Origin of the sequence: Sporanaerobacter sp. (assembly GCF_047830725.1) — a bacterium.
In the GTDB taxonomy this organism is placed as follows: domain Bacteria; phylum Bacillota; class Clostridia; order Tissierellales; family Sporanaerobacteraceae; genus Sporanaerobacter.
In genome coordinates this window covers 576,713-807,398 of sequence record NZ_CP181252.1, presented here as the reverse complement: position 1 = coordinate 807,398, position 230,686 = coordinate 576,713, and the positions used below count along the sequence as shown (strand labels likewise).

Here is a 230,686-nt window from a genome sequence, read left to right as displayed (position 1 = left end):
TAGAGCCAAAGAAGTACTAAACAATGCAGAAGCTCTTCTAAAACAAATTGAAAGAGAAGGATTATTCGCTACAATTGAACAAGGTAAATTTGGTGGAGTAAAAAGAGCAAGAGATGGTGGAAAGGGTCTCGATGGTGTAGCAAAGAAAGATGCAGGATATTTCAACCCATTCATCGAATTGATGCTTGGAGGTGACAGATAATGGTAGAAGTAGCAAAAGTAGATTTGACAAAAGTTAAACCTTATGGAGATACCATGAATGATGGTATGGTTCAATTGAGCTTTACATTGCCAGTACCTGATGGAGATGAAGCAATAGAAGCAGCAAGACAAATTGTAAAGAAAATGGGATTAGAAGAGCCATCAGTAGTTCACCATGCGGATTTAGGAATAGGATATACTTATTTTATAGTATATGGGAAATGTACTCACACTGTTGACTATTCAAAAATAGAAGTGCCAAAAGTTGATGTTGAAACTATGACTAAAGAAGAAGTAGAAGAATATATAAGAGAAAATATAAAGAGAACAGTAACTATAGTAGGAGCTTGTACTGGTACAGATGCTCATACTGTAGGAATAGATGCTATAATGAATATGAAAGGATACAATCATCACTTTGGGCTAGAAAGATACGAAGGTATTGAAGCTATAAATATGGGTAGTCAAGTTTTAAACGAAGATCTTGTTGCAAAAGCTATAGAAGTAAATGCCGATGCAATACTTGTTTCTCAAGTTGTAACACAAAAGAATGTACACATTCCCAATTTAACTCAACTTGTTGAACTACTTGAAGCAGAGGGATTGAGAGATAAAGTAATATTGGTATGTGGTGGACCAAGAATTTCTCATGAATTGGCAAAAGAATTAGGCTATGATGCTGGATTTGGACCAGGAAGCTATGCAGAAGATGTAGCTAGTTTCATAGTCACAGAAATGGTCAAAAGAAACTTAGTTTGAGACAGTAGGGACGGTTCTTTTTGTCGCAAAAAACTTAACAAAACATATATAAAAAAATACAATGGCTAAATTGGCCATTGTATTTTTTTTGACTTAAAAATACCTATTGGTCAACGATTTGACATTTTACAACATAAAAGTATATTTTATAGTATATAGTCACAATAAGAACTAATTTTTTAAATATTGCTAAAAATACAAATATGTTATATAATCTAAAATAAATAAACAGAATATTTAAACGACTCTAATATTTCACACAGTGTTTTGCATAGATATATATTGGGAGGGAATTTAGACCTTTGTCCTAGAAAGATAAAGGTTTAAAAAATAAATAAAAGGGGGTTTTAATGTGACTGAACAGGTCAAGAAAACAAATGAATTTACTCCGTATATACCAGCAGACAAAATAATGCCTGAATTTACTACTACATCAATTGTCATAGGAATCATTATGTCAATAGTTTTTGGAGCTGCAAATGCCTACATAGGACTTAGGGTAGGCATGACTATTAGTGCTTCCATACCAGCAGCAGTTATTTCTATGGGAATCATCCGTGGAATCATGAAGAGAGACTCTATTTTGGAGAACAATATGGTTCAGACCATAGGCTCAGCTGGAGAATCTCTTGCAGCAGGAGCCATATTTACATTGCCTGCACTTTTTATCTGGTCACAAGAGCTTGGAATGGCAGCACCAAATATGATTGAAATCATAACGGCATCTCTTGTAGGAGGACTACTGGGAGTATTCTTCATGATTCCTTTGAGAAAAGCTCTTGTGGTCAATGAACATGGTATATTGCCATATCCAGAAGGAACAGCTTGTGCTGAAGTATTAAAGGCTGGAGAAACTGGTGGAGTAAAGGCAAAAACAGTATTTTCAGGACTTGGAATAGGTGCGATTTACAAATTTATAGCTGATGGTTTCAAATTGTTCCCAAGCGAAATTGAATGGGGAATAAAAGGTTACCGGGGGGCAGCTATAGGAATGGATGTACTTCCAGCACTACTTGGAGTTGGATTCATCGTTGGACCTCAAATTTCAGCATATATGCTTTCTGGAGCAATTCTTGGCTGGCTTGTCATCATACCGCTTATTGCACATCTAGGTCAATATATTCCACAAGCTATCTATCCTGCATCTGTAGCACTTGTCAAGAACTTGACTATTGGGGAATATGGAGCAATTATTTAAGGTATATTGGAGCTGGGGCAGTAGCTTTTGGAGGAATTTTAAGCCTCATTAAATCTATGCCACTTATTGTTAAAACTTTTAAAGAAGCTATGAGTGGTCTTAAAGCTTCAGGAGCTGGTGGAGATTCAAATTTGCGAACCGATACTGATATGTCCATGAAAGTTGCAATTATATGTGTCATTTTATTGATAATATTCATTGCAGCAACTCCTATAATACCAGTTGGAATAGCTGGTGCTATACTCATTGCAATATTTGGATTTTTGTTTGCAACAGTTTCAGCAAGGCTTGTAGGATTGGTTGGAAGTAGCAACAATCCTGTATCGGGTATGACCATTGCAACACTTTTAGTTGCAAGTATCATATTTAAAGCCATAGGTTTTGATGGAGAAGAAGGAATGATTGGAGCACTTTTAGTTGGAACTGTAATATGTATTATCACAGCTATAGCTGGAGATATGTCTCAAGACTTAAAGACAGGTTTCTTAGTTGGAGCAACTCCTAAAAAGCAGCAAATTGGAGAGCTTGTAGGTGTTGTTGCTTCTGCTTTGGTCATAGGATATATATTGGTGCTTTTAAACAAGGCATGGGGATTTGGTTCTTCAGAACTTCCAGCACCACAGGCTAGTATGATGAAACTTGTAATTGAAGGAGTCATGAATGGAAATCTTCCTTGGGCGTTGATATTTACAGGAATAGGGATAGGTATAGTTGTAGAACTACTTGGAATTCAAATACTTCCTTTTGCAGTAGGACTATATCTTCCAATTCATTTGAGTACACCTATAATGATTGGTGGAATTATAAGAGGCATATTGGATAGCAAAAAGGCTAAAAATAAACTTAGTGAAAAAGCTGCTGATGAAAAGATCAATAGTGGAGTATTGTATTCTTCTGGGCTTATAGCTGGTGAAGGGATCATAGGAATTGTACTTGCAATACTTGCTGTTATACAAATAGGAGAAGGAAGTGTATTGGATAAAGTTGCCTTTGGAAATGAAGTACTGGGGAAATATGGAGCAGTAGTATTTTTCATAATTTTAACTATGACGCTTTTGAAGTATTCTATATGGAAAAAGGCAGAAGAAAATTAGAATTATCTTGGGTTTATCCCAAGATAATTCTAACTTCTCAGATGGAGGGATAAAATGGCTAAAAAGGATAAAAGCAAAAATTATTTGGAATTTGTACCTGTGAAATCTGAAAAGATTAAAGAGAAAACTATAGAAGAAGAAAATATCCAATTGATAGTTCCTAGAACTTCTTTTTTTGACAAAATAGCTATAAAACTTTTCTTTGCACCAGATAAATTTAAAATAGATTTAGATGAATTGGGTAGCTTCATATGGAAGAACATAGATGGAGAGAAAAATGTATACGAAATAGGAAACTTAGTCAAAGAGAAATTTAAAGAAAAGGCAGAGCCATTATATGAAAGACTCATAGAATATTTAAATATTTTAAACAACAACGAATTCATTAGTTTTAAAGATTGAGTTTACATAAAATAAAATTAGGGGGCGAGAACATGGAAGGTATAGTGTCTTCAACTCAAGAGATCATAAAAATAAAGAGTGTAGAAGGAGAGCCAAAAGAAGGAATGCCTTTTGGAGAAGGACCATATAGGGCTTTGGAATATGCTCTTAATTTGGCAGAAGATATGGGGTTTAGAACTAAAAATATTGATGGATATGCAGGATATGCAGAATTTGGTGAAGGGGAAGAAACTGTAGGAGTACTTGTTCATCTTGATGTAGTTCCTGAAGGTGATGGATGGGACTACCCTCCATATAATGCAGAAATCCATGATGACAAAATATATGGTAGAGGAGCTATAGATGACAAGGGGCCTGCCATGGCAGCCCTATATGCTATGAAGAGTATAAAGGACAAAAAAATTCCTTTAAGTAGAAAAATAAGGATTATATTTGGGACCAATGAAGAAACAGGATGGGGATGCATGAAATATTATTTTGCACATGAAAAGGCACCAAATATGGCTTTTACACCAGATGCAAACTTTCCTGTTATTCATGGAGAAAAGGGGATTATAGCATTTGACCTTGTAAAAGAAATAAAAGATTCTTGTTGTGGGGATATAGCTATAAAGAGCATAAAAGGTGGGAATGCAGTAAATATGGTTCCAGATTTTTGTGAAGCAGTGATCACAGTTAAAGATTTCTCAGCCCTAGAAGAGAAATTTAATGAGTTTAAAAATAAAACTGGATATCAAATGGCTATTGAAAAAGATGGAGATAGTATAAAGATAAAGGCAAAAGGGGTTTCAGCTCATGGTTCTACTCCTTGGAAAGGGAAAAATGCCATATCATATATAATGCAGTTTTTGGGAGAAATAGTAGATTGCAAATGTGATATATGTGATTTCATCAATATTTACAATGAGAGGATAGCATTTAAACATCATGGCGAAGCTATAGGATGTGGACTTGAAGATGATGTATCTGGGAAATTGGATTTTAACCCTGGAGTCATAGAAATGAAGGATGGAAAGATAAAATTATCTATAAATATCAGATATCCAATCAAGTCTACTAGCAAGGATGTATATGATGGCATAAGAAAAAACTTAGAGGGGACAGGAATTGAACTCCTTGAAGATGAGGGAGAGATGAAACCACTATATGTACCCGAAGATAATTTTTTAGTTCAAAAATTGATGAAGGTATATAGAGATGAAACAGGAGATAAAGACAGCAAACCCATAACTATAGGGGGAGGTACCTATGCAAGAGCTATGGAAAACGCAGTAGCATTTGGTCCAGTATTCCCAGATGAAGAAGAACTAGCACATCAGGCCAATGAATTTATATCTATAAACAAATTGTTGTTTCTTACAAAGATATATGAAAAAGCACTATATGAATTGGCAAAATAGAAGATTAATTGACTGAGTTCTATTTAAATAGAACTCAGTCTTTTTTAGGATAAAAAAATTTCATAACAAATGTTTCAACAAACTTGATTCATAATTTGTATTGTTGTAAAGTAATAATATATAATATAGTAAAGAAATTAACACTTGGGGGCAGTAGAATGGTTTTATCTTTTTTGTTATTATTAAAGATGATGCTTTTTATATTTTTAACTAAAATAGAGTACAACAAAGTTTTAGTATTTATTGTGAGTAGTTTATATATACTATTTTTCTTTTCGATTATATATTTTAGCCGCAACAAAAAGAAACAGAGTATTGCTTTTTCTTTCTACAATATAATATCTGCAATCATGTTTGTAGATGTAGTATATTATCAATATTTCAATGGACTTCCCTCAATAAATATGGTGAAACAGTTGGGACAAGTAGCCCAAGTAAGTGAAAGTGTAAAAACTATTATAAATCCACTTAATCTCCTATTTATTTTGGATATTCCAGTACTTTGTTTTTATTCAAGCAAAAAGAAAAAAAAGATAAAAAGAGAAAACAAGATTTATAGTAAAAATATAAAGACAAGAATACCCTATGCAATTGTTTCAACTCTTGCAATACTTGCCATAGTCATGAATACAAGTGGTTATAGTTCAATCATTAATGGACAAGAATTTTTCACATATCACGCTAGAGACCTTGCAAAGCTTTTTAAAGGGAAATGTGATGTGGCTGTAGGGGAAAGTATATTTACAGAAGAAGATCTTCAATGTCTAAAAGAACAATCCATATTGGAAGATAGGAAATACACAGGGATAGGGAAAGGTAAAAACTTAATAGTCATACAAGTAGAAGCCCTTCAAAACTTTGCAATAAATAGATACTATGAGGGTCAAGAGATTACTCCCAATTTAAATAAGTTCATAAAAGAGAATGGGAGCATATACTTTGACAAATACTATCAATTAGTGGGAATAGGAAGTACTTCAGATGCAGAATTTGTTACCAACAATTCCCTATATCCCTCTATGGATGAGCCAAGCTATATCCAATACCAAGACAACACGTTTTATGGGCTGCCTTGGATACTCAGAGACCAAGGCTATACTGCTTGGTCATTTCATGGATACAAAAAAGAATTTTGGAATAGAGACAAAGCTCATCCCAAACAAGGTTTTGAAAGATATGTAAGTGAGGAAGATTTTAAACTTGGGGACATTGTAGCTTTAGGGCTTAATGATGAAGACTTTTTTCATCAGTCTATAGACTATATAAAAGAGATGAAAGAGCCTTTTTATGCTTTCATGATCACTCTTTCAAGTCACAATCCATTCAATATTCCTCAAGAATATCAGGAAATTCAACTAAAAGAAGAACATAAAGATACATTGTTTGGAAATTATCTTCAAGCAGTTCATTATGCAGATAAGGCTATTGGTGAATTCTTTGATGAACTTAAAAAAGAAGGAATGTATGACAATTCAGTTATAGCTCTGTATGGAGACCATTTTGCCATATCAAGTTTAGAAGATGAAAATATAAGAATAATGTCACAATATCTGGATATTGACTATGATTTTGACTCTATGATGAATATCCCTCTTATAGTTCATGTACCTGGAGAAGAGATAAACGAAACTGTTTCTACAGTTGGAAGTCAATTGGATTTTCTCCCTACAATACTGAATATAATGGGAATTGAAAATGAAAAAGGAATCATGTTTGGACTGGACTTGTTGAATTCAGAAGATCAAATTGTAGCTCAACAAATTCACATGAGAAAAGGCTCCTTTATAGATAAGGGAAAAATGTTTGTCATGTCCAGAGATGGAATATTTGACCATAGCAGGGCTATAGATTTGGAAACTAGAAGGTCTATACCCTTAGAAGAATGCAGAGAAGGATATGAAAGAGCCATATCTGAAATAGACAAGTCAAAATATATATTGGACAATAATCTAATTGGAAGTATAATCAGTGGGTCTGATGAAATAATAGCTAAAAAACCTGAAGAAAAACTAGAAATTCGAAATAAAAATAGGATAGGATTTGCAGCCAATACAAAGGCTAAATTGGATGAATATTATAAAAAAGGCATTAGGCTTATGGAAATAGATTTAGAATGGACTGATGATGAAAAATTGATAGTAAACTGTGACAATGGGATGACTATTGAAGAATTAGAACAATGGATGAAAGACCACATTGATGCGTATATAATCACAGATATGGTTGGGGACACTTCCAATGCCATGAAATATATTAAGTACAATTTAAAAGAAGTAAAGGAAAGATTTATTCCACAGGTAAAAGATATGGAAGAATACTATCTGGTATATACCAAAGGTTTCAAAAACATCATATTTAAAATACCTGATGACAAATATACAGACAAAGAAATATTAGAATTTGTCAAATTATATGATCACTTTGGAGTAGCAATATCAGAATATAGAGCAAACAGAGGATTTCTAAGGAAACTCCAAAAACAAGGCCTCACCACATATATATACTAAACGTCCCCTTGGCAGCACAACTAATGGAGGTAGAAAATGGTTTTAACTATACTATTTATTTTAAAAATAATATTATTTATAAAATTAACTGGAATACAGTACAATCAAGCCATAATATTTACAGTAAGTACTCTTTTCACACTTTTTGCTTTTACACTTATATATTTTAGTAGAAATAAGAAAAAGCAATCAATAGCTTTTTCCTTCTACAATATCATGTCAGCTATTATGTTTGCTGATGCAGTGTATTATCATTATTTCAACAATTTGCCCTCTATCATCATGTTCAAACAACTTGGTGCAGTAGCTCAAGTAGGAGACAGTGTGAGGGCTGTCATAAATCCGCTGCATCTATTGTTTATAGCTGATATACCATTTTTATTTGTATATTCAAGCAAGAAAAAGAAGAAAATTAAAAAAAGCACAAAAGTATATGAAAAGAAAATTAGAATTGGAGTTCCTTCCTTATTGGCCTTGACATTAGCCATAGTCATAACTGTTTTAAGTATTGGGGGATATGGAACTGTACTTGGAAGACAAGAGCTTTTTACTTATCATGCCAAGGATTTTGCCAGTTTATTTAGAAGTGAAAGTGCTAAAGGTGAAGGAGAATTTACGGAAGAAGATTTGGCCTATTTAAGAAAGAGGGCCATGGTTGACAATGGAAAATTAACTGGAATAGGGAAAGGTAAAAATCTCTTGGTCATTCAAGTAGAAGGATTACAGAACTTTGTTATCAATGAATATTATGATGGGCAAGAAGTCACACCAAATTTGAATTCCTTTATAAAAGATAATAGCAGTATTTATTTCGATAGATATTATCAACTTCTAGGTAGAGGAAACACATCCGATGCAGAATTTGTGTCAAACAATTCTCTTTATCCATCTATGGAAGACCCTACCTATACCCAATATCAAGACATTACTTTTTATGGACTACCTTGGATACTCAGGGACAATGGATATACTTCTTGGGTATTTCATGGATATAAAAAGGAATTTTGGAATAGAAGTGCGGCCTATCCAAATCAAGGTTTTGAGAGATTTATAAGTGGAGAGGATTACAATGTTGGAGAAACTATAGCTTTGGGTTTAAGCGACAAAGACTTTTTCAAACAATCCCTGCCTTATTTAAAGGAAATGGAAAAGCCGTTTCATGCGTTCATGATCACATTATCTAGCCATACGCCATTTACTATGCCTGAAAAATATCATGTAATAAAATTAAGACCAGAACACAAAGACACCATGTTTGGCAATTATCTTCAAGCCATACATTATACAGATGAAGCAATAGGAGAGTTCATAGAAAGTTTAAAAAAAGAAGGACTGTATGATGACACAGTTATAGCCATATATGGAGATCACTTTGCACTATCCAGCATGGACGAGGCCAATGAAAAAATAATGACAGATTATCTAGGATATCAATATGACTATGATTCCATGATGAATATACCCCTTATCATTCATGTACCCGGAGAAGACATAAATGAAACTGTATCAAAGGTCAGCTGTCAATTAGACTTTCTTCCAACAATACTAAATATCATGGGAGTTAAAAATGAAAAGGGAGTTATGTTTGGGAAAGACATATTAAATACAGAAGACAGCTTTGTAGCACAACAGACTTATATGCTCAAAGGCTCCTTTATAGATAATGAAAAGGTATTTGTCATGTCCAGAGATGGAGTATATAAACACAGTCGTGCCTATTATCTAGACACAAGAGAACCAGTGGATTTGGAAAAATGCAAAGAAAACTACAATAGAGCCATAGAAGAGATAAACAAATCCAACTATGTTTTGCGACAAGGGGGACGGTTCTTTCTGTCGCAAAATTTACATAAATGATATTTTCTTAATGAAACTTAGGAGAAAATTGGATATAATAGATATATATATTTATCAGGGAGTGTGAATTGTCATGCCTAGATTGCCACGAGTCATGGCTAGCACAGGAATATATCATGTCATGCTAAGAGGCGTCAATAGAATGGATATATTTTTAGACCATGATGACAAAGCGAAATTTCTAGAGATATTAGGGAACGTGAATTCAGAAGGGGAATATACATTATATGGCTACTGCATAATGGACAACCATGTGCACTTGCTAATAAAAGAAGAAAGAGATCCAATATCTAGAACCATGAAAAGAATATGTATTAGCTATTCATACTATTTTAACAAAAAGTATGAAAGAGTAGGGCATTTGTTTCAAGATAGATTTAGAAGCGAAAGGATTGAATCCGAAGATTATCTATTGGCCTGCATAAGATATATACACAACAATCCAGTAAAAGCTGTTCTCGTCAAAGAACCATCAGATTATGAATGGAGTAGCTACAACGCCTATATTGACAAATGTAATAATGAAGACGAAATCACATCAACAGAATTTATACTAAATATTTTTTCAGAAAATAAGGCTATAGCTATAAAAGAATTTGAAAAATTTTCTGCACTAGATTGTGAAAAGGTTTTCATGGATTTAGAAGAGAAGGAAGAAGATATAGAAAAGGTTCAAATAGAAAAAATTGAACAAATACTTAAAAGATACAGATTAACATTAGAAGACTTGCCTGAATTAAAAGATAAGAAAATTAGAACTAAAATAATAAGAGAAATAGATGCTAATGTCAAGCTATCAACAAGGCAAATGTCAAATATTACAGGAATAAGTAAAGATACAATAGCTAGAGCACTGAGAGATAGCTAAAAACGAACTACAACTAGGGCAATTTGCGACAGGGAGAACCGTCCCTGCTGTCGCAAAAAAAGGAGGACAAAAAGATGCGTAAAAAGAAAGTGTTTGCAATTGTTTTGACAATGGTTTTAATGATGAGTCAAGTATCTGTGGCAAAATCAAATTCAGTAGGCTATGGGAAAAAGACAGTTACTATCAACAATCAGAAGAAAACTGTAAATGTTGTGACAGTTGATTTAAACAATACCAATATTCAATTAGGTGTGACTATTGCCAATGACAAGATTGGTGGCCACGAGGATTTTTCTAATATGATAAAGAGAAAAAAGCCCATAGCAGCTATAAATGCAAATTATTTTGATGCATATAAAACTTTAGAGCCTATGGGCGCTATCATGATAGATAACAAATTTCAATATCTTGAGGGCAGTCCTGCGTCTATGATAGTCACAGATGACGGGAAAGTTCAAATAGGTCAATATAATATGGGGATAAATGGATACATAAATGGGTTTAGAGAAAACAATTGGAACAATGAAACCCAATCCATGGATTACAATTTATTTAAAATATGGTATGTAAATAATGTACCAAAAGATTCTACTGGTGCATACATATATACCCCAGCGAGGGGAAGTAAAATAGATTTAAACGGTGGAATAGCCATAGAAGTAATAAAAGACAAAGTCACTAAAGTAACTAAAAATGCAAAACAGGCGTCTATCCCTAAAAATGGCTATGTAATATATTATGGGAACACTAAAAGCTTTGAAAATTATGTAGATCAAAGATTTAAAGTAGGAGATAAAATAGAACTCGAGTATGAAATATTGGAAGCAAAAGAAAATGCACAAAAGAAACAAGAAGAGCTAAAGGAAATCAAACAAAACAATATCAAATCCATAATATCTGCAGGACCATATTTAGTGGAAAATGGGAAATCCATTTATGATCCAAATAAAAATGGATTTAAAGAAGACAAGATAACTAAAAATAGAGGTCAAAGATCGGCCATAGGAATAACTAAAAACAATAAATTGCTTCTTGTGACAGGCTCCAATCTCAATATGAAGGAATTATCTCAAATAATGGTGAAACTAGGAGCAGATAGGGCAATGAATCTTGATGGAGGAGCATCATCAGCATTATATGCCAATGGAAAGACCATAACTCCAGCAGGAAGAAAATTGCATACAGTATTGATGGTATATGAATAATGCGACAGGGAGAACCGTCCCCGCTGTCGCATTTTATTTTATGGCCAAATTGTGATTATATTTGAAGTTTGATTTTTGTCTCGAATTTCGATTTTTTTCACATCTAACATGTCATTTAAATCTGAGCCATCCCTTCTCTTTAGTTGAGTATTTCCATTAGCACAATCCTTCCAATCGGTATCATTTATCCTATATTGCATTCCATCAGTAGTTCCATTTAGCTCTATTGGTGTAGTGTGTATGCTCAAACTCACTGCTTCAAGAGGCAAATTTGGCGTAAAATGAATTTGTCCTATTTTACTTGCCAATGTGTCCCAAGTAGCTTTTGCTCTTATTTCAAGCAATTTGTCTCCGTTTAAGTCTTCTCCTGCCAATAGTTCTCCTGATATCCATGGGCTTTCTTTATTTATAGGGTTTATCCTATATTCAAACAAGTTCCATTCTGATGCAGTTTTCCCATTTATAGATTTCACTGTATTCTTAACATCATCATATTCTATTGTAGGAGCAGATAGTGGAGCTTTAATATTCACTTTCAATACTGGATTTGATGCCAAGGTATTTTCAGTGGCTATTTTTCTAAACTCAAATCTACCCCAATCAAATTTTACTTCATATATATCTGTGTTTCCATATATTTTTTGCCATGCTCCATTGTTTATCCTATATTCAAGATTTTGATTGGTTTGATTGGATATTTTTCCTGTAGCTATATTGTAATAGACATATTCTAATGTGGGTACATTTTCTTTTTTGATGTTTTCAGCTATTTTTAATTTGTTCAATGGTTTGGATTTTTCTCTTATCCATATATTCATTCCTTGCCCAAATTCTAAAGTAGTCTTTCCTTCATTACATATTTTCCAATTGCCATCCAATCCATCTGTGGAATTTGTACTATATTCCATAATAGACTTAGTTCCCAAAATTGCATTTTCAGCTACATTTATTTTTACATTGTTTAGCTCGATATTTTTTGTGAAATTAACTGAAGTTGGATTGCTTGCTAATTCACTACTTGTCGCTTTTTTTCTCACATATACGAGAACATTTTCATTTCTGTTTTCATCCTTATTCAAATTGCTTCCCAACTGCCAATTGCCAGTACTTCCTATTTTATATTCATATTTGTCGTCTAATATATGCCAAGAACTATTTTCAAAATAATATATTTCTTTTTTGAAATCATCAGTTTTCAATTTTGGTCCATCACCAGGAGGAACAATAGTAGCTTTTTTCACTGGAATTGATGGCAAATTGGTTAAGTTTCCTCTTTTCCTAAATTCTAAATTTCCAGCTTTAAATTCTACATTGTTAGCTACATTGTTGGCATTTATTTTTTGCCAATTTCCATCTCCTATTCTATATTCTAAATCCTGTGCTGTAGCATTATTTATTTTCCCTTCACCTATATCAAAAGTTATATTTTCTATATCTGGTTTTTCTTCTTGACCTACTGTTCCCAATTCAATACTATTTGTAGAATTGTTTCTTTCCCTTATCCAAACATTGTTGCCCTTGACAAAATTCACAGGGGTTTCATTGTTCTTGGTAGCAGTAAAAGTTCCATCTTTTCCATTTAGACTATATTCCATAGAAGTATTTGTATAAATAAGTTTTCCTTCTCCTGCATTCATAAAGGTATTGCCTAAAAACAGTCCATTTAACCTATTGGTTGGTAGAGAAGGAAGACTTCCGTTTTTTCCAACAATGGCTTTTTTCCTAATTCGAAGATCTGAAGTTTCATCCAATAATATTTCTAAATTGTCAACATCATCAATGCCACTCCAAGTCTTGCCACTGTCTTTGCTATATTCCATAGTGTTGTCGATACCTTTAAGACTTACTTTTCCATAAAAATTATCATTTTCTTTTACATATTCAATTTTTTCTACATATACATCTTTAGGCATTTCACCATAGAAAAGAGTTGAAACTTCTCTAAATACCTTTGGCTGTGCAGCTTCTCTTATATATATTTTCATAGGCTCTGCTTTGCCTATATTGATTTCATTTGTATTTTTGGCTAGAACTATCTTTGTCCAAGTACCATTCGTACCATTGGTGGAATTTTTGCTGTACTCCATTTCTTCATCTACACCAGTTAGATAGAGCAACAATTCATTTTCTTTAAACTTTAGTTCATATTCAACTTTATCCAATGATTTGGCAATTCCTGGTTCTATAAATACATCAATATCTTTAGAATCAAGAGAGTTTAGCTCTACTACAGCACTGCCTTTAATTCTTATCTTTACTGTTTGCTTTTCTTTTAGAGAAGTATTGGCTACTCCAGAAACTGTGATGGATATATGTTTGTCATCTATTCTTTTTACTTCTCCTTTAAGCCCAGTAGGAAGGCCTATTATAGCTATATCATTGTTAGTTATTTCGTCTTTCAATGTAGAGTTGGTTATTTCTAAAGTCCAAGTATTTTTATCTTTTTTTATTTCTCTCTGGTCAGGAGCTATCATAGATATGCTATCATTATGTTCAACTGCTTTTCCGTCTATCTGTATTATATCAGGATATATTGAAAATGCAGGTGTAGCAATTACATCTGAAGTAGCACCTTCTATAAGTTCCTTTGGTATTTCAAGTTTAATAGTTTCTTTATTTGTTCCCATAGTGAAATCTGAAATTTTTGGTAAAGTGATAGTTACTTTTTTGCTTGAATTTCTCACAATATGTGAAGTATCAATTTTACTAGCTATTTTGTTCCAATTATTATCTGTATCTACCACCTTAAATCCACCAATCAACTTATCTCTATCAATAGTGCTTTTTAAGCTTCCATCTTGAATTTCTATGACTATGGTTTTGCCACCTGCCACTATATCTTTTTCTCTCACTATTGAAGATACTACATCTCCTGAAATAGTAGCTTTAACTGTAGGCATGATAGTTAGTTTTTCATCTACCTTTACAGAGTTTATAGCTTTTTCTATACAATTGGCAGGTATAGTCAATGAAATTTCTTGTTTTTCTCTTATATCATATTTAGACACTTCAGGAAGAAGTATAGTTAATTTTTCATCTGAATCTCTAGATATAGCTCCACTTCCATCAGCTATCATTGCATTGACAACTTTTGTCCATTCTGAAGACTGATTGTTGGGTTTAAAGCCATTGTACAGTGCGATTCTTTTTAGTTCATTTGTTCTTATATCTTGAGACCATTTTGCATTAGTCAAGGTAATTTCTATTTCTTCTCCACCAATGACAATACTACCTTCAGGAATTATATTGTCGGATTTAGAAGATTTCATTGTAGCAGTGGCTTTTTTAATTTTGTCTCCATTTTCACCAGTGAGTTCATAAAATCTAAATCCTTTTATTTTGTTTTTACTATCTATTGCATATAGACCAATATTTTGCCCAAATACTACTTCAATATCTGTACCTAATGTATAATTTTTTCCACCTGTCAATACTTGGTCTAGTGCAGGGGTGGTAAAGGCAGCATTCTGCACTATTATTTGAGCATTGGTACCATCTGGAATAGACCCTGTTATTTGTACAGTGTCAATGGCACTACCTTCTTTTAATTCAACATTTTCAATTTTAGGGGCATATTCTAGTACCATGCCTTTTTCTATTTTGACGAAATCATAGGCTTTTGTCTTTCCGCTGTTGTCTGTAGCCAATATAAGTATATATTGTCCTAGCAATACTTGAATATCTTGGTTTTCATTGTAAAAGTATGAGCCTTCAACAATGGAATTGTTGTAAATACTATTTTCTATTTGAGTTTTATCATATTCATTTGCAATGACCTTTACTTTCCATCTAGTAGCGTCTTCAATTCCCCAGAATTCCAAATCTGTCAATTTAGAGGTTCCTGGTTGAGATCCAGCCTGAACTTTGTAGTTAGTGTTTTGAAGTTTTGGAGCATTTTTGCCTCTTATATTGTTGTCTGACAATCTAAACTCTCTATAAGCTTTAACTTTTCCATTCACATCAGTAGCTAAGAGAAGTAAATACTGTTCTTCTTTTACAGGACTTAAATTTTTATTTGCTCCATCAAAGGATTTTGAACCTTCTACGATGTTGTCAAGTCCAATGCTTCCAAAACTCCTGTCATCTATTTTATACATCCAATTGGTTGCTTTATCAATTCCAGAAAAGCTTAAGAAACTGAATTTTGTACTATTTTCCACATTTCCTGGCTCAGGTTCAGAATAATTAGTTGTGGGTGCTAAAAATTTAGCATTTGGAGATTTTATCTGTTCTTTTGTTACTTTAAATGTAGCAAAAGCTTTTATTTTCCCATTTCCATCTGTTGCGAGTATTGCCAAATATTCTCCTTCTGAAATTCTTATATTTGAGCCAGGATTGTATACAATGGCACCATTTAAGGTGCTGTTTAGTTCTGGAGTTGGGAATTCTTTGTCTTGTACTTTGTATCTCCACTGATTTGTACTTTCTGGCAAACCTATAAAATTAAGTCCAACTACTCTTGTAGTACCACTTGCCGTGCCGGGTTCTATTTGAGAATAGTTTAAATCCTTTTTTAGCTCTGGTGCATTAGGCATTTTGACTTGGTTTTCATTTAATTGGAATACAGCATATCCTTTGGTCTTTCCCAAATTGTCGGTTGCTAAAAGTAGCAGATGCTCATTTCCTTTTAAGTTTGTTCCTATACTGTCCAAAACCTTAAATTCTATAGCCTTGTCGATGATACTATCCAATTCTGGTACATCAAAAGGTTCATTGCTTATCTTATATCTCCATTGGTTTGCATCTTTCAATGAATCAGTAAAGGCCAATATTTCAAATTTTGTGGTGCCAACAGTATTGCCTTTTACAGGGTTAGAATAATGAAAACCTTCTTTAAGTAGTATTGGTGGTGGATCTTTTATCATGTTTTTGTCCATATTGAATATTTTATATCCTTTTACTTTTCCTTCATCATCAGTAGCTAGAAGTAGTAGTTTTTCTTCTATATCAATCTTTATATCTTGTCCTAAAGTGTAGTCTAAACTTTCTTCTACAACTTTGTCTAATACAGGTGGAGACAATTGCGCTCCAACTTTGTACATCCACTTGGTAGCTTCAGCTATTCCATTAAATTTCAACATTGTTATTTTGGTTGTTCCAGTTTTTGAACCTTTTTCAGGTATAGAATAATTTTTGCCATCCAACAATTCTGGAGCAGTTTTACCTTTTATTTGATCTTCATTTATTTTAAATATTCTATATCCCTTTATTTTTCCATCATTATCTGTAGCAAGTAAAATTAAATATTCCCTTGGGCTTATATCTATATCTGCATTTTCTCCATCAAAATCATAGTCAAAAGTTTCGTTTATTTTGCTATTCAATATAGGAATAGGAGGTTTTTCACTATATACTTTTACCTGCCATTTTGTAGCTTCACTCATACTATCTGTAGGGCCAATGCCAAAGTTTAGATTGGTAAATCTAGTAGTGCCCTCCTTTTGACCTTGCATAGGTCCTATATAGTGAGTAGTTTCTTTTAGCAATTTTGGTGCAATAGATATATCACTTTTTTCGATTTCAAATTCTCTATACCCAAGTATTTTTCCGTCATTATCAGTTGCTAGCAGTATCAGGTATTTTTTAAACTTGTCGTTCATATTTTCAAGTTCATATTCATCGGCAATAGATATTTCATCATTTGTATAGTCCAAAGCTTCATTTAACTTTTCGCCACTATATATCTTGTCTATAGAAGTGTTTCTAACAATTATTTGCCATTTAGAAGCTCCTTCTGGCAACTTGTCCAATTCACTTATTATTACGGTTCCAGCATATTTTTTTCCTTTTTCTATAATCCCCATTTCAAGCTTTATGGCTTCTTCTTTAGGCTTTTTAATCATTTCTTCAGTTATTTTTATATTTGCATAAGCTTTAATTCTATTTCCATTGTCTACTGCATAGAGGACTAGATATTTCCCAATTTCTATTTCTATGTCTCGCCCCTTTATATAGCTATTTCCACCTTCTAATATTGTATCTTTGACCATAGGCTCAATAGGATTATTCAAAACTTTGATTCTCCAACCTGTGGCATTGTCTGGAAGGTTTAGAGTAGATATCTTTGTGCTTTTTTCCTTGACTCCTGGTTCTGGAATGGAATAGTTTTTAGAATTAAGCATAGGTGTCTGAGATGCATCACGGTATTCTTCTATATTGCCTCCATTGGGGATATTACTTAAGTCTTTTTCAAGTCCTAGAGTAGCATTTTTCAATCTATCCTGTAGTTCACTTGAATGTTCACTTAGATATTTTTGAATTTCTTCTGGAGTTCTAAGACCTTTTTCTTGAACCAATTCCTGCAATGCTTTTATTTGTGCTTCTTCTTCCGCTTTTACATTTATATATTTTCCATCTTTAGTTTCTCTATAGAAATTTTCTATTTTAACTCCATTCAATATATCATTTAAAAGTTCTTCTTGATCTCTTGTATTGTCTTTTCTATATATTTTCTTTAGCCCAGTATGAATGATGTCTCCTTCTGCTGCAAAGGAGGCAATGCTAGAGAATATCATGACAAATACAAGAAGAACAGATACAATTCTTTTTTTCAAATGAATTCCCCCTAGTATAATAATGTCATAGTCAATAAAGACTATGCAGTTAAAACTTTTCTAAAAATCTCATTTCTTTATTCAGTAACTGAAGAAGATATTCAACCTTCGTCAGAGGTTACTTCTAATTTAATATGTCTAATGGCTCCTGATAGACTCCAGACTTATCATAAGATATAATCTTAAGGGATAGGACGAAAAATGTATTCCCCCTTGGGAAGTCAGTTTCTACTGGCTCATACCCCTAAAAAAGTCAATTAGTCCATTCAATGAGGTTTTATGATTTGGCTGGTTGGGAGCCTTCAGGCTATACCCGTATCACATGCTAGGATGTGTACTCATTGATTGGAGATGGATTCCTATCTGAAAGGAGCTGTAGTTTATGTCTAATAGTATTAAGTATGATTTATTTATTTCTGTTGGTATTGATGTAGGTGCGGACTTTAGTTTTATGTCTATTGCACTACCTAATCAAACCTTTGTGGGTAAACCTTTTAAAATCATTCATTCTGATTTTAATTCCCTATCTATGGCTGTTTCAAAAATCAAAGAAGCAGAAGAGATGTATTCTTTGGAAAGCCGTATTTTCCTAGAATCCACAGGGATTTATCATTACCCACTCTTCTGCTATCTTAGTGATAAAGGATTTTTGGTATCCATCATTAATCCTATCATCTCTAAGAATAGCACAAATATTAATATTAGGAAAGTCCATAATGATAAATTTGATTCTAAAAAGCTTGCTTTAATTGGTCTAAAGCCTGATTTAAAGGTCTCTATTATGCCTTCGGTGCTTGCCCTTGATTTAAGAAATCTTTCAAGGGAGTATTACGATCTTGTGGATAATCGTTCTGCTTACATTAATAAACTTCAAGGTGAACTTAGAATAGCATTTCCACAGTATTTAAAGATCTTTTCCAAGGTTACCGTTAATACATCCTTAACCTTGTTAGAGAAGTTTACTTCTCCAGATGGATTTTTAGAGGCTTCTAAAGATCAAATTATTGCCTCTATTAGGTCTACTGCTCGTTTTAGTATTACCTATGCTGAAAAGAAGTACAAGGCTATTATTCAGGCTGCTAAGGCTGCTAAGACCTTTAGTTATTCTGTAAACAGTAATTTCAAACGTATCCTTCTATATATCCGTTTTATCAGACAGTATAGCGATGAAATCGAAGCTATATTATCTGATATGCGTGAACTTGTTGAGTCCAACGAGGATACGGATTTTGTAAAGCAAATACGTCTTATTGAATCTATTAAAGGTGCTGGCTTTCTTTCCGCTGTTACCCTTATGTGTGAAATTGGGGATTTCTCTGCTTTTAAATCTCCTAAACAACTTTTTGCATATTTTGGTCTTGATCCAGCTGTTAAGCAATCTGGCAACTTTAAAGGTACTGATGTTAACATATCAAAACGAGGTTCACGGATTGCAAGAAGAGTAATACATACCATAGCTTTAGTCAGTATTGCTCTAAATCGAAATGGAACTGCTAACAATCCTGTCCTTCGTGAATACTATCTTAAAAAGTGCCAAAGTAAGCCTAAAATGGTAGCTCTAGGAGCCATCATGCATAAAGTGTGTAATATTGTTTTTGCAATACTTCGTGATGAAAAAGAATTTAAAATCATCACCCCAGAGGAACATCAAGCGAATTACTTAAAGGCGAAATACGGCATCGCTGCATAAGGAATTCTATATTTAATTTTGAATTTTTGACGCCTTTTAGAAGGCCTATTAAGTTTACCCTTTTTTAGCTAGAATTGATTGAAATATTTATTAGTGATTTTAAATTTTACTATTGACAATTCTTAGCTGGACTTCTATGTTTTGCGACAGCGAGAACCGTCCCCGCTGTATCAAAGATTTCCTTCAAGGACTACTTTCCCGTTCTCGTCATATACTTGGTATTTGTATCCTTCTAGTTTAGCCATGATCCCTATGTCAAAGTTCAATATTTTAAATTCACCATTTTTGCTTGCAAAAGTTGAATCATATACTTTGCCATTTAGGGATAGAAGTTCTACTTTGTATCCTACAAAGTCATCTCGTCCATTCAGCTTTCCACTAAGTATTCCTACAATAGAGGTATTGAACTTCAATTCATTTATATATATTTTTTCTTCAGCTTTTACTGTATTAGGCTTCATATCTAATATTTGAATCAATGTATTGTCTTTATCTTTCAATTTCATATCTAAAAGTTTTTCCATATAGAGAGCTACATCACCTCTAGTGACTTTTTCACTAGGGTTTCTATCTATATCTCCAAGACCTATTTCCAAGGCTTTCTTGTAGTAATCATCAGGATATTTGATAAAGTCTATTCCATCTTCATATCCAAGAATTCTCATGAATACAGTGAGCATTTCAATATAGCTTATTTTGCCACTGGGATTGAATTTCGTGTTGCTATTTCCTTCCATGATTCCTTCACTATGAGCTATGGCTGTATAACCAATGGCCCAACCACCTTGAAATTTTTCTACATCTTTAAATGGACCTTTGCCAATATAGGAATTTGCTTTGTTTTCCAATCCCAATAGTCTCACTGACACAGTGGCAAATTCTGCCCTGTTCATTTCTCCATTTAAGTTTAGACCACCTTGTCCAAAGTATCCCCTTTCTACAACTCTTTCTATATTCATTGGTACATGCTCTCCAAAAGCAAAATAGGGAAGGAGAAGGCACAACAAAAGCACAAATATCAAAAATTTTCTACATATTTTCATATTTATCAAATCACCTCCGCACAATCTTGCGACAGGGAGAACCGTCCCCGCTGTCGCAACTAGTTTAAATCTCTTTCTAATATAAGTTTTCCTCCACCATCATATATTCTGTATTTATAGCCTATTATTTTAGAAATAGGATCTATAGGGAAGTCTTTTATTTCAAAGGTTCCACTAGAACTAACATTTGTAGTCTTATATATTTGTCCAGCTCTAGAGAGCAGTTCAACCTTATATCCATTGAAATTGGATATGGTACTACTGTACAATTGACCTTTAAATATTGCTACTAAAGTTGTGTTAAATTGCAAGTTTTTGATATCTATATCTTCATATTGGCTATTTCCTCTATAAACTACTATTGTGTAAATTCTTTCTTTTTTATTTTCTTCTTTTACTGATATATTGATAGTATTCTTGCCTTCTACCAAATTCACAACTTTTCCACTTCCACTTTCTACTATATTCCCATTTATTTTTATAGTGCCATCTCCATAAGGAGTAATAACAATATTATCTGCATTTCCATCTACATGAAGTTCATATTCCAATATATCTCTTGCAAAGGATGGGGTCAGAATTCCACTGCTTATTTTTAAATCTTTAAGTCCATAGGACCAATTGTCATCCAATACAACTTTGTATTCAAAAGTAGATATAGGACTTGCACCTAGTCCATCTTTATATCCAAAGGCATTTATTTCTACATCTCTTGATATAGTTATAGGGCCTGTATATTTGGTACTAGAAGTAGTAGGAGTGCTTCCATCAAGAGTATAGTATATATCTGCTCCAGGAGTATCTGTATATAGATATACTTTTGTTCCTTCTTTTACTTCTCCACTAGATGGATTGGCATATACTACTCCTACGTTGTTTCTATATATATCTACTTCGCTTATAGTTATTTGATTTTTATCTACTATTTCAGTAGAAATATTTGCATCCCAAATAGCTATGCAGTAGCTTATGGCATTTTGAACCTTAGCAACAAGTCGCTGTTCTCCAGTTTCTCCTGCTCTTATCCATTTTTCATCATCTAAAGAAAAATCTCCTTCGGCTACAAGTTTGAATTCATTGGAACCATTTTCATATATGCTATATTTAAGATTAAAGCTGTACATTCCATAGCTAAAAGAGCCATAATGAATATTTAAATATTCCTCAGTTTCATTTAAAAGGTCTACAGAGCGAATTCTATTATCCTTTAAATTGAATCTAATAGGGCTATATTTGTTATTGGGAAATACTATTTGTCCATTGACTTCTAAATCAGGATACACTCTTTTTATTTCCCAATTTAGCCTCTTTAGATATCCCATCTTTGTATATAGATAAGAATTTGCAAAGTCATTTGAACCTGAATATGCAATGAGTTCTACATCATCTCCACTAAGCTTTACATTATAGCTAAATTCAATTTTATTGTATTTGTTCAAGGTTTTATTTAGAGTTTCTGCTAAATATATAGGGTCAAATCTATAGTCTTTTTTCAAATTGCTCTTTGTGAAATCAAAATATAGATCTTTATCCCTTGTGTCAAAGGTTACATAGTTTTTATTTGAGGAATTGGAGTATTTGTTGTAGTATGGATTTCTAATAGAACCATATAGTAGGACATCTTCGTCATAAATATTTAAAATAGCAGTATAAATATCCCATATCCAATCTTCCACATCTCGCCTTTGAAGTTGATACCATTTAGAAACTCCACTATATGGGAAACTTATATCTAAGTAGAGCCAGTTCCCAACAGATTTTCCTATATGTATTTCTGTAGAGAGTTCTCCAACTTTAGAAAAATAGCTATTTAAGTATGTTTCTAAATCTATGACATTGGTGACTTTTTTGTATGGAATTTTCAAATCTCCAACTATTTCTTTTCTTTTTTCCAATTGAGCTAATTGTATGTCTAAAAGATAATTTCTACTTTCTCTAAAGACTAGCAAATCGTCTAATATAGAGTAGTCTTTGTTTTTAACTAATATCCCATTTCCTTGAATAGCCAATATGCTTTTATCTTCTTTATATTCAGCTATTATATATAGATAAGGGGAAATGCTATCTATAGGTATATATACATCATCATTGTACATTATAGGTTCTACATTTAAATTAAGCTCTTTTCCATCTAAATAAATATGTATATCTCCAAAGTATACTTTGATATTTCGAATTTTAGCTTTTTTTATATAATCCTCATTTTTTGTAAAACTTTTACCATATTGAAGGATATCAATTTGATCTTCTAGATTTTTCATTATCTTTTCTTTTGCTTCTATTTCGTATCCTCGTTGATAGGAGGCAGTAGATTTGTCTATGCTTTTTTTGAGTTTTCCTTTAGAGTCTAAGGAAATACTTTTTTTATTTTTGTTGAATTTTACATTTAAATCAAGGCCACGTCCCAAATCCTTTAGAGGAACCCATATTTCATCATTATATACAAAAGGTTCCTTATGATTTGATATTTTTTTCCCTTCTATTTGAATTTCCATATTGCTAAATTCTGCGTCAATTTCCTTTACATATCCTTCGGCTAATGTTTTTCCGGGCAGTAAAGGAAAAATCATAGCCAGTATCATTGTGATGCAAATTATTTTTTTGTACACAGTTTCCACTCCCTTCAAATACTTTTCCATAATTTATATCGGCAAATTTCTATAAATCTTCTACAATATCCTCAAGAAAGGTACATATTTTGCCGATAAAAAAATATAGGACTAATAAAAAATGGAGTGATTGTATGAAAATAAAGAGAATGATTGGACTATTACTTATCTTTTCCATGATTGTCCCCCTTTTATCCTTAGGGGAGATGGTAGCCTATGCTTATGATCAGAAGGAATTTGTAGTTGAGTCAGTGACCCTGTATAAGATATATGACAGAAATAGGAATATGCAACAACGTAGAATTCTCATTACAGGAAAGTATTTAAAGGATGCAACTGTAGGTATATACACAAGCGAAGGATATAGGGCCTTGACCAATAGAATAAACAATGAAGAGACTTTGCTTCAATTCAATTTGACTAGTGATGAATTGGGAAAACAATTGAGAATAGGTTCTATAAATATTGACTTAGATGAAGATTTGATGCCTACCCTTACAGGAATTTCAAGAAAGGTAGAAAATGAACATGGAACTTTAGTCTTAGAAGGAACAAATCTTTTAAACATAGCTCAGGAAAGAGATATAAAGGCATATTATGAGCAAGAAGGAGCCTACAATAGAATAGAGGATTATCATTTTGACAACAATTCAAGTGTTTCTATACAAGGGCTTACAGGATCCCTTGGACTTCAAAATGTGATATTTGAAAAGGAAAAGACAAAGAACTATACATTTAATGAAAAAAATAAGGATGTGCCAGTTAAGGTAACTATTACTTATACATACAAGGACCAATTTAGTTTTTATCAAAATATAAATGTAAGCAATTTAGAAATGAGACCCAATAGAGGTATGATAGGAGATACTATTTTCTTTGAGGCACCTTTCAACAATTCGCCAACAGATCTTCAAGAATATGATGTATTTTTCTTAAAGGAAATAGATGGGACAGATCTTTATTCGCTTAAAAACAAGGGAAAGAATAGACGTTTTCAGCAAAATGTAAATGGAAAGAGTATTCTTACAGTAGAAGTACCAGATATTCAAGTTGGAGAATACTATGTAGTTCTCACCAATGTTACAGACGGAAAGGATCCAATGAAGGCTGTAACAAAGGAAAAAATAATTGGAAATTCTCCAAATTATGAAAAATTCACCGTTGTAGATGGAAGCATAAAATCTAAAATAATAGATATACAGCCCAATAGGGGACCAGATACAGGCAGTGTGACTACTATTACAGGTCAATTTTTTGGGACATTGAATATTCCTGAATTCAGACAAAAGGAAGAAGATACACAGATAAAACCAATTATTAAGGTCAATGATCCTACAACTTTGGAAGTTAATTATGGACCTGGAAAGTACAATGATATTGATATAAAAAATGCCACTAGAAATATAAATGTGTTGATTGGTGGGAAAGCCATATTTTTAGAAAAAGATGGAAAACCAAATGTGAGTTTTAATTCTGATATAGATAAGATGACTATTAAAACCAGTCAAGTGACAGATGCAGAAGTCAAACCAATAAAGGATGTAGTAGTTGAGACTACTACTACTTTTACTAAGACCAATGGAGAGACCATAGTTATTAGAGAAAGGGCAGAGCTAAAAAATGGATATACTTATGTAGCTAGCAAACTAAAGCCTGAAATAAAATCTGTAGTTCCAGAGAAAATTCAAGTAGCTAAAGCCAATGGAGAATATAAAATACCAGAAAATAGAATGGTAGCTATTCATGGGGAAAATTTCATGATTCACAAATATACCAATTCAGATGGCAAAGAAGTCATAAGATACCCAGTAGTAGAATTAGGCACAGATATAATACTTGATAAAAATATAGACAATAAAATTGAAATAAATATTATAGATAAAAACGGGAATATACTAGACGGAACTTGGAACAGTGAAATAGGAAGCAAAATTCTTCTTATACTTCCAGAAGGGAAAACTGTGAAGAACTTGGGCAAGACTTATGTAAAAGTTACAAATCCCATTAGGAATTCTGAGGAATATGGATTGAGCGATCAAAAAACCGATTTTGTAGAATTTATTCTTCCAAATTTGGACAAGATACCAGTCATAACCAATGTAAATCCAGATACAGTATCTGTAGATGGGGGAGAATTGGTCACTATTGATGGAACCAATTTTGACAAAGATGTAAAATTGTTTTTGGATGGAGAGGAAATAAAGGGACTAAAGAGACGGGAAGACGGAAAGGAAATCAAATTTACAGCACCAAAGGGGAGAGAAGGAGAAACTCAAATTCAAGTTATGAATCCTCAAGGTGGAATGGATACAAGGCCTTTCTTTTATGTGAGAACATTTACCAATCCAAAGATTGTAGATTTTTCTCCAAAGAGAGGAAATACAGGGACTATAGTTGTCATAAAAGGACAAAATTTTTTAAAACCTGATCCAACAGCTACAGAAGACAGTGCCTATAGACTCATAGGTACAAGGGTACTTCTAGGTGGCATAGAACTAAATGACTACAATCGAGATCCTGTAACTAAAAGAATAAAAGTGAGGGATTTTTCACCAAATGAAAAACTTTTTATTCCTGAAAACAACAATGTGAAAGTAGCAGATTATTATAGAGGTATACTTCTTAAAGATAAAGAGACAGGGAAATTTTATACAGTAGATATAATGCCAAATGGGAAAATAATTCTTTCTGATGGAGCTACCAATACCTATAGTGTAGAATTTAAAGATTCCAAAATTGTAGCTAACAAAGAAGGAGGAAAAATCCATCCATTGACTATAAATACAGACAATATCATTATAGAAAAAGCAGATTCGCAAGATACTTTTGAGCCTGTTATATTGAAATTGTGTACTGTGTATAAAGTAGAAAATGGAGAAATAGTAGGGAACAAAATCAATGTCATAGACAGAGATACTATATATTTTAAAGTACCTGTTCTTGGAGCACCAGGTTTTTATGATTTGACAGTTATAAATCCTGATACCAAAAAAGATTCTCGAGTGGGGAAAGCAGGATTTGAATATATAACTTTGCCAGATTTGAAACCTGAAATCACACAAATTGTGCCAAATGAAGGTTCAGTAGAAGGTGGCTATTTTATAGATATAATAGGAAGAGATTTTGAAACTGATTTAGCAAACAAGCCAAGGGTGTATATAAATGGAGTAGAAGTTCCAGCCAAAGATACCAATGTGTCTATTGATGGCAAGACTATCACTGTAGTAGTTCCGAAGTATCCAGGAGATTTAAGGGAAGAAAAGGGAACTGATAGATGGCCAGTGCCAGTAGTTGTTGTAAATCCTGATGGAAGTACTGCAAGTAGTGAAAAAGGTTTTTATTATGTAGTGCCTTCTAGTAGCCCTAAAATAAGCAAAATAATTCCTCAAACTGGTACAGCGGCAGGAGGAGACATAGTAGAGATAACGGGATTTGATTTTAGGTTTTTTGAGCCCTATGAGGATGCCAATAGAAATCAAATTTATGATGAAGGCGAGAAGTGGAACGATATAAATGAGGATGGAATTTGGAATGATCTTTTGGATTCAGCTTTGTCTAAAGAAGAAAGGGATGAACTTGCAGAAAAAACCTCTATAAATCATCCATTATTTGACTATTGCTATTCTTCAAATATACTTCCTAAAATATATTTTGGAAATACTCAGGCCAAAATAGTGGAATTTTCAAGGGGATATATAAAGGTTATCACTCCTAAAGGCTCGGCGGGGAAAGTTGATGTGTTTGTATCAAACAATGATGGTGGAATTTCAAACAAAGTTCCATTTGTCTATGAAGCTACAACAGTAAAGATAGACTCTGTAGTGCCAAATGAAGGGAAGAAACAAGGTGGAGACAGAGTAGAAATTCATGGTAGTGGTTTTGCTACTACTGAAATGGATATATATACGGAAGAATATGTGGATGGGAAATCTCAATACAACACCAAGAATATGCCATTAGTTAAGTTTGGAAATGTGTCAAATAGAAACATAGATAGGGACAAACCCAATGGAGGAAGAATCGACAGCAATAGAGCTACAGTAGAACTTTCAGGAGGGCTTAGAGCGGAATTCAATGGAGTAGATGAAAAAGTAGTATTGACCGTGGAACAGGGAAACAAAATATATAAAAAAGAAATACTAGGATACGACAACACAGTTAAATATATTTCGATAAATGAGCTTAAAAATAATGGCGAATATTGCCCGGGAAATGAACTTATTAGAATAGAAGTTAAAGATAGGAGATTTATTGTAGAAAGAGGATACTCGAAAGATGTAAAATATTTAAATTCAACTCAAATCACTGTAGAAACTCCTTCTTATCATACTGTGGGGAAAGTGCCAATATTCGTCATAAATCCAGATGGAGGAACAGGTGAGGCAGGATTTGAATATAAAAATCCAGACAGTCATCCAGTTATTACAAATATTACAAAAGAAGGTAGAGACCCTATAGAAGAATATAGAAAAGAAATAAATGGCAAGGCTAGAATAGTTAAAGTAAACAGCAAAGGTGGGAATATCATAGGAGTACTTGGTACAGATTTTAGAGAGGGAGCAATCATTAAAATATCCAATATACTCACCATACCAGAAAAAGATATTGACTATGGACTTCCAAACAAACTGACTTTCAAAATTCCAGCCGTGCCAGATTCAGAAGTTGGGAAACTTCATAGACTAATTGTTCAAAATCCAGATGGAGGAACAGCTACTTCAGATAAAAATATTCCGCCAATATTTATAGAATTTACCAAGGGTGAATCAAATCCTTCAATAGTTAGTATAGAACCAGATAGAGGTCCTGCTACTGGGGGAACAAAAGTGAAAATCACAGGAAATGATTTTAGAGAAACTATGGAGGGCTATGAAGGAGAAAAGCTAAAGGTATATTTTGGAGAAACAGAGGTGGAGTATAGAAATATAAAATTCATAGATTATAAGACTATAGAAGTCATAGTACCAGGGAGCAAAGTGTTGGGACAAGTACAGGTAAGAGTTGAAAATCCAGATGGTTCTACATTGTCGGAGGGAAATGTAAATTTTAACTATATAAGCAGACCAACTATAGAAGGAGTATCACCAAATAGATTGTTTAGCAATGATACAAAGACTGAAGTCACTATTACAGGAAAGATGTTTTTACCTAGTGCAAAAGTAGTAGTAGGTGGAAAAATAGTAGATAAAAAAGATTTAAAAAAAGATATGCAAATCATGGGGGAAGGCATACTTGGGGTGGATGCCCAAGGAAAGAATAGAGAAGTAGCAGTAGTTGGGGGAATGGAAGCTGCTACTGTGAAAGTGGAAAATGAAAACACTATAAAAGTTACATTTAAAGAAGCTAAAGAACTAGAAAATGTAAATTTAATCATTATAAATCCAGATGGGGGTATATCAGATCCTTATGACAAGTTTAGATATGAAAAGCCAATTCCTTTAAAACCAATAGTACTTGAAGGAATACCAGGATATGAATCAACGGTGAAACTCATTTGGTCTAAATCCGATGAAGACATTTTAAATAAAGCTACAAGATATGAGATATATGGGAAAAAGGCAACAGATAGAGATTATACTTTTATTGGAGATACAGATGAAGCTGAATTTTTGGTAAAAGGATTAGAGCCAAATACAGAGTATATATTTATGGTGAGGGCATTAAATGAACATGGAGCAGCTATAGACTTTGCCACAGTAAAAGTTCGCACCCTATCCATACGAGAAGATGAGAAACTAAAAGAAAAAGAAGAGAAACTCAAAGAAGAAGAAAAGAAATTAAAGGAAAAAGGTAAAGAAGAAGTAATAGAAGGAAATATGGTGAAAATATTAGGTACAGATGATTTGCTAGGAGGAATAGGAACTATTGATTTTTCATTGGCAAAGTACAAAAAATATGATAAATTTACAGTATCCATACCTATCTCAATGGCTAGAAGTGATTCTAGATTGACTATAAAAGATGGGACATTTTCACTTATATTGAATCCAAGAGATTTATATACTCTTGAAGTGAGTAAAAAAGATAGTGGAAACAAAGATGCATATATAAGGATTCAATTTGAAAGAGATGTAGAAAGACATTTGCCAAGGGGAAAGAAAGCTTCCTCAAAATCCTATGACATATATTTCGACTATCAATATGGAAAAGAAACTTTAGAGATAAAGAATATGCTTAAAAATGGGAAACTATTCATAGAATATGATTCTATTGCTTATCCAAATAGAAAAGATTTTTATCTTGCTAGATTGGATGAAAAGACAGGTAATTATGTATTTGTCACAAAGGGAAATTCAACTGATATAAATAAAAGCGGCAAATACATCCTACTATCTAATAGATAGAGAAAAGGAGATTTTGATATGAAGAAAAAAATATGCATAACTATAATCCTCTCTTTGATATTCATACAACTCATACCCATTTTTGCTGTTGGGATGGACTCAAGCCCATCCCAACTCCCAAAAGTTGAAAAAGAGCAGAATATTGAAGGATTTGTTCGTTCTATAAATTTTAAAAGCAATTCTATTGTAGTAGAAGATTTTCGAGGAAAAAGCTACAATGTAAAAATAACAACTAAAACCATTATGGAAATAGAAGGGAAAAAGATAAGCATAGTTGATCTCTATTATGGACAGGAAGTTTCGGTGAAGCTAAAGGGAAATGATGTGGTAAGGCTCATAGCCTATGATGAAGAAGATCCAGAAAGAGATGGCTATATTATCCCTGGAACTAGATTTAAAGTAGGAGATGTGTTGTTTGTCACTAAAGATGAAATTGAGATAAAAACTAATGGCGAAAGGGAAAAGTACAAAATAGGTTCTTCTACTGGAATAACTAAAAATGGGACAAGATGCGAACTATTTCAGATAAAGTCTGGAGATAAAGTCATGCTCACTTTTGATGATATATACACAAGTGAAGTATCTAATATAAAAGTTGAAGATGAAGAAAAGCATATAGAAGGAATACTTAAAGGCAAAATAGAAATGGTAGATGAGAGAAACAAAGAGCTCATCTTGAAAGAACCATATATATATAATGAAGGAAAGTGGAATTCGTATGATTCTCACAATATAAGGTTAAAGGTAGAAAATGATAAACTTTACGAAAATGGTGAAAAGATAAGTTTAAAGACGATTAAAAACAGAAAAAATGAAGAAGTATATATTGCTTTTGACAAAAGCTATGGCAATATGAATATATCTAAACTTCTACTTAAAAGTGGTTCTTCTGTAGCATATAAAGACAAAATAAAAGATATAGAATATGGTACAGGAAAGTTTATAGTAGACAAAAACACTATGTATTTCCACCCAGGGACTATAGTAGTGAAAGACAATAGACTGGTAGATTCTCTAAACATAGATAAAAACCAAGATGTATTTGTCTACAGTGACTATATGAGAGGACAAAGATATGCAAGTATTGTTTCTATAGAGGGAACAGGAATACTTGATGATAGAATAGATGGAACTAAACTTATTGTTTACAGAGGGAAAATAGAAGATATATATGACTATGGAATTAAAATTGGCAGGATGAATTACAGATTAGATCATCTAAAACTTACAGACAACAAATGGGTAGAAATGAGTGGCTCTGAAAAGTTCATTTTGACTGAAGATACTCTCATATATGATAGTGAGCTTAAAAAGACTATACCTTCAAATTCATTTGTATCTTCTAGATATATAAATTATAAAGATATAAAAGATTCTACATTGAGAGAAAGAGTGAAAAATGATTTCTACAAGGGAAAGACTGCCTATTTTGTAGTGAGAGAGACAAAGGATGAAAAAGAAGTACTTGCTTTAAATATGACTCCTCAACTAAATGAATACAGTCAAAATGTGAAAACTCACTATAGCACTATTGGAGAGATAAAAGATATAAATGTGGACAATGGAACTATAGCTATCACAAAAGTTAAAAATTACAATACATTAAATGATAGATGGGAAAATGGATTAGATGAAACTATAGATTTAAGTAGAGGAGTAGTTCTTTTAAATGATAAAGCTATGACTAATGATGAAATCTACAAATTGAGAAAAAAGAGCAAAGTATATATAGTTAAAAACAAAAATTCCTCCAAAGACATGGGATATGTTCTATTGGTGGAAGATTAGAGGCCTGAGGGCCAATTATAAATTACGAATTATAAATTAAAAGACTTAAAGATTGGAGGTTTAATATGAAAAAAAGGGGTGTGTCCCCATATAGTTTTCTTCCTAGCTTTGATATTCCTCCTAAGTCCTATGACATCCTTTGCCATAAATATTCCGGGATATGAAGGCGGAATACAAAATGAAAGCATCTACAAAGAAGTCATATTTGTCACAGGAGAGCCTATAGTACTAGAAGGTACTCTTGAAATAAAGACAAAGGAAAAGAACGACATTATCACAGAGCAGTATACTTACAAACTTGAAAATATAGCTAAAGGGGCAAAACTTAGTAGAACTATAAAACTTAGTGAAAAATTAAATACAAAGGGAAATCAAACTACATCTAAAAAGACATTGGATGGATATAAAGAAACTTTGACTATAGGAAAGAAAAAATATGAAGTAAAAGATGAAAACTATCAGTGGAATCAAGGAACGGTAGTTCACAATACTCCATTGGTAGGATATTATGCAGGGGATTGGTCTGCAAGAAAAACCTATATAGTGGATAAAGGCAAAGAAAGTATTACAGTACAGACTGTAGGGAATCTAGTAGGATATGACAGCCCTTGGTCTGCTACTGAAACTCAAACACTTAGACTATACCATAAACTATGAAAACAAAGTTGACAGTAAGAAGAAATTGGCAGGGCACTGCTTCCCTTGAGGCTTCCTACAATATGACCAAGGACTATGAATATGTAGACAATGTACCAAATCAAATTAGTTTCAAAGGTGGATTTTTACTCACTGAAAAACAAGACAATGTTCTTAAATATTCCTATGATCTTCCAAGATTTAAAGGAGAGACGATATTGAAGGGAAGAAATACAGGGAAAGATAGTTTCTCCATAGATACAAATCCTATTATCACTCGCCTCAACATACCAGCTGTAAGAGATGTCCTAGGACTCCCCAATGAGAAGGATATGCTACTTTTAGCCAGTATGGAGGCACTACCTCTTGGCAGCACTTATTTAGGGCCATCCTCATCTATGAGTAGAGGGGATTTTGCCAGAGCTATTGTCAATTCCATGAATATACCTGTGGAAAAAGAAGAGGAAAATACTAAAAAGAAAAAGAAAAATCAAGAAGAAAAACTTCCTACATATATAGATGTAGGGAAAAATCATAGAAACTATGATTATATAGAAACGGTGACAAAGAGAGGAATCATGGAGGGAGTAGGAAGGGGCAAATTTGAACCAGACAAATATCTTACAAGAGCCGAAGCAACTACTATTCTAATTAGAATGTTGGGATTTCAAAATCTTGCACCTATAAAAAATTATTCAACAGGCTACAAAGACAATGGTAGTATCCCAGCTTGGGCAAAGGACCATGTATATGTAGCAAAGATGCTTGGTATCATAGAAAAAAATCCATATTTCTATCCAAATAGAGATATCACCAAAGCTGAAGCATCAGAGCTGATTGTCAATTTCATAAATTATCTTCAAAGAAAATGAAGAAAATATAAACTTACTCATTATATACAGCAAAGACTCATCAAATTATTTAGATGTATATCAAAACTACAATCAAAGTTTGATACCAAATTTGAAACTTGAAAGTATTTCTATAGATAGAGTAGGAAATATGGACTTGTCTAAATATCATATAGTGTATCTAGACAAATCCATAAAAGGGAAAGAGGATTTTAATGCAAACAAACAAAGGCTAATGAGCTATGCAAGAAATGGAGGTTATTTGTTTTTGGAAAATAGCTTCTATGATGAATTTCCAAAAGAGTTTATAGGGGCTTCTCAGTTTAAAAAACTGGAAGCCTTTCCTGCCAATTTAAAGTATCCAGAAGTTAAGGAAAATTTCAAGGGAATTCAAGAACTTTTTAAAACTTTTCATAGTGAAATAAATTCTTTTTACGATAAAAACACCTTAAAAGGTTTGAACTTAGGAGTAGGACTTGTGCCATCCACAGCCAAATCTTTGGCAATTAGCGGCGAATTGACACTTTTTGGTATAAATAATGTAGGAAATGGATGTGTATTTTTATCTAGCGGCATATTTCCCAACGACAATTTCATTACAGGATTTGATATGAAGGCAAAGGACAAATCCCAAAGCTATTTCAACTATACCTTTGCTACGGGAAATTATCTATTTAGAAATGAATTTGTATCAACTGTGTCTAAAGAAATATATGGCTATTCTGTTGAAAAGGTGCTGGGGACCTATGGAAGACCAGCTATGGCTTGGCAAAATCATTTTGAAGTATTGTCTGCAGTAAAAAATGGTTCCATGGAAAAGTGGATAGATGTACTCAAAGAATATGATGAGATTCCATCCTATTCTCTAGCACGAAGTTTATTTGAATGGGGAAATTGGAAAGAAAGCATAATAGCCCATATAAATGTTGGAACTGCAGGAAAACCAGCATTTGTTGGAGAAGAAGAAAACTCTCATTATTCTTCAGGGAAACATTTAGAGACAGAAAGAGATTATGTTTCCATAGCTACATATCCACAGTACAAAAATCTCTATGCAGAAATAGAACTACCTTATAGAGCTTATCCAGATTTGGGAGATTTAAATGGAGATGGAATATTAGATATAATATCTGGAAGTGCCAATGGATATCTATATGTATTTTTAGGTAAAAAAGATGGAGAGGGATTACAATATGAGAATAGAGAATTTCTAAATAATGAAAATGAAAAGCCCATAAATGTAGGCTCATATTCTGCTCCAATACTCTATGATTTAAATGGAGATGGAAAATTGGATTTAATAGTTGGCAACAAAAATGGGCAAGTCATTTCTTTTATAAATATAGGAGATATGAAATTTAGAAAAGATAAAATTCTTTTAGAAAAAAAGAATTTTCAAAATTCATCTCCAACTATAGGGGATTTAGATGGAGATGGAGTAGAAGATTTAGTTTTGGGGAATTCAAAGGGAGAACTATATTTCTACAAAGGGAAAAAAGATAAAGATAGTGTCATATTTAACAAAAAAGGTATGAAGTTCAATGTCAAATTGGACTCATATTCTGCACCAAGAATTGTAGACTATGATGGAGATGGAAAAGTAGAAGTAGCAGTAGGTTCAGCCAATGGCTATATAAAAGTATATAAAAATGGGTTTCCAAAGCTTATAGATAGTGGCTATATAGAAGGAAATACCTTGAATTCATTTAGAAACAAAAATTTATGGGGAGGGTACTATTCTGTGCCAGCCTTTGGAGATATAAATAGAGATGGGAAAATAGATTTGTTGGTAGGTCAAATAGAATTTGGACTTCCCAAAGCCATAGATTCATCTATATTTCCATACAAAAAACAATTGCAAAATGCTATTTCTTATGCAAATAAAAACTATATAGACTTCTATCCTCATACCTATTTTCACAACTACAAAAGCTATACCCAAGAAAGAAAAGAACTTGAGCTTCACAGAGAAGCATTTGAATACTATGGCATACCTTGGGAAAATCCAGGGACCAATCAGCATACTTGGAGGATAAACAATATAAGTCCTACTCAATCTTTCCATAGTGAGATGAAAGAGGGTATAAAGTGGAATTCAGGTTTTAGACCTAGTCAAAAGGCAGGAGAACCTAGTCTTTCCAGAGACTATATTTGGGCAATGCCATTTTATCTTTCCAATGGAGAAAAAGTTGAAGATTTCATACTATTTAATCCTGCACCCAATATACCTATATATGAGAGTGCTTACAAGAGCATATCTTTTTTAGATCTACCTATTACCTATTTTTATCATATGGAATATGCAGTGCAGGAAGAAAAGGGTCTTAAAGATTTAAGATATAAAGCATCTTTTTTGAACAATTTGAGAAATAAATATGACTACAATTTCATGACAGAAAATCAGATGTTTGAAGCTTTTTCATCTGTCATGAATGGAGATGTTTATGTATCTAGAGTAGAAGAAGATGGGAAAATATCTTTTACTTTTACTCCTTCAAATCCCAATGAAAATGTTCTTGGTATAAAATTTGAACTAGGGGAAGCATTAAAGGATAAGGAATTTTTTGTTGATGGAGATATATATATTAGGAAAGGAACAAATTTATACATTGGTTTAAATAGAAAAGTAAATTTAACTGAAGGCAAAGTAGAAGATTCTCCTCATATAGAAAGGGTCAATGTACCAGTAGACATTCAATATGAAGAGGAATATATGGGAATAAAGTTTAAAGAAAAAGGACTTCAACAAGTTAAGATATATGCACCAAAGGGTATAGAAGTACTAAATGAAGATTTTGAAATAAAAAATGAAGGGAATTCATATATCTTCACAAGATATGGAGATGAAACTACTCTAAAATTAAAACTAGAGTAAAAAGTTTTATCTATAAGGGGGAATTTTTGTGAAAAGAAACAATATGTTTAAAAAGACCATTGCTTTGTTTTTGGTACTCATCATTTTATCTGTACCACTAGTATCTTATGGAGAAGGGCAAGATACATTGGAGGACAATCTACTCTATTTTTTATCAAGTAAAAGAGCTTGTAAAAGATAACTATGCCTTCGATATAAATGACAATGAACTTATACAGGGAGCAATAAAGGGGCTATTTTATTTTTTAGATGACTATAGCAACTATTATACAAAGGCTGAATTTGAAGAGCTTTTGGGAAGTGTCTCTGGAAATTTTGTAGGAGTAGGGATAGTGGTTTCAGAAAAAGATGGTTATGTAGTTGTAGTAGAACCTATAGAAGGAAGTCCAGCTTACAAAGCAGGAATAAAATCTAAAGACAAAATAATTTCAGTAGATGGGAAAAGTACAACAGGTCTTTCTTCTAAAGATGTAGTAGAGCTCATAAAAGGTGAAAAAGGAACGAAAGTCAAAATAGGAATTAAAAGAGAAGGACAAGCTTCCCCTATTTATTTCACATTGACAAGAGATGAAATAAAAATAAATCCTATTAGCTATAAAATTCTTGATAAAAATATAGGCTATATAAAAATCAGTCAGTTTAATGAAAATACTAATGAAAATCTAGTACCAGTCTTGAAAGAATTTGACAAGAAAAACATTTCTAAAATAATTATAGATTTGAGGGACAATCCTGGAGGACTTTTAGGAGAAGTAGTAGAAGTTTCAAAGAACTTTGTTCCAAAGGGACCTATAGTTCATATAAAATATAAAAACAAAATAGAACAAACCTATTATTCAAATCTTCCCAAGACTAAATATAAATTAGTTGTCCTTGTAAATGAAAATTCAGCTAGTGCTTCAGAAATATTTGCAGGAGCGGTTCAAGACACAAAAGCAGGAACTATTGTAGGGGTTACCACTTTTGGAAAGGGAACAGTACAAGAAATTATACCTCTACCTAATGGAGATGGAATGAAACTTACAGTTGCTGAATATTTGACACCAAAAAAGAGGAGCATTAATGGAAAAGGTGTAGTACCAGATATAATAGTAGAGGGAAATTCATATCCAAGCATTAAAGATCCGCAACTAGAAAAAGCCATAACTATACTTCAGTAATCTGTAACACAACTGTAATGGTATTTTAGATTGAAATCATATATAATAGTCATATAGCAATTGGGAAATATAATATTCCCTAATGTTACAAAGTGATTACAATAGCATTTATCTTATTGACCTAAAAAATAGATGATGCTATAATACTTTATAGAATGCAAATCTTGCCAAGATTTGCAAACTATAAAAGTACTTAAAATTTAAAAAACAAAATATCAAAGGAGGTCTTTGAAAAATGAAGAAAACTTTATCATTACTATTAGTACTAGCAATGGTACTAGGAAGTTTCTCTTTTGCTTTTGCTGATGAAGCGAAAGTTGATCCAGCAGTGGCAGCAGGAGAATTCCTAAAGAAAGCAGGAGTCCTTGAAGGAAACGATTCAGGGTGACTTGATGCTAGACAAACAATTAAAGAGACAAGATGCAGTAGTATTATTAAGCCGTTTGATGAAAGCTGAGGAAGAAGCAGCAAAATTCCCAGTGACTGAAGAATATCCAACATTCAAGGATATCACAAACAATTATTACAAACCATACCTTGCTTGGGCACAAGCAAACAAATATGTTGAAGGACATAGTGCAGAAAAATTTGGTTATGGTGAATTCCTTACAGCTCAACAATATGCAACAGTATTATTGAGAGCATTAGGATACGAAGTAAATGATGCAGAAGCATATAAAGCATCATTTGAAACAGCTAAAAAATTAGGAATCATGAAAGATTTAACAGTAGAAGAAAAAGCAGAAATCACTAGAGGCCAAATGCTCAAATGACTTTCAATGCATTAAGCATTAAAGTAAAAGATTCAGATAAGACTCTAGCTGAAAAACTTGGTATTGAAATGCCAGTTCCAGAAAAATTAGAAGTTAAAGAAGTTAGAGCTGACAACTTGAAAGAAATCAAAGTTGTATTCAACAAAGCTGTTGATGTTGAATCAGCAACAAATGCAGATAATTATGAAGCACCAAAGGATATCAAAGATATTACTTATTTAGCAGATGAAAACACAGCTGTTCTTCTATTAGAAGAAGCTATGACTAACAAGAAAGAATATGAACTTGTTATCAAAGGTGTTAAAGATGATAAGAATACTCTTGATGTAGCTAAGAAATTTACAGCAGTTGATAATGCTATACCAGAAGTAGTAGAAGTAGTAGGGCTTGGAACAAAAGCAGCTAAAATAGTTGTTTCTGAACCTATTAAAGAAGATGTTGCAAAACAAACTAAGAACTATAGACTTGATGGAAAAGCTTACTACGGTGGAGTAGAAGTAGTAGGAAGAGAAATCATTTTAAGACCTTACAACACACTAAGTGTTGGCGAACATGAAATATCAGTAAAAGGCTTAGAAGATTTTGCAGGTCTAAAAGCTATTGAAAGTTTAGACAAATTTGAAGTAATAGAAGACAAAGAAGCACCAGAAGTTGTAGATGTGACAGGGACTCTTGAAAGAGTAGTTGTTACATTTAGCGAAGAAATAGATCCAAATTCAGTTAAGACTTCAAATATATACTGGAAAAATGGTACATCAAAGAAAACTCCAAGAGCATTCACAAGAATAGCTGGAAATAAATATGCTTTTGATTTTACTAACAATTCACTACCAGTATATGAAACAACTCTATACATTGAAAACTTTGCTGACTACTCAGCAAATACAATGAAAGACGTTGAAAGAGCATTTAAGGCAACAATAGATGAAAGTAGACCAGAAGTATTAAAGGCTGAACTAGATGATGCTAAAAACATATTAGTTAAATTCAATAAACCAGTAAATGGCGAAGATAAGAAATATTATAAGTTAGTAAATGATTCAGATGGGAAAACTGTACCTGTAAAAGAAGTAAAAGGTGAAAACAATGACAAATTGTTCACTATCACTCTATATGATGATTTAGATGCAACTGAAACATATACACTTAGTATTTCAGGAATTCAAGACAAGACAATAATGAAAAATACTATGTATCCTTATGAAACAAAATTAGAAGTTGAAGATTATGTATCACCAAAATTCTTAAGTGTTTCAGGAGATAAAGAAAACAGAACTCTTTATGTAGTATTTAGCAAGAAAATGGATATGGCTACTATTGCAAATCCAGCTAACTACCTAATTAGAGGCAAAGGTGTAACTAGCAGTGCTACATCACTTTCAAACATAAGTGGTGCTGAAATAACAGTGGTTCAAGATGGAAAAGCAGTAATTATTGAATTACCAAAAGAATTAAAGAAAAATGTAAAGACTGTAATAGGTGATAATGTATATGAAGTAGCAGTACTTGGAGTTGAAGACGTAGCAGGTAACACATTAAAGAACTATGGAGAATTTGTAAAAGTTAGTCTTGACAAAGCATCAGTTGCAATGGTTGAAGGTTCAACTCAATATAATGTAGTAGCTAAAGATATTGAAACTGTTGAAATTAAATTCACTCAACCAATATTAGAAGTTAATTCAGGAGCATTTGTAGTAACAGGTGCAACTGTAGACCAAGTTAAGGGTGTAGGAACAGATAAAATAACTTTAGTTATTGATGAAGATGATGCATTAGATGCAGATGCTTCAAACAAACTGTTAATAGATGCAGATAAAGTTGTTACTGCAACTAAAGAAAAACTTGAAACAGTAGCACAATATGATTTAATTGATGAGATTAAACCATCAATAGATGAAGTTAGTGCAGAGTTAAGTGGTGATGTAGTTTTAAAGGTTATATTTGATGAGCCAATAGATAATGATGATAATTTGAAATTAGATTTTGAAGTATTAAGGGTAGTTGACAATTATACATTCAAACAAACAGAATTAAGTCAGTTGTTGCAGATACTGATGGTAACGTATTAATCAAGATTGATCCTTCAGTTGCTGCAAAAGATTCAAGATATAAAGTAAAAACTGTTAATCCAAAATTCACAAAAGATGCATCAGGAAACTTAGCAAATGCTTCAGATTTTGTTGAAGCAAAGGAATTAATTAAGGTTGAAGACATATTAGAAAGAATTAAAAATGAAACTGCAGCAGTTAAAGCTATAAACGAAGCAGCTGCACAAGATATGGGTAAAGCATTAGTAGATAATGCAGAAGTATTAGGATTAGATTTAACAGTTTATATACTTTAGCAGACAAATCATCAGTACACACAGCATTAGTTGGAAAGAGTTTTGCAGATAAAGCAGCAATCAAAACTGCATTTGATAGTGCAGTAGCAACTGAAAAAGCACAAGAAGCAATGGATGAAGCATTAGTTAACGCAGAAGTATACAAATATGAGACTACAGTTACAATAGAAAAAAGTGTGCAAGCTGATAATGACGTAACAGCAACAGTAGCTGCAGTAAAGAGTGGTCAAACAAAAGATACTAATATAACTGCAAAAGTAGTAGCAAAAGAAGGTGTAACTTATAATATTTAACTATTGCTGCTGATGGAACAGTTAAATTAACAAAACAAGCAGCTAAAGATGCAACTGATAACGTAGAAGTTGTAGTAATTGAATTAACAAAAGGTACTGCAAAGGCAACATTTGAAGTAACAGTAACTATTGAAAACCAAGACGCATAAAAACAAGCTTCGCAACGGTACCGGGTACCACCCGAATTATGTCGAAAGAGATGTAATGGGGAAGCGAGCGGTTTAATGAAGCTTCGCAACGGTACCGGGTATCACCCGAATTATGTCGAAAGAGACGTAATGGGAAAGCGAGCGGTTTAAGGTGAAATATAGACACCTCACAGGTAGAAATACTTGTGAGGTGTTTTTATTTGGCACAAAACTAAAGATTGGCGACTAATTATTAACTCAAAAATTTGTATAGTTTTCTATATTGAATAAGGTGCTAAATTAATGGTATAATAAATATAGTTTATATATGTATATATGTGGAGGGGATCGGATTGGGTGAAAATTCAAATATAACAAAATGAACAATTATTTGAATTTATGACAAAGATGTATAGCGAAATGCAAGGAATGAAAGAAAGCGACAGCAGGGACGGTTCTCCCTGTCGCAAAACCCGCCTTGCAGGTAGAGATACCTGTAAGGTGAGTTTATTTTTTGCATTAGGAACTGATCCTGTTCTCGTGGCATACTTACATTAACTTGTGGTTATTGTGGTACTCTATGTACTATAATGGCAGCAAATTTTAATATTGTTCCAGTTGCTATTTTGGGAAAAATTACAAGTGGGACGTTATGATGTAGCTTGGATAAAAAGAATCCAAGGTCACCGAAGATTGCTGTGAACACAGGTTGATAGTATTTTGAAGAATTGATAGATGAAAAAGGGAAATGAGTACTAAAAAATTAACTTAGCTATCTTATTTAAAAAGATAGCTAAGTTAATTTTGACTCGTGCTGATTTAAAGAACTTTCAATTCCAAAGCCTATAAGGCCGCCAAGGACTATTAGCATAAGTATTATCAACATAAGAACTCTGTCATATTGTTTGCTTTTTATATTAATCAATAGTGCTCTTATGCATATAAAATAAATACTTCCTACAATAATCAAGGTATAGCTGAGAAGGCCGTATTTATATAGATACCATTTTAATATATCGGTGATAAAATTTAAATTGGGTGCCAATGAATTTAAGCTCATATGGTGTACCTCCTAAACAATATAGAGAAAACAATAGATTTTCAAATATAAGAGATTTCACAAAATCAATTCTTATACAAAGGCGTTTTCCTTTATTTTCGTAATCAAATGGGTTAGTATTATGCCTAAAATTGCAGGAAGCATCCAACCAAATCCGCTATCAGAGAATGGAAGACTTTGTATAAAATCGCCTATGAAGGAGGTATCGACACCCATAGCAGCTAATCCATCTACTAGACTTACACAAAATGTACCAATAGTTGCACCTAAATAAATTTTTTTATCTTCAATTAGATTGTCGAATACATTTATAACAACTAATATAATAGCAATTGGATATACTATTTTCAATATAGGATCTGCAAAAGTAATTATACTTTCAACGCTAGTGTTTGAAATAATTGTACTCATTATAGTGGATATTATAACAATGGTTTTATAGCTAAATTTTTCTTTGCTTAGATTGCTAAAAAAGTGTCCTACAGTAGCTGTAAGACCAACAGCTGTAGTAAGACATGCGGAATAAACGCATATTCCTAGTATTATTTTACCTGAATTGCCTAGTATTGTTTTTGTTATGTTGGTAATTAAAGATACCTTTTCTGTTCCTTGTACGAACACAGAACTACCAGTAGCCCCTAAGTACAATAGGCCTCCGTATACAATTCCTAATCCAATGCCAGAAATAAGACCTGTTTTAGCAATGGCTTTAAATTGTTCACTTTTCTTTGTTATTCCCTTATTTTTTACATCATCTACTATGATGCCGCCAAATACTATTGCAGCAAGTAAATCCATAGTTTGATATCCATTTCCAAATCCTTTGGAGAATGGTTGAGCCATATTAGTGTCTATAGGCACACCTATAGGATTTAGAATTCCTTTAATTATTATAGTAGATAGCATAATCAAAAGTATTGGTGTTAGAAATTTTCCAATAATATCAATAATATTGGAAGAATTTAATGTTAGAATTAGAGTTAATCCAAAGAATATAAGTGAACTTATAATTGGACTAATTGAAGGGAATAGTGGTTTTATTCCCATTTCAAATGCAGTAGCTCCAGTTCTAGGTATTGCTAATAGTGGACCGATTAAAATCATTATTAAAATGCTAAAAATTAAAGCAAATTTTGGACCAACTTTGTTTAGCAAACTATTTATAGAGCCACCTGATATAGCTATAGATAGCACTCCAAGTATAGGAAGACCTATACCAGTTAAAGAAAATCCTAACAAAGCAGCCTTCCATTTTTCTCCTGCTGCTAGGCCAATGGATGGTGGGAAGATTAAATTTCCTGCACCAAAAAACATAGCGAATAATGCGAAACTAATAACTAAGATTTCTTTAGAACTAAGCTTTTTCATTAGAAAATCCCCTCATTCTTTAAATTGTTTTTTTGTTGATATTTTTTATTATACCACAAGTTTTTTTAAAATTCTAATATGTAAATATATTCAGACTTATTTGTGAAAAAAATATCAAATCGTACTGACATGGGGATATTTCTTTGGATGGACATAAATAGTTTTGCTAAGGATAAAAGTCAAAAAAAGAATAAAAAATGTGAAAAAAATAGAGGATTTTAATGAAATATGTAGAAATATGTATTATAAAGAAGTTTGAATTTTCAAACAATAAAATGAAATTATGAAAGGAGGAGAATGGAGATGAAATTAAAAACTAAAGTTGTATTGCTCACCGTTTTGGTATGTATTGTAAGTGTATTGTCTGTATCTACAATCAACTATATGGTGTCCATAAAAAAGTTAGAAACTGAGGTAAATAACAAAGTTCAATTAGAGGCTACAGGAATAGCTAAAGATATAGATAAATGGATGGCCTTACAAAAAGATTCAATACATGAAGTCATTGAAGATATGATTGTAAACAACAATTTTGAATATAAATTTGTTTACAATTATTTAAAGAAAGCAGGGGAAAGAAATCCTGGGAATGAGTATTATATAGCTTTTTCAGATAAATCATTTATATCTGGTAGCGGTTGGATTCCAGGCGATACATTTGATCCAACTTCTAGAGATTGGTATATAGGGGCTACGGAGACTGATGATTTCTATATATCAGAGCCTTATATGGATGCTATGACTAAAGGAGTGGTCATTACAATTTCAAAGGCCTTTAGTACTCTAGATGGAAGAAAGGGTGTCATAGGAAGCGATATTAAAATTAACTATTTAGTAGATATGATTTCAGTTGTAGATGTAGGAAAAGGTTCTCACGCATTTTTAATTGATAGTAGTGGAAATATTATCACTCATACAAATGAAGAATTCAAGCCCAAAAAAGATGGATATGTAAATGTTGCTGATATATTGAATGGAAAGCTTAAGAATATAATGGAAGGGAAAAATTTAAGCTTAAAAAATAGAGGAATAAAAGACTATGATGGAGTTGATAGATTTTTCTTTTTTGGAGATGTAGCAGAATCTAACTGGAAGGTAGGAGTTGGAGTTTCTGCACAGCACACCATGGGAGCCATCCAAAAGGCAAATTTATATACTTTGATAGCAACTATAATTGTATTGGTGGTATCTTTACTAATATCATTATATATGTCAAATTCCATTGCAAAACCAATAGTGCATACAGCAAATATTGCTGAAGACATAGGGAATTTAAATTTCCTTGCTACAATAGATGAAAAGGATTTAAAGAGAAAAGATGAAATAGGTCAAATGTATAGATCTTTCCAAAGTATAATTGAAAAACAAAAGGTGTTCATGAAAGATCTACAAGATTCTATAGAAAAAAATCATGAAGTATATGAAAAAACTATAGAAAAATTGAACTTTTTACTTAGCCAAGCAGAAGACACCTCAGCAACAACAGAAGAACTTTCAGCAGGGATGGAAGAAACATCAGCATCCACCATATCCATAAACGAATCCTCTGCTGAAATAGACAAAGCCATATCAGATTTTGCAGAAAAAGTAGAAGAAGGAGCCTCTACATCAAGTGACATAAGCACAAAAGCAGAAGTTTTAAATCATAAATTCATTGAAGCTAAAGACAACACCATGAACATATACGAAAATACAAGAAAAGAAATAGAAGAAGCCATAAAATCCTCAAAGGAAGTAGAAAAAATAGACGTATTGTCCAATGCCATATTGGAAATATCAGAACAAACTAGTCTGCTAGCTTTAAATGCAGCCATAGAAGCAGCAAGAGCAGGAGATACTGGAAAGGGATTTGCTGTAGTAGCAGATGAAATAAGGAAATTGGCAGAAAACTCAAATCAAACAGCAGGAGAAATACAAAATGTCACTCAAAGCATAACTAAAGCAGTAGGACAATTGTTAGACAATACAAATAAATTGATAGCTTTTCTAGAAAAGGATGTAATGGGAGATTATGAAATGATGGTAGAGGCTGTAAATCAGTACAAAGATGATGGTTCATCACTAAACAGTATCATTTCAGATTTATCTGCAACATCAGAAGAACTTACAGCAACCATAAATCAAATAGCAAATTCCATAAAAGATATATCTATAACAGTAGAAGAGTCAGCAAAAGCTACAACCAGTATAGCTGAAAAGAATATGAATGTAGTAGAAGCAATAAACAATATAAACGACATAATGAAAAAGAACAAAGAAGTATCAGACAAATTGCAAGAAATAGTTTCTGAAGTTAAATTTTAATACTCATACCGCCATGGGGACGTTTCGTTTGGCTGGCCACAAAATTAATTGTATTGAATAGGATGATAAATAAATGATATAATATATTTAGTTTAAGTGCGGAGGTGTATATTGGGATGGATGATGGGAAGGATATAAACATTACAAACGACCAATTATTTGAATTTATGACAAAGATGTATAATGAAATGCAAGGAGGCTTTAAACAAGTTAATTCAAGGATAGACGGCGTAGAGAATGAAATGCAAGGAGGCTTTAAACAAGTTAATTTAAGGATAGACGGCGTAGAGAATGAAATGCAGGGAGGTTTTAAGCAAGTTAATTCAAGGATAGAAGATATAGAGAACGAAGTTAAAAAAACGAATACTAAAATTGAACACGAGATTATGCCTAAATTAGATGTCTTATTTGATGGTTACAAACAAAATTCTGATAAGCTAGATAGAATTCAGGAAGAAGTGTCTAAACATGAAGAAATAATACTTAGGAGAGTAAAGTAGCATAAACTTAGGGAGGCAAGACATCAAAATTTACTTTAAGAATCAGTGCGATGATTAAATTAAACTTAAAAACACATAAAAATGAAGATGATTTTGCTTGTATAGACATGCTTTTTAAACCGTGCCCAGAGGGTACGGTTTAGTTTATTTATGGTGTTAAGATTATAATGAAGATTAATGAGCTTGAAGTCGAAAAATGTAGAAAAATATATTGATTTTATTGGAGGATATAAAAAATAATATGTAGAAATATAGAAATATAAAAGAAAGATTTTATTTTTGTACCAAAAAGATTTTTCAAGAAAACAGAGAAAGGGTGAAATAATTTGGAGGGTTATAGTGATACTTTTACAGTTCAAGATAATATGATAGGAAAGCATCCGACTGAAAATAGTGTTTTTGCTATTTGCCTTGTTTGTAGGGACATGCCTTGTGCTAATGGTAAAGTTCATAGGTTATTAATGGAAGTTGACTGTAAATGAGATAGCTAAATGGTTGACCAAGTATCATTTGTCAGAAAGAAAGAAGTATCAGTTGAAAAAAAAGAAGGAAATGTTAGAAAAATACGAGTTTAAAAAGTATGCAGATAGTTTGAACATTACAACAAAAAGTGGAAGATTAATTAAAGATAAATATTTTCCAGAGGATAAAAAGCAGGCTATAGCTGCTACAGCTGTAAAATTGCTTTCAAATGGTTCAGTATTAAATTATGTTGGTAAAACTAACATGGTTTTATCACAAGCAAGAAAAATAAGTAAAATAATGAAAGAAAAAGACATTTCACATCCTTAGTGGAAAGATATAAATACTTTAGAGCTAGTTAAGTTAGCTTGCAAAGAGGCATATGGAGAAAATTCAGAAATTTTTAAATTCATAATGCAAGGGATTGTTTGCCATTATGCTAAATTGCCAACGGATGTAAAAATGTATATGGAGCGATTAATGAGTAATGATTCTCCTAAGATAATTATTGCAACAGCAACATTAGCCCAATTGCAAGACATAGTCTCCAAAGTCAAATTTTAGTACTAGTCACTGGGACGATAGTTTTCTCAGTCGCAAACCCCGTCTTATAGGTAGAAATACCTATTGGGCGGGTTTTTATGTATAAATGAAACTCATTGATGAAAAAATGTTTTCTAATGTTTTAAAAATGTTAAAATTTATGAAGATTATATGCTAAACTAAAATATAGAAATAAATTTTTGTATGGTGAATACTGAAAGGATGATACGATGCTAAGAATGAATAGAGTGCTAAAAGAGTTGTCAGAACAAAATGAGCCTATAAAAGTAGCCATAATCGGGGCTGGAAAGATGGGCAGAGGATTGGTCAATCAGATGACTAAAATTAAAGGAATGATTCCATCTGTAGTAGTGAATCGAAATATAGAAAAGGCAATATATGCCCTTGAATTGGCAGGGATAAGAAAAGAAGATATAGCCATATCAAATTCTGTAAATGAAGCAAACGTTTATCTTGAAAGAGGCAAATATGTTGTATCCGAATACATAGATATTGCAGTAAAGGCCAATGAAATACAAGCAGTGGTAGATGCTACAGGAGTTCCAGAGGCTGGGGCAGAGATTGCAATGGCTGCAATAAAAAATCACAAACATATCATAATGCTAAATGTAGAGGCTGATTCAGTTGTAGGCCCTATATTATATAGATATGCAAAAGAGGAAGGAGTAGTATATACAGGAACTGCAGGGGATGAACCTGGAGCAGCTATAGAACTTTATGATTTTGCAGTTGGTTTGGGATTTGAGGTTTTAGCTATGGGAAAAGGAAAGAACAATCCCGTAGATTTTTCCGCAAATCCTGATACAGTATACAAAGAAGCCATAAAAAAAGGATTGAAACCCAATATGCTAGCTGGATTTATTGATGGAACCAATACCATGATAGAACTCAATTGTATGGCCAATGCAACTGGATTTGTTCCTGATATTAGAGGATGTCATGGTATAGAAAGTAATATTGATGATTTAAAAGATTATCTAAGATTAAAAAAAGATGGAGGAGTCCTTGAAAATTTTTATACAGTTGATTATGTAAGAGGAATTGCTCCTGGAGTATATCTTTTGTTTACAACAGATTTAGAAGAAATACATAGTCAATTGGAATATTTGAAAATGGGCTCAGGTCCAAACTATGTTCTATATAGGCCCTATCATCTAACTAGCTTAGAAACGCCTTTAACTATATTTGATGCATGTATAAACAATGAGTCTACAATAGCTCCCATTTGTGGTGCAGTAGCTGATACTATCACAGTAGCGAAAAAAGATCTAAAAGCTGGAGATACATTGGACGGTATAGGAGGATATACAGTCTATGGAAGTCTTGAAAAACATGAAATAGCCAAAAGTGAAAACTTAGTTCCTATAGGATTGATAAATGACAGAACCGTTATTAATAGAGATGTAAAGAAAGGTGAATTTATTACTTATGACATGATAGAATTAGATAAATCCACACTACTATATAAACTAAGGCAAAAACAAGAAAATGGGAACTTATGATTTAAGTGGTAAAAACCGTCTTGTAAGTAGAAATACTTGTGAGACGGTTTTTTGGACAAAACAACTAAATGCGTATTGACAAATCTGAAAATTTAAAATAGCAGATAATAAAGGAGTGTGTATTGTATGGACATTGGGAAATTGTTAACACCAAATAGAATTTCTTTTCAATTGAAAGGAAGGACAAAAGAAGAAGCTATAGAGGAATTAATTGAAATACTATATAAAGATGGAACAATTAAAAACAAAGAAGATTTTAAGATAGCAGTTATGAAAAGAGAAGAAGAGTTTTCTACTGGAATAGGTCATGGGATAGGAATACCCCATGGAAAGAGTGAAGCTGTAAATGAAGCATCTATAGCTTTTGGAATAAGTCAAGATGGAATTGATTTTGATTCCATGGATGGGCAACCAGTTAATTTACTATTTCTAATAGCAGTGCCAAATAAATCAGATGATGTTCATTTAAAAATATTAAGTTATATATCTAGAAGGCTTATGCATGATGACGTCAGAGAAAAGTTGATTAAAGCTAAAACTTATGATCAGATACTAGAAGCTTTTTAAGAATGAAAATGACCCCTTAAATGTATTTTCAGGGGTCATTTCATATACAAATTAAGTTGCAAATAATTTATTAAAAATATTGAATAAACTATATTTTTAAACTATACTGTAGATAAATATGATTTTATATTAGGTATTTAGGGGGAGATGAAATGTTTGACATATTTAAGAGAAAACCAAATGTAAAAGGGGACGAGCCTGAGGAATTTAGAGACAAGGCCTCAACATTTGAGGAAGATTCTACAGTAAAATCTCAACTCAATTTAATTAAACAAAATGAAGAAAACTTATTGCACAATTTAGGGGTAAGAATAGAGGATTCTGCAAATCAGACGGAAAATTTGATTAATGCTATAGAATCTATAGCCAATAGAGTAGAAGAACAAATAAAACATATATATTCGGTAGTAGATGAAATAAGTCATTATTCTGCTATGGCAGAGGAGCTTCAGGCTAGTTCTAGCGATTCTTATAGGACGGCAAGTTCTACTCTAGATATAGTAGAAGAAGGAAATAAAGCTGTTAACAACACTATTGGATCTATGGAGGAAATAAACCAATCCATGTCCAATGTCTTAGAGCAGATAGATAGCCTAAGGGCAAGCATTGGTCAGATAGAAGATGTATTAAATATTATAAGGGGCATTGCCAAACAGACCAACCTATTGGCCTTAAATGCCAATATAGAAGCAGCAAGAGCAGGAGATGCAGGCAAAGGTTTTGCTGTTGTAGCCAATGAAGTGAAAAAATTAGCTGATAGAAGTGCTGAATCAGCGGATCATATATCAGATATCATTAAAAATATTCAAGAAAATGTAAATACCACTATTAGAGCTGTTGAGGATAGCAATATTAAAGTTCGAGAAGGTTCATCAGTAGCCCAAGAATCCCGCAAAGCCTTTGAAGAGATTGAAGGGGCTATCAAGGGTATGATTCAGTTAATGAATGAGATAACAGAAGCCATTTCTGTGCAGACTAGTAGCCTTGAATCCATAGTTTTTTCCACTGACGAGATGGAACGCTCTTCAGAAAAGGCCATGTCCATGGTAGAAAGTGCCATGATGAACACTCAGTTCACAATGGCTACATTGAAAGAATTAAATCAAGTAACCAAGCTTTTAGATGGGATGACTAGAAAACTACTAGATCAGCAAAATGTTGCTGGAGAAAAGGAGCCTATAGTTATTAATCTAGCCCTTTCAGAACCTTTACAGACTTTAGATCCAGCTATGATCAATGTAATGGAAAGTTTGAGATTTTTAAACAATATCCACACAGGGCTATTGACTATAAGCGATACAGGAAATGTACTCCCATCCATAGCTAAGAACTGGTATGTAGAGGATGATAATCTTACTTGGATATTTAATTTGAGAAATGATGTCACCTTTCATAATGGGAAAAAGGTTACAGCTTATGATGTAAAATACTCATTAGAGCGTCTACTTTCACCTAAATTAAACTCACCAAATACCTGGTTTATCGATTATATAGAAGGAGCAAAGGAATTCATGAAAGGAATGAAGGGTGAGGTTAAGGGGATTAAAATATTAGATGATTATAGATTATCCATCAAATTGGAGAGTCCTTTTAGCTGGTTTTCTATTATTATTATCCCATGGTTGCTGTGCAGTGATGGATGCTGAGGAGCTTAAAAAGGGGAAATTTGTAGGATGTGGTCCTTATATGTTGGATAGCTATAATAACGACGAATATCATTTGGTAGCCAATGACAATTATCTAGGGGGAAAGCCCTATTGCGATATAGTGAAGGTAAAAGTTGGGGACAAAGATGCTTTGGACAATTTCATAAATGGGAAGTATGACTTCTATATTGTACAGAATAAAAAAGAGTATGAAACAATTAAGTCTCATGAACTAGGTAAGAATATGAGGTTTGTAGATTTGGTAGGTACTTTCTATGTAGGGTTTAAATTAAAAAACACCAGTTCACCATATACTCAAAAGAGGATGAGACAAGCGATAAACTATGCCATAAACAAGAAGCGAATAATAGATGAGATATTTGGTGGCCTTGCAACGACAGCTAAATGCATAATACCTCCTGGTCTCATATCTTATGATCATGTGAAAGGCTATGAATATAGCCCAGAAAAGGCAAAAAGAATAATAATGGAAGAAAGGGTAGACTTGACTCGACCTTTAGTTTTTCTTTCAGGAGAAAATCCTCATCCAATATTAAAACTAGTTGAAGAGGATTTAAATGCTGTAGGAATTACTTGTAAATATAAAAAGGTTTCAAAAGAGGAGCTTTCAAGGGCCCATGAACTACAGGAGGGCTATGATATGTATTTTTCAGGCTGGTATGCTGATACTCTAGATCCATCCTCTTTTATAAAACCTTTGTTTATGCCCGGCAACCAAACCAATCTAAGTGCTTATGAAAATGAACAAGTGGTAGAATTAGTTGAACAGGCAACTCATATGGCAAATCCAAAGAAAAGAGAGGAGATATATAGAGAGATTCAAAGGATAATATCCGAGGATGCTCCAAATGTCCCTATACTCCATCCACAAAATGCAGTATGTACCAAGGTCAATGTACACAATGTAAACTTATCACCTTTAGCCATGCTTAAATATGACAATATAATGCGACAATAGTTTGCTATTAGGGGATTTGCTTAGGACGTAGTCCGCCACGGGGACGTTTCGCTTGGCTGGACGGAAACAATCCCACTGCAAGATCGTGAATTATGGTCCAAATTAGGTGGCAAACAAAACGTCCCCTTGCCACCACGTGTATAATATAGATAGAAGGAACTCAAAAAGAATGGGGTGATGTTTGTGATACTTATAAAAAATATAGAAGTCTATAATCCAGAATATATAGGGAGAAAAGATGTTTTGATTTGTGGTGGGAAAATAGCTTTAATAGAAGATAATATAGAAATTTTCTCTGAAAAAATTCAAACAATAAATGGGACAGGTAAAAAATTGATTCCTGGATTTATAGACAATCACGTACATATTGTCGGAGGCGGAGGAGAAGGTAGCTTCAAGACAAGGGTACCTGAAATCACTTTGTCTAAGCTTGTAGAAGCGGGAATCACAACGGTAGTAGGACTTTTAGGAACGGATTCCACAACTAGAAGTATAGAAAATCTTGTGGCAAAAGCTAAGGCTTTAAGAGAAGAAGGAATCTCCGCCTATGCACTTACAGGTGCTTATGAACTTCCTTCCCCAACTTTGACCAATTCAGTGAAAAAAGATATTGTGTTTATAGAAGAGATAATTGGAGTCAAGATAGCTTTGTCAGATCACAGATCATCTAGCTTGACTCAAGTTGAACTTGCAAGACTTGCTTCAGATGCGAGAGTAGCTGGGATGCTCAGTGGAAAGGCAGGTATAGTAGTAGCTCATATGGGAGATGGAGAAAAAGGGCTTGGTATGATAAATGAAGTTCTCATAGAGACAGATATACCGATTAGAACCATAAGACCTACTCATGTAAATCGCAGAGAAGAACTATTGATAGAATCTCTTGAGTATGCTAAGAAAGGTGGCATAATTGATTTGACCTGTGGTTCAAATGAAGAATTGTCTCCAGGAAAAGTTGTCCAAAGGGCAGAAATTGAAGGAATTCCATTGGAAAACATAACAATTAGCTCTGATGGCTATGGAAGCTGGTCTAGATATGATGAAAAGGGCAATATGACAAAAATAGGAGTATCACAAGTAAATAGTCTTTACGAAGAATTTAGAACGATGGTGTTGGAATTAGGAATTGATATAGAAAAGGCTTTGAAGTTTTTCACAAGCAATGTATCAAGGGCCCTTAATTTTTATCCAAAGAAAGGTACAATAATGGAAGGTTCAGATGCAGATTTCTTGATTGTAGATGGCAATCTTGAAATAAAAACTGTGATTGCCAAGGGACAGTTGATGATGAAGGATGGGGAATTGCTAAAGACAGGAACATATGAATAATATAATTAAAATAATAGGAGGCATATTTTATGAATGAAAAATCAGTCACAAATGAGCTTATTGAAAGGTGTTCAAAGTACTACAATTCAGATTTAAACAACAAAGTATATTCAGATGCTGTCATAAGAAATGGTCTTGTTGATGTAGCACTAAATCACGAAGCTGTTGCAAATATGCACTATCACTTTTCAGAAGAAATAGATGTGGGAGAAGTGACAAATCAAAAGAAAACAGGAAGGTGTTGGATGTTTGCTGCTTTGAACTGTGTGAGACAAGGTATTTCTAGTAGCTTAAATATGAAAGATAAAAATTTTGAGCTTTCTCAAAACTATATATTTTTCTGGGACAAGCTAGAAAAATCTAATTTCTTTTTAGAAAATATAATATCTACTATTGACAAAGATATATATGATCATGAAGTGATTGGGCTATTAAATTCTCCTGTAGAAGAAGGAGGAAGATGGGGATTATTTACAAAACTTATAGAAAAGTATGGAATAGTTCCTAAATATGCAATGCCAGATTCTAAAACTTCAGAGGATTCAAAAGTACTAAATCAAATATTAAATGAAAAGATGAGACAATATGCAAAAGCATTGAGAGAAATGTATAGAGAAAACAAATCCATTGAAGCTATAAGAGATCAAAAAGAAGAAATGCTAATAGATACCTACAATATTTTGTGTCATTTTCTTGGAGAACCACCAAAGAAATTTGACTTTGAATATAGAGATATAAATGGAGATTTCCACAGAGACAAAGATATAACTCCATTGGAGTTTTACAACAAATATTCAAAAGTTAAACCCAAAGATTATGTAGTACTTGTAAATTATCCAGCAGAAGACAAACCTTTTGGAAAAACTTATTCTATAAAATATCATGGCAATGTAGTGGATAATGAGCCAGTTAAATATTTAAATGTTGAAATAAATACCTTAAAGGAATTGGCTATAGCTCAAATCAAGGGCGGAGAGCAAGTTTCCTTTGGCTGTGATGTAGGGAAAATGTCTCATAGGGAATTTGGAATAATGGATATGAACTTGTTCAATTATGAAACTGTTCTAAATACTAAATTTGATATGAACAAAAAAGAAAGACTTATGTACAGAGCTAGCGGTTCATCCCATGTAATGACCTTTACTGGAGTCAATCTTGTAGATGGCAAGCCAAATAGATGGAAAGTCCAAAATAGCTGGGGAGAAGAAGCCGGAAACAGAGGTTTTTATATAATGAGCGATGAGTGGTTTGATGAATATGTCTTAAGAGTGGCCATAAATAAAAAATATGTACCTGAAGAAATATTGAAAGCTTATGAACAAGAACCAATAATGTTAGATCCTTGGAATACCTTGGGCCCAGTATTCTAGCACCGCCACGGGGACGTTTCGCTTGGCTGGACAAAACATGTCCCACAAAAGAGTGCGATAGGTGGCAAACAAAACGTCCCCGTGCCACTATATTTGAAGTAGGTGAGAAAATGAAGGTAATTTTTAATGGAAAGATTGTGACAGAAAATGAAATACTTGAGGATAAAGCCATTGTATTTGATGAAAAAATAGTAGATATAATAGATGAGAGAGAACTAGGCAAGTATGAATATGAAGAAAAAATAGATGCAAAAGGAAATTATGTACTTCCAGGATTTATAGATATTCATATACATGGAGCAGGTGGGAAAGATGTAATGGATGGAAGTATTGAAGCATTAGAAATCATAAGTAAGACAATAGCTAAAAAAGGAGTTACAGGATTTTTAGCGACTACTATGACTATGGGAAAGGATGATATTTTAAACTCCTTTGACAATGTAAGAGAAGCGATGAAAAAAGGAATGCCTGGAGCAAAAATATTGGGTGTGCACATGGAAGGTCCTTTTATTAACAAAGAAAAAATGGGAGCACAAAATCCTGAGTATATCATGAAACCAGATTATGAATTGGTCAAAGACTATTTAGACATTATAAAGATCATCACTCTAGCACCAGAAGAAGATGAAGACTATAGATTTATAGAAAAAATAAAGTCAAATTCAGATGTAGTATTGTCCATAGGGCATACTGCTGCTAGTTATGAACAAGCGATAGAGGCTATAAATAAAGGAATAACTCACGCCACTCATACTTTCAATGCTATGACTCCACTAAATCATAGATCACCAGGAGTAGTAGGTGCTGTTATGAATAGTGACATTACATGCGAATTGATTGCAGATTGCATTCATGTTCATCCAGGTGCTTTCAATGTACTTCTAAAAGTTAAAGGTAGTGACAAAGTCATACTCATTACAGATTCCATGAGAGCTGGATGTATGATGGAAGGACTCTATGAATTAGGCGGGCAAGAAGTAATAGTTAAAAATGGAGCGGCTAGACTTAAAGATGGTGGGTCATTGGCTGGAAGTGTGCTTACTTTAAACATAGCCTTGAAGAATATAGTTGAAAACACTAATTTAGATCTTCCTCAAGCAGTAAAAATGTTATCCTTAAATCCAGCTAAGCTATTGGGATTGGAAAAATCAAAAGGAAGTCTTTCAGTCGGAAAAGATGCAGATATAGTCATAATGGATACATCATACAATGTCAAAAAGACTATAATTTGCGACAGCGGGGACGGTTCTCCTTGTCGCAAAACTCAAAAACGAACAGATAAAATATAATTATCTGTTCGTTTTTTGTTAAAAAGCGGTAAAAGGTGGCAAACAAAACGTCCCCATGCCACCCTATTTACAAATAAAAGCTGATATAATATTATATATTTAGAGTGTCTAAATTTTATTTAATAATGGAGGTATAAATATGGCTCAAGCACATTTTGGGGAAATTGCATCACTTATTACTGCAGTATTTTGGACTATTACTGCCACTTCGTTTGAATTAGCAGGGAAGAAAGTTGGGTCTTTGTCTGTAAATTATATTAGATTGATGATTGGATTTATTTTAATTAGCTTATACACAACTTTTACTAGAGGAATGTTCTTGCCTTTAGATGCAACATCTAGGGCATGGTTTTATCTTAGTTTATCTGGACTTATAGGATTTGTTATTGGAGATATGTTTTTATTTCAGGCATATGTAGAAATTGGTTCAAGAATTTCTATGCTTATAATGGCTTTAGTACCACCTATTACAGCTTTTTTAGGATATATAACCATGGGTGAATTGCTTACAGTATCAAATATTATAGGTATGATTATAACTATTTCAGGGATTGCGTTGGTTGTTTTAATGAGAAATCCAGAAGAAAAAACTTTGAAATTTTCATATTCCGTAAAGGGTATATCCTATGCTTTTATAGGTGCAATTGGGCAGTCTTTGGGATTAATACTTAGCAAAATAGGTATGGGAGATTATAATCCATTTGCTGCTACTCAAATTCGTATAATATCTGGCATTGTTGGGTTCACTATAGTTTTCTTTGCTATGAAAAAATGGGACAAACTGAAAGAGGCTTTAAGTGATAAGAATGCAATGAAATACATATCAATAGGTTCGATATTTGGACCATTCTTAGGGGTATCTTTTAACTTATTAGCTATACAATATACAACTACAGGAGTTGCTTCAACTATAACATCTATAGTTCCCGTACTTATTATTCCTGCATCAGTATTTATTTTAAAAGAAAAAGTATCTCCCAAAGAAATAATTGGTGCAGTTGTTACGGTTGTAGGTGTATCGCTACTTTTCATATAAAATGCGGCAACAAGGACAATATGGCTAAAGTATAGTATAATATATTTATATAACACAAAAGAGCTATGGGGACGTTTCGTTTGGCTGGACAAAAACTGTCCAGCCAAACGAAACGTCCCTATGCCAGACTCGGAAAGGAGAGAATGATATGCTAAGAACGATCGAGTATAGAGATGGGAAAGTCTATATTATAGACCAAACAAAATTGCCAACTATAAAAGAGATAATAGCTATTGAAACAGTGGAAGAATGTTTCCAAGCTATAAAGAAGTTGAAAGTTAGAGGAGCTCCAGCTATTGGAATTGCAGCAGCTTATGGAGTTGTTTTGGGAATAAAGAACTCAAAGGAAAAGGATTTCGAAAGTTTCTGTAAGGAATTAAAAAAGGTAACTGAATATCTTGCTTCTTCAAGACCAACAGCAGTAAATCTATTTTGGGCTTTGGATAGAATGGAGAAAAAGGCTTTGGAGAACAAGGAGAAGCCAGTGGAGGAAATAAAGAATATATTAGAAAATGAAGCTATTTCTATCCAAAGAGAAGATGAAGAAATATGTAGGAAAATTGGAGAAAATGGTATTCACGTACTAAAGAATGGCTCAACTGTTTTGACTCATTGCAATGCAGGAGTATTGGCTACGTCTAAATATGGGACAGCTTTGGCACCAATTTATTTTGCTAAGGAAAAGGGATGGGATATAAAAGTATTTGCTGATGAGACAAGACCATTACTTCAAGGAGCAAGACTTACAGCTTTTGAATTAAATGAGGCTTCCGTAGATGTGACTCTTATCACAGACAATATGGCTGCAATGGTCATGGCAAAGGGATGGATTGATATTGTCATAGTAGGCTGTGATCGTGTTGCTGCCAATGGAGATGTAGCCAACAAAATTGGTACTTATGGAGTAGCATTACTTGCCAAGGCACACAATATTCCATTTTACATAGCAGGTCCAACGACTACTATAGATTTAAATACAGCTACTGGAGATGATATTGTCATAGAAGAAAGAGATAAAGAAGAGATAATATGCGGTTTTGGGAAACAAACAGCTCCTTCAGATGTAAAAGTATTCAATCCAGCATTTGATGTGACGCCTCATGAATTAATTGCAGGTATAATCACAGAAAAAGGCATAGTGAGAGCACCATATGATATAAATTTGAAGAAATTGTTTGATTAATCTTAGAAATAAAAGAGGATTTTTCCATGTCTGTGTAGAAGAGATAATTTATTAGAAAAGTATATTAAATTATTAAATAAACAAGGGGGCTTAAAAATGAGTTTCAAAAACAAAAAACTATGTAGTATTATTTTATCTTTTGCATTAGTATTAGGCATATTTGTAGCGCCACTACAAGATATAGCATTTGCTGAAGAAACAGCAAATGTAAAGGAAATCACAATAGTTCATACAAATGATACTCATTCCAGATTAAAAGAAGGAGATTATGACGGAATGGGATTTGCCAAAATAGCAACAAAAGTGAAAGAATTGAGAAGTGAGAATCCAAATACTATATTACTAGATGCAGGGGATACACTACATGGACTTCCAATAGCTACTGTTTCAAAGGGTGATAGTATCGTTAAGGTAATGAATGCCATGGGATATGATGCAATGGTTCCAGGAAATCATGACTTTAACTATGGATACGATAGACTAATAGAATTGTCAAATAAGACAGAATTCCCAATAGTAGCTGCCAATGTAGTAAAAGAAGATGGAACGAGGGATTTAAAACCTTATACAATAAAAGAAGTGGATGGTATAAAGATAGGTATATTTGGTTTGACTACTCCAGAAACAAAATATAAATCAAATCCAAAGAATACTGAAGGCGTAAATATAGAAGATCCTATAAAAGTAGCAGAAGAAATGGTAAAAGAATTAAAGAAAGAAAAAGTTGATATGATAATTGCTCTATCCCATGTGGGATTAGATGAAGAAAGTGATGTAAAGAGTTCAGATGTAGCAGCAAAAGTAAAGGGAATAGACCTAATCGTTGATGGTCATAGCCACACAGTATTAGAAAATGGAAAAGTAGTTGGAGATACATTGATTGTTCAAACTGGTGAATATGACAAGAATTTAGGTATAGTGAATGTGGAATTTAAAGATGGAAAGATTGTTAACAAAGCTGCAAGTTTATTTACTAAAGAACAAGCTGCTGAAATTAAAGAAGATGAAGAAATTAAAGCATTGATAGAAGAAATTAATAAGGAAAATGAAGAAGTACTATCAGTATTGGTAGGAAAAGCAGCAGTTAAACTTGATGGTGAAAGAGAACAAGTAAGAGGTGGAGAAACAAATCTTGCAAATATCATAACAGATGCAATGATAAAGGCAAGCGGTGCAGATGTTGCTATTACAAATGGTGGTGGGATCAGAGCTTCCATAGAAACTGGAGATATAACAAAGGGTGATGTAATTAAGGTTCTACCATTTGGAAATTATCTAGTTTTAAAAGAAGTAAAAGGAATTGATATACTAAATGCATTGGAACATGGTGTAGTATCATATCCAGAGCTAGCAGGAGGTTTTCCACAAGTAGGTGGAATGACATTTAAGCTAGATCCTTCAAAAGAAGCAGGTAAGAGAATATCTGATGTGATGATTGGTGGGAAACCATTGGATATAAATAGAACATATAAACTTGCTACAAATGACTTTATGGCTGCAGGTGGAGACGGATATGAAATGCTTAAAGATGGGAGAGTATTGGCAGAATATCCAGGCCTTGATGAAATAGTTATGGAATATATCAAGGAATTAGGAACTATAGACAAAAAGGTTGAAGGTAGAATGACTGTTGTAGAAGGTAAACAGGAAGAAAAACCAGTTGTTGTACCTGGCAAAGAAGCAAAAGAAAAATCCTATGTTGTAAAACCTGGCGATGTATTGTGGAGAATAGCAAAGAAATTCAGTACAACTTGGCAAAGATTAGCTGAATACAACAAACTTAAAAATCCACATTTGATATTCCCAGGACAAAAAATAATTATTCCTGCAGAATAATCTAAACTCAAAATCCTTGAAGATTTTTTCTTCAAGGATTTAATTTTTCATGCTTACTCATATTTCCCTAGGATATAATATAGTTAATACAGAATATTTGGAGGGTGAAAAGGATGTATGATGAGTATTTTGATGTGGCAAGGCAAGAAAAAATGAGAAGCACATTTTTAGAAATTGGCAAACGAGGAAGCATGAAAAAATATCCTAAAAATAGCCTGATTGAGATGAAAGGTAGAGATGTAATATGCATTGTAATGAGCGGTAATTTAAAACAGTCTATTTACAGCATTGAAGGAGAAGAAAAAATTCTCTATTTACTTCAAGGAGGAGAAATATTTAAGGAAATGGACTATTTTTGTGGTGGAGAGTCTAAGTTCGTGACCAAAGCTTTAGAAGATAGCATTATATCCATATTAGATGAACGAACAATTGAAGAAATACTCCTTGAAAATCCTCGTATCTATAGAGATATAATTCATAGCATCACAAGAAAGTTTAGGATAGTCATGTTTCAAATGGCAAATATGGCCTTCAGTGATTCTATTGGAAAAGTGGCAGACACACTTATCAGATTGTATTATCAAGAAGGCGAAGAAACTGGTCAAGGCAAAAAGATAAATGAAAGATTTACTCATGAAGAAATTGCTAAACTTATAGGTTGCTCAAGGGTGACAGTGACCAGAGCATTAAATAAATTTAAAGATGAAGGGATAATAGATACTGCTAATGGGGAAATAATTATTAGAGATATAGAAAATTTAGAAAAATATATAAAATGGAAGTAAATTTGTATCCTAGTATACAGAAATGAATTTTAGTATATTATATATTTAAATTAATTGAAAATAAAAACAATGAAGGGAGGAGAGGCTTTTGTGACAAATCGTTATATGACAGTATTTTTTGTCACACTACCTATCATTGGATTGTTGGAGAGATATGGGCTTAAACAAAGAGCAGCAGAACTTATAGGAAATGTAAAAGCAGCTACGGCTGGAAAGATATTATCAATTTATATGGTCATAAGAACAATATCAGCAGCTCTTTCTTTGAGATTGCGGTACACTACTCACTCCTATGGCAGCAAATTTCAATATAGTACCTGCAGCAATACTTGAAATAAAAGATAAAAATAGAGTCATAAAAACTCAAGCACCAATGGCATTGATACTTTTGGTTATACACATAGTACTCATGCTAGTTTGGGCATTTTAAGGAGGTAAAAAAATGAAGGTATTAGTTACTGGGTTTGATCCATTTGGTGGGGAAAGTATAAATCCTGCCTATGAAGCAGTAAAAAGATTAGATAGTGAAATAGCTGGAGCAGAAATTGTCAAAGTAGAAATTCCTACAGTATTTAGAAAATCTATAAACAAATTAGATGAGGCAATTGAAAGAGAAAATCCCGATGTTGTCATATGTGTAGGGCAAGCTGGTGGAAGATTTGATATGACTGTTGAAAGAGTAGCTATAAATATAAGCGATGCACCTATAGGAGACAACGAAGGAAATATGCCTGTAGATGAGCCAATATTTGAAGATGGCGAACCAGCATATTTTTCACAACTTCCTATAAAAGCTATGGTTCAAAAAATAAGGGAAGGTGGCATCCCTGCCAGCGTATCAAATACCGCTGGAACTTATGTATGTAATCACATCATGTATGGGCTACATTATTTAATTGACAAGAAATATCCAAATATAAAGGGTGGATTCATTCATGTGCCATTTCTTCCAGAACAAGTAGTTGACAAAAGAGCTACAGCAAGTATGAATCTAAACGATATCATCAAAGCTTTAACTCTTGCCATTGAAGCAGTAGTAGAAAACAAACAAGATATAAAAGTTTCAGAAGGCCAAACTCATTAATCTTAAAACACAGGGACGGGCTGTTTAAAAAACAATTCCTCCCTGTGTTTTTTAATGATGTTCATTGAATTCTAGTATTTTCATAGACATAGTCAGCCTAAAAATTTCATCCCCATTTTCCAAGTCCAAATTTGCAATTTCTTTTATTTTGTTTAATCTATAGTTTATAGTATTCCTATGGATATACATATTTTTTGCAGTTTGCACAGCATTTTTATCTGCAGCAATATAGGCCTTTAGGGTTTTAAAATATTCGGTGTTGTTTTTCTTGTCATAGTCAATGAGTTTCAATAGCCCATCGCTACAAAAATTTAAAAGGTCTATATTTGGATTGGTATTGCACAATAGATGGTAGAATTTAAGATCTTCATAGAAAAATACATTTCCATTTAAATTTAACTTTGAGGCCAATTCCAAAGTATCTTTGCACTGCTTGTAGGAGTTTCCTATATTCAAAATATTGTGAAAATTAGAACTTACAGCCAATGTTATGCCTTGCTTTTCCAGAAAATCTACAAGTTTTTTCTTTGCCTTAGGGCTTATAGAAGAGTCTTTTTTCAAATCCACCAATACCAATATATGATCTTTATAAAATAGAGACTTGTATTCGGAAAATATTTGTTCCAAAGATTGCTTTAAATAATTGGAAGGAGTATTTGTGGTATTGTAATTGGATATTTCAGCTACCAGTAGATATAAATTGTCTCCAAAATTGCAATTTGCAGACTTCATTCTTTCTTTTAGAGTTCTTTCATTTGCAACACTTTTTTCCAATATATCAACAATTAAATTTTCATACATAAGTCCATTTAAATTCCTATAAACTTGGTCCTTTTTTAGTTCTTCAGAGATAACATTGCTCAAAAGTTTTATCACTTCATAAGTATTGTCTGTAAACTTTTCGTTGGATTCTAGGATAATGACATAACCTACAGAATTTCCATCTATAATTACTTTGCTGACTAGTTTTCTTATGGGACTTTCAGGGCAGATGACTATAAAGGGTTCGTTGGTATTTGGAGAGCTTTGGAAGGACTTTATCTTTTTAACTGCAGAAATGAATTCATAGGAACAATAGCCCATATTTATATTGTTGAGCCAAAAGGATTCAGTTATTTCTTCTACATCTGAATGAGCTAGTACCTTAAATCCTGAATCTATGAGTATGACAGGATTTTGAAGTATTTCGGAACTAATATTTACAATATATTTGAGCCCTTTTTCTTTTATGAGGGCATCTAACAATATGGCTGAACTATCCAAGAGTATATAGTCTTTTATGAACATATCCTTTACACTATTGAACAACTTTTGGAATTCTATATTAGAATTATATTCTATAATACTTATTTTTCTATTTATAAGCCTCTCTAAATCATATCCCTCATCTTTTAATATCAACAAATTGCATTTGGAAATGTTTTCTATATTCATTTCATTTAAAGTAGAAGCTTCACATACATAAAGTATGTTTTTTCTTAAAATGCTTATTTCATCACTCAACAATTCTGAATCAATGAGAAATTCTTCGCCATTTTGCTTTGAATACAAGGCCTTTGAACAATCCTTAAGATTGTTATAAATATCAATAAGTTTTATTGCCATAACGTTTTCCCCCTTTGTAATTATTATAGTGCATGGTGCACAAAAAAGGCAAGAATTATTGTATTTGGAGCCCATAGAAAATTGAGTTTTATTGTATTAAAGTAATACATAAGAACGTTAAATAAATAACGGAGGTGCTAATATGGAATACAATTATCTATTTAAAAAAGGCCAAATTGGGAAGTTGACTTTAAAAAACAGAATAGTTATGCCTGCTATGGGAACTTCTTTGGCCTCATCTACAGGTGAAGCAAGTGACAGAATGATTAAATATTATGAAGAAAGAGCAAAGGGTGGCTGTGGTCTCATAATCACAGAAATAACTAGAATTGACGATGAAACAGGTGTGGGAACACCAAATCAATTGTGTGCTACAAATGCAAATCAAATTCCAAGACTAGAAAGATTGGCAAGAGCAGTTCACAAATATGACACAAAGATATTTTTGCAACTTCATCATCCTGGAAGACAATCTCATAGTAGACTTATTGAGGGAAGACAAATTGCTGCACCAAGTCCAATACCTTGCAAGACTATAGGAGAAATGCCAAGAGAGATGACTACAGAAGAAATAGAAGGACTTGTAAAGAAATTTGTAGCTGGAGCTAAAATTGCACAAATAGCTGGAATAGATGGTGTAGAACTTCATGGTGCTCATGGATACTTAATAGGACAATTTATGAGTCCATTGACAAACAAGAGAACAGATAAGTATGGTGGAAGTTTTGTAAATAGAATGAGATTTGTTACAGAAATTATTTTAGGCATAAGACATATCTGTGGACCAAATTTTCCAATTAGCGTTAGAATTGATGGGGATGAATTTGTGGAAGGTGGAATTACTCAAGAAGAAGCTATAAAAATGGCTAGATATTTAGAAAGTATAGGAGTAGACGCTATAAATGTAAGTTCAGGAACTTATGAATCAGCCGTAACCATTATAGAACCAGTTTCTTATCCTGAGGGATGGAAAAAACATTTAGCTGAAGGAATAAAGAAAAGTGTAAAAATTCCAGTTATAGCTTGTAACAATGTAAAAACTCCAGAGGTAGCTGAAAGGTTGTTGGCAGAAGGAATTTGTGATTTCATAGCATTGGGGAGAGCTCAATTGGCTGATTCTGAATTTGGAAAGAAAGCTATGGAGGGCAGAGAAAAAGAAATAAGACCTTGCATATCTTGTTTGCACTGTATAGAACAAGTAATGGATGGTAAAGCAGTAGAATGTGCTGTAAACCCAAGGCTTGGATATGAAGGGGAATATGCTCGGTATGAAAAAGATGGAGATGGAAGAGTTGTAGCAGTCATTGGTGGAGGACCTGCTGGCATGGAAGCAGCAAGGGTACTAGCTATAAGAGGATTCAAGGTAGTATTGTTTGAAAAGAAAGACCATTTAGGAGGAAGTGTATATCTAGGAAGTATTCCACCATGCAAAGACAAATTGAAAGCTCTAGTAAATAATATGGAATATCAGATAAGACAATTGGGAGTGGATATAAGACTAAATTGTGCACCAACTATTGAAGATTTAAAGGCTTTAAATCCATATGCAGTATTTGTAGCTATGGGCGGAAACGCTATAGTTCCAGAAATGCCTGGAATTCATGGGGAAAATGTAGTGATAGCAACTGATGTACTAGACCAAAAGATGGATATAAGAGGAAAGAAAATTGTAGTTGCTGGTTCAGGAATGACTGGACTTGAAACAGCTGAGTATTTAGCTGAAAAAGGAAATGATGTAGAAGTAATAGAAATGCAAAAAGATATAGGACCCGGCGTATATGCTTCAGTACTATATGATATAACTACTAGGCTTAAAAAATACGGAGTAAAAATGCATACGAGAAGACAATTAGTTGCAATTGAAGAAGGAAAAGTTCATCTACTAAACACTTATGACAATACTAAAATGACTATGGATGCAGATTGTGTAGTATTGTCCTTGGGAGTACGTCCTCAAGTAAATGAGTTTGTAGGGGATATAGAAAAGAACTTTAAGAATGTAAAAATTCTTGGAGATTCCCAAAGGCCAGGAAAAGTTTATGATGCAGTACAAACAGGTTTTGACAAGGCATATGCATTAGAATAAAAGGGGGAGTTTTGGATGAAGGAATTCAAAGGCAAAGTAGCTGTTGTTACTGGTGGAGCCAATGGTATAGGCCATGCCTTAGCTCAGGAAGCTGTAAAAAGAGGAATGAAAGTAGTTATAGCAGATATTGATAAAAAAGGCTTGGATAGAGTGGAAAGTGAATTTAAAGACCTAAATGCAGATTTTATGACTGTATATATGGACGTAACTGAATACAATGATATGGAAATGTTAGCTGAGAAGACATTAGATAAATATGGGCAAGTAGATATTTTCTTCAACAACGCTGGAGTAGTAGTTCCTGGTTCTATTTGGAAATTGCCATTAAATGATATAGATTATATCATGCAATCAAATCTATATAGTGTTCTCTATGGATTAAAAGTATTTGTACCTATCATGGAAGAACAGGGTACAGATTGCCATATAGTCAATACTGCAAGTGTAGCAGGACTTCTTTCTACTTCAGGAATGCCAACATATCATATGACCAAGTTTGGTAATATAGGACTTTCTGAATCTATAAATTATGAATTGCAAGAAAAAGGCTCAAAGATAAAGATGTCAGTATTTTGTCCAGGATTTATTCAAACAGATTTACATCACTGCGATGATAGAAGACCAGAAAAGTTTAAGATTGACTGGGAAGACCCATATTATCAAAGTGAAGAATATAAAAATGGGCTTAAAAGAGCTCATCATGTCATAACTACAGGCTTACCAATTGATAGCGTTGGGATGAGTGTATTCCAAGCTATAGAAGATGAACAATTCTATATTTTAACCCATCCACAATATCAGCCTGTTATAGGCTGGAGAGTTAAAAATATATTAGATATGAAAAATCCAGATATAAATTTCTTTAAATAAAACACAAAAATATATTTGCCGCCAAGGGTGCAACACCCTTGGCGGTTTTGCATCAGCTACCTTGACAAAATAAAAAATGAGTAGTATCATAGAAAATAAGCACAAGTTTATAATATAAACAAATATTAAGGAGATTCTTATGACCAAAAGAGAAGAAGAGATATTGGAACTGATTTCTAAAAATCCACTTATCTCCCAAAAGGAGATAGCAGAAGAACTAGGGATCACTCGTTCTTCTGTGGGAGTTCATATTGGAAACCTTATGAAAAAAGGCTATATCATAGGAAAAGGCTATATTGTCAAAAGAAAACCTTATGTAGTTGTTGTAGGTGGAGCTAATGTGGATATAATAGGCCTTCCCTATAAATCTCTCATCATGGAGGATTCCAATCCAGGAAAGACTACTATTTCTCTGGGAGGAGTAGGTAGAAATATTGGAGAAAACTTGGCTAGACTTGGTATGGATACAAGGCTTATAACTGTCCTTGGAAGTGATACCTATGGGAAGCATATAGTTGAAGATGGAATAAAAATAGGCCTTGATATGTCGGATTCTCTCATTGTTCAAGATGAAGATACTTCTACTTATCTTTGCATACTAGATGAAAATGGCGATATGAAATTGGCACTATCTTCTATGGACATATTTGAGAATTTTAGTATACCATTTATTGAAAGCAAAAGAGATATCATTGAAAATTCCAGACTTTGTGTAGTGGATACCAATATACCTGAGGAAGTAATTAGATATATGGTGGAAAATATTGAAGCTGATTATTTTTTAGACACAGTATCTACTACAAAGGCCAAAAAAGTTAAAGATATAATAGGACATTTTCATACCATAAAACCCAACAAGATTGAAGCAGAAATACTTTCAGGGATTGAGATAAATTCAGAAGATGATTTAAAAAAAGCTTCATATTGTCTTTTAGAAAAAGGTGTAAAGAGGGTTTTCATTTCCCTTGGAGAAAAGGGTGTATACTATTTTGATGGAAAAATAGAAAGACATGTTCTTCCTCCCAAGGCAAATATAAAAAATGCTACAGGAGCAGGAGATGCTTTTCTTGCAGGAGTAGCCTATTCATATTTCAATGACTTTTCTATTGAAGAAACTTTAAACTTTGCCATAGGTGCTTCTGTACTTACATTGGAAGACGAAAACACTATAAATCCCAATATTTCACCTGAAAAAATTAAAAAAAGAATGGAGATGGAAATATGTTAGAAAATTATATGGAGATAAGCAAAGAAGTAAAAGCTGCTATAGAGGGAAAGAAGCCAGTGGTAGCACTAGAATCAACTATTATTTCTCATGGAATGCCCTATCCCAAAAATGTAGAGACAGCACTAGAAGTGGAAGAGATCATTAGGAGTATGGGGGCAATACCAGCAACTATAGCCATACTTAATGGGAAAATAAAAGTAGGGCTTTCTCACGACGAAATAGAGTATTTGGGGAAGGCCAAAGATGTCTACAAAGTAAGCAGAAGAGATTTACCTTTTATAATTGCAAAGGGCCTCAATGGTGCTACAACTGTGGCTAGTACTATGATCATTTCAAAATTAGCTGGTATAAAAGTATTTGTCACAGGAGGAATAGGTGGAGTTCACAGAGGTGCAGAAAAGAGCTTTGATATTTCAGCGGATCTTCAAGAACTTGCCCATACTGATGTAGCAGTAGTTTGTGCAGGAGCTAAATCCATACTTGATTTAGGACTCACCCTTGAATATCTTGAAACTTTTGGAGTACCAGTTGTAGGGTACAAGACCGATGAGTTTCCAGCATTTTTTACAAGGAAAAGTGGATATGGCGTAGACTACAGAGTAGACAGTGAAGAAGAATTGGCTAAGGCGATAAAGACAAAATGGGATTTAGGCTTAAATGGAGGAATAGTAGTAGCAAATCCAATTCCTGAAGAATATGAAATGGACAAATCTGCCATAGATAAGGCTATAGAAGAAGTATTGAAAGAAGCAGAAGAAAAAGGTATAAAGGGCAAAAAAGTCACACCATTTTTATTGTCAAGGGTAAAGGACAAAACTGGTGGAGACAGTCTTGAATCAAATATCAAATTGGTCTACAACAATGCCAAAGTAGGAGCCAATTTAGCCATAGAATTGTCAAAATTATAAATCGACAAAAACCCCTTAAGGAAAATTTCTTTAAGGGGTTTTTAAAAATATTGTTAAATATATAGAATATATGTCGATACATATATGAGAGGAGGGGTTCTAATGATTGAATCGGAATACGAGAGAATGATTGTAGAGATAATATCTAGTTCTGGAACCGCTAGAAGCCATATATTTGAAGCGTTAAAAGAAGCTAAAGAGTACAATTTTGAAAAAATGGATGAACTTTTAGATATGGCGGACAATGAGCTTAATATTGCCCATAGTTTTCAGACCAATATCATACGAGAAGAAATAAAAAAAGAAAATGATTCTGTGACTCTACTCATGGTTCATGCTCAAGACCATCTCATGGCATCTATGCTTGCTAGAGATTTAGCTGATGATATAGCAAATCTTTATAGAGAAATATATGATTTAAAAAATTCTAAATAAAAGCCCTTGGAAAATCCAAGAGCTTTTTTTAGAATTTTATTTGTGAAATGAGCATCTGAAGCCCTTCTGCAAGTTTTGCAAGGGATTCACTTGCAGCAGTTATCTCTTCCATAGATGCAGTTTCTTCTTCAGTAGCAGCAGAAATAGTTTGGATTTCTCCAGCAACTTGTCTACTTAAATTTTCCACAGAAGTAGAAGCCTCTACCAATTCATTGGCACCCATTCCCAATTCAGTTATGGAATTTATGGTATTGTTTATAGCTCTACTCACATCAAGTATTACATTTGAAATTTCTTCAAAAGAATTCTTAGCTATATTCACTATTTCCACACCTTTATCCACATCTTCCTTGCTTACATCCATATTTTCATTGGCTTCATCAATTGTCTGTTGATTTTCCACTATGATATTGTATATTTCTTCAGTAGATCTTGAAGTTTCCTCAGCAAGTTTTCTTATCTCTTCAGCTACTACAGAAAATCCCTTTCCAGCTTCTCCAGCTCTAGCTGCTTCAATGGCAGCATTTAGTGCAAGTAAATTGGTTTGTTCTGCTATAGTACGAATCACGTTTATTATAGCATCCATCTTTTTAGAGCTTTCATTTACTTCCATAAGAGATTTTTTCACTAAATCCGTACTTTCAGTGATATGTCTCATTTGAACAATTGTACTATCTATTTTATCCTTTCCATCTATAGTGTGATCATATACACTATCAACTAGTTCTGCCATTTCTACGGATTTGTTGGAAATATTGTCTATTTGAGCAGAAATTTTTTCAATTGAAGAAGCCATTTTATCCACTTCATTTAATTGTCCATCAGAGCTACCAGCTATTTCAGCAGCAGATTCAGCAATATGTGAAGAAGCAAGAGCAGCTTCCTCTGAAGTAGCAGCAAGTTCTTGTGATGAGGCAGCTACTTGTTCTGAAGTCTCAGAAATTTCTTTTGAAAATTCTCTAAAATTTTTAATGACTATATCAAAAGACTTGGCAATATCTCCTATTTCATCTTTTCTATTTAATAGTTTTTCATCTATATCTTTTGACAAATCTAAATCTGCTATGTTTTTAGCTCTATTTGCTACTGAGATTAAAGGCTTTGTTATGCTTTTGCTAAATAACATAGAGAACAATATTCCTACAAGTATAGCAGCTATAGTAGTTGTGAACATTGATTTTTTTAAAGAATTTAATTGAGAAAGCATTTCAGCTTCAGGAACATTTACAGCTATAGACCAATTGTTTCCTCCCATAGGAGCATAGGCTACTAACCTTTTTTCACCCTTATATGTATAGGTTCCAACACCAGTCTTACCTTTTGTTGCCTTTTCAACAAGTTCTGCATACTCTTTTAGAGAACTATTGTTTTTAGCATTTGAAAGATTTAATTCTCCACTTTCCACCAATGTCTTGTCTGGATGGTAGAGAATTTCTCCATTTTTATTAAAAAGTATAGCATGACCTGTTTTCCCTACTTCTATATCTTCAAGTATTTTGTAAAAACTTTTTGCTTCCTCATATCCAACCAATATGCCTACAATTTTATTGTTGTCTTTTAGAGGTACAGCTATAGCTACTTGCATTACTCCTCTTGTCTTGCTAATTAAAGGATCTGAAATATTTGATTGTCCATTTTTAGCTAAAGAAAAATAATTTCTATCACTAATATTGACTGTTTTTCCATCAGCAAAAGTCAAATTTCCATCTAAATCAACTATTGCAATATCAAACAAGTCTAAATTACGTTTTTCAGTTCTTAGTGCAATAGCTTTTTCATTCCATGGTACTTTTGGATCATAAATTTCTTTTATTCTACTTGCATTTTCTAAATCTGAAATAAGTTTTTCTATTCTTTCATTGATAAGCTTTGCTGAATCTTGTGCATTGTCTTTAAGGCTATTATATGTCATTTGGGTTATGTTTTTTTTGCTTATACCAAAAGATGCATAGCCTAGTGCCATGCAAAGTACAAGAATTAAAGCTGTGATGGAAATTAAAAGAACAAAACCTATACTTTTTTTTCTCTTGTCCACAATAAACCCTCCTCGTTAAAATATACTGAAAATAAGATATATACTATAAATATATAAAAAATACTTTACCACATTTAAATATATAATATTTATAGAGATAGTGCAAATTTTCGAAGAAAAATTTAATATATTGTAGTATAATGTTAATACATATATATTTGAAAATATAAGTTTGGGAGGATGGGATAAAGTGCGAATAATTTTATCCTTTAGGGTATATTTATATTAAGAGGAGGTGTTTTTATGAAAAGGGTTCTTTTAGCGGTGCTGATACTAGTCTTTCTTTTGACTATTGGCCTTCAGGCGTATGCTGAGGGATGTGAACCCATTGCAAAGAAAGAATTTTTAGCTTCTTTTGACACCTTGTTAAGCCAATATGGCTATTCAAAAATTGATGAAAATTCAAAGGGAAATTTAACTAGAAGTGAAATGGCTACAATAGTTGGTAAAGTTCTTATAGACGAGAAGATAATTGACTTTAAAGAGAGCACTCTTCCCTTTAAAGACATATCCAATCTTAAAGAAGAAGAAAAAATGTATATAGGGGTACTTTATAAAAACAATATATTGAAAGGGAGAAATCTAAATATCTTTGATCCAAAGGGGCAATTAACCAGAGAAGAGTCTAAAATTGTATTGGAAAGATTGAAAGGAGTATTGGAGAATATGAAGAGGGAAAGTATACCCTTTAAAGTGAAGAATTTAGATCAGGCTTATAGTGGTGTGGTAGAAGGACTTATAGTAGATGAAAATGATAAATATTATGAAGTAAATATAGTAGAATGTTTTCCTACTCCAGGATATTCTATAGGAGTAGATAATGTAGTGGTACAAAATGACAGGGATGTAATCATATATTTAAACATTGTTCCACCAAAAGAAGGAAGTATTCAACTACAAGTAATAACATACAAAACAATGACTATAGAAATAGATAAGTCCTACTTAAAAGAAGGACCTTATACTTTTAGTACCAAATACAATTCATTTATAAGAGGTATGAGAAGAGAACTTTATTAAAATATTGTTGAGTATCCTTGACATAGAGTATATAATGTATAGGGAACAGGAGATGAAGGAGGAAAAAAGGTTGAAATTGCTTATAGTTGATGATTCTAAATTCACTCAAAAAGTAGAAGGAAATCTTTTTAAGGAAGTAGTACCAAATTTAGAAATATACTTTGCTAATGACGGAAAAGAAGGTGTTCAAAAATATATTGAAATAAATCCAGATTTAACTATTGTAGATTTGCTCATGCCCAATATGACAGGTATGGAGCTTTTAAAAGAAATAAAAGATATAGATAAAGATGCAAAAATGGTTGTAGTATCAGCTGATGTGCAGGAAAAAGTAAAACAAGAAGCTTATGACTTGGGTGCCCTTGCCTTTGTAAATAAACCTATAAACAAGGCAAAATAGAAGAAATTTTAAATATAGTGGGGATGTAGACATGGATAAAATTGGTATGAAAGAGGATATTTTAAAAGAAATAATAAATATCAATGTGGGACAAGCCGCAAGTCTTTTATCTGAAATGGTAGATAAAAAAATCGAATTAAAAGTACCCAAATTAAGAATTTTAGATGGAGAAATGGATTTTACACATACAGATTGTCCCAATCTTTTAAAAGGTGCTCTTATGGTATCTAGCATAAAATTTGAAAATGAACTGAATGGCAAAGCTGAACTCATTTTCCCGGCAAATCATATAAAAGAATTGACTTCTCTTTGTACAGGAGAAGAATGCTTTGATTTAGAAACTTTTACAGATACAGATTTTGATGTAATAAAAGAATTGGGGAATATAATACTTAATGCAGTCATAGGAGGCCTTGGAAATTTTTTGAATATGGCTATAGACTATTCTATGCCTGAGGTAAAATTGTTTGATACCATAGAGGTTCAAGAAGTACTCAAAAAAAAGAAAAAAGCTAATATACTTATTTTGTTTGTAAATTTCAAGATAGGCGGAACTCAAGTAAATGGAGCCCTTATAGTTACTTTCACGATAGATTCTATGAGGGATTTGATGGACAAATTAGATGAAGTGGAGAAAGGATTGTAATTTGCTATGGAAGATTATCTAAAAGTGTTAGATGGAGTAGATGAAGGTATAGTTGTACTAGATAAAGATTTAAATATAGTTTTTTGGAACAAATATATGGAAAACATTACGGATTTATCTAGAGATGAGGTAGAAGAAAAATACATTTGCGAAGTACTTCCTAAATTTAAAGAGAAAATTTTCCTTGATATATTTAAATATATGCTTAAAAGCAACCAAAAATACTTTTTTTCAGCTGCACTGCATAAAAAATTTGTGGATATAAAAAGATATGGAAATTGCAATTTAAGACAAAATTTAAAATTGAGTACCATTTCGGTAAATGATGAAAATCATATTCTAATGGAATTTGTAGATGTGACTGGTCAGTACATCAGAGTAGAAGAGTTAAAAAGCTATATTCAAAGATTAGAAGAAACTCAAGAGATAATCAAAAATTTAGCAGATTATGATCAATTGACCAATGTATACAATAGAAGAGTCTTTTTTGAAGAAGTAGAAGAGCTTATAGAAAAAAATAGAGAAACTGATTTCAGAGGTGTCTTTACAGTACTGGATGTAGATAAATTTAAAGAGATAAATGACACATATGGTCATTATTTTGGAGATGAGGTTTTAAGGATTACAGGAGAAAGACTAAATAGAATAACTAGAGATGGAGATTTAGTTGGAAGGTATGGAGGAGATGAATTTTTGATTTTCGTTCCCAATATAAAGGAAAGAAAAGATATGAGAAAGTTATCTCAGAGAATATTGAATAGTTTAAATTCTTCTGTAGTTGTAGAAGGCAAAATAATTAAGCCCTCTGTGAGTCTTGGAATGAGCCTTTATCCAGAAGATGGTACCAATATAGACGAGCTTTTTAGAGTTGCAGACAAAGAACTCTATAGAGACAAAGGAAGAAATGAAAGGTGCTGCTTTAAGTAGCACCTTCTATGCATTCTACAAAATCCCATTGAAAACGCCAAAATTTTCAATTATAATATATTAGACCATATTATTACATCGGGGGGTCTTATACTTGAATAGTAGCAAAAAAAGAGCAGCTCAATCTGCCGCAATGATTGCAGGAGTCACACTTTTCAGTAAATTTTTAGGGTTTTTAAGAGAAGTACTCATTGCTTCTAAATTTGGTTCTGGATATGAAACAGACACCTATTTTGTAGCTATGACAGCCACAGTCATAGTCATGACTACAATTGGAGCAGCTCTTAAAACCACTCTTATCCCCATATTTTCTGAGATTGAAGAGAGAAAAGGCAAAGAAGAAAAATTAAAATACATGAACAATGTATTTAATGTAGTGTTTTTAATAACTATTTTATTGGTGGTTGTTGGATACTTTGCCTCTCCTTTGGTAGTGAAAATATTGGCAAAGGGATTTACAGGAGAACAATATAAATTAGCTGTAAAATTAAACAGAATTGGACTTCCCATCATCATATTCATGGGATTTAGCTATGTATATCAAGGACTTCTTGAGAGCAGTGAAATATTTGGACCTCCAGCTATATCAGGTATCCCTTTCAACTTAGTGTATATAATATATCTTTTCACTATAAGTAAAAAATTTGGCATAACAGGGCTCATGGTCACAAGTATTGTAGCAGCCGCACTTCAGTGGCTCATTCAAGTACCTGCTACGAAAAAGATGGGATATAGCTATGGGCTTTCCATGGATTTAAAAGATAAATACCTAAACAAGGCCCTTACACTGACAGGTCCAGTACTTATAGGTTCTGCAGTTCAGCAAATAAATGTCATCATAGATAGAACTCTAGCTTCTGGTTTGCAAGAAGGAAGTATTTCGGCACTAAACTATGCATCTCGTGTAAATGATCTCATCATTACAGTATTTGTCATGGCTATCACAACAGTTATATTTCCAATGCTTTCAAAGGCATTTACAAAGGGAGATACAAGAGAAGGAAAGGAACTCATGGGAGAAGGTATAAATATAATTCTCATCATAACTGTTCCCGCTACCATTGGCATAGTCATACTTGCAGAACCAGCAATAAAAGTATTTTTCCAAAGAGGAGCCTTTGATGAAGTGGCAACTTATATGACTTCTCAGGCACTTATATATTATTCTCTAGGTCTTGTAGGTTCTTCCTTAAGACTTATGCTCAACAAGGTCTTTTATTCAGTTCAGGACACTACAACACCTATGATAAATGGAATGATAGCTGTAGGAATAAATGTAGCACTTAATTATGCATTGATAGGATATATGGGACATGCAGGTCTTGCATTGGCTACAAGTATTTCAGCCACTATAACCACTATACTTTTATTTATAGATCTTAGAAAAAAATTAGGCAAGATAGGACTAAAAAAGTATTTAGTATGCTTTTTAAAGACTCTTGCAGCTTCTATAGTTATGGGACTAGCAGTTTACCTAGTATATTTTGGACTCACTGGACTTCTTCCAAATATGTTTATAGTAGAGCTACTAATACTCATATTGTCTGTAGCTGTAGGAGTAGGAATATACTTTATACTTTGTTCGATATTTAAAATAAAAGAAATGAGAATCATAATGAAGAGACTTTTGAAAAAATAAATACTTTTAGGGGAAAGGGACAGGTTTCTGTCCCTTAATTGTTAAATAAACACCCATCAGGAATACGATTTCCTAATGACTCAATATAAAAATTAAAGATACGACAATTAAAGATACAATCAAAGTTATTTTCTTTGCTTCTATATATTTAAAATTTTCTTTATACATAAATAAATCCTCCTCTAGCTATGTTTAAACAAATAAATGGTTAAATAAATAACAAACTATGTGAATATTATAACACCATAAAAAATATAAAGCAAATTTAATTTTTCTACTTGAAACATACGTTCGGTTGTTGTATAATCGTTTCATGGGGGTGATGATATGGATAAGGGAAGTTTTATCCAAATGATATTTGAAATTGCAGCTGAAGGCTATGCGGATTTTGGCATATTGCCTAGTTTGGCCATATCTCAAGGAATACTTGAGTCAGATTGGGGAAAAAAACATATAGAAAACAACATTTACGGCATAAAAGCAGGAAAGTCCTGGACTGGAAAAGTTGCCTTGAGAAACACCAGAGAATGGGATGGGAAAAAGTATGTAGTAAAACAAGAAAGATTTAGAGCCTATTCAAGCTTTGAAGAAAGCGTATGGGATTATCTAAAACTACTGGGGAAGACCAAGAGATATGAAAAGGTAAAAAAGCAAGAGATTATAGAGAAGCCTCTAACTTTGTATATGAATGCGGTTATGCTACAGATCCAAAGTATCCACAAAAGCTAATTAAGCTTATAGAAGAAAATCAATTGTACAAATACGACAATGCAATTTCTATAAGTCTCTGGGCAGAAAAGGCCTGGGATTGGGCCACCAAAGAAGCCATCACTGATGGAACCAATCCAAAAGGATTTGCAACCAGAGAAGAAGTTGCCACTATGCTATATAGAGCCTGCCAAGGCCCGAATTTTGTTGAAAGTTTTTCATATTGAATGGGAGAGTAAATTAATGGTATAATAAACATAGTTCTTATACGGAGGGAATGGTAATGGCTAAGGATATAACAAATGAACAATTATTTGAATTTATGACAAATATGTATAGTGAAATGCAAGAAATGAAAGAAAATATGGCAACAAAAGATGATTTAGCTAAGACCAACCGATCTATAGGTAGACTTGAAGATAAAATGGATGCAAACCATAAGGCTTTATATGATGGATATAAATTAACTGTACTCGAAAAAAAGGTAGATGAAATTGACAACAAAGTTGAAAAACAGGATGCTGAGATAAGGTGATCAAAGGAACGAAATAATCCTTTTCCAGCGTATCCCAAAAACCTTAAGATTTTTGATAAATCTTAAGGTTTTTTTATGTGACTTGATGGAAGTTTGCAAGCTAAATGCAGGAGTTTATAAGACGCATTCTATGAAAATATGTGGAATTTGTAGAAAAATGTCTTAATTTTGTTGGAGGATATGGAGGATATTTGTAGAAGGATATAAGCATAGATGAAAATCATGATGAAAAATGAATAGAATATCGACATTAAATTTTAGGGCAGCTGTGGTTACGGTTGCCCTTGATTTGTATTAGGATGTTGATAAGAATTCAATTTCTCATGAGTGTAAAATTGATTTAAAACATAAGAAAGGAGTAAAATATGGATTCTTCATAATTATAATTTAAAAATAGTGAATTGTAGTTTAAATTTATGGGGGGGGGATCTTATTTGAAAATTAAATCTATGTGTATAGAAAATTTTAGGTCAATTAAAAGACAGAAAATTAATAATATTAGTAATGCTCTTGTTTTAGTGGGGAAAAATAATGGTGGGAAAAGTTCTATTATTAATGCAATTAGGACGTTTTTTGGCGAATATCAAGTAATTCAAGATGATTTTCATAAAAATGCACCAGAGATGGAAATTATAATTACTTTCCAAGTAGATGAAAGTTATTTAAAAAATTTTGTATTTGATTCTAAAATAGGAATATCCAAAATTCCATCCAATTCTAGTGACTTCAGCGCTGTAAATTCAAATACTATGTTTGAGAAATTTAATTTTACTTCTAAATTCAAATCTTATAGAGAAGAAATATTAAAAGATGAAAAAGATATTAGTATTTTATTAAAAGAGCATGAAGATTTAGTTAATTTATGGATTAAAGCTATATCAAATAAATTTAATATTTCAAATAATGAATTGACTGTTTGCTGTTCTATTAATAATAAAAAGGATTTTAAACCTAAGTATACTGATATCGATGGAAAAGAGATAAAAGATGTTACTGCATTGTTTCCTAAATTAGCTTTTATAGATGATGACAGAAATTTTGATGAAGAAGAAGTGGGGAAAAATAAAACGTTAACTAACGATATTTTTGGAAATCACATATTAAAAAAGAGTAGAACAGAAAAAGAAATATCTTGTGATAATTGTATTAAGGATAATTGTAAAGAATGCCTAGATAAAATACATGAGAAAAATATGGATGATTTAAATATAAATGATTTAGAAAAGTTAATAAAAAACAAACTAGATAATGCCTCAGTTGAAATTTCTTCTGAAATTAGTTCATATTTCCAAAGTAACTATAAAGATGGCTATAAAATATATATTGAACCTAAGAGCAATGTGGACAAGTCATTATCTATTAATACCAAGATATATAATCCTACATTGGATCAAAAAATAGAACTATCTAATGTAGGTGCAGGTTTAAGAAGTATTTATATTCTTTCTTTATTACAAGCTTATCATAAATTAAATGATGATAATACTACTATATTCTTGATAGAGGAGCCTGAAATTTATTTACACCCATCACTTCAAAAAGATATGGGAACTATTTTATTAGAAATATCACAATCAAATCAAGTAATATTTACTACTCATTCCCCATTACTGCTTAAGAACTTTGAGATTGATGATATTAAAAATGTGTATATCAATGACGAATGCGAAACAATAATATCTAATACCAGTATAGATGAAGTGTTAAGAGAATTAGGTTATTCTACAGAAGATATACTCCAAACTAATTTTGTAATTTTTGTAGAGGGAAAAGATGACAAAGCTAGATTAAAAGATATTATCAATAATTATTATAGTGTAGATACAAATGATATCTTTTTTGTTGATACTAATGGATGTAAGAATATTGAAACATATGCAACTTTGAAGTTTCTCAATAAAACGAATATGAAAGATGATTTTTTAATTATAAGAGATTCTGATACAAAGGAAAAAGAAGATATAAAGAATAAGACTATACAAGAATGTAAAAAGCAATTAAATGACGAATGTCCAGACAATATAGAAGAAAAAATTTTAGTATTGGATTATAGTGCTTTTGATAACTATTTTTTAGAACCAGAAATATTGATTAAAATGGGTATTATAAAAGATATCGACCAATATAGTGAAAAAATAAATAAACATATTAATACTAATAAAACTAGAATTATAGAGTATATTAAAAACAATAATTCTGAATCCAGAGCTAGTGAATTAATAGATTTAATTTATAGAGACTGTGAAGTATTAGAAAAAATTGAAGATATTAAAAAGTATGTAAGGGCACATGAATTATTTGGTGAGTTTGGAGGAAAACTCAAGTATGGTACAAGTGAATATGTTGAATTTTCTAACGAAGACAATTTTAGTGAAATTATAGATTTTCTTGATACGGCTGATTACTTTAAATATAAGAAGAAGAATTTATCTTTAGAAGTTTCTGCTAAATAGTTTAATAAGAGTGCAGATAATTCTATGCTTATAGGAGATAAAATCTATAATTTTTAATTTGCTAGAATTGTTCAGTTTTATGCATGAAATCGAATGGATTTGATAATAATTTTTATAAATCTTGAAGCAATTTTATGTTTTATTTGAGTTTTGAAGAGCCAACATTGATATGTCGTTTTGACATATTAATGTTGGCTTAATTTTTTCCCTATTTTTGGGACAAACTCAGGGGAGAAAAACGCTCCCCTCGCAAAGATACCTGGTACAGCCCAAATTTTGTCGAAAGTTTTTATTTGGGTATTTAGATACAAAATCAGTATTTATTGACTAAGCTATAGCTAGACTTGAAGATAAAATGGTACCATAAAAAGCTTATTTTGATAAGAAGAAACAAAATCTTTAAGATTTTTGATAAATCCTAAGGTTTTTTAAAATATTTACAAATATTCTATGAAGTGACAAGGATTTTCCAAATTTATGTCGAAATAACTGTATTATGAATAAAACTATTTTAAAATATCATAAATCAATATTACTTATAAGTAATATTGATAAGAAAATTATTGCAAATATTACTTATAAGTAATATAATATGTAAATAAGGAGATACTACAATGAAAGAAGAAAAAATTTCAAAGGTATTATATCCTGATTTTTTTAATAGTGACTATATAATTGCCTATTCAGAAGTAAATGAAGAATTAAAGGAATTAATTGAACTAAGTGGATATAAAGAAGAATTTACTAGAAAATTTAGAAAAACATTGATAATGCTGGAAAGTTTAAAGAGAAATTGTATTAAGCAAAAGTCTTTTGAAAGACTTATTAAAAATGGTGATATATATTCCATTAGGCTTATCTGCAATAGAGATTGCAAAAGATAGGATAAATAAAATATTAGAATGAGAGGAGAGATTGGTATGTTAAATAAGGAGTTACTTGCTAGCCCTTGGGATTTAGTAAATGAATTGGCTGATGATGACTTAAAACAATTGTTTGAGTTGGATGATATTCTAGTAGACATATCTCTAAAAATAATTAATTATAGGATAGATAACAATTTATCACAAAAACAATTAGCAGAGAAACTTGATATTTCCCAGTCGATGGTATCCAAGTTGGAAAGTGGAGAATATAATCCAACGGTGGAACAATTATGGAAAATTTCTAAAAAATTAGGGTGGAGTTTTAAAGTAATAATGGAAGATGAAAAAAGTGAAATTCAACAAATTTGGGATATCTTTGATTCTTATGACAGTGATGAAATGTGCGACATATCACAGAGAGCAATTAAATTGGGGGAGAGTGCATAATGGATTTAAAAAATACAGTTGCTAATTTCCAATTTATAGCTAATAGAGTATCAAATTTTACCTTGGAAACGAGAGATGTGGACATAAAAGGTGAAAAAGCAAAAGTAAATTATGATATTGACTATAATATTATAGAGATAAAAGAGGATGAAAAGCTATTTATAGGTAAACTAGAATATATAGTAGTTATTAAGGCAAAAATGAAGAATAAAATACTGTTCAAAATACAGCTTACTATGGAAGGTATATTTGCAGGGGTTAAAAATAAATTAAGTGAAGAAGATTTTAGAAATATGATAGAATTAAATGGAATTGCCACTTTATCACATCTAAGCAGAGCGTACATCATATCAGCCACATCTCTTGCAGGAATAAATCCACCGGTTAAAGTGCCAATGATTAATATACATGTGTTGAGAGAAATGAAAAAAAAGAAAGAAAAAGATGAATAAAAGAAGACAAAAATCTGATATGATGCTTCCAAAGTAGACAGTCTAATTAATTAAAAATAGACTATCTACTTGGAGGTATTTTTTATGGGAAGAAAACCAAAGGATAGTAAAGAAGTAAAAATTAAAGATTGTAAAGATTATGAGAATGGTAATATTAGTTTTGATGGAATTGCTGATGAGATTGGGACAACAAAGGAAGTTGTGCGTTAATGGTATTTAACATATAAAAAACATGGACCAAGTGCATTTGAAACATCAAATAAAAATTGTTCATATAGCAAAGAGTTTAAGTTATTTGTAATAGAAGAATATACTTCAGGTAGTTATTCACTACCAGACTTAGCTGCTAAATATAACATTTCTACGGGAGTAATTAATAATTGGATTAACAAATGGTATAATGGTATAGAAATAAATGTCTATGATCCTAAAGGAGATATCTATAGATCCTCGAATAATTACCTTATCCTTTAGTTTCATAAGAGATAGTTTTTCTACTAATTTCATCATATCTATTTCAGTAAGTATACTTAGTTCCTCTAATGTTTTTTCTCCTTCACTTAATAATGTTTCGATAATCTTTTTTTCTGTTTCATGTAAATTGACTAATTCTTATCATCCTTATTCTCTACAATTTTAGATTTATATCTATTATTTATCAACAATTGTTCTTTGAGCCGTAAAGGTACCTAGTACCGCTTGTTTATTGTGATTATAGTATATGTTTAGGAGGAGGTTGGGCGTTGTGACTTACTTGAAGGTGTATACAGTTCTTATCCTACAGTAGATATTTCGAGTTATTCATATCTAAAAGAGCTAAGAAAAAACAATGAAATTGTAAGAGATAATGAAATAACTTACTTTAGGAGTAGTGATATTATAAATTTACGTTGTTTCTGTCTTTTTGGACTTTATAATACATATTTTGAATATCGTTATTTCCATGAAACTAATAAATGGACAAATGTTTTCTATGTAAAATTAGATTATTTCAGAGATTTTTATAAATTTAAAAGTAGAGATGAAATTAATCAATTACCTGATGAAGAACAGCCAGTTTTTATAATTATTAAAATCCAAAATAAGTTCTTTGAAAGGCTACATTCTCACTTTGAAAAAATAAGAATATCAAGAAATGATATTCTTATAAAGCCTATAGAATATTAGGTTGGAAGGCGAAGCATGGGGTAAAGGAAATAGTTCGTGATGTTTTGAGAAAGGTTATGTTTTGTGCCAGTAGGCAAAAACATTTAAAATACAAATGGAGGTGATGCACTTGGCAGAAGAATACCTAAGAATATGTGAAGATTGCGGCGCTCCTTTCTTTACTGCTGGAGAACAAGCTAAACCTTTCAAACAGGTATTAACCGCTGAACCATACAAGATCGTAAGCATGGATAACTTCCCAACAGGTGACCCATTAGCCACACTTAACATCATAGGCAATGGCTTTGATTTGATGCATGGTGTCAAGTCCAGCTATTACAATTTCAGAGATATGCTTGGGAAAAACAATTCATTGCGTTTTGCTCTTGAAACCTACCTGAATGTTGAAGATTTGTGGGCTGATTTTGAGGATGCTTTAGCTTATATCAATAGTGATGCCATGTTTGGTGTTGTTGATATGTGGCTTGACGACTTCGACGCTTATGACTCGGATGCACAGGCGGCAGATTTTTTTGAAGCTGTTGATACAGCGACTGGACCTGCGCAAACGATAACTAATGATTTGCCTCGGAGATTTCGTATGTGGGTAGAATCATTGAAAGTGCCGGATATGGCTTACACACCGCTCAATGGAGTAATTCGTAATTCCAAAACGCTTAACTTTAACTATACGGAATTCATAGAAGATCTGTATGGCGTAGAAAAAGAGAATGTTTGTTATATTCATGGTTGCAGACGAAAAGAGAAATACCACCCGAAGGATAAGTTGATAATTGGTCATGTTCCCGGTGCAGGGGACGATGATTTAGTTGGTGATTTCAGATTGCCGAAGTACAAAAACAGTCGGAAATGCGAGATGGTAGAAGCAGCAATTGATACGGCGGCACGAAACCTTTCTTGGTATGATGAAGAAACCACAAAGAACTGCAAGGATATTATAAAAAACCATCAAGAGTTCTTTGATGGACTGTCGAATTTGAGCCGGATAATCGTTGTTGGTCATTCACTTTCTCCTGTGGACTGGGACTATTTTAAAAAGATAATCAGCGTAAACAAAAATGAGAATAACATTGAATGGCTTATTAGCTGTCATAGTGCCCAAAATATAGAAAGTATTAAGATGTTTGCAGGTGCAATGGGCATAAAGGTGGAGCAGATTGCATTGTTTGTCACATAATGATTCAATGATATAATATATATAATTTATACACGGAGATGTACATTAGGATGGATGATAAGAATGATATTAAACATTACAAATGAACAATTATTTGAATTTATGGCGAAGATGTATAGTGAAATGCAAGAAATGAAAGAAAATATGGCAACAAAATATGATTTAGATAAGATAAACCAATCCATAGTTAGACTTGAAGATAAAATGGACGCAAACCATAAAGTTTTATATGATGGCTATAAACAAACTTATGAAATATTAACTGTTCCCAGCGTATTCCAAAAACCTTAAGATTTTTGATAAATCTTGAGGTTTTTTTATGTGACTTGATGGAAGCTTGTAAGCTAAATGTATGAGTTTATAAGGAGGATTCTATGGGGACATGTGAAATTTGTAGAAAAATGTCTTAAATTTATTGGAGGATATGGGGGATATTTGTAGAAGGATATAATATGGATAAAATCATGTTGAAAGGAATAGAATGTTTACATTAAAGTTTAGAGCAGCTGTGGTTACGGTTGCCCTTGATTTTATATTAGGTTGTTGTTGAGTGATTTTAAAGGGAGTGAGGGAATAGTGGCAACAAAAATAGAAATATTTACTCATTATTTATCAGAAGTATAAAAAATATTGAGTGAATTAGATTATTATAAAAGTACTAAATATCTGGTTTAAACCCAAATGTTATGCTGGAGTTGGGACTATCATATGGTCTCGGGAAAGAAACAATAGTAATAAAAGAAAAAGGAGCAAAAAATATTTCTGATATTGCAGGTATTGAATATATTGAGTATTCTCATGCAGGAGAATTAAGAGATCATCTAATTAAAATTTTTCGAAAATAAATATTATGAAGTGGATATATGGGTTATATTGAAAACATTTATTATGAAGTTTTTAAGTTCTATCAAAAGATTGTTTTATTAAGGTGAAAAACATGGAAGATATTTTTTTGAATAAAGATAATTTTATATTAGCTTTTCAAAGATTAGAAACAGCTCAAAGGAGTTCTTATAAGTCTATGTATTTAGATGATTTAAAAAATTTTGGTTTTAATTTAGAGACTAATATTGAGACGCTGATAAAAACAATATGTGATGATACATATGAGCCAAGTGCTGCATACAAAATTTATGTACCAAAATCAAACGGCACTGTAAGACCACTAACAGTTATTTCGTTTGTTGACTTACTTGTATATCAAGCTATAGTTAATATTTTAGCAGAGAAATTATATGATAAATTTAAATATAAATATAATAAAAATGTATTTGGCAATATATATAATAATTCTAAAAGTCCTGATAAAAGAATATTTTTTTATGTTCAGTGGAAAAAACAATGGAAGGCATATAACAAATTATCAATTAAGCATTTTAAGGACGGATTCAAGTACATGTGCCAATTTGATTTAGCTTCATTTTATGACACTATCGATCATTCTATATTGTTTAAGTTTATCCAAGATGATTTGAGGCAGGATAAGTTAATTGAAGTACTTGAGAAACAGTTAAATAAATGGTCCTGTGATTATGATAGATCTAGTATATATGCTACTCATGGTATACCACAAGGGCCTATTGCTTCTGGGTTTTTAGCGGAAATATTTCTTGATTATATAGATGAAAAAATTATATCTAAAGAAAATAAGAATAGAAACATAAGGTATTTAAGATATGTTGATGATATACGTTTATTTACCAAAGATGAAGCTACTGGAATGAGATACTTAGCTTATTTAGATTTATTGGTAAGGGATATAGGGTTAATTCCACAGGCGAGTAAGTTTGGAATTAAACTTATAGAAAACGAAAGTGAAATTAGAGTGGATAACAAAAAAATTTCTAAGATAGATAATTACTATCGTATTAATGGTAAACTTAAAGAGAAAGATAATAATAAACTTATAAAAAGTCTAAAAAATTCATTAATAGATGAAAAAATTAAAAATAAGTCATATGATAAGACGGTTTTAAAATTTGCTCTTTATAGGATTGGCCCAGATGATGAAATAAAAAACTTGTTACTGTCAAATATTGATAGCTTATATAGTAATTTTGAAGAAGTATGTTATTATTTATCAAAGTACTATAACGATGATGATGATGTCAATATGTGGCTTGAAACGTTTTTAAATAATAAAAATATACCATATAATTACCTTGTAGCGATAGTATTTAAATATTTTTATAATTCAGTTGAATATTCAAGAAAAATATATGATTTATATTATACAAATGTAGATAGGAAGGACTGGTATGTAAGGTATTATTTATTGGATTGGATCATTTCACATAAGACATCTATTCTTGATTTATTAAATGATGATTTAAATCCACATGTACAGAGGAAATTACTATATTATAAGTATAAAACAAAAGATGATATTGATGCTAAATTGTTGATACTTGATGTAATGATGAAAGATGAAGATATTCAAACTGCTATATTAGGTTTTAATCTTTACTTCGAACTAACAGGAGAAATAAACATAGAAAAGACAGAGGACTTGAATGAATTTTTAAGAAAGGTATTAGATATCTCATTAGAAGAGAACTATATAACAAAAACCTTAAAAAATAAATATGGAATAGAAAATGGCAAAATGTTCTTTTACAAAGATATTTGGACTGATGATGAATTAAAATTTGCAAATATGGTATTTAAAACAGCCAATACTTTATATAAGGTAGATCCATCTTCATGGCTAGGGTATATAAATACATTAAATCATACAATTACAGTAAAAATTTTAGAATCTAATTTTATAGAGATACCAAATAAAAAGGAATTTGATAATATTTTAGAATTAGATGGATACATAAAGCATTATTTTCCAAGAACTTATGAAAGTTTTTCAAAAATAAATAATAGGAGAAATGAATTACCCTCTTCACATCCTTATACTCGGGATGGAAGTATTGACAAGCCACTTCAACCAAATGAAAGAAATAGATATGAAATATATTTTTTAACAGCAATAAAGGAAATAATTGAAATATATGAAGGAATATATAATGAGAATGATAAACAGGAGATTGCAACAACACAAGAAGAAAAATCTTTATAATATATGTATGTTATTTATTTTTATAATAAAAAAGCACTTGTAAAAAGAACACGTGTTTCATATAATGGAATAAAGATATAATATATTAGTTAAATACAAGGGGCTAAATTATGTTATTAGAAGATGAATTTTGAATATTAGGATTGGGTGAGGTTGATGAAAGTTTTATTATCTATTAAACCAGAATATGCTCAAGAGATTTTTGAGGGAGAGAAATATATAGGGATTGATGAAATCAATAGTGTGGCAAAAGTAGTAAAGAATAAATTAACAATATCATGGCTAGCTGTTTTATTATGGCTAGCCAGTATTTTTTATGTAGGTGCATAGTGAGAAGTGGGATGAAGGATATGCCCTTGATGTTCACGTTGTTCAGAGCGCTTATATCGGAGAAGATGAATATGGATATCCTAAGTTTGATACAATTAGAAGTGAAATTGGAGAACTAGTTTATCAATTAAAATATAAAAATGAAGAGGAGCTAGTTTATGATATAATTAAATTAATAGATCCTTTTTTAAAAAAATGGGATGTTATTAAGAAAGTCGATATAGTAATACCTGTACCTCCGAGTAATAAGAGTAGAAGTTTTCAGCCTGTGTTTTTGATAGCAGAAAAAATAGCTGAATCTTTAAATAAACCTGTTGTTTTAGATTTGTTAGAAAAGGTTGACTCAGAGCAAATAAAAAATTTAACTTCTGAAGAAAAAACTAAAGCGATTAGTGGTTCAATTGTAAAACGGGAAAATTTCAAAATTAATGTAAATTTATTACTTGTTGATGACATATATAAATCAGGCACTACCTTAAAAGAAGTATGTAATGTATTGAAGAGAGATAAGAATGTTGATAATGTATATGTATTAACTATGACAAAAACAAGAGGGTGATTGGTATTAAAATATTTATAGCTGGCCCGCGTTCTGTATCAAAATTAAATTTAAAAGTTGCTACAAAACTAGATAATATTATTAATAATGATTTTACTGTTTTGGTTGGGGATGCAAATGGAGTAGATAAAGCAATACAGAAATATTGTAATGAGAAAGAATATGGAAATGTTATTGTATATGCAACAGGAAAACATGAAGGGTATAGAGGAATTGGTAAATCTAATAAATAATAAGGATATTAAGGAATTTTTCATAGAAAAAATAACTGAACCTGAACAACTTACATTAGAGATATAAAATATTTGTAAGAGTCAAATTTGCTTACAGGAAAGGAAATATTGGACAAATAAATTAGCTAATTTGGCATTGAACAGTCTCCTTAATTTACCTTGTATGTAATCACAAATTGTTCAAAAACTACATATGAGGTGATGATTTTGAAAGACAAAGAGAAAAAAGAAGTAGTTGATAAAAATTTTTTCAATGCAATGAGTTATGAATTTGCTGGTGAGATTGGAATACTCGACAATGAAGATATGAAGCAAAACAAAAAGCTTATTTCTGATAAGAATAAAGGAAAACAACAAAAACCTTAAGATTTTTTATAAGTCTTAAGGTTTTTTTATGTGACCTTACTATCAAATATGTGTATTATATCTAAAATAATTGATGAAGCAGATACAGGAATTTATGATATTTTATTTAATAATCTGATATTAAGTGCAAAAGATTGCATTAAGGGACAGCTAACCATACGACGTATAATACAACATTGTTAGAAACTGTTCCGAAATTGAGATATACGGAATTTGTAGAAAAATGTCTTAATTTTGTTGGAGGATATGGAGAATGTTTGTAGAAAGAATACAATGTTAAAATAGTCACTAAAAATAATTAAAATATTTAATGAGTGAGGGGGCATAAAAATGGTTAATGTTTTAATTTCTTTGGTAGGTTCAAATCCAATACCTATATATTGTTTGAATAAATATTTGTTAGGAGATTATAGAACAGATGAAGAACTTAAACGAATTCCAAAGCCTAACAAACTGTTATTTGTATTTTCAGAGGATACAAAAAAATATTATGAAGGTATAAAAGAAAGATTAGGATATGAATATAAAGATATAATAGAAGTTTGTAATTTAAAATGTAGTCAAACTTACGCAGATTTGATAGAAGAGCAAATACAAACTAAATTGGATGAAATCAATGAAAAAGATAAGATAGAAACTATCATACTTAACAATACTGGTGGAACGAAGCCTATGGCGATTTATTCTACTATGGCAGTTTATAAATTTGCACAAAAAAATCGAAATATTCAAGAAATAGAATGTTATGTAGATCCAATACAGAACAAAGTGAGGCTAAATAGTTTACTCAACCCAGAAAAATACAATTCTAGCAATAGCTATTTGCCAGAAGATAAAGATTTAAGATTTTATTTAAAAGATATAAGTATGGAAGATATATTAGCTATACATGGATTGCCACTCAATCATTATGATGAAGGAAAACTTTTGCCTAATTCTTATGAAGATATAAAAATAGTTTCCAAAGAGGAGATAAAAAATTTTAGTCATAAAATAATTAGCAAATATTGCAAAGAATACACTGAACTTTTTTCAACATTAAGGAAATTAGAGGATATAAAGAAAGATTATGAATTTTATCAAAAAGCATTGAAGGAATATTATGATGTAGAATTAGGTGAAAAAATAAATCCAGTAAGTTCACAAAAATTTAAGGAGATATTCAATGGTTATCTAGAAAAAAAAGAAGAATCATCGTGGCTTGAAGATGCATTACCATCAATAAAGAATATTTTAGACAATGTTAATAAAAAAAATGCGGAGAAAATTTATAAATTTTTATCAGGAACTTGGCTAGAACATTATTTAATGATAGCAGTAGAAGAAGCTATAGAAGAAGAAGGATTAAAAGATGAAATTAAACTTTATCATTCTTTTGTGTGTTATTTAGATGAAAGTTATCAAGAAATCTCAATTTGAAATTGATTTAGTAGCATTAAAAGGTTATCAAATCACTGTATTTACATGTACTACAGATAGTACAAAGGGTTTGACTAAATCTAAATCTTTTGAAGGGCTTCATAGAGTAGAGCAGTTAGGTGGAGAACATGCAAAGCTTTGCATTGTCAATATGAAAGAAGACAAGGAAGAATTAGATAGAGAATTGGTAGGTTTCAATTCTAATTTTTATAAGAGCAAAGAAATTATATCGAAAGAAGATTTAAAGGATTATGACCACTTAGTGAAAAAGTTAAGAGATATATTAAAAAAGTAGGTGATATATATGAGAAAAGGGATTATAGCTTTATATGATATTACAGGAATTCAGAACTATGTATATGGTTCTAATAAATTAAAAGATAATATTGGGGCATCAAATTTAGTGGAAAAATGTTTTGATTGTTTTTTTGTAAATTCTATAAAGAAGTTTTATAAAGAAGAGAATTTTAGAACAAATTGGGATCAAGATACAGAATGGAAATATGAAGATGACCAAAATTTAGTAGGAGAAATTGTTTATATAGGTGGTGGAAATGCTTTAGTTGTGTTTGAAAATGTTGAAGTATGGAAAAAGGTGAATTATGAGTTTTCGAAGATGCTTATGATTCAAGCTCCAGGGTTAAAGTGTGTGACAGAGTATGAAGAATTAGAGTCTAATTTTTCGGAAGTTTTAGATAAATTGTTCAAAAAGATGAGCTTAAAAAAATACTGTTATACTCCACCTATTTTTACAAAAGGATTATGTATAACAAAAGAATGTAGTATAACAAAAAATCCAGCAGTTATAAATCAAGATGGATTTTTATCTTATGAGATATATATGAAAAGAGAAAATGCTAAAAGTTTTGAAGGGGAAATAGATATTATAGATGATTTAGCAGGAGAGAAAGGTGATAGATATATAGGAGTTGTTCATATTGATGGCAACAATATGGGGAAAAATATAGAAAAAATTACAAAAGAGACTTTACAGAGCTGCAATGATTATAGACAAGCTATTAAAGCTATTAGAGAGTTTTCTATTTTGATTAAGGAGTCCTATGAAAAGGCATATGAAAATATGAAAAAAGCTTTTGAGTGTATTATTGAGAAGTCAGAAGAATATAAGAGACTATTTCTAAATAAAATACCATTTAGAAAAATTTTGATAAAAGGTGATGATGTTACATATATTTGCTATGGCAAGTTAGCTATATCTTCTGTAGAGATATTTTTTAAGGAATTAAATAGAATTTTTAAAGAAAATGAAATGACTAAAAATTTAAATGCATGTGCAGGAATTGCTTTTGTAAAGCCACACTATCCTTTTTCTTCTGCTTATGAGATTTCTGAAGAATGTTGCAATAGTGCAAAAGCTAAAGCTAAAGCAATAAATGGGAATGAAGCGGGATTTTACTTAGATTTTCATATTTTAAGAGGTGGAATGGTTGAAAATTTGAGTGAAACTAGAAACAAAATATACAATGTTTCATATTTAGAACATAAAGATGAGAAAGATTTTGAATACTATAATTTGTTGTGGAGGCCATTTGAAATTTTAGGTGACAAAGATGAAAAATATGATTTTGAATCTATAAAAAAATTAGTTGAAGATTTAAGAAATATTCCACGATCAAAATTAAAAGATTTAAGAGAAGCTTTTTTATTCGGTCAAGAAGAGATAGAGGAAAATATTTTAATGATGAATAGAAGGGGATACAATTTAAAATTCAAGGATGAAGAGGATATATTTATTGATGGGCAGAGTCCATATTTTGATGCTATAGATTTTATGGAATTGCATGATGATTTGTTTTAGAAAGGGGGAAAAGTGATGCAACTTTTATTGGAATTGCTATCGGATACTTGTATATCTTCTGGGGAAAGTATTGCTGGAATTATAGATGTAGAAGTTGAGTTTGATGAATATGGTATTCCTTTCATACCAGCAAAAAGAATAAAAGGAATACTAAGAGAAGCAGCAGAAGATATAAATTTAATATGTGATGATAAATATAGTGAGTACATAGATAATATCTTTGGCAGACCAGGAGAATGTATACCAGGAAATATAATTTTAGAAAATGGTAGATTAGAAGATTATGAAGTTATATCAGACATGATTAAAAGAGGTCAAAAATCTAAAGAGTATGGGATATTGTTTAATGAGGAATTTGTAAAAGATAACTTTACTTATATAAGATCTCAGACTTCCATTGATGAAGGTGGTGCTGCAAAAGAAAATAGCTTAAGAAATATAAGAGTTTTGAAAAAAGGATTGAAGTTTTTGTTTGATTTAGATATAGAAAGAGAATATATCCAATTTTTAAGTGAAGTGTGCAAAATGGTTAGACATATAGGATTAAATAGGACAAGAGGTTTAGGTGAAGTAAGGTTATCTTTAGTAAAAAATGGTGAAAACGTTAAAGCAGGAACACAAAATACTAAAAAGGTAAATATAAGAAGTAATAGGGTAGATTTCAAAATAAAATTAAAGGAACCATGTGTTTTAGATACAGATTATATATCGGGAAGTTCTATATTAGGTATTTTTGCTAGCAGATATATAAAATTAAATAATATAGATGGGTACAATGCTCATAAAAATGATGAGTTTGTTAATTTGTTTTTATCTGATAAAGTTATATTTTCAAATGCATATTTGTCTATAAATGATGAAAAATTGTTGCCTACTCCTGTTATATTTTTAAAAGAGAAAAATTCTCCAAGGAAGGATATATACAGTATATGGGATGACAAAGACAAACAATATTGTTCATTACCTTACGATTATGGGATTTTAGAAAAGGATGTTTTTAAAGGACATAATGTTGAAAGATATATTAATTATCATCATAGAAGACCTGATGATAAAACTATAGGAAGTCCAGTTGAGAAAGATGGGGATTATTATCAATATAATTGCATAAAAGAGGGAACAGAGTTTAAGGGAGAGCTTATTGGAGAAGAAATTTTTTTAGATAAGCTTATGAAATTGTTTGAGAATGATAAATCAATATGGATAGGAGCTTCTAGAAATGCACAATATGGAAAAGCTGAAATTGAGTTTCAAACATATGAAAGAGAATTTATATGATATAGATATTGAAGATAACAAAGTAGCTATTTTATTCACATCTCCCATGATAGTACGAAATAAATTCGGAATGTGTAGTACAAGCAAAGAAGATTTATTGAAAGAAATTGGAATAGAAAAATATAGGGACAATATAGAAGTGTATTTAAAAACTGTAGCAGTAGGTGGTTTTAATTCTAAATGGGGGCTTCCCAAGGAAAGGGTTGTAGCTATAAAAGAAGGTAGTGTCATAGTTATAGATGATATTCCTATTGAAGAGGTGTATGAAATTGTAAATAGGAGTTATGGGGAGAGAATCAATGAGGGATTTGGAAGGGTTGAGGTTATAAATTGGAATTTAGAAGATGAGTTAATTTTTATGGATATGAAAAAGTATTCAAATACTATGGAATTAACAGAAACGGAAATTAAGGAATGTAAACATAAATATATTATAAATAATTCACTAGAAAAACTTTTTGCAAAGAAAACAATTAATTTGTATCTATCAAAAAAAGATTCCTTAAATAAATTTAAGACTTTTATTTTAAGAAAAGATATTTCAAATAATATTGTTGATAATCTTTTGATTTATTTAAGTACATCTAAAAGTTTTGGAGAATTTGATGAACAGTTGATAAAGGCAAGTGAACGTTCCAATAGTGAATATGAGAGTATAAAAAGTTATTTAATGGTAGAAAGTAGTACTGCATTGAAATTTCAAGATATAATACAAAGTGATTTTATAAATAGCATTGAAAATAAAGCTATTGATAATATATTTAAGACTGAAATTGGAATGGATTTTTTACAAAATGAAGATCAGTTTAAATTATTTGAAATATATTTAAATAAAATATTAACCATGTTGAAGTATGACAAGGGAAGTAGAGGTGATAAGAATGGAAAATAGAGATACCAATAGTATAGAAAAGGTTATTTATATAAAAGGAAAATTAAAGCTATTGTCACCATTACTTGTAGGAAATGGAGAAAGACAATTTACAAATAATGATTTGATTAAAGATACTAATGGCAATTCATTTATACCAGGAACAAGTATAGCAGGCTCAGTTAGAAATCATATAAAAGAAATTTTAAATAGAGATGAAGAGCTAATAGACATTTTATTTGGAGGAGAAGAAGTTGGCTCTAATCAGAGTTTGTTGTATTTTTATGATTCTACATTGACAAAAAAAGGCACTATTTCAATGAGAGATGGAATAGCTGTAAATAACTTTATAAAGGCTGCAAATACTAAAGAATATGCAAAATATGATTATCAAATTTTAGAAAGGGATAATGAGTTTGATTTTAGGCTAGAGCTATGTTTGAGAAATAGTTTTAAAGATAAAGAAAAAGATATATTAAAAATTTTGTCTATAATAATATCTGAATTGGTAAAAGGGAATATTTATATAGGTGCAAAGAAAAATAGAGGCCTTGGAAATATAAAACTAATGAGTATAGAAATTTTGAAATTTGATTTTGATAAATCCGAAATAAAAGAAAATCTATTGAAAGAATTTTTAGAATTTAGCTGGGATAAAAAGTTTCTTAAAGTGAGCAAAGAAGCATTTGCATCAGGTAATGAATTTATGGATTTAGTAAAGAAATGTGAAAATATGAATATTAATACACATATAAAAGTTCCGCTTAAAGTTAGAGATACTATATTCATAAGAAACTATATAGTTAAAAGTACGGATGTAGATGCAGAACAATTAGATTATAATGGTAGATTGATAGTTCCTGGAACCACTTGGGCAGGAGCTATAAGGCATAGAATGTTTATTATTTTGTATGATTTAGGATTAACAGAAAAACAGGCAAAAGAAAAAATTGAAGAATTGTTTGGATATGTTAACAAAAATAAAAAGGCTAAAGCTTCAAGGATAAGATTTAGAGACTCTATAGATTCTAATAAGTCTAAATTTGTGAATATAAGTAGAACAAAAATAGATAGGTTTACAGGTGGCGCATGTTCTAAAGCATTGTTTGAGGAGAGAGTAGCGGTAAATGGTGATATATCTTTAGATATTTATATAAAGGATCAAAAACAATGGGAAATGGGGTTATTGATTTTAAGTATATATGATTTAATGAGTGGGATGCTGGCTATAGGAGGAGAAACATCTGTAGGAAGAGGTTTAGTTGTAGCGGAAGATGGTTTTTCTATCAAAAAAGAATTAATTTTAATTGATGGACAACCATTGTGTAAAGAAGATGAGAAAAAATATTTTAAAGCTCTTAAAGAAGAGATTTCGAGCTTTGAAAGTGTATAGGAGGTGTTTTAAATGGCTGAATTGAATTATAATATATCGACTATTAAATCATCTTATGTTAGTGATTTTAATATAGATTTTTTCAATATAAAAACAAGAATAAAAGAAATATTTAATGAAGATACGGCCTATATTTTGTTGAAAGAAAGCAATGAAGTTTCAGTAGGATTGTATAAAAACAAAGATTTTATTTTTAAGAATGAAGTATTGCAAAACAAAGATTTATTTATAGATATGAGGATATTTAACAATGAGAAAGAATTGTATATATGGAAATCAAAGTATGATTTCAAGAATAGGATTAGAATTGATAATGAAGGCAAAGAATATGATTTTTACGATGAAGAGTTGTTGCTTTGGGGAAACAAAATTAAAAATGATGGAATTTTTATGGAATTAGAAGAAGAAAAAATAAAGAAATATTATATTCCCATTAATGAAAATGTAACTAATAATAATGAGGGGAAATTGGTGGTTAGAAATTATATAAGGTGCAGTAGGGAAGATGGTATGGCTATAATTGAGGATTTTAGATTGCTTGATATAAAACTTTGATTTGGAGGAGATATTATGTCATGGGAGGAAGATAGAAGTAAGTCTTTTGTAAATCCATACAATTTCATATCAGTTTATGGGAAATGCAAAAAAGATAACAATATAAAAGAAATTGTCAAGGGTAGAGAACTTATATCTGGAGTTATAGATTGTACTTTGATTACTAAGACATCTATATTCATACCTAATACCACAAACCAAAATGCGTTAAATGTTGAATGTGAAGATAAAGAGCATAAATCTTATGATTTTTTTTCTTATGAAGATTTGAACAAAATTAGCTATAAAGATGTAAAAGAGCCAGTAATTCCAGGTAGTTCTATAAGAGGTACCATAAGGGCTATATATGAGGCTTTAACAAATTCTTGCTTTTCAGTGATAGATGATAAAAGAATTTTGTCAAAGAGAATGCCAGATGCAAGTAAGCCAGGGATAATAAAAAAAGAAAATGATAAATATGTTTTATATGATAGTGAAAAATTTATGGCAAAGTATAAAGAATGTAAGAATGATCCTAATAAACAATTTAGTAAAAAGGATTATTCTAATGGGCAAAGGGTTTTTTTTAAACCGGGTTCAAAATATATTAAGAGAAATAAAAGAGGGGAGCTTATTGTTATAGGTACTGTTGTAGAAGATATAATTCCATATGATGCAGAAAAACAGCATGAACTTAAAGATTATAAAGAAGGATATGTTCTTTTGGGTGGGAAAATTGGGAATAAGCATCACTTTTCCATTATAAGTGCAGAAGTTAATTCGAAAAAAGTTGTCAGTAGAATGGATAATTTAGATAATCTTAAAAAAGTAATAGCTATATATAAAGACAATATTGAAAAGAAAAATGAAGAATTGGAAAAAGAGTTTGACGATTATGAAGAAAAAATAGGTTTGTTAGAAAATGGAGAAATTGATGCTATACCGGTATTTTATAAAAAAGTAGGGGATAAATATGGATTTATATATTTATCTCCATCTTGTATCACAAGGGAAGTTTATTACAATACAATTGAAAAGATTTTAAAAGATATGGGTGGGTATAATCCTTGTGATGATATAAGTAAATTATGTGATTCTTGTAGTTTGTTTGGGATGGTAGGACAAGAAGCTAATTCGTCTAGGATTAGGTTTACAGATGGAAGATATGAATCTAATGAGAATGGAATTTATGATGATATAGTTACTTTAGAGGAATTAGCTACACCAAGAATATCTTCTACGGAATTTTATATGAAATCTCCAAGGGAGGATTTGGAAAATGCTGAAATATGGACATATGATTATGCTGCAAAGTGGAGTGGAAATAGAAAAATCAAAATTGAGGGTTTTGAGCCTGAATTGAGAGGACGAAAATTTTATTGGCATCATAGAGAAGGATTAACAATGAAAAATAACAAATGCAATAAAAGGAATGTCACTATAAGGCCAGTGAAAAAAGGAGTAAAATTTGAATTTAAAGTATTTTTTGAAAGGATTACAAAAGATGAATTAAATAAATTAGTTTGGGTTTTGAATTTAGGAGATAATAGTGGAAAATCAAATTATTGTCACAAAATAGGTATGGGAAAACCTTTAGGGCTAGGAAGTGTGAAGATAGTTGTTAACTCAGTAAAAAAGAGAATTATAGATTTAGATACACTTGATAATGTATATAGGTATGAGGATATAGAAACAGATTTACCTAAATTTAATGATGATGTTTTGCGAGAGATAAAAATAGCGACAAATTTAAATAGTGTAAAGGGGACGATTTCTTATCCAAAAGCCATAGATAAAAATAAAGAAGAAACTATTTATAATTGGTTTATAGCAAATAAATGTTTTAATGGAGGAAAGGGGACTAAGCCTAAAATAAATAAAACATTATGTAAAGTAATAGAAAGAGATTTGACACTGCCTTCTTATAAAGAAATTGCTAATGGAAGAAATAAAAATAAATAAACAAAAGCCTTAAGATTTTTATAAATCTTAAGGCTTTTGATTTGAAGAACGTGATAAAGAACCAAAGGGCAAATTAAATAATTTAAATGAGGGAAGCTATTAAAGATGGATTAAATTTAATAGGTTTTACAAGGGTAAGAGAATAATTTTTATAGATATTTTTAGTAATAATTTGTCGTCGACCTATAATGGTGTAAAAATACCTGGAGATCGACGACAAATTGTTTTTTAATGAAAGGTAGTATTTGCAATAGCTGTAAGGTAGAATATTAAATTTATATGACAGTTGAGCACGATTTTATGATGTTGACAAAAATGAGAGAATATAGTAATATCAAGACGTGTAAAGTGATTCTAGCCTACCTATAAGGAATTGAAACACATAAACCCATTTTTCAATGCTTGGGATATAATACAGATTCTAGCCTACCTATAAGGAATTGAAACTTCATTTATATATTATAGTCACCATTCGTAAAAAATAGATTCTAGCCTACCTATAAGGAATTGAAACTGAATTAATATAAACAGGTAGGGGCTATAACAATAAGGATTCTAGCCTACCTATAAGGAATTGAAACAAGGATTCAAGGCTATAGGATTTAATAATATAGAATCGATTCTAGCCTACCTATAAGGAATTGAAACTTTTTTGTATTTAAAACTAGAATATCAAAATATTCTAGATTCTAGCCTACCTATAAGGAATTGAAACTGTCTTTCATCGCATACTGATTTATCCATTCATTCCGATTCTAGCCTACTCAAAATGGCAAGATTCTAGCCTACCTATAAGGAATTGAAACTTTTTGAAATAACTGAAAAATGGGCTGTATTCCAGCTACATTTTGCGATATAGGTGAGTTTTCTCATGGTATTCATCAAGAGTTGAATAAAATGAAACCAGCCATATGTTTTGTTTGGCTGGTTTTGTAGTATATTTTCAATTTTTGTGTTAAAATTAATATTACATAAAAAACAATGGGAGGAAGTATGACATGAATAAGACAATTGGATTTATAGGTTCAGGAAATATGGCGAGTGCTATGATTGGCGGGATAACGAGGTCAAATCTAGTATCTCCAGAAAATATTATAGCTTCAGATTCTAATGAGAAAAATTTGATGAAGATAAAAGAAACTTATGGGGTAAATATTACTACGGATAATATAGAAGTGGCAAAAAAATGCGATATAATAGTTTTATCTATAAAGCCTCATATATATCCAATGGTTATTGAACAAATCAAAAATGATATAAAAGAAGAGGCTATAATAGTGGTTATAGCTGCTGGAAAGAATATAGAAGATACTCAAGTTGCTTTTGGAAGAAAAGTAAAGGTAGTGAAGGTTATGCCGAATACTCCTGCTATGGTAGGGCAAGGAATGTCTGCAATAAGTCCTAGCAGCGAAATTTCAAGGGAAGAATTAGAAGAGATAATAAGTATTTTTGAGAGTTTTGGAAAGGCAGAGGTTGTAAGTGAAAATTTAATGGATGCAGTTACAGCTGTAAGTGGCTCATCCCCAGCATATGTTTATATGTTCATAGAAGCTTTGGCAGATGGAGCGGTATTGGAAGGTATGCCAAGGAATATGGCTTATAAATTTGCAGCTCAAGCAGTTCTTGGCTCTGCAAAGATGGTTTTAGATACAGGCTTACATCCTGGAGAGCTTAAGGACAATGTGTGTTCTCCTGGAGGAACTACTATAGAGGCAGTGGCTACATTGGAAGAAGAAGGCTTTAGGCATGCTGTTTTGGCAGCAATGAAAAAATGTGCAGATAAATCAAGAGAGATGAGCAATTAAAAACATAAGAAAGTAGGGATAGTATGATTCCACTTAGAGATACTGCCAAGAGTAAAAAGGTTCCCGTAGCTACATTGTTCATTATAGCTGTGAATGTGATAGTGTTTATAAATCAAGCGACAATGCCTTATGATGAATCTTTAAGTATGATATACAAATATGCTTTTATACCATCACGATTTCTTAAGGGAATGAATCATATTGAATCTTATATTCCACTATTTACAAGCATGTTTATGCATGGGAATATACTTCATATACTGAGCAATATGTGGTCATTGTGGCTATTTGGAGACAATGTGGAAGATTATATGGGGACTTTTCGTTTTATTGTCTTTTATATATTGGTTGGCCTAATAGCAGGTTTTGCTCATTTTGTTTTCAATCCTATGTCAGATTTGCCAACTGTAGGAGCCTCTGGAGCTATTGCAGGAGTCATGGGGGCTTATTTCATAATGGTTCCTCATTCTAGAATAATAACATTGATTCCATTTTTCCCATTTTTCATACGAGTGCCATCTCAAATTTTTTTACTCATATGGTTTATAACTCAACTTCGTTCGGGAATCATGTCAGGTATTTCTGGAACTGTAGGTGGAGTGGCATGGTGGGCTCATATTTTTGGATTTTTGGGAGGAGTAATATCATATAAAAAATTTAAAAAAGAGTAAAATGAAACCAGCCGGAAACTTTATTTCCGGCTGGTTTGCGACAGCGAGAACCGTCCCCGCTGTCGCAAGATGGAGATGAGGTAGACTATGGAAGATAGACGCAAAGGATTTTTGGCAGTAATATTTGCAGGAATTATTTTTGGTTGTATGCCACTACTTGCAAAAAATATCTATGCCAATGGAGGAAATCCACCAAATTTAGTTTTTTGGAGATTTTTCATTTCAGTTCCAATTTTATATTTAGTTCTTAGAAGTAAAAATATATCCATTAAGCTTAGTAAGGAAGAATTGAAAAAATTGCTTTTAGTTGGGAGTATAGGCTCTGCAGGTACTGCTGTACTACTTTTTTTGTCTTATAATTATATTTCAACTGGGGTGGCAACTACAATACATTTTATGTATCCTGTATTTGTAATATTGGAGAGTATCATATTTTTCCATGAGAAAGTAGATCCTATGAAAATATTGTGTGTTTTGTTATGTACTGTGGGAGTTTTACTTTTATATGGAGGAAATTCTAATGTGAGTCCTATGGGAGTAGGATTGGCACTTTCTTCAGGGCTTACCTATTCTTTTTATGTTATGTATCTTGATAAAAGTGGGCTTAAATCTATGAATTCTCTCAAATTGACATTTTATTTATGTGTAGTTTCTTCAGTTGTTATGTTTATTTTTAGTGTTTTTACAGGAAAATTCACTGTAAAGATGAGCCCAATGGCATGGCTACTCACTTCGATTTTATCTATAATTGTTTCTTTGGGAGCTGTAAATTTGTTAAATGTCGGCATAAGAATTATAGGGCCTCAAAACACGGCTATTTTGGGTACATTTGAACCTATAACATCTGTCATAATAGGTATATTAATTTTTGGGGAACAATTCAGTATGAAGTTATTTGTAGGATGTGTACTTATTTTGACCTCTGTGATTTTGATAGCAATGCGACAGTAAGACTGAGTCTCACTGTCGCAAAAATTTTGGTTTTTTTGAAGGATTTTTAAGAAACTTATCGAATACAGGACTATTGGCCTATAAAAAACTGGGACTTAATTTGGCAAAGGAGGGTCTGTCTATGTCTATTACGATAGAAAGGGATACCAATGAATTCTTAAAGTGTCAAGGAGGTTCTGTTGAGGATAAATTGAAAAATTATCTTAAAGAGATAGATAAAATTCTTGATTATGATATTTATATAGTTTTCCAATTCAATTCTAATAGAAATGTGGCAGTTACTAAAAGCTATTATTTAAAAGATGTAGATAAATTTAATGAGAAAGTTCCTCACTCGATTTTTTTTGAAAAGAATTCAAATTATCTTTTTAATGATCTGATAGAGAGCAAGGAAATAATAGAATATTTTCATGAGGACAATAGTAGATGTCTATTTGATGGAATTAAAAGAGATATATATGTACCATTGTTTAGCTCAAAAGATAAAACCATGGAGCTGATTGGTTGCCTTTATTTTGGCACTTATAGAAATATAGATTTTGGCCTTGATACATTATCTAAAAAAGTCCAGTCTTATGAATATATTTCCAACATGTCCTTTCTTTTAGATTATTCAATTGTAGAGGGGAAAAATGCACGTGCTATGCTCAATATTATTCATGTGCTGATGATGGTGTTAGAAAAAAAAGACAATACACTTTTTTCTCATAGCTACAATGTAGCTAATTGGTGCAAGAGGCTTGGAAGTGAGATAAATCTTGATGAAAATGAAATAATAAAACTTTATATAGCAGGTTTACTTCATGATGTGGGGAAAGCCCTTATTGATGATTCTATTATAAATAAAAATGGAAAATTAACTATGGAAGAATATGAAGTGGTTAAACAACATTCTCTATATAGCTACAATATGACAAGAAAAATATTAGGTGAGTATTTGGAATTTAACGGCATAGCTGAGGTGATTAAATATCATCATGAAAGATATGATGGAGGAGGATATCCAGAAGGTTTGAAGGGAGAAGAGATACCATTTTATAGTTATATAATATCTATTTGTGATTCAGTTGATGCTATGCTTTCGGAAAGACCATACAAAGATAGATATGATGTGCAAAAGGTAATTAGAGAGTTGCAGATAAATAGGGGAAAGCAATTTCATCCAGAATTGGTTGATGTGATGATTGATATGTTGTCAAAGGCCCAAAATGAATATAAATCTTTACTTGATAGCCATTTGAGTTTATGTTATTTGATGGTTAATTATAAAGAGGAAGTCTATATATTAGAAGGAATATTGACTAAAAATGGGAATTATTACATTTTTAGTCCAAATGATGAAATAGAGGCTGGGAAAATAGAATTAGAAAAAATAGTTTCATGTGAGATGACTGTGAAGGATTCTACAGCTGTGTTTGATTATAAGGTTAAAATAGCTGATATTAAGGACAACAAATTTTACATAGCATCCATTGAGTTGGAGAAATCTCCTGATGGGTTTAATTTACTTTGGAATTTGGAGGGGATATTGTATCTTCCTATAGCAAACCATGAAATGTCAGTAAATATATTGCGAATAGGTGGAGATCAACTACGTTTTTCTTCAGATGAGTCTGATATATTTGGTAGTCTAAAAAATAAAATGTTAAGATTGGATATATTGTTTTCTGATTATACAGTAGATATAACTGGAACTATTTCGAAGACTTATAAACTGGGTCATAGATACTATTGTGATTTTCAGTATAGGAATATACCGGATTTCAAAAGAGATAAGATATTTAGGCAATTGTTCAAAAAACAAATTGAACTTAGGAAGATGTGTAGCGCAAATAAAAATCCCCTAAATTGAGGGGATTTTTATATTAGTAACTAGTTATTGTATTTGTGTAAAATACTTGCCCGCTAGATTCTATGATATTTCCGCTTTTGTCCATTATATATTTTGGTTCACTTGCCAACATTATAGAATAAGAGTCTGCTCTTCTTGTTTTTATTGTGATGACTATAGTATCAGGATTACCCATTTTCAACTTAGTTTCATATTCAGATGGTGAAAGAGGTTTTCTAGTACTTTCGCTTGTGATGATTAAATCATTAGCAAATAGCGTTTCTACTTTGCTTTCAAGAGGTTCACTAAAAGTTAATTCTATTGTATTTCTGTATATTGTCAAATTGTAATTGTCATCTTTAAGATGTGGTGAAACTTTGTCTTTTACAGTGCGACAGAGAGAACCGTCCCCACTGTCGCACTGTCGCATCAGTTTAGAAGAACTAATATGAAGGCAATGAAAAGGGGAATTAAAACTATAGAAAATCCTATGTACAGACTTTGCTTTTCTCCTATTGTAAGTATATCGCTGGCTTCATAATATCCGTTTCTTTTTTTTCTTTTAAATAATTTACCTAAAGTTTTAAAAAACGACAACTCAAGCCCCTCCTTATGTAAATGAAGTGTCGAATTTAGTACGAATTTAATATATTATATAGTATATATCAGAATTATGTTTTGTTAAATAGGAAAAAAGGTTTATATGTACAAGGTGCCAAAATGTTGTATAATAGGAAATGAGGAAATAAAGATGCAAATTTTTAAAAAACATATTAGGGAAATGGCGAGGTGGTATGAAAGTGGAAGAAGTAAGTATGAGAGAGTATTTTTTGATACTTGGGAAGAGGGTTTGGATGATAGTATTGATTACAGCTATATCTATTGCTGTAAGTGGAGTTTTGAGCTATTTTGTACTGGAACCACAGTATCAGACTTTCACTACACTTATGGTAGGGAAACCTAAAGAGTATCAAAATTATGATCAAAAATTGGACTACAATGAGGTATTGCTAAATCAAAAATTGGTGACTACTTATGGAGAATTAGTTAAGAGTAGAGTTGTGACTGATGAAGTTATAAACAATTTGGGATTGGATTTAAGCTATAAAGATTTTGCAGAAAAGGTCAGTGTAAACTTAGTTAAGGATACTGAAATCATAAAAATTGAGGTTACAGACAAGGATCCAAAACTTGCTGCAGTCATTGCAAATGAAACAGCTCAAGTTTTTATGAAACATGTGAAAGATATAATGATGGTTGAAAATGTGCAGATTATAGATGAAGCTCGAGTACCAGAAATGCCTGTAAAACCAAGACCAAAGATGAATATGGCTATTGCTGGAGTATTGGGACTTATGATCAGTATTTTTCTAGTATTCTTGCTTGAATACTTAGACAATACTATAAAGACTCCAGAAGATATAGAAAGGTATTTAGGATTGCCTGTTATAGGTACTATACCAAAGCTTGAAGATTAATTTTTTGAGGTGAGAAGATGAAATATAAAGATATCATAACTTATGAAAATCCCAAATCTCCTATAGCAGAAGCTTTTAGGACTTTGAGGACCAATATCCAATTTTCAAGTATAGATAAGACCGTTAAAACTATAGTTATTACTTCTCCAGGACCTGGTGAAGGGAAAAGTACTATATCTGTAAATACAGCAGTGACTATGGCTCAGTCAGAAAAAAAAGTACTGCTTATAGATTGTGACTTGAGAAAGCCTAAGATACATACTTTTTTCAAGCTTCACAATGGACAAGGATTGACCAATATTTTAGTGGAAGATGTAAAGTGTAAAGATATAGTTCATGAAATTGATTTGGCAAGTGGACTTTATGTGCTTACAGCTGGTCCTATTCCACCAAATCCAGCTGAACTATTGGGTTCAAACAAGATGAAAAGTTTTGTTGAAGACATGAAGAATGAGTATGATTATATAATACTGGATTCACCTCCTGTAGGAATGCTCACAGATGCAGCTATTCTTTCTACTATAGCTGATGGGACTATACTTGTGTGTGCAGTAGGTCATGCAAATGTTGAGGCTACAAAAGGAGCTAAGGCACTGCTTGACAAGGTAAATGCCAATATACTTGGGGTGGTTTTAAACAAAGTTCCTGTAAAGAGTGGAGGATATTACAAATATCATTATTATAGCTATTACAATTATGATTATTATGCAGAAGGTGAAAATAATGATTGATCTCCATAGTCATATCTTGCCTGGAGTTGATGATGGCTCAAAGGATATGGAAGAATCCATAAATATGGCAAGACAGTATGTTGAGAATGGAATAGACAAAGTTATAGCTACTCCCCATTTTATTGAGGAAAGAGATTTGAGTATAAGAGATAGAAATAAACTTGTATTGGAAGAGCTAAAGAGCAATTTGGAAAAGGAAAAAATAGATTTAGAATTGTATTTGGGAAATGAAATTTTTATATCTCCAGACATATTGAAATATTTAAGGGAAGAAAAAGTTTCTACATTGAATGGGACGAGGTATATGTTGATAGAAACTGCTATGTTTGATATACCAACAAGTATGGAGAATGTCATATATGAATTGTGTTTGAAGGGATATACGCCTATAATAGCTCATCCTGAAAGGAATACAAAGGTTCAGGAAAGTCCTAATATTCTCTATAAATTTATAATGAGTGGAGCTTTGACTCAGATAAATTTGCCTAGTCTTGAAGGAAGATATGGGGAAAAAGTAGAAGAAACAGCTAAAGTACTTTTGACTCACAATATGGTTCATTTTGTAGGGACAGATGCTCATTCTCCAAGGACTAGATCTCCAAAGGTAAAGAAAAGTTTAGAGATTTTAAGCCAAATAGTAGATGAAGATGAGTTTATAAGACTTACCAAATTAAATGGAGAAGCAGTATTAGAAAACAAGGAAATTCTTGTAGAAGAACCTGTAATGTATGAAGAAAAGGAATCAGCACTAGGACGTTTTTTTTCACAGGTTTTCAAGAACCAAAAATAAATAATTTGTTTTTTTGAAGGAGGATACATATGAAAAAGAGTGTTTTGAATTTTATTCTTGCATTGGCTTTAACTTTTACAGCTTTGTTGCCGATAAATATTATATATGCTGAAGCTGTTGATGAAGGAGCACTAAATTTGTTTTTAGAAAAACTTGCTAGTATGGATGAAGAAACAAGAGAAAATGGAGGTATTCTTTTAAAGGAGTATTTAAGAGATGGAGATAAAGGTATTGATGATTTGAAAAGAGATTTAGAGATTATTGTTACTGATGGTCAAAAGGAAAGTTTAAAAAACTATGGCTATACTATTGATGATGTAAAAAGAGAGTTGGATATTTTGTATAGTTTCAGCCAATCTGATAGATTGCTTTTGACAGATTACATAAAATCAGGAAGTATTAGTAGTATAAAGAGTCTTGTGGCCAAATATGAAGGTGGCAATGGCGGTGGAACTCTTATTACTGGTGGAGGAAGTTCACAAACTTCAACAACTCCAGCAACTCCAACAACAAATGTTGGAAGTAATAATGAGAGTACAGAAAAGCTTTTAGAGGTGAAGTTTAAAGATATTGAAAAACATCCTATGAAGGATGATATAGTATTTTTAGCTGAAAGAGGAATCATTGAGGGGAAAACTGTTGAAAAATTTGATCCAAATGGAGATTTGACTAGAGCTGAATTTGTGACTCTTATATCTAGAGTACTTGATTTAAAACCAAAGGATGAAAAACAACTTCCTTTTAAAGATGTAAAAGAAAATTCGTGGTATCATGAAGCTGTAAAGATTGCTTATGACTACAAAATTGTAGATGGGACAAGTACTACTACTTTTTCACCAAATGAAAAGGTGACTAGAGAACAAATGGCAGTTATAGTCATGAGGATATTAAATGAAAAGGGTATTACTCCTAAACTAAAAGATACAGGGAAAAAGCTTGAAATGTATAAGGATAGTGAGAAAATTTCATCTTGGGCAGTTGTTCATATGTCTTATGGCGTAAAATATGGAATAGTAGAGGGAAGAGATGAAACTACTCTGAGCCCAAGAGAAGTTGCAACTAGAGCAGAAGCAGCTCAAATAATAAAGAAGCTTTATGATATATTAAATAAAAAAGATATTGTGGGGGTGATGGAAAACTAATATAAATTTTTATTATAACAGCTAAAAAAATGAGGAGGGGATTTGATGAAAAAGACATTATCACTAGTATTGGCATTTTCAATGGTACTTACACTTTTATTGCCAATGGGTGCATTGGCTCAAGGAGAAAATCCAAATCAACAACTTTATGACAAACTAAAAGGAAAGTTTGGAAGCTTTAGCACTAGCTCAGATACTGCGATTTTAGCAGCTCAGAAGTTAGATGGAAATAGTTTTTATATGAATGTATATAACAATTCAAAAACAGTTCTTTCAGATAGCAAATATGATGTATTGAGAAATTATTTAAAAAATGATTTGGGCTTAACAAGTTCAGAAGTAGAAGGTTTAATAGTAGAAGTACAAGATTGGATTGGACAAAATGAGTATAAAGATTTAAAACAATTGTTAGAAGATATTTCAGCAGATAAAACTGCAAGTGAAGCTTCAAGTTCAGTAGCATACATTGGAAGCTTGAGAAATACAATACAGACGAAGCATGGACAACTAATTGACAATTGTTTAAATACAAATGCAAGTAAAACTGATTTTGCAATAGCTTTATATAATGCAGTAACTAATAGTTTGACTGTAAGAGAAAAAGAAGACAAATCTTTAGTATTTGAAATAAATACTGCTAATTTAAAGAATGAAATTGGAACTATCAATACTTATCTAAAAAAACAAGTCACAGATGAAATGAACTATACAAATGCTGTTGTAGAAGTAGCAAAGTTAGTAGAAACTGATTTCAATGAAATAACTAAAGGAAGTACTATAGTAGAAAAGCTATTTAAAGATTTAGGTATAACATATGTTTCATACGTAGCACCAAACCCACCAGCACCAACTCCAGGCACGGCGGAGGCGGAGCAAGTTCAGGTGGAGGTTCAACAACTCCAACAACTCCAACAACTCCAGCACCAAGTGAGGTAGTAGTTCCAGAAGATCCAAAGGCACCTGTATCAGCTACTATAGGTAAAGAAGGAACTACTGTGACTACAAAAGACGGAGTTGCAAATGTTTCTGTAGATGAAGGAAAGGCATTGGCAACTGTTGAAGCTTTAGCTAAAAAAGCTGATGGTAGAGAAGTAGTACTTGTTGTAAAACCTGAAGGAGTTAAAGGCATGAATGCCAATGTTTCACTTCCAGGTAGTGTAGTACTAGCTCTTAAGGACAAGAAAGTAAATCTTGAAATAGTTGCAGGTGGAGTTGAATACAGTATTCCACATGATGCAATAGATACTTTCAAATATAGAAAAAGGTTCTAAGGTTGAATTTAAATCACAGGAAATAAAAGAAGAGGCTCCAGTTGAATTGGCAAATGGTCTTGGCGAAGTAAAGAATACTATTGAATTCTTCTTAGAAATAACTAAGGGTGACAAGACTACAAAAGTAACTAAATTCAACAAACCTATAGAAGTAAAAATAAATGTTGCAGGATTTAAGAATCATGACAAATTGGCTGCATACTATCTAGATGAAGAAGACAATACATTGGAATTTGTAGGTGGATATATAAAGAACAATAGAATAGTATTGAAATTAAATCACTTTAGCAAATATGTATTGATTGAATCTACAAAGACTTTCCCAGATATAGCTAAACACTGGTCAAAAGATTATGTAGAATCTATGATAGCTAAAAATATAGTTGATGGATATTCTGATGGAACATTTAAACCAGAAGGAAAAATAACAAGAGCAGAATTTGTTAAAATGGTAGTTTGTGCTTTAAATGAAGATTTAATAGAGTACAATGAAGGATTTAAAGATGTAAAGGCTAATGATTGGCATGCAGATTATATAGCTACTGCTAAGGCTCTAGGTCTTATAGATGGCTATGCTGATGGTAGCTTTAGACCAAATGCTACAATCAAGAGAGCAGAAATGGCAGCTATACTAGGAAAAGTTGTAGATATAGAAATAGATGAAAAAGATATTGATAAAGCAAGTAGCTTATTCACAGATTTTGCTGATATCGAAGAATGGGCAAAAGAATCAGTAGCTAAAGTATCTAAGGCAGGTCTTATGAATGGCACTGATGGAAAATTCTATGCAAACAAAGATACTACAAGAGCAGAAGCAGCTACAACAGTATATAGATTATATATTAGATAAAACTAAACCCCCTCATTTGAGGGGGTTTTTATATTAGTTGGAATAGTATGGGCCTGATGAAATTGCTCTGTTTCCGCTAGTATCCATTATATATTGAGGATTATTTAGTATTTCTATTGATACTGGACCATTTACATTGTCTACGGTTATGACTATAGTGCTATAATCACCAGTTTTAAGTCTAGTGGAAAATCTATTTGTAGATTGACCATTGACCATGACTATTAAATCTTGAGCAAAGGAACTTTCTAGTCTTGAATCTAAGTTTTCAGTGAAATTTAGTTCAAATTTGCTATTAGAAATTTGTTTGAAATCTTTAACTATTGGAGCTACTTCATCTAGTACCTTTATTTCTCCGCCTTGCACATCTAAATTGATCATAGTTTTCATGCTATTGGTAGATTTTATACTTAAGGATGTAGGTGCTGCTGTATTGTATGAGTCGTTTAAATATAGGGTTACAATTTCTGAATTGTCAAAATTACATCATTTATTGTTCTGCCTGATATTGAAAAATCATCAATTCTAGCTAGAACTATTGGTTGATCAAATCTTATTTTTATTTCATTTTCACTGACTAAGCTAGCTTGGTATCCAGGTTTTTCAATATAATAGTCTATTGCCTTTGCACGCAATGAAGTTGATGATGAAAATATAAGTCTTTCTGGTAATATTAGATTTCCTGACAAGTCTTTAAGACCTGTAACTTGAATTTCTGTCAAATTCCCTGAAGTACCTACTTTTACTTCTTTTCCATCTATTGTAGGTGGAAGTTCTATGATGAGCATTTTGCCATCATTGTATTTAACAAATCCTGTGTCTAAAGGCAGAGGTTTTATCATATTTCCAAATGTGATGAAATAATTGTCTCTATTTTCTAGAGTTTGTACATCCATTTGTTTGCTAAACTGAAGTATTATTTGAGTGTCTTTTCCTGAATAACTAGTGATCTTTGGAGCTGTTAAATCTTTCATGTCAATGGTCTTTGTATATGGAGTGATGACGTTTTTAAGAGCTGTAGTGTCATATACTCCTTGTATGATTAAAGTATTTGTTCCTACTGGTAGGGGTTGGAACAATACTATTTTGTATTCTCTACCTGAACCAGTGATTTCTTTTATGCTTACTGGTCTATTGTCTTTGTCTCTTATAGTGTAGAAGTTTTTATTGTTTCCGACTACATTTTTGTTGTAGAATACTGTAATTTCTCTTCCGTCTTGTGAAACACTTAAGTTTATTACTTCAGGAATACTTAAGTCTATTGTTGGTACAACTTTTGCTTCAATATTTTTTACTTTATTTCCTGAATAGTCAGCTACTCCATTTATATATATGGTAGTTTGAGTATTAGGTGAAAGAGGATTGTTTGAGAAATCAAGTATTACTTCTTCTCCTGATACAATTACATTTTTGGGGTTTCTATTGATATATCCGTATTTCCAATAGAAATTGCTCTTTGTAGCTGTATTTGGATCTACTTCTTCATCAAATGTAAGTATTACTTCTTCCAATGTAGCTCTTGCAGATACGATTTTAGGTGATTCAACATCTTTTATGATACCAAATGAATGGTTTTCATCAATAGATCTATAATTTGCATAGTCTTCTATTTTGCTAGTAGTTAGGATATGCGTTCCCTCACTTAATGCAGTATAGAAGTTTAAATATACTATATGATCTTCATTTTTTACAGAACCTGAAAATCTTTTTCCGTCTATTTGGAAATTGGAACTGCTAGTTGATTTTATTGGTTCTGAAAAATATACTTTAAGTACTTTGTTTCCAAGTTGTTTTACTTCTACTACTCTTGGTATTTGATTGTCAAAGGCCTCAAATTCAACATTTTCGAAAGATAGTTCTTCTCCACCTGCTGATTTAATTCTTGAAATAGATACTTTATATCTTCTTTGGTTGACCATTAGAGAATTGTCAGCTAGAGTTAAGATTACTTGTCTGTCTCCATCTTCAAGTCTTACTTTTTTTATGGTTCCGGCATTTGTGTAGTAGTTGCTTGCAAATAAGGCAGTGTTTTTATCTACAGCTTTTGTGAAAGTCAATTTTATTTCTTTTAGATTGTCTGCTTTTACATCTGATAGTTCAAAAGGTAATTCTTTTATAGTGAAACTTTCATATTTGGTATAGTAGTTGCCATTTGAAAATCTATAATTGTAGTTTCCGCTTTGTAGTCCTTTGACTTCTACAGAAAATCTTCCATTGCTGTCAAGAGGTATATCTACTACTTTTTCACCTGTGGTGATATTTGAAGATACAGGTTTTATATTTAGTTTGAGTGTTTTAACTCCTGTGGCTATACCTTCTATTTGAACTGTGTCTTTATTTACTGTAGCTTTGTTTTCTACTGTGAAGGCATCGGGAATATTCATATTTAAAAATTCAGCCAATGTAGTGTTGGTACCTTTTTTGTTTATCCTGAGGGCATTTACAGTCATGACAGCCATAAGGCCTCTTTCCACTTCTTTGTTTGCTGGCATGGCTTCTATATTGTTCATGATGCCAAGTTTAGTAGCTTCATCTGGAACTTCTCCCCATTTTGATGCTTCTTCATTGTAATCAAGTGCTCTTAAAAGAACTGCTTGAAGTTGTTGAACAGTGACAATTTCATTGAATCCAAATTTAGTTGGAGTTTTTCCCTCTATTAATTTTTTGTTCATGGACCAATTTATATATGATTTGTAGAAGGGATTTGTCACGTCCTTGAAAGGAACTTCAGCTTTGCTATATCTTGCTTTGTCCTCTTCTCTAAATAGTCTACTGACTAAAACAACCATATCTTGCCTTTTAAGTTTTTGTTCCAACATGAGATCTCCACTTTCGTTTCCTTGAAGTATCCTTGCAGATCCAAGAATTTCTCCACATTGTTTGTATAGCTCATCTTGAGTAGAATCAGCTAATGCTGGAGTTAAATTGAGTAATACTAGTACGATAGATAGTACCAATGCGATTGATTTTTTCATTATTTTTTCTCCCCTTTCATAATCTTTATTTAATTAGATTATACTACAAAAGAGTTGATTTAAATATTACAATAAGGTTACTTTAGGCTTTTTAAGCTATGAGAGCTACTTAAATTTTGTTGACATATAAAAGTCATTGAGATAGAATACTATAGTTAATGTACTAAAAATAAGGAGGGTTTTTTGGGATGCCAACTAAGTATATATTTGTTACGGGCGGTGTAGTATCATCACTAGGCAAAGGTATCACAGCTGCAAGTCTAGGTCAATTGTTAAAGAGCAGAGGACTCAAAGTGACTATTCAAAAATTTGACCCATACATAAATGTAGATCCAGGAACTATGAGTCCTTATCAGCACGGTGAAGTATTTGTTACAGACGATGGTGGAGAGACAGATTTGGACTTAGGCCATTATGAAAGATTTATAGACATAAATTTGAGCAAAAATAGCAATACTACTACAGGAAAGATTTACTGGTCAGTTCTTAATAAAGAGAGAAAAGGTGAATACTTGGGAAGAACAGTACAAGTTATTCCTCATATTACAAATGAAATAAAAGAGAGAATAAAAAGAGCAGGAAAAGAAAAAGAAGTAGATGTAGTCATCACAGAAATAGGTGGAACTGTTGGTGACATAGAGAGTTTACCTTTTTTAGAAGCTATAAGACAATTTAAAAGTGATATAGGAAGAGAAAATGTCATGTATATTCATGTGACATTGGTTCCTTATCTTTCAAAAGCTGGAGAATTAAAGACAAAGCCTACTCAACACAGTGTGAAGGAACTTAGAAGCATTGGAATTCAGCCAGATGTTCTTATCTGTAGAACAGAGAAACCCCTTTCAGAAGATCTAAAGGACAAAATAGCATTATTTTGTGATTTAGAGCCATCAGAAGTTATCCAAAATTTAGATGCAGAAACTCTATATGAAGTGCCACTTATGCTTGAAAAAGAAGGACTTCCAGAACTTGTTATTGAACATTTGGGACTTGAGTGCAATGAATTGGATTTGAAAGAGTGGAAGGGCATTGTAGAAAAAGTTAAAAATCCAAAGGGAAAAGTGACAGTAGCTCTTGTGGGAAAATATGTGGAGCTAAAGGATGCTTATATTTCAGTGGCTGAAGCACTAAAACATGGTGGAATTGAAAATGATTTAGATGTGGATATTAAATGGGTTCACTCTGAGGATTTGGATGAATCAAATTGCTGTGAAGTTTTAAAGGGCGTAGATGGTATACTTGTTCCTGGTGGATTTGGAGATAGAGGAGTAGATGGAAAGATTTGTGCTATAAAGTTTGCAAGGGAAAACAAGGTGCCTTATCTAGGAATATGCTTGGGAATGCAATTGGCAGTAGTGGAGTTTGCAAGAAATGTAGCAGGACTAAAGGATGCTCATAGTTCAGAGTTAAATCCAAATACAAATTATCCAGTGATAGATCTTATGCCAGAACAAAGGGATATAGACGAAATGGGTGGAACTATGAGACTTGGATTATATCCATGTAAGCTTAAAGAAGGTACAAAGGCTTTTGAGGCTTATAAAGATGAACTTATATATGAAAGACATAGACATAGATATGAATTTAACAATGAATACAGAGATACGTTTATAGAGAATGGACTTGTTGTAAGTGGAACGAGTCCTGATGAGAGACTTGTGGAAATAGTTGAACTTAAAGACCATCCTTGGTTTGTGGCAGTTCAATTCCATCCAGAATTTAAATCTAGACCAACTAGATCTCATCCATTATTTAGAGAATTCATAAAGGCATGTAAAGAATATAGTTGTTAGAAAATAAGAGGAGCAATTGCTCCTCTTATTCTGTCCTTATAGCTTCAAGAGCACTTAAATTCATAGCTCTCTTTGCTGGATAATATCCTGATATTAGTCCTACAAATGTAGAAAAGGCCATAGCTGCAAGTACGAGCCATATTGGGACGATGCTTATCTTTGTCATTCCCATAGGGCCTACAATATCTCCCCCCAGACTAGGGGCCAGTTTGTTTATGACAAATGACAATAATTCGCTAATCCCTACACCTAGGATTCCTCCAAATAGCCCTATCATTCCAGATTCAAATAGAAATAGTCTTTTTATGTCTCCAAGGGATGCCCCTATGACTTTCATGATTCCAATTTCTTTGGTTCGTTCATATATACTCATGACCATAGTATTTGTGATACCTATAGCTGCTACAAGAAGTGATACTGCTCCTATTCCTCCAAGTATTGCTTGAATTGTATTTGAGGTTTTTTTCATGCTTTCTAGATAATCAGAAAGGCTATAGGCATTGTATCCCATGTCTTTTATTTGAGTTTGAACTTCTTGAACTTTGTTTATATCATCTACTTTAACTAAAACTGTTTGATATCCTCTCTGTCTTTTTCTTTCTTCAGGGCTTATTTTGTTTCCTTCAGCTTTGTTTTTTTCTTGTATAAGTTTTTTTACTTGTTCAATAGGCATATAGGCATAGTATCCTTTTTCATAATCTCCTTCAGCCAATATGCCTACAGTTTTAAATTTATAGGTCTTATAATTTGGTTTTTTTGAATTGTCTTGAGAGATTTGTGGTCCTCTTTTTTTAGACCCATATTCCATGTCAAAGGTAAAGATGAGTTTATCTTTTACAAGATCTATTTTTGGTTCCTTATAGTTGTATCCTGAGCTATTTTCATCATAAAACATATTTTTTACTTCTCCACCATATACTACTGCCAAATCATCGCTACTTTTTAGAAGTCTTCCATCTGCTAATTTATAGTCGAAGTCTTCCATATTTTTAGGGTCTACACCTCTGATGGATAAATAGCAGGAGTATCTTCCATCTACTAATTTGCCGGAAGTTTCTATAATAGGAGTTACAGCTTTTACACCATTTATTTTTGAAAAGGCAATTAAAGATTTTTCATTTAATTCTTCCTGCTTTTTCGATTTATTCATATTTGGCTGTGAGTATCCACGATATCCTTGACTTACGGTGATGATATTTAAGCTTCCCATTTCACTTATTTGTTGTTTGAAGGCTTCTTTCATTCCAAATCCCAGAGAAAGCATGACAATGATGGAACTTGTTCCTATGACTACACCAAGTACTGTCAAGAAGGTTCTGAGTTTTCTTCTCCATAGGTTTTTAAGTCCCATGGAGACTAAGTCTTTGCTATTCATCTAGAGCCATACCTTCCTTTTTCTTTTTTCTATTTTTGTAGAATTTGATTCCCCCTATTCCGCCACCAACAATTATAGCTAGTATTATCCAGAATTTTTTACTTTTTAAAATCCCCTTAGATTGATTCATATCTGGATTCATATCGTCTGGAAATTCGTCCATAGGTGGAGCTTCTTCTACATTTAATTTGAAATCTTTTCTTATTTCCACATGTTCACCAGAGGTATCGTCATAGGAAAAAACTAGAGTTCCTTTTATTTCTCCAGGAGAGTCAGGTATGATTGTGCCTTCAAAAGTTTCACTATTTCCAGATTCAAAATTTCCTACATAATAGTTTCCATTTTCAGTTTGAAAATCGCCTTCAAGACTGACCATAGTATTGTAGAGTGTGACTTTTCCCATATTGTAGAATTCTACCATTACAGGTATGGGTTGTCCTACATAGTTTTCAGTAGGAATACTTATTTCTCCTATTTCTAATTTTGACTGTTGAACTACAGGTACACCTATGAGTTCTGTAGCTGTATATTCTTGACCTTCAGTATCTTCATATTCAAAGTTTGCAGTGATATTGTAGGATTTTGCTTTGGCATCAGGTACTGTAAACATGGTGATGGTTTTTCCTACTCTTCCCTTTGGTGGAATAGAATCTATATAGAAGGTATTGCTACTACCTACAGGAGTAAATACATTTCCTGTTTCTTCTGTTTTTTCATCTACAACAAGGGAAATCTTTATGTTTTTCACAGTTTTTTTTGCATTTGTATTGAAAAATGATAAATTCATTGTGAAGTTTTCTCCTGCTTTTGCTAATGCTGGTTCAAAACTATATTGGTCTATGATTAATTTTGGTTTTCCCTTATTTGCTCCTTCGCCTTTGTCAATTTTTTCTACGTAAACTCCTACATATTGAGTGACTACAGATTTTTCTTTTCCAGCATTTAATTCATCTTCATATTCTACAGTTATATTTATAGGATAGTTTTTGGTAGTGGCTTCAGCTGTTGGAGAAAGGACAAAAGTGAAATTGGCACTTTTCCCTGCTTCCAAAGTGTTTAATTTTTTTATGCTTGCAGTTTTAGGAATTATAGCTGGGTCAGAACTTTCCACAGATACTTTTACATTGTTTGCAATAGTATCCCCAAGGTTTTTCACATCAAATCCTATGGTGAAATCTTTTCCTGGTCTTATTGTATCTGAGGGATACAATATATTTTCGATGACAATATTTGAACCTTTGTTGTTGTTGTCAAGACTTAAAAAGAATTTTTGTGTATCTTCATAGCTTTGTCCTAGATTGTCTTTGTATGTCATCTTTAAATCTAGACCATGATTTCCTCTAGGAATATTTTTAGAAGATTTTAATTTAAATACTATATATCCTACGCCACCACCAGAAAGTTTCTTTTGGTATTGGCTGTTTGTACCAGAGGAAATGATAAAACCCTCACCTGTAAGGCCATCCAAAGTAAATCGAATGTCTTTTGCATCAAGGGATCCTTGATTTTCTACAGTAAGTCCTACAGTCACTTCATCTCCAGCTTTTATAGGCTGAGGAGATACATTTACTTTGCTTATGACCAATCTTGGTGGAACATTTTTATTTATGACTTTTACATATATTATTTCACTTGAAGAGCCTGGGTCATTCCAACCATTGGTATATTGATAATTTAATTTTATAGGATAATTTTTTTCCTTGGCATCTGGTGAAATAGCTAATTTTAAACTTATATTTGCAGAACCTTTTGCATCAATTTTATCTAAGGTTTGAGTGAAATTTAGATTGTCAAGAGAAAAAGGGTTGTCTTCTCCAATAAATTCTGGAGTGATGATTACATTTCTTGCTGTATAAGGACTTTTGTTTTTTATATTTAAGTTTAAAGATATACTATCTCCTGCTTGTCCTTTTGGAATATCAGAGTTTGATACATTTAAAAGAGGCATAAGTTTTGTAGTATCAATTTTTTCTCCTTCATCATCTCTAGCCAATCCAATACTTGGTATTTGTACTAATATTAAAATCATTATGAGTAAAAAACTAAATTTGCCTTTCATTTTGCCTTTCATTTAATATGTTTCCCCCTTATTTGTATTTTCTACTATTTTTTCAATACTTCCATCTCTTATATAGACTATTCTATGGGCATAATCAGATATTTCAATATCATGAGTGACTATGATGAGGGTTTGATTGTATTCTCTTGCCATAGAAGTCATAAGGTCCATTACTTCCATAGTAGTTTTTGTGTCTAGATTTCCTGTAGGTTCGTCTGCAAATACTATTTTAGGCTTTCCTACAAAGGCCCTTGCGATACTCACTCTTTGCTGTTGCCCACCACTCATTTCAGAAGGTTTGTGATTGAGCCTATTTCCAAGGCCTACTGCTTTTAGCATTTCTTTTGCCTTTTTATCTCTCATACCTTTTGGAATTCCACGAAATGTAAGGGGAAGACTGACATTTTCTATAGCAGAAAGAGTAGGAATTAAATTGTATGATTGAAAAACAAATCCTATATACAATTGCCTAAATTTAGCCAATTGTTTTTCATCCATTTTTTCTATATGATGATTATCTATGATGATTTCACCCTTTGTTGGCTTTTCAAGGCCAGCTACTATATTTAAAAGAGTACTCTTTCCAGAGCCAGATGTGCCTAAAAGACATATAAATTCTTCTTTATTTATTTGGAGGTTTATGTCGTTTAGAGCAATTATTTTTTCGTCCCCCATTTTATATACTTTTCTTATATGGTTTAAGCTTATGAGTGGGTCCAAAACTTCACCTCCCTACAATAATATATCTACATTTTACCATAGAAAAAGTATATTCAAAAGGAACAAAATAGTTACAATATCATATGAAGCTTATTTTTAAATAGATATAGAGAGATTTCTCTAGAAGCTATGGTGAAAATCCTCTTTGAGGGATATATATAGCTAAATATTGAAGGGTATGATATAATATTGGCTGTAAAGGAAAACAAATGAATTGGAGGTATGGACCATGGAAAAAGCTATTATCAGAGTAAGAATGAGTGCAGGAGATGCCCACTATGGTGGAAATCTTGTAGACGGTGCAAAGATGCTACAATTGTTCGGAGATGTAGCTACAGAATTGCTTATAAGAAATGATGGAGATGAAGGTTTATTTGCAGGGTATGAAAAGGTTGAATTTTTAGCTCCAGTTTTTGCAGGGGATTATATTGAAGCTGTTGGAGAAATAGTTAAGACTGGAAATAGCTCAAGAAAAATGGAATTTGAAGCTAGAAAAGTTATAGCTCCAAGGCCAGATATCAATGATTCAGCATGTGATGTATTGGAAGAACCTATAGTAGTTTGTAGAGCTGTAGGAACTTGTGTAGTTCCAAAAGATAAACAAAGAAAGTAATATTTAAAAAGTTGAGGTGATATTTATGGAAAAATTAATTATTACAGCAGCTATATGTGGTGCAGAAGTGACAAAGGAAAACAATCCAAGTGTACCTTATACAGTAGAAGAAATAGGTAGAGAAGCTGAAGCAGCATACAAGGCGGGAGCTAGCATCATACATTTACATGTAAGAGAAGATGATGGAACTCCTACTCAAAGCAAAGAAAGATTTAAAGCTTGTATTGATGAAATAAAGAAGAGATGTCCTGATGTAATCATTCAACCTTCAACAGGTGGAGCAGTTGGAATGACTGATGAAGAAAGACTTCAACCTGTAGAATTAAATCCTGAAATGGCAACTCTTGACTGTGGGACATTAAACTTTGGCGGAGACGAAATATTTGTAAACACTGAAAACACTATCAAAAATTTTGCAAAGATTATGAACGAAAAGAATGTTAAGCCAGAAATTGAAGTGTTTGATAAAGGAATGGTAGATTTAGCTATCAGATACCATAAACAAGGTTTCATCAAAGCTCCTATGCATTTTGACTTTGTACTTGGAGTGCAAATGGATGCAACAGTGAGAGATTTGGCTTATTTAGTTCACAGTTTGCCTGAAGGTTCTACATGGACGGTAGCTGGAGTAGGAAGACATGAAATTCCTATGGCTGTGGCAGCAATCATCATGGGAGGCCATGCAAGAGTAGGGTTTGAGGACAATGTTTACTTATCAAAAGGTGTTTTAGCTAAATCCAATGCTGAATTGGTAGAAAAAGTTGCTAGAATATCAAGAGAAATAGGAAGAGAAGTAGCTACACCAGATGAAGCAAGAAAAATATTAGGACTTAAATAGATCAAAAATCCCATTTTAAATTCTATAAAATTAGAATTTAAGATGGGATTTTTTTAGTATAAACTTTTCGACAAATTGAAGGAATTAATAAATTTTTGAAGAATAAGAATAGTAGAGAAGGAAGGGGAGGTGCCCAAAATGGTAGTTTCCGTACAGAAAACTCTACTTATACAGTGTGAGATATGTGGAAGAGTTGAAACTTATGATATAAATTTATTTCATATTTCTAAAGGCCAAAAGTTTGAATACAAATCTTCTTTTAATAGTACTGGTATTTTTGTGAAGACTTTTGATTATAAAACTTATTTTATAGAATCACATTGTCCTATATGTGGAAGTACACATATCTACCGATGTAGTTTAAAAGACATACTTGAAAATAACAATTGTTTTAATATGAATAACTATAAAAATTGTTTTATAGAAAATAAAGAGAATGATGAGATAGATTCTAAAGCTGAGGAGGAATTTGACAATTGTTTAAGGAAATTTAAGATATTCATGTCATCTTTGGAAAGGCTTGAAAAATTAAATGAAGAAGGTAAGATTACTTGCGATTGTGGGAATGATAAAATGAAGGTAGAATTGTTTTCTGATAGAATAGAGCTTATATGTAGGAATTGCAAAAGTGTACAGATAATTTATACAGAGACAGAAGAAGATTTAAAGGTGCTACTTGAAAAAGAAAAGATACATCTTAAAACCTGCAATATTTCCTATATAGATTCTATATCAGAAAAAATTAAAGATGTAAAGAGAATTAATGGCAAAGAGCAATAAAAATGATATAATATAAAATGAGAAAATAATAAGGAGAGTGGGGAAATGTTAGTTACAGGTAGAGAAATATTAGAGGATGCTCATAAAAATGGGTATGCAGTAGGGGCATTTAATATAAATAATATGGAGATAATACAAGCTATAATAGAAGCTGCTGAAGCAACAAAGTCTCCGGTTATTTTACAGGCTAGTCAAGGCGGTTTAAAATATGCTGGTATAGATTATATAGCAGCACTAGCTAAAGTTGCTGCTCATAAGGCAAAGGTTCCAGTAGCTGTGCATCTTGACCATGGTACAGATTTTGATCAAGTAATCAAATGTATAAGATATGGATTTTCATCTGTAATGGTTGATGGCTCAAAGCATCCAATAGAAGAAAACATAGCATTGACTAAATTGGTAGTAGATATAGCTCATTCAGTAGATGTTTCGGTGGAAGGTGAGCTAGGTAAAATTGGAGGAACAGAGGATCATATTGTCGTAGATGAAAGAGAAGCTACTTTTACAGATCCTGATGAAGCTGTAAGATTTGTAGAGGAAACAGGAGTAGATTCATTGGCAATAGCTGTAGGAACTGCTCATGGGGTATACAAAGGTGAGCCTAAATTGGATTTTGATAGGATAAAGATCATAAAAGAAAAGACAAATATACCACTTGTACTTCATGGTTCTAGTGGAGTGCCATATGCAAGTTTGGAAAAGGCTGTGAGTTTAGGAATCAACAAGATAAATATTGATACTGATATAAGAGCAGCTTTTGCACAAGCTGTAAAAGATTTCTTAAGAGAAAATCCAGACAATATAGATCCAAGAAAAATTTTAGGACCAGCAAGAGATTCTATGAAACAAGTAGTCATGGAAAAGATGAAGGTATTTGGTTCAGTTGGGAGAGCATAGGAGGGAAAATATGAAACTTTTTATTGATACTGCCAATATTGATGAAATAAGAGAGATAAATGATTGGGGAGTGATATGTGGTGTAACTACAAATCCTTCTCTTATTGCAAAAGAGGGAAGAGATTTTAAAGAAGTCATAAGTGAAATAACCAGCATAGTAGACGGACCTATAAGTGCAGAAGTTATATCTCTTCAATGGGATGGGATGGTTAAAGAAGCAAGAGAATTATCTAAAATTCACCCAAATATTGTAATCAAAATTCCTATGACCAAGGATGGTTTAAAGGCAGTAAGTATACTTCATAGGGAAAATATAAAGACAAATGTGACATTAGTTTTTTCTCCTAGTCAAGCATTACTTGCTGCAAGAGCTGGAGCAAGCTATGTCAGTCCTTTTGTTGGAAGAATGGATGATATAGGAAATGAAGGTATGGCAATCATAAAAGATATAAAAGAGATATTTAAAAACTACAATATATCTACAGAGATAATTGCAGCTAGTATTAGACATCCTATGCATGTGATTGATGCTGCAAAGGCAGGTTCTGATATAGCGACAGTACCTTATAAGGTGTTTGTTCAAATGGTTAAACATCCTATGACGGATATGGGTATTGAAAGGTTTTTAAAGGACTGGGAAGGATTAACAAATAAATAAGGAGGGAAAAAATGGACAGAAATCTAGCCTTAAATTTAGTTAGAGTTACAGAAGCAGCAGCTCTTGAAAGTGCGAGATTTTTAGGTAGAGGCGATAAAATAGCAGCAGATCAAGCAGCTGTAGATGGAATGAGGAAGATGTTTGATACTTTAAATATTGATGGAATTGTGGTTATAGGAGAAGGAGAGATGGATGAAGCTCCAATGCTTTATATTGGAGAACAAATAGGGAAAGCAGTAGGAGATTCACCAAAATTAGATATAGCTGTAGATCCTCTTGATGGAACTACATCTGTTGCAAAGGGACTTTCCAATGCTATATCTGTAGTGGCAGTAGCACCTAGGGGATGTTTGCTTCATGCTCCAGATATGTATATGAAAAAGATAGCAGTAGGTCCAAAGGCTAGGGGCTCTATAGATATAAATGCTACAGTTGAAGAAAATTTAAAAAATATTGCCAAGGCTTTAAACAAAGATATTTCTGATTTGACAGTGACTATTTTGGATAGGCCTAGGCATGAGGAACTCATAAAACAAGTGAGAACTGCTGGAGCTAGAATAAAGCTATTTGGCGATGGAGATGTGGCAGCAGCTATAGCTACTTGTTTTGAACATTCAGGTGTAGATGTACTTATGGGTATAGGAGGGGCTCCTGAAGGGGTTTTGGCAGCAGCAGCTTTGAAATGTATGGAAGGTGAATTTCAAGGTAAACTATATCCAATGACTGATGAAGAAATAAAAAGATGCCATGAAATGGGTGCTGACATAGATAAAGTTTTGACATTGGAGGATTTAGCTAAAGGAGATGAAATACTATTTGCAGCTACAGGCATATCTGATGGAGAACTTTTAAGAGGGGTAGTATTTTATGAAAACAATATGGCTAAAACCTATTCTGTAGTCATGAGGGCTGAAACTGGCACTATAAGATTTGTAGAAGCACTTCACAAGCTAGATAAAAAACCAGAGTATGCTAAATAATTTCCTGTAGGTCATTCCTACAGGGTTCCCTTTCTTTTTTCTCATCTTATTTTTCCAACAAAAAGATAAAAAGTGTATAGTGGAGGTGTATTTTTTTGACCCAAGTTGAGTTAGAAGGCAAGAAAATTGCTGAATTGAGAGAAATTGCAAAGAACATAGGAATAAGGAGTCCTTACAAATTCAAGAAAGAAGAGCTTATAGATTTGATACTTCAAGATTATGCTTCAAAAGAAGTAGATGATGAGGAAAGGGAAGAAGAGTATGATGAAGAATATGAAGTTGAAAAAATAGATATAAAGGATATAAATACAGATGTGCTGCCGGAAAAAGTCACAGAGGAATTGGAACAGATGGATAATATAAATATGGCCAAGGGAATATTAGAAATTCATACAGATGGATATGGTTTTTTAAGATGTGAAAATTATCTTTCTGGTGATGAAGACATATATGTATCTCCTTCCCAAATAAGAAGATTTAGACTTAAGACAGGAGATAAAATAAAGGGAATTACAAGACCACCTAAACAGGGAGAAAAGTATAAAGCCCTTCTTTATGTAAAAAGTGTCAATGATCTAAATCCTGAAACCTGCATAAATAGACCAGATTTTGACACATTAACTCCCATTTATCCAAGAAAAAGAATTGTCCTTGAAACTACTCCAAATGAGCTTTCCACAAGAATGATAGATTTGTTGGCTCCTATAGGAAAAGGCCAAAGAGGCATGATAGTATCTCCTCCAAAGGCAGGAAAGACTACTTTGCTTAAAATGATTGCCAATGCTATTTCTATAAATCATCCTGAAATTGAACTTATAGTATTGCTTATAGATGAAAGACCTGAAGAAGTTACAGATATGCAGAGATCTGTAAAGGGAGATGTTGTATATTCAACTTTTGATGAATTGCCTAAGCATCATACAAAAGTAGCTGAAATAGTTCTTGAAAGGGCAAAAAGACTTGTGGAACATGGAAAAGATGTAGTCATACTTTTAGATAGCATCACAAGACTTGCAAGGGCATACAATTTAACTATTCCTGCAACAGGTAGAACCCTTTCTGGTGGCCTTGATCCAGGTGCATTACATAAACCTAAAAGATTTTTTGGAGCTGCTAGAAATGTAGAAGAAGGTGGCAGTTTAACTATACTTGCTACTGCATTAGTTGAGACAGGAAGCCGTATGGATGATGTCATATTTGAAGAATTCAAAGGTACAGGCAATATGGAAATTCATTTAGATAGAAAACTTTCTGAAAAAAGAATATTCCCTGCTATTGATATAAATAAATCTGGTACTAGAAGAGAAGAACTTCTTTTAAATCAAAGAGAACTTGAGACTATTTGGAGTGTGAGAAAAGCTCTAGCCAATGCTCCTACTCAAGATGTAACTGAAATTTTAATCGAAAATTTAATGAAAACTAAAACAAATGATATATTTATTGAAGAAATGAGAAATAAAATTTGGGTTTAAAAGTTGAAATACTTTTTTTTCTATGCTATAATTAAAAAGTTGAAATATGTAAAATAGATAATTTCTATAAACTAGCTACAAAAGAGAGGTGAGCATCATGAAACAAGGAATTCATCCAGAATATCACGAAGCTACAGTATACTGTGCTTGTGGGAATACTTTCAAGACAGGTTCAACTAAAGAAGAACTTAGAGTAGAAGTTTGTTCAGAATGTCATCCATTCTTTACAGGTCGTCAAAAGTTTGTTGAAAAAGGTGGACGTGTAGAAAAATTCAAGAAAAAATATGGCATGAAATAATTTCTCAAAAAAGACAGGTTAGATGCTTACATCTAGCCTTTATTTTTTTGGAATACCGCCGCACCGCCACGGGGACGTTTCGTTTGGCTGGTCAGATAAGGTCCCGGGTTTGCCGAACGAAAAGTAGATCTCGTGGCTTTCCTGCGTCTAGTTTTATATGGTATAATATAATATGATTATAAAATGTTTTGGGGAGTTGATCATTTGAAGATAAAAGATATAAACAGGGTTCCAAAGCACATGACTACTATAGGAGGGCAGGCTCTCATAGAAGGAGTTATGATGAAAGGGCCAAAGGATATTGCTATAGCAGTTAGAAAACCAGATCATGAAATAGAAGTTAAAAGAGAAAGGCTGGATACTCCAAGTACCAAGCACAAATTTTTGAGACTTCCATTTATAAGGGGAGTAGTGGGCCTTGTAGAGGCTATGTTCATAGGGACTAAATCTCTTATGTATTCAGCTGAATTTTTTGGAGAGGATATGGAAAAGACTAAATTTGAGAAGGCTTTGGAAAAGAAAATGGACCCTAAAAAAGCTGAAAATGTAGAGATGTTTTTTACAATGCTTTTGTCATTTGCAATAGTTATATTGTGTTTCATGATAGCACCTACATTTTTGACAAATCTATTTAAAAATATAGTTAAAAATCCGGTATTGTTAAATCTTATAGAAGGCTTAATAAGAATTGTTTTTTTCCTCATATACGTAGTATCTATTTCTAAAATGGAGGATGTAGGCAGAGTATTTGAATATCATGGAGCAGAACACAAGACTATTCACTGCTATGAAAATGAAGAAGAATTGACAGTTGAAAATGTAAAGAAGTATCCAACTCTTCATCCAAGATGTGGAACTAGCTTTTTGTTTATGGTCATGATAGTGAGTATATTGGTGCTTTCATTATTTGGATGGCCAAATCCATTACAGAGATTTTTTATACGAATTTTAATGTTGCCAGTTATAGCTGGGATTTCCTATGAGATAAATAAAATCATTGGCAAAAGCGGCAGTAGACTTGCTTATATTTTGTCTTATCCAGGACTTTGGCTTCAAAAGATAGCTACTACAAGAGAACCTGATGAGGAACAAATAGAAGTAGCTATTGAAGCTTTGAAAGGCGTACTTGTAGAAGACAAGGAGGAAGACATTTGGAAATAAAAAAGCTCTTAGAGCTAGGGCTAAATATATTGGGAGAAAGAGAATATTTAAATGGGCCTTTGGATGTGATTTTAATATTAAGTTATCTACTGGATGTAGATAAATCCTATATTTATACACATGGGGATAGACAAGTTTCGGAGAAAATTGTGGATAAGTTTTTAGAACTTACTCAAAAGAGAAAAGCTGGATGGCCCATGGCTTATCTCATAAATGAAAAAGAATTTTATGGACTAAATTTTTATATAGAAGAGGGAGTACTCATTCCTAGACCTGATACAGAAATATTGGTAGACTATATATTAAATGAGGCAATAAAAAACTATCAAGGCAGTATAAGTATACTTGATTTAGGTTCAGGAAGCGGCTGTATAGGCATTGCTCTTGCCTATTATATAAAAAATGCCAAGGTATATTCTATAGATATAGATGATAAAGCTTTGGAAGTCACTAGGAAAAATGTAGAGAGATTTCATCTTCAAGATAGAGTAATAGTCATGAGAGGAAATATACTGGAAGAAATAAATTCTTTACAAATAGATGAAAAAGTAGATATAATAGTATCGAATCCTCCATATATACCTAAAAAAGATATAGAACAACTTCAAATAGAGGTTAAATGTTTTGAACCTAGGAGGGCATTAGATGGAGGAATAGATGGATTAGATTTTTATAAAAAAATAATTCCCGCTAGTAAAAAATATTTAAAAAGTGGTGGAATGCTAATATTTGAAATAGGATACGATCAAGGAGATAGTCTTGTGGAATTATTTGAAAGTGAAAATTACGAAAACATAAATGTCATAAAAGATTTGCAAGGATTAGACAGAGTAATATTTGGAACCTTGCCTTAGGGGGAAGATATATGTATTTTAAGATGTTTTGGACTTTTTTTAAGATAGGGGCATTCACTATTGGGGGAGGATATGCCATGATTCCCCTTATTCAAGAGGAGGTTGTAGAAAAAAATGGGTGGCTTGAGACTGATGAGTTTATGGATATTTTGGCCATAGCGGAAGTGACACCAGGACCTGTAGCGGTAAACACAAGTACCTATGTGGGATATAAATTGAAAGGTATAAAGGGTTCTCTAATTTGTACTTTAGGAACCATTCTTCCTTCATTTTTAATCATCCTTTCTATTGTCACATTTCTGTGGCAGTATAGGCAAAACCAAGTAATAGACAAGATATTTTTAGGAATACGTCCTGCTGTAGCTGCTCTTATATTTTCAGCGGTTTATAAGCTTGGAAAAAGTATGAAACTAAATTGGTCTAAAATTGCTATTGCTGCTGTGACGGTGCTTTTAATAGAGGGGATAAATATATCTCCTATATATATAATACTTGTAGCAGCACTTGGTTCTATTGGATATTTTAAATTTAAGGAGAAAAACATATGACTAACTTGTTGAAGCTTTTCATATCATTTTTGAAAATAGGTGGATTTAGTTTTGGTGGAGGATATGCAATGCTTCCACTTATAGAAAAGGAAATAATAGATGTTCATGGTTGGATGACTTCTAGTGAGTTTATAGATATATTAGCTATAGTAGAAATGACTCCAGGGCCAATTGCTATAAATTCAGCTACATTTATAGGATATAAAGTTGCTGGTGTAGTGGGCTCTCTAGTGGCAACTTTAGCTGTCGTATTACCTTCTATTGTCATAATTCTCATCATAGCTCATTTTTTAGGTAAATTCAAAAATTCTCCTTATGTAGAATGGGCTTTTAGAGGAATACGACCAGTAGTATTGGGTCTTATATTGTCGGCTAGTATTGGAGTTTCTAAAAATGCATTTATAGACTTTAAGAGTGTTTTAATAGGGGGAATACTGTTTTATTTTATTTCCTTTAAAAAACTTCATCCTATATTGGCTATAGTCATTGCAGGTACAATTGGAGCATTGGTTTATTGATGTATATTGTAGTAAAAGTTTTTGGAGGTGAAAATTGTGATAGAAAAATTATCTTTTATAGAAAATAAATATAAAGAATTGAGTCAAAGAATAATAGATCCAAAAGAAATGGAAGATAGATCAGAGTGGCAAAAGCTTGTAAAGGAACATGGAGAAATTGAGCCAATTGTCATGAAATATAAGGAATACAATGAAAATGTCACTAGACTTGAAGAAGACAAGGAAATGCTAAAGGAAAAACTAGATGATGAAATGAAAGAACTAGTAAAAGAAGAAATAAGTGAATTGGAAGAGAAAATTGAAAAATTGGAAGAAGAATTAAAGGTACTTCTCATACCTAAAGATCCGAATGATCACAAAAATGTTATAGTTGAAATAAGAGCCGGGGCTGGAGGAGATGAAGCAGGACTATTTGCTGGAAATCTATTTAGAATGTATTCAAGATATGCAGAGAGAAAAGGATGGAAAATTGAAATCATGAGCTCCAACGATCAAGGTATTGGAGGATTTAAAGAAGTCATATTCATGATTAAAGGAAAAGGTGCATATAGTAGACTTAAATATGAAAGTGGTGTTCACAGAGTTCAAAGAGTTCCTGAAACTGAAGCAAGTGGTAGAATTCACACATCCACTGCTACTGTAGCAGTACTTCCTGAAGCAGAGGATATAGATATAGAGATAAATCCAAATGACATAAGAGTAGATGTTTTTCGTTCTTCTGGAAATGGAGGTCAAAGTGTCAACACTACAGATTCAGCTGTTAGAATCACACATATTCCTACAGGAATGGTAGTATCCTGTCAAGATGAAAAATCTCAGTTAAAAAACAGAGACAAGGCCATGAAGATCCTTAAAACTAGACTATATGATCAAATGCTTACAGAACAAAATGCAGAAATTGCACAAGAAAGAAGAAGTCAAGTAGGTTCTGGAGATAGAAGTGAAAGAATTAGAACCTACAATTATCCGCAAGGTAGAGTTACAGATCATAGAATAAATATGACCCTCTACAAGCTAGATGCTTTCCTAGATGGAGATATAGATGAAATGATAGAAGCACTCATAACTACAGATCAAGCTGAAAAGTTAAAACAAGTTGGCTAAAACTAAAAAAATAGTCCCAATATAAAGCCTATAATTATGCCTATTGTAGAAGTCCTTCCGTTGTGAAGGGCTTTTGCATTTGGTATAAGTTCACTACATATTATATAAAGCATAGCTCCTCCAGCAAAGGATAGACATATAGATATAAATATACTTGAAAGATTTCCTAGATACGCCCCTATAAATGCTCCTATTCCAGTTGGCAATCCTGCCAATAGAGTGATTAGGAGTATTTTTAAATTTGAAACATTTGACAATTTCAAAGGTATGGCAAGAGTCAATCCTTCTGGCAAATTGTGTATGAGCATAGCTAAAGATAGTATATAGCCAATATTGCTTTCCATCATAAAACTAGAGCCTATAGCTAAACCTTCTGGAATATTATGTATTCCTATACTTATGGCCAATAGGAGTCCACTTTTTAATAAAGGTTCATATTTATCTTGAGGGAATTTTTCTTCTACAAATAAAATCAAAAGCGTTCCCAATACTATACCAAGAACTTCATTCCATATTCCACCTAAAGCATAGGATTGGGGTAGAAGTTGAAAACATACAATACCAAGCATAAATCCTCCTGTGATTCCTAAAAGGATACTTAAAAATTTGTCTTTGGTATTTTTCACAAACATGGCACAAATTCCGCCAAGACCAGTACCTACCATTCCAACAAGAAAACCTATGATACTTATATTTAGAATACTTTTCATTTTTACCTCCCAAGATATTTACTATTTTTATGATATTCTTTTTTATAAAATAAAGAACTATAAATTTACCCTACTTAAAAGTTTCAAGTTCATGTATAATATATATTTAGAAGAAAAAAGCTAAGGGAAAAAGAAGGGAAGCAATATGGATAAAATTGAAACAATAGTATCGAAAGTAGACAGGGAAAATCCAGAAAAGGATATAATAGAAGCTGGAGCAGAGCTAATTAAAAACGGAGGAATAGTAGCTTTTCCTACAGAAACAGTATATGGGCTAGGTGCAAATGCATTTTGTGAAGAAGCCATAGATAAAATATTTATAGCTAAGGGAAGGCCTCAGGACAATCCTTTAATACTTCACGTATCAAGTATTGATGAAGTATATCCACTGGTAGAAGAAGTAAATGAAAATATGAAGATGCTTATGGAAAAGTTTTGGCCAGGTCCTTTGACTATTATATTTAAAAAGAGTAGCAAAGTATCAAAAAAATTAACTGGAGGTCTTTCTACAGTGGCAATTAGAATGCCAAAAAATAAAATAGCCTTAGAACTTATAAGTTCTTCAGGAGTGCCTATCGCAGCACCAAGTGCCAATACATCAGGAAGGCCTAGTCCTACAGAGGCAAGTCATGTCATAGAGGATATGTATGGAAAAATAGATATGATAATTGATGGAGGAAGTACGGGAGTAGGAGTAGAATCTACAGTAGTAGATATGTCTGAAGAAGTTCCCACAATATTAAGACCTGGTGGAGTGACTCTTGAGGATTTGCTTCAGGTTTTTCCAGAGGTAGAATATGACCAAAGTATAATAAGCGATGATGAAAATATAGTACCAAAATCTCCAGGGCAAAAATATAAACATTATGCTCCAAAAGCAAAGATGATAGTTTTTACAGGAGATGTGAAAAATATATCAAAGAATATCAAAGCCCAAATCAAATCTTTGACATTGGAAGGCAAGAAAGTAGGTATTATGGCTACAGAAGAAACCAAAGATGAATATAATGAAGGAATAGTATTGGTAGTAGGTTCTAGAAGTGATAAAAATTCTATAGCGAGAAATCTATTTAAAGTTTTAAGACAATTTGACGAATTAGATGTAGATATGATTTTAGCAGAAGGTGTAGATACAGAGGGAATAGGAAGAGCCATAATGAATCGCATGAAAAAAGCTTGTGGTGGAGATATTAGGAGAGTATAGGAGGATTTAGATGAAAATTCTTTTTGTATGCACAGGAAATACATGTAGAAGTCCTATGGCAGAGGGACTGATGAAGGATATATTGGATAGAAAAGAAATAAGAAATATAAAAGTTGATTCTGCTGGGATATATGCTATAGATGGCCAAAGTGCTTCAAGATGGGCAATAGAAGTTTTAAAAGAAGAAGGAATAGATATTTCCAGTCATAGGGCAAAGAAGGTGAATAGGTCTTTGCTTGAAGAAGCAGATTTGATACTCACTATGTCTACATCTCACAAAGAAATTTTAAATTCTAAATATGATTTTGTCAAAGAAAAGGTATATACTCTAAAAGAATATGCCTATGGAGTAGAAGAAGATATAATAGATCCCTTTGGTGGAAGCAAAAGAATATATGAAAGCACCAAAGAAGAAATAAAAAAAGCATTGGAAATTATCGTCAAAAAGGAGGAGTAAAAAATGAAAATTGGTATAGGTTCAGATCATGGTGGATATGAGCTTAAGGAAGAAATAAAAAAGTATTTAGAAGAAAATGGGATAGAATATATTGACTATGGTACAAACTCTAAAGATTCTGTAGACTATCCTGAATATGGACAAAAAGTAGCTGAGGCTGTGAAAGGCGGAGAATGTGACAAGGGAATAGTTGTATGCGGAACTGGAATAGGAATATCCATATCAGCCAACAAAGTTCCTGGCATAAGATGTGCTTTATGTAGCGATACTTATTCAGCTAGAATGTCTATAGAACACAACAATGCAAATATGTTGGCTTTGGGAGGAAGAGTAGTAGGAAGGGATTTGGCCATTGAAATAGTTTCAACTTGGCTTAAAGCAAACTTTTTAGGTGGAAGACATGAAAGAAGAGTAAATAAAATTTCTGACATAGAAAGAAAGTATATGATATAATGTATAAGGTTTTTTTAATCTAATATGGAAGGAGTTTTAGATATGAGTAAAGTAGTAGTATTAGATCATCCATTGATAAAACACAAATTGACTTTTATAAGGGATAAAAACACTGGTTCAAAAGAATTTAGGGAATTGGTAAAAGAAGTTTCTATGCTAATGGCTTATGAAGTGACAAGAGATTTTCCATTGGAGGAAATTGAAATCGAAACTCCTATTTGCAAGACAAAATCCCAAGTGATTTCTGGGAAAAAAGTAGGATTGGTGCCAATACTAAGGGCAGGTCTTGGAATGGTAGATGGGATGCTCAATTTGATTCCAGCAGCAAAAGTGGGACATATTGGACTCTATAGGGATCCCGAGACATTTAAGCCTGTAGAATACTATTGCAAACTTCCTCAAGATATAGAGGAAAGGGATCTTATAGTTCTAGATCCAATGCTTGCTACAGGAGGTTCAGCTGTTGCAGCTATTCAGTTTTTAAAAGACAGAGGTGCAAAAAATATAAAACTTATGAATTTAATAGCAGCACCTGAAGGAATAGAAGCAGTGACTGCTGCTCATCCGGATGTAGACATTTATGTAGCCAGTGTAGATGAAAAGCTAAATGAACATGCTTACATAATTCCAGGCCTAGGGGATGCAGGAGATAGACTATTTGGGACTAAATAAAAGGTGGATTATCCACCTTTTATTTTAGAGAAATGTACATTGGAATATGTGGAAAAGAACTCTTATCAATGATATAATTATATTGAAAAAAGACAAAGATGCGACAGTAAGAACCGTCCCTGCTGTCGCAAAGTGTATAAAGGAGCGAAATATATCATGGAAAAATATTTATTGCCATTTTTCACGGCTACAGTTATTTCCTTAATAATGACTCCATTTGCAAAAAAAATTGCCTATAGAGTTGGAGCCATAGATGTACCAAAAGATAATAGAAGAGTTCACAAAAAACCTATACCACTGTTGGGAGGGCTAGCAATATACATTGCCACTATGGTTTCAATTCTTATTTTTTTGCCCATAGATAAGACTATGATTTCTATAGTAATAGGAGGCAGTATCATTGCTATTTCAGGAATAATAGATGATATAAAAGATTTAAGTCCTAAGATGAAATTATTTTTTCAAATTCTTGCTAGTATAGTTTTGATTTTGGGAGATGTAAAGATTGATTTTGTGACCAATCCATTTTCAAAAGGTAGTACTCTGCTATATTTAAAAGGTTTTTCTATACCAATCACAATATTTTGGATTGTAGGAATCACCAATACTATAAATTTAATTGATGGACTTGATGGATTGGCAGCAGGAGTTGCCATGATAGCTAGTTTGTCTTTACTTTTTGTAGCAAGTGGTTTTGGATATGGAACTGTAATGATCATGTCTATAATCATAGCTGGAGCATGTTTGGGATTTTTGCCTTACAATTTCAATCCAGCTAAAATATTTATGGGGGATACAGGTGCACTTTTCTTAGGGTATATGTTGTCGGTAGTTGCCATAGAGGGTGTGATGAAGAGTGTAGCTACTATAGCTATAGTAGTTCCAATCATAATACTGGGGCTACCAATATTTGACACGACTTTTGCTATATTTAGAAGACTTTTAAATGGAAGACCTATAATGGAAGCAGATAAAGGGCATCTCCATCACAAGATATTGCAAAGAGGATTCAATCAAAAACAGACAGTACTCATACTATATTTGATAAGTGCAGCTTTTGGAGTATCTGCAGTACTCATAGCTAAAGCTAATAGTAGGCAGGCTGTGATTATATCAGGAATTGTCATCATTTTGACTGTACTCTTTGCTAGAAGACTTGGACTTGTAGAAAAGAAAGACCAAGGAGATGATGAAAATAGAGAATAGGGGTGGAAAGATGAAAGTTATGACTGTATTTGGCACCAGACCAGAAGCTATAAAGATGGCGCCAATTGTAAAAGCAATGGAAAAGGAAGAGAGAATAGAAAGTATCGTTTGTGTCACAGCTCAACACAGACAGATGCTTGATCAAGTGTTAAATATATTTGATATAAAACCTGATTTTGATTTAAACATATTTAAACCTGGACAAACTCTTACAGAGATAACTACAAAGGCTTTGGAAGGATTAGAAAAAGTGATTATAGAAAATAAACCAGATTTGCTTTTAGTCCAAGGAGATACTACAACGGTATTTGCAGGGGCCTTGGCTGCCTTTTATCAAAAGGTAAAAATTGGTCATGTAGAAGCAGGTTTAAGAAGTGGAAATCTATATTCTCCTTATCCAGAAGAGGCCAATAGGAAACTCACTGGAATACTTACAGATTTTCATTTTGCTCCAACAGAGAAAAGTAGGGAAAATCTTTTAAAAGAAGGATATCCAGATGAAAAAATATTTATAACGGGGAATACTGTCATAGATGCACTTTTCCATGTAGTAAAAGATGACTACATATTTAATGACGAACTACTAGATGGTATAGATTTTGAAAACAAAAAAGTAATTCTCATGACATCTCACAGAAGAGAAAATATAGGCAAACCTATGGAAAATATATTTACATCCATAAAAAGAATAGTAGAAGACTATGAAGATGTAGAAGTAGTATTTCCTATTCATTTAAATCCAAAAGTTAGGGACATTGCCTATAAAGTATTTGACAATCACCCAAGAATACATTTAGTAGAACCACTAGACTATGAACCATTTACCAATCTAATGGCCAAATCTTACTTAGTAGTCACAGATTCTGGTGGTCTTCAAGAAGAAGCTCCAAGTCTTGGAAAGCCAGTACTTGTAGTCAGAGAAGAAACAGAAAGGCCAGAGGGAATTTTGGCAGGAACTGCAAAACTTGTAGGAACAAATGAAGAAAAGATATATAGAGAGATCAATACACTACTAAATGTAAAGGAAGAATATCTTAAAATGGCCAACGCAGTCAATCCCTATGGAGATGGGAAAGCAGCAGAAAAAATAGTAGATATAATACTTCAAAAATTAGTTTAAAAAGCCAATACCTTTTAAAAAAATTTAAAAGGTATTGGCTTTTTTTATTAATGGGTGTATAATATTCTTAAGCAAGTTAAAAAAATAACGAAGTATGACAAAAAAATAACATTTATACATAAGGTGAATTCATCTAAAACATGGCATGGAATTTGCATTTAAAATAAGCACAGCATATATAATTTAAAAATAACAGCATTAAATTATTAACACAATCAATAAGTAAAATTTTAATAAAACAAGGAGGTTATATAAATGAGAGAAGTAGTTATTGCAAGTGCAGTTAGAACGCCTATAGGGACCTTTGGAGGAGCTTTTAAAAATGTCTCAGCAGTTAAGCTTGGAATTGTTGCAGCAAAGGAAGCTATAAAGAGAGCTGGTATAAATGCTGAACAAATTGACGAAGTAATTTTTGGAAATGTATTGCAGGCAGGGCTAGGACAAAATGTGGCTAGACAGGTATCAATACACGCTGGAATTCCTGTAGAAGTACCATCTTTTACAGTAAATAAAGTATGTGGTTCTGGTCTTAAAACTGTAGCATTAGCTGCTCAAGCTATAAGGGCTGGTGAAGCAGATATCATCCTTGCAGGTGGAACAGAAAACATGAGTATGGCACCATATGTATTGGAAAGCAATAGATGGGGCCAAAGAATGGGCGACTCAAAATTGGTAGACTATATGATTCATGATGGACTTTGGGACATTTTCAATGATTATCATATGGGAATCACTGCCGAAAATGTGGCAGAGAAATGGAATATTAGTAGAGAAGAGCAAGATGCCTTTGCACTTCAAAGCCAAAATAGAGCAGAAAAGGCTATTAAAGAAGGAAGATTTAAAGATGAAATAGTACCAGTTGAAATTCCACAGAGAAAAGGAGATCCAATAGTAGTAGATACTGACGAGCATCCAAGATTTGGAACTACAGCTGAAGCTTTGGCCAAATTAAGACCAGCATTTAAAAAAGATGGAACTGTAACTGCTGGAAATGCGTCAGGAATAAATGATGGTGCTGCAGCATTAATAATAATGTCAAAAGAAAAAGCAGATGAGTTGGGAATAAAACCTCTTGCAACTATAATTTCTTATGCTTCAGCAGGAGTAGACCCATCTGTTATGGGTACAGGACCTATACCAGCTTCAAGAAAAGCATTGGAAAAAGCAGAACTTACAATTGAAGATGTAGATTTGGTAGAAGCAAACGAAGCTTTTGCTGCCCAATCTTTGGCAGTAGTTAAGGATTTAAATTTAAATCCAGAAAAAACAAATGTAAATGGTGGCGCAATAGCTTTAGGTCATCCAATAGGAGCTTCTGGAGCTAGAATACTTGTTACATTGTTATATGAAATGGATAAAAGAGATGCTAAAAATGGTCTAGCTACTTTATGTATAGGTGGCGGTCAAGGTATAGCTCTTGTAGTTAGAAGATAATTTGGACTATTATATAGAATTCAGAAAAAAGATAACATTGAAAAAATATTAACAAGTGATATAATAGTAGTTGTGGTTCAAAGAATTAATCGGAGGTGTATGCTATGAACAAGGTAGTATCTATTGAAGAAGCCATAAGTCACATTGAAGATGGTATGACTATTGCTATCGGTGGCTTTTTGGGCTGCGGAACTCCTCACAAGCTAGTAGATGCACTAGTTGAAAAGGGAGTTAAAAATTTAACACTTATTTGTAACGATACTGGATTTGTTGATATAGGTTCAGGAAAGCTTGTAGTGAACAAACAAATCAAAACATTATATGCTTCTCATATAGGAACAAACAAAGAAACTGGAAGACAGATGAATGAAGGCGAAATGGAAGTTCATCTAATTCCACAAGGTACTTTAGCTGAAAGATTGAGAGCAGCAGGAGCAGGCCTTGGCGGATTTTTGACACCAACAGGTGTTGGAACTGTAATAGAAGAAGGCAAGCAAAAGATGGAGATAGATGGCAAGGAATATCTTTTGGAATTGCCACTAAAGGCTGATGTTGCACTAATCTTTGGGCATAAAGTTGATAAAAAAGGAAATATAGTTTACAGAGGAGCTACTAGAAACTTCAATACTGTAATGGCTACAGCAGCTGATTTGGTTATAGTTGAAGCTGAAAATTTGGTAGAAGTAGGAGAAATAGATCCAAATGATGTTGTGACTCCAGGAATATTTGTTGATTACATTGTTGGAGGTGACAAATAATGGATAAAAATGAAATGAAGAATTTTATAGCTAAAAGAGTTGCTAAAGAACTTAAAGACGGTGATGTTGTCAATTTAGGCATTGGCCTTCCAACACTAGTCGCAAATTATGTGCCAGAAGGAATGGATGTTACTTTTCAATCAGAAAACGGTTTTTTAGGATTGGGACCAGCTCCTGAAGAAGGAAAAGAAGATAAAGATATTGTCAATGCTGGTGGGCAATATGTAACTATAAAAGAAGGTGGAGTATTTTTCGATAGTGCTACATCTTTTGGAATCATAAGAGGTGGGCATGTTGATGCTACAGTTCTTGGAGCATTACAAGTAGACCAAGAGGGAAATCTTGCAAACTGGATGATCCCTGGGAAAATGGTTCCAGGAATGGGTGGAGCTATGGATTTAGTAGTAGGAGCTAAAAAAGTTATTGTAGCTATGGAACATACTGTTAAGGGAAACCCAAAAATACTTAAGAAGTGTACACTTCCATTGACAGCTGCAAAAGAAGTAGATTTGATCATAACTGAAATGGGAGTTATGGAAGTTACAGATAAGGGACTAGTATTGACTGAAATAAATAAAGAATTTACAGTAGATGATGTAAAAGCTGCTACAGAAGCAGATTTGATTATTTCAGAAGATTTAAAAGAAATGGAAGTATAGATAGAACTTCTACAAATTATGAATATTAAAAAGTAGCATCTAGTACTACTAGATGCTACTTAAATTCGACATGGCAATGGATATATAAGTAAATTGAGCCAATATAAGTAAAAACAAAAAAGCCTTTTAAAACCTATTTGGAAAGTTTTATATGGTTTTTGATAAAAATCAAAACTTTCCTATGGGCTATAAAAATATAACAACAAAAGGAGGTTTTTTCATGTTTAAAAAATTTACTAATGGCTGTGTTGCTTTAGTACAAAAATACCTGCCAGATGCATTTATTTTTGCAATTTTCTTGACTATTTTGACACTGGTATTAGGAATGATCTTTACTCATCAAGGCCCAGTAGCAATGCTTGTTCACTGGGGAGAAGGATTTTGGAGTTTGCTTTCATTTGCTATGCAAATGGCATTGGTATTAGTTACAGGGCACACTTTAGCTAGTTCTCCACCAGTTAAGAAGGGACTTAAAAAATGGCAAGTTTTACAAAGACTCCAACTCAAGCCATATTTGCAGTATCATTGGTTTCAGCTTTGGCTTGTTGGTTAAACTGGGGATTTGGACTTGTAATAGGTGCTCTATATGCTATGGAATTAGCAAGACAAGTTAGGGATGTAGACTATAGACTTTTAATTGCCAGTGCTTATTCAGGATTTCTTGTATGGCATGGTGGAATCTCAGGTTCAATTCCACTTACTATAGCATCTTCTACATCAGATTTAGCTGGGATGACTGCTGGGGCTTTAACTGAAACCGTTGCTACAACTCAAACTATATTTGCACCATTCAATTTATTTATATCTTTTGGAATAATACTTACATTGCCACTTATAAACAAAGCTATGCATCCAGAACCAGGGAAAGTTGTAAGAATCAATCCATCATTGCTAGAAAGTCAAAGTAAGGAAGAAGAAGCTGCTAGTGTAGAACTAAATGAAACACCTGCAGATAGACTTGAAAATAGCAAGATTATAGCTTATATCACAGGGATATTTGGAATTGTATATATTGTGTATTATTTTGCAACTAAGGGATTTGACTTAAATTTAAATATACTTAATTTTATATTCTTGACATTGGGAATTTTGTTCCATCAAACTCCTAGAAAATTTATAAAGGCTGTTGATGAAGCGGTAAAGGGTTGTTCTGGAATAATACTTCAATTTCCATTCTATGCAGGAATCATGGGAATGATGACAGGATTAAGTCCAGATGGGATTTGTCTTGCAGGAGTTATTTCAAACTGGTTTGTAAATATATCTACTGCAAAATCATTTCCAGTGTACACATTCTTGAGTGCTGGAATCATAAATTTCTTTGTTCCATCTGGTGGTGGACAATGGGCTGTTCAAGCTCCTATTATGATGCCAGCTGGGAAAGCTCTTGGAGTACCAGCTGCTAAAACTGCTATGGCTATTGCCTGGGGAGATGCTTGGACAAATATGATTCAACCATTTTGGGCTCTACCAGCACTAGGTATTGCAGGACTTGGAGCAAGGGACATCATGGGATTCTGTTTGATTGATCTTATTTGGTCTGGAATCATAATTATCTTGGGATTTTTGTTATTTTAATTGAAAACAATTTTAAATTGGAAAAGACAGCTAGGGCTGTCTTTTTTTTTGCGTGCAATTGTAGAAATTAGAATATATATGAATTATAATATAATGTATATAGCAAAATAAGTTTTAATGATAATTTTATACGATAAATTGCTAAATTAGTTTGAAAATTGTTGTCTATTGGTATATATTATTTTATATGAACAAAAATATTTTTGGAGTGTTTATTTTGAAGAATGATGAAAAAAAGGAAATAGCTAAAAATTTAAGTCTCATAACTCAAGTAGGCCTATCTATAGTTGTTCCTATAATATTGGGAGTATACTTTGGAGGATGGTTGGATAAAGTATTCAAAAAAGATATGTTGTTTTCTATTATTTTTATTGTTTTAGGAGCAATGGCAGGGTTTAAAAATTTATTTAATCTTGTTGATAACAATAAAAAGGGGAAGTGAAAAAAATGTTTCACGACGAGGTTATTTCTGGAATTATAAAAAAAGCTGTAGCATTAAGTCTTATAGCCATAGGAATATTGGCTATATCTGTGAAAGAACCAAAACCTTATATATTGGGTATGATTTTTGGTTCAAGTATAAGTATTTTAAATTTTATGCTTTTGGGTTTGTCTACTAGAAAAGCAGTTTTTATGAAACCTTTTAGGGCCTATAACTATTCAGTAGGTAATTATTTTATAAGGTATACTATTTATTTTGTAGTACTTCTTGTGGCAGCTAAAGCTCCCTATATAAATTTTTTGACTACAGTACTAGGGATTTTTGTTATAAAGATAGTCATATTTTCTAATGCTATATGTGATAGTTTAAAGAATAGTATTAAATAACTAAAAGAAGGGAGGGATAAGCTTTTGAAAATAGAGATATATATGAAATTGTTTGGCAAGGAAATTTTTGTGCCAGATACTATTGTGAATACCTTTATTGTAGGAATTTTACTTACTATATTTGCTATAGCGGCAAACATAAAGTTTAAAAATGCTGATAAAACCAAAGGCCCAGAGGGATTTCAAAATTTTGTAGAGGTAGTTGTCGAATTGGTTTCAGGTCTTACTCGCATGATTATGGGAGAAGAAATGTTTTATTTTATGCCTTATATAGGTACATTGGTACTATATTTGCTAGTTGCCAATTTGTTTGGTCTTTTAGGTTTTACACCTCCTACATCAGATTATAGTGTGACTTTTACATTGGCCCTTATGACTTTTAGTTTAGTTGAATTTTATAGGGCAAAGACTAAGGGATTTGTAGGATTTTTTAAGAGTTTTACAGAACCACTACCATTGCTTACTCCACTAAATATTATTGATGAATTTGCCAATCCAATATCACTTTCTTTCCGTTTGTTTGGTAATGTTTTGAGTGGAGTTATAATCATGAGTTTAGTGTATAGTGCATTGGGATATTTTGCACCAATACTTACACCAGTGATGCATGCATATTTTGATGTATTTTCAGGAGTTTTACAGACTTTTATATTTGCAATGCTCACTATGATTTTTATTACAAATGTTGTAGATTAAAATGCTTTTAATTAATTTAAATATGAAAAAGAAGATAATAGAAGGAGGAAATGATAATGATGCAAGGAATAACTAGTGAAGCTTTTATATTGGGGTGTTCAGCTATAGGTGCAGGGCTTGCTATGATAGCAGGTATTGGACCTGGAATTGGTCAAGGAAATGCTGCTGGAAAGGCTGCAGAAGCAGTAGGAAGACAACCAGAAGCAGCAAATGAGATTACGAGAACACTTTTATTAGGAGATGCAGTTGCGGAGACAACTGGTATTTATGGTTTAGTTATTGCTATAATACTATTGTTTGTAAGACCACTTTTAACTGCATATTTGAATCTTTAATTGAGATGGGGGAACCCATCTCTTAGAATCACCTCAAAAGAAGGAGGTTTAGTTTATGGATTTTGATGTAAGAGTTATACCACAGTTATCTTCACTTATATTGCAACTGATTTCCACACTAATTTTGTTTCTTATTTTGAGACATTTTCTATATAAACCTGTTTCTAAATTTATGAATGACAGAAAAGAAGGAATTCAAAAGGATATAGATGATGCCAAAGCTCTAAAAAATGAAGCTATAGAATTGAAGAGTGAATATGAGCTTAAGATAAATGAAGCTAAAGCTGAAGGTCAGAAGATAATAGAAGGCTCTAGAAAACGTGGGGAAGAGATAAAAGAAGATATTGTGAGGGAAGCAAGAGTTGAAGCAAATAGCATCATGGAAAAAGCAAGAGTTGAAATAGAGAGAGAAAAAGAAAAAGCTCTAGAGGAAATAAAACTTCAAGCAGGAGAAATGGCAATTTTGATAGCTTCTAAAGTCATTGACAAAAATCTTGATATGAACTTGCAAAAAGATATGATTGACAAGTTTGTAGACGAGGTAGGGGTGGACAAATGGCAAAATTAGTCAGCAAAAGATATGCTTTGGCTTTGTTTGAAACTGGTTTGGAACTAGATAAAGTGGATCAGTTTAAAGAAGAAATAAATGCTGTGTCTAATGTGTTGATGGAAGAAAATGATTTTAAAAAAGTGTTAAATCATCCAAAGATATCCAAGGATGAAAAAAAGGAAATTTTAAAGACTGTATTTGGAGGAAAGGTTTCTGAGGAAGTATTAAATTTTCTCTATGTGATAGTTGATAAGAGAAGAGAAATGTATATTGAAGAAATAAGTGAGTACTTTGATTTTCTTTACAATGAAGAAAAAAACATTGCATTAGCTACAGTGGTGACAGCTATTCCAATGGATGAGAGTACTCAAAATAGACTTAAAGAAAAACTTTCCAAGGAATTAAATAAAAACATAGTACTTAAAAATACTGTTGACGAGAGCATCATAGGAGGAGCAATTTTAAAGATCGACAACAAGATAATAGATGGGACTGTGAAAGGACAACTAGAGTCTATTGAAAAGGATTTGAAAGGTATGAGAGTATAAAGGAAGTAGAGGTGATAATCTAATGGAACTAAGGCCAGAAGAAATAAGTTCAGTCATTAAGGAACAGATAAAAAGATATGAAAAAAAGCTTAATATGGTAGATATAGGAACTGTCATCCAAGTAGGAGATGGAATAGCTAGAATTCATGGTCTTGAAGGATGCATGGCTGGTGAACTTATAGAATTTCCTGGAGAAGTTTATGGAATGGCTCTGAATTTAGAGGAAGACAATGTAGGGTGTGTACTTTTAGGTTCAGATAGAGACATAAAAGAAGGCGATACTGTAAAGAGAACAGGAAGAATAGTAGAGGTTCCTGTTGGAGATGTAATGATAGGCAGAGTAGTAAATGCACTTGGGCAGCCTATAGATGGGAAAGGCCCTATAAATGCTAAGGAATTTAGACCTATTGAAAAGATAGCTCCAGGGGTTATTACGAGAAAAAGCGTAAATCAACCACTACAGACTGGTATAAAGGCTATTGACTCAATGTTTCCTATAGGGAGAGGACAGAGAGAGCTTATCATAGGAGATAGACAAACTGGAAAGACAGCTTTGGCTATAGATACTATTTTAAATCAAAAGAATGAAGATGTAATATGTATTTATGTAGCTATAGGTCAAAAGAGAAGTACAGTAGCTCAAATAGTTGATGTATTGGAAAAAAATGGAGCTATGGACTATACTATTGTAGTTTCAGCAACAGCAAGTGAACTTGCTCCACTTCAATACATAGCACCTTATTCAGGTGTGACTATGGGAGAGGAATTTATGGCACAGGGAAAGGATGTACTTATTGTATATGATGACCTTTCTAAACATGCTATTGCATATAGAGCAATGTCTTTGCTTCTTCGTAGACCACCAGGACGTGAAGCTTTCCCTGGGGATGTATTTTATCTACACTCAAGGCTTCTTGAAAGGTCTGCAAAGTTGGATGAAAAATATGGCGGAGGTTCTATCACAGCACTACCTATTATTGAAACTTTAGCTGGAGATATATCTGCATATATTCCAACCAATGTTATTTCTATAACTGATGGGCAGATATTTTTGGAGACAGATTTGTTCTTCTCAGGTCAGAGACCAGCTATAAATACTGGACTTTCTGTATCTAGAGTTGGTGGTGCCGCTCAGATAAAAGCTATGAAGAAAGTTGCAGGGAAGCTTAAACTTGAATTGGCTCAATATAGAGAATTGGCTGCTTTTGCTCAATTTGGTTCAGAGCTTGACAAGGATACTAAGGAAAGACTTCATCAAGGTGAAAGAATGATGGAAATCCTTAAACAACCTCAATATAGTCCTATGAAGGTTGAAGATCAAGTTGTCATACTTTATGCAGTCATAAATAGGCATTTAACTGATATACCTGTGGAAAAAGTAGGTCAATTTGAAAAAGAATTTTTGAATTTTGTAAATAACAATTATCCAGAGATAATTGAAAGTATAAGGACAGAAAAAGATATAACAAGTGAAACTGAAGAAAAATTGAAGGATGCTATTGTAGAATTTAAGAAAAATTTTAATTAAGTTCCCTTAAGAGCAGGGGGTGAAAATTTGGCTGAATCAACAAGAGATATAAAGAGACGTATTAGAGGAATTCGAAATACTAGACAAATAACTAAAGCTATGGAGCTGGTTTCTTCTGCAAAACTTAGGAAGGCAAGGGAAAAACTAGAGACTACAAGACCATATTTTGATACAGTATATGAGAGTATTCAAGAGATACTTTCTGCTACTGGAGATATATCCCATCCTTTCTTGGAGGTAAGGGAAGTGAAAAAATCCCTTTATATAGTAGTGACTGCTGATAGAGGATTGGCAGGAGGATACAATTCAAATATCTTAAGGCTTGTGGAAAGTGAGATAAGAGATAAAAAGGAAGATACCTTGCTAGTAGTTGTTGGATATAAGGGAAGAGATTATTTTAAGAGAAGAGGATACAATGTAGTTGGTGAATTTGTAGGCATAACCGAAGAACCTTTTTTCAGTGATGCCCAAGAAATTGGAAGGCTTGTCATGGAACTATATGAGAAAAAGGAAATAGATGAAGTGAAACTTGCCTATACAAAATTTATAACTACAATTTCTCAACAGGCTAATATCATAAAACTTCTCCCTAGTGATATTAAAGGGGAAGAAGGCGGGAAAATATCTGTAGTGGAATATGAGCCTTCTCCAGAAGAAGTACTAGACTACCTTATTCCAAAATATATTGAGAGCACTATTTATGGTGCCCTCATGGAATCTTCTTGTAGTGAACAGGGTGCAAGAAGAACTGCTATGGAATCAGCTACGGACAATGCAGAAGAGATGATTGATGATTTGACTGTTAGTTTCAATAGAGCACGTCAGGCTGCTATAACTAGTGAATTGTCTGAAATTGTAGCAGGAGCAGAAGCTCTAAAGTAAGGTAGAAAGGAGTGTGGATATGGACAAAAATATAGGTAAGATAGTTCAAGTCATAGGGCCTATAGTGGATATAAGATTTGATGAAGAAAATTTACCCAATCTTTTAAATGCCATAGAGATAGATAATCATGGAGAAAGATTGGTAGTAGAGGTTGCACAACATACAGGAGACAATACTGTAAGATGTATAGCTATGGGTTCTACTGATGGACTTGTAAGAGGAATGGAAGCAGTGGATACAGGCGAATCTGTAAAGGTTCCAGTAGGTAAAGAAACTTTGGGAAGACTATTTAATGTATTGGGTGAGCCTATAGATGAAAAGGGGCCTGTCAATGCAAAACAATTTGCTCCAATTCATAGACCAGCTCCATCTTTTGAAGAACAAGAAACTTCAAAAGAAATTTTTGAAACGGGAATCAAAGTAGTAGACCTTATTGCTCCTTATTCAAGAGGTGGAAAGATAGGCCTATTTGGTGGTGCTGGAGTAGGAAAAACAGTTCTTATCATGGAGCTTATAAACAATATAGCTAAGCAACATGGAGGACTTTCTGTATTTGCAGGAGTAGGAGAGAGAACTAGAGAAGGAAATGATCTATATTATGAAATGATTGAATCTGGTGTTATAGATAAGACTACACTAGTATTTGGTCAGATGAATGAGCCACCAGGATCAAGAATGAGAGTTGGGCTTACAGGCCTTACAATGGCAGAATATTTTAGAGATCAAGAAGGTCAAGACGTACTTTTGTTTATAGACAATATATTTAGATTTACTCAAGCTGGTTCAGAAGTATCAGCACTACTTGGGAGAATGCCTAGTGCTGTAGGTTATCAACCAACACTTGCTACTGAAATGGGCCAATTGCAAGAGAGAATTACTTCTACGAAGAAAGGTTCTATCACATCGGTTCAAGCTATATATGTACCAGCTGATGACTTGACTGACCCAGCACCAGCTACAACTTTTGCTCACTTGGATGCAACTACAGTTTTATCTCGTCAAATTGCTGAATTGGGTATTTATCCTGCAGTAGATCCATTAGACTCTACTTCAAGAATACTAGACCCAGCAGTAGTGGGAGATGAACACTATGAAGTTGCCCGTGGGGTACAGGAAGTTCTTCAAAGGTATAAGGATCTTCAAGATATCATTGCTATACTTGGAATTGATGAACTTTCAGAAGAAGATAAGCTTACAGTTGCTCGTGCTAGAAAGATTCAAAGATTTTTATCACAACCTTTCCATGTAGCTGAACAGTTTACAGGTATGGAAGGAAAATACGTTCCTATTAGGGAAACAGTAAGAGGATTTAAGGAAATTCTTGAAGGAAAACATGATGATTTGCCAGAACAAGCTTTCTTCATGGTGGGAACCATTGATGAAGTAGTAGAAAAAGCTAAGGAGATGGAGGAATAGTCATGGCTAATTTTCTTCTTGAAATTGTAACTCCTGATAGAATGTTTTTTTCTGGTGAAGTGGAAATGGTCATAACAAGAGGCGTAGAAGGAGATTTGGCAGTATTAAAAGGTAGAGCTCCTCTTGTGACTCCTCTTACAATTGGTAAAATAAAAATAAAGACAGAAGACGGAAAGGAAAGAATAGCTGCTGTATCTAATGGATATATTGAAGTTTCTAGTGAAAAAACTACAATCATTGCAGATTCAGCAGAATGGCCTGAAGAAATTGATATAGAAAGAGCTAAAAAGGCCAAAGAAAGAGCAGAAAAAAGATTAAAAGATAGACATGATGGAATAGATGTGGCTAGAGCTGAAATGGCTCTAAAGAGAGCTATAAATAGACTTGAAGTAGCCGATTTAGTCACTGTTGAAGATAGAAAAATAAGAGATTAATGTATAAAAAGTACCCTCTCATGGCAATACTCATATCATGAGGAGAGGGTACTTTTTAGTAAAAGTGTTTTGTCCCCCTTTACATTTTTACTGTTTACATAGTGCCTTTTCCTCAAAATAGAAAACACAAGGACTGTTTTGTGTTTTAATATATGAGGAGGAATAGGGATGAAAAAGGCATTATATTTTATTGTTATATGTGTTTTGATTTTATGTACAAGTTGTACTGTGGGAGATACTGGAAAAAACATGGTAGAGAGTCTTGAAGAAATAGGAGCAGATATAGTTGAAATGGATGTAAATTTTGGGGGGGTTATAGTTGATAAATTTTTAAGTGAAAGTGAAATGATTGAACTAGGTCAGAGTATAAAAGATGAAATGGGTATAGTTGGGGAAAAGGAAGAAGAAAACTTCTATGAAAAAAATTGTACCAAGGATTGTTATTCAGAAAGTGTGACAGTTGAAGATGGATTTATTCAATACAATTTATGGGGAAAAAATGAAAATGGTGAAGCAATAAGTATATTTGTCACATCTTATCGAAATGAGGAAAGTGGAAGTGGAGAAACCACTGTTTTTGTAGATGTGATAAAAACAGTGGAATATAGTAGAATTGATGAAATAATGGAGAAAAAAAGAGCAATATTTAAACAAAATGAAAACAAAGCAGAAATTACCACTTGCATTATAGGTAGCTTTAATGGAAAATTAAGTAGGAATGAGATGAATAAAAAAATTCAAATGACAATTAATAAAATAAATGGTAAAATAATAGAGGATTATGAAGATGAAAATTTAGTCAGTATTACTGCTTATACTCCACTTATAAATAATTATATCTATACAGGAAATAAAAAGATGAATTATAATGTAGCTATGAGGTATAATGAGTATGAAGACAAAACGTATATCTGGATTGGAACGCCTATTATTACCATAGGATATTAAAGAAAAAGATTAGGAGTGATTGTTTTGGGCAAAATTGTGGTGGAGAAGAGCCCTCCGTTGAAAGGAACAGTTAGGATTAGTGGGGCCAAAAATTCAGCACTACCAATTCTTGCGGCTTCTTTGTTGAGTACGGAAGATGTAGTTTTGGAAGATGTGCCAAATTTAAAAGATGTAGATGTTTTTTGTGAGGTATTGGCTTTGCTTGGAGCAGATGTAGAAAAATATGGCGGAGGAAAAATAAAGATAAATTCTGCCAATATGAATAGTTATGAAACACCCTATGAGTTGATGAGTAAGATGAGGGCCTCTTTTTTGGTCATGGGACCTCTTTTGACCCGTTTGGGAAAGGCAAAAACTTCTCTTCCTGGAGGTTGTGCTATAGGAACTCGCCCTATAGATTTGCATTTAAAGGGATTTAGAGCATTGGGAGCGGAAATTGATGTGGATCATGGATATGTTGGAGCTTTTGGAGATCATCTTAAAGGAGATAGGATTTATTTGGATTTTCCCAGTGTAGGGGCTACAGAAAATATCATGATGGCAGCTGTATTGGCAGAAGGAGAGACTATTATTGACAATGCGGCTATGGAGCCAGAAATAGTTGACTTGGCCAATTTTTTAAATAAGATGGGTGCAGATATAAGTGGAGCAGGAACTAGCAGTATTCGTATTCGTGGTGTAGAAAAGCTTAGAGGAGCAACTCATTCCATTATACCAGATAGGATTGAAGCTGGTACTTTTATGGTGGCTAGTGCTATTACTTGTGGAGATATCATTATTGAAAATGTGATCCCAAGTCACATAAAGCCAGCAATTGCAAAGCTTAGAGAAATTGGATGTGAAATTTGGGAAAATGGAGACAAGATAAGAGTTATAGGTACGGCTGATAGAAAGGCCGTAGATATAAAGACTCTTCCTTATCCAGGATTTCCTACGGATATGCAAGCTCAATTTATGAGTCTTATGAGTGTGACTGAAGGTACAAGTGTCATTATTGAAACTGTGTTTGAAAACAGATTTATGCATGTAGATGAACTTAAGAGGATGGGTGCAAATATAAAGATTGATGGCAGATCTGCCATAGTTCAGGGAGTCAGTAGTTTGACTTCAGCTCCTGTTAAGGCTACAGATTTAAGGGCAGGAGCAGCTCTTATATTGGCAGGATTGGTTGCAGATGGAAAGACTACTATAGATAACATTTATCACATTGATAGAGGTTATGATGGAATTGAAAATAAGCTTTCTAAATTGGGAGCAAAAATTTATAGAGAAGAATAATTAACATATCATCTTTTCCCATAGCATAGAATGTAATTAGATAACTTGAAGATAAAAAGAGGGGGAAAAGATGAAAAAGTTTTGGATGTACTTGGGATTTATTTTGATAATCACTATTATTCTTCCTACGATTTTGGTGAAGACTGTAAATTTGGTTTCTAGGGAAGATGAAAAGGAAATATCAAAAGAAAAAATAAAAAAAGATGTATTGGATGAAAAGTTTGACGGATACATAAAAGTATATGATACTAGAACTCAAGAGGCAGTGAAAATTCCTCTTGAGGACTATGTAAAGGGAGTGGTAGCATCTGAGATGCCAGCAGAGTTTCATGAAGAAGCTCTGAAGGCTCAAGCGGTGGCTAGCAGGACTTATGCTATTTACAAGATGAATAAGTTCAAAGAAGGCCATCCAGATCACCCTCAAGCTCCTCTTTGTACTGGTGTCCATTGTCAAGCTTTTCTTTCTTTGGGAGAGCTTGAGAGTATCCATTCAAAGAAATGGGTTGATAAGTATTGGCCCAAAATTGAAAAAGCTGTAGAGAGTACAAAGGGAGAGGTAATATATTATAATGGAGAGATAATAGAACCTCTCTATCATTCTACTAGTGGTGGTATGACAGAGGATTCAAAAGATGTATTTGCAAATGATTTGCCTTATTTAAAGGGAGTGGAAAGCCCCAATGAGGAGGATGCTCCAAAGTTTAAGAGTGTTGCTACTTTTAGTGTAGATGAGTTTATAGAAAAGATAAAGAGCATATACCCCAATGCAAATATCACCAAAGAAAACCTTCCAGACAAGATAAAACTTGTTGAAAGGACTGAAAGCGGAAGGATAAAAAAAGTAATGATTGATGGTCAGGTAGTGGAAGGTAGAGAAATTCGAGAGCTTTTCAATTTAAATTCCACCAATTTTAAGATTATCTACAATCCTAAGGTTGAAATGGTGGATATTGAAACTACTGGCTATGGTCATGGAGTGGGTATGAGTCAATGGGGTGCCAATGGCATGGCTAAGCATGGCAGTGATTATAGAGAAATACTTAAGCACTATTATACAGGTGTTGAAATAGAACAGTATAAAAGTGAGTAAGAGAACTAAAAAAGTTCTTTTACTCACTTTTTTTTATGTATTAAATATTTAAATTTGGCAATACTAGCTAATGGAGGTGAAGAGATGAAAAACAAGTTTTCATGGGAGAAAGATGGATTTTATATTATTTTATTTGCATGTGTATGCATAGTTGCTGTGACATCAGTTTGGGTATCTAGAAACAATTTAAAGAAGATTGAAAGTAATGACAAGCCTATAAAAGATGAAAACTTTTTTGTAGTAGAAGAAAATGAAGAAGACTATGAAAATGAATTGATGGAACCTTCTTTAGAGAGTGCAAAAATAGGAGAAAATAGAGATGAAAATTATGAAGAAGATGAAGAAGATGAAGAAGATGACGAGGAAGATTTAAATGAAGATTTAGAAAAAGTAGAAGGAGATTTGCAAGAGGAAAAACCAAAAGCAGAAGCTAAAGAAGCTTTTTGCGTACCAGTTAAAGGGAAAATTACATTGGATTTTACAGGAGAAAATTTGGTTTATTCAAAGACATTGGAAGAGTGGACTAGTCATGGTGGAGTGGATATAGAAGCGGAAGAGGGAACTCCTGTAAAAGCTAGTTTAGATGGAGTGGTAAGTGAAGTATATGAAGATGAACTTTGGGGAGTAGTCATAGTACTTGATCATCAGAATGGGTTACAGACAAGGTATGCAAATCTTTCTACTAAAGACATGGTAAAAGTAGGGCAAAAGATAAAAAAGGGCGAAACTATAAGCGGCATAGGAAAGCCTAAGGGAATAGAAATGGCAGATTCACCACATCTTCACTTCGAAGTTATATTGAATGAGCAAAATATAGACCCTAAAAATTATTTGCCTAGTTTAAAGTAAATTTTGGCAACAATAAGAGTTCTATAAATTTAAAAATGTGCATAAGTATTTAAAAAAGGTTAAAATCCCAAAATAAGTTCAAAGGGGGTTAAATGTGTGAAAGATTATATAGAAGAAAGAGCACTGGAGATTGCAAAGTATATAATAAGTGAAAAAGCTACCGTAAGACAAGCAGCCGGTGTATTTGGGGTGAGCAAAAGTACAGTACATAAAGATGTGACGGAAAGGCTTCCCAAGATAAACCCTCTTATTGCAAATATGGTGAAAGAAGTATTAGAACTGAACAAAGCAGAACGACATATAAGAGGTGGCAAGGCGACAAAAATGAAATACAAAGCTGTAAATGATTAAATAGGTCCCGATGGGACCTTTTAAGCATTTTTGGGCAAATTTTTTAAATAATTTAAAAAAAATAAAGGTTTTTTTGTATTTATATAGAATAATATCATGATGCGAAATTTTATGGGAAAATAACTACAATTGATATATAATAAACCAAAAAAGGAGGAGAAGAAATGGCTGCATTAAAGACTGATATGGGAATAGATTTGGGAACTGCCAGTATTCTTGTCTACGCAAAGGGAAAGGGAATAGTTCTAAATGAGCCATCGGTAGTAGCAATAGATCAAAATACTAAACAATTCTTAGCTGTTGGAGAAGAGGCGAGAAAGATGTTAGGGCGTACACCGGGGAATATTATTGCAATGAGGCCACTTAGAGATGGGGTAATATCTGATTATGAAGTGACGGAAAAAATGCTTAAGTATTTTATTCACAAAGCTATAGGTAAGAGTTTTTTCAAACCTAGAATTATAGTTTGTGTACCTAGTGGTGTGACTGAAGTTGAAAAAAGGGCAGTGATAGAAGCTAGTACTCAAGCAGGTGCTAAAAAGACATATCTTATTGAAGAGCCTATTGCAGCAGCTATAGGGGCTGGAATTGATATTACTCAACCTAATGGAAATATGATAGTGGATATAGGTGGGGGTACTACCGATGTAGCGGTTATATCTTTGGGCGGAATGGTTGTGAGCCGTTCAATAAAGGTAGCTGGAGATGAATGTGATGATGCTATAATTAGATATATAAGAAAAAAACACAATGTGATGATTGGAGAACGTAGTGCCGAAGAGTTGAAGATGAAAATAGGTACAGCATATAAAAGAGAAAAAGATGTGACTATGGAGATAAGGGGGAGAAATTTAGTTACAGGGCTTCCAAAAACTATAGTTGTGTCTTCGGAGGAAATTTTAGAGGCTCTTGAGGAGCCTATTACAAATATAGTGGATACAGTTCATGCAGTACTTGAAAGGACTCCACCAGAATTGGCAGCAGATATTGGAAATACAGGTATAGTCATGACTGGAGGAGGAGCACTATTGTATGGATTGGATAAGCTTATATATGAGAGGACAGGAATTCCAACAAGAATTGCAGATGATCCTATTGAATGTGTGGCTATAGGTACAGGAAAAGCTTTGGATTGGGTAGATGTATTGGAAAATAGTATAGTAGGTGAAGAATCTATTGGGGGAAGATATTAAAGTTTTTTTTCAATGTGACGATAACATTCTAGAGTATTTAATGAGGATGTGATGAATTTTGAATAGAGGATTGTATATATCTGCAACTTCCCTTATAGCAAATCAAAAAAGATTAGAATCAATAGCAAATAATCTTTCAAATATGAATACAATGGGATATAAGAAAGATATAACTATAACTGAATCTTTTCCAGAAGTGCTTCTTAGTAAAATAAATGATAAGCCAAATATTAGTTCAAGTAGAGAAAATGAAATATATTATCAAACTGATGGAGAAATACATACGGCTCATACGGATGAAGGCTATTTTATGGTGAGAACGCCCAATGGAATTAGCTATGTAAAGGATATTCAATTTGTTTTAGATGATGAAGGATACCTTAGGACTTTCTATAGAAATGAAAAAAATGAGTATAAAGTAGATGCGGAAAACTATATAGTTGGGCCAGGTGGAAATCCTATAAAAGGACAAGGTGGAGATTTAGAGGCAATGATACAGGGACTTGTATATAATCCAAGTCCTAGAGTCATAGGTACTATGAGTGCAGGAGTTAATGTGAAAAAAGTTGTGGTGGATTTTAGTCAAGGAGCAATGGTGGAAACTGGTGGGAAATATGATGTAGCCTTGAATGGAAGTGGGTTTTTTAAAGTTCAAGGAGATGATGGTGAAACTTACTATACGAGAAATGGTGCTTTTACTGTGAATGCAAATGGAGAATTGACGACGGTTGATGGCTATAGAGTATTGGGCCAAAATGGACCTATAGTCATAGCTAGAGGAGAAGAATTAAATGTATCTATGCTTGATGTAGTGGATTTGGACAACAAGGAATATCTAAGGAAAATAGGGAATAATCTATATCAAATACCTGAAGATGTAGAAGGGGAAGAAATACCTTTTAGTGGAGAAGTACTTCAAGGTTTTTTGGAAGAATCTAATGTGGATTCTATAAAAGAAATGGTAGAGATGATAAATCTTTTGAGAAATTTTGAATCTTGCCAAAAAGCCATAAGAGTTCAGGATGAAATGCTTGAAAAATCAGCAAATGAAATAGGAAGAGTATAGGAGAGTGAGAAAAAATGAGGGCTATGTGGACTGCAGCTACTGGAATGAGGGCTCAACAGCTAAATATAGATACTATTGCCAACAATCTTTCCAATGTAAATACTACAGCTTATAAAACTCAAAGAGCAGAGTTTAAGGATTTGTTTTATGCCAATATGAAGAGAAGCAATTTGACTGATGAACAAGGCAGACCTGTAAATTTAGAAGTAGGTCATGGAGTGATGCCTACTGCTACTAAAAGGGATTTTAGAACTAGTAGTTTTATAGAAACTCAAAATCCATATGATGTGGCTATAGATGGAGAAGGGTTTTTTGCCATAGAACTTCCCAATGGTGATATTAGATATACAAGAGATGGGAGTTTTAAATTGAGCATAGATGGAGACGAAGGGAAATTGGTGACTTCGGAAGGATATACAGTGCTTAGTGAGGATGAAGATGAAATAGTTTTTGAAAGTGGCTTGAGGGATATAAATATAGATGAATTTGGATATATAACAGGAAAAGATGAAGATGGAGAAATAGTCGATATAGGGAGACTTAAATTGGTGAATTTCATGAATCCTGAAGGGCTTGTAGGGGAAGGAATGAATTTATATAGTGCCAGCGAAGCTTCAGGAGAAGAAATACCAGTGGAAGCGGAAGAGATGAAATCAAGATTTGTATCAGGATATTTGGAAGCTTCTAATGTTCAAGTGGTAGAAGAAATGGTGAAGATGATTACTGCTCAAAGAGCCTATGAGATAAATTCCAAGGCAATACAGACTTCAGATGAAATGCTGCAGATAGTTAACAATTTGAAGAGATAATTGAGGTGACAATATGGAAATTCTTCCAAATGATTTTATCATAAGGCGTACTCCAGATGAGTCTATTTTAGAGAGAAAAATAGAAGGTGCAAAAGAGACCAATAAAGATGAAGAACTTGTGAATGTATGTAAGGATTTTGAGGCTATTTTCATTCATATGATGATGAAAGAAATGAGAAATACTATACCTGAAGATGGATTTATAGAAAAGAGCACTGCTACAAAGATATTTGAAGATATGTTTGATGAAGAAATTTCAAAGGAAGTAGCAAAGAAAGGTCAAGGTATAGGTTTAGCTAAAATGCTCTATGAGCAATTTAAAAGGCAAAATCCAAGCTTGTAATCTTTAAATTGGGGGGTTTTTTATGAGAAGAAAGATTTTATCTTTTCTTCTGCTACTCATGATAGTGGTGGGAGCCTTTAGTACGGCTTATTGTGAAGTGGGCAAAAAATTGTCAAGAAAAGAAACGGAAAAATTGGTTGAAGAAATAGCAAAAAAGAGAGGAATACCTAGTGTTATTTTAAAGGCTATAGCAAATGTAGAGAGTTCTTTTAGACAGTTTACAGACAATGGTACTCCATATACAAGCAGAAGTGGCAATATAGGTATCATGCAAGTTCATAGTAGGGGCTATGATTCGAATAAACTTAAAAATGATCCTGTATATAATATTGAAGCTGGGGCAGATGTCCTTCTTGCCAAGTGGAGATATGCCAATGATAGAATGCCTCAAATAGGAGATATGGATCCAAATACATTGGAAAATTGGTATTTTGCTCTTTGGGCTTACAATGGACTTTTGGAGAGGAATAATCCAAATGTAAATTCAAATACTTATCAAAACAAAATTTATTCAGTTGCAAAAAAACAATATGGGCAAGATATAGTTCCCATCAATAGAGGAAGTATTCCTTCAAGAGGAGTACCAAAAAATAAAACTAAAATAAATCCGCCAAAAGAAACTCATAAAGGTGATATCATCATATACAATAAAGGTGACAAGGTGGTTGCTGATGGGAAAAAATATATAGTTCTTTTGTCTTCTCCCTATGGAAAGGAAATAGGGAAAATCAAAGAAAATACGGAGATGACTATACTAGAAGGGCCAAATCTTAAGAGGGGATTTTATTTTTATAAGGTAAAGACCTCAGATGATAAAACTTACTGGGTATTTGGGAATTGGATAAAAAAGCTTGAATGAAAAAGGTGCTAACTTTAAGTTAGCACCTTTTTCATTCAATTTCTACTGGATTTTAGGTCTTTGAAAAACAGGCTTTATTTGATATGTGATATTGTCTTTATTTACCACAAATTCAGCCATGCTGATATTGTAGATATCTTGAGGATTTGAAACTCCTTTTGAATTTACTTGAATGTATCTAATTCCATCCTTTAAATCGGTATTAGTTCCATTTCCTCCATAAACTACCCAAACATCTTTTCCATTTAATTTGACTTCAGAAAGTATGCTGTGTAGAAGTTCTGCTTCAAGTTTATCAGTGAATCCTCCATTGCCAAATATTGGAGTTGGCAATATGACAACTATATTTTTTTCTTTTGCATTTTCTAAATCATGTTTAAGCCATAGCCATTGTTCTGGATTTGTAGCTCTAAGTCCATTTTTGGAGCTATCAGCTTTGATGAAGAGTACATTTCCATATCTATAAGGTTTGTATCCACTTTTTACATCAATGATTGTTTTAGGTTTTAGGCCTTTCTTGAAATCAGCTGTGCTACCACCCATGAATATAGCTAAATCGTGTTTGTTTACATTGGATTTGATTTTGTCACTAGCTTTATATTTAACTACATCGTCTAAATTTTGTGGAGCAGAGGTGACTATAAAGGAAAAACCATTTTTATCTTTTTTTACTTCCTTATTTTTCACATCAGTCATATTACTGGAGGCAGGTAGTACCATATTTTTATATGATGAAGGATATATGGCTACAAGGCCATCCATGTAAATTTCTCCGCTGCCTTTTTTTACAGGATCTGTTTCTACTAGATATATTTTATTTAAAGTGATTGGATAAGTAATATTTGAAGGAATATCAGCTGTGATATATTGCCATCCTGTCCAATCCACTACTTTTGCAAAATCTATATTGTATTCAGTACCATTTTTATCTGTGATATTGCCTCTAAGCCAAGAGTTTCCTTCATCTCCATATACCCAAAGACCTAGCTTTTTAGGATTTCCATCTAGTAGTATTCCCTTTTGATCATTAGGATTTAAGTTGACATAAGCGGCTCTAGTCTTATCTCCTACTGTAAAGTCATATTTAAGACTTAAAGAGCCATTGCCTTCTTTGGCTTCACTTACCAATCCAATACTTCCTGAGACTTCAGCTGGATAAGAAGAAAAAGATACTCTATTTAAATCTTCAAAGGATTCAATAAGAACTCCCTTGCTTCCTACAGCCACTAATATATTTTCTACCCCATCTCCAATTCTAGCAGTGATGGCACCAGAACTTGGTTCGCTACTACTGTAGAATATGCCATTTTCAACTCTTCCAACATCTCCTATGATTTCCCATTTTACATCTTCAGGATATACTATTGCATCAAATCCATCTCTATCTTTTCCATAGAAAACTCCTAAGTTCTTTTGACTATTTATATCTATAGTGAATTTATCTATATCTGAAACTATATCTCTTACAGTTTCAAACACTTGAATATCGATAGAAGAAGTGATACCTTCATAGTTTGCAATTACTTTGCCTTTTCCAGTGGATAGGGCTTTTAATGTATTTCCATTGAATTCACCTTTGATTCCTTCTACAGTATAGGTGACTTTTTCTTGATCTACTTCTATAGGATTTTTGTATTCATCATATCCTTTTATATTAAATCTTCTTGTAGTATTTAAAAACATATTCTTGTCATCAGTTGTGACTTTTATACTAGAAAGATTTCCCTTAGGTGCATTTGAAAATACTCCTACACCATTTATAACTTTTCTTTCTCCTCCATCAGAAGGTTTGTTGACAACTTTTACATTTTCTTCATCTACATATTTAACTGCCATAGTAGTAGAGCCACCGCCATCAAATAGCAGTGCATCATTGGCTCCCAATTCTTTCATTATGGACCCAAAGGTTTTTCCAGTGACTCCCTTGAAAGATGAATCTCTACCATCTATAGTTGCAATGATAAGTTCTTTGCCATCTTTAGAAATTCCTATTCCTGTTCTTGGATCTAATCCATTTGCAGCTATGTCTGTATTCATTGGAACCCCATTTTTAAGGATTATGCTTCCGCCGCCAATTGCCATCTTTATATTTTCATAGTTTGGAGTAGTGGAAAGTTTAAGTTCCACTGTGTCTCCTAAGTGAAAATTATTTAAAAGCCTTTCTTCTACTCTTCCCCTTCCAGCAAGTATGTAGCCATTTTCAGGGATATCTACTGGTGGTTGCCCAATTCTTACATCAGTTACAATATTGTCTACTACTACTATTTCTATAAGGTCTTTGTGAAGTTTATTTCCTATGGATTTAGCTCCCCAGTGTTTGTTGTAGAGCATTACTTCTTCATAGGCTTGACTAACTTTGTTTATAGCTGAAAGAATGACTTCTACTCCTGTAGCAGAAGATACAGCTGCAAGTCTTTTATCAAAATAGGTAATTGAAGCATTCTTGCTATCTGTAAGTACAAAAGCAGGTTTTGCATATTCTTTTGCCATTGGAGATGATATGATTTCACCATCATTTATCAAGGTGCCTATTGGACTTGGAAAAGGTTTATACTCAAAGAAATCCCCATTGACTCCAGCTATGGCATTGGACTCCTTCACCATAGTGCTCACCTTTTCTCTGCTTGAAATTCCCTTGCTGCTAAATAACCCCTTTATTTCTGTATACTCATCTTCTAAATTTACTCTCAATACATTTATATTCCACCAACCCTTGTTGGTAAACTTAAGTACATTTTCATGAACTACCCCACTGGAAAGATCTTCTGCGTTTGTTGTTTCATATATTGTATAAGTTTGATCTTGTGTCTTTTTTGCTTCAGCTATTGAAAAAATATTGCCACTAAGAATTAACGATATTGCAATTAAACTTACTAAGAACTTCTTAAAACTATTGTTCATTTCTCCACCTCACTTTTCATTAAAACCAAAGATTTAGTTCTTCGCCATTTTGTATCGCCCTAAGGAGCCTATCTCTGCACCCAGGAATTTCTTTGTATATATTTTTTAAGAGATTGTGAATGTATTCTCTTTTGGTTTTCTTGTCGACAGGACAAGGGTTTTTAACTACTGGGATTTCATATTTGTTTATGGCTCCTTTTATGTCATATTCCGACAGATATAAAAAAGGACGAATGACATATAACTGTTTTCTATCTAGATAGGTTAAAGGCTGAAGGGTATTTATTCTTCCTTCATAGAGCATACTTAAAAAAAGGGTATCCAATGCATCATCTCCATGATGGGCCAAGGCAAGCTTGTTGAAATCTTTTTCCTTAAGGGAATTGTGTATGGCACCTCTACGCATATTGGCACAGAGAGCACAGGGGTTTTTTTCTTTTCTTGCTTCAAATACTATATCCTTTATATTTGTTTCCTTGAGATTGAAAGGCACATCAATACTTTCACAATACTTTCTTATGGTTTCTGTATCAAAATCTTCATATCCAAGATTTACTGTGAAAGCTTCCAATTCAAAGTTTTCTGGACTAAATCTCTGATAGAGTTTTAGTGCATATAAAAGGACCATACTGTCCTTTCCACCAGAAAGCCCTACTCCAATTTTATCACCATCTTGAATTAAGTCAAAATCCTCGATAGCTCTTCTCATAGCTCCCAATATTTTTTTCATCACATCAACCTTTCTAAAAGGGTACCTTTGAAGATAATTATATAATTATAATATATCAAATAGGTTACAAATACATTACAATACTTTGACAATGTCCACCACGGGGACGTTTCGTTTGGCTGGACGATTTATGACCCACAGCATAGAACTTTTCTAGATATCATAAAAATAAAAAAAGAAGGATTGAGTACTCAATCCTTCTTTTGGTGGTCGGGGTGGAGGGATTCGAACCCCCGGCCCCATGGTCCCAAACCACGTGCGCTACCAAACTGCGCTACACCCCGTCAACCGCCGACTCTTATAGTATAGTGGATTTTCACTTCCAATGCACATATTAAAAATAGTGAATATATAAAAATATAATAAAATATCGCTTTAAATCTACATTATTCTCGCTATTTCTCACTATTTTAAAATATTTTTTAAAGTTTAAAGGTTTTTTTTCTAGTGTATAGAATATAATAAACTAATACGCTATAGGAGGATTGAGATGAGTGAGGAACTAAAAGTATTTATAGTAGCTGCAATGCCACTTTCTGAACTAAGAGGGGCGATACCCCTTGGAGTATCTTTGGGACTAAGCCCTATTGAAAGCACAATCATAAGTATATTGGGAAACAGTATTATAGTTCCTTTTTTACTTAAATTGTTGGAGCCTGTGATGAATTTTCTTGAAAACACAAAGCTATTTTCTAAAGCTGTAGCATGGGTGAAAAATAGAACTCTAAAGAGAAGTAGAGATAAGATAAAAAAATACAGTATATTGGGTTTATTTATATTGGTAGCAATACCCTTGCCAACTACTGGAGCTTGGACAGGATGCATCGCAGCAACACTACTTAAATTGAATTTCAAAAAAGCACTAACTGCAATTATATCCGGTGTCATAATGGCCGGTATCATAGTATTTACTCTGACTTACAATATAGTGTCAATTCTTTGAAAAAACAATATAAATCTACAAAAGCATATGATATAATTGTTTTAATAGGAGGGAAGTCACGGTATGGAAGATAAAATTTTTGAGTTAATGGAAAAAATGTATATTGAATTTAACCAAAGATTTGACACTATAGAGAAAGACATAACAGACATAAAGGGGGATGTAGCTGGATTAAAAGGGGATGTAGGTGGATTAAAAGGGGACGTAGCTGGATTAAAAGGGGATGTAACAGGCATAAAAGGAGGGCTTAAAAAAACAAATGCAATGATAGAGCATGAGATTATGCCTAAGATAGAAGCATTGTTTGATGGGCAAATACAAAATTCTCAACAATTAGAGAGAATAGAAGCCAAAGTATCAAAACACGAAGATATAATTATGAGAAAAATCAAATAACACAAGGGGACTGACCCCTTGTGTTGCATCTAAAAACAATGGCAAGGTGAAATTAATTCACTTTGCCAAATTTATTAAATGGATAAAATCTAAATGGTACAATTGCTTTAATACTTGAAACATCAATACAACCAACTTCAGGACTTCTACTGTCAAAACTATTATCTCTATTGTCTCCCATTACAAATACTTTATTATATGGAACAATTATATCAATATCACCATGAGTATAATCAACCTTGATATAAGGTTCATCTAATAAAACATCATTGACATATACTTTACCATTTGTGATAACAATTTTGTCGCCTTCAATACCAATTACTCTTTTGATAAAGTTTTTATTTATTCCCATTTTATTTTTAAAATCAGTTTTAAATACAACTATATCACTATGTTTAGGAGTTTTGACTTGATTTTGTTAGCGAACAATATATCATAATCCATGTCAAATTTTTCACTTTGTTGACACAATATTTTTACTTGCCACTTTTATAACTCATATATTGAAATTAGGTACATTAAATGTTATTATTAGGACAAGGTAATCGGAGATAAGCAGGGTGTGATTGCCACCTCACTTCAGATGAAAGGAGGTGGTGCGATATGAATACATATGAATCCATATCTTTAATGATTATGTTTTCTATGTTTGTAATATCGCTAATCTCCTTAATTGTTAGCCTGACAAAGGATAATAATAAAGGGAAAAAATAATCACCCTGTCTAGCCACAAGGTGATTATAGGTATTTGATCATCTAGGTGGTAATCGCATTTATGTGAATCCGATTACCTTTATTTATATTATACCACATCAATATTCAAAGTAAACATATATGTTGTGTTGTTTTCATAATCCATGTCAATTTTTTCACTTTGTTGACACAATATTTTTATTGTGTTAAAATATACCTAAATGAATAAAAATCTTGATGCCTTATCAAGAGTGGTGGAGGGAATGGGCCCTATGAAACCCGGCAACCTATGGTCATTGGTCATGAGGTGCTAAATCCCACAGAATAGTATTCTGAAAGATGAGGTCAACTTTTATAGCCTTTTCCTTTTGGAAGAGGTTATTTTGTTTTTCAGAATGAACTATAAAAAATTTTAAATAAACAAGGAGGTACTTCAATGAAAAAGTGGTTGTTTACGTCAGAATCAGTGACTGAAGGACATCCAGACAAGGTATGTGATCAAATCTCAGATGCCATACTAGATGCCATACTAGAAAAAGACCCTTATGCAAGAGTTGCTTGTGAAACTTCTGTGACTACAGGGATGGTATTGGTAGCAGGTGAAATCACCACAGACTGTTATGTAGATATACCTCATGTAGTAAGAAAAACCGTAGAAGAAATAGGATATACTAGAGCAAAATATGGTTTTGATGCAGACACTTGTGCAGTTTTGACATCAATAAACGAACAATCTCCAGATATAGCTATGGGAGTCAATGAAGCTCTTGAAAGCAGAGGAAATGGAAAAGACAAATATGACAAAATTGGTGCTGGAGATCAAGGCATGATGTTTGGATATGCTTGCAATGAAACAGAAGAACTAATGCCTATGCCAATATCATTAGCTCACAGATTGGCTAGAAGATTGTCAGAAGTGAGAAAAGATGGCACTCTTTCTTATTTAAGACCAGATGGGAAAACTCAAGTGACTGTTGAATATCATGACAATAAACCTGTAAGAATTGAAAATATAGTAGTTTCAACCCAACATTCTCCAGATGTAGAATTAGAAACTATAAGAAAGGATATCATAGAACAAGTAATAAAGAAAATAGTTCCAGAAAATATGATAGATGAAAATACTAAATATTATGTAAATCCAACAGGAAGATTTGTAATTGGTGGACCTATGGGAGATGCAGGTCTTACAGGAAGAAAAATAATAGTTGATACTTATGGTGGATATGGTAGACATGGTGGTGGAGCTTTTTCAGGAAAAGATCCAACAAAAGTAGACCGTTCAGCTGCTTATGCTGCAAGATATGTGGCAAAAAATATTGTAGCAGCAGGACTTGCAGACAAATGTGAAGTTGGTCTTGCTTATGCTATAGGTGTAGCTAGACCATTGTCTATATATGTAGATACTTTTGGAACTGGCAAAGTTGAAGATGAAAAAATAGAAGAATTAGTTAGAAAACATTTTGATTTAAGACCAGCAGCTATTATAGATAAACTAGATTTGAGAAGACCAATATACAAACAAACTGCCAGCTATGGGCATTTTGGAAGAACAGATTTAGATCTTCCTTGGGAAAAAACCGACAAGGCAGAAATTCTTAGAAGTGAAGGATTTGGAGAGTAAGGAGAAAGTCAATTTCTTGTGTAAAAATATGTAGAAATGGATTATTTCCCGGGAAAAATAAGTAGAATAATGAAATTTCATGAAAAGTAGAGTGAGTACAATATATCGCTCTGCTTTTTTTTATTTTCTCCTCTTGTATTAATATATACTTACCGGCGGTACTTGAAAGTAGTTTTCAAAGAAATAAGAGGAGGTGATAAATATGGCAATGAAGGAAGTAAAAGAAGCTTCTAGACTTAAACTTGAACTAGATGGAGGAATGGATGGAGATAAGCAAATAGTAAAATCAAAGACCTATTCAAATGTAAAAGTAGATGCAGCAAATGAAGATGTCTATGAAGTAGGAACTTTTTTGGCAGGACTTCAAACTATGAATTTACTCAAAGTAAAGAAACTAGAAGAAATAGAGTTGATTTCAGAATAATTTCAAATATTATAGGAAAAATGAGGAGGTGATAATGTGGATAAAACTAAGCTTGAGTTGAATTTCAAAAATGCATCCGATAAAAAAGTCAATATATCTGTAGATAATCCCAGAGAAGATGCAACAAAAGAAGAAATAAAACAGGTCATGGATACAATAGTTGCAAAAAATATATTCTATTCAAATGGGGGAGACATAGTAGAAGCTATAGGAGCAAGAATAGTTACAACCAATGTAGAAGATATTGTATTCTAGTATTTCAATAGGGGAGAATAGTTTCTCCCCTATTGTTATCTAAAAGAGAAAAGAGGTGAAAACATGGAAGAAGTATTTTCTCAGATAGCCAATTTAGGCTTTCCTATAGTCATATCCATATATCTTCTAGTTAGGATAGAAGGAAAACTAGATGAATTGACTAAAAGCATAAACGAGCTATCTAAGGCAATTGGAAATATAGGATAATAAAAATCCCTTCTTGACTAGGAACATATGTTCTAGTATAATAAGTCAGGGAGGGATTTTTTATGGAAATGGAGAAATATATAGAAAAAGGACTAATGGCTTTTGTTCCAGTTTATCTGGATATGAAGGGGAATTCTACTATTTTATATACTTTTAGTAGTGGGAAAATAGAAGTATATAAGTCTATAAGAACTTTTTTAAATGGATTAGGGAAATATTTTTTACTGGATTTGAAACAATCAAATAAATATTATGGAGAACTATTGGGAAGTAACAATGGAGTACCTATTCCTTTCAACAAGGACAATATTTTTATTCCTGTAAAGGTTAGAAGGCCTATATCTAAAAATGATGGTTCATTAGGATATATAAATATAAAGTATATAGAAAAAGTAGTGGAAGAAGATGGTCAAGGAATTGTGTATTTAAAGTCCAATATAAAGATAAAAAGTTTAAATACTACAAAAACAATTGAAAAGCATATAAGGGAAGGACATATAGTGGGAAAATTTTATGAAGAAAAACATGGGACAATATATGAAATAGATGATTTTTATTCTCAATCTGACAAACCAGCTACTAAAGGAGATATAGCTCTTTTAAGACAAGAAATACTTAGCATCAGGGAGACTCTACATTAAATTTTGTGATATAATATTCTAAAGCAAAATAATAAATTGGAGGAATAGATTTTGATAACGGTAGAGGGAACATTAGAGGAAATAATATATACGAATGAATCCAATGGTTATACTGTTGCCATATTGGAAACAAGTGATGATGTCATAACCATAGTGGGATATGTTCCCTTTTTGAATATAGGGGAGACCTTGAAAGTAGAAGGGGAATGGACGAACCATCCCAACTATGGAGAACAACTTAAAATATCAAATGTGTCTACAGTAGTTCCAGCTACTTTAAATGGCATAGTAAAGTATCTTTCTTCAGGTCTCATTCCCTATATAGGACCAAAGACAGCTGAAAAAATAGTAGAAAGATTTGGAGTGGATTCTTTAGATATTATACAGTACAATCCAGAAAGATTGAAAGAAATAGAAGGTATAGGGGAAAAGAAGATTGAAAAAATAAAGGAAGCCTTTGAAGAACAAAGAGAGCTTAAAGATATAATGGTTTTTTTGGGCCAATACGATATAAGTCCTTCTTATGGAGTGAGGATATATAAAAAATATGGCAAAGATACTATAAGAACAGTACAAGAAAATCCATATAGGCTTTCGGAAGAAGTATTTGGAATTGGATTTAAAACTGCGGACAAAATAGCTCAAAATATGGGGATAGACTTAAATTCACCCTATAGAATAGAAGCAGGGATAAAATTTAAGCTTATAGAGTATGCAGGGAGTGGGCATAGTTTTGTCCCTAAAGATGAATTGCTCATGGAAGTCTCTAAGATGCTACTATTAGATGTGGAACTTTTAGAAGACAGTCTTAGAGATTTAGCTATTAGAGGAGATATACAAATTGAAAATATAAATGATGATATAGTAGTATATTATATGCCTTATTACAAAGCAGAATCTAATGTGAGTAGAAAAATAGTAGAGCTTTCCAGAGTAGAGTTAGAACCATTAAACATAGATGTGGAGAAGGAAATAAAGACTATAGAAGAGGAAGAAGGTATTTTATTTGCACAAAAACAAATAGAAGCTATAAAGGAATCTGTGGAAAATGGAATGCTTGTTATTACAGGAGGACCTGGAACAGGGAAAACCACTACTATAAATGCAATTATTCAAGTGTTTGAAAGAGAAGAGCTTGAAATAGCTCTAGGAGCTCCTACGGGAAGGGCAGCAAAGAGAATGAGTCAAGCTACAAATAGAGAGGCAAAGACTATCCATAGACTTCTTGAATATTCTTTTTTGGAAGGAGATATGGCTTTTGGGAAAAATGAAGAAAGCCCATTGGAAGCTGATGTAGTCATTATAGATGAAACTTCTATGGTTGATATAATTCTTATGAATCATCTCTTAAAGGCTATACTTCCTGGGACTAGAATTATATTTGTAGGAGATATAGATCAACTTCCATCAGTAGGTGCGGGAAATGTATTGAGGGATATTATAGAAAGTGGAGTAGTGAAAGTCGTAAAATTAGATGAAATATTTAGGCAGGCAGAAGAGAGCATGATTATTGTCAATGCCCATAGAATAAATAGAGGAGAAGCTCCATATTTAAATGTCAAGGATAAAGATTTTTATTTTTTGCCTAAATACAATTCAAATGAAATAGTAGAGACTGTAATTAGTTTATGCAATAGGAGACTGCCAAATTTCAATGGATATGATCCTCTAAAGGATATACAAGTTCTTACTCCTATGAAAAAAGGAGATGTGGGAATCAATTCATTGAATAAATTTCTTCAGGAAATATTAAATCCAAAGGGATATGGAAAGAAGGAAAAAAAGGTAGGGAATGAAATATTTCGAGTAGGGGACAAAGTTATGCAGATAAAAAACAATTATACTGCTAAATGGAGAATAATTGAAGATGGCAAGGTGAAAGAGGAAGGAGAAGGGGTATACAATGGAGACTTTGGCTTTATAACTAGTATAGATGAAGAAGATAGAATACTTAAGGTATTGTTTGACGATGAAAAAGAAGTAGAGTATGACTATAGTCAATTGGATGAATTGAAACTTGCCTATGCTACTACAGTTCATAAAAGTCAGGGAAGTGAGTTTCCAGTAGTTATTATGCCCATATATTGGGGCCCTCCTATGCTAATGACTAGGAATTTATTATATACAGCTATTACTAGAGCAAGGGAATTGGTGGTTTTGGTAGGAGATGAAAAATACCTTTATATGATGATTAAAAACAATAGAATTACAAAGAGATATTCAGGTCTTGATGTAAAAATAAGACAAATATTTTCTATGTTTTAGGTGATATCATGAGATTAATTGAAGGCTTTAATGATATTTTATTTCATGATGATGATATATGCTATTTTTGTGGTATAAGAGTAGAAGATAAAAGTTTCCTATGTCCTGATTGTAAGTTTAAATTGGAATATATGAATAGAAGGCTAAATATAAATTCTCCTTATATTGAAGAAGTAATATTTTCTCTATTTTACAATGAATTTATACGACAAAAACTCTATCAATATAAATACAATGGAAAGGGACAGTATTATAAGCCTTTTGGAGAGATACTCATAAACACTATAAATGCGACAATTCATCTAGAGGATATAGATATCATAACTTATGTACCTATTCATAAAAGGAAAAAAGCCCTAAGAGGATACGATCAATCAGAGCTCTTGGCAAAATATATAGGGGCAACTTTAAATATTCCCTTTTCAACAGGAAATCTCATAAGAACTAAATGGACAAGGATTCAAAACAAAATGGATAAGTATCAGAGAATAAAAAGTTTGAGGGGAGCTTTTGAAATTAAAGAACCATTAGAATTTAAAGACAAAGAAATTCTTTTAATTGACGATATTATTACTACAGGAGGAACTTTAAATGAATGCGGCAAGAAATTGAAAGAAGTTAAGGCAGGTAAAATTCATGCATTAACTATAACTTCTGGACTTAAAATATGAGGGGTGAAGAATATGGATATAAGAAATTGTAGGCGTTGTGGGAGAGTCTACTCATATGATGGATTTAATATTTGTCCAAAATGTAGGAGAGATGATGAAATGGATTTTCAAAAGGTCAAAAAATATATTGAAGAAAATCCAAGTGCCAATATAAAGGAAATTTCAGATGAAACAGAAGTGGATTCAAAAAAGATTATAGAATTTTTAAAAGAAGGAAGACTTGAAGTAAGAGATGAAAACAATTTGCTATTAAGCTGTGAAAGATGTGGAAAACCTATAAAAACTGGAAGATTTTGCGATAAATGCACTTTGGAGATGCAAAGAGAATTTAAACAGGCCATAGGCAATAGACAAAGTGATACACTACAAAATACTAAAATAAAACAAAAAATAAGAGTTACTGAAAGATATAGAGATGACGAAAAAAAATAAAAGTCTAAAGTAACACCTCATTTTTTCCGATAATATATACAAGAAAGGAAAGATGGGGTGTTTTTTATGAATATAAATAGGATAGATAAAATACTTCAAGTTTACAATACTCAGGGAATAAAGAAAACGGAAAATGGCAAAGTGAATGCTAAGAAAGATGAATTGAAATTGTCAGAAAAGGCCTTGGAGTATCAGTTTGCAGTGAACAGTTTAAAGAATGTTCCAGATATTAGAACAGAACTTGTGGAAAAGATAAAAGAAGAAATCAAAACTGGAACTTATGAAGTAGATGGCAAAAAGATTGTAGAAAAGATGATGGAAAATATAAATTTTGATAAAAGAGCATAATGGTGGTGATAAAGTGACTTTTAAGGAAGAGTTGGAGGAAATTTTAAAAGAAGAATTGAAAGTTTTAAAAGAACTTCAAATCATTACACAAGAAAAAACTCAAATTATACTTGATGAGGATTTGGATAAGCTTCAGAATACTACTAAGGAAGAAGAAGAATATATAAATAATATAGCTCTATTGGAACTAAAAAGAGAAGAACTTCTTGACAACTGGGGGATGGATAGATTGCTTCCCCTTTCTGTTTTAATATCTAAAATGCCTGAAGGCGAAAGAGAGTCTTTAGAAAGTATAGGAGAAGATTTGTTTCATATTTTATCCGATATAGATGAAAAAAATCAATTAAACAATACTCTCATTAGAGACAATTTGGAATGGATAGATTTCAATTTAAATCTTTTGACAAGCACTCAAGTTCCAACAACTTATGGAAAAGATAAAAGTGATTTAAATCAAAGTAAAAGTATTTTTGATAGGAAGGTGTAATTATGGCTTTTGGAGGATTATATATTTCCATATCTGGCATAAATGCAAATAAAAGAGCATTAGATACAGTGTCTCACAATATTGCAAATGTCAACAATCCAAGTTATGTAAGGCAAAGTGCTATTCATGCAACTAATGGATATGTTACTACTCAAGTTGGTGGACATGAAATGGGCACAGGAGTTCATGTAGAAGAGATAAGGCAGATAAGAGATGAATTTATAGATGTGAGATTTAGAAGAGAATTGGGCATTTATGGATATCACTATGCAAAGGCTGATATATTAAATGAAGTTGAAATGATATTCAACGATTTGAGTGATAGCGGACTTCAAAATGTCATGAACAATTTCTGGAGCTCATGGTCAGAACTATACAAGGAGCCAGATAGCTTGACTTTGAGGGGGCTAGTTCATGAGTCAGCAGTAGCCTTTACTCAAACTGTAAATCATATAGATATGCAGCTTGACAATTTACAGAGAAATTTAAACAGGGAAATATTGAACAAAGTAGAAGAAGTAAATGGGCTACTAAAAGATATAGCAGATTTAAATGGAAAGATAAAGTTGGCAGAAGGTGGAGGCCCAAATATAAAGGCCAATGATTTTAAGGATATGAGAAATGAAAAATTAGATAAGCTTTCAAAACTCATTCCTATTACCTATTATGAAAAAAACACAGGAGAAATTGCAGTGACTCTTCAAGGAAGAGATTTAGTCAATGGAGACTATATAAATCCTATTGATATACAGACAGACAATAGAGGATATGGCTATATTCACTGGAAAGATACAGGAGACAAAATAGAACTGGGCGAAAAAGGAGAACTTGGTGGATATATAGCTGTTCGTGACAGTATAGACGTGGAATATAGAGTAAAATTAAATGAACTTGTAAGTACTATAGCTAGTGAAATAAATAAGATACATGAAAGTGGGATGGATTTAGAGGGAAGTACTGGAATTGAATTTTTTGTAGCTACCAATGGAGAAATAACTGCAGGAAATATAAGAGTCAATTCAGAACTAGGGAATTTCAACAAAATAGCTGTATCCAAAAGTGGTGCCAAAGGAGATGGAGAAATCATAAAGGAAATACTTGAGCTTAGGGAAAAAGGAACATAAAATTTAAGATGAATTAGAAAATATGACTTTTGATGATTTTTACAGAGATTTGGTAGATACCATTGGAATAGAAGGAAGAAAAGCCAAAAGCATTGCCTCAAATCAAGCAGTACTGCTAAAACAAATAGAAGACAGAAAAAGTTCCATTTCATCAGTATCCCTAGATGAAGAAATGACCCTGATGCTACAATACCAACATTCCTATATAGCCAATTCCCGAGTAGTCAATGCCATAGACGAAATGATGGAAAACATAGTGAATAGAATGGGAGTAGTGGGAAGATAGAGGCTTCGCCAATGATAAATATTTCGATTTTGCTACAAAGTTGTGAAAACGTCACTAAGTCCTCGAATTTGGAAAATATATAGAAACGTCCGAAAATGGAATTGCAAACTCGCTTCGCTCAAACACTGCAATTCCAAGCGATTTTCGTCCTTATTCTATATTTTCACAAATTCTGCGGATGCGTTCCTTATTTTCACAACTTTGACCAAAATGGGTAGCATATTTTTAGATAAATTAGTATAGATAAATTTATAATTTTTTCGACCGGAGGGAGAAAGTATGTATGGTTTTAATACAGCGGTAAGTGGGCTACTTGCAAGTCAAAGAGCCTTGTATGTGACAAATCACAATATAAGCAATATGAATACAGATGGATATTCAAGACAAATTGCTCTTCAAAGAGCTACAAATCCTATGAGCTTGCCAGGAATAGGATACTTAGGTACTGGCACAGAAATATATGATATTGTTCGAGTGAGAGATTCATATGTAGATTTTAAATACTGGAATGAAAGTGCGCCAAAAGGAGAATGGGAAGTGAAAAGAACTTCACTACTTGAAATAGAAAAGCTACTTGGAGAACCATCAGATAGTAGTTTTAGAAAATATATGGATGATTTCTTTTCAAGTTTGGATGAACTTTCAAAAAATCCTTCAGACTATGCTTTTAGACAACCTGTCAAAGAGTCAGCACTATCTCTTACAAAACACATAAACGAAACAGCAAAGCGACTTGAAAACATGAGAAAAGAAACAATATTTTCAATAGATACCAAGGTAAAACAGATAAATGATATAGCTGATCAAATAGGAAATTTAAATAAGCAAATATATGTACTTGAACTAGATGGGAAAAGTGCCAATGATTTGAGGGATAAGAGGGAACTATTGGTAGATGAACTTTCAAAAATAGTCAATGTAAGAGTAGATGAATCTAAAGATGGGAAATATAGAGTAAATGTAGGGGGTATAACCTTAGTAGATCACAACTACACAAACAAGATGGAATATAAGCCAGAAAATCCTGCATATCCATATGAAAACAGAGAACTAAAATGGGCAGATGGCAACAAAGTCACTCTTCAATCAGGAGAACTAAAAGGACTCATTGAATTGGTAGAAGGTGATGGAGAAAAAGGTAGCTATAGAGGAATACCTTTCTATCAGAAGAAATTGGATGAATTTGCTAGGGGATTTGCAGGGAAATAAATGAGCAGCATGGGAAGGGGTATGATTTGGAAGGCAATGGAGATGGGGAAACTCAAGGTGGGAAATTCTTTACAAGTTCTGAAGTAGGAAAAGAAATAAATGCTTTGAATATATCGGTATCACAAGCTATTCTTGAAGATGTAGGGAAAATTGCAGCAGCTGGAACAAAGGGTGGAGTTGAAGACAATACAAATATATTAGCTATAATAGCTTTAAGAGAAAATAAAGAATTTTTTACAGGAGGTATGTCCAAAGGAACCCCAGATGATTTTATCAAATCAATGTTATCCAACTTAGCAGTAGACAGTATGCAAGCTCAAAGAATGGACAGCACTCAAAACTTAATCATAAAAAATATCGAAAAAAGAAGACAATCAGAATCAGGGGTATCTCAAGATGAGGAAATGACAAACTTGGTGAAATTCCAACACAGCTATACCGCCTCAGCCAGAATGATCACAACCCTTGATCAAATACTAGATGTAACTATAAATAGACTAGGACTTGTGGGAAGATAGAGGCTTCGCCAATTATAAATTACGAATTATAAATTATAAATGAAAAGACTAATTGTGAATATTTCAATTTTGCTACAAAGTTGTGAAAACGTCACTAAGTCCTCGAATTTGGAAAATATATAGAAACGGTCGAAAATGGAATTGCAAACTCGCTTCGCTCAAACAATGCAATTCCAAGCAATTTTCTCCCTTATTCTATATTTTCACAAATTCTGCGGATGCGTTCCTTATTTTCACAACTTTGACCAAAATGGGTTAGCACATTTTTAAATAAAATAGTATAGGTAAATTTAAAATTTTTTTCGAACGGAGTGAGAAAAATGCGTATTACGAATAATATGTTGATTTCAAATACATTGTTTAATTTAAATGAAAATTTAGGGAGACTGGAAAAATTGAATCAGCAGATGGCTACACAGAAAAAGTTTTCTGTGCCTTCAGATGATCCAATAGGAGCCAGCAAGAGCTTAAAATTTCATACAGACCTTTCAAAAATAGAGCAATACCAGCGAAATGTAAAAGATGCGACTTCTTGGATGACTGAAACAGAATCAGCTCTTATAGAAATAGGAGAAGTTCTACATAGAGCCAATGCCTTGGCAGTACAAATGGCCAATGGAACCTATTCAGAAGATGATTTAAAAAAGACCAAAGAAGAAGTAGCTCAACTAAAAGAACATTTAGTACAAATATCAAATACAACCTATGCAGGAAGATATATATTTAGTGGATACAAGACAGACAAAGAATTGCTTGATAAAGATGGAACATATAAATTGAGAAATTTGGATACAGATCCGACTGCAAAACTGCTTGATACCGAAGTAGTTGAATACAATGTGGGAGTTTCTGAAGATATAAAAGTAAATACTGTAGGAATGAGAGTATTTGGAGTAGGAGATGTAAATGCTACAAATCCTTTTGATGCAAAAGAAGCAAAAACGGGAGATACAAGTTATCTAATCTCCGTATTTGACAACTTCGAGAAAGCACTAAATGGAGAAGCAAGTGGATAAAGGTGAAATAGACAAGACTCTAGGCAGAATCAAAACTTGTATGGATCAGGTATTATCGGTAAGAGCAGAAGTAGGAGCAAAGATAAATAGACTGAACCTTACTCAAAAGAAATTAGACTCTCAAGTTTTGAGCACCAAAAGTCTTATTTCTTACAATGAAGATATAGATTTAGCTGAAGTTTCAATAAAGTTAAAAACAGAAGAAAATGTATACAGAGCCAGCTTAGCAGTAGGAGCAAGAATCATCCAACCAAGCTTAGTAGACTTTTTAAGGTAAAACCTTAAAAAGTCAATGTTAAATTGTATTTGTACTGCAATTCACAATTTACAATTTTTTGCGAAAGGATTGAGCAAAATGATCATAGATAGACAGCTTCCTAGGGTGATTATAGATCAGAGGCAATGTTTTTCAGAGGCAGGGCTTAAAGGGATTGCAGATTTTTCAGCGGAATCAGTACAATATGCATATCAGAAAGCAGCTGAGGGAATAGATCAAATAGTCTACGAAGGCAATAGAATGGCAATGATAGAAAATGATATGCCTGATGCTGTATCAGAAATAGCCTTTGAAAAAGGTTTAGAATACAAAGACTGGACAATAGACATCATTCCCAAAAGCCGTCCCAAAATAGAAATAGAAGGCCATCTAAATATAGATTGGGAAGCAGAAAAGTTAAACTCCTACAAAGAAAACTACCAAAGCTACAAAACAGGCCCAACAACAGGCAACACAGTAGACACTCAAAAGTAGTAGATGTTAAACTGTAGAGGCGAATTCATTCGCCGTTTTAAATGACTTACAACTGATAAAAAGAAGGAGTGAAAAAATTATGAAACTACACGCCTCAAATTTTGGCGAAATTGAAATAGATGAAGAGGATATTCTCACTTTCCCTGAAGGAATTCCAGGGTTTGAAGAATGTAAAAAATTTATCGTCATAAACAATCCAGATGAAGAAAATCCATTTGATTGGCTCCAATCTGTAGATAATGAAGATTTGGCTTTTGTCATCATGAATCCTTTTTTCGTATTTCCAGATTATGATATAACTATTCCAGAGTCAGCCATAGAGAAACTTAAGATAAAAGATGAAACTGATGTATTTGTATACACTATAGTAGTAGTACCAGAAAATCTTGAAGATATGACTACAAACCTTTCAGGTCCAATTATCATAAATGGAAGAGAAAAATTAGGAAAACAAGTCATACTAGAAGATAATAGATACACAACCAAACACTATATATTCAAAAAAGAAGAAAGTAGGGGTGAATAACTATGCTCATACTTTCAAGGAAAAAAGATGAAAGCATCATTGTAGGAAATGACATAGAGATAATTGTAATAGGAATAGAAGATGACAAAGTAAAACTAGGCATAAACGCCCCCAAAAACATAGACATTTATAGAAAAGAAATATATCTACAAATTCAAGAAGAAAATCAAAAAGCCTCCCAAATGAAAAACAATATAAACATAGACCAATTAAAAGGGCTCATAAAAAAATAACATGAAGTGATGTTGAGTTTTTCGATTTAGAAATTGATAATCCTATGATTACACTTGTTTTCTAAAAACATACTAAATAGTATCAATATAATTTTTTACTTAATATTAAATATTAAGTGGTAGCGTCACAGGATTCAGCAATTTTTTCATTATTTAATTATCAAATCCTCGATATACTCAATGTAAAAGATGAAAGGTATCAAAGTTATATAGATGGCGTATTATAAAATGTGATATAATATGAAATATAAGTGAAAGATGAAATTGGAGGTGCTCTGATGACCAATGAAGAATTTCAAAGGATAGTATTAGAGGAGTTAAAGAGTCTAAAAGAAGGACAGAGGAGCTTAGAAAAAGGACAGAGGAGCTTAGAAAAAGACAGGACAAAGGACAAAGATTAAAAAGGAATTAAAGGCTATTACTGAACAAACAGCTGATTTAACAGAATTTAGAGAAGAGACCAATGTTAAACTTGACACTATTATTGAGGAAAATGAGATATTAAAAGAACTAATAGGGAAACATGAAGTAGATATTAGAAGACTTCAAAGAAGAATAGTATAGTTAAATAGCCTCCATCTATTAAAAGGTGGAGGCTATTTGATGCTTATTAAATTGTGGTTAATTGTGATAAAATATATTGGGACAGGTTTCTTATTTTACATAGTTTATCCGCATGGTTTTAGCAAAAGATATGGAATATTAGGACAGATGTCCTTTATGCAAACGATATCCTCAGGTATACTTAAAAGGAGGTAGAATTTTTGGAAATTGTAGATATAATTGAATCCAATGGGCAAATAAAAGAAATGTTAAAGGATTGCCCTTATGATATTTTAAAGAGGTGGAAGATAAGAGAATATCCAAAGGATTATGTTATTTGTCATCAAGATATGAAGTATGAATATTTTTGTATAATAGTTGAAGGCTATGCCAATATCTATTTAACTGCAGAAAATGGAAAGAAGTTTTCTCAATCTATATATAAAAAGGGAGATTATTTTGGAGAATTAGAGATATTTGACAATAAGCCCTATATCTGTTCTATAGAGGCATTAACAGAACTTAGGGTTATTGGTATACATAGAAAATACTTTTTGCAGTGGATAGATAGAGATAGACATTTTTCATTGTATATAACTAGAACTTTATGTGATAGTTTCTATAAATTATCTAAAATGGCAGGAGAGAATACACTTTATTCCTTAAAGTATAGGATTTGCAACTATCTATTATATAGATTGGATTCAGGTACAGAAATAAAAGTGAATAAAGAGCAGTTGAGTGAACAATTTGCTGTAACTCAAAGGAGTATAAATAGGGTCCTTCAACAGTTAAAGGAGAAAAACTTAATAGAAGTTTCAAACAACTCCATATTTGTTATTGATATAGAAGGATTAGTAGAAGAAGAAAAAGTTAGCAGAAATGAATAAGGATTTATAATCAATATTTTAATTTGATTGTCCGTTGATTTCTTTCATGTTTTGCTAGTGGGAGAATCAAGGTACATATAAATTAACGAAAATTATTTTAGAAGGAGGAGTTTTTAATGAAAAAAAGAATTGCAATTTTATTGATTTTTACATTAATTGCATCTACAATTTTATCTGGCTGTGGGAAAAAGGCTACTCCAGCTAAAACAGAGGGCAATGATGTAGAAAATGGAACAGAAGAAGCGGTAAAAGTAGGCTTAGTAGTAGCTGGTGGTTTGGGAGACCGTTCTTTCTATGATTCATCCCATGAAGGAGTAGAAAAAGCTAAGGAAGATTTAGGTATTGAATACAAGGTGTATGAATGTAGAAATGACCCATCTCTATACAATGATCAATTGGTACAAGCTTCTCAATATGCTTCTATAGTAGCAGTAGTAGGATTTGAATTTTATGATGTAGTACAAGAAATAGCAAAAGAATTCCCAGATGTTCATTATATATATGTAGATAATGAAATAGAGGGAATTGACAATTTAATAACTATTAGCTATGCAGAAAATGAAGGTTCTTTCTTAGCGGGAGCATTGGCTGCTATGCTTACAGAAAGCAATATTATAGGTATGGTTGGAGGGATGGATTTACCAGTAATTAGAAATTTTCAAGCTGGTTATGAAGCAGGTGCTAAATATATAAATCCAGACATAACAGTAGAAACTATTTTTGCTGAAGATTTTGAAGACCCTGCAAAAGGTAAAGAAAGTGCTACTGCTCTTTATTCAAGAGGTGCAGATATAGTATTTCAAGTAGCAGGAAAGACTGGGGAAGGAGTTTTTGAGGCTGCTGAAGAACAAGGAAAATATGCTATAGGTGTAGATACAGACCAAAGACATATTAATCCAGATGTCATAGTAGCAAGTATGGTTAAAAAAGTTGGATTTTCCATATATGAAACCATAGGAAAAATTCAAAAAGGTGAAATAGAACCAGGAAAAGTTATTCATTATGGATTGGAACAAAATGGTGTTGAATTGGGCTATGGTACAGAGGATATGAAACAATTTGTAACAGATGAAATGAAAGCTCAATTAGATGAGATTAAAGATAAAATCATTAGTGGAGAAATAGAAGTGCCAGAAGCAAAATAATTTTTAAAATGGAGAAGTAGAAGTCTACTTCTCCATTTTAAAGAATTTACAATGCAAAGAGGTGAGTATTAATGGCTGAAAAGTTAATTGAATTGAGAAATATTTCTAAGCGGTTTCCGGGAGTGTTAGCTAATGACAATGTAAGTCTTGATATAGAAAAAGGTGAAATCCACGCTATTATAGGTGAAAATGGAGCAGGAAAATCTACTTTAATGAATATCATATATGGTCTTTATGAACCAACACAAGGAGAGATTTTGTTTAAAGGAAAACCCACCCAAATCAAGAGTCCACTAGATGCTATTGGACTTGGAATAGGTATGGTTCATCAACATTTTATGCTCGTGCCTTCTTTTACCGTAGCTGAAAATATAGTATTGGGAAATGAACCTAAACACAAGAAATTATTTATAGACTATAAAAAGGCAGTGGCTATAACAGAGGAATTATCTGAAACTTATGGATTGAAAGTAGATCCCCATGAAAAGGTAGAGTCTTTATCTGTAGGGATTCAGCAGCGAATTGAAATATTGAAGGTATTATATAAAGGGGCAGATGTACTTATATTGGACGAGCCTACAGCAGTTCTTACTCCGCAAGAAACAGAAGAATTGTTTGAGGTCATCAGAAAATTGGTCAATGATTTGGGGAAAACTGTAATCATAATAACACATAAACTTCAAGAAGTATTGGCTATATCTGATAGAGTAAGTGTAATGCGTCAAGGGAAAATGATAGGTACATTACAAACTAAGGATGCCAATGAGCAAATACTAGCTGAAATGATGGTAGGTAGAGAAGTTTTGTTTGATGAGCTTTATAAAAAAGAATCCTCTAAAAAAGAAGTTTTGTCTGTAAAAGGAATAAAAGCTAGAGATAATAGAGGACTTGTTGCATTAAATGGAGTATCTTTTAATCTTAAAGCTGGTGAGATATTAGGTATAGCTGGAGTAGAGGGAAATGGTCAATCTGAATTAGTCGAAGTTTTGACAGGCCTTAGGGAAATGGAAGAAGGAGAATTTATAGTAAATGGAGTAGAGGCTTTTAACAAAAGTCCAAATGAGATTAGAAAACTAGGTATAGCTCATGTGCCTGAAGATAGATTAGCAACAGGATTGTCAAAAGACGCCAGTATATGGGAAAATCTCTTAATGGGCATTCAACATGAAGAGCCTTATGCAATCAAGGGAGTTCACATAAACAAGAAAAAGGTAAAGGAAAGAACGGATAGATTAATAGATGAGTTTGATATTAGGACACCGTCTGGAGATTTACCTGTAGGAAAATTGTCTGGTGGAAATATGCAAAAAGTGGTTATCGCCAGAGAGTTTTCTTTCAATACTCCAATACTTATAATTGCCCAGCCAACTAGAGGAGTAGATGTTGGAGCTATTGAATTTATTCACAGTCAAATAATTGAAAAAAGAAATAAAGGTGCAGCAATATTGCTGGTTTCTGCTGAATTAGATGAAATATTTAGATTATCCGATAGAATCATCACTATATATGAGGGCAAAATTACAGGAGAGTTTTTAAATGGTGAAATAACTAAACAAGAAATAGGTCTTTATATGACTGGTAAACATACAGAGAAGGCGGAAGGAGGGGAAAAGGTTGAATAAGAAATTTCTCAAGAGGGATTTAGAATATATATTGTCCTTGTTTCTTTCTATATTGGTTTCGTTACTTATTGGGGCATTTATTATGATTGCCAATGGTAGAAGCCCATTGCTTGGATACGGAGCTCTTTTAAAAGGGGCATTTGGTTCTAAATATAATATAGCTACTACTCTTGCAAAGACTGTGCCCTTAGTATTAACAGGTCTTGCTACAGCAATATCTTTTAGTAGTGGAATATATAATATTGGGGGAGAAGGACAACTCTATTTAGGGGCCTTTGCTGCAGCTTATGTAGGTATTACCTTTACAGCATTGCCAAAGGGTATTGGTATTCTTTTAGCTATTGTTGCAGGAGCAGTAGTTGGGGGATTGTATGCTTATCTTCCTGCAATATTGAAAGTTAAATATAAAATAGATGAAGTAATCACGACTATAATGCTAAATTCTGTGGCAGTCCTTTTTACATCTTATTTAGTAAATTATCCTTTTGCTACTACTAAGGGAAAAATGGGTGGAACTGAAATCATTGCAGAAGGATATCATTTAAAAAGATTGATAAAACTATCTACTTTAAATACCAGTATTTTTTTCATGGGATTTATTGCTATAATCATTTATTATCTCATGGAAAAGACTTCGGCAGGCTATGATTATAAAATGGTAGGTCAAAATAGTTTGTTTGCAAGATATGGAGGAATAAACGATAAAAAGCAGATGATAATGGCTATGGTCATATCGGGTGCATTATCTGGTATGGCTGGAGTTTTTGAAGTGTTAGGAGTTCATTATAGATTTTTGCAAAACATATCTCCAGGTTATGCATGGGATGGTATGTTAGCTGCATTGATAGTAAAGAACAACCCTATTGGAGTCATTGTAATGTCAATTTTCCTTGGAGCATTAAAAACAGGTTCTGTTTCTATGGAAAATGCTACTTCCATTCCTTCTGAATTGGTATTAGTTATTCAATCTATAATTATCTTATTTATTGCTGGAGAAGCAGGATTTAAGGAAAAATTCAAGGAATTGAATCTAAAGAGAAAATCTAAACAAAAGGTAGGTGAAAAGAATGCTTAAGCAAGTTTTCAATCTTACTTTGCTTCAACATACTATAAGAACTGCTACTCCTCTTATATTAGCTGCTTTGGGAGGTCTTCTTACAGAGCATGCGGGAATGTTAAATATAGGAATGGAGGGAATGATTCTTCTTGGGGCATTTTTTGGAGTGTTGGGAAGTTTCTTTTTTGGTTCCTCTTTGGCAGGAGTAATATTGGCAGGTTTGGTAGGATTAGTCATAGGTTTATTGTTTGCAGTATTTGTTGTAGATTTAAAATCTGATGAGTTTATTGTAGCAATTGCTATAAATATGTTTGCTAGTGGATTAACTGTATTTCTATTGAGAAGCATATTTGGAGTAAAAGGTGCATTTTCTTCACCAGATATAGTACCACTCCCCAGACTAAAGTTTCCTGGACTTTCGAGTGTTCCATTTTTAAATGCAATACTCAACAACCATTCCATATTTGTATATATTAGTTGGATTTTAGTAGTTTTAATTTACATTTATCTATATAAAACACCTCATGGCATATGGCTAAGAGCTTCAGGAGAATATCCAGAGGCTTTAGAGACGGCTGGAGTTAGCCCTAAAAAGATGAAATATATATCATCTATTGCTTGTGGCGTTCTTTGTGGATTTGCAGGAGCTCATCTTTCTTTAGGCTATTTGACCTTGTTTTCAGAAAACATGAGTGCCAATAGAGGATTTATAGCAGTAGCAGCTATAATATTTGGTAGAGCCAATCCGATAAGGACCTTTGCGGCTGCATTGATGTTTGGATTTTTTGATGCTTTAGGTATTAGATTACAGGTTATGGGTATACCATCTCAGTTTACTCAGATGATTCCCTATATAGCAACTATATTAGCTTTATTTATTGTAACTAAACGTCAAATAGCAAAAGTAAAGAAAAATAAGGAGAGAGATTCTAGTGCAGAATAAGAAATATGATGTATTGGTAATTGGTGGAGGTATAGCTGGATATTACTCTTCTAAATATTTAGCTAAGAATGGGAAAGCCGTAGCCTTAATAGAGAAGAAAAATCTAGGTGGGACAGCTTTAAGATGGGGAGCGTTGCCTGTAAAGAAGGCTTTGGATTGGTTTAAGAAGGATAGAAAAAAAGATTTAAATTTTTCTTGGGATAAAGATTTAAAAATCTTAGAGAACAAGATAGATGTTGCCCTTAAAGATGAAAAGGTAGATATTTATTATGGAGAAGGAGAATTTATTGATTCTAAATCCTATAAGGTCAAAGATATTTTATTGGAAGGTGAATATATAATAATTGCCACAGGAACGGAGCCTATCAGTGTTCCAGAAATACCTATTGACAGAGATAAAATAATTACTCACAGGGAGGCTATAGATTTTAAATTTATTCCTGAAAATACCATAGTACTAGGAGGAAATGTAGAAGGAGTAGAATTTGCTGCAATCTATGCAGAAATGGGGGTCAATATAACATTAATAGAAAAAGAAGACATGCTACTTCCAGGAAATGATGAGGATTTGGTTTTTCCTATTGAAAAACATTTATTGGATAAAGGAGTAAAGATAATCAAAGGTGTTGGAGCAAAAAAGGCTTGGGTGGAAGAGGAAAAGGTAAAGGTATTGTTAGAAAGTCATGAAATAATAGAAGGGGATAAGGTTTTGGTTACTTTTTTAAGGGAACCCAATATCCCCAAAGGTATTGAGAAACTAAATATTGTAGTTGAAGAAGGTAGAATTCTTGTAGATGAGAATTTAAGAACGGGAGAGAAAAATATATTTGCCATTGGTGATATCAATGGAATAATGGGCATGGCTCATGTAGCTATAAATCAGGCAATACAGGTGGCAGATTATATTCTCTATAAAAGTCCAGTAGTTATGAATTATGATGAATTGCCTAGAGCGGTATTTACTTTGCCAGAAATGGCTGGTGTGGGAAAACAAGAAGGACAGTTAAAGGATATGCCCTATAAAGTAGGGTACTGTGATTTTAAAGATACCTGGAGAGGATGGGCTAAAGATGTCCAAGATGGATTTGTCAAAGTAATAATGGATGTGGAAGGCAAGATATTGGGAATATGGATGGTGGGAGAAGATGTATCTGAATATGTAGGACTTTTGAGCATATTGTTGGATAATGAATTTACAATAGAGGATATTAAATCTAATTTAATTATCCATCCAACTCTCACTGAATCTATATTGGAAGCAGTATTAAATACTATGAAAAATTGACTTAGAAGGTGATTACATGAAACAACCTCATATTTTATGCGAAACTAAGGATATTTCTAAATATGTGATATTGCCTGGGGATCCAGGAAGAGTGCTTAGGATGGGAGAATTGTTGGATGATTGTAGAGAGATAGCTTATAATAGGGAATTTAGGACTATAAGGGGAATATATAAAGATGTCCCTATAACTGTGACTTCTACAGGTATTGGAGGGCCTTCAGCAGCTATTGCAATGGAAGAGTTAATTGCTTGTGGTGGAAAATATTTCATCAGAATTGGTAGTGGTGGAGCAGTTCAGTCCTATGTCAATTTGGGGGATTTGATAATAGGCTCAGCAGCTGTTAGAGAGGATGGAACGACTAAAATGTATATAAAAGAGGGATATCCTGCTGTAGCAGATGTTAGACTCACCAATACTATCATAGATACTTGTAAAGAATTGGGATACCCTTATCATTATGGAATAATTAGAAGTCATGATTCCTTTTATATAGATGAAGAAGATGAAATGATGGACTACTGGAACAAGAAAAATGTTCTATCATCAGACATGGAAAGTTCAACTATTTTTACCTTAGCTCAACTAAGGGGAGTCAAAGCAAGCAGTATATTAAATACAGTAGTAAAATATAAATCTAATGTTAAGGATGGAATAAGGGATTATGCCAAAGAAGAATTAGCTCCTATAGAAGGAGAAAAAAGAGAAATATTATTAGCCTTAGAAACCATGTATAAAATTTATCATTCATAAGAAGGAATAATAGAAGATACTGATATAAGTATTGATTCAACTCATACAGAAGCAAATACTTTTAAGGCTACGCCAGAAAGAGTAATGAAATAATTAAAGTGTTGTAAAATGCAAAAGAATATATAATAACAATCAAAGAAATAATAACTGCAGTCACAGTAGGTAGTCGAGAATACGTAGATGGAACAAATTTTGATGAATTAATAGAACTAACTGAAAAAACGGGTTTGGAAATAGAAGAAGTTTTGTAGATGAAGATATAGGCCTTACGCAAAGTAGGGCTTATTTTTATGTTGACTTTATCTAAGTCCTCATTTTGAAAAAATCTTCTTCAATTATATATTGATACTAGAATATTGAAGAAAAAGGGGGACATGGATATGACAATTTTAAATTCACACCCATTGGTATTAGATAAAGAATTGGCAGTGGTATTGGGACTAAATGAGGCTTTGATATTGCAGCAGGTACATTATTGGATTGAGATAAATAAGAAAAACAATAGAAATTTTCACGAGGGAAGATACTGGACTTACAATACCATTGATGAGTGGCATGAGGAATTTCCTTTTTGGAGCAATTCAACTATAAAGAGAACTTTCAAAAGGTTGAGAGATATGAATTTAATAATAGTTGATAATTTCAATGTATATCAAATGGACAGGACTCTTTGGTATACTATCAATTATGAAGAGCTTGAAAAGATGATAAAAGATGAAGAAAACAATTCTGATACATTAGATCAAAATGATACTATGATAGGTTCAAAAGAAAATGATAATGATATACAAAATGAACCAATGGAAAGGAGCAAAATGACCTCACCATTACCAGAGATTACTACAAAGACTTCTACAGAGATTTCCAATCAATCTATCAATCACGAAAAATCGTTAAAAGGTGATAGAAGGATTGATGGAAGAGACTCATCTTATGAAAATTTTCAGGAAAAGTATAAAAAAATCATAAAAAATTGTGAACTCCATGCTATAGATGAAAAGTATCAAGTAGCAGCAGCTCATGCTATAAAGCTATTGCTACTTGATATTGAAAATAGCAAAAGAATAAAAATTGGGGACAATTATATTCCGGCTAAAATAGCTGAAAATGATATCAAGCGATTGAATTTTTTTGCCATAGAACATGCTGTGAATAAATTTAAAGAAGCAAGTAGAATGCGGGAGATTAGAAATCCTGTAGGATATTTGAAGGTTCTAATCTACAATTCCATAAGTGAAATGGACATTGATATGGATTCTAAACTTAGATATGCAGATCTGATTTAGAAATATAAAAATAGTATACTCCATCCTTATTATATTTTTTGAATTTTCACAAGAAGCATATACAAAAAAGAAAAAGAAAAGAGTGATATATTAGTAATAACACAACTTTATATCATATTGTTTGGTTATATTTGAAAAGATAGAAAATGAAATAGGGGCAGAAAGACTAAAGCCAATTAAAGATGCATTGCCAGATGATATATCTTATGAAGATATAAGGATAGTCATTATAAAAAATAGAGTAGTATGCGATAGTTTCACTGTCGCAAATTTTATGTGGATTCTGAACTAGGATTTTTATGATATAATATAGCAAAGAAGTTGAATATAAGGGGGTAAGAAAATGGCAAATAAAATTTCAAAGGAAAGAAAAGCTATCTATTATATAGGCTTAGTCCTTATGGTTCTTGGATTTGTGCTGTTTATGTCTAGCTTTTTTGTAGATATGGTACCTAGTTTTTATATGAACCCTTCAAGTTTTGTTGCAAGGCCAGTGATTGGAATGATTTGTATAATTGTAGGAAGTGTGCTTATGAATATTGGTGCTAAAGGTACAGCAGGTTCAGGACTTCTATTAGATCCAGAAAAAGCTAGAGAGGACTTGAAACCTTATAGTGCAGCCAAAGGTGGCATGATAAATGATACTATAGAAAATATTGATATAGTTAAGGATATGAGCAATAGAAAAGGTGAGAGCGAAGTAAAAGAAATAATAAAAATTAAATGTAAAGAATGCGGTGCATTAAATGATGAGGATGCAAAGTTTTGCAAATCCTGTGGGAAGGAATTGTAGCAAACACAAGGGAAAAAGATTGGAGGAGTGTGTATGCTAGATATTGATAAGAGTACAGTTGATTTTTTAGTGACTGAAAATATGGTGAGTGAAGTTAAAGATTTGATGGAAAGTGGTTTTCCAAAATTAGATGAAATAATAAATACAATGGAAGAAAGAAATATAGATAGGATTTATTTTGTAGCTTGTGGTTCACCGCTATGTGCTTGTCAAACTGGAAAGATGTTGTTTGATAAATACTCTGATATTCCATGTAGTGCTTTTAGTGGATTTGATTTTTTGGATCATACTCCATTTAAATTAGATAAAAATACAATGGTCATAGGAGTTTCAGATTCTGGAGAAACAGAAGAAGTGGTAAATTCTATCCGCCTTGCAAGAAAAAGAGGAGCATTGACTTTAGGTGTGACTCGAAGTTTCACTGGTTCCAAATTGGCTGCTGAAGCAGAAAATGTTTTTGGATATGGTGGAGAATGTATATGGGAAATGCATCTTTTGGTTAGCTATTATATTGCTTGTAGATATATAAATTTAAAAGGGACTCACAAAGAAATAGATTCTATATTGGAAGATATGAAGAAGTTACCTGATATTTTAGCTGAATTGGTAGTTTCTACAGAGGAAAAATCTAAAGAATTGGCTATTAGAGCAAGTAATTGGCCTTTTATATATACAGTAGCTTCTGGGCCCCTTTTGCCATTGGCATATAAAGAGGGAATTATAACTATGCTTGAATTTACTTGGACTCATGGAAGCGTATTAAATGCAGCTGAATTTAGGCATGGGCCTTTGGAAGTGGTTGCTAAAGGTGTGCCTTATGTATTTATTTTGGGAAATGATGAGTCTAGGCATACTACGGAAAGAGCTATTAATTTTGTGAAAAGGTTTACAGAAAATATAATTGTATTTGATATTAAAGATTACAATAGTGAACTACATCCAATGCTTGATCCTTTAATATTATTTGTTCCTTTAGAGTATTTTTATTATTATCTTTCAATAAGCAAAGACCATAATCCAGATGATAGGAGATATTATGGTGGATTGGTAGAATATTAAATGATAAAAGAGAGGTATAGATAAAATGAAAATTGCTGCTGTAGGTGACAATTGCATAGATTTATATGAAAATTTTAAGAAGGCATTTCCTGGAGGCAATCCTGTCAATGTAGCAGTTTATTTTAAAAGATTGGGAGGACGGGCTTCTTATACAGGTGCAGTAGGAGATGACGAGTATGGAAAATTTATGATAGATGCTATCAGAAACAAAGGCGTGGATGTTTCTAATGTAAAAATTCTTCCAGGGAAAACTGCTATTACTCATGTGAAACTTGTAGATGGGGATAGAATATTGGGAGATTACGAAGAAGGAGTCATGAAAGAGTTTAAAATTAGTGACGAGGATATAGAGTTTTTTAAAAATCATGACCTGGTAGTATCAGGATTGTGGGGAAGGGTTGAAGATGATCTTCACAAGATAAAGAAAAAAGGTATTCCTATTGCTTTTGATTTTGCCGATAAATTAGATTCTCCTATTGTTGAAAAGGCAATTTATGATGTGGATTATGCTTTTTTTTCCTATGATGGTGGAGATGATGATTTCATAAGGGAATATATGAAGAAAATCCATAGAAAAGGGCCCAAAGTGGTCATTGTGACTTTGGGAGAAAAGGGAAGTATATGTTATGATGGCACAAGTTTTTTATATGAGGGAGTTATTCCATGTGAAGTAGTGGATGCTATGGGAGCAGGAGATTCCTATATAGCAGGATTTTTGTTTGGCATTTTAAGTGGGAAGAAAATTGAGGAATGTATGAAAATAGGGGCCCAAAATGCAAGTACAACTATTAAATACTTTGGAGCTTGGTGATCATTAGGGACAGTTTTCACTGTCGCATTCACTGTCACAAAAGCTATGACAAACAAAAAGGGGACGAATTTGTTGTTTTCGTCCCCTTACATAATTTCAATTTTTAGCCCTTATGTAAGGATAAGGCCATTCTATGTCTTGATTTAGTTTTTTGGCGGCTTCTAGAGGCCAATAAGGATTTCTCAACAATTCTCTTCCTAAGAATATGAAATCTGCCCTATTGTTTTTAAGAATTTCTTCAGCCATTTCTGGTTCTGTAATCAGTCCTCCAGCTATAACTGGTAGTTTAGTTCCTCTTTTGATTGTCTCTGCAAAAGGTATTTGATATCCAGGATATATATCAATATCAGCGGAAACTACTCCTCCAGAGCTTACATTTATTATATCTATACCTTCATTTTTTATTAAATTTATGATGTTCACCAAATCTTCGGGATGATTTCCGGCTTCTACATATTCTTCAGCAGAAACCCTCAATATTATAGCTTTGTTTTCAGGCCATACAGTTTTGACTTCTTTTATTATTTCCATTAAGAATCTGGTCCTGTTTTCTAGAGAGCCTCCATATTCATCTTTTCTTTTATTGGCAAGAGGAGATAAAAATTCATTTATCAAATATCCATGAGCTCCATGTATTTCAATAGCATCAAAACCAGCTTCATTAGCTCTTCTGGCCCCTTCTTTAAAGGAATTTATGACAGTTTTTATATCGTCTTTGGTCATTTCTTCTGGAGCAGAATAGCTATCGTCAAAGGCTATAGGAGATGGAGCAATAATTTTTTCGGATTTTACTGTGCATTTTCTTCCAGCATGAGCCAGTTGAATTCCAACTTTTGCACCAAGGGCTTTGCAGCTATTTACTATTTTTGATAGTCCTTCTATATGAGAATCATCCCAAATTCCTAAATCTCCATCTTTTATTCTGCCTCTGCTTTCCACAGCTGTTGCCTCTAAAATTATAAGCCCAGTGCCTCCTATGGCACGAGTAGCATAGTGAATTTCATGCCAGTCTTTGGCATATCCATTTTCGTCAGCCATGACCATACACATAGGAGCCATTACAATACGATTTTTTAATTCAAGATTTTTAATATCAATATGTGAAAATAGTTTATTCATATATACACACTCCTTTCCCTTATAATAATACCCATATTTTATTGAAAACACCATGTAATAGGACTTTCATTTACTACAATGATAGATAATTTCGTAGTAAGAAGATATGGGTATATGGAGGCTTGACAGGGACAGGTCTTATAGGGCCTTTACTTTTTTGTGAAGGGAAACTGCACTTTACTAGCTATTTGACTTTAGGTATAATGAGAACAACGGTAAAGCAAAAAGGGTGATGGAATTGAGAATGGGAAATAAGTACAAGCTTATTCCCTTTATAAAAAAAGTTGTGGAGGACAATTGTGAAGATTGTAGTTCTTTTTTCGATGTTTTTAGTGGTACTGGAGTAGTGGCTGATGCTTTTAGGGAATTTAATTTGATAACTAATGATTTATTGTATAGCAATTATGTCATCCATTATGCTTTTTTTAGCGATGATGAGTTTGACAAAGAAAAGCTTATGAAAATTATAGACAAATGGAACAATATTTCTAGCATAAAAGAAGAAAATTATATGTCTATAAATTTTGGAGGAAAGTATTTTAGTCATGAAACTTCCAAAAAGATTGGATATATAAGAGAAGAAATTGATATTTTAGCTAAAAATGGAGAGATAAATAAAAGAGAAGAATACATACTCATATCTTCCCTTATATATGCTATGGATAGAATTGCAAGTACTTGTGGGCATTATGATGCCTATAGGAAAACAAAAGAATATAATGATGAATTAGTACTTAAATTTCCCAATATAAAAGAAAATATGGGTAAAAATCAAATCTACAATACAGATTCCAATGAACTTGTAAGAGTTGTGAAAGCTGACATAGCCTATATTGATCCTCCTTACAATTCCAGACAGTATTCAGATGCCTATCATCTTTTAGAAAATGTTGCAAGATGGGAAAAACCTGAAGTTTTTGGTGTGGCTAAAAAGATGAATCGAAAAGATATAAAGAGTAGCTACTGTACAAGGAGAGCTCCTCAAGTTTTTAAAGATCTAATTGAGAATTTAGATGCTAAATATATTCTTGTATCCTATAGCAATATGGGGAGTAAAGGCCATGATAGGTCAAATGCTAGGATTACCGATAGAGAAATACTTTCTATTTTAAGAAAAAGAGGAGAAGTTCAAATATTTGAAATGGACTATGGTGCTTTTACTGCAGGGAAATCTAGAATTGATAATCATAAAGAGAGATTGTTTTTATGTAAAACCTTTAATACTGTAGCTTCACCGCTAAATTATACTGGTGGTAAGTATAAATTGTTGGATCAGATAAAACCACTGTTTCCAGAAAAAATAGATAGCATGATGGATCTTTTTTGTGGTGGATGTAATGTGGGAATAAATGTAGATTGCAAAAATGTGAAATTTGTTGACAAAGAGGTAAGTCTCATAAGGCTTTTAAATGCCTTTAAAGAGCATGAAAAAGATGAAATTCTAAATGAAATTGATAGTATAATAGATGAATTTGAATTGTCGAATTCATCAAAGCATGGATATAGCTATTATGGTACTATTAGTAGTGTCGGACTTGGAAAATACAACAAGGGAAAATATATGTATTTGAGGGAGATATACAACAAAAGAATGGAAGATAGTTTTTATTATGATATGATTTTTTATGTATTGATAGTATTTAGTTTCAACAATCAAATTAGATTCAACAAAAATGGTGAATTTAATTTGCCTGTTGGGAAAAGAGATTTTAATGCTAAAATGAGAAAAAAGCTCATTGAATTTATTGATAGAATTCATGAAAACAATTATGAATTTATTGTAGAAGATTTTTCAAATATCAGAGTGGAGGAAATTGAAAATTTAAGCTTTGTCTATGCAGATCCCCCTTATTTAATAACTACTGCAAGTTACAATGAGCAAGGTGGATGGAATGAGGAACATGAAAAAAATTTGCTTAAGTTTTTAGATGGATTGGATTCAAAAGGTATAAGGTTTGCCCTCTCCAATGTCATGGAGAGTAAGGGAAGAAAAAATGAAATTTTATACAATTGGACTATTTTAAATAAAGATAAGTATATAGTTCACTACTTAAACAATGACTATTCAAATTCCAATTATCAAACTAAAAACAGGGATAAAAACTCCACAGTTGAAGTACTCATTACAAATTATATAGTATAATAAAAAACAATAGTTTACCTTTAAGACTATTGTTTTTTTATGGGAGGAAATTATACTTTTTTTATCTAATTTTATGGGTATATATAATATTAGTTTATTGAAAGTGAGATGATTTAGATGGATTATGAAAGACAAGTAAAAGAGATTGCGAAATATTTTGAGGACAATGAAAAGGAAATTAAAGATTTCAAAATGGGATTGGAGATTGAGCATTTCATTATAGATAAAGATAGCTTTAGAACTATTTCTTATTATGAAGAAAAAGGTACATCAGATACATTAGAGCAAATGTTGCAAAATGGTTGGGAGGGAATTTATGAAGGGGACAATATCCTTGGACTTAAAAAGAATGGCACGACTATTACCCTTGAACCAGGTAGCCAGTTTGAATTAAGCATAAGACCAGAAAAGCATATTTTTGATTTGGAAAGAGAGTATTTTAATTTTTTAAATGAAGTGCTTCCTATTCTTGATAGAAAAAATCAAGCATTAATAACTACTGGTTATCAACCAGAAAGCAGTATTTCTGATATAAAAATTATACCTAAAAAGAGATATTCGTATATGTATGAATATTTTAAAGACAAGGGAACTCATGCTCACAATATGATGAAAGGAACAGCTTCACTACAATTGTCTGTTGATTATAGTAGTGAAGAAGATTTTGTGAAAAAGTTTAAAGTAGCTAGTGGGATTTCTCCAGTTATATATGCTATGTTTGACAATGCTTATTATTTTGAAGGTAGGGTATGGAATAAATTTAGCTTAAGATCATATATATGGGAAAATTGTGATAAAGATAGATGCGGAGTTGTAGATGCCGCATTGGATAAGTCATTTGGATATGAGAAATATGCAGAGTATATATTAAATAGACCTCCAATATTTATTGATAATGGAAAAGAGGTTTATTTCACTAAAGATAAACTTACCAAAGATATATTTGATCCAGATAAATATTCTATACAGGAATTGGAACATATTCTAACTATGTTTTTTCCAGATGTAAGAGCAAAGAAGTATATAGAAATAAGGATGATGGATGGAGTGCCATATCCATTGAATTTTTCAGCAGTTGCATTATGGAAGGGAATTATATATGATGAGGAAAATTTAAGTAAAATATATGAATATGTTGACGATATAAGTATAGAAGATATAAATAAGGCTAAAAAGGATATTGTTGAAAAGGGACTTTATGGGAAGTTAAGAGATGAAACTGTATATGAAATAGGTAAAAGGCTTATAGAGATTTCTAAAAGTGGATTAAAAGAAGATGAATTAAAGTATATTTTGCCATTGGAAGAAATGTTTAATGAAAAGATGACTCCAAGAGGGAAAACTGAGAAAAGAGCTTATTTAGGTAAAAAGAAAGCATTGGATTGGTGTATTTTGAATAATTTAATTGAGGTGAAAAATAATGGACATGAAGAAATTAACTGATGAGTATATAGATATAATTAAGAGAGATGTTGATAAATACTATGATGATTATGAAAAGGCTATAGAAGCTGTTGCCAATTCAACAGCTATATATAAGGGTGAGCCAGTGCCATTTTTATATGAGCCTATATTTTATACACAATCTGATGTTGAAAGATTCAATGAGATAGGAAGAATTCTTATTTCCATAACAAATAAAGTAACCCAAAAGTATATAGAATCTCCCGAGTATAGAAAAAAGTTTGGATATTCTAAATTGTTGGAAGAACTAATACTTGTAGATCAAGGATATGATATAAATGTTCCCATAGGAAGATTTGACATTTTCTATGGTGGAAATGATGATTTTAAATTTTGTGAGTTTAATACAGATGGTTCTTCAGCTATGAATGAAGACAATACACTGGCAAGAATACTATTACAATCAAAAGCAATAAAAAAAATGAGGGAAAAATATGATATAGAATATTTTGAGCTTATATATAAATGGGTGGACGAAAGTATAGACATATTTAAGAAATATAACAAGGCAATTAGTAGGCCAAATGTGGCAATTGTGGATTTTAAAGAAAGTGGAACTCCTTATGAATTTGAGGAATTCAAGAAAGCTTATATAAAAAGAGGTTATAGAGCAGAAATAGTGGATCCTAGGGAATTAAAATATATTGATGGAAAATTGTATTATGAAGATATGAATATAGATATGATTTATAGGAGAATAGTTACGAGAGAATTTATAGAGAAAAGCTCTGAAATAAGTGATTTGATAGAAGCATATAGGGATGGAGCAGTTTGCATGATTGGCTCCATGAAGTCTCAAATAATGCACAATAAGATAATTTTTAAGATATTATATGATGAGGATACTTTAGAGTTTTTGGCAGATGAAGAAAGAAATTTTATTAAAAAGCATATTCCATATACTGAAGAATTTAAGGGAAGTAGGAGTGTATATGAAAAAGTGTTAAATCACAAAGATGAGTATATATTGAAACCCAAGGATTCTTATGGTTCAAAAGGTGTTTATGCAGGAAAGGATTTTACTTATGAGGATTGGAGCAAAAAATTGGATGAGGTTTTTGGGAAAGATTATTTGTTTCAAGAATTCTTTGAGCCATATAAAACTAAATTTGTGGTGTTTGAAGATGGTGAATTGAAAATAAAAGAGTTTGGAACTATTACTGGACTGTTTTTGTATAATGAAAAATTTGTAGGCCTATATACTAGAGTGGGAGAAAATAGCATAATATCTGGGCTTCATGGGTATTATACTGTTCCTAATTTGTTAGTCATATAAACAAACTATAGTATCGCCGGTAAAAGATAATAGGAAATTTAAGGTGTTTGAAAATTATGTAGGTATTTACTTTTCTTACTTATTCCTGCTCAACTTAAATTTGATTATGTTAATCTATTTATGTAATTATATATTTTTTGAAAGGTGGAATTTTCATGAAAAACCGCATATTGGTAGTTGAAGATACCAAATTAGGCAGAAAGCTTATGAAAAAAATTTTAACTAAATATGTAGAAGATGTAGAAGTGGTTGAAGCTATAGATGGAGTAGAAGCATTGGAAGTGGTTAAAAGTCAAAGTATAGATCTCATTATATTGGATTTGATATTGCCACGGAAAGATGGATATGAAGTACTTAAGGAATTGAAAGAAGATGATAGATATAAGGATATTCCAGTCATAATCAGTTCTAGTATTACGGATGTAGAGAGTTTTAAAAGAACTCTGAGTTTGGGTGCTATTGATTATTTTACAAAACCAATTAGCCCTGAAGAAATGGAGGTTTTGATACCACTTAAAGTTAAAAATGCACTGAGATATTTTGAACAGGGAAAAAAGTTAAAGGAAATTAATGAAAAAAATGAAAGCGAATTAAAAATAGCAGAAACTTTGCAGAAAAAAGTAATGGCTTATTATGGTGAAAAAGATTTTTCTAATGTCAATGTCTATATGAAGTACAAGCCTTCAAGTCAATTGGGAGGAGATTTATTTTCTGTAATAGAAAAAAATGAGAAGATATGGTTTATGATTTCCGATATGACTGCTCAAGGAGTAGCTGCAGCAATGATATCTTTTATGTTGAAATCTATTTTTAACCTTTTAGTATCTAAATTAAATTCTCCAATTGAAATTGTTAAGGAGATAAATAAAACTTTTTATGATATGACAGAAGAAATAGATTCAATTTGTTTTTCTGTTTTTGTTGGAGTCATAGATAATGACAAATTGACTTATTCCAATGGAGGTCATCTATATCCAATTTTATTTAGGAATGATGGGAAGGCAGAAATTTTGGAGTTGGCAGGAAATTTAGTTGGAGTATTTGAAGATGGAAATTACAAAGAGCAAAGCAAGAAAATAGGGAAAGGCGATTGGCTATTCATGTATACTGATGGCTTATATAAGCACAATAGTACTTATGAAGACATGAATTTGAACAAGATAATGGAGAAAATTGTATATTTGGGTGAAAATGCTCCTTCTATACCAGAATTCTTAGAAACTATATGTAATGAATTTAAAAATTCTGAAGATGCTAAAAAGGATGATATGTCTTTGTTATGTATAGAAATGAATTAAATATTTTGCAGATTAGAGCAAACCACTAGCAAAATAAGTGGTTTGCTAATTTTTAGCTCTTCTACAAGAATAATGGATTATGAAAGGGGAGTTCGATGAATATAGGATATGCTTGTTTGACTGTTGGAGTTCCAAATACAAAAGAGAAGAGTTGTATGCTTAAAAATGCAAGTCCAGAAAAATTGTTGGATTTGATTTCATACAATTTAAATTCTCTTGAAAATATAATTGATTATAATATTGAAAATGATATTAAGCTTTTTAGAATTAGCTCTGATATAATACCTTTTGCTTCAAGTCCTATAAATAAACTGAAATGGTGGGAGATATTTGAGGAGAAGTTCCAAATTATTGGGTGGAAAATAAAAAAAAGCGGAATGAGAGTTTCTATGCATCCTGGGCAGTATACTGTGCTTAATTCTCCCAAAGAAGAGGTTGTCAAAAAGGCTGTTGAAGATTTAAATTATCATACTCAAGTATTAGATAGTCTTGGAGTGGGAGAGGACCACAAGATTGTTTTACATATAGGTGGAATTTATGGTGACAAAAATCAGGCCATAGAGAGATTTATAGAGAATTATAAAAAACTAGATGACAAAGTTAAAAAACGAATTGTCATAGAAAATGATGATAAATCTTACAATATAAATGATGTATTGGAGATTGGTCATATTTTAAATATACCTGTTATCTTTGACAATTTGCACAATGAAATAAATCCTCCAGATGAAGAGAAAGACGAGTATTGTTGGATTGATGAATGTAGAAAAACTTGGAGAAAAAAAGATGGCTGCCAAAAGATTCATTATTCACAGCAAGATCCATTAAAAAAGCCTGGTTCTCATTCAAAAACTATAGGTATAAGGCAATTCATGAATTTTTATGAAGGGTTAGATATAAAGGATATTGATATTATGCTTGAAGTTAAGGACAAGAATATTTCGGCTATTAAATGTATAAATTGCACTTCTCATGACAAATCCATCAAAGCCCTTGAAATTGAATGGAGCAGGTACAAATACAAAATTCTTGAAAGCGCACCATCAAATTATGTGGAGATTCGAAAATTGCTTAAGGACAAAGACAATTATCCAGTTATAGATTTTTATGATTTGATAGAAGATTCAATGGAGAAAAAAAGTACTCTAGGGAATTCTATAAATACAGCTTTGCATCTTTGGGGTTATTTTAAAGAAATGGCAACAGATAGAGAAAAAAACTATTTTTTTAATAGCATTGAAAAATATAAGAAAGGGCAAACATCTATTGCTACTATTAAAAATAGTCTATGGAAAATGGCTGTTAAGTATAATGAGTCTTATCTATTGAATTCATATTATTTTATAGAAGAATAATTTTTATGAACTAGGACTTTCCACTGCTGTGGTAGTGGAAAGTCCTAAGTTTTTTATAAGCTATCACCAAAATCTTCTTTGAATTTTTTAACTAAGTTTTCTTGCCAATTGGAAACAGGTTTTAGTCTTCCAAAGAAGAAACGTAGAATTTTGGGTTCATCTGTAAATTTAAGTCCTTCTATAAGCTTACGATTTTCATATAGCCAAAGTATACGATCAACTGCATATTTAACTTGTGAAAGAGTAAATACTCTTCTTGGCATAGCTAATCTCAAAAGTTCCATATTTGAGAATACTTCACTTCCATCTGGGTTTCTCTGTTCTGATAATGTTCCACGTTCCATACCTCTTATGCCACTTGCAATATAAAGAGCCACTGCAAGTGCTCCAGCAGGGTATTCTTGTTGAGGTATATGCTCAACAAATTCCATAGCATCTATATGACAGCCAAGGCCTCCAGCTGGTGTCACAACGGGGACACCTTTTTTGTCAAGTTCATTGACCATAAAAGAAATAAATTGAGGTCCTTGATTTATTATATTTTCATCCATTGTTTCTTCAAGACCAATAGTCAAGGCTTCCATTTCTCTTACAGACATACCGCCATAAGTAAGAAATCCTTCATAAAGAGGTACAAGTTCTCGCATTTTTATAAAAACATCTTCATTTTTGGTACATATGCCGCCACCTCGTGCACATCCTAGTTTGCGACCAGAAAAATATATAATATCACAAAGTGAAGCTAATTTACTAGTGATTTCTCTTATACTCATAGATTTGCACTTTTCTTCTCGAGTTTTAATGAAGTATAGATTGTCAGAAAGTAGACTTGCATCAAGTACAAGTAAAATACCGTATTTATCACATACTTTTCGAACTTCACTTAGATTTTCAAGAGAAAATGGCTGTCCACCAATGAGATTTGTGCCAGCTTCCATTCGAACAAAAGCAATTTTATCTGAGCCATGTTTTTTTATAAGTTTCTCTAGTTTATCAATGTCCATATTTCCCTTAAATGGGTTGTTGCTTTTAATTTCAAAGCAAGAATCGTTTATGATTTCCTCAACTTGTCCTCCATTCAAGTTTATGTGAGATTTTGTTGTAGTAAAATGGTAGTTCATAGGTACAATTGAACCAGCTTTTACTAATACTTGTGAGATAATATTTTCACATGCTCTTCCCTGATGTGTTGGCAGAAAAAATTTCATACCGAATATTTCTCTAAGCTTATTTTCAAGTCTTATAAAGGTTTCACTCCCTGCATAGCTATCATCTGCTATAAGCATAGCGGCTTGTTGTCTATCACTCATTGCATTTACACCGCTGTCTGTTAGCATATCAAGAAATATATCTCTATTTTTAAGAAGAAATGTGTTGTTGCCAGCTTCAGTTATAGCCTCAAAACGTCGTTCTACAGTTGGAAGCTCTAATTTTTGTACTATACGTACTTTATGCATCTCAAGTGGTATTTGTTCCTCGCTGAAAAATTTGATATTTGACATTTAGTCATCCCTCCGATTTGAGTAATATTTTTTTTCTTTCGCTTTCATGAGATTTTATATTTTTATAATAATAGTCAGAATCCATATCATCATCTCCCTTTCATTAGAATAAAAAAGGCTTCCAATGGAAGTATTAAAAAATCAAGGAAGCTTTTTTGGAACCTATTTCGGAAAGTTTTATATTAAGGGAAACTAGAACTTTCCTATAGGTAAAAAAAACCCGTCCTTTGAATTTTCAAAGGACGGGATATTTCCCGTGTTACCACCTTAATTTATTGATACTTCGCAATATCAACCTTTTCAAGTACGGCGTATAATTTTACACGATACTTTAGCACTATAACGGGTGCAGGATGCCGACACAGCCTACTTGAGAATGTCTCTTTTGGTGTGCAACTCTTGAGATGTATTCAGAATGCTTTTCTTTGCACCTCTCACCAACCGGTAGCTCTCTGTAAATAATAGTCATTCTTACTCTTTCTCAGTCAAAGTTTTTATAATATATTTGCCATTATAGTAAATATATTAAATTGTGTCAAGTAGAATTTTTCTACAAAGTAAATAAATAGCTAATCATATATATTTTTTATAAATATTAGTGCTACTATCATATTTTGCTATAATGCATATTTGAATAAAACTAGAATGATATAATGTCTTTGAATAAATTTTATAGGGGGGACAAAAATGGGCGATTACAGAGAAATGTGGAAAGGATTAAATGTTGATCTTGAGAAACATGATATTTTATGTGCTGCTTTGCCTGAACAATTTGGAGAAACTTATTTAACACAAGAAAATAGACCTGAAGGAATGAATTATTTTAATTATGTAGTAGCAGAAGTTCATGGTGCTAGAATAATGGAACTTGAAAATGCTAGAAAAGAAGGCAGAAAGGTAATAGGAACATTTTGTGTATTTGTACCTGATGAAGTTATATTGGCATCTAATGCCATAAGTGTAGGATTGTGTGGTGGAAGTCAGTTTTGGATTGAAGATGGGGAAAAGGTGTTGCCAAAGAATTTGTGCCCACTCATAAAAGCTTTTACTGGAGCTAAAGTCAGTAGAACTTGTCCATATTTTCAATCTTGTGATTTGCTAGTTGGAGAGACTACTTGTGATGGAAAGAAAAAAGCTTGGGAGATTTTAAATGACTATATTCCAGTTCATGTAATGGAATTGCCTCAAATGAAAAGAGCTCAAAATTATGAATTTTGGGCAGAGGAAATAAAATTGTTTATTGAGAGAATAGAGGAACTCACTGGAAATAAGGTCACTGTTGAAGCTCTTAAAGAAGCTATAATACTTAACAATAAAAAGAGAAGAGCGTTAAAAAGACTTTATGATTTGAGAAAAAATACACCTTCACCTATAAGTGGACTCGATTCTTTGCTTATTTCTCAGATTGCCTTTTATGATGATCCAGAAAGATTTATTGAAAAAGTAAATGAATTGTGTGATGAATTAGAAGAAAGGGTTAAAACTATGAAACCAAGTGGCAAGAAAAGGATAATGGTGACAGGAACTCCTATGGCATTGCCAAATTGGAAATTGCATTCTATAGTAGAAGGACTGGATGCAGAAATAGTGGTAGAAGAAACTTGTACAGGTACTAGATATTTTGAAAATGAAGTAGCTGAAGATGGAGAGACCATGGATGAAATACTAAAGAATTTAGCTGATAGGTATATGGGAGTAAACTGTGCGTGCTTTACGCCAAATGAAGGGCGAATAGAGGATATTTTAAAATATGTAAAGGAATACAATGTAGATGGAGTTATCAACTACAATTTATCTTTCTGTCATACTTATGGAGTTGAGTACAACAAAGTAGAAAAGGCATTGAAAGATAACAATATACCAGTCATAATGATAGAAACAGATTATTCAGAAGGCGATACTGGTCAAATTAAAACAAGGGTGGAAGCATTTTTGGAGATGATCTAATTTGGAAAGAAACTACATTCTTTTTCACAATTATTCTAATGGTTTAGAATTGGAATCTTTTCTTAAAAAAAATGGCATAAAATATACTATATCCCCAACACCTAGAAAATTATCTACAAGTTGTGGAATATCTATTATTTATAAAAAAGAAGATGAAGAAGCCATAAAGAGAATAATTGAGGAAAATAAAATAGATATAAAAGGGTTTTATAAAATATAGAATTTTTCAGTAATTTTCATAAAGACAATTTTAAATAAATTCCAGTGATTTGTCAGTTTGGAAACAATAAAAGACGTCAGCTTTTATATAGATAGAAGCTGACGTTTTTGTCATGATTATTTAAAATAAGATGAAATTTTAGCAATCATGAATATATCGCTTATTCCGCTCAATACCATTCCTAGCCCAATGGTTACAGGGAAGGCAGGAGATAAGGTTGTAGGATTCATAACTCCATAAAATCCAAAACAAATAGCTACAATTCCAAATATAGCAGAAATCCACCATTTTTCGTAGTTCATGCTTTTTAAATTTACGGCATGTTGGAAGTTTATTGCTCCGTGGAAGAACAAGAAAAATCCTAAAATTGCACCAAGTATATAAACTATTGTTTGAGGTTTTATAAGAAAATAAATTCCTATCAATAAAGCAATAATACCAGTACCCAAATTAAAACCCTGCAATCTTTCAAACTCTTCAGCATTTAGATGGGAAAATATTTTCGAAATTCCATATATACTTATGAGTATGCCTAGGATTATTACAATGATTTTGTTTGTAGTATCTGGATGGAGCATAAACATTAGACCAAATAGAATGTATATTATTGCCATTGCAATAAAACTTATTTTTGTTTGTTTAAGGAAATTTTTCAAGTTATCCCTCCTAATTTTATGAATCTAGTATGTATATATATGTACATACCCATTTATTTTGAATATAAACTTGCTTTATTTTCTTTTCTTTAAATATGTATAGGTTCCATTTATTTCTCCACCTAATATTATCATTATATTTGATATATATAGCCATATTAGCAATATGATGATTCCCCCTAAGCTGCCATAAATTTTAGAATAATTTCCAAAATTGTTTGCATAAAAGGAAAATATCATAGAAGCTATAATCCAACCAAAAGCTGCAAATATTGCTCCAGGAAGGGTTTCATTAAATTTTAAATTTAAATTTTCTTCATGAGGAGGGCTCAATTTATATAAAAGGGCGAATATTACAACCATAGATACAATAGGTATAATCATTCTCAAAAATTCCCACCAATAATAGAAAGCATGACTAGCTCCAAGCCATTTGAAAATTTTTTCACTAATGATTTTTCCAAACACAAGCATTGCCAATACTATTAAAAGCAAAAAAGCCAATACAATGGTGAATATAATAGATAAAACTTTCATCCTCCAAGAAGGTCTTTTTCTTTCTACATTGTAGGCTTTGTTAATGGCTTTTATCATGGAGTTTATTCCAAGAGAACCAGTCCAAACAGAAAACAGTATACTAAAAGACAATAGAGTCTGAGAACTTGAGTCTATTGTTTCTTTTAAGATGTTTTTAAAAATACTTTGAGCTTCTAATGGAACTCTGATTAAAGCATGGTCTAAAAATTCAATTTGGCCAATAGAAGTATATTTTAATAAATTTAGAAAAAACATTAAAAAAGGGACAATAGATAGTATTGAAAAATATGTGAGTTGTCCCCCTATGGCAGCTATGTCATCGTCTTTTATTCTATAGATGAGTTCATCTAAAAATTCAAACCATATTTTATTTTTATATTTTTTATAAAACTTATCTTTAAATTTCAAATCCATCCCATCCTTTGTCATATATATTTTAACCAATTTTTATATAACGATTATAGGAAGGATGGAAATAGTTATTTTTTGAAGTAGTACAATTTTCCATCTTCTATATAACTTTCAATATAACCTCTATTGTACAATGCTACTATGAAAGCAGAGGTAGAAGATAGATATAGATGATGTTGTATATAGTCTGTGTTGTCTATTTCATTTAATATGATTATATTTTGAAGTAAATCTTCTTTTGTTTGAGGCTGTTCAAGTACAGTTAAATATTCTTCAAGAAGTTTATTTATATGATTGATATTTTTTTGTGCTAAAGCTATAATTTCTTCTTTAGAAAATATAGTTTCAGAATGCCCCAGTACAAATATATCTGCATCTATTTTTTTTATATATTCTAGTGTTTTTAGTTCTTCTTCAACACTATATAGATATGGTATAGAATATTTTTCAAGAATAGCTGTGCTAAAGATACTGTCTCCAAGAAAACATACTCTATCAGGAGTGATGACTCCAATTTGTTCTATAGAATGGCCCTTCAGAGGTATTATTTCAAGCTTTTCATCATTTATTTTATTTATTCCTATGGAAAGAGTATCATCAACCTTTATTTTTTTTGTCACGCCATTTCCTTTTGGAGCAATTCCTCCAAATAGTATTGAAGGATGAAGTTCAACATTTTCCATAAAGAGCTTTTCTTTTTCTGAAGTATATGTGATACATCCAGGATAATTTTCAGTTAGATATACATTTCCCCCACAGTGATCTAGATGATTGTGGGTATTTATTATATATTTTAGGTGAAGTCCATTGGTCTTTAAGACTTCCTCAATCTTTCTTGCCACTGTATTGGTGAAACCCGTATCTACAAGCAAACAGTTTTTGTTTTTATATGTGAATACTCCTATATTTGTATTGTTTTCAATGTAATAAGTATTCCCATTTAACTTAGTAAGTTCCATAATTTCAGCTCCCATATAAAAAGATTACAGATAATATTTTAATTTAATTGTTGCAAGAAATCAACTTGGAATGATATAGAACAAGAACATTATTTTTGAACAATTCCTTTGATGATGCGTATGAAGAAGCTCGTCATCATTATGGTGCTTTAAAGAATGTAGATATGATATTTAATGTTTCTAGTACAAAAGAACTTGCTTTTTTAGAGACTTTTGGAATACCATATGTTGGCTCTGGTATTGATCTTGTGCCTTTAAACAAGGCTATTAGAAAAGAAATTATAGCATACAGAGGAAGTGCTGAAAAGGAAGATTTCCATTCATAACACCTTCAACAACAAGCCTCATAAGAGTTGCTTGAGGTGCAGGGAGTTCTGATGAACCAAATCCCCATGCCTTGTTTAGAAGTACCTATAAATATTACTATGGCTAAAATTCCAAATAGTACTACTTTCATGGACAAATCTTGTTCGGTTCTAAGAGTTGATTTGTTATTAGCTCCAGCTTTAAGTCCGCTCATTGCTTCTTTAAAAGTTGTAAATATCAAAGGCAATGATTTGATAAGGCTTAATATTCCTCCAAAAGCTACTGCTCCAGCACCAAATACTATCTCTTAAGCCTATATAAGCATTAGCAGCACCAAATACTATGGACATAAGAATACCAACAATGATTGCAGTTGGGGAAAATTCAGGCAGTACCTTGTCTGCAGGTATATAGGGTTTAAATTCTTCAGTATTTTTCACCTTTTTAACCTCCTTTGTAATAGTATTTTTTTTATCCTAAAATTTATGCAAGAAGAGGGGGAAAAAAAATTTAGTTTACATAATAAGTTTACATAATAATTATAAATTAAAAATTAAATCTATGCAATTTTAATATATTAGAGGATTTTCCAAATATATGTCGAATGGAAATACATATATATTCCTTAAGTATATTGATCGATAAGAAGGTGAAAATAGGGGGAGAGAGAATGAATTGGGAACCTAAAAATTTCAAGCTAGAAGCTACAACTATATGGAATTTTCCTGAAAGAGGAAATTGGGCTACTCATAATGGAGAATACAGGGGAAATTGGTCTCCATATGTGCCCAGAAATATTATTAGCAGGTATTCCCAAAAAGATGATATAGTTTTAGATCAATTTATGGGTAGTGGCACTACTTTAATTGAAACAAAATTATTACAAAGAAAAGGAATAGGAGTTGAGATTAATCCTGAAACAATTAAAATAGCGAAAAAAAGCTTAAATTTTGATAAAAATAGAGATTATGAACCTAGAATTTATAACGGAGATGCTAGAAATTTATACTTTATACCCAACAATAGTATCGATTTGATTTGCACACATCCACCATATTCAAATATAATTAAATATAGTCAGGGAATAAAAGGTGATTTATCAAATTATGATGTGGACGAATTTATATATGAAATGGGAGCTGTGGTCAGAGAATGCTTTAGAGTTTTAAAAGAAGATAAATATTGTGCAATATTAATGGGAGATACAAGAAAGTCTAAACATATAGTCCCATTGGGATTTAAGGTGATGGAGAAGTATTTAGAAACTGGATTTTTATTAAAGGAAATCATTATTAAGGAGCAACATAATTGCAATACTACAAATTTTTGGTATGAGAAAAGTGTACGATATAATTTTCTTTTAATAGCTCATGAATATTTGTTTGTATTTAGAAAACCAAAGTTTAAAATTAGTATTTATTAGGAGAGGATCAAATTGGATAAAGATGAATTTGTAATGCCTGTTGTCAAATGGGTGGGGGGCAAAAGACAGTTAATTTCTGAAATTGATAAATATCTACCTTCCAATTATTCAACTTATTATGAGCCCTTTCTAGGTGGAGGAGCAGTGCTTTTTCATTTACAACCCCATAAGGCAGTAGTTAATGACATAAATGAGGAGCTTATGAATTTATATCAAGTGATAAAAGACAATGTGGAAGATTTGATAGAAGATTTGAAAAAGCATAAAAACGAACCAGATTATTTTTATAAAATTAGAGAATTGGATAGAGACATTCAAAAATACAATGAGTTGACTCCTGTTGAAAGAGCTTCTAGGATACATTATCTAAATAAAACCTGTTACAATGGATTATTTAGGGTAAATTCTCAAGGCCAATTTAACGTACCTTTTGGGAGATACAAAAACCCCAATATTGTGAATGAAACGACTTTAAGAGCTGTAAGCAATTATTTTAATACTGCAAACATAATTTTTAAATGTTGTGACTTCGAAGAAGCAGTTAAAGGGTGTAGAAAAGGCAGTTTTATTTATTTTGATCCACCTTATGATCCTATTAGTGATACTAGCAGTTTCACAGGCTATGATAAAGGTGGTTTTGGCAAAACAGAACAAAAAAGACTAAAAGACCTATGTGATAATCTAAATAAAAGAGGCGTTAAGTTTTTACTTTCCAATTCTCAAACTCAATTTATATTGGATCTATACAAGGATTATAGGATAGAAATAGTTCAAGCTAAAAGAACAATAAATTCAAAAGGCAACAAGAGGGGAGAAGTAAATGAAGTGTTGGTGATGAATTATGAGTGAAACTAAAAATGATTTAGCTTGGGATAAACTTTTTACTAAATATAATATTTTAAATGAAATAGAGAAAAAAGGATTTTTTGAAATTTCATCAATTCAAATCAATGAGTTTAGAGAAGCTAGATTGGCCACTAAATTTGATCATAAGATTAATTTGCCAAAGTTATTTAGAGAAAATCATTTGTCCATTCTTCCTGTAACCAGGGGAAATTATGTTATTTCTCAATTTGAGGCCTATAAAGAATTTGATGAAATGAATACTGAAGTAACCAATATTGTTTTTCCAGAATATATAGAAAGCATTGATTATAAAAATATAACTTCCGAATCAATGGCTATAAATTGTGCTTTTGTATCAGGTATATTGTCAGATTTTCTTCAAGATGATAAGATTTTGCCTACTGTTAATGGAAGGATGAGTTCAGATAAGTTTTCTTTTTATATCAATAATACTAATACAAATAAATCTGTAGAAATTAAAGTTTCAAATTCTCAAATAGAAATTGATGGTGGTTTTGAGGGAAAAGAAAGTCTTGCACTAATAGAGGCTAAAAATTCCATTTCAGATGATTTTCTCATTAGGCAGTTATATTATCCTTATAGATTGTGGAACAGCAAAATAGCAAAGGCAATAAGGCCAATTTTCATGGTGTATTCTAATGGTATTTTTACATTGTATGAGTATGAATTTTTGGATACTTGCAATTATAATTCGTTAATTTTGACAAAACAAAAAAATTATACATTAGAACAATTTGATGTGAAGCTAGATGATATAAAGTCTATTCTAAATGAAGTACAGGTAATAGAAGAACCAAGGATTCCATTTCCACAAGCAGATAATATGAAAAGATTGATAAACTTGTTGGAATTATTATATACAAATGATATGACAAAAGAAGAAATAACTACTACCTATGATTTTGACCCAAGACAAACTAATTATTATACTGATGCGGGCAGGTATTTAGGAGTAATAGATAAAAGAAGAGAAAATGAAAATATAGTTTATTTTTTAACTGATGAAGGGAAAAGACTTTTCAATATGAATTTAAAGTTAAGACAGCTTAAATTTGTAGAACTAATACTTAAACACAGTGCCTTCAATAAAGTCTTAAAAGAATATTTTAAAATGGAGAAAATGTCTAAAAAGAGTGATATTGTAGAGATAATGAAAAAATCAAAGCTATATAGAATAGGATCTGAAGAAACATTCAAAAGAAGAGCACAGACAATTTCAAGTTGGATTAATTGGATATTAGAATTAGCTAAATAGCTAGCCACGGGGAGCCCCGTGGCATTTTACATTTATAATTTTTCCTAGTTATAATATTGAAATTGCTGAATAAATATTGGTATGGATTAAATTTGAGTTCAATATTTTATCTTAGTGTGATATAATTTGTGTAATCCAATATAGAGGGGGTAAATACAATGGGTATTTTGTCAAGATTTAAAGATATTATGTCTAGCAATATAAATGCAATGTTAGATAAGGCTGAAGATCCAGAAAAGATGATAGACCAATATTTGAGGGATTTAAATAGTGATTTAGGTAAAGTAAAAGCTGAAACAGCTTCCATAATGGCAGAAGAAAAGAGAGCTAAAAGACAATTAGATGAATGTAGAGAAGAAATTGCTAAGATGGAAAAGTATGCAGTGAAAGCATTGCAAGTAGGAAATGAAGACGATGCAAGAAAGTTTTTAGAGAAAAAAGCTGAAATTGTGAAAAAAGAAAGTGAATTGGCAAAAGCATATGAATTGGCAGCGTCCAATTCCACAAGAATGAGACAAATGCATGACAAACTTGTAAGTGATATTGATGAATTGGAATCTAGAAGAGCTATGCTTAAAGGGAAAATGGCAGTAGCAAGAACTCAAGATAGAATAAATAAAATAGGTTCTTCAGTAGACAGTGCAGGTAAATCCATATCAGCTTTTGACAGAATGGAAGAAAGGGTAAACAAAGCATTAGATGAAGCAGAGGCAATTAAAGAATTAAATAGTAGTAAAAAAGATGATATAGAAGAATTGGCAGCTAAATATGATGATGTTGATACGAGCATAGATGATGAACTAGAGGCTCTAAAGGCAAAATTAAAAAATAATTAATAATACAAAAGCTGTAGATTTATCTACAGCTTTTATCCCAATTGTGAGGTGAATTGCTATGCTTATACATTACAAATGTCCTAATTGTGGTTCTGATATGGTCTTTGATAGCAATACTGGGAAACTTAAATGCAATAGTTGTGGAAGAGAAGATGATATAGAGGGTTTTTCAGATGAGTTTATAACCCGTACTTTTTCAGAAGAGGATGGAAAAGAATATCATTGCAAAAATTGTGGGGCAGTCATAATCACTGAAGCAGAAACTACAGCAACTACTTGTAGCTTTTGTGGGGCAGCAGTAGTTCTTGGAGATAGACTTTCAGGAACCATGGCTCCATCTAAAGTTATTCCTTTTAAAATCAGTAAAAAACAAGCTGAAGAGGCCTTTAAGTCTTGGTGCAAAAATGGACTTTTGACTCCAAAAGGTTTTATGACTGCTGATAGAATCAAGAAGATTACAGGGATGTATGTTCCTTTTTGGCTATATGATTTAAACAGTAGAGTCGAAGTAAATGCTGTTGGTACCAAAATAAGAGAATATACAAGAGGAGATTATATTTATACAGAGACTAGATATTATGATGTGTATCGAGATATAAATCTTGATTATATAAAGGTGCCAGTAGATGCATCTGAAAAAATGAATGATGAACTAATGGATAAATTGGAGCCGTACAATTATGCTGATTTAAGAGAATTCAAAACCCCATATTTAGCTGGGTATATTGCGGAAAAGTACAATTATGATGAATCCCGAATGCTACCAAGAGCTAAGGACAAGATTGAAAATTACATACAGTCCTATATAAATTCTACTATTGTGGGATATTCATCAGTTAGATTTACAAATAAGCATATTGATACATCTAAGAAAAATGCTTATTACACTCTACTTCCTGTATGGATGGTGTATTATGACTATGAAGATTCAGAGCATGTTTTTGCTATGAATGGTCAAACGGGAAAAGTAGTAGGAAAACCTCCCATAAGCTATAAAAAAGTTGCTGCTTGGTTTGGTGGAATAGCTGGGTTTTCATTTATAATACTTAAGCTTATTTCAATTGCGATGGGGGGGGACTGTGGTGAGAAAAAAGAAAGTTTTTTTGATTGTTCTTTTATCAATTGTACTTTTAATTCCCTTTATATCAAATGCTTCAAAGGCAAGTGGCGATAAAAAACAGAGAATTTATGATTTGGCAGGACTATTAACTGGCGAAGAAGTAGAGGAACTTGAAATATTAGCTGAAAAATATAGTTCAAGAAGGCAAACGGATTTCATAGTCCTAACTACAGAAGATACAGAGAAAAAAGATGTAGTGAAATATATGGAAGACTTTTATGATGAAAAAGCCTTAGGATATGATAAGCCTCATGGCAATTGTGCTATATTGACTGTAGATATGGAGCATAGGGAAGTGTATTTGTCAGGGTTTTATAAAGGAGAAGAGTATTTAGATGATTATAGATTAGATGAAATAAGATATAAAATAACACCTGCATTGTCAGAGGGAGACTACTATAGGGCATTTCGTACATTCATAAAAACTTCCTATAAATATATGGGAATACGTCCTGGAGTGGATCCTGAAAATATTTTATTTAATACTTGGTTTCAATTGATTGTTTCCTTGATTATAGCAGGAATTGCAGTTGGGATTATGGCTTACAATTCAGGAGGCAAGGTCACTGTAAATGGGGGAACCTATGAAAATTTTAATACTACAAGGGTTCTTCAAAGAAGGGACAATTATATACGAACCTCAGTTACAAAACGTAGAAAGCCATCAGACAATGGAAATCATTCCAGTGGCGGTGGGGGTCATAGTGGAGGCGGAGGAGTGACATCAGGTGGACACTCCCATAGTGGTAGCAGAGGTAGTTTCTAATACAATTAAACGAAAGGAATGATAATATGGCACTTTTTAAAAACCAATTTGCAAATGTAGTTGAATGGAAAGAGTTTAGAGATGATATGATTTTTTGGAAATGGAACAATGATGAAATAAAGAAGGGAAGCAAGCTCATCATTCGTCCCGGGCAAGATGCTATATTTTTATATAATGGCAAAATTGAAGGGATATTTCAAGATGAAGGAGAGTACGATATTGAAACTCAAATAATTCCTTTTTTGTCTACTTTAAAGGGCTTTAAATTTGGATTTAATACTGGCATGAGAGCAGAAGTATTGTTTGTAAACACTAAAGAATTTGTAGTGAAATGGGGAACTAAAAATGCTATAAATATTCCAACTCCTCAATTGCCAGGTGGTATGCCAGTTCGTTCCAATGGTACATTTACTTTTAAAGTCAATGACTATGTAGCATTGATTGACAAAATTGCAGGGGTAAAGAATAGCTATTTGGTAGAAGATGTAAAAATAAGGATTACTGCAGTTTTAGATGAATTACTCATGAAGTGGATTTCAAAAGAAGGAAAGGATATGTTCAATCTTCAAGCCAATGCTTCTGAAATTGGCAAGGGAATCAAAGAAGATTTAGATATGAAAATAATAGATGATGGAATGACTATAACAGGATTCAATATCATGAGCTTTAATTATCCTGAAGAAATTCAAGATATGATAAATAAAACTGCATCTCATAGCATGATAGGAGACTTAGGAAAATATCAGCAAGTATCCATGGTAGATGGCATATCCTCTGGGAAAGTCAAAGGTGGAGGAACTGCTGCTGATATGGCTGGAATGATGATGGGAATGAACATAGCCAAAGAAATGATGGAAAACATGAATGAAAGTTCAAATAGCAACAAAAAACCAAATTTCTGCCCAAACTGTGGAGCAAAAACCGAAGGAGCAAACTTCTGCCCTAATTGTGGACAAAAATTGGTATAAACCGCCACGGGAAAAACCGCCACGGGGACGTTTCGCTTGGCTGGTCGAATAGTGTCCCACGGCTGGACGGTGAGGTGCTAACTTTGGGGTAATGTCAGGGGTCGGAGGGGTTATAGTTCTGACCCTTTGACTAGATAATGAGAATAGGGGGATTTTTATGAAGAAGTTTTTTAAGATATTGGGATGGATTGTAGGGATATTTGTGTGTGTATTTTTGGTTTATTTATTAGCTATGACTATTACTGATTATAAACCAGAAGATACCATACCTTTGGAAGTGGAAAACAATCAAGATAAGGCTATATCTACAGGAGAAACGTTTTCAATTACTACCTATAATATAGGATATTGTGGAATGGATAGTGAGCAAGATTTTTTTATGGATGGGGGGACAGGCTCTCGTTCTTCAAGCAAAGAAAAGACTTTGGAAAATTTAAATGGTATAACTGATTTTTTAATAGACAGCAATTCTTCATTCATATTTGTACAAGAAGTCGATACCGATGCTACAAGGAGTTTTCGCATAAATGAGTATGAGCATTTGAAGAAAAACTTTGAGGATTATTCATCAAGTTTTGCAATAAATTATAAAACTCTTTGGGTTCCAGTTCCTGTATTTAAGCCTCATGGCAATGTAAATTCAGCAGGACTAGTTACACTTTCTAAGTACAATATAGATAGTGCTACTAGATATCAATTGCCAGGGAAAGAAAGTTGGCCTCGCCAATTGGCTGAATTGGACAGATGTTTTTTAGAAAGCAGGATTTCTTTGGACAATGGAAAGGAATTGGTTTTAGTAAATACTCATCTTTCTGCCTATGACAAAGGCGGAGAAATACGACTTAAACAACTTGGATTTTTGAAAGAATATATAATGAGTGAATATGAGAAGGGCAATTATATAATAGTAGGTGGAGATTGGAATCATTTGATCCCAACTACAGACCCTACAATATTTAAAACTACGGAACAGTGGCCTGATTGGCTACAGAAGATACCAGAAGATTTCAAACCTAATGAATTCCAGTGGGTAGCAGATAAAAATGTGCCAACTACTAGAACAGATGCTACACCTTATGTGAAAGATGTAAACTTCACTGCTGTCATAGATGGATATTTAGTTTCTGACAATGTGGAAGTACTAAATGTCAAAGGACATTCCTTTGACTTCAAATACACTGACCACAATCCTGTGACTATGGAATTCAAATTAAAATAATTGGCTATCCAGGTAGAAAGGAGAAAATATGTTACTTATACTTAACTGTCTTATAACAGAAAAGAGTGTCAATGATTTCAACAAAGCTATGGCAAAGCACTTAGAAGACTTGCCTATAGAATATGATATTTTTAGGGTGAGAGATGTGAAAAGTATCCCTGATTTAAGCAAATATACTCATCTCATTATATCTGGTTCAGGAGCATCTACATTAGATGACAATTCTTGGGATGAAGATTTGAAAAATATAATACTATATTTTGTCAACAACAACAAAGCTATATTGGGAATATGCTATGGTCATCAATTTCTCGTGAAAACCTTGTTGGGAGTGGAGCATATAAGGAAAACTGCAAATCCAGAAATAGGTTTTACCAAAATAGACATTGCTGACAATGAGCTATTTAGAGGAATAGATGTACCTATATGCTGTGTAGCTCATTATGATGAAGTATTTGATTTAAATGAGGATTTTAGAATAATAGCTAAAAATAGGAATTGTTCTGTTCATGCTTTTCAGTACAAAGATTTGCCCATTTGGGGTACTCAATTTCATCCAGAATATGGGGTGAAAGATGTAGAAGATATGATAGATGAATTTTCTAAAAAAGATCCAAATTTTAATGAGCACTTCATAAATGAACTGGACAATGAGGACAAGCTACTGCAAAATAAGTTGATATTTAGAAATTTTATAAACTCAAGTAAAATACATCTAAGACCTCATCATCTATTGTGCATACAGTCCTATATAGGTAAGGGCTATAGTGAAGAATTTGTGGAAAATATGGATATTGTAGTTGGAAGCTTAAGAAAAGATAAAGACCAAATTATAAGAATAATTGAGGGAAATGACCATGTTTGTAAGCATTGTCCTCACAATATAGATGGAGCAAAATGTGAATCTAATGACAAGGTGATAACAATGGACAAAAAGGTATTAGAGCATTTAGAAATTGCTCCAGGAGAATATACTTATAGCTATTTATTAGATAGACTAAAAGAAAAGTTGACAGAAGAAGCCTTCCAAGATATCTGTGGAGATTGTGAATGGTACGAACTGTGCCATTAGAATGGCTATAGGGACACAAAGTGACCAGCCAAACGAAACGTCCCCGTGGCGGAGTGGCGGAAAATAATTAAACGGGGGATGCATTATGCCAAGAGGGCCTAGAGAAAAAAGCGAAAGTGGAATATACCATGTGATGCTTAGGGGAATAGACAAAAGAAAAATTTTTTTATCTGATGAAGATTGTGAGAAGTTTTTGGATAATGTAGAAAAGGCCATGGAAAAAAGTGAATTCACTATATATGGATATTGTCTTATGGGAAATCATGTACATTTGTTGATAAAAACAGGTACAGAAGATATAGGAGATACTGTCAAAAGAATTGCAGTTGGCTATGTTCAATATTTCAATATAAAATATGGAAGGACAGGCCATCTTTTTCAAAATCGATTTAGAAGTGAACCTGTTGATGATGATTTATACTTTAGAACAGTTCTAAGGTATATTCACCAAAATCCAGTTAAAGCAGGAATAGTAAAAAAACTCTCAGATTACAAATGGAGTAGTTATAGAGAGTATTTCATGAATAAAAATAGATTGATTGATACTAGTTTGGCGATGGAGTATTTTGGAGGCAGGGAAACCTTTGAAAAGTACATGATGGAAGAAAATGATGATGAATGTCTGGAATATAGAGAAAATATCAGGTATACAGATGATGAGCTTAAGGAAGTAATATCTTCTTTCACTGATATTTCAGAATTAAAGAATTTAGATAAAAAATCAAGAGATGAAATTCTTAAGGCAATAAAAGAGAATACTAATGTAAGTAATAGGCAATTGTCAAGGGTATTAGGTATTAACAGGAACATAATAGATAATATAAAATACCATAAATGAAAAACTAACACTGGAAATTAGGATAAGGTGACAGGAGAAACATTATACTGTCACCTTTTTCTATGGGTTGAATAGTGGGACACAAAATGACCAGCCAAGCGAAACGTCCCCATGGTAGTAACTTTTGTTACCGAAATTATGTGAAAAATTGGGTAGACTAATACTAGATTTGTGAAGGAGGTTTTAAAAATGGGAAGGTATTTTGATGAGAATGATTCTATTTATGATATAACTGAAAAATATCCAGAAGTATTGGATTTATTTGTTTCTAGTGGATTTGAAAATATGAAGGATGAGTCTATGAGAAAAACTATGGGAAAGACTGTTTCTTTAAAGATGGCGTTGTCTATGAAGAGGATAAATATTGACACTTTTGTGGATAGAATGGTGGAAATAATTGAGGAAAACAGAAAAGTTGTGGATGAAAGTTTGATTTTATCAAATAGAAATATGGATGCAGATGTGAAAATTGATGGAGTGCTTCCTTGTCCTGTGAGAATTCCACTTATGGATGCTTTCGGCAAATGGATGGAGGAAGAAGGAAAAAGTTTAAATATATCTGTGGATTATGAACTTAAATCAGCTTCAAGTGGTGTGGATTGGATAAAGGATGTATTGGAAAAGGCTGAAACTGAGGAAGTATTGTCGGATATTTTTATTTCCGCTGGTTTTGATCTTTTCTTTGATACAAATCTTATGGGAAAGTTTAAATCTAAAGGTGTATTTAAAGATATGACTGGATTTGAGCATTTGAATTCTGATTTTGACAATGAGTACATTGATTTAAAAGACCCAGCTAGGCAGTATTCTATCATAGGAGTAGTACCAGCAGTATTTCTTGTGAATACAGAAGAGTTAAATGGCAGAGAAATGCCAAAGAGTTGGGAGGATATTTTAAGCACTCAATTCAAAAATACAGTGAGTTTGCCTATTGGGGATTTTGATTTGTTCAATTCTATACTACTTAATATATATAAGAAATATGGAGAAGAAGGAGTAGAAAAATTGGGCAAATCACTTCAAAGAGGAATGCATCCTTCTGAAATGGTTAAGTCTCATATGAAGAGTTCAGAAAAACCAGCAGTTACAATCATGCCTTATTTTTTCACCAAGATGATTAAAAAGGGTAGTCCTATGGTAGCGGTTTGGCCTTCTGATGGAGCTATTATAAGTCCTATATTTTTGCTTTCTAAGAATTCAAATAGTGAAAGGGTGAAGCCTTTTGTAGAATTTTTTTCATCAAAAGCTGTTGGAGAAATATTAGCTCACAATGGAAGATTTCCAAGTACCCATCCAGAGGTAGACAATATGATTTCAAAGGAGCACAAATATATGTGGCTTGGCTGGGATTATATAAATTCAAACAATATTGGAGAGTTGATTCATAAATGCGAGAATATATTTAGTAGAGCTGTAGAGGAGAGATAATATGAATTTAGTTACATTTTCAGGTCCTCCTTCTTCGGGGAAGACTTCTATAATATTAAAGACTATTGAAGCATTAAAGATGAGAGGTGTTTCTGTAGGGGTTGTTAAATTTGACTGTCTCTATACAGATGATGATATATTGTACGAAAAGGCAAATGTGCCTGTGAAAAAAGGACTATCTGGTTCTCTTTGTCCAGACCACTTTTTTGTAAGCAATATTGAAGAGGTGGTTCAGTGGGGTAAAAAGCTTGATTTGGATTTACTCATTACAGAAAGTGCAGGACTTTGCAATAGATGTTCACCTTATATAAAGGGAATTAAATCAGTTTGTGTCATTGACAATTTAAGTGGGATAAATACCCCCAAAAAAATAGGGCCAATGCTTAAATCTGCTGATATTGTAGTTATTACGAAAGGGGATATAGTTTCTCAGGCAGAAAGGGAAGTGTTTTTATCGAGAGTAAATTCTGTAAATCCAAGGGCCATATCCATGCATATAAATGGGCTTACAGGGCAAGGTGCCTATGAACTTAGCACTCTTCTTTATGATGAAGATGAAAATATAGATACAGTCCAAGGGAAAGAATTGAAATTCCCTATGCCATCAGCATTGTGTTCTTATTGTCTTGGAGAAACAAGGATTGGTGAAGCATATCAAATGGGGAATATAAGAAAGATGAAATTAGGTGATGAAGATGAAAAATAGGGTGAATTCAATTAAGATAGGAGAATTAAAACAAAAATACCCTTTTATAATGGATTATTTTGCTGCCAATAAGCTAAATATAGATGGCTATGAAGACTATAGTTTTAAGGAGTATTTAGAACATTTCACCGAAGAAGAAAAAGAACAATGGGCTATTGATACTGAAGTTCTAATGGAAGGACTAACTTTATATATAAATCAAATGTTAGAGTTTCTTGGAATAAAAGAAGAAACTTCCGTTAAAAGTCTAACTATATTGGCAGGTCGAGATAAAAGTGGAGATAGGGAAGGGTTTGAAAAAATAGATATAAAAAGTGGAGAAATTATTTCCATTGTAGGTCCTACTGGTTCAGGGAAGAGTAGACTTTTGGCAGATATTGAGTGGGCAGCCCAAAATGACACTCCTACAGGAAGGACTATTCTCATAAATGATGAAGTACCAGATAAAAAGTGGAGATTTTCTTCCAACAATAGACTTGTAGCTCAACTTTCACAAAATATGAATTTTGTCATGGATTTGACTGTTCATGAATTTTTAACTCTTCATGCTAAAAGTAGAATGGTAGAAAATGAAGAGGAAGTTGTGAAAAACATTATAGATGCAGCAAACAATTTGGCAGGGGAAAAATTTGATTTAAATACCCCTATAACTAGTCTTAGTGGTGGACAGTCGAGGGCTCTAATGATCGCAGACACAGCAATTTTGAGTTCATCCCCTATAGTTTTAATTGATGAAATTGAAAATGCAGGTATTGACAGAAAGAAAGCACTACATCTATTGGTAAGTAGTGACAAAATTGTCCTCATGGCTACTCATGACCCAATTTTAGCTCTTATGGGTGATAGGAGAATTGTCATAAAAAATGGTGGAATAAAAGACATTATAGAGATTAGTGATGAAGAAAAAGAAGTACTACTTCAATTAGAGAAAATGGACAGTATTATTCAAAAGATGAGAAATGGTTTGAGAAATGGAGAAAAACTAGAAATGTGTAACGATTGTTACCGAAGTTAAAGAGAATGTATACTAATATAGTCTTACAAAGAAAAATATTGAGGAGGTAAAAAAATGAATATGTTTTGTTATCAATGTCAAGAAACAGCTAAGGGAAAAGGCTGTACAATGCAAGGAGTATGTGGAAAGACTTCTGATGTGGCAAATTTACAAGATTTATTGATTTACACATTAAAGGGAATATCAATATTGGGATTAAAGGCTGATGAAGCAAATATGAGTATATCAGAAGTAAATAAGCTGCTACTAGATGGACTATTTATGACAATAACAAATGCAAATTTTGATAAGGATAGATTTGTTAAAAAAATTGGAGAAGCTCTTGAGTTGAGAGAAGAACTTAAAGCTCAATTAAAAGAAAAAGGCGTAGAGCTAGAAAATCTTCATGATTCAGCTACATGGTATGGAGAAACAGTTGAGGCTTTTGAAGCTAAGGCTGATAGTGTGCAAGTTGGGGTATTGGCAACAGAAAATGAAGATATTCGCTCCCTTAGAGAATTAATCACCTATGGAGTAAAGGGAATGGCTGCTTATCTAGAACATGCAGCAAATTTAGGTTTTGAAGATGAAAATATATACAAATTCATGAGAAAAGCTTTAGTAGCTACGTTGGATGATAGCCTTACAGTAGATGAACTTGTAGCACTTACATTGGAAACAGGTAAATATGGTGTAGATACTATGGCATTATTAGACAAGGCCAATACTGAGACTTATGGAAATCCAGAAATTACAGAGGTAAATATAGGGGTTAGAAAGAATCCAGCAATACTTATATCAGGTCATGATTTAAAGGATATGGAAGAACTTTTAAAACAAACTGAAGGTACTGGAGTAGATGTATATACCCATGGTGAAATGTTGCCAGCACATTATTATCCAGCATTTAAGAAATATCCTCATTTTGCAGGGAACTATGGAAATGCTTGGTGGAAACAAAAAGAAGAATTTGAAAAATTCAATGGTCCAATACTATTTACAACTAACTGTATAGTGCCACCTGCACCTAATAGTTCATATATGGATAGAGTTTATACTACAGGTTCTACAGGTTATCCAGGATTTAAGCATATACCTAATAGAGTAGATGGAAAGGCAAAAGATTTTTCTGAAATAATTGAACATGCAAAGAGATTGCCAGCACCTACTGAAATTGAAACAGGAAAAATTGTTGGAGGATTTGCTCACAATCAAGTATTTGCATTGGCTGATCAAATTGTAGAAGCTGTAAAGACTGGAGCAATAAAGAAATTCTTTGTAATGGCTGGATGTGATGGAAGGATGAAATCAAGAGATTATTACACAGAATTTGCAAAAGCTCTTCCAAGGGATACTGTCATTCTTACAGCAGGATGTGCAAAATATAGATACAACAAATTAGATCTTGGAGATATAAATGGAATTCCAAGGGTGCTTGATGCAGGGCAATGCAATGATTCTTATTCATTAGCACTTATAGCACTTAAATTGAAGGAAATATTTGAACTTGAAGATGTAAATGAATTGCCAATAGCATACAATATTGCATGGTATGAGCAAAAAGCTGTTATAGTACTTCTTGCATTGTTGTATCTAGGAGTTAAGAATATTCATCTAGGACCAACTTTACCAGCATTTCTTTCACCAAATGTAGCTAATGTATTGGTTGAAAACTTTGGAATAGCAGGAATCACAAATGTAGAAGATGATATGAAAATATTTATGGCATAGATACACTGGCTAAGTATACTATAGAACCAAGTGAAGAAGCTAAATGTAATGCAAAGGAAAAGGACGCATTACATTTAGTTTCTTCAGTATATGGCAAATGCGACTATTTCATAACATGCGATGATAAGTTAATTGCAACCATAATTGGCAATAGATTAGATAAAGAAATAATTGAAAAGGGTTCCAAAGCACTTATTAGAGAATTGGGATATTCAGGGTTTTTGAGATTCATAAGACAAATTGATGAATATGGAAATGAAGATTATTTAGAAATTGAAAAAGAAATATTCGAAGATATGTCTTTAGACCATATATATGATAGTGCAACAAAATATTGGGAGAACAAAAAAGCGTAGGGGTGGCATTGGCCGCCCCTTAGTTATTTTTTAGTAGAGTTTTGAATATGCAAGGATTTTGTGGTTTTATGTAGAATATAAAAATGATAGGTGGTGATAGGGTGTATGAAAATGTGATTAAATTTATAAAAAATTATATGGAGACGAATAAAAGAAAGAGATTTGAACTTGATGAATTAGAGGATTATATCATACATATATATGGTGGGAAAAGTGGTTATGAAAAAAACGGTGGATATTTTAAATTATATGTTGGAATTTTAAAAGCTGTAGATGAGGGAAAGATTAGGGCTATAAAGAGTTCAAATTATAATGGGATGAATCCTCCACTTAAAACAAAGTGGGAAATACTTCAAAAAGAAAGCGTTGGTCAGTGGGATAAAAATGAGATGCTTAAAATGTCAGATCTTTTAGACTTTAAATATTATGAAAGACATCCAGAATATGAAAATAGCGTAGAATGGGAATATATAAGAAATATATATAGTTTTTTAAAAGAAAGAGACAATAGAGAATGGGCAAGTTTGGAAGAAAGATCTTTGGAATTATTTTATGATGAAAAATTTCTATATTCCAAAAGGAAAGATAAAATTGACAATAAAATACTTACAAGATTAGGTTTAGATTATGAAGATTTAAAGATGAAAAAGTATGGTGAAATGTTTATATATTGGAATAGAGGAATAGATAAGATAAAAAATGTCATAATTCTTGAAAATCATTCTACTTTTTTCTCATATAAAAGGGCATGTGAAATGGGAGTGGATATATTTGGGGATTTACCTGATTTGCTCATATTTGGTCAAGGCAAAAAGATAATAAATAGCTTTTCTTTTATAAAAGAGCTGACTTCTCCTTTGAAACTAGAAATACTGTATTTTGGGGATATTGATCCTGAAGGATTTATGATATATAGAAGTTTTAAAGAAAGATATAAAGATTTAAATATAAATTTGCAAATTAAAGCCTATGTGCAACTTTTAAAAATTGGAAACAGAAAGTATCCTTGCGTTGGTCAAAGGAAAAATATCCGAGATTTAAATTTTGTACTAGATGAATTTCATGCTCATTTTTTGGATGAGTATGGGGAAATGCTAAAAAATTTATGGAATGAAGATAGAAGAATTCCCCAAGAACTCATAAATTATGAATACATATTGAAAGGTGATAGATGATATGTCAATTGAAAAAGGGTTTTTTGATAGAATGAAAAAAATTGAAGTTATGAGGATGTTGGGGACAGGCATGGACGTAGGAGAACTCAATGAGTTTTCTCATGAGATATGTTTTCTTTTACTACTCAATATATTTAAGAGAGAATTAACTGAAAACCCAAATAGAAGTAGAACTGATATGATTCATATTGTAGAAGATATATTGAGGGATATGAAAATAGATACTTCAAAAGAAAATATTGAGAGAATTGTAGATGGTACCTTGTGGTATAGGGATCCAAACAAACAAGAATATTTTAGTTCAACTATTTACAATGAACAAAGTGGAAGTAGAGAAGAATATGTATTTAGATATTTAAAAATAGATAGAGAACACAGTAATTGGGAAGATGGTGGCCCTACTGTGTATATGCTGTCTTCAGAATCTCAGGAAATGATTTTTATAACAAGAGAGATACTGGAGGAGTTTGGATTTGATGTAGAGCAGTTCTATACCCTTCAACTCATAAAGACGGGAAATTTCACCAAGGCTCAAAGTAGCGTAGACAATCTTATAGCTAGAGTCAGAACTCTCATACGAAGGGAAAAAGAATATAAGCAAGATATGATAAGAGATCCTCAAACTATGTTTTTTGATAGAAAGAGAAATGCGAGAAAGACAGAAGAGATAAAAAGGCAATTTGAAGATGAACAAAAAGTATTTGATGAGATGTTTTCTTGGAAGGGCAGATATGATTCTCTTCCTGATGAAAAAAAGTATGAGGCTAAACTAATGTTTGAAAATTTAGAAACAGCTAGAGTGCTTCATGACAATTTAGCTAAAATAGTCATGGAAAACATAGCTTATGAGATGGAAGTTAGAGTCAAATATCCAGAAAGTTTTTGGAAGAGTTCAAATGTAAGTTTTAAAAAAGATATTTGGAAAAATATTTTAGTGAAAAATGGACTTGAAAATTTTGAACAGTTGGAATATATTCTGTCGCCGCTTTTTTCTCCAAAGCTTGATTTTATATTTCCATTAGAATGGGCTTGGAATGAGCAAATGGTTAAAAATTATTTTCAAGATGTGATAGAGGATGAAGAAGAAGAGGAAGAAGAAATTTATTTTACAGAAGAAACCGATTGGGAGCAAATAGTGGAATTGTGGAAATTTATATTTGATTTGCTTCTTCAAAGGGGAGAGTTTTCTATAGGGGAGTTAAATAAAATAAGTGATGAAGAAAAAGAAAAGTGGTTAAGTCAAAGAGAGAATATTGAACTTTTCATGATGTTTGTCATATCTGAAGTGGTTTTGGTTGAAAATTTTGAGGGAATAGATGAGAGATTGAAACTTTTTAGTTTGCTATGTGAAAGTGATGAAAAGTACAAAGCTCTCTATGGGAAGAGGATAAAGAGTGTTGTTGAAATAGATAAATCTCCACTTTTGTGGAGTGAAGTATATATATCACCTTATACAATATATGTGGAGGAAAATTGAAATGAGCTATTCAAATGAAAATATACAAAAGGCTTCTCAAGTTTTTTTCTATCTTTTGAAGAACAAAATAGTACCTATAAACGATACTTTTGGAAATGAGTATATTGAAAATCTTGAAGTAAGAGAAATTGTCAAGACCATGGCAGATGAGGCTGGACTTTTAGTTTTTCATATTGGGGGAAATGTGCATTTAGTTAGTAATCCTGACAATTCTATTTTTGCTACTTCTTATACTCATATGAAAGAAAAGTATAAGGGACTCAAAAAGAAAAAATATTTTTATCTTGCAAATATTATTATATGTATATTTTTATCAGAAGTTGACAAAGAAAAGTTTGTAAGAATTAGGGCAGAAGAAGAAGGTATTTCCTATTATAAATTGGAGGATATCATCACCAAAACTATTGAATCTTGGAAAAAGCGAAATGATGAAGAGGAAAATTTTTCAAAAGATTGGGCTTTAGCTATTGATGATATATATACTTTGTGGACGTTGGAACTTTCTCATTCAAAGCCATCAAATAGTGAAGAACTTCCATTTAGCAAATCTATAGATACAAGACTTGGATTTATTCATGAAGCTTTAAAACCTTTAAAAGATGAAGGACTTATTGTAGATATGATGAAAGAATCTAGGATAATACCTAAAGATGAGCTTTATGAAAGGCTTAATTATTTATATCACAGTCAAGAGAGGTATGAGGAAATCATGGGTCTTATAGAGGATACAAAGGAGGGTTTTTAATATGCCAAGAATTTCTAAAATTAGGCTTGTAGGCTGCAAATATGATGGATTTAAAAAGGAGCATGAAAATTCTATATTTGATTTGACCAAAGATGGAAGCCCAGATCACACTCTTTTTACTTTGAAGAATGGTGGGGGAAAAGGTGTCATGATGCAGCTTATATTTCAAATAATGCTACCTGAAACTCGATGGGGGAAAAACAATGGAAACAAAATAAGCTCTATGTTTTATGATCAAAAGGGCAGATTAAATCCCTACACATTCCATGTATTATTGGAATGGAAATTAGATACGAATAGAGAAAAATATCTTATTACGGGAATATGTATGAAAGCCTATAGGAAAAATGTAGGGAAAAATGAAGATGATGATGAGAAGATAGGTTTAAACTATTTTCTATATACTTATGAGCATGAAAACAATGGATTTTATACTTTGGAAAATATACCTGTTTATGATAGAGACAATGAAAAGGCTGTAGAAATGGAAGTGTTTGAAAAGTTCATAGAAGACAATAGAAGGGATTTTGTGAAATATTCTCAAAGCAGTGCAAAAAGGCTTGATTCAAATTTTTATGAATATATGAAGAGATGGGGAATTTATAGATCTGAATGGGAAATTTTAAAGGTTATAAACAAAGTAGAAGGAGGAGTAGGGGATTATTTTCAAAAGGCTACAGACAACAAGGCGATTTTTGACAATCTCATACTTCCGGCCATATCTGAGAATATGAAGAATTATGAATATGAAGGTGATGGTCTTAAGGAAATGTTTAAGAGCAATCTTTATATAACGAGAAATTTGCCTATACTGCTGAAACGAGAAGGAGATTTTAGGGAACTTTCTATAGCTATAAATCCTTTGATTAGGAATGCAGAGATAGGTTCAAAATTTTTAGACATAAAGGAAAGATGTATTGCTGATGGAAATGATCTATATTTTATTTTGAAGGATGAAGAAAAAAATGCAGAAAAGAATATTGAAAAGTGGGAAAGTGAAATAATAAAAAGCAAAGAAAAACAAGAGGAACTATTATTTCAAAGAGAAAATTTAGAATATGCTGAAGTCAATAGAGAAATAGAAAAAATTGAAGAAAAGAATAAAGTACTAGATGTAAGTATAGCTGAAGCAAAAGAAAAAATAGCTGATGAGAAGCATTTAGAGAAACTATATGAAATAAACAAGATATTGACTGAAGTAAATGAAATTGAGCTTTTACTTAAAGAAAAGACAGCTGAAAGGCAAAGGCTTATAGATAGTTTAGAATTAGATGATACCAAGAAGAGATTGGAAGAACTAGATTTAGAAATAAAAGATAAATGGGAAGGTTTGAAGGTTAAATGGGAAGATGTTTCAAATAAGTATTATGGCTATGACAATTATCTTAATAGAGAAATCGAAAATATATATACTCAAAAATCCAAGATGAAAGAAGTAGAAAAAGGGATAGAAATAGAAATAAATAAATTTTCTTTAAGAAAGGAAGAAAATCAAAGGGAATACGGAAGACTTTCAAATATATTCGATCCTTTCAGTATGAGTTTTCCAGAAAAACTTTTAGATGATATAAAAAGTAGATGTGAAAACGAAATGAAAAAAGTAGAAAGGCTTGAGATTGAAATTGAAGAAAAAAGAAAAAATAAAAATCAATTGGAAATTGAAAAAAATAAAATTGAGATAGAAAAGAAAAATGAAAAAGGAAAGATAAAAGAGCTTAAAAAAGAGTTTGATATTGTAGAGAAGATAGAAATGGATTTAAAAAAGAGAATATGCTGGGAACTTGGTATTGATGATGTAAAAGAAGATATATCTTCTTCTTGGATTGATGAAAAACTATATAGTTTGGAATTAGTTTTGAGTGAAAAGGAAAATAAAATAGAAGAATTCAAGAAAAATCTTTGGGAAAGCAATATAGATAAATCTTTAAATAAAGATAGGGAGTATTGGATACCCAACAAAGACATATTGGATTTAAAAGAGAGAATTATATCTGTTGGTATAAATGTTCAAACAGGTATGGAATTTTTAAATGGAATGAAGAAAGAAGAAATACAAGAAATACTTAAAGCTAATCCTTCTTTCATATATGGATTGGTCATTGGAAATGAAGAAGATTGGAAGATAATAGAAAAGACTATTGATAGAGATTTTTTAGTACGCAATTTAGTTCCTATATACTTAAGGACAAATATGGGAAATCATGAAAAAGAGTTCAATACAGTAGACAACAAGGGTTTTGATTTTATTTATAGTGAAAAATATATTGAATGGATTGACAATATAGACAGGGAATACAATAGCATAGAAGAAATCATAGATAGTTTTAAAGAAAGAGTTGGGGAAATTAACAATTTAATTGGGGATATAAAAAATTGGAAATTTGGCAAAAATTCTATTGAAATTCAAAGTGAAATTGATAATCATAAATCTCTAAGTGAAGAACTGGAAAGAAAAGAAGGTAAGTTAAAAGTTCAATTGTATGAGGAAGAAAAGTTAATAAGCACAATGACTAGTGAATTTAAGAATTCTAAAAATGAAGTGGAAAAATATAAAGACAATTTAGCTGAGTTGAAAAAGTATGTAGAAGCAAATGCAATTGTCTTGAAAGAAGAGAAAATTTACAATGAGAATTTAGAAAAGCTTGAAGATGTAAGGCAAAAAATTAAGAGTGCAGAAAAAGACATGGAATTCAAAAAAAGTATGAGAGAATCCAACAATTTAGAATATGAAAAATGGAAAATTGAAATTGAAAATAAACTTGAAAGTATAAAAAAGGCAATACCTGAAGCTAAAGTTTGTTTCAATCAAATCAAAGATTTAGAAATAGCTTCTATGCCTATCTATGAAATATGGGAAGGAGATATATTTGTAGATTTAAGAGAGAGAAGTGCATTGGCAGAGGATATTGAAAAGAGAAATGGTGAAATAAAATTTATTCAAAAAGATATAGACCATTTCCTTGAGAAAATCGAAGTTCGTAGAAAAGATTTAGAAAAAATAGATGTGCTTTGGGAAAAATATGAGAGTTTGAAATTATCCTTAAATGAAATAGTCATTAGGCTTGAAGAAGTAAAGAAGAATTTAAAAGCTCATGAATATGAATACAATAGTTTAAAATCTGAAAAGGATAGACTAGTTGGAAGTTTAGAAGAAAAGCAAAAAAACTTTATAAAGCTTGGAAAGAGAATACAGAAGAATTTTGGTAGGGCTCCTCAAATTTGGGCAGATTTAGACCTTTTAGAAAAGAGCATGTATATAGAAAAAGAATATAAAGAGAATAAGGAATATTTAGTTCAGGCAGAAAAAATATTGGAAGAGAGAAAAAAATACAAAAATCAAATACGGGAATTCATTTTGCAGCTTGATGGATATAAGGAAATAGATTTTCACAAGGGAAAGATCAACAAGATATTAAAGGAAAAATTCATAAACAATTCACAGATAGAAGTAGAAGAGTGGATCAGAAGATACAAAAAGAGTGAGGATGATTTGAGTAGAGAAATTGAAAAAGGAGAGGAATATTTAAAGACTTTTAAGGAAATTGTTGAAACTAAAGTTTATGATGAGGTTCTAAAGGCAAGGATACTAAATGAAATGCAGAAAGTAGGTATAAGCAAATTTAAAGCAAATTTAGAGTCTTTTGGAAGCATGAAAAACTATTTTCAAATAGAACTAAATACCCTTTCAAGTGACAAAGAAAAGGCAGAACAGGCAAGAAATCAATGGACCACAAGAGCTTCAAAGAGAGTTTTGAAGATAGTAGAATCATTGAGAGAAATGGTTTCGGGAATGGTATATATAAATGAAAATGAGTATTCATTTCCTCTTGTGAAGCTTAAAGGAGAAGAAAGGCTTCCCAAAGAGGAAGAAGATGTATTGTTTTTGTTGAAAGAATATTTTGTGGAAGCTATAGAAAAAGTGTTTAGCGAAAATGAAAATATTGAGGATATTGATGACAAAAAACTTGAGGAAATAATGAGCGATAAAGTCATATTTTCCAAAGCCCTTCAAGGAAGATATCCAATACTTATGGTATACAAGATGACAGAGAAAAATGAATTCAAATATAAAAAGCCAAGGGACTACTACTATACTACCTGGGAAGCTATCAACAAAGGAGAAGGAGATATGCCAGAAGGAAGTGGTGGCCAGACCCTTTCCATAAATACTTTTGTCATAATGATGCTTATGAACTACAAAAAAAGGCATATCGGAAATGAAAATCCTTGGACTGTTTTAGTTCTTGACAATCCATTTGGGAAGGCCTCGGCTAAACATATATTGGACCCAGTGTTTGAAATTGCCGATAAATTGAACTTTCAAATAATAGCTTTTGCTGCTCCGGAAATCATAAAAGTAGAGATAAGCGAGAGATTTCCTGTATTTTGGGAGCTTAGAATTGGTCATGATGAAAAAGAAGGACTTATCACAGGAAAGGTAATGCATGGAGGAAGAAAAATGTAATGAATTATAAGATGAGAAAAAAATCGACACTGGGGAGGTGCCGATTCTTTCTCTTTACCAAAAGTATAAAAACCAATATTAGGGATATTTAAAAGCTATAACTCCAAAATAATATTCCAATCAATACTAGAAGAAATGGACTAAAAACCAAGAGGGCTGAAAGAAATAAAGCCAGCATATCATTTTTTTCCAATTTAATATGTTCTTCTTCTATATTAAATTCTAGTTTGCTTTTTTCTTTGAGCCAATCTATAGTAGCATTTAATTTTTTTTGAAAAATCATACTGCATCAAGACCTTTCTGCTTTTTCTTTTCTATATTGAGTTTATGATGGCAAGCTACAAAATGTCCAGGACGAGCCTCTTCCCATTCTGGTACAACCATTTTACATATATCAGTAGCATATTTACAACGAGTATGAAATTTACATCCAGAAGGTGGTTTAATAGGGCTTGGAACATCACCTTCAAGAATTTGAATTTCTCTATCGTCATCAACATCAGTAGTAGGTATTGCCAAAAGAAGTGCTTCAGTATATGGATGCATAGGGTGTTCATAAAGTTCTTCAGTTTCTGCCAGTTCTATGATATTGCCAACATACATAACTCCCACTCTATCACTTATATATTTAATGACACTTAAATCATGAGAAATAAATAAATAAGTCAAGTTTTCCTGTTTCTTTAAATCTAGCAACAGATTCAATATTTGAGATTGAATAGATACATCCAGTGCAGATACAGCTTCATCACACACAATAAATTTTGGATTTAATGCTATAGAACGAGCTATTCCTATACGTTGCCTTTGCCCTCCAGAAAATTGATGAGGATAGCGATGAACAAAATAAGGGGCTAATCCACAATTGTCCATAGTTTTTAAAATATAATTCTGTACATTTTTGTCCTTTTTTGCAAATATCTTATGAGAATACAAGCCTTCAGATATTATCTGTCCTACAGTAAGCCTTGGATTCAAAGAAGAATAAGGGTCTTGAAATATAAGTTGTAAGTCCTTTCTAAGAAGTCTCATTTCTTCTTCGGTTAATTTAGCAAGGTTAATACCTTTATCTCTATAGGCTTCGTGCTTTTCAAAATCTGGATGATCTCTATATTTATCTAACATTTTTTGAATATCTGTGTTGATACTATTTAAAGCTTTTTCAATTTTAGCAAGTTCATTTTCCATATTTTTAATTGTAGCTAAATACTTGTTAGTTTCATTTTCAATATCTTTTTGAGATTTGCCTTGCTCTTTCAACAAAGATTTAGCTGCTTCCATTTCTATTCTTGTTTCATTTATTTTATTTTTAAGTTTTCGTGTTTCTATAGCATAATTGTGCTGTTTCATTAAAATATCCGATACAGGATTTAAATCTTCAGCTACCATAAATCCTCCAATCAATTGAGCTAAATCAAGATATAAAAGTCTAGCCTCTTTTTCAGCTAAACGAAGTTTTTCTAAAGTACGATATTTTTCAGGACCTTCTTCTAAACTATCATATATTTTTTGAATATCCTTTTGCTTTTTTTCTAATTCTCTCAACTTATGACGTTGTGAAGACAAATTCTTCAAGGTATCTAATACATATTTTGGTGCAAAATCATCAATATCCCTACCATAATATATAGTTCGACCATCAGTTTGGTCGTACAATTGCAAAAGAGTTCTGCCCAATGTAGATTTTCCGCATCCGCTTTCTCCTACTAGGCCCAAGGTTTCACCTTCATAGATATCTAGAGTAATGTCTTCATTAGCTTTTACATACAATTGCTCAGAATTAAATACAGATTTTTTCTTTAGAGGAAAATATTTTTTCAAATTTTCCACACGAATTAATACTTTTTTATCTTTCTTATTTTCAAGCATTAGCTCTCACCTCTTTCTGTGGATAAAAGCAACGGATTAGATGTTCTTTTTCTACTTCTATCAAATCAGGTTCTTCTTTTTCACATCTGACCGTAGCATATTTGCATCTAGGAGCAAATTTACAACCTACAGGCAATTTTAAAGGATGAGGGACTGCTCCTGGAATTGCATCTAAACGAACTCCCGGAGGAGTATCTAATCTAGGAATTGATGTCAACAATCCTTCAGTATATGGATGAGAGTAAGAGGTATTCTTTCCAAATATAGTTCTTACAGGTGCGTTTTCCACTACTTGACCACAGTACATTACAGCCACATCATCAGCCATTTTATTTATAACACCTAGATCATGAGTAATAAATAAAATAGAAGTATCAATTTTAGATTTCAATTCATTCATCAATTTCAAAATTTGTGCTTGAATAGTTACATCCAGTGCAGTTGTAGGTTCATCTGCAATCAGAAGTTTTGGAACACATGCAAGAGCCATAGCTATCATAACTCTTTGTCTCATGCCCCCTGAAAGTTGATGAGGATACTGTTTAGCAACATCTTCTGGATTTGGTATTTTAACCATATGAAGCATTTCAACTACTTTTTTAGCTGCTTCTTGTTTATTCATTGCTTGGTGAATCATAAGAGGTTCGGATATTTGTTTTTCAACAGTAAATACAGGATTTAAAGATGTCATAGGTTCTTGAAAAATAACAGAGATATCATTTCCCCTTATTCCTGTCATTTCATCCATAGGAACGTCTACTAGATTTTTTCCATCAAACCAAATTTCACCACTAGCTATATATCCATTTCCATCTAAAAGCTTTATAATGCTCATTGCTGAAACACTTTTTCCACAACCACTTTCACCTACAAGGCCAAGGGTCTTGCCAGCTTCAATACTATAAGAAACATCGTTTACTGCCTTTACGATGCCTTTTTTTGTTGTAAAATAAGTATGCAAATTCTTAACTTCTAACAAAGCCATTTAATTTTCCCCCTAACGTTCTTGAGATTTTGGATCAATTGCATCTCGTAAGCCATCGCCTATTGAGTTAATAGAAACTACACTTATACTCAATACAATAGAAGCAAAAACCCATCTCCACCAATAATTTTGAATAACTATACTATTATTTGCTCCATACAACATATTGCCCCAGGTTGGTAGAGGAGCTTGCACGCCAAATCCTAAATAAGATAAAGTGGCTTCAGTCAACATACTACTTGCAAAAGATAATGTAGCCGAGACAATAATTACTGATATCACATTTGGTAAAATGTGTTTAAATATGATATTTTTTCGTTTAACACCAAGAGATTTTGCAGCAATTACATATTCTTGTTCACGAACTGATAGAACTTGTGCACGAACCAATCTTTGAAGTCCTGGCCATGACAGTAGTCCTAAAATAATCATAATCAGCACAACTCTTTCTCTTGATGACATAGCATTTCCAATTAGAGCTGATAAAATCATTGCAAAAGGTAAAAATGGCAAAGAAGCTACCATCTCTGATATTCTCTGTAGAACCATATCAACTTTTCCTCCAAAGAAACCAGATATGCCACCTATAATTACACCAATAATTGTGGAAATGATTACAGCAACAGCACCTATTGTTATAGACATACGTCCACCATTTAATAGTCTTGTAAATATATCTCTACCTAATTCATCACTTCCAAAGGGATATCCTTTTAATCCCCAAGTTAGAACTTTACCTTTTGTAGTGACTGCATAATTTTGATAAAATCCAGTATAAACTTTGGATATTTTTGCTTCAGAAATTTTCTTGGGAATAGTTGATTGCTTGTAGCAATTTGAACCCCAAGAGATAACTTCACCATTTTCAGTCACTGCAGTATAGTGATAACTTCCTCCTTGTATAGATATTATTTTATCTTTTACTTCTGGTATTTTGTTTTCATCTCGTGAAGTAATATTTCCCCATATAAATACCTTTCCTTCATCATTTAGACTAGCTACAGTAGAAGCAGTAGCAGCTATATCCACTACATTTCCCATATTTTTAGGTATATTGGTATAAGAATTTATCTGAGTTCCAAGATGAACTACTTGTCCATCAAAGGTCAGTCCAATCAATGTATCAGAAGTAGTTATTACTTTTTTCAATTGACCTTGATAAGGGTGAAATTCGTTGAAATCATTGTTTGTAGAGTTGCCTAAATAATATAAATAGCCATCTTCAGTGAGGATACATGAATTTTGGTATCCAGCAGCAATATCTACAATTTTTTTATCACGGATTAATTCAACTGGAATAGATGTTTGTTTTTGACGATTATTTCCCCATGCAAATAGCTTTCCCTCATCATTTAAAGCTAGTGCATGATCAAATCCAGCAGCGATTTTCACGACTTTTCCCATATTGGCTGGAATATCCTTTAAATCAACATTTTTGTTTATCTTTGTTTTTCCCCAAATATATACCTTGCCATCTGTAGACACACCTATACTAAATGTAGGACCAATAGCAATTTGTTCAACTTTTCCATCTAAATCTTGTGGAATTTTCATAAGGTCAAGCCCGGGGGCTACATTTTGCTGAGTAGTTTCGGAAAAAGACAAATCAATAGGTACTACTAATGGTCCAATCAAAACTATGACAAATATCACTAAAAATACAGTTAGAGCTGTCATAGCAACTTTATCGCTTTTAAATGAAGAAAGAACAGATTGCCAAGGACTTTGAATATCTTCCTCTTCAAGCATTGTCATTTTTTCTTTTCCGCCAAAGAGATTTATAAACATAAGATGACAAAAAGACTTTTTCTTCTTATCTTTCTTTTTATTACTAATTTGTTTTGTATCCATAAAAATTATCTCCTCCTGCTATTGATCTATTCTGACACGGGGATCTACAAATCCATAACTTATATCAGTGACTAAATTGCTTAAAAGAGCTATTATGATATAGAACAGTTGTATTGCCAGTGCTACATTGTAGTCTTGATTGTTTAATGCATTGATATAGAAGTTTCCCATGCCATGTAAATTGAACATTCTTTCAATAACTAATGAACCCGAAAATACACTCATAATCCATGCTATAATTAAGGTAATAACAGGAAGAAGTGCATTCTTCCATGCATGAGAGTAAATAACCACTTTTTCTTTTAAGCCTTTTGCTCTAGCTGTCTTTATATAATCCATACTTAAAGCATCTATCATTGCTGCTCTTACGTATCTTGTGACGCCAGCCAAAGAAGTTACAACTAATATGATTATAGGCAGTGACAAGTGATACATAATATCCAGAAAACGTTCAAATTCTGTTCCCTTAAAATTAGGAGTAGTCATTCCGCTAACTGGAAACCATTGCAGTTTTACTGCAAAAATGAAAATAAACAACAATCCTGTAATGAATATAGGAACACTGTAGCCAACTACAGTTAAAACTTGTATAGTTTTATCAAATCCAGAATGTTTCTTTACAGCAGTACGAATTCCCAAAGGAATGGTTATGAGAAGGACTAAAGCTATAACAAATATATTTATAAATACGGTATTTTTTAAAGGTACTGTTACCACATCTTTAACTGGTTGCTTATAAACAGAGGACATACCAAAATCACCTTTTAAAATACCTTTCATCCATTTTCCATATCTTATGATAGGAGGGTCATCTAAACCAAGTTGTTTTCTTGCTTGTGCATATCTAAATTGGTATTCTTCTGGCGTTAAAGTATCTTTTATGGGTTCTAGCTGAGCTCTAGCTGGGTCACCAGGGATTAAATTGTATAAGAAAAATAGAACAAGAGACATGACAAGAAACACAAATATCATATATAAAATTCTTTTACAAATATATTTAACCATTTTATTACCTTCCTTATCCTAAATTTTCAATCTACTATTGTTTCAATTGTTAAAAACATAAAATTTAGTACAATAAAGTGTTTGTAATTATGTAGAAATAGGGTATTTTCATACCCTATTTCCATCAGTCATTGTTTTAAAGAGTAACTATTCTGTTACATATGAGTAAAGAATTGCGTCAGGTATTTTGATAAGGGAGTTCATATTGTAATTTTGAAGCTTATTGGTATAGAAGTCATGATATATATTTGAATATAGTGGTATATCTGGCAACAATTCATTCCACCTAACAATAAAGTCCACAAATTTTTTCTTAAATCCATCTTTATCATCTGGATCTGTTAGAACCATTTCTTTTGCATATTTTTCTAGATCTTTGTCTATAATATGGTTGCTGTTTAATCCTTGTTTGATTAGATCTGGATCTGTTGTATAAGTTACGGAAAGGTCATATCTTGGTGTAAAACCAGTTCCTAAATTAAACATATGATAAGTAGGTACTCCATATTTAGCATCTTTAGATCCATCACGATATAAGTAATTCAACAACTCTCCAAAGGTCATAACAGTTTGATTGATTTTCATACCTGCACTAGCCACATCAGGATTTTCTTGCAATTTTATAACTAATAAGTCAGATACTTCATTTTGTTCAGTAGAAGCCCATTCTATAACAAGTGGCATCAATGTACCATCTTCTAGTTTTTTATAGCGGATACCTTCTTTATATTCATTTCCATTTTTATCATATATCCATCCACTTTCTTCCAAAAGCGCAATTGCTTTTTCAGGGCTGTATGGATATTGATCTAATTTACTATTTAATTCAGCTTTTGTTTCTTGATAGAACCACATAGCTTCACCATAAGGACCATTAACTACTGTACCAAATCCTCCAGTGAAAGCTTTAGCAAAATCATTTCTATCTATAAGATGGGCAATTGCTTTACGAACATTGACATCTTCAGTAGGACCGTGGTCGCATATCAATTCCAATTTACCATATCCAGCACGAGGATATTCAGTAAAGCTATATCCACCTTTTTCCACAAGGTCAAGGCCTGCGTTGATTTCATCACCACTAGCCATACCAGACAACAAGTCAACTCCTCCTGTAGCTAATTCATCCATAGCTGTTTCGTTAGTTACTTTCTTATATATAACTGTCTTAATCAATG

Annotated in this window: 216 protein-coding genes, 1 tRNA gene, 5 pseudogenes, 1 CRISPR repeat array, 1 riboswitch and 1 other annotated feature (2 of these 225 cut by a window edge); of the genes and pseudogenes, 193 read left to right on the top strand and 29 right to left on the bottom strand. The window is 32.4% G+C overall.

Annotated features, from left to right (window positions below; translation table 11 throughout):
- The 10 genes from ACFWUA_RS03855 to ACFWUA_RS03810 all read left to right on the top strand — a co-directional run.
- Positions 1 to 202, top strand: the 3' portion of a protein-coding gene (locus ACFWUA_RS03855) for a lysine 5,6-aminomutase subunit alpha (protein WP_416198848.1). Its footprint begins 1,355 nt before the window's first position; 202 of the gene's 1,557 nt are visible here — the last part of the coding sequence; its start codon lies beyond the left edge, outside the window; it ends in the stop codon at positions 200 to 202.
- The gene (locus ACFWUA_RS03850; protein ID WP_416198847.1) at positions 202 to 960 is read left to right on the top strand and encodes an OAM dimerization domain-containing protein; all 759 of its coding nucleotides are present in this window, start codon (positions 202 to 204) and stop codon (positions 958 to 960) included. The genes ACFWUA_RS03855 and ACFWUA_RS03850 overlap by 1 nt, the downstream gene beginning before the upstream one ends.
- Before the next feature lie 352 nt (positions 961 to 1,312).
- Complete coding sequence (locus ACFWUA_RS03845; protein ID WP_416198846.1) at positions 1,313 to 2,158, top strand: OPT family oligopeptide transporter; 846 nt, start codon at positions 1,313 to 1,315, stop codon at positions 2,156 to 2,158.
- A complete protein-coding gene (locus ACFWUA_RS03840; protein WP_416199169.1) occupies positions 2,077 to 3,252 on the top strand; it encodes an OPT family oligopeptide transporter in 1,176 nt (391 codons plus the stop codon). Before ACFWUA_RS03845 ends, ACFWUA_RS03840 begins: the two co-directional genes overlap by 82 nt.
- Before the next feature lie 54 nt (positions 3,253 to 3,306).
- The gene (locus ACFWUA_RS03835) at positions 3,307 to 3,654 is read left to right on the top strand and encodes a PqqD family protein (RefSeq protein ID WP_416198845.1); all 348 of its coding nucleotides are present in this window, start codon (positions 3,307 to 3,309) and stop codon (positions 3,652 to 3,654) included.
- 32 nt (positions 3,655 to 3,686) lie between these two features.
- Positions 3,687 to 5,054 carry a dipeptidase PepV gene (gene pepV / locus ACFWUA_RS03830; RefSeq protein ID WP_416198844.1) on the top strand — a complete coding sequence of 456 codons (1,368 nt, stop codon included), beginning with the start codon at positions 3,687 to 3,689 and terminating at the stop codon, positions 5,052 to 5,054.
- A 158-nt stretch (positions 5,055 to 5,212) separates the two neighbouring features.
- Positions 5,213 to 7,561: a sulfatase-like hydrolase/transferase gene (locus ACFWUA_RS03825; protein ID WP_416198843.1), complete on the top strand. Its 2,349-nt coding sequence runs from the start codon at positions 5,213 to 5,215 to the stop codon at positions 7,559 to 7,561.
- 36 nt (positions 7,562 to 7,597) lie between these two features.
- On the top strand, positions 7,598 to 9,418 hold the full coding sequence (locus tag ACFWUA_RS03820; protein ID WP_416198842.1) for an LTA synthase family protein: 1,821 nt from the start codon (positions 7,598 to 7,600) through the stop codon (positions 9,416 to 9,418).
- Positions 9,419 to 9,491: 73 nt separating this feature from the next.
- Positions 9,492 to 10,286, top strand: a complete 795-nt coding sequence (locus ACFWUA_RS03815) for an REP-associated tyrosine transposase (protein WP_416198841.1) — start codon at positions 9,492 to 9,494, stop codon at positions 10,284 to 10,286.
- 74 nt (positions 10,287 to 10,360) lie between these two features.
- The gene (locus ACFWUA_RS03810) at positions 10,361 to 11,491 is read left to right on the top strand and encodes a phosphodiester glycosidase family protein (RefSeq protein WP_416198840.1); all 1,131 of its coding nucleotides are present in this window, start codon (positions 10,361 to 10,363) and stop codon (positions 11,489 to 11,491) included.
- A 38-nt stretch (positions 11,492 to 11,529) separates the two neighbouring features.
- Here the strand turns inward: ACFWUA_RS03810 and ACFWUA_RS03805 are convergent, their stop codons facing one another.
- Positions 11,530 to 18,045, bottom strand: a complete 6,516-nt coding sequence (locus ACFWUA_RS03805; protein ID WP_416198839.1) for a hypothetical protein — start codon at positions 18,043 to 18,045, stop codon at positions 11,530 to 11,532.
- Positions 18,046 to 18,427: 382 nt separating this feature from the next.
- Here ACFWUA_RS03805 and ACFWUA_RS03800 point away from each other — a divergent pair, with 382 nt between their 5' ends.
- Positions 18,428 to 19,735 carry an IS110 family transposase gene (locus tag ACFWUA_RS03800; RefSeq protein WP_416198838.1) on the top strand — a complete coding sequence of 436 codons (1,308 nt, stop codon included), beginning with the start codon at positions 18,428 to 18,430 and terminating at the stop codon, positions 19,733 to 19,735.
- 170 nt (positions 19,736 to 19,905) lie between these two features.
- Here ACFWUA_RS03800 and ACFWUA_RS03795 read toward each other — a convergent pair whose 3' ends face one another.
- Both ACFWUA_RS03795 and ACFWUA_RS03790 read right to left on the bottom strand, forming a co-directional pair.
- The gene (locus tag ACFWUA_RS03795; protein WP_416198837.1) at positions 19,906 to 20,694 is read right to left on the bottom strand and encodes an S-layer homology domain-containing protein; all 789 of its coding nucleotides are present in this window, start codon (positions 20,692 to 20,694) and stop codon (positions 19,906 to 19,908) included.
- A 143-nt stretch (positions 20,695 to 20,837) separates the two neighbouring features.
- Positions 20,838 to 23,387 (bottom strand): chitobiase/beta-hexosaminidase C-terminal domain-containing protein, encoded by a 2,550-nt coding sequence (locus tag ACFWUA_RS03790; RefSeq protein ID WP_416198836.1) that lies wholly within the window; start codon positions 23,385 to 23,387, stop codon positions 20,838 to 20,840.
- A 134-nt stretch (positions 23,388 to 23,521) separates the two neighbouring features.
- Here ACFWUA_RS03790 and ACFWUA_RS03785 point away from each other — a divergent pair, with 134 nt between their 5' ends.
- The 12 genes and pseudogenes from ACFWUA_RS03785 to ACFWUA_RS03730 all read left to right on the top strand — a co-directional run.
- The gene (locus ACFWUA_RS03785; protein WP_416198835.1) at positions 23,522 to 29,731 is read left to right on the top strand and encodes an IPT/TIG domain-containing protein; all 6,210 of its coding nucleotides are present in this window, start codon (positions 23,522 to 23,524) and stop codon (positions 29,729 to 29,731) included.
- A gap of 18 nt (positions 29,732 to 29,749) precedes the next feature.
- Positions 29,750 to 31,519 (top strand): hypothetical protein, encoded by a 1,770-nt coding sequence (locus ACFWUA_RS03780; protein ID WP_416198834.1) that lies wholly within the window; start codon positions 29,750 to 29,752, stop codon positions 31,517 to 31,519.
- Between the two features lie 129 nt (positions 31,520 to 31,648).
- Positions 31,649 to 32,176: a hypothetical protein gene (locus ACFWUA_RS03775; protein ID WP_416198833.1), complete on the top strand. Its 528-nt coding sequence runs from the start codon at positions 31,649 to 31,651 to the stop codon at positions 32,174 to 32,176.
- Positions 32,177 to 32,238: 62 nt separating this feature from the next.
- Entirely contained in the window at positions 32,239 to 33,027 is a 789-nt protein-coding gene (locus ACFWUA_RS03770; RefSeq protein WP_416198832.1) for an S-layer homology domain-containing protein, read from the top strand.
- A gap of 130 nt (positions 33,028 to 33,157) precedes the next feature.
- Positions 33,158 to 35,881: an FG-GAP repeat domain-containing protein gene (locus tag ACFWUA_RS03765; protein ID WP_416198831.1), complete on the top strand. Its 2,724-nt coding sequence runs from the start codon at positions 33,158 to 33,160 to the stop codon at positions 35,879 to 35,881.
- A gap of 28 nt (positions 35,882 to 35,909) precedes the next feature.
- A complete protein-coding gene (locus tag ACFWUA_RS03760; RefSeq protein WP_416198830.1) occupies positions 35,910 to 36,062 on the top strand; it encodes a hypothetical protein in 153 nt (50 codons plus the stop codon).
- Positions 35,989 to 37,041, top strand: a complete 1,053-nt coding sequence (locus ACFWUA_RS03755; RefSeq protein ID WP_416198829.1) for a S41 family peptidase — start codon at positions 35,989 to 35,991, stop codon at positions 37,039 to 37,041. Before ACFWUA_RS03760 ends, ACFWUA_RS03755 begins: the two co-directional genes overlap by 74 nt.
- Positions 37,042 to 37,276: 235 nt before the next feature.
- Positions 37,277 to 37,429 carry a hypothetical protein gene (locus ACFWUA_RS03750; protein ID WP_416198828.1) on the top strand — a complete coding sequence of 51 codons (153 nt, stop codon included), beginning with the start codon at positions 37,277 to 37,279 and terminating at the stop codon, positions 37,427 to 37,429.
- A gap of 4 nt (positions 37,430 to 37,433) precedes the next feature.
- Positions 37,434 to 37,814 carry a hypothetical protein gene (locus ACFWUA_RS03745; RefSeq protein WP_416198827.1) on the top strand — a complete coding sequence of 127 codons (381 nt, stop codon included), beginning with the start codon at positions 37,434 to 37,436 and terminating at the stop codon, positions 37,812 to 37,814.
- Positions 37,811 to 39,883, top strand: coding sequence for an Ig-like domain-containing protein (locus ACFWUA_RS03740; protein ID WP_416198826.1), 2,073 nt, complete (start codon positions 37,811 to 37,813; stop codon positions 39,881 to 39,883). The genes ACFWUA_RS03745 and ACFWUA_RS03740 overlap by 4 nt, the downstream gene beginning before the upstream one ends.
- A gap of 385 nt (positions 39,884 to 40,268) precedes the next feature.
- Entirely contained in the window at positions 40,269 to 40,451 is a 183-nt protein-coding gene (locus tag ACFWUA_RS03735; protein ID WP_416198825.1) for a hypothetical protein, read from the top strand.
- A 670-nt stretch (positions 40,452 to 41,121) separates the two neighbouring features.
- Positions 41,122 to 41,208, top strand: a pseudogene (locus tag ACFWUA_RS03730) (5-oxoproline transporter, DUF979 family subunit); the annotation flags it as partial.
- Between the two features lie 164 nt (positions 41,209 to 41,372).
- On the opposite strand, the gene ACFWUA_RS03725 reads toward ACFWUA_RS03730, so the two are convergent.
- Both ACFWUA_RS03725 and brnQ read right to left on the bottom strand, forming a co-directional pair.
- On the bottom strand, positions 41,373 to 41,639 hold the full coding sequence (locus ACFWUA_RS03725) for a hypothetical protein (protein ID WP_416198824.1): 267 nt from the start codon (positions 41,637 to 41,639) through the stop codon (positions 41,373 to 41,375).
- Positions 41,640 to 41,711: 72 nt separating this feature from the next.
- Positions 41,712 to 43,007, bottom strand: a complete 1,296-nt coding sequence (brnQ, locus tag ACFWUA_RS03720) for a branched-chain amino acid transport system II carrier protein (RefSeq protein WP_416198823.1) — start codon at positions 43,005 to 43,007, stop codon at positions 41,712 to 41,714.
- A gap of 303 nt (positions 43,008 to 43,310) precedes the next feature.
- Here brnQ and ACFWUA_RS03715 point away from each other — a divergent pair, with 303 nt between their 5' ends.
- The 18 genes and pseudogenes from ACFWUA_RS03715 (at position 43,311) to pcp (ending at position 61,440) form a co-directional block, all read left to right on the top strand.
- Positions 43,311 to 45,311: a methyl-accepting chemotaxis protein gene (locus ACFWUA_RS03715; protein ID WP_416198822.1), complete on the top strand. Its 2,001-nt coding sequence runs from the start codon at positions 43,311 to 43,313 to the stop codon at positions 45,309 to 45,311.
- Positions 45,312 to 45,427: 116 nt separating this feature from the next.
- Positions 45,428 to 45,811 carry a hypothetical protein gene (locus ACFWUA_RS03710; RefSeq protein ID WP_416198821.1) on the top strand — a complete coding sequence of 128 codons (384 nt, stop codon included), beginning with the start codon at positions 45,428 to 45,430 and terminating at the stop codon, positions 45,809 to 45,811.
- Between the two features lie 326 nt (positions 45,812 to 46,137).
- Complete coding sequence (locus ACFWUA_RS03705) at positions 46,138 to 46,293, top strand: hypothetical protein (protein ID WP_416198820.1); 156 nt, start codon at positions 46,138 to 46,140, stop codon at positions 46,291 to 46,293.
- Between the two features lie 52 nt (positions 46,294 to 46,345).
- Positions 46,346 to 46,603, top strand: coding sequence for a hypothetical protein (locus tag ACFWUA_RS03700; RefSeq protein WP_416198819.1), 258 nt, complete (start codon positions 46,346 to 46,348; stop codon positions 46,601 to 46,603).
- 443 nt (positions 46,604 to 47,046) lie between these two features.
- Entirely contained in the window at positions 47,047 to 48,339 is a 1,293-nt protein-coding gene (locus ACFWUA_RS03695) for an NAD(P)H-dependent oxidoreductase (protein WP_416198818.1), read from the top strand.
- A gap of 126 nt (positions 48,340 to 48,465) precedes the next feature.
- A complete protein-coding gene (locus ACFWUA_RS03690) occupies positions 48,466 to 48,906 on the top strand; it encodes a PTS sugar transporter subunit IIA (protein ID WP_416198817.1) in 441 nt (146 codons plus the stop codon).
- Between the two features lie 152 nt (positions 48,907 to 49,058).
- The gene (locus tag ACFWUA_RS03685) at positions 49,059 to 50,552 is read left to right on the top strand and encodes a methyl-accepting chemotaxis protein (RefSeq protein WP_416198816.1); all 1,494 of its coding nucleotides are present in this window, start codon (positions 49,059 to 49,061) and stop codon (positions 50,550 to 50,552) included.
- On the top strand, positions 50,542 to 51,531 hold the full coding sequence (locus ACFWUA_RS03680; protein WP_416199168.1) for an ABC transporter substrate-binding protein: 990 nt from the start codon (positions 50,542 to 50,544) through the stop codon (positions 51,529 to 51,531). The genes ACFWUA_RS03685 and ACFWUA_RS03680 overlap by 11 nt, the downstream gene beginning before the upstream one ends.
- A gap of 183 nt (positions 51,532 to 51,714) precedes the next feature.
- Complete coding sequence (gene iadA, locus ACFWUA_RS03675; RefSeq protein ID WP_416198815.1) at positions 51,715 to 52,857, top strand: beta-aspartyl-peptidase; 1,143 nt, start codon at positions 51,715 to 51,717, stop codon at positions 52,855 to 52,857.
- 29 nt (positions 52,858 to 52,886) lie between these two features.
- Entirely contained in the window at positions 52,887 to 54,227 is a 1,341-nt protein-coding gene (locus ACFWUA_RS03670; protein WP_416198814.1) for an aminopeptidase C, read from the top strand.
- Between the two features lie 110 nt (positions 54,228 to 54,337).
- Positions 54,338 to 55,516: an N-acetylglucosamine-6-phosphate deacetylase gene (gene nagA / locus ACFWUA_RS03665; protein ID WP_416198813.1), complete on the top strand. Its 1,179-nt coding sequence runs from the start codon at positions 54,338 to 54,340 to the stop codon at positions 55,514 to 55,516.
- A 139-nt stretch (positions 55,517 to 55,655) separates the two neighbouring features.
- Complete coding sequence (locus tag ACFWUA_RS03660) at positions 55,656 to 56,552, top strand: DMT family transporter (protein ID WP_416198812.1); 897 nt, start codon at positions 55,656 to 55,658, stop codon at positions 56,550 to 56,552.
- Between the two features lie 148 nt (positions 56,553 to 56,700).
- Entirely contained in the window at positions 56,701 to 57,735 is a 1,035-nt protein-coding gene (mtnA, locus tag ACFWUA_RS03655; protein ID WP_416198811.1) for an S-methyl-5-thioribose-1-phosphate isomerase, read from the top strand.
- Positions 57,736 to 57,831: 96 nt separating this feature from the next.
- Complete coding sequence (locus ACFWUA_RS03650; protein ID WP_416198810.1) at positions 57,832 to 59,571, top strand: 5'-nucleotidase C-terminal domain-containing protein; 1,740 nt, start codon at positions 57,832 to 57,834, stop codon at positions 59,569 to 59,571.
- Between the two features lie 113 nt (positions 59,572 to 59,684).
- Positions 59,685 to 60,356 carry a Crp/Fnr family transcriptional regulator gene (locus ACFWUA_RS03645; RefSeq protein WP_416198809.1) on the top strand — a complete coding sequence of 224 codons (672 nt, stop codon included), beginning with the start codon at positions 59,685 to 59,687 and terminating at the stop codon, positions 60,354 to 60,356.
- A gap of 69 nt (positions 60,357 to 60,425) precedes the next feature.
- Positions 60,426 to 60,689, top strand: coding sequence for a 5-oxoproline transporter, DUF969 family subunit (locus ACFWUA_RS03640; RefSeq protein ID WP_416198808.1), 264 nt, complete (start codon positions 60,426 to 60,428; stop codon positions 60,687 to 60,689).
- A pseudogene (locus ACFWUA_RS03635) lies at positions 60,628 to 60,786 on the top strand (5-oxoproline transporter, DUF979 family subunit); the annotation flags it as partial. The gene ACFWUA_RS03640 and the pseudogene ACFWUA_RS03635, both read left to right, overlap by 62 nt.
- Positions 60,787 to 60,798: 12 nt before the next feature.
- Complete coding sequence (gene pcp / locus ACFWUA_RS03630; protein ID WP_416198807.1) at positions 60,799 to 61,440, top strand: pyroglutamyl-peptidase I; 642 nt, start codon at positions 60,799 to 60,801, stop codon at positions 61,438 to 61,440.
- A 51-nt stretch (positions 61,441 to 61,491) separates the two neighbouring features.
- Here pcp and ACFWUA_RS03625 read toward each other — a convergent pair whose 3' ends face one another.
- Positions 61,492 to 63,045, bottom strand: a complete 1,554-nt coding sequence (locus ACFWUA_RS03625) for a PucR family transcriptional regulator (RefSeq protein ID WP_416198806.1) — start codon at positions 63,043 to 63,045, stop codon at positions 61,492 to 61,494.
- A gap of 142 nt (positions 63,046 to 63,187) precedes the next feature.
- Here ACFWUA_RS03625 and ACFWUA_RS03620 point away from each other — a divergent pair, with 142 nt between their 5' ends.
- The 5 genes from ACFWUA_RS03620 (at position 63,188) to ACFWUA_RS03600 (ending at position 68,572) form a co-directional block, all read left to right on the top strand.
- The gene (locus ACFWUA_RS03620; RefSeq protein ID WP_416198805.1) at positions 63,188 to 65,131 is read left to right on the top strand and encodes an FAD-dependent oxidoreductase; all 1,944 of its coding nucleotides are present in this window, start codon (positions 63,188 to 63,190) and stop codon (positions 65,129 to 65,131) included.
- A 15-nt stretch (positions 65,132 to 65,146) separates the two neighbouring features.
- Positions 65,147 to 66,001, top strand: coding sequence for an SDR family NAD(P)-dependent oxidoreductase (locus ACFWUA_RS03615; RefSeq protein ID WP_416198804.1), 855 nt, complete (start codon positions 65,147 to 65,149; stop codon positions 65,999 to 66,001).
- Between the two features lie 139 nt (positions 66,002 to 66,140).
- Positions 66,141 to 67,229, top strand: a complete 1,089-nt coding sequence (locus tag ACFWUA_RS03610; RefSeq protein WP_416198803.1) for a carbohydrate kinase — start codon at positions 66,141 to 66,143, stop codon at positions 67,227 to 67,229.
- Positions 67,223 to 68,137: a pseudouridine-5'-phosphate glycosidase gene (locus tag ACFWUA_RS03605; protein WP_416198802.1), complete on the top strand. Its 915-nt coding sequence runs from the start codon at positions 67,223 to 67,225 to the stop codon at positions 68,135 to 68,137. Before ACFWUA_RS03610 ends, ACFWUA_RS03605 begins: the two co-directional genes overlap by 7 nt.
- Before the next feature lie 102 nt (positions 68,138 to 68,239).
- A complete protein-coding gene (locus tag ACFWUA_RS03600; protein WP_416198801.1) occupies positions 68,240 to 68,572 on the top strand; it encodes a PTS lactose/cellobiose transporter subunit IIA in 333 nt (110 codons plus the stop codon).
- Positions 68,573 to 68,600: 28 nt separating this feature from the next.
- Here ACFWUA_RS03600 and ACFWUA_RS03595 read toward each other — a convergent pair whose 3' ends face one another.
- On the bottom strand, positions 68,601 to 70,607 hold the full coding sequence (locus ACFWUA_RS03595; protein ID WP_416198800.1) for a methyl-accepting chemotaxis protein: 2,007 nt from the start codon (positions 70,605 to 70,607) through the stop codon (positions 68,601 to 68,603).
- 243 nt (positions 70,608 to 70,850) lie between these two features.
- Here ACFWUA_RS03595 and ACFWUA_RS03590 point away from each other — a divergent pair, with 243 nt between their 5' ends.
- The 33 genes and pseudogenes from ACFWUA_RS03590 to ACFWUA_RS03430 all read left to right on the top strand — a co-directional run bounded on the left by ACFWUA_RS03590 (position 70,851) and on the right by ACFWUA_RS03430 (position 102,157).
- Positions 70,851 to 71,627, top strand: coding sequence for an S-layer homology domain-containing protein (locus ACFWUA_RS03590; RefSeq protein WP_416198799.1), 777 nt, complete (start codon positions 70,851 to 70,853; stop codon positions 71,625 to 71,627).
- A 70-nt stretch (positions 71,628 to 71,697) separates the two neighbouring features.
- Complete coding sequence (locus ACFWUA_RS03585) at positions 71,698 to 72,027, top strand: response regulator transcription factor (RefSeq protein ID WP_416198798.1); 330 nt, start codon at positions 71,698 to 71,700, stop codon at positions 72,025 to 72,027.
- A gap of 31 nt (positions 72,028 to 72,058) precedes the next feature.
- Positions 72,059 to 72,673, top strand: a complete 615-nt coding sequence (locus ACFWUA_RS03580; protein ID WP_416198797.1) for a chemotaxis protein CheC — start codon at positions 72,059 to 72,061, stop codon at positions 72,671 to 72,673.
- Positions 72,674 to 72,679: 6 nt separating this feature from the next.
- The gene (locus tag ACFWUA_RS03575; RefSeq protein WP_072742849.1) at positions 72,680 to 73,600 is read left to right on the top strand and encodes a sensor domain-containing diguanylate cyclase; all 921 of its coding nucleotides are present in this window, start codon (positions 72,680 to 72,682) and stop codon (positions 73,598 to 73,600) included.
- A 94-nt stretch (positions 73,601 to 73,694) separates the two neighbouring features.
- Positions 73,695 to 75,239 carry a murein biosynthesis integral membrane protein MurJ gene (gene murJ / locus ACFWUA_RS03570; protein WP_416198796.1) on the top strand — a complete coding sequence of 515 codons (1,545 nt, stop codon included), beginning with the start codon at positions 73,695 to 73,697 and terminating at the stop codon, positions 75,237 to 75,239.
- Positions 75,240 to 75,566: 327 nt separating this feature from the next.
- Positions 75,567 to 75,968 (top strand): glycoside hydrolase family 73 protein, encoded by a 402-nt coding sequence (locus ACFWUA_RS03565; protein WP_416198795.1) that lies wholly within the window; start codon positions 75,567 to 75,569, stop codon positions 75,966 to 75,968.
- A 262-nt stretch (positions 75,969 to 76,230) separates the two neighbouring features.
- Positions 76,231 to 76,482, top strand: a complete 252-nt coding sequence (locus tag ACFWUA_RS03560; protein WP_416198794.1) for a hypothetical protein — start codon at positions 76,231 to 76,233, stop codon at positions 76,480 to 76,482.
- A 434-nt stretch (positions 76,483 to 76,916) separates the two neighbouring features.
- Positions 76,917 to 78,935: an ATP-dependent nuclease gene (locus ACFWUA_RS03555; RefSeq protein WP_416198793.1), complete on the top strand. Its 2,019-nt coding sequence runs from the start codon at positions 76,917 to 76,919 to the stop codon at positions 78,933 to 78,935.
- A gap of 614 nt (positions 78,936 to 79,549) precedes the next feature.
- Positions 79,550 to 79,819: a hypothetical protein gene (locus tag ACFWUA_RS03550; RefSeq protein ID WP_416198792.1), complete on the top strand. Its 270-nt coding sequence runs from the start codon at positions 79,550 to 79,552 to the stop codon at positions 79,817 to 79,819.
- 36 nt (positions 79,820 to 79,855) lie between these two features.
- Positions 79,856 to 80,248, top strand: a complete 393-nt coding sequence (locus tag ACFWUA_RS03545) for a helix-turn-helix domain-containing protein (protein ID WP_416198791.1) — start codon at positions 79,856 to 79,858, stop codon at positions 80,246 to 80,248.
- Complete coding sequence (locus ACFWUA_RS03540; RefSeq protein WP_416198790.1) at positions 80,248 to 80,700, top strand: hypothetical protein; 453 nt, start codon at positions 80,248 to 80,250, stop codon at positions 80,698 to 80,700. The genes ACFWUA_RS03545 and ACFWUA_RS03540 overlap by 1 nt, the downstream gene beginning before the upstream one ends.
- Positions 80,701 to 80,784: 84 nt before the next feature.
- The gene (locus ACFWUA_RS03535; RefSeq protein WP_416198789.1) at positions 80,785 to 80,910 is read left to right on the top strand and encodes a hypothetical protein; all 126 of its coding nucleotides are present in this window, start codon (positions 80,785 to 80,787) and stop codon (positions 80,908 to 80,910) included.
- A 63-nt stretch (positions 80,911 to 80,973) separates the two neighbouring features.
- Positions 80,974 to 81,174, top strand: a pseudogene (locus ACFWUA_RS03530) (transposase); the annotation flags it as partial.
- 802 nt (positions 81,175 to 81,976) lie between these two features.
- On the top strand, positions 81,977 to 83,044 hold the full coding sequence (locus ACFWUA_RS03525) for an AbiH family protein (RefSeq protein ID WP_416198788.1): 1,068 nt from the start codon (positions 81,977 to 81,979) through the stop codon (positions 83,042 to 83,044).
- Positions 83,045 to 83,107: 63 nt separating this feature from the next.
- A complete protein-coding gene (locus tag ACFWUA_RS03520; RefSeq protein ID WP_416198787.1) occupies positions 83,108 to 83,335 on the top strand; it encodes a hypothetical protein in 228 nt (75 codons plus the stop codon).
- A gap of 395 nt (positions 83,336 to 83,730) precedes the next feature.
- Positions 83,731 to 83,889, top strand: coding sequence for a hypothetical protein (locus ACFWUA_RS03515; protein WP_416198786.1), 159 nt, complete (start codon positions 83,731 to 83,733; stop codon positions 83,887 to 83,889).
- 107 nt (positions 83,890 to 83,996) lie between these two features.
- Positions 83,997 to 86,114 (top strand): reverse transcriptase domain-containing protein, encoded by a 2,118-nt coding sequence (locus ACFWUA_RS03510; protein ID WP_416198785.1) that lies wholly within the window; start codon positions 83,997 to 83,999, stop codon positions 86,112 to 86,114.
- A 156-nt stretch (positions 86,115 to 86,270) separates the two neighbouring features.
- A complete protein-coding gene (locus tag ACFWUA_RS03505) occupies positions 86,271 to 86,444 on the top strand; it encodes a hypothetical protein (protein ID WP_416198784.1) in 174 nt (57 codons plus the stop codon).
- Entirely contained in the window at positions 86,437 to 87,003 is a 567-nt protein-coding gene (locus tag ACFWUA_RS03500) for a ComF family protein (protein WP_416198783.1), read from the top strand. The genes ACFWUA_RS03505 and ACFWUA_RS03500 overlap by 8 nt, the downstream gene beginning before the upstream one ends.
- Positions 87,000 to 87,236, top strand: coding sequence for a hypothetical protein (locus ACFWUA_RS03495; RefSeq protein WP_416198782.1), 237 nt, complete (start codon positions 87,000 to 87,002; stop codon positions 87,234 to 87,236). Before ACFWUA_RS03500 ends, ACFWUA_RS03495 begins: the two co-directional genes overlap by 4 nt.
- Positions 87,237 to 87,443: 207 nt before the next feature.
- Complete coding sequence (locus ACFWUA_RS03490) at positions 87,444 to 87,602, top strand: hypothetical protein (RefSeq protein WP_416198781.1); 159 nt, start codon at positions 87,444 to 87,446, stop codon at positions 87,600 to 87,602.
- Between the two features lie 330 nt (positions 87,603 to 87,932).
- Entirely contained in the window at positions 87,933 to 89,021 is a 1,089-nt protein-coding gene (locus ACFWUA_RS03485) for a hypothetical protein (RefSeq protein ID WP_416198780.1), read from the top strand.
- Positions 88,993 to 89,316 (top strand): hypothetical protein, encoded by a 324-nt coding sequence (locus ACFWUA_RS03480; RefSeq protein WP_416198779.1) that lies wholly within the window; start codon positions 88,993 to 88,995, stop codon positions 89,314 to 89,316. The genes ACFWUA_RS03485 and ACFWUA_RS03480 overlap by 29 nt, the downstream gene beginning before the upstream one ends.
- A 9-nt stretch (positions 89,317 to 89,325) precedes the next feature.
- The gene (locus ACFWUA_RS03475; RefSeq protein ID WP_416198778.1) at positions 89,326 to 90,840 is read left to right on the top strand and encodes a Cas10/Cmr2 second palm domain-containing protein; all 1,515 of its coding nucleotides are present in this window, start codon (positions 89,326 to 89,328) and stop codon (positions 90,838 to 90,840) included.
- Between the two features lie 15 nt (positions 90,841 to 90,855).
- The gene (locus tag ACFWUA_RS03470) at positions 90,856 to 92,118 is read left to right on the top strand and encodes an RAMP superfamily CRISPR-associated protein (RefSeq protein ID WP_416198777.1); all 1,263 of its coding nucleotides are present in this window, start codon (positions 90,856 to 90,858) and stop codon (positions 92,116 to 92,118) included.
- Positions 92,099 to 93,010, top strand: coding sequence for a hypothetical protein (locus ACFWUA_RS03465; protein ID WP_416198776.1), 912 nt, complete (start codon positions 92,099 to 92,101; stop codon positions 93,008 to 93,010). The genes ACFWUA_RS03470 and ACFWUA_RS03465 overlap by 20 nt, the downstream gene beginning before the upstream one ends.
- On the top strand, positions 93,000 to 94,382 hold the full coding sequence (locus tag ACFWUA_RS03460) for an RAMP superfamily CRISPR-associated protein (RefSeq protein WP_416198775.1): 1,383 nt from the start codon (positions 93,000 to 93,002) through the stop codon (positions 94,380 to 94,382). The genes ACFWUA_RS03465 and ACFWUA_RS03460 overlap by 11 nt, the downstream gene beginning before the upstream one ends.
- 12 nt (positions 94,383 to 94,394) lie before the next feature.
- Entirely contained in the window at positions 94,395 to 94,937 is a 543-nt protein-coding gene (gene csx19, locus ACFWUA_RS03455) for a CRISPR-associated protein Csx19 (protein WP_416198774.1), read from the top strand.
- Positions 94,938 to 94,952: 15 nt separating this feature from the next.
- Complete coding sequence (locus tag ACFWUA_RS03450; RefSeq protein WP_416198773.1) at positions 94,953 to 96,878, top strand: TIGR03986 family CRISPR-associated RAMP protein; 1,926 nt, start codon at positions 94,953 to 94,955, stop codon at positions 96,876 to 96,878.
- Between the two features lie 350 nt (positions 96,879 to 97,228).
- A CRISPR array of direct repeats spans positions 97,229 to 97,684; the repeat unit is 30 nt; unit sequence GATTCTAGCCTACCTATAAGGAATTGAAAC.
- A 192-nt stretch (positions 97,685 to 97,876) separates the two neighbouring features.
- A complete protein-coding gene (proC, locus tag ACFWUA_RS03445) occupies positions 97,877 to 98,683 on the top strand; it encodes a pyrroline-5-carboxylate reductase (protein WP_416198772.1) in 807 nt (268 codons plus the stop codon).
- A gap of 23 nt (positions 98,684 to 98,706) precedes the next feature.
- Positions 98,707 to 99,354, top strand: a complete 648-nt coding sequence (locus tag ACFWUA_RS03440; protein ID WP_416198771.1) for a rhomboid family intramembrane serine protease — start codon at positions 98,707 to 98,709, stop codon at positions 99,352 to 99,354.
- An 87-nt stretch (positions 99,355 to 99,441) separates the two neighbouring features.
- Positions 99,442 to 100,305: a DMT family transporter gene (locus ACFWUA_RS03435; RefSeq protein ID WP_416198770.1), complete on the top strand. Its 864-nt coding sequence runs from the start codon at positions 99,442 to 99,444 to the stop codon at positions 100,303 to 100,305.
- A 121-nt stretch (positions 100,306 to 100,426) separates the two neighbouring features.
- Complete coding sequence (locus ACFWUA_RS03430; RefSeq protein WP_416198769.1) at positions 100,427 to 102,157, top strand: HD-GYP domain-containing protein; 1,731 nt, start codon at positions 100,427 to 100,429, stop codon at positions 102,155 to 102,157.
- A 13-nt stretch (positions 102,158 to 102,170) separates the two neighbouring features.
- Here the strand turns inward: ACFWUA_RS03430 and ACFWUA_RS03425 are convergent, their stop codons facing one another.
- On the bottom strand, positions 102,171 to 102,566 hold the full coding sequence (locus ACFWUA_RS03425) for a hypothetical protein (RefSeq protein ID WP_416198768.1): 396 nt from the start codon (positions 102,564 to 102,566) through the stop codon (positions 102,171 to 102,173).
- A gap of 370 nt (positions 102,567 to 102,936) precedes the next feature.
- Here ACFWUA_RS03425 and ACFWUA_RS03420 point away from each other — a divergent pair, with 370 nt between their 5' ends.
- From ACFWUA_RS03420 to ACFWUA_RS03390, 7 genes are read left to right on the top strand one after another with little or no spacing between them, the layout of a single operon-like run.
- Positions 102,937 to 103,614 (top strand): YveK family protein, encoded by a 678-nt coding sequence (locus ACFWUA_RS03420; protein WP_416198767.1) that lies wholly within the window; start codon positions 102,937 to 102,939, stop codon positions 103,612 to 103,614.
- Positions 103,615 to 103,631: 17 nt separating this feature from the next.
- The gene (locus tag ACFWUA_RS03415; protein ID WP_416198766.1) at positions 103,632 to 104,345 is read left to right on the top strand and encodes a CpsD/CapB family tyrosine-protein kinase; all 714 of its coding nucleotides are present in this window, start codon (positions 103,632 to 103,634) and stop codon (positions 104,343 to 104,345) included.
- The gene (locus ACFWUA_RS03410) at positions 104,338 to 105,135 is read left to right on the top strand and encodes a tyrosine-protein phosphatase (RefSeq protein ID WP_416198765.1); all 798 of its coding nucleotides are present in this window, start codon (positions 104,338 to 104,340) and stop codon (positions 105,133 to 105,135) included. The genes ACFWUA_RS03415 and ACFWUA_RS03410 overlap by 8 nt, the downstream gene beginning before the upstream one ends.
- A gap of 29 nt (positions 105,136 to 105,164) precedes the next feature.
- Positions 105,165 to 106,277 (top strand): S-layer homology domain-containing protein, encoded by a 1,113-nt coding sequence (locus ACFWUA_RS03405; RefSeq protein ID WP_416198764.1) that lies wholly within the window; start codon positions 105,165 to 105,167, stop codon positions 106,275 to 106,277.
- A 45-nt stretch (positions 106,278 to 106,322) separates the two neighbouring features.
- Entirely contained in the window at positions 106,323 to 107,213 is an 891-nt protein-coding gene (locus ACFWUA_RS03400; RefSeq protein WP_416198763.1) for a hypothetical protein, read from the top strand.
- Between the two features lie 59 nt (positions 107,214 to 107,272).
- The gene (locus ACFWUA_RS03395; RefSeq protein ID WP_416198762.1) at positions 107,273 to 107,548 is read left to right on the top strand and encodes a hypothetical protein; all 276 of its coding nucleotides are present in this window, start codon (positions 107,273 to 107,275) and stop codon (positions 107,546 to 107,548) included.
- Positions 107,549 to 107,594: 46 nt separating this feature from the next.
- Positions 107,595 to 108,398 carry an S-layer homology domain-containing protein gene (locus tag ACFWUA_RS03390; RefSeq protein WP_416198761.1) on the top strand — a complete coding sequence of 268 codons (804 nt, stop codon included), beginning with the start codon at positions 107,595 to 107,597 and terminating at the stop codon, positions 108,396 to 108,398.
- 33 nt (positions 108,399 to 108,431) lie between these two features.
- Here the strand turns inward: ACFWUA_RS03390 and ACFWUA_RS03385 are convergent, their stop codons facing one another.
- Entirely contained in the window at positions 108,432 to 108,779 is a 348-nt protein-coding gene (locus ACFWUA_RS03385) for a hypothetical protein (RefSeq protein ID WP_416198760.1), read from the bottom strand.
- A gap of 77 nt (positions 108,780 to 108,856) precedes the next feature.
- Positions 108,857 to 111,373 carry an Ig-like domain-containing protein gene (locus ACFWUA_RS03380; RefSeq protein ID WP_416198759.1) on the bottom strand — a complete coding sequence of 839 codons (2,517 nt, stop codon included), beginning with the start codon at positions 111,371 to 111,373 and terminating at the stop codon, positions 108,857 to 108,859.
- 188 nt (positions 111,374 to 111,561) lie between these two features.
- Here ACFWUA_RS03380 and ACFWUA_RS03375 point away from each other — a divergent pair, with 188 nt between their 5' ends.
- Positions 111,562 to 113,166, top strand: coding sequence for a CTP synthase (locus tag ACFWUA_RS03375; protein WP_416198758.1), 1,605 nt, complete (start codon positions 111,562 to 111,564; stop codon positions 113,164 to 113,166).
- 25 nt (positions 113,167 to 113,191) lie between these two features.
- Here ACFWUA_RS03375 and ACFWUA_RS03370 read toward each other — a convergent pair whose 3' ends face one another.
- Genes ACFWUA_RS03370 through ACFWUA_RS03360 form a run of 3 tightly spaced genes read right to left on the bottom strand, consistent with a single transcriptional unit; the run spans position 113,192 to position 117,320 of the window.
- Positions 113,192 to 114,541: an ABC transporter permease gene (locus ACFWUA_RS03370; RefSeq protein WP_416198757.1), complete on the bottom strand. Its 1,350-nt coding sequence runs from the start codon at positions 114,539 to 114,541 to the stop codon at positions 113,192 to 113,194.
- Complete coding sequence (locus ACFWUA_RS03365) at positions 114,534 to 116,612, bottom strand: COG1361 S-layer family protein (protein WP_416198756.1); 2,079 nt, start codon at positions 116,610 to 116,612, stop codon at positions 114,534 to 114,536. Before ACFWUA_RS03365 ends, ACFWUA_RS03370 begins: the two co-directional genes overlap by 8 nt.
- Positions 116,613 to 117,320 (bottom strand): ABC transporter ATP-binding protein, encoded by a 708-nt coding sequence (locus ACFWUA_RS03360; RefSeq protein ID WP_416198755.1) that lies wholly within the window; start codon positions 117,318 to 117,320, stop codon positions 116,613 to 116,615.
- A gap of 229 nt (positions 117,321 to 117,549) precedes the next feature.
- On the opposite strand from ACFWUA_RS03360, the gene ACFWUA_RS03355 reads away from it, so the two are divergent.
- The 13 genes from ACFWUA_RS03355 to prfA all read left to right on the top strand — a co-directional run bounded on the left by ACFWUA_RS03355 (position 117,550) and on the right by prfA (position 128,041).
- Entirely contained in the window at positions 117,550 to 117,933 is a 384-nt protein-coding gene (locus tag ACFWUA_RS03355; protein ID WP_072742788.1) for a hotdog domain-containing protein, read from the top strand.
- 25 nt (positions 117,934 to 117,958) lie between these two features.
- Complete coding sequence (locus ACFWUA_RS03350; RefSeq protein ID WP_416198754.1) at positions 117,959 to 118,771, top strand: 3-keto-5-aminohexanoate cleavage protein; 813 nt, start codon at positions 117,959 to 117,961, stop codon at positions 118,769 to 118,771.
- 138 nt (positions 118,772 to 118,909) lie between these two features.
- The gene (locus ACFWUA_RS03345) at positions 118,910 to 119,551 is read left to right on the top strand and encodes a hypothetical protein (protein WP_416198753.1); all 642 of its coding nucleotides are present in this window, start codon (positions 118,910 to 118,912) and stop codon (positions 119,549 to 119,551) included.
- Between the two features lie 45 nt (positions 119,552 to 119,596).
- Entirely contained in the window at positions 119,597 to 120,448 is an 852-nt protein-coding gene (locus ACFWUA_RS03340) for a class II fructose-1,6-bisphosphate aldolase (RefSeq protein ID WP_416198752.1), read from the top strand.
- A gap of 10 nt (positions 120,449 to 120,458) precedes the next feature.
- Complete coding sequence (fsa, locus tag ACFWUA_RS03335; RefSeq protein WP_416198751.1) at positions 120,459 to 121,106, top strand: fructose-6-phosphate aldolase; 648 nt, start codon at positions 120,459 to 120,461, stop codon at positions 121,104 to 121,106.
- A gap of 11 nt (positions 121,107 to 121,117) precedes the next feature.
- The gene (gene glpX, locus ACFWUA_RS03330) at positions 121,118 to 122,086 is read left to right on the top strand and encodes a class II fructose-bisphosphatase (RefSeq protein WP_416198750.1); all 969 of its coding nucleotides are present in this window, start codon (positions 121,118 to 121,120) and stop codon (positions 122,084 to 122,086) included.
- Positions 122,087 to 122,181: 95 nt separating this feature from the next.
- Positions 122,182 to 123,558, top strand: a complete 1,377-nt coding sequence (rho, locus tag ACFWUA_RS03325; RefSeq protein ID WP_416198749.1) for a transcription termination factor Rho — start codon at positions 122,182 to 122,184, stop codon at positions 123,556 to 123,558.
- Positions 123,559 to 123,655: 97 nt separating this feature from the next.
- Positions 123,656 to 123,856 (top strand): 50S ribosomal protein L31, encoded by a 201-nt coding sequence (gene rpmE / locus ACFWUA_RS03320; protein WP_072742776.1) that lies wholly within the window; start codon positions 123,656 to 123,658, stop codon positions 123,854 to 123,856.
- A gap of 204 nt (positions 123,857 to 124,060) precedes the next feature.
- Positions 124,061 to 125,017: a DUF1385 domain-containing protein gene (locus tag ACFWUA_RS03315; RefSeq protein WP_416198748.1), complete on the top strand. Its 957-nt coding sequence runs from the start codon at positions 124,061 to 124,063 to the stop codon at positions 125,015 to 125,017.
- On the top strand, positions 125,008 to 125,871 hold the full coding sequence (gene prmC, locus ACFWUA_RS03310; RefSeq protein WP_416198747.1) for a peptide chain release factor N(5)-glutamine methyltransferase: 864 nt from the start codon (positions 125,008 to 125,010) through the stop codon (positions 125,869 to 125,871). The genes ACFWUA_RS03315 and prmC overlap by 10 nt, the downstream gene beginning before the upstream one ends.
- An 11-nt stretch (positions 125,872 to 125,882) precedes the next feature.
- Complete coding sequence (locus ACFWUA_RS03305; protein ID WP_416198746.1) at positions 125,883 to 126,419, top strand: chromate transporter; 537 nt, start codon at positions 125,883 to 125,885, stop codon at positions 126,417 to 126,419.
- Complete coding sequence (locus ACFWUA_RS03300) at positions 126,416 to 126,937, top strand: chromate transporter (RefSeq protein ID WP_416198745.1); 522 nt, start codon at positions 126,416 to 126,418, stop codon at positions 126,935 to 126,937. The genes ACFWUA_RS03305 and ACFWUA_RS03300 overlap by 4 nt, the downstream gene beginning before the upstream one ends.
- A 36-nt stretch (positions 126,938 to 126,973) precedes the next feature.
- Positions 126,974 to 128,041, top strand: a complete 1,068-nt coding sequence (prfA, locus tag ACFWUA_RS03295) for a peptide chain release factor 1 (protein WP_416198744.1) — start codon at positions 126,974 to 126,976, stop codon at positions 128,039 to 128,041.
- A 2-nt stretch (positions 128,042 to 128,043) separates the two neighbouring features.
- Here the strand turns inward: prfA and ACFWUA_RS03290 are convergent, their stop codons facing one another.
- On the bottom strand, positions 128,044 to 128,751 hold the full coding sequence (locus ACFWUA_RS03290; RefSeq protein ID WP_416198743.1) for a ZIP family metal transporter: 708 nt from the start codon (positions 128,749 to 128,751) through the stop codon (positions 128,044 to 128,046).
- Between the two features lie 145 nt (positions 128,752 to 128,896).
- On the opposite strand from ACFWUA_RS03290, the gene ACFWUA_RS03285 reads away from it, so the two are divergent.
- The 30 genes and pseudogenes from ACFWUA_RS03285 to ACFWUA_RS03140 all read left to right on the top strand — a co-directional run bounded on the left by ACFWUA_RS03285 (position 128,897) and on the right by ACFWUA_RS03140 (position 154,296).
- Positions 128,897 to 129,955: an L-threonylcarbamoyladenylate synthase gene (locus ACFWUA_RS03285; RefSeq protein ID WP_416198742.1), complete on the top strand. Its 1,059-nt coding sequence runs from the start codon at positions 128,897 to 128,899 to the stop codon at positions 129,953 to 129,955.
- Positions 129,956 to 129,965: 10 nt separating this feature from the next.
- Positions 129,966 to 130,412: a low molecular weight protein arginine phosphatase gene (locus ACFWUA_RS03280; RefSeq protein WP_416198741.1), complete on the top strand. Its 447-nt coding sequence runs from the start codon at positions 129,966 to 129,968 to the stop codon at positions 130,410 to 130,412.
- A gap of 3 nt (positions 130,413 to 130,415) precedes the next feature.
- Positions 130,416 to 130,865 (top strand): ribose 5-phosphate isomerase B, encoded by a 450-nt coding sequence (gene rpiB, locus ACFWUA_RS03275; protein WP_416198740.1) that lies wholly within the window; start codon positions 130,416 to 130,418, stop codon positions 130,863 to 130,865.
- A gap of 42 nt (positions 130,866 to 130,907) precedes the next feature.
- Entirely contained in the window at positions 130,908 to 131,537 is a 630-nt protein-coding gene (gene upp / locus ACFWUA_RS03270) for a uracil phosphoribosyltransferase (protein ID WP_416198739.1), read from the top strand.
- A gap of 156 nt (positions 131,538 to 131,693) precedes the next feature.
- Entirely contained in the window at positions 131,694 to 132,743 is a 1,050-nt protein-coding gene (locus ACFWUA_RS03265; RefSeq protein WP_416198738.1) for a glycosyltransferase family 4 protein, read from the top strand.
- Positions 132,744 to 132,753: 10 nt separating this feature from the next.
- The gene (gene wecB, locus ACFWUA_RS03260; RefSeq protein WP_416199167.1) at positions 132,754 to 133,863 is read left to right on the top strand and encodes a non-hydrolyzing UDP-N-acetylglucosamine 2-epimerase; all 1,110 of its coding nucleotides are present in this window, start codon (positions 132,754 to 132,756) and stop codon (positions 133,861 to 133,863) included.
- A gap of 255 nt (positions 133,864 to 134,118) precedes the next feature.
- A complete protein-coding gene (locus ACFWUA_RS03255) occupies positions 134,119 to 135,297 on the top strand; it encodes an acetyl-CoA C-acetyltransferase (protein WP_416198737.1) in 1,179 nt (392 codons plus the stop codon).
- Between the two features lie 104 nt (positions 135,298 to 135,401).
- On the top strand, positions 135,402 to 136,055 hold the full coding sequence (atoD, locus tag ACFWUA_RS03250; protein ID WP_416198736.1) for an acetate CoA-transferase subunit alpha: 654 nt from the start codon (positions 135,402 to 135,404) through the stop codon (positions 136,053 to 136,055).
- The gene (locus tag ACFWUA_RS03245) at positions 136,055 to 136,714 is read left to right on the top strand and encodes a CoA transferase subunit B (RefSeq protein WP_416198735.1); all 660 of its coding nucleotides are present in this window, start codon (positions 136,055 to 136,057) and stop codon (positions 136,712 to 136,714) included. The genes atoD and ACFWUA_RS03245 overlap by 1 nt, the downstream gene beginning before the upstream one ends.
- A gap of 151 nt (positions 136,715 to 136,865) precedes the next feature.
- Positions 136,866 to 138,292, top strand: a pseudogene (locus ACFWUA_RS03240) (short-chain fatty acid transporter).
- A 217-nt stretch (positions 138,293 to 138,509) separates the two neighbouring features.
- On the top strand, positions 138,510 to 138,734 hold the full coding sequence (locus tag ACFWUA_RS03235; protein WP_416198734.1) for an AtpZ/AtpI family protein: 225 nt from the start codon (positions 138,510 to 138,512) through the stop codon (positions 138,732 to 138,734).
- A 5-nt stretch (positions 138,735 to 138,739) separates the two neighbouring features.
- Entirely contained in the window at positions 138,740 to 139,120 is a 381-nt protein-coding gene (locus tag ACFWUA_RS03230; protein ID WP_416198733.1) for an ATP synthase subunit I, read from the top strand.
- Positions 139,121 to 139,144: 24 nt separating this feature from the next.
- The gene (atpB, locus tag ACFWUA_RS03225) at positions 139,145 to 139,816 is read left to right on the top strand and encodes a F0F1 ATP synthase subunit A (protein ID WP_416198732.1); all 672 of its coding nucleotides are present in this window, start codon (positions 139,145 to 139,147) and stop codon (positions 139,814 to 139,816) included.
- A 59-nt stretch (positions 139,817 to 139,875) separates the two neighbouring features.
- Positions 139,876 to 140,151, top strand: coding sequence for an ATP synthase F0 subunit C (gene atpE, locus ACFWUA_RS03220; protein WP_416199166.1), 276 nt, complete (start codon positions 139,876 to 139,878; stop codon positions 140,149 to 140,151).
- A 55-nt stretch (positions 140,152 to 140,206) separates the two neighbouring features.
- Positions 140,207 to 140,719: a F0F1 ATP synthase subunit B gene (locus ACFWUA_RS03215; RefSeq protein ID WP_416198731.1), complete on the top strand. Its 513-nt coding sequence runs from the start codon at positions 140,207 to 140,209 to the stop codon at positions 140,717 to 140,719.
- Positions 140,707 to 141,249, top strand: a complete 543-nt coding sequence (locus ACFWUA_RS03210) for a F0F1 ATP synthase subunit delta (RefSeq protein WP_416198730.1) — start codon at positions 140,707 to 140,709, stop codon at positions 141,247 to 141,249. Before ACFWUA_RS03215 ends, ACFWUA_RS03210 begins: the two co-directional genes overlap by 13 nt.
- 22 nt (positions 141,250 to 141,271) lie before the next feature.
- Complete coding sequence (gene atpA / locus ACFWUA_RS03205) at positions 141,272 to 142,777, top strand: F0F1 ATP synthase subunit alpha (RefSeq protein WP_416198729.1); 1,506 nt, start codon at positions 141,272 to 141,274, stop codon at positions 142,775 to 142,777.
- Positions 142,778 to 142,804: 27 nt separating this feature from the next.
- Positions 142,805 to 143,659 (top strand): ATP synthase F1 subunit gamma, encoded by an 855-nt coding sequence (atpG, locus tag ACFWUA_RS03200; RefSeq protein ID WP_416198728.1) that lies wholly within the window; start codon positions 142,805 to 142,807, stop codon positions 143,657 to 143,659.
- A gap of 19 nt (positions 143,660 to 143,678) precedes the next feature.
- Positions 143,679 to 145,076, top strand: a complete 1,398-nt coding sequence (gene atpD, locus ACFWUA_RS03195; protein ID WP_416198727.1) for a F0F1 ATP synthase subunit beta — start codon at positions 143,679 to 143,681, stop codon at positions 145,074 to 145,076.
- A gap of 2 nt (positions 145,077 to 145,078) precedes the next feature.
- A complete protein-coding gene (locus ACFWUA_RS03190) occupies positions 145,079 to 145,510 on the top strand; it encodes a F0F1 ATP synthase subunit epsilon (protein WP_416198726.1) in 432 nt (143 codons plus the stop codon).
- Between the two features lie 168 nt (positions 145,511 to 145,678).
- The gene (locus ACFWUA_RS03185; protein WP_416198725.1) at positions 145,679 to 146,458 is read left to right on the top strand and encodes a YwmB family TATA-box binding protein; all 780 of its coding nucleotides are present in this window, start codon (positions 145,679 to 145,681) and stop codon (positions 146,456 to 146,458) included.
- Between the two features lie 24 nt (positions 146,459 to 146,482).
- The gene (gene murA / locus ACFWUA_RS03180; RefSeq protein ID WP_416198724.1) at positions 146,483 to 147,736 is read left to right on the top strand and encodes a UDP-N-acetylglucosamine 1-carboxyvinyltransferase; all 1,254 of its coding nucleotides are present in this window, start codon (positions 146,483 to 146,485) and stop codon (positions 147,734 to 147,736) included.
- Between the two features lie 70 nt (positions 147,737 to 147,806).
- Positions 147,807 to 148,826, top strand: a complete 1,020-nt coding sequence (gene spoIID / locus ACFWUA_RS03175) for a stage II sporulation protein D (RefSeq protein ID WP_416198723.1) — start codon at positions 147,807 to 147,809, stop codon at positions 148,824 to 148,826.
- 84 nt (positions 148,827 to 148,910) lie between these two features.
- Positions 148,911 to 149,675 (top strand): peptidoglycan DD-metalloendopeptidase family protein, encoded by a 765-nt coding sequence (locus ACFWUA_RS03170; protein WP_416198722.1) that lies wholly within the window; start codon positions 148,911 to 148,913, stop codon positions 149,673 to 149,675.
- 96 nt (positions 149,676 to 149,771) lie between these two features.
- Positions 149,772 to 150,026 carry a sporulation transcriptional regulator SpoIIID gene (gene spoIIID / locus ACFWUA_RS03165; RefSeq protein WP_416198721.1) on the top strand — a complete coding sequence of 85 codons (255 nt, stop codon included), beginning with the start codon at positions 149,772 to 149,774 and terminating at the stop codon, positions 150,024 to 150,026.
- 164 nt (positions 150,027 to 150,190) lie between these two features.
- On the top strand, positions 150,191 to 151,219 hold the full coding sequence (locus ACFWUA_RS03160; RefSeq protein ID WP_416198720.1) for a rod shape-determining protein: 1,029 nt from the start codon (positions 150,191 to 150,193) through the stop codon (positions 151,217 to 151,219).
- 58 nt (positions 151,220 to 151,277) lie between these two features.
- The gene (locus ACFWUA_RS03155; protein ID WP_416198719.1) at positions 151,278 to 152,285 is read left to right on the top strand and encodes a flagellar hook-basal body protein; all 1,008 of its coding nucleotides are present in this window, start codon (positions 151,278 to 151,280) and stop codon (positions 152,283 to 152,285) included.
- Between the two features lie 14 nt (positions 152,286 to 152,299).
- Complete coding sequence (gene flgG, locus ACFWUA_RS03150) at positions 152,300 to 153,094, top strand: flagellar basal-body rod protein FlgG (protein WP_416198718.1); 795 nt, start codon at positions 152,300 to 152,302, stop codon at positions 153,092 to 153,094.
- A gap of 13 nt (positions 153,095 to 153,107) precedes the next feature.
- A complete protein-coding gene (locus ACFWUA_RS03145) occupies positions 153,108 to 153,437 on the top strand; it encodes a rod-binding protein (RefSeq protein ID WP_416198717.1) in 330 nt (109 codons plus the stop codon).
- Between the two features lie 22 nt (positions 153,438 to 153,459).
- Positions 153,460 to 154,296 carry a transglycosylase SLT domain-containing protein gene (locus tag ACFWUA_RS03140; RefSeq protein WP_416198716.1) on the top strand — a complete coding sequence of 279 codons (837 nt, stop codon included), beginning with the start codon at positions 153,460 to 153,462 and terminating at the stop codon, positions 154,294 to 154,296.
- A gap of 42 nt (positions 154,297 to 154,338) precedes the next feature.
- On the opposite strand, the gene ACFWUA_RS03135 is transcribed toward ACFWUA_RS03140, so the two are convergent.
- From ACFWUA_RS03135 to ACFWUA_RS03125, 3 genes are all read right to left on the bottom strand, one after another.
- Entirely contained in the window at positions 154,339 to 157,197 is a 2,859-nt protein-coding gene (locus tag ACFWUA_RS03135; protein ID WP_416198715.1) for a phosphodiester glycosidase family protein, read from the bottom strand.
- A gap of 19 nt (positions 157,198 to 157,216) precedes the next feature.
- On the bottom strand, positions 157,217 to 157,927 hold the full coding sequence (locus tag ACFWUA_RS03130; protein ID WP_416198714.1) for a tRNA lysidine(34) synthetase: 711 nt from the start codon (positions 157,925 to 157,927) through the stop codon (positions 157,217 to 157,219).
- A 207-nt stretch (positions 157,928 to 158,134) separates the two neighbouring features.
- A tRNA-Pro gene (locus tag ACFWUA_RS03125) sits at positions 158,135 to 158,211 on the bottom strand.
- 206 nt (positions 158,212 to 158,417) lie between these two features.
- Here ACFWUA_RS03125 and ACFWUA_RS03120 point away from each other — a divergent pair.
- Positions 158,418 to 158,870 carry a COG2426 family protein gene (locus tag ACFWUA_RS03120; RefSeq protein ID WP_416198713.1) on the top strand — a complete coding sequence of 151 codons (453 nt, stop codon included), beginning with the start codon at positions 158,418 to 158,420 and terminating at the stop codon, positions 158,868 to 158,870.
- 63 nt (positions 158,871 to 158,933) lie between these two features.
- Positions 158,934 to 159,266: a hypothetical protein gene (locus tag ACFWUA_RS03115; RefSeq protein ID WP_416198712.1), complete on the top strand. Its 333-nt coding sequence runs from the start codon at positions 158,934 to 158,936 to the stop codon at positions 159,264 to 159,266.
- Between the two features lie 52 nt (positions 159,267 to 159,318).
- Here the strand turns inward: ACFWUA_RS03115 and lepB are convergent.
- Positions 159,319 to 159,669, bottom strand: a pseudogene (gene lepB, locus ACFWUA_RS03110) (signal peptidase I); the annotation flags it as partial.
- A gap of 203 nt (positions 159,670 to 159,872) precedes the next feature.
- Between lepB and ACFWUA_RS03105 the strand changes: the two are divergent.
- From ACFWUA_RS03105 to frlD, 33 genes are all read left to right on the top strand, one after another.
- A complete protein-coding gene (locus ACFWUA_RS03105; protein ID WP_416198711.1) occupies positions 159,873 to 159,983 on the top strand; it encodes a putative holin-like toxin in 111 nt (36 codons plus the stop codon).
- Positions 159,984 to 160,201: 218 nt separating this feature from the next.
- A riboswitch (SAM riboswitch) is annotated at positions 160,202 to 160,308 on the top strand.
- Positions 160,309 to 160,398: 90 nt separating this feature from the next.
- Entirely contained in the window at positions 160,399 to 161,586 is a 1,188-nt protein-coding gene (metK, locus tag ACFWUA_RS03100) for a methionine adenosyltransferase (RefSeq protein WP_416198710.1), read from the top strand.
- 202 nt (positions 161,587 to 161,788) lie between these two features.
- Positions 161,789 to 162,010: a DUF1659 domain-containing protein gene (locus ACFWUA_RS03095; RefSeq protein WP_416198709.1), complete on the top strand. Its 222-nt coding sequence runs from the start codon at positions 161,789 to 161,791 to the stop codon at positions 162,008 to 162,010.
- Between the two features lie 36 nt (positions 162,011 to 162,046).
- The gene (locus tag ACFWUA_RS03090; protein WP_416198708.1) at positions 162,047 to 162,265 is read left to right on the top strand and encodes a DUF2922 domain-containing protein; all 219 of its coding nucleotides are present in this window, start codon (positions 162,047 to 162,049) and stop codon (positions 162,263 to 162,265) included.
- A 63-nt stretch (positions 162,266 to 162,328) separates the two neighbouring features.
- Complete coding sequence (locus tag ACFWUA_RS03085) at positions 162,329 to 162,472, top strand: YvrJ family protein (RefSeq protein WP_416198707.1); 144 nt, start codon at positions 162,329 to 162,331, stop codon at positions 162,470 to 162,472.
- 62 nt (positions 162,473 to 162,534) lie between these two features.
- Positions 162,535 to 163,113 carry a hypothetical protein gene (locus tag ACFWUA_RS03080; protein WP_416198706.1) on the top strand — a complete coding sequence of 193 codons (579 nt, stop codon included), beginning with the start codon at positions 162,535 to 162,537 and terminating at the stop codon, positions 163,111 to 163,113.
- A 51-nt stretch (positions 163,114 to 163,164) separates the two neighbouring features.
- Positions 163,165 to 165,378, top strand: a complete 2,214-nt coding sequence (locus tag ACFWUA_RS03075; RefSeq protein WP_416198705.1) for an ATP-dependent RecD-like DNA helicase — start codon at positions 163,165 to 163,167, stop codon at positions 165,376 to 165,378.
- A gap of 8 nt (positions 165,379 to 165,386) precedes the next feature.
- A complete protein-coding gene (locus tag ACFWUA_RS03070) occupies positions 165,387 to 166,049 on the top strand; it encodes a ComF family protein (protein ID WP_416198704.1) in 663 nt (220 codons plus the stop codon).
- Between the two features lie 12 nt (positions 166,050 to 166,061).
- Positions 166,062 to 166,481 (top strand): TIGR03826 family flagellar region protein, encoded by a 420-nt coding sequence (locus tag ACFWUA_RS03065; RefSeq protein WP_416198703.1) that lies wholly within the window; start codon positions 166,062 to 166,064, stop codon positions 166,479 to 166,481.
- A 66-nt stretch (positions 166,482 to 166,547) separates the two neighbouring features.
- Complete coding sequence (flgM, locus tag ACFWUA_RS03060) at positions 166,548 to 166,829, top strand: flagellar biosynthesis anti-sigma factor FlgM (RefSeq protein ID WP_416198702.1); 282 nt, start codon at positions 166,548 to 166,550, stop codon at positions 166,827 to 166,829.
- Positions 166,830 to 166,842: 13 nt separating this feature from the next.
- Positions 166,843 to 167,316 carry a flagellar protein FlgN gene (locus tag ACFWUA_RS03055; protein WP_416198701.1) on the top strand — a complete coding sequence of 158 codons (474 nt, stop codon included), beginning with the start codon at positions 166,843 to 166,845 and terminating at the stop codon, positions 167,314 to 167,316.
- A 2-nt stretch (positions 167,317 to 167,318) separates the two neighbouring features.
- Positions 167,319 to 168,440, top strand: coding sequence for a flagellar hook-associated protein FlgK (flgK, locus tag ACFWUA_RS03050; RefSeq protein ID WP_416198700.1), 1,122 nt, complete (start codon positions 167,319 to 167,321; stop codon positions 168,438 to 168,440).
- 22 nt (positions 168,441 to 168,462) lie between these two features.
- A complete protein-coding gene (locus tag ACFWUA_RS03045) occupies positions 168,463 to 168,726 on the top strand; it encodes a flagellar basal body rod C-terminal domain-containing protein (RefSeq protein WP_416198699.1) in 264 nt (87 codons plus the stop codon).
- A 279-nt stretch (positions 168,727 to 169,005) separates the two neighbouring features.
- Entirely contained in the window at positions 169,006 to 169,935 is a 930-nt protein-coding gene (gene flgK / locus ACFWUA_RS03040; RefSeq protein WP_416198698.1) for a flagellar hook-associated protein FlgK, read from the top strand.
- Between the two features lie 26 nt (positions 169,936 to 169,961).
- Positions 169,962 to 170,453: a flagellar basal body rod C-terminal domain-containing protein gene (locus ACFWUA_RS03035; RefSeq protein ID WP_416198697.1), complete on the top strand. Its 492-nt coding sequence runs from the start codon at positions 169,962 to 169,964 to the stop codon at positions 170,451 to 170,453.
- 320 nt (positions 170,454 to 170,773) lie between these two features.
- On the top strand, positions 170,774 to 171,469 hold the full coding sequence (gene flgL, locus ACFWUA_RS03030) for a flagellar hook-associated protein FlgL (protein ID WP_416198696.1): 696 nt from the start codon (positions 170,774 to 170,776) through the stop codon (positions 171,467 to 171,469).
- On the top strand, positions 171,462 to 171,746 hold the full coding sequence (locus tag ACFWUA_RS03025; RefSeq protein ID WP_416198695.1) for a flagellin: 285 nt from the start codon (positions 171,462 to 171,464) through the stop codon (positions 171,744 to 171,746). Before flgL ends, ACFWUA_RS03025 begins: the two co-directional genes overlap by 8 nt.
- 78 nt (positions 171,747 to 171,824) lie before the next feature.
- On the top strand, positions 171,825 to 172,220 hold the full coding sequence (locus tag ACFWUA_RS03020; protein WP_416198694.1) for a DUF6470 family protein: 396 nt from the start codon (positions 171,825 to 171,827) through the stop codon (positions 172,218 to 172,220).
- 79 nt (positions 172,221 to 172,299) lie between these two features.
- Positions 172,300 to 172,746: a flagellar assembly protein FliW gene (fliW, locus tag ACFWUA_RS03015; protein WP_416198693.1), complete on the top strand. Its 447-nt coding sequence runs from the start codon at positions 172,300 to 172,302 to the stop codon at positions 172,744 to 172,746.
- Between the two features lie 2 nt (positions 172,747 to 172,748).
- The gene (gene csrA, locus ACFWUA_RS03010) at positions 172,749 to 172,979 is read left to right on the top strand and encodes a carbon storage regulator CsrA (RefSeq protein WP_416198692.1); all 231 of its coding nucleotides are present in this window, start codon (positions 172,749 to 172,751) and stop codon (positions 172,977 to 172,979) included.
- A 278-nt stretch (positions 172,980 to 173,257) separates the two neighbouring features.
- Positions 173,258 to 173,380: a hypothetical protein gene (locus ACFWUA_RS03005; protein WP_416198691.1), complete on the top strand. Its 123-nt coding sequence runs from the start codon at positions 173,258 to 173,260 to the stop codon at positions 173,378 to 173,380.
- Between the two features lie 363 nt (positions 173,381 to 173,743).
- Positions 173,744 to 174,412 (top strand): Crp/Fnr family transcriptional regulator, encoded by a 669-nt coding sequence (locus ACFWUA_RS03000; protein WP_416198690.1) that lies wholly within the window; start codon positions 173,744 to 173,746, stop codon positions 174,410 to 174,412.
- A 116-nt stretch (positions 174,413 to 174,528) separates the two neighbouring features.
- On the top strand, positions 174,529 to 175,557 hold the full coding sequence (locus ACFWUA_RS02995; protein WP_416198689.1) for a BMP family lipoprotein: 1,029 nt from the start codon (positions 174,529 to 174,531) through the stop codon (positions 175,555 to 175,557).
- 71 nt (positions 175,558 to 175,628) lie between these two features.
- The gene (locus tag ACFWUA_RS02990; protein WP_416198688.1) at positions 175,629 to 177,179 is read left to right on the top strand and encodes an ABC transporter ATP-binding protein; all 1,551 of its coding nucleotides are present in this window, start codon (positions 175,629 to 175,631) and stop codon (positions 177,177 to 177,179) included.
- Positions 177,172 to 178,254 carry an ABC transporter permease gene (locus ACFWUA_RS02985; protein ID WP_416198687.1) on the top strand — a complete coding sequence of 361 codons (1,083 nt, stop codon included), beginning with the start codon at positions 177,172 to 177,174 and terminating at the stop codon, positions 178,252 to 178,254. Before ACFWUA_RS02990 ends, ACFWUA_RS02985 begins: the two co-directional genes overlap by 8 nt.
- Positions 178,247 to 179,179, top strand: coding sequence for an ABC transporter permease (locus tag ACFWUA_RS02980; RefSeq protein ID WP_416198686.1), 933 nt, complete (start codon positions 178,247 to 178,249; stop codon positions 179,177 to 179,179). Before ACFWUA_RS02985 ends, ACFWUA_RS02980 begins: the two co-directional genes overlap by 8 nt.
- Complete coding sequence (locus tag ACFWUA_RS02975; RefSeq protein WP_416198685.1) at positions 179,169 to 180,464, top strand: dihydrolipoyl dehydrogenase family protein; 1,296 nt, start codon at positions 179,169 to 179,171, stop codon at positions 180,462 to 180,464. Before ACFWUA_RS02980 ends, ACFWUA_RS02975 begins: the two co-directional genes overlap by 11 nt.
- 16 nt (positions 180,465 to 180,480) lie before the next feature.
- Positions 180,481 to 181,215, top strand: a complete 735-nt coding sequence (locus tag ACFWUA_RS02970; RefSeq protein WP_416198684.1) for a nucleoside phosphorylase — start codon at positions 180,481 to 180,483, stop codon at positions 181,213 to 181,215.
- A gap of 380 nt (positions 181,216 to 181,595) precedes the next feature.
- Entirely contained in the window at positions 181,596 to 182,501 is a 906-nt protein-coding gene (locus tag ACFWUA_RS02965; RefSeq protein ID WP_416198683.1) for a hypothetical protein, read from the top strand.
- A gap of 121 nt (positions 182,502 to 182,622) precedes the next feature.
- A complete protein-coding gene (locus ACFWUA_RS02960) occupies positions 182,623 to 182,793 on the top strand; it encodes a helix-turn-helix domain-containing protein (protein WP_416198682.1) in 171 nt (56 codons plus the stop codon).
- 51 nt (positions 182,794 to 182,844) lie between these two features.
- Positions 182,845 to 183,294, top strand: a complete 450-nt coding sequence (locus ACFWUA_RS02955) for a zinc ribbon domain-containing protein (protein WP_416198681.1) — start codon at positions 182,845 to 182,847, stop codon at positions 183,292 to 183,294.
- A 33-nt stretch (positions 183,295 to 183,327) separates the two neighbouring features.
- A complete protein-coding gene (frlB, locus tag ACFWUA_RS02950; protein WP_416198680.1) occupies positions 183,328 to 184,353 on the top strand; it encodes a fructoselysine 6-phosphate deglycase in 1,026 nt (341 codons plus the stop codon).
- Positions 184,354 to 184,378: 25 nt separating this feature from the next.
- Entirely contained in the window at positions 184,379 to 185,164 is a 786-nt protein-coding gene (gene frlD / locus ACFWUA_RS02945) for a fructoselysine 6-kinase (RefSeq protein ID WP_416198679.1), read from the top strand.
- 96 nt (positions 185,165 to 185,260) lie between these two features.
- Here the strand turns inward: frlD and namA are convergent, their stop codons facing one another.
- On the bottom strand, positions 185,261 to 186,283 hold the full coding sequence (gene namA, locus ACFWUA_RS02940) for an NADPH dehydrogenase NamA (RefSeq protein ID WP_416198678.1): 1,023 nt from the start codon (positions 186,281 to 186,283) through the stop codon (positions 185,261 to 185,263).
- 244 nt (positions 186,284 to 186,527) lie between these two features.
- Here namA and ACFWUA_RS02935 point away from each other — a divergent pair, with 244 nt between their 5' ends.
- From ACFWUA_RS02935 to uvsE, 5 genes are all read left to right on the top strand, one after another.
- Entirely contained in the window at positions 186,528 to 188,426 is a 1,899-nt protein-coding gene (locus ACFWUA_RS02935; RefSeq protein WP_416198677.1) for a Dam family site-specific DNA-(adenine-N6)-methyltransferase, read from the top strand.
- Between the two features lie 117 nt (positions 188,427 to 188,543).
- Positions 188,544 to 189,869, top strand: a complete 1,326-nt coding sequence (locus tag ACFWUA_RS02930) for a glutamate--cysteine ligase (protein ID WP_416198676.1) — start codon at positions 188,544 to 188,546, stop codon at positions 189,867 to 189,869.
- Positions 189,847 to 191,166, top strand: a complete 1,320-nt coding sequence (locus ACFWUA_RS02925; protein ID WP_416198675.1) for a circularly permuted type 2 ATP-grasp protein — start codon at positions 189,847 to 189,849, stop codon at positions 191,164 to 191,166. Before ACFWUA_RS02930 ends, ACFWUA_RS02925 begins: the two co-directional genes overlap by 23 nt.
- Positions 191,167 to 191,321: 155 nt before the next feature.
- The gene (locus tag ACFWUA_RS02920) at positions 191,322 to 192,464 is read left to right on the top strand and encodes a PP2C family protein-serine/threonine phosphatase (protein WP_416198674.1); all 1,143 of its coding nucleotides are present in this window, start codon (positions 191,322 to 191,324) and stop codon (positions 192,462 to 192,464) included.
- Positions 192,465 to 192,559: 95 nt separating this feature from the next.
- Complete coding sequence (uvsE, locus tag ACFWUA_RS02915; protein WP_416198673.1) at positions 192,560 to 193,819, top strand: UV DNA damage repair endonuclease UvsE; 1,260 nt, start codon at positions 192,560 to 192,562, stop codon at positions 193,817 to 193,819.
- Positions 193,820 to 193,872: 53 nt separating this feature from the next.
- Here uvsE and ACFWUA_RS02910 read toward each other — a convergent pair whose 3' ends face one another.
- Positions 193,873 to 195,321 (bottom strand): tryptophanase, encoded by a 1,449-nt coding sequence (locus ACFWUA_RS02910; RefSeq protein ID WP_416198672.1) that lies wholly within the window; start codon positions 195,319 to 195,321, stop codon positions 193,873 to 193,875.
- Between the two features lie 235 nt (positions 195,322 to 195,556).
- Positions 195,557 to 195,819: a binding site (T-box leader), on the bottom strand.
- A 189-nt stretch (positions 195,820 to 196,008) separates the two neighbouring features.
- Between ACFWUA_RS02910 and ACFWUA_RS02905 the strand changes: the two genes are divergently transcribed.
- Together ACFWUA_RS02905 and ACFWUA_RS02900 are read left to right on the top strand one after the other, a co-directional pair.
- Positions 196,009 to 197,268, top strand: a complete 1,260-nt coding sequence (locus ACFWUA_RS02905; RefSeq protein ID WP_416198671.1) for a double-cubane-cluster-containing anaerobic reductase — start codon at positions 196,009 to 196,011, stop codon at positions 197,266 to 197,268.
- A 1-nt stretch (position 197,269) separates the two neighbouring features.
- Positions 197,270 to 197,488 (top strand): DUF3343 domain-containing protein, encoded by a 219-nt coding sequence (locus ACFWUA_RS02900; RefSeq protein ID WP_416198670.1) that lies wholly within the window; start codon positions 197,270 to 197,272, stop codon positions 197,486 to 197,488.
- 116 nt (positions 197,489 to 197,604) lie between these two features.
- On the opposite strand, the gene ACFWUA_RS02895 is transcribed toward ACFWUA_RS02900, so the two are convergent.
- From ACFWUA_RS02895 to ACFWUA_RS02885, 3 genes are all read right to left on the bottom strand, one after another.
- Complete coding sequence (locus ACFWUA_RS02895; RefSeq protein ID WP_416198669.1) at positions 197,605 to 198,144, bottom strand: HdeD family acid-resistance protein; 540 nt, start codon at positions 198,142 to 198,144, stop codon at positions 197,605 to 197,607.
- Positions 198,145 to 198,219: 75 nt separating this feature from the next.
- On the bottom strand, positions 198,220 to 199,089 hold the full coding sequence (locus ACFWUA_RS02890) for a YihY/virulence factor BrkB family protein (RefSeq protein WP_416198668.1): 870 nt from the start codon (positions 199,087 to 199,089) through the stop codon (positions 198,220 to 198,222).
- A 71-nt stretch (positions 199,090 to 199,160) separates the two neighbouring features.
- Positions 199,161 to 200,051: an MBL fold metallo-hydrolase gene (locus ACFWUA_RS02885; RefSeq protein WP_416198667.1), complete on the bottom strand. Its 891-nt coding sequence runs from the start codon at positions 200,049 to 200,051 to the stop codon at positions 199,161 to 199,163.
- Positions 200,052 to 200,146: 95 nt separating this feature from the next.
- Here ACFWUA_RS02885 and ACFWUA_RS02880 point away from each other — a divergent pair, with 95 nt between their 5' ends.
- From ACFWUA_RS02880 to ACFWUA_RS02780, 21 genes are all read left to right on the top strand, one after another.
- Positions 200,147 to 200,377: a hypothetical protein gene (locus ACFWUA_RS02880; protein ID WP_416198666.1), complete on the top strand. Its 231-nt coding sequence runs from the start codon at positions 200,147 to 200,149 to the stop codon at positions 200,375 to 200,377.
- Positions 200,378 to 200,428: 51 nt separating this feature from the next.
- Positions 200,429 to 200,668, top strand: coding sequence for a hypothetical protein (locus ACFWUA_RS02875; protein ID WP_416198665.1), 240 nt, complete (start codon positions 200,429 to 200,431; stop codon positions 200,666 to 200,668).
- A 359-nt stretch (positions 200,669 to 201,027) separates the two neighbouring features.
- The gene (locus tag ACFWUA_RS02870) at positions 201,028 to 201,780 is read left to right on the top strand and encodes a TRM11 family SAM-dependent methyltransferase (RefSeq protein ID WP_416198664.1); all 753 of its coding nucleotides are present in this window, start codon (positions 201,028 to 201,030) and stop codon (positions 201,778 to 201,780) included.
- 12 nt (positions 201,781 to 201,792) lie between these two features.
- Complete coding sequence (locus ACFWUA_RS02865; RefSeq protein WP_416198663.1) at positions 201,793 to 202,629, top strand: DNA adenine methylase; 837 nt, start codon at positions 201,793 to 201,795, stop codon at positions 202,627 to 202,629.
- On the top strand, positions 202,622 to 203,902 hold the full coding sequence (locus ACFWUA_RS02860) for a type II restriction enzyme (RefSeq protein WP_416198662.1): 1,281 nt from the start codon (positions 202,622 to 202,624) through the stop codon (positions 203,900 to 203,902). The genes ACFWUA_RS02865 and ACFWUA_RS02860 overlap by 8 nt, the downstream gene beginning before the upstream one ends.
- Positions 203,903 to 204,060: 158 nt before the next feature.
- Positions 204,061 to 204,738 (top strand): PspA/IM30 family protein, encoded by a 678-nt coding sequence (locus ACFWUA_RS02855; protein WP_416198661.1) that lies wholly within the window; start codon positions 204,061 to 204,063, stop codon positions 204,736 to 204,738.
- 58 nt (positions 204,739 to 204,796) lie between these two features.
- Positions 204,797 to 205,912, top strand: a complete 1,116-nt coding sequence (locus tag ACFWUA_RS02850; protein WP_416198660.1) for a TFIIB-type zinc ribbon-containing protein — start codon at positions 204,797 to 204,799, stop codon at positions 205,910 to 205,912.
- A complete protein-coding gene (locus tag ACFWUA_RS02845) occupies positions 205,821 to 206,624 on the top strand; it encodes a TPM domain-containing protein (protein WP_416198659.1) in 804 nt (267 codons plus the stop codon). The genes ACFWUA_RS02850 and ACFWUA_RS02845 overlap by 92 nt, the downstream gene beginning before the upstream one ends.
- 26 nt (positions 206,625 to 206,650) lie before the next feature.
- A complete protein-coding gene (locus ACFWUA_RS02840) occupies positions 206,651 to 207,592 on the top strand; it encodes an SPFH domain-containing protein (protein ID WP_416198658.1) in 942 nt (313 codons plus the stop codon).
- 157 nt (positions 207,593 to 207,749) lie between these two features.
- Complete coding sequence (locus ACFWUA_RS02835) at positions 207,750 to 208,811, top strand: endonuclease/exonuclease/phosphatase family protein (protein WP_416198657.1); 1,062 nt, start codon at positions 207,750 to 207,752, stop codon at positions 208,809 to 208,811.
- Positions 208,812 to 208,839: 28 nt separating this feature from the next.
- Positions 208,840 to 209,883: a DUF1284 domain-containing protein gene (locus ACFWUA_RS02830; protein WP_416198656.1), complete on the top strand. Its 1,044-nt coding sequence runs from the start codon at positions 208,840 to 208,842 to the stop codon at positions 209,881 to 209,883.
- An 85-nt stretch (positions 209,884 to 209,968) separates the two neighbouring features.
- Positions 209,969 to 210,721, top strand: a complete 753-nt coding sequence (locus ACFWUA_RS02825; RefSeq protein ID WP_416198655.1) for an REP-associated tyrosine transposase — start codon at positions 209,969 to 209,971, stop codon at positions 210,719 to 210,721.
- 189 nt (positions 210,722 to 210,910) lie between these two features.
- Entirely contained in the window at positions 210,911 to 212,149 is a 1,239-nt protein-coding gene (locus tag ACFWUA_RS02820) for an ABC transporter substrate-binding protein (RefSeq protein WP_416198654.1), read from the top strand.
- Between the two features lies 1 nt (position 212,150).
- A complete protein-coding gene (locus tag ACFWUA_RS02815; RefSeq protein ID WP_416198653.1) occupies positions 212,151 to 212,855 on the top strand; it encodes a GTP-binding protein in 705 nt (234 codons plus the stop codon).
- Entirely contained in the window at positions 212,845 to 213,870 is a 1,026-nt protein-coding gene (locus tag ACFWUA_RS02810; RefSeq protein ID WP_416199165.1) for an ATP-binding cassette domain-containing protein, read from the top strand. Before ACFWUA_RS02815 ends, ACFWUA_RS02810 begins: the two co-directional genes overlap by 11 nt.
- Positions 213,871 to 213,924: 54 nt before the next feature.
- Entirely contained in the window at positions 213,925 to 215,580 is a 1,656-nt protein-coding gene (gene hcp, locus ACFWUA_RS02805; RefSeq protein WP_416198652.1) for a hydroxylamine reductase, read from the top strand.
- A gap of 221 nt (positions 215,581 to 215,801) precedes the next feature.
- Positions 215,802 to 215,936 (top strand): hypothetical protein, encoded by a 135-nt coding sequence (locus ACFWUA_RS02800; protein WP_416198651.1) that lies wholly within the window; start codon positions 215,802 to 215,804, stop codon positions 215,934 to 215,936.
- Positions 215,937 to 216,037: 101 nt separating this feature from the next.
- Complete coding sequence (locus ACFWUA_RS02795; protein WP_416198650.1) at positions 216,038 to 217,111, top strand: Wadjet anti-phage system protein JetD domain-containing protein; 1,074 nt, start codon at positions 216,038 to 216,040, stop codon at positions 217,109 to 217,111.
- Between the two features lies 1 nt (position 217,112).
- Positions 217,113 to 218,588 carry a hypothetical protein gene (locus tag ACFWUA_RS02790; RefSeq protein ID WP_416198649.1) on the top strand — a complete coding sequence of 492 codons (1,476 nt, stop codon included), beginning with the start codon at positions 217,113 to 217,115 and terminating at the stop codon, positions 218,586 to 218,588.
- 1 nt (position 218,589) lies between these two features.
- Positions 218,590 to 219,333, top strand: a complete 744-nt coding sequence (locus tag ACFWUA_RS02785; RefSeq protein WP_416198648.1) for a DUF6063 family protein — start codon at positions 218,590 to 218,592, stop codon at positions 219,331 to 219,333.
- Between the two features lies 1 nt (position 219,334).
- Entirely contained in the window at positions 219,335 to 223,798 is a 4,464-nt protein-coding gene (locus ACFWUA_RS02780; protein WP_416198647.1) for a hypothetical protein, read from the top strand.
- A gap of 88 nt (positions 223,799 to 223,886) precedes the next feature.
- On the opposite strand, the gene ACFWUA_RS02775 is transcribed toward ACFWUA_RS02780, so the two are convergent.
- The 6 genes from ACFWUA_RS02775 to ACFWUA_RS02750 all read right to left on the bottom strand — a co-directional run.
- The gene (locus tag ACFWUA_RS02775; protein ID WP_416198646.1) at positions 223,887 to 224,081 is read right to left on the bottom strand and encodes a hypothetical protein; all 195 of its coding nucleotides are present in this window, start codon (positions 224,079 to 224,081) and stop codon (positions 223,887 to 223,889) included.
- Entirely contained in the window at positions 224,078 to 225,667 is a 1,590-nt protein-coding gene (locus ACFWUA_RS02770) for an oligopeptide/dipeptide ABC transporter ATP-binding protein (protein ID WP_416198645.1), read from the bottom strand. The genes ACFWUA_RS02775 and ACFWUA_RS02770 overlap by 4 nt, the downstream gene beginning before the upstream one ends.
- Complete coding sequence (locus tag ACFWUA_RS02765; RefSeq protein ID WP_416198644.1) at positions 225,660 to 226,652, bottom strand: ABC transporter ATP-binding protein; 993 nt, start codon at positions 226,650 to 226,652, stop codon at positions 225,660 to 225,662. The genes ACFWUA_RS02770 and ACFWUA_RS02765 overlap by 8 nt, the downstream gene beginning before the upstream one ends.
- Positions 226,653 to 226,664: 12 nt before the next feature.
- Positions 226,665 to 228,503 carry an ABC transporter permease subunit gene (locus tag ACFWUA_RS02760; RefSeq protein ID WP_416198643.1) on the bottom strand — a complete coding sequence of 613 codons (1,839 nt, stop codon included), beginning with the start codon at positions 228,501 to 228,503 and terminating at the stop codon, positions 226,665 to 226,667.
- A gap of 18 nt (positions 228,504 to 228,521) precedes the next feature.
- A complete protein-coding gene (locus ACFWUA_RS02755; RefSeq protein ID WP_416198642.1) occupies positions 228,522 to 229,508 on the bottom strand; it encodes an ABC transporter permease in 987 nt (328 codons plus the stop codon).
- A 147-nt stretch (positions 229,509 to 229,655) separates the two neighbouring features.
- Positions 229,656 to 230,686, bottom strand: partial view of an ABC transporter substrate-binding protein gene (locus ACFWUA_RS02750; RefSeq protein WP_416198641.1) — the 3' portion only. The gene runs 868 nt beyond the window's last position; only the last 1,031 of its 1,899 coding nucleotides appear in the window; its start codon lies off the right edge, out of view; it ends in the stop codon at positions 229,656 to 229,658.

What these genes read in the sequence shown, in the direction of transcription:
- hcp (WP_416198652.1), top strand. Translation starts at nt 213,925, where the DNA reads ATGAATATGTTTTGTTATCAATGTCAAGAAACAGCTAAGGGAAAAGGC.
- ACFWUA_RS02920 (WP_416198674.1), top strand. Translation starts at nt 191,322, where the DNA reads ATGAAAAACCGCATATTGGTAGTTGAAGATACCAAATTAGGCAGAAAG.
- rpiB (WP_416198740.1), top strand. Translation starts at nt 130,416, where the DNA reads ATGAAAATTGGTATAGGTTCAGATCATGGTGGATATGAGCTTAAGGAA.
- ACFWUA_RS02825 (WP_416198655.1), top strand. Translation starts at nt 209,969, where the DNA reads ATGCCAAGAGGGCCTAGAGAAAAAAGCGAAAGTGGAATATACCATGTG.
- flgK (WP_416198700.1), top strand. Translation starts at nt 167,319, where the DNA reads ATGGCTTTTGGAGGATTATATATTTCCATATCTGGCATAAATGCAAAT.
- ACFWUA_RS03605 (WP_416198802.1), top strand. Translation starts at nt 67,223, where the DNA reads ATGTTAGAAAATTATATGGAGATAAGCAAAGAAGTAAAAGCTGCTATA.
- ACFWUA_RS02780 (WP_416198647.1), top strand. Translation starts at nt 219,335, where the DNA reads ATGCCAAGAATTTCTAAAATTAGGCTTGTAGGCTGCAAATATGATGGA.
- ACFWUA_RS03070 (WP_416198704.1), top strand. Translation starts at nt 165,387, where the DNA reads ATGAGATTAATTGAAGGCTTTAATGATATTTTATTTCATGATGATGAT.
- ACFWUA_RS03230 (WP_416198733.1), top strand. Translation starts at nt 138,740, where the DNA reads ATGTTTCACGACGAGGTTATTTCTGGAATTATAAAAAAAGCTGTAGCA.
- ACFWUA_RS03565 (WP_416198795.1), top strand. Translation starts at nt 75,567, where the DNA reads ATGGATAAGGGAAGTTTTATCCAAATGATATTTGAAATTGCAGCTGAA.
- nagA (WP_416198813.1), top strand. Translation starts at nt 54,338, where the DNA reads ATGAAGGTAATTTTTAATGGAAAGATTGTGACAGAAAATGAAATACTT.
- csx19 (WP_416198774.1), top strand. Translation starts at nt 94,395, where the DNA reads ATGGCTGAATTGAATTATAATATATCGACTATTAAATCATCTTATGTT.
- ACFWUA_RS03475 (WP_416198778.1), top strand. Translation starts at nt 89,326, where the DNA reads ATGAGAAAAGGGATTATAGCTTTATATGATATTACAGGAATTCAGAAC.
- ACFWUA_RS02870 (WP_416198664.1), top strand. Translation starts at nt 201,028, where the DNA reads ATGAATTGGGAACCTAAAAATTTCAAGCTAGAAGCTACAACTATATGG.
- ACFWUA_RS03355 (WP_072742788.1), top strand. Translation starts at nt 117,550, where the DNA reads ATGGAAAAAGCTATTATCAGAGTAAGAATGAGTGCAGGAGATGCCCAC.
- ACFWUA_RS03600 (WP_416198801.1), top strand. Translation starts at nt 68,240, where the DNA reads ATGATTGAATCGGAATACGAGAGAATGATTGTAGAGATAATATCTAGT.
- ACFWUA_RS02810 (WP_416199165.1), top strand. Translation starts at nt 212,845, where the DNA reads ATGAAAAATAGGGTGAATTCAATTAAGATAGGAGAATTAAAACAAAAA.
- ACFWUA_RS03715 (WP_416198822.1), top strand. Translation starts at nt 43,311, where the DNA reads ATGAAATTAAAAACTAAAGTTGTATTGCTCACCGTTTTGGTATGTATT.
- brnQ (WP_416198823.1), bottom strand. Translation starts at nt 43,007, where the DNA reads ATGAAAAAGCTTAGTTCTAAAGAAATCTTAGTTATTAGTTTCGCATTA.
- ACFWUA_RS03535 (WP_416198789.1), top strand. Translation starts at nt 80,785, where the DNA reads ATGGGAAGAAAACCAAAGGATAGTAAAGAAGTAAAAATTAAAGATTGT.
- ACFWUA_RS02980 (WP_416198686.1), top strand. Translation starts at nt 178,247, where the DNA reads ATGCTTAAGCAAGTTTTCAATCTTACTTTGCTTCAACATACTATAAGA.
- ACFWUA_RS03435 (WP_416198770.1), top strand. Translation starts at nt 99,442, where the DNA reads ATGGAAGATAGACGCAAAGGATTTTTGGCAGTAATATTTGCAGGAATT.
- ACFWUA_RS02965 (WP_416198683.1), top strand. Translation starts at nt 181,596, where the DNA reads ATGACAATTTTAAATTCACACCCATTGGTATTAGATAAAGAATTGGCA.
- ACFWUA_RS03690 (WP_416198817.1), top strand. Translation starts at nt 48,466, where the DNA reads ATGGACATTGGGAAATTGTTAACACCAAATAGAATTTCTTTTCAATTG.
- ACFWUA_RS03695 (WP_416198818.1), top strand. Translation starts at nt 47,047, where the DNA reads ATGCTAAGAATGAATAGAGTGCTAAAAGAGTTGTCAGAACAAAATGAG.
- atpE (WP_416199166.1), top strand. Translation starts at nt 139,876, where the DNA reads ATGCAAGGAATAACTAGTGAAGCTTTTATATTGGGGTGTTCAGCTATA.
- ACFWUA_RS03850 (WP_416198847.1), top strand. Translation starts at nt 202, where the DNA reads ATGGTAGAAGTAGCAAAAGTAGATTTGACAAAAGTTAAACCTTATGGA.
- spoIID (WP_416198723.1), top strand. Translation starts at nt 147,807, where the DNA reads ATGAAAAAGTTTTGGATGTACTTGGGATTTATTTTGATAATCACTATT.
- ACFWUA_RS03735 (WP_416198825.1), top strand. Translation starts at nt 40,269, where the DNA reads ATGGATGAAGCATTAGTTAACGCAGAAGTATACAAATATGAGACTACA.
- ACFWUA_RS03065 (WP_416198703.1), top strand. Translation starts at nt 166,062, where the DNA reads ATGGATATAAGAAATTGTAGGCGTTGTGGGAGAGTCTACTCATATGAT.
- flgL (WP_416198696.1), top strand. Translation starts at nt 170,774, where the DNA reads ATGCGTATTACGAATAATATGTTGATTTCAAATACATTGTTTAATTTA.
- ACFWUA_RS03255 (WP_416198737.1), top strand. Translation starts at nt 134,119, where the DNA reads ATGAGAGAAGTAGTTATTGCAAGTGCAGTTAGAACGCCTATAGGGACC.
- ACFWUA_RS03080 (WP_416198706.1), top strand. Translation starts at nt 162,535, where the DNA reads ATGGAAATGGAGAAATATATAGAAAAAGGACTAATGGCTTTTGTTCCA.
- ACFWUA_RS03505 (WP_416198784.1), top strand. Translation starts at nt 86,271, where the DNA reads ATGAAAGTTTTATTATCTATTAAACCAGAATATGCTCAAGAGATTTTT.
- frlB (WP_416198680.1), top strand. Translation starts at nt 183,328, where the DNA reads ATGCTAGATATTGATAAGAGTACAGTTGATTTTTTAGTGACTGAAAAT.
- ACFWUA_RS02835 (WP_416198657.1), top strand. Translation starts at nt 207,750, where the DNA reads ATGAAGAAGTTTTTTAAGATATTGGGATGGATTGTAGGGATATTTGTG.
- frlD (WP_416198679.1), top strand. Translation starts at nt 184,379, where the DNA reads ATGAAAATTGCTGCTGTAGGTGACAATTGCATAGATTTATATGAAAAT.
- ACFWUA_RS02930 (WP_416198676.1), top strand. Translation starts at nt 188,544, where the DNA reads ATGGATTATGAAAGACAAGTAAAAGAGATTGCGAAATATTTTGAGGAC.
- ACFWUA_RS03785 (WP_416198835.1), top strand. Translation starts at nt 23,522, where the DNA reads ATGAAAATAAAGAGAATGATTGGACTATTACTTATCTTTTCCATGATT.
- ACFWUA_RS03370 (WP_416198757.1), bottom strand. Translation starts at nt 114,541, where the DNA reads ATGAATAGCAAAGACTTAGTCTCCATGGGACTTAAAAACCTATGGAGA.
- ACFWUA_RS03625 (WP_416198806.1), bottom strand. Translation starts at nt 63,045, where the DNA reads ATGGCAATAAAACTTATTGATATTTATAACAATCTTAAGGATTGTTCA.
- ACFWUA_RS03145 (WP_416198717.1), top strand. Translation starts at nt 153,108, where the DNA reads ATGGAAATTCTTCCAAATGATTTTATCATAAGGCGTACTCCAGATGAG.
- ACFWUA_RS03520 (WP_416198787.1), top strand. Translation starts at nt 83,108, where the DNA reads ATGATATTAAACATTACAAATGAACAATTATTTGAATTTATGGCGAAG.
- ACFWUA_RS02905 (WP_416198671.1), top strand. Translation starts at nt 196,009, where the DNA reads ATGGGCGATTACAGAGAAATGTGGAAAGGATTAAATGTTGATCTTGAG.
- ACFWUA_RS03775 (WP_416198833.1), top strand. Translation starts at nt 31,649, where the DNA reads ATGACATCCTTTGCCATAAATATTCCGGGATATGAAGGCGGAATACAA.
- ACFWUA_RS03710 (WP_416198821.1), top strand. Translation starts at nt 45,428, where the DNA reads ATGGATGATGGGAAGGATATAAACATTACAAACGACCAATTATTTGAA.
- ACFWUA_RS03095 (WP_416198709.1), top strand. Translation starts at nt 161,789, where the DNA reads ATGGCAATGAAGGAAGTAAAAGAAGCTTCTAGACTTAAACTTGAACTA.
- ACFWUA_RS03640 (WP_416198808.1), top strand. Translation starts at nt 60,426, where the DNA reads ATGAAGGGAGGAGAGGCTTTTGTGACAAATCGTTATATGACAGTATTT.
- ACFWUA_RS03620 (WP_416198805.1), top strand. Translation starts at nt 63,188, where the DNA reads ATGGAATACAATTATCTATTTAAAAAAGGCCAAATTGGGAAGTTGACT.
- ACFWUA_RS03580 (WP_416198797.1), top strand. Translation starts at nt 72,059, where the DNA reads ATGGATAAAATTGGTATGAAAGAGGATATTTTAAAAGAAATAATAAAT.
- ACFWUA_RS02770 (WP_416198645.1), bottom strand. Translation starts at nt 225,667, where the DNA reads ATGCTTGAAAATAAGAAAGATAAAAAAGTATTAATTCGTGTGGAAAAT.
- ACFWUA_RS03615 (WP_416198804.1), top strand. Translation starts at nt 65,147, where the DNA reads ATGAAGGAATTCAAAGGCAAAGTAGCTGTTGTTACTGGTGGAGCCAAT.
- fsa (WP_416198751.1), top strand. Translation starts at nt 120,459, where the DNA reads ATGAAACTTTTTATTGATACTGCCAATATTGATGAAATAAGAGAGATA.
- ACFWUA_RS03345 (WP_416198753.1), top strand. Translation starts at nt 118,910, where the DNA reads ATGGTAGTTTCCGTACAGAAAACTCTACTTATACAGTGTGAGATATGT.
- upp (WP_416198739.1), top strand. Translation starts at nt 130,908, where the DNA reads ATGAGTAAAGTAGTAGTATTAGATCATCCATTGATAAAACACAAATTG.
- ACFWUA_RS03120 (WP_416198713.1), top strand. Translation starts at nt 158,418, where the DNA reads ATGAGTGAGGAACTAAAAGTATTTATAGTAGCTGCAATGCCACTTTCT.
- ACFWUA_RS03680 (WP_416199168.1), top strand. Translation starts at nt 50,542, where the DNA reads ATGGATGCTGAGGAGCTTAAAAAGGGGAAATTTGTAGGATGTGGTCCT.
- uvsE (WP_416198673.1), top strand. Translation starts at nt 192,560, where the DNA reads ATGAATATAGGATATGCTTGTTTGACTGTTGGAGTTCCAAATACAAAA.
- ACFWUA_RS03385 (WP_416198760.1), bottom strand. Translation starts at nt 108,779, where the DNA reads ATGATCAATTTAGATGTGCAAGGCGGAGAAATAAAGGTACTAGATGAA.
- ACFWUA_RS03375 (WP_416198758.1), top strand. Translation starts at nt 111,562, where the DNA reads ATGCCAACTAAGTATATATTTGTTACGGGCGGTGTAGTATCATCACTA.
- ACFWUA_RS02790 (WP_416198649.1), top strand. Translation starts at nt 217,113, where the DNA reads ATGTCAATTGAAAAAGGGTTTTTTGATAGAATGAAAAAAATTGAAGTT.
- fliW (WP_416198693.1), top strand. Translation starts at nt 172,300, where the DNA reads ATGAAACTACACGCCTCAAATTTTGGCGAAATTGAAATAGATGAAGAG.
- ACFWUA_RS02935 (WP_416198677.1), top strand. Translation starts at nt 186,528, where the DNA reads ATGGGAAATAAGTACAAGCTTATTCCCTTTATAAAAAAAGTTGTGGAG.
- ACFWUA_RS02925 (WP_416198675.1), top strand. Translation starts at nt 189,847, where the DNA reads ATGGACATGAAGAAATTAACTGATGAGTATATAGATATAATTAAGAGA.
- ACFWUA_RS02760 (WP_416198643.1), bottom strand. Translation starts at nt 228,503, where the DNA reads ATGGATACAAAACAAATTAGTAATAAAAAGAAAGATAAGAAGAAAAAG.
- ACFWUA_RS03400 (WP_416198763.1), top strand. Translation starts at nt 106,323, where the DNA reads ATGAAAAAGACATTATCACTAGTATTGGCATTTTCAATGGTACTTACA.
- ACFWUA_RS03480 (WP_416198779.1), top strand. Translation starts at nt 88,993, where the DNA reads ATGAAAGTTATCAAGAAATCTCAATTTGAAATTGATTTAGTAGCATTA.
- ACFWUA_RS03440 (WP_416198771.1), top strand. Translation starts at nt 98,707, where the DNA reads ATGATTCCACTTAGAGATACTGCCAAGAGTAAAAAGGTTCCCGTAGCT.
- atpA (WP_416198729.1), top strand. Translation starts at nt 141,272, where the DNA reads ATGGAACTAAGGCCAGAAGAAATAAGTTCAGTCATTAAGGAACAGATA.
- ACFWUA_RS03130 (WP_416198714.1), bottom strand. Translation starts at nt 157,927, where the DNA reads ATGAAAAAAATATTGGGAGCTATGAGAAGAGCTATCGAGGATTTTGAC.
- ACFWUA_RS03770 (WP_416198832.1), top strand. Translation starts at nt 32,239, where the DNA reads ATGACCAAGGACTATGAATATGTAGACAATGTACCAAATCAAATTAGT.
- ACFWUA_RS03380 (WP_416198759.1), bottom strand. Translation starts at nt 111,373, where the DNA reads ATGAAAAAATCAATCGCATTGGTACTATCTATCGTACTAGTATTACTC.
- ACFWUA_RS03210 (WP_416198730.1), top strand. Translation starts at nt 140,707, where the DNA reads ATGGCAAAATTAGTCAGCAAAAGATATGCTTTGGCTTTGTTTGAAACT.
- ACFWUA_RS03660 (WP_416198812.1), top strand. Translation starts at nt 55,656, where the DNA reads ATGGCTCAAGCACATTTTGGGGAAATTGCATCACTTATTACTGCAGTA.
- ACFWUA_RS03350 (WP_416198754.1), top strand. Translation starts at nt 117,959, where the DNA reads ATGGAAAAATTAATTATTACAGCAGCTATATGTGGTGCAGAAGTGACA.
- ACFWUA_RS03835 (WP_416198845.1), top strand. Translation starts at nt 3,307, where the DNA reads ATGGCTAAAAAGGATAAAAGCAAAAATTATTTGGAATTTGTACCTGTG.
- ACFWUA_RS02970 (WP_416198684.1), top strand. Translation starts at nt 180,481, where the DNA reads ATGAAACAACCTCATATTTTATGCGAAACTAAGGATATTTCTAAATAT.
- ACFWUA_RS03560 (WP_416198794.1), top strand. Translation starts at nt 76,231, where the DNA reads ATGGCTAAGGATATAACAAATGAACAATTATTTGAATTTATGACAAAT.
- namA (WP_416198678.1), bottom strand. Translation starts at nt 186,283, where the DNA reads ATGAATAAACTATTTTCACATATTGATATTAAAAATCTTGAATTAAAA.
- ACFWUA_RS03410 (WP_416198765.1), top strand. Translation starts at nt 104,338, where the DNA reads ATGATTGATCTCCATAGTCATATCTTGCCTGGAGTTGATGATGGCTCA.
- ACFWUA_RS02785 (WP_416198648.1), top strand. Translation starts at nt 218,590, where the DNA reads ATGAGCTATTCAAATGAAAATATACAAAAGGCTTCTCAAGTTTTTTTC.
- ACFWUA_RS02875 (WP_416198665.1), top strand. Translation starts at nt 200,429, where the DNA reads ATGAACCAAATCCCCATGCCTTGTTTAGAAGTACCTATAAATATTACT.
- ACFWUA_RS03815 (WP_416198841.1), top strand. Translation starts at nt 9,492, where the DNA reads ATGCCTAGATTGCCACGAGTCATGGCTAGCACAGGAATATATCATGTC.
- ACFWUA_RS03305 (WP_416198746.1), top strand. Translation starts at nt 125,883, where the DNA reads ATGTATTTTAAGATGTTTTGGACTTTTTTTAAGATAGGGGCATTCACT.
- ACFWUA_RS03005 (WP_416198691.1), top strand. Translation starts at nt 173,258, where the DNA reads ATGACCAATGAAGAATTTCAAAGGATAGTATTAGAGGAGTTAAAGAGT.
- ACFWUA_RS03725 (WP_416198824.1), bottom strand. Translation starts at nt 41,639, where the DNA reads ATGAGCTTAAATTCATTGGCACCCAATTTAAATTTTATCACCGATATA.
- pepV (WP_416198844.1), top strand. Translation starts at nt 3,687, where the DNA reads ATGGAAGGTATAGTGTCTTCAACTCAAGAGATCATAAAAATAAAGAGT.
- ACFWUA_RS02765 (WP_416198644.1), bottom strand. Translation starts at nt 226,652, where the DNA reads ATGGCTTTGTTAGAAGTTAAGAATTTGCATACTTATTTTACAACAAAA.
- ACFWUA_RS03780 (WP_416198834.1), top strand. Translation starts at nt 29,750, where the DNA reads ATGAAGAAAAAAATATGCATAACTATAATCCTCTCTTTGATATTCATA.
- ACFWUA_RS03215 (WP_416198731.1), top strand. Translation starts at nt 140,207, where the DNA reads ATGGATTTTGATGTAAGAGTTATACCACAGTTATCTTCACTTATATTG.
- ACFWUA_RS02850 (WP_416198660.1), top strand. Translation starts at nt 204,797, where the DNA reads ATGCTTATACATTACAAATGTCCTAATTGTGGTTCTGATATGGTCTTT.
- ACFWUA_RS03685 (WP_416198816.1), top strand. Translation starts at nt 49,059, where the DNA reads ATGTTTGACATATTTAAGAGAAAACCAAATGTAAAAGGGGACGAGCCT.
- atpD (WP_416198727.1), top strand. Translation starts at nt 143,679, where the DNA reads ATGGACAAAAATATAGGTAAGATAGTTCAAGTCATAGGGCCTATAGTG.
- ACFWUA_RS03540 (WP_416198790.1), top strand. Translation starts at nt 80,248, where the DNA reads ATGGATTTAAAAAATACAGTTGCTAATTTCCAATTTATAGCTAATAGA.
- ACFWUA_RS03820 (WP_416198842.1), top strand. Translation starts at nt 7,598, where the DNA reads ATGGTTTTAACTATACTATTTATTTTAAAAATAATATTATTTATAAAA.
- ACFWUA_RS03020 (WP_416198694.1), top strand. Translation starts at nt 171,825, where the DNA reads ATGATCATAGATAGACAGCTTCCTAGGGTGATTATAGATCAGAGGCAA.
- ACFWUA_RS02855 (WP_416198661.1), top strand. Translation starts at nt 204,061, where the DNA reads ATGGGTATTTTGTCAAGATTTAAAGATATTATGTCTAGCAATATAAAT.
- flgK (WP_416198698.1), top strand. Translation starts at nt 169,006, where the DNA reads ATGTATGGTTTTAATACAGCGGTAAGTGGGCTACTTGCAAGTCAAAGA.
- flgG (WP_416198718.1), top strand. Translation starts at nt 152,300, where the DNA reads ATGAGGGCTATGTGGACTGCAGCTACTGGAATGAGGGCTCAACAGCTA.
- ACFWUA_RS02995 (WP_416198689.1), top strand. Translation starts at nt 174,529, where the DNA reads ATGAAAAAAAGAATTGCAATTTTATTGATTTTTACATTAATTGCATCT.
- ACFWUA_RS02840 (WP_416198658.1), top strand. Translation starts at nt 206,651, where the DNA reads ATGGCACTTTTTAAAAACCAATTTGCAAATGTAGTTGAATGGAAAGAG.
- ACFWUA_RS03185 (WP_416198725.1), top strand. Translation starts at nt 145,679, where the DNA reads ATGAAAAAGGCATTATATTTTATTGTTATATGTGTTTTGATTTTATGT.
- ACFWUA_RS03265 (WP_416198738.1), top strand. Translation starts at nt 131,694, where the DNA reads ATGGAAAAATATTTATTGCCATTTTTCACGGCTACAGTTATTTCCTTA.
- ACFWUA_RS03755 (WP_416198829.1), top strand. Translation starts at nt 35,989, where the DNA reads ATGGAGAAGGGCAAGATACATTGGAGGACAATCTACTCTATTTTTTAT.
- ACFWUA_RS02815 (WP_416198653.1), top strand. Translation starts at nt 212,151, where the DNA reads ATGAATTTAGTTACATTTTCAGGTCCTCCTTCTTCGGGGAAGACTTCT.
- ACFWUA_RS02860 (WP_416198662.1), top strand. Translation starts at nt 202,622, where the DNA reads ATGAGTGAAACTAAAAATGATTTAGCTTGGGATAAACTTTTTACTAAA.
- ACFWUA_RS03460 (WP_416198775.1), top strand. Translation starts at nt 93,000, where the DNA reads ATGGAAAATAGAGATACCAATAGTATAGAAAAGGTTATTTATATAAAA.
- ACFWUA_RS03285 (WP_416198742.1), top strand. Translation starts at nt 128,897, where the DNA reads ATGGATAAAATTGAAACAATAGTATCGAAAGTAGACAGGGAAAATCCA.
- ACFWUA_RS03430 (WP_416198769.1), top strand. Translation starts at nt 100,427, where the DNA reads ATGTCTATTACGATAGAAAGGGATACCAATGAATTCTTAAAGTGTCAA.
- ACFWUA_RS03245 (WP_416198735.1), top strand. Translation starts at nt 136,055, where the DNA reads ATGGATAAAAATGAAATGAAGAATTTTATAGCTAAAAGAGTTGCTAAA.
- ACFWUA_RS03190 (WP_416198726.1), top strand. Translation starts at nt 145,079, where the DNA reads ATGGCTAATTTTCTTCTTGAAATTGTAACTCCTGATAGAATGTTTTTT.
- ACFWUA_RS03425 (WP_416198768.1), bottom strand. Translation starts at nt 102,566, where the DNA reads ATGCGACAGTGCGACAGTGGGGACGGTTCTCTCTGTCGCACTGTAAAA.
- ACFWUA_RS03610 (WP_416198803.1), top strand. Translation starts at nt 66,141, where the DNA reads ATGACCAAAAGAGAAGAAGAGATATTGGAACTGATTTCTAAAAATCCA.
- ACFWUA_RS03550 (WP_416198792.1), top strand. Translation starts at nt 79,550, where the DNA reads ATGAAAGAAGAAAAAATTTCAAAGGTATTATATCCTGATTTTTTTAAT.
- ACFWUA_RS03810 (WP_416198840.1), top strand. Translation starts at nt 10,361, where the DNA reads ATGCGTAAAAAGAAAGTGTTTGCAATTGTTTTGACAATGGTTTTAATG.
- ACFWUA_RS03465 (WP_416198776.1), top strand. Translation starts at nt 92,099, where the DNA reads ATGAAAGAGAATTTATATGATATAGATATTGAAGATAACAAAGTAGCT.
- ACFWUA_RS03485 (WP_416198780.1), top strand. Translation starts at nt 87,933, where the DNA reads ATGGTTAATGTTTTAATTTCTTTGGTAGGTTCAAATCCAATACCTATA.
- ACFWUA_RS03470 (WP_416198777.1), top strand. Translation starts at nt 90,856, where the DNA reads ATGCAACTTTTATTGGAATTGCTATCGGATACTTGTATATCTTCTGGG.
- ACFWUA_RS03450 (WP_416198773.1), top strand. Translation starts at nt 94,953, where the DNA reads ATGTCATGGGAGGAAGATAGAAGTAAGTCTTTTGTAAATCCATACAAT.
- ACFWUA_RS03645 (WP_416198809.1), top strand. Translation starts at nt 59,685, where the DNA reads ATGTATGATGAGTATTTTGATGTGGCAAGGCAAGAAAAAATGAGAAGC.
- ACFWUA_RS03290 (WP_416198743.1), bottom strand. Translation starts at nt 128,751, where the DNA reads ATGAAAAGTATTCTAAATATAAGTATCATAGGTTTTCTTGTTGGAATG.
- ACFWUA_RS03170 (WP_416198722.1), top strand. Translation starts at nt 148,911, where the DNA reads ATGAAAAACAAGTTTTCATGGGAGAAAGATGGATTTTATATTATTTTA.
- pcp (WP_416198807.1), top strand. Translation starts at nt 60,799, where the DNA reads ATGAAGGTATTAGTTACTGGGTTTGATCCATTTGGTGGGGAAAGTATA.
- flgM (WP_416198702.1), top strand. Translation starts at nt 166,548, where the DNA reads ATGAATATAAATAGGATAGATAAAATACTTCAAGTTTACAATACTCAG.
- ACFWUA_RS03365 (WP_416198756.1), bottom strand. Translation starts at nt 116,612, where the DNA reads ATGAAAGGCAAAATGAAAGGCAAATTTAGTTTTTTACTCATAATGATT.
- ACFWUA_RS03825 (WP_416198843.1), top strand. Translation starts at nt 5,213, where the DNA reads ATGGTTTTATCTTTTTTGTTATTATTAAAGATGATGCTTTTTATATTT.
- metK (WP_416198710.1), top strand. Translation starts at nt 160,399, where the DNA reads ATGAAAAAGTGGTTGTTTACGTCAGAATCAGTGACTGAAGGACATCCA.
- ACFWUA_RS03515 (WP_416198786.1), top strand. Translation starts at nt 83,731, where the DNA reads ATGCTGGAGTTGGGACTATCATATGGTCTCGGGAAAGAAACAATAGTA.
- ACFWUA_RS02830 (WP_416198656.1), top strand. Translation starts at nt 208,840, where the DNA reads ATGTTACTTATACTTAACTGTCTTATAACAGAAAAGAGTGTCAATGAT.
- ACFWUA_RS03105 (WP_416198711.1), top strand. Translation starts at nt 159,873, where the DNA reads ATGAATACATATGAATCCATATCTTTAATGATTATGTTTTCTATGTTT.
- rpmE (WP_072742776.1), top strand. Translation starts at nt 123,656, where the DNA reads ATGAAACAAGGAATTCATCCAGAATATCACGAAGCTACAGTATACTGT.
- ACFWUA_RS03340 (WP_416198752.1), top strand. Translation starts at nt 119,597, where the DNA reads ATGTTAGTTACAGGTAGAGAAATATTAGAGGATGCTCATAAAAATGGG.
- ACFWUA_RS03415 (WP_416198766.1), top strand. Translation starts at nt 103,632, where the DNA reads ATGAAATATAAAGATATCATAACTTATGAAAATCCCAAATCTCCTATA.
- ACFWUA_RS02885 (WP_416198667.1), bottom strand. Translation starts at nt 200,051, where the DNA reads ATGGAACTTACTAAGTTAAATGGGAATACTTATTACATTGAAAACAAT.
- ACFWUA_RS03575 (WP_072742849.1), top strand. Translation starts at nt 72,680, where the DNA reads ATGGAAGATTATCTAAAAGTGTTAGATGGAGTAGATGAAGGTATAGTT.
- ACFWUA_RS03085 (WP_416198707.1), top strand. Translation starts at nt 162,329, where the DNA reads ATGGAAGAAGTATTTTCTCAGATAGCCAATTTAGGCTTTCCTATAGTC.
- ACFWUA_RS02910 (WP_416198672.1), bottom strand. Translation starts at nt 195,321, where the DNA reads ATGTCAAATATCAAATTTTTCAGCGAGGAACAAATACCACTTGAGATG.
- ACFWUA_RS03670 (WP_416198814.1), top strand. Translation starts at nt 52,887, where the DNA reads ATGAATGAAAAATCAGTCACAAATGAGCTTATTGAAAGGTGTTCAAAG.
- ACFWUA_RS03045 (WP_416198699.1), top strand. Translation starts at nt 168,463, where the DNA reads ATGACTTTTGATGATTTTTACAGAGATTTGGTAGATACCATTGGAATA.
- ACFWUA_RS03650 (WP_416198810.1), top strand. Translation starts at nt 57,832, where the DNA reads ATGAGTTTCAAAAACAAAAAACTATGTAGTATTATTTTATCTTTTGCA.
- csrA (WP_416198692.1), top strand. Translation starts at nt 172,749, where the DNA reads ATGCTCATACTTTCAAGGAAAAAAGATGAAAGCATCATTGTAGGAAAT.
- atoD (WP_416198736.1), top strand. Translation starts at nt 135,402, where the DNA reads ATGAACAAGGTAGTATCTATTGAAGAAGCCATAAGTCACATTGAAGAT.
- ACFWUA_RS03745 (WP_416198827.1), top strand. Translation starts at nt 37,434, where the DNA reads ATGCTAGACAAACAATTAAAGAGACAAGATGCAGTAGTATTATTAAGC.
- ACFWUA_RS02955 (WP_416198681.1), top strand. Translation starts at nt 182,845, where the DNA reads ATGGCAAATAAAATTTCAAAGGAAAGAAAAGCTATCTATTATATAGGC.
- ACFWUA_RS03135 (WP_416198715.1), bottom strand. Translation starts at nt 157,197, where the DNA reads ATGAACAATAGTTTTAAGAAGTTCTTAGTAAGTTTAATTGCAATATCG.
- ACFWUA_RS03300 (WP_416198745.1), top strand. Translation starts at nt 126,416, where the DNA reads ATGACTAACTTGTTGAAGCTTTTCATATCATTTTTGAAAATAGGTGGA.
- ACFWUA_RS02755 (WP_416198642.1), bottom strand. Translation starts at nt 229,508, where the DNA reads ATGGTTAAATATATTTGTAAAAGAATTTTATATATGATATTTGTGTTT.
- ACFWUA_RS03160 (WP_416198720.1), top strand. Translation starts at nt 150,191, where the DNA reads ATGGCTGCATTAAAGACTGATATGGGAATAGATTTGGGAACTGCCAGT.
- mtnA (WP_416198811.1), top strand. Translation starts at nt 56,701, where the DNA reads ATGCTAAGAACGATCGAGTATAGAGATGGGAAAGTCTATATTATAGAC.
- ACFWUA_RS03405 (WP_416198764.1), top strand. Translation starts at nt 105,165, where the DNA reads ATGAAAAAGAGTGTTTTGAATTTTATTCTTGCATTGGCTTTAACTTTT.
- ACFWUA_RS03765 (WP_416198831.1), top strand. Translation starts at nt 33,158, where the DNA reads ATGGACTTGTCTAAATATCATATAGTGTATCTAGACAAATCCATAAAA.
- ACFWUA_RS03140 (WP_416198716.1), top strand. Translation starts at nt 153,460, where the DNA reads ATGAGAAGAAAGATTTTATCTTTTCTTCTGCTACTCATGATAGTGGTG.
- ACFWUA_RS03740 (WP_416198826.1), top strand. Translation starts at nt 37,811, where the DNA reads ATGACTTTCAATGCATTAAGCATTAAAGTAAAAGATTCAGATAAGACT.
- ACFWUA_RS03280 (WP_416198741.1), top strand. Translation starts at nt 129,966, where the DNA reads ATGAAAATTCTTTTTGTATGCACAGGAAATACATGTAGAAGTCCTATG.
- ACFWUA_RS03590 (WP_416198799.1), top strand. Translation starts at nt 70,851, where the DNA reads ATGAAAAGGGTTCTTTTAGCGGTGCTGATACTAGTCTTTCTTTTGACT.
- wecB (WP_416199167.1), top strand. Translation starts at nt 132,754, where the DNA reads ATGAAAGTTATGACTGTATTTGGCACCAGACCAGAAGCTATAAAGATG.
- proC (WP_416198772.1), top strand. Translation starts at nt 97,877, where the DNA reads ATGAATAAGACAATTGGATTTATAGGTTCAGGAAATATGGCGAGTGCT.
- ACFWUA_RS03750 (WP_416198828.1), top strand. Translation starts at nt 37,277, where the DNA reads ATGAAGAAAACTTTATCATTACTATTAGTACTAGCAATGGTACTAGGA.
- glpX (WP_416198750.1), top strand. Translation starts at nt 121,118, where the DNA reads ATGGACAGAAATCTAGCCTTAAATTTAGTTAGAGTTACAGAAGCAGCA.
- ACFWUA_RS03800 (WP_416198838.1), top strand. Translation starts at nt 18,428, where the DNA reads ATGTCTAATAGTATTAAGTATGATTTATTTATTTCTGTTGGTATTGAT.
- ACFWUA_RS03545 (WP_416198791.1), top strand. Translation starts at nt 79,856, where the DNA reads ATGTTAAATAAGGAGTTACTTGCTAGCCCTTGGGATTTAGTAAATGAA.
- ACFWUA_RS02820 (WP_416198654.1), top strand. Translation starts at nt 210,911, where the DNA reads ATGGGAAGGTATTTTGATGAGAATGATTCTATTTATGATATAACTGAA.
- ACFWUA_RS03795 (WP_416198837.1), bottom strand. Translation starts at nt 20,694, where the DNA reads ATGAATATAGAAAGAGTTGTAGAAAGGGGATACTTTGGACAAGGTGGT.
- ACFWUA_RS02990 (WP_416198688.1), top strand. Translation starts at nt 175,629, where the DNA reads ATGGCTGAAAAGTTAATTGAATTGAGAAATATTTCTAAGCGGTTTCCG.
- ACFWUA_RS03115 (WP_416198712.1), top strand. Translation starts at nt 158,934, where the DNA reads ATGGAAGATAAAATTTTTGAGTTAATGGAAAAAATGTATATTGAATTT.
- ACFWUA_RS02775 (WP_416198646.1), bottom strand. Translation starts at nt 224,081, where the DNA reads ATGATTTTTCAAAAAAAATTAAATGCTACTATAGATTGGCTCAAAGAA.